The following is a 217,283-nucleotide window of genomic DNA, read 5'->3' as shown; positions in this document are numbered from 1 at the left end:
CATTCTTCCATACCCTGAAGGGTGAATTAATTAAAGAAAACCGCTTTTATGGTGAGATGCATCTGCGGGATAAACTGGCCGGATACATCCAGCATTTTTATAATCGATTTCGACTGCACTCAAGTCTGAATTATATGAGCCCAGTTGAATATGAAGCCCTGGTGGCGTAGTTGAAGAGTGTGTCCGATTTATCGGGGGAAGATCAGAGCTTGAGAGATAAGTGGTTGTTGAATACTCTGTTAATCTATTAGGGGTTGTTGTGGTTGGCGGCATGCTGAGAAAGGTTTTGATATGGCAAAACTGTGCTCCTGAGGTTCGTGCTGCGATGGAGCGATTCAATGAACGCTCAGGGCCGTTTTCGCTGGCATCAAAGCGTTACTCATTCTTACGCCTTATTCGTGAAGAGTTGGACGATGCATTAGGCAGCTACCGAAACCAACTTGAGCTGAAGCATACTCTGTTTGATGTTCCCGGGCTTTCTGGAAAGCAACCTTTTAGTTGTGTTGTTCGCGATTTGGGTGCTCGTGGCACTGAAGATAAGATCAGGCGGACACTACGACGTTTTTCAGAGTCCATGCTGTTTACTCAAGATAATGAGGATAGCCGTTTTTATGATACTGCTGAAACTCTGTTAGAGTTGTTAATTCACTGTCGTAGTAAACAGCCGGCAAAAAGAAAAAGTGTGAGTTCACAGTTCAATTTGCAAAGGCCAAAAGAGTTATGTTTTTTGTGTGGCGCGCCTAGTGAGTTTCTGGAGTATTTCAGCAACCATGAATCATGGGCTTTGATCGATGATGATGAAAAATTAAAGCTTAGCCATAAGTATTGTTATAAGCACAGACCAAAACGTCGTGATGGTACCTGGAACCCTGAATACCGCAGAGCAAGACGTAACCGAGAAAATTTTGAGCTTGAAGCCGAACGTCTGCTTAACCAGTCAGCACAACCTGCATTGCTAAAGCCCCATACCGGAACACTTGATATTGATCGTTACATCATGACGCTTATCGCACAGACAACACTGCAGCCAGCAGATGAAGACAAGATCCGAAACCTGGCTCGCAAAATCGTCAATTACCGCATATCAGACCGTAAGAAGCAGATCCTGATGCTGGTTGCCACAGGACACAAACAAGCAGATATTGCCAGGCGTTTAAAAATAAGCCGGCAGGCGGTTTCAAAAGCACTTGCTTCCATCCCGAATGAGTTCCGCTTGGTGTAGTTCACAGTGATAGGGAAAGGCGTACACTTTTTAAGGTTTTTGTATCCGTCCCCAAGGCAGTATCCACAAAGATGAAGTCATAAGGCTAACAACCCTCCTACAGCTCTTAGTGTTCACGCTTATGCTTTGTTCATGATTCATGAACAGGGTGTCTATGTGAACGCTGAGGCTATATTGATGCCTTCTATTTTTGTGCAGTGGCTACACAACACCGGACACGGCCCGAAGATGAAAGCCATTGCCGTCAAAATAGAGGTATTTCAAAACAGGTTGGCCGGGCGCGCTTACAAGGACATGACGAGATCGGTCGATAAAATCGACACAGGCCGCTTGGACGACGCAGTAGCTATAAAGCACACGGACCGGTGATGGTGCACCGGCCCGCATTTCCATATACATCTGACCGATTATGGTGAAGCGGTAACTCGTTTCTAGACAGAACTGAGTCAGTTACATTAATAAATTAGAATATTGTGGATTGGCTCAAGTGCGAGAAATCTTGACAGGTAAAAAGTAGACTTGAACCTGTCACTTTTGCGATTTGAGCCTCACTTAAATATTTAAGGTGCCAGGCATAAAAACAAATAAGGTGTTGATTTAATTTTGTTTTTTTGGTAACCTTTGCGCGGTTTATGGGCAGATTTTGGATCGCGCTTCGCGATCAGTGAAAAAAATGTCCGATAGGATTGCCTTTAAGGTTTCATATTTTCTGATGCCTTTTTAACGTAATGTCAAGTTTGCGTAGGAGTGCCCATAAACCACTTTTTAGAGGCACTCATATATGACCCAACTACAAGCTTTAAAAGATGCTAAAACCAAGCCAGATCTCGCCAGGTTATTAAATATTAAACCCTCTATATTTACACACTGCATATATATTGTGGATACTAAAAATCAATATACGCAGTTTACAATACCAAAAAAGAATGGTGGTGAAAGAACCATTAATTCACCTAGCGATAAGCTGAAAAAAATCCAAAAGTCACTCTCCAACTTATTATTAGATTGCTTAGACGAAATTAATAAACTACAGTTTCCTGACTCGGAAATCTCTCGCCCTAGAGCTAGCAATTCAAAATACCTTAAAGTAAAGTGCTCGAATTCAAAAATAAAACAACCTTCTCTCTCTCATGGATTTGAAAGAAAGCGTTCTATTATAACTAATTCAATGATGCACGTGGGCAAAAAACATGTATTCAATATTGACCTTGAAGATTTTTTTGGTAGTTTTAACTTTGGTCGAGTAAGAGGTTTTTTCATCAAGAATAAAAACTTTCTCCTTGAGCCTGAAATAGCAACAGCAATTGCAAAAATAGCATGCTATAACAATGAGCTACCTCAAGGTAGCCCTTGCTCTCCAGTAATTACCAATCTAATAACTCATTCACTTGATATAAAGCTATCAAAACTAGCATTTTATAATTCATGTATATATTCGAGATATGCTGATGATATTACATTCTCTACGAATGAATCTAAGATGCCAAGGCATATAGCCAGAAGTGTTGATGGTGAGCTAATTGTTGGTAAGAAACTTTACTCTGAAATAAGAAGGTCAGGTTTTAGTATAAATAAAAATAAAACCAGAGATCAATATAAAGACTCTAGACAAGACGTAACAGGCTTAGTAGTAAATAAGAAACCGAATACAAAAAAAGAATATTGGCGAACCGTTAGAGCCCAATGTAACATGCTATTTAAAACAGGATCATTTAATGAGGTTTTAAATGGTGAAATAATCAAGGGGAATATAAATAGATTAGAGGGTCGCTTAAATTTTATAGACCAAGTTGATCACTACAATAGATTAAGACAGCATCCCGCGCTTGAAGCTAAATACCAATCAAAGAAAGAAGCTTTACACCTTCGCAACATGGCGAAATTGAGACGTCACTTACACAATGGCAGAGAGAATACGTTCAGTAAGTTCATTTTTTATCGTTTATTTTATGCTAACGAAACACCTACAGTGCTAACTGAGGGGAAAACAGATAATGTCTATATGAAAGCTGCCATTCACATGCTTGCAAGCTCTTATCCACAATTAGCTCAAGAAAATAATGGTAGCACTCCATATAAACTATTGATGAAGTTTGTAGAATATAGTGAACGGACTAGGTATTTATTAGAGTTATTTGGTGGGGCGGATTACCTTAAAACCTTTGTAATGCATTATAGACAGCACTATAAATACTATAAAGCACCTAAGGCTGATAACCCAGTAATTATTCTTGTTGACAATGATGAAGGCCCTAAAGACCTAATTAATTATGTCAATGGGATTAAAAGTAAGCATGTATACCCCACATCTTCAAAAGATATAAGAAGTGCTGATTTTGTACATATTTTTCATAACTTATATTTAGTTATGACGCCAAGAGGAAATAACAATCAACATACAGATATAGAGTATTTCTTTAAAGACTTCGATCGACTAAGGAAATATCAAGGAAAATGTTTTAACACCATAAGTAAGCGCAACCCTAATACTGACTTAAGTAAAGACTCATTTGCAAATCATATAATCCACGCACATAAAAAGAGTATTGACTTCTCTGGATTTGATGCAATTTTAAATAGAATCTTGCTGGCAATCGATCACTATAAATCAAGAAAATAGTCATTAGAAAAAGTCATTTATTTTACTTTTATGATTTGAATAACTTTACTCAATATGTAATTTATTTCTATCAGACTTCATATTGCAATGTACAGCGACAAGCTGGAGATACAAAGTGGATAGGGCTAAATCTGGCCCGCGATTGCTTATTGCGGAAGAGAAACAAGAGCTTCGACAAGAGATGAAAGAATCCTCATCCTAGGCTAAAACTGAACTAAAACGTCGACAAGCAGCAAAAAATCGAAAAAATTCTGCGCATGGTATAGTTGATGGTATTGAGAAAGATAGCTCTTCTAACTAGTTGATATATCTATATATTTTATTCTAGTTGATATTAGAGTGGGAATAACACCTCTTATTCGTGAATAAATGAAGAAGCCCCTGCAATGCAGGGGCTTTTTGTTATGAGATACATATAACCCGTGATGTGGGTGCACCCGCCATTATTCATACGTGAGACACAGGCGTTTATTTTTGAACAGGGATATATCAAAATTCGCTCAGACAGTTTCAGCCAGGATGAAGCCAGAGGGAGCAACTAGTTTCTTGCAGCCCTTGGTGTTCACGATTACTGGGTGTTCATGATTCATGAACGATGGTGGTTTGTGAACACTAACGCGACTCTGCTGCTCAGGTTACTCTGACGGTACAAGGCGAACGCTACCCATTTAGTGCTGGCGTAAAGCATATCCACCGTAAAGAAAGCCTCACAACACTGCCGGGGCTACACGCCCAGGCTCCCTGTTGGTGTGTAACGGCTGAGCGATCATCTCGCCGGCTTTTCGGACGCAACCGGTAAACCAGTCTGCCGGTCCTTCTGCAGAAGGGCGTGAACCGTTCTTGCGGTGAATCACCATGAATCTCCTTTTATGTGTTATTTACCAAGGTTGGTTGGCCGGGCCGACGGTGAATTCATTGACAGTGGTATCGTCGAGCAGATCCATGGCGAAGGCCACCACATCGGCAATCCGTTCTGGGGCAATGCCATAGGTCTCGTACAGGCCTTCCATCTGTTCCCGGGATGACGGGTCGGTGATCGTCGTCAACAGCTCAGTGTTGATCGCCGCCGGATACAAGGTAGCTGTGCTAATGTTGGTGCCTTCAAGGGCTGACTCCATACGCAGCACTTCCATGAAGTCACGCACAAACCACTTGGTACCGCCGTACACCGCACACCGGGATAGGCTTTCAAGCCGGCCACGGCATTGCCTTTGTCACTGAACCGGAAGTAATCGACAGCATTGAAAATGGCTCACTGCGACGGGTGTTATCTGATTGGTGTCCCTCCTTTGATGGTTACTACCTCTGCTATTCGGGTCGACGGAATCTAAGCTCTGCCTTTCGATTAGTGATTGATCGACTTCGATACGAAGGTTGATGCTCAGCGAGTTATCAAAAGAGCGCACACTTGGGAGACCCTACGTATACTGCTGTTCAATATGGCGGTAGCTGGATTCCAGAAAATTTTAATTATGGTATTAACGGCTGGCGCGAAATGTTGGCCGTTGGCCAGTATGGACGGAATGGTAACGGTATCTCCTGGCTGAAGCGAAGGACGAACTTAATACTGCCAAAAAGCAGCTAAACGCAGGCGTGTATTCGGCCGTGGTCGCCTGTTCTTTGCAGGGGAGGGGATAAGCAAAGCGTGGAAAATAAAGAAGCCGAGGTTGTCCCCGGCGTACACCACCAGAGTGGATGATATCCCTGTAGTCTCATAGATATTTTGCCAAATATTGGTTCGTCACCATCAGTGAAAACAAGTAGTTAACCCCCACAGCCGTGAGCACTGCTAATCTTATAGATAATGCCAACTTTCCCTTGGAGTAACTTATGACTGATTTGGTGATGCGAGTTCAGGTGCTGAGTGAACCGGACGATTGGATGTGGCAGAAGCTCCGAGAATGTGCAGATGAAAGGCAAGCTGTCAGTCTGGGCGAGCGAGAGTATGAGTTTTATACCTACAGTGACGGTTGTGCTTTCCAGTCCATGTGTGAACAGTTTGGTGTTGACTATAGCACTGTTATTGAAAGGGAAGACGGGTTACATACATGCGATAAAAAATAGGAATAAACCTTCTCTTCAAAGCAGCCTCAATGGGTGAGCTTGCTGATGAGGGCATAACGACAATGTGCAGTGTGTATGAACGGTATGCTGGAGCGGTCGTGATAGATACGATCACACTACTTGGCCTCCATAAGCAGCATAACCGGTGTCTACGGGTAAATAAATCAATGGCTTACAAGGGATTCATGATAACATTCATGATGGGTGCCCGGGGTTATTGAGGGTTCTCAGTGTCACACAGCTGAGAAGCAAACGTTAGCTCACTTTGTGCTCATGAATGATAGAGTTAATATATAAATTTTATGTAATCGAAAGAGCCAAGGAACGATGAATAAATTCAAGTTTAAAATGTTGGTTTTATGGGGGGAGTCGTAACTGCGTACTATATTTTCGCCAGGACTACAGAATATGATTTTAAGTTTTTAGAGCTTGGTGTTATTGCTAATTTGTTCTTTTTGATTTTCCTGTTAAAAGACAGGGGCCACAGAAGGTAGAGGATCCGATTTCTTTCGTAAGATTCTCAGGTGGTAAGTTGAAGTTTTCTGAGGTGTCTGTTTCAATTGATAAAGTTCAAAAAATAGCTTTGGAAGTTGTTGGAGAAGATTGCTACTTTACTCTTCCTTATAATCAGGCCGAGCCAGGTAAATCTCCTAGCTTCGTATTTCCGGTTGGAAAATTAGAAGAGTTTAAAAATACCTTTTGGCTGGCCTTGGTCCAGTAGAAATAATCACATAATAATGCACATAAAGTAAGCCGTCCATATGCAAGACGTTTATGGGGTAATCTGCATGACGACAGGATAACTGAAGAAAATGGCGAGATAGAGCAAGCTTCTTAGGGGGTAGGCCATGCCGGATAAGCTGTATTCCTGGCCCTGCTTTAGCTTGATGAGGAGTCTGTGGGCTCGCTTACACTCTCTTTGATTGCTGTTATGGTAGCCATGCCAGTCGAACTGAAGATGGGCTACCTCTTCTCGGTTTATCTTTTGCGAGGAAGTCGTCGATTTGCCAGTCAGGAAGGGCGGCAAGGTGAGGCCCGAGTGGCTAATGATGATGTGGTTATTGGCTTCGTCATCGACCCTCATCCCCAGGTGCGATTTAACCCGCTTCTTACGGATAATGGCGTAAACCAGCAGGCCGATGACGGTCAATATCGGAAAGCGTAAAAAGTCGAACCTGGCGTCGATAGACGGGATAATGAGCATCAGGAGGATGAAGGGAATGAGGCTTGTCGTTAACACGAGTTCTTGATTAAGCGGCAAGGCAAAGAAGTTAAACGAGATGGGGAGTTTTTTCTCGCTTTTACCATCCAAGCCGTAATATTGGCTCAAGAATGTAACGTCGAACCATTTCAGGTTTTCCAGCAGGTGTTTGAGTGAACCCATCTCGGTTTCATGTTCCTTTTTAGCTATTCTACACCGAACATCAATACTCAGACCATCATGTAAGATGACAGAAAAGCAATGAATTTACCCGCCTGTTCTGCCGAGAAATGTTGCCTAACCTTCTTATATACAGCACTTCTGCTTCTATCTGTCGGTATCCATGAACTGAAACTGGTAATAGGTGACGGTATGCAGATGCGCATGTTTTAAACAAGCAGCATAAAATGACCTCTATGTGGCTGTTACTACTACGCCATTCCGAACATTTCAATCTGGATGCGGTGAAGGCTCTGGGGGAGGGCGGGAATGAAGGGAAATGGCTGGAAGGATAAAGAGAGCGCTCTCAGGGAGCGCTCTGGGTATCTCAGGTTACTGCGCGGAGGACAGTGCGTTTTTCCACATTTTAATCAGTTGTTCGCGCTGTTCACCCGCTTCTTTTTGATCCAGTTCGAATACCTCAATCTGATCCAGATTGGGCAATGAGGAGACCGATTTCAGGTCAATATCAGAACGGACAGGACGACGGTAACTGCTTTCCAGTATGGCTTGCTGAAATTCAGCAGATGTCAGCACAGCATATAGCTTGTCAGCCGCTTCCGGGTGTGGCGCGCCTTTCACCATGAACAGACCCTCAGGCGACAGGAAAGTACCTTCCTGAGGATAGATTAATGCGATGTCTTGCTGGCCACCTGCTACATAGCGATAGGCCGCATACTCAATGGTGATCCCCAGAGGGTATTCTGCGTTGGCCACGCCACGGTAAACGCTGCTGGAACCGCCTGTAACCACCACATTCTCGGCCAGTTTGCGCACGCCTTCTTCGCCATACTTCTTGTAGATGCCAAATAGCTGCAAGTATGCAGAACTGGATGCCGTCGGGTCACCAAACGCAATGCGTCCACGATAACGACCGGACAGAAGATCCTCCCAGCCTTTTGGGGCATCTCCATCCAGTTGGCTGGCGTTCGTCATCAGTACCACAACATGCACATTGGAGCCGGCCCAAAGATGGTCTGGTCCATTCAGAGCTGTTGGAACCGGTAGCTCGGCGCTGGCTTGAACCGGCTGCATCAATTCTGTGTAATCCGCCAGAGTACCAAACCCGCTGCTCCAGAATACATCGGCCTGAGGTGCTTGGCTTTCGGCGCGAATTCGTTGCAACAAGGTTCCTGTACTGGCTGTGACAACATTGACTTTAAGTTCGGGTTCCAGCTTACGCGCAACATCCAGCACTGTCTGTATCGCATCTTCACTATTAGCGGCATAGAAGGTCACTTCTTCGTCCGCTTGGGCCGCTGAGCCAAACGCCATCGTCATTCCCAGTAAAACACCTGCATATACCTTTTTCATAACGCCTCCTGTCAGGCAAAAAGTTTTAGATTAAACACGCGGGTTGCAACGATGACCGGCAGTAAAATAAGGCTGATCATGATCACACCATAGGCGGAGGCCATGGCCATCATGTCACTGTCGATCAAACGGAAAATCTGAATAGGAAGGGTTTCCTGTCCGGCGGAATACACCACGATGCTGGAGTTCAGCTCAGCCACAGTGGTTGCCCACATCAATACACCGGCTGCAGCGATGCCCGCAGACATCAATGGCAGGGAAACCTTGAAGAAAGTCTTGCACGGTGAAACACCCAGGCTGACCGAGGCAGCTTCAAGACTGTCATCAACGTTGTGCAGATTGTTGGCGGCATTGCGCACGGAGAAGGGCAGACGGCGAACGGAGTAAGCCAATACCATCAGCATGGAGCTGCCAGCCAGCCCCACCGCGAAGCTGCTGACTCCTTGCGCCAGAGCGATACCCAATACCGTACCGGAGACGGCCAATGGCAGCATGGCAATGAACTCCAGTACTGGAGACAGGCCACCACGTTTTTTCACGGTGGCATAGGCCACCAGGGTTCCCAGAATAACCCCGATCAGTGTTGCCAAAGCCGCAAAGCCAAGCGAATTCAGAATCGTCCCCATGCCATAGGCCCAGACACGCTCAAAATTGTCCAGCGTCCACTCGCCCCATTGCATTACCGGGCCCCGGGCACGAGTAAAGGCACCTACCAGCAGCAATGCCAGCGGCAGCAGTGAACCAGCCACGACCAGCAAAACCGGCAGGGTATGCAGCCAGGCTGAAAGCCCTGTGAGCCGTTTGGCCAGCAAGGGGCGGCCCTGGGCCATTTCATAACGCCCCCGTCCCAGGATCCAGCGCTGGACCAGCATGACCGAGACCAACAGCAGCGTAGAAACGGTTGCCAGTGTGCTTTGCATGGCGGGGTTAAGGCCAATCTCGCTGAGGAAGGTTTTGTAGGTCAGGATCGACAGCAGTGGAATCCCGTGTCCCAGTGTCATGGCGATGGCAAAGTTACCCAGCACCAGTGTGAATACCACCAGGGCTCCGGAAATGATCGCCGGGGACAAGAGTGGCACCAGCACTTTCAGGCGTGCCTGAAATTCTGACAGACCGAGGTTGGTGGCGGCTTCCAGCAACTGACGGTCAAAGCCTTTCAGCGCCGACAGTGTCGCCATGTAGACGTAGGCGTAGTAAGTGAATGTCATTACATACACCATGCCAAACCAGCCATAAAAGCTGGGTAGCTCCAGTCCGAGATCCGATAAGGCCCGCGTCAGGACTCCGTTATTGCCAAACACAAGCAACCAGGACTGTACACTGATGATTTCAGGTATCACGATGATGCTGATCGGCAGCAAGCTCAGCAGTCGTTTGCACGGAAACTCGTAGACCTGAGTGATATAGGCCAGGGAGACGCCGAGTATGGATGCCGTCAATGTCACCAGTGCTCCTAAAAGCACTGAATTAAACAGCCCTTCAAGGTACTCGGATTCGCTGAAAAACGTGCGAAAGCCTTGCAGAGAAAATCCTCCATCCACTCCCTGAATACTCATCAGCAAGAGGTTGACCAGTGGCAGGGCAATCAGGAGCGCCAGCAGGATCAGCAGAACAATACTCAGGCTGCGCCATGAAAACAGACGAACCAGCCAGGGTGAACAGCTCGAACTAGACACGGTGCATCCTCTTTGGAAACGCCAGATAAGCCCGGTCTCCTTCATTGAGCTCAATCTGATGATGAGGATAAGGACTATCTACCTGCAGCTGATGGACTTCGCCTTCGTGTGCCCACTCGACCTGGTAGCTGGTTTTATGGCCCAGATATTGCGCAGAGCGTACCAGTACTTGCTGGCAATCCGGGTGTGCCGAACGGCGCAGTATCAGCTGTTCCGGACGCACCACCCACTGCTTCTGAGATGCTTCATTATTACCGCTATGGGCATCTGTTTTTTGCACATGGGAAGGCAACAGGTTGGCTGAGCCGATAAAGTCCGCAACGTAGGCATTGGCAGGGGTGGCGTATACCTCTTTGGGTGTGCCGATTTGCTCGATCTTGCCAGACTGCATAATGGCGATCTGGTCTGACATGGCCAATGCTTCTTCCTGATCGTGGGTCACAAATACCGTGGTAATACCACTCTCACGCTGCAGGCGGCAGATCAGCTCTCGCATCTGTAAACGCAAGCGGGCATCCAGATTGGAGAGAGGTTCATCCATTAGCAGCAAACGAGGCTTGATGACCAGAGCGCGCGCCAAGGCGACACGCTGCTTCTGACCACCGCTCAACTGGGCAGGAAAACGGTCGCGATAGTCGCTTAGGGCAACCTGCTCAAGTGCCTCATCCACACGAACCTGCAGTTCGTCTCTGGCAATTCCCCGGGCCTTGAGGCCATAGCCGACATTGTCAGCAACGTGATGGTGTGGAAACAGCGCATAGTCCTGAAACACCAGACCAATATCGCGTTTGTGTGCCGGCAGCCGGGTAACGTCCTGCTGTCCGAAGCGGATCTCTCCGCTTGCCGGGGCGATGAATCCCGCCAAGGTACGCAGCAGCGTTGTTTTGCCGCAACCACTGGGTCCCAGGAGGGTAAAGAAACAGCCCTGCTCGATGTGCAGACTGAGCTGTTTGATGACAGTGTTCTGTTCATACTGAATTTCGAGGTTGTTGATACTGATATCAGACATGATCACCACCGGGTATTTAACGCAGATATAACCGTTCCAGGTCACGCATCTTGGCGTCCCCCTGAAGTTCAATGATTTCGTTGACGCTGGTGAAGCCATCCGGTAGGCAATGGATGCCACCCTGCTCCCTGATTTGGCGGAATATTGCACGCATGGCCCAGGTTGCACTGCGAATGGCATGGTTGCCATAGATCACGATGCCGACCTTGTTAAGGGCCCGGATATCAGCTTCGTTCAACTGGGGATATGCAGTTGGCACCAGAACCAATGGGGTATTCAGATCCCAGCGTTCTACAAAGGCGAGTATTTCGTCTGGCGTTTTCTGTTTGGAGTGCACTAACACTGCATCAGCGCCGGCGTTGGCATAGGCTTGTGCCCGCTCCAGTGCCGTATCAATCGGCAGCCCGGCAATCAACGCTTCAGTTCGAGCAATCACAACAAAATCCGGGTTTTTCTGCGCGGCTTTACAGGCTCGAATTTTTCCTTCAAACGTGTCCACATCCACCAGTACCTGACGTGCGTTTTCACGCAAGCTGGTATCTTTGGGAAAGGTTTTATCCTCCACAACCACTGCTGCCACCCCTGCAGCTTCATACTGAGGCAGTATGTATCCCAGGGTCACCGCATTGCCAAAACCGGTGTCCAGATCAGCGATGAGGGGAGTGGTTGTTACACTGGCAATGGCCCGCATCATGTCCAGATGTGTCCCAAAGGGCAAAATATTGGCATCCGGTACTGCATAGCTGGCTGAGAGCTCAAATCCACTACCCCAGAGGCAGTCAAACCCCGCTTCTTCAACCAGTCTGGCCGAGAGTGGATTGTGTACAGCCATGGCTGTTTGCATGTGCCCGGCCTTCAGGGCTTCACGCAATTGACGGCTTCTGTTCATACATTGTCCCCCGCCACCAGGTTGTTGCAGGCAACCGAAATACGACGCATCGCTTCTTCAAGCTGCGGTAGCGCATTGCCGTAGGACAACCGGAAGTATCCTGGCAAATCAAAGGCACTGCCGGGTACCACCGCTACGTCAGCTTCTTCCAGCAGATAAAGCGCTACATCCTGATCTGTATCCAGTGTCTGGCCCGCAGCAGTCACTTGCCCCAGCAGGGACTGGCAGTTCACGAATACGTAGAAAGCCCCTTGGGGCACACGACAGCTGAGCCCGGGTATCTGCTGTATTGATGCCACGACCAGATCCCGACGTCGTGTCAGTTCAGTCACACATTCGGTAATAAATGTATGCGGTTGTTTTAAGGCACTGAGAGCGGCCGCCTGACTGATGGAGCTGGCATGGGATGTAGACTGGGACTGCAGCAGGTTCAGCGCCTTGATCAAAGGCTCCGGCCCGGCACAATAGCCTACGCGCCATCCAGTCATCGCCCAGGCTTTGGACAGACCATTGATCGTCAGAGTGCGCTCCGACAGTTCCGGTACGGCGGCAGCAAAACTGGTGAAAGGCTGATCGTCATAGCGCAGATGCTCATAGATTTCGTCTGCAATCACCCATACCTGCGGGTAGTCCTGCAATACTTCACCCAGGGCCCTGAGTTCCGACTGGGTATAGAGTGCTCCTGATGGATTGGCAGGGTTATTCAGTAACAGCCATTTGGTGTTGTCATTGATAGCTGCACGCAGTTGCTCAGGTGTCAGTTTGAATCCGGCATTTTCTCCACAACGCAACAGGCGAGGTTCACCGGATGCCAGCCGCACCATTTCCGGGTAGGACGGCCAGGAGGGGGTGGGAATGAGGACTTCATCTCCTTCATTCAGCGTTGCCTGAAAGGCATTGAACAGAATTTGTTTGGCTCCGCTGGCAACCTGGATCTGATCAAGTGAGTAGTTCAGGCCGTTCTCAGACTGGAACTTGTGCTGCACTGCCTGTCGCAGTTCGGCGCTGCCCGCGACCTCTGTATAACGGGTTTGCCCCTGATCCATCGCGGTACGGGCTGCCTCACGGATAGGCTGAGGTGTATCGAAGTCCAGCTCACCCTGGCTCAGGGTAATAATGTCACGTCCCTGATCTCGCAGTTGCTTTGCTTTCAGTGTTACCGCTTTGGTTGCGGAAGGGTTGGCCGTCAAAACGCGCCGGGCCAGGAAGGAGTTTATGGTCATAGAGGTACCTTTTCCAAACTGCTGAATCGTGAAAGAGGGCGCAGTATGGTGTGAGGCCCTTGCATTTTAATGACAAAAAACGCTCTAATTAACTATAAATCATGACCAGATAACTTTTTGTTATGTCAAAGTCCGAGTTACCACTAAATGCTATCCGCGTCTTCGTAACCATTGTCCAGAATCGCAGCCTGACACTGGCTGCACGTGCACTTGGTATTTCACAAAGTGCCGTCAGCCGCCACCTTTCAACTCTGGAACACTATGCTGGTCAGAAGCTCATTGAGCGTTCTCCGTTTAAGCTCACGCCTGGCGGATTACAATTTTTCGAACTGGTAGAAGAGCCTGTCGGAACGATCGAGATGGCTGCACGCCAGTTGCCGCAGGATCATAGCGCCCCTTCCAGCCTGCTGTTACGCACCTCCATGGCCAGTTTCTCTATGGCAGTATTGGTGCCGTTGCTTGCTGAATACACGCGGCAAACACGCGTAGAGGTAAGCCTGCTGACCTCTATGTCGCAGCCGGAACCTGATGATGAGTTTGATATTCTGATTTCCCGGGATCTGCAGCTGAACAGTACAGATCATTGGCAATTGTGCGGGGAGGAGCTGGTTTGTGTCGGTGCCCCTGAGTTGGTGAACGCCTATGCCATGCAAACGCAGGTACATAGCTGGCCCATGATCAAAACGCGCTCACGACCGGATGTCATCCCTTTCTGGAGTCAGGCCCGGGAAGTAGCTGCTGCGGCAATCCAGACCAAAGCTACTTATGACCATCTCTATCTTTCGGTTGCGGCGGCTGTTGCGGGTATTGGTTTCCTGATTACTCCCGAAATCCTGGTACGTGAACAAATCAGGCTTGGCTCTTTGGTGGCTGTTCATACTCCTCTCAGATATACCGCTCAGTACTCGGCTTTCATTAACCGATCCAGTCAGAAGGTGCAGTTGGCTGTCGATTTTTGCCGTTGGCTTAAACTGCAACTACACACTTAACCAGGATAAGGAACAGGCAAACAAGCCTCGCTGTATTAGAGATGATCAATGCGTAATACTGCGCAGGTGATTTAGGGCCCCCGGCATATGAAAGGACAAACGATCTCATGGCGGGAGACTTGTGCGCAGGCTCTTTAAATCAGGCCGAAAGCTTGGCGAACTGTGACGCAAGAAATTCCCTCAGTGCCTGAACCGCCGGACTGAACTGGCGCCGGTCGGCACAGATCAGATTGAACGGGGTAGGTTCCGTCTCCCAGCCTTCGCACAGAGGGAGCAGGCGTCCATTGCTCAAATCCTCAATAACATCCAGACGAGACTTGTAGGCAATTCCTTTTCCGGAGAGGGCCCAGAGCCGCACCGCTTCGCCGTCATCGGCAACACGGCTTCCTCTCACTTTCACTGACATTTCCTGACCATTTTTCCAGAAATGCCAGCGGCCATGTACTTCTTCACCCAGCATGAAACAGAGGCAGTTGTGTTTCTCCAAATCCTCAGGACTTAGGGGCATTCCGAATTGCTGCACATATTCAGGAGAGGCACAGAGTATGCGTCTGTTGTCAGGCACAAGCGGGACAGCAATAAGGCTGGAGTCCGGTGGTTCACCGTAACGCAAAGCGATATCAACCGGCTGGCGGTACACATTGGCTAACCGGTCAGATAATTGAATGCGCAGGTCGATGCGCGGGTGGGTGTCGAGAAACTGATCCAGCCAGCCGAGCAGCAGGTTTCGGCCTATATCGGATGGCATGGATAGCTGGAGCACATCCTGGATGTTGGTCTGACCTTCCTGTACCGCCTGGCAGCCATCATTCAGCAGCTGCAGCGCCTGCTGACAATGGCCAAGAAAGGTTTCACCCTGGTGGGTCAGGCGCAGGTGACGGGTTGAGCGGACAAACAGCATTGCGCCTAGTTCGGCTTCCAGTCTTTTTACCGCAGCACTGGTAGCCGCTGGTGACAGATCCAGCTGCCTGGCTGCACCTGAAAGGCTTCCCTGGCGGGCAGTTTCGATAAAAATTTTAAGATCCTGAAGAGAACGCATATTCAAATTTTTTTTGAAAGAGTTTGCCTGGAAGGCTAGTTTTTCAATTTATACCAGTCAAGTAAGCTGCATCTGTCTTCAACACATCTACTTGGAGCAGTCATGTCTGTCGCTATCTTGAAATGGCCATTCGATTATCGGCCGCTGGCCAGACCATTGGGTCTGACTGATCGCTGGCGCATGTGCAGGGGACGGAAACGGCACGCCATCGACACCATTAAGTTAATCCAGGAGTAACCCATGAATCTGTTCAGTCCATATTCGTTGTCGGGTAATTCCCTGAGCAACCGTATTGTCATGGCCCCGATGACGCGGGCCCGCAGTTCTCAACCGGGTAACATCCCCAATTCACTGATGGCCCGGTATTACGCTCAGCGTGCCAGTGCGGGGTTGATCATTGCGGAAGCAACGCAGATTTCGCCGCAAGGACAGGGATACAGCTTTACGCCCGGTATCCATAGTGCAGAGCAGGTGAATGGCTGGCGTAAGGTAACTGATGCGGTTCATGCCGAAGCCGGGGTGATATACCTCCAGCTTTGGCATGTGGGACGCATGTCGCATCCTGATTTTCATCAAGGAGCCTTACCCGTTGCACCTTCTGCCATCAACCCCGACGCCAGCATCTGGATGGCAGATGAAAACGGTGTTGGTCGCATGGTGCCCTGTCCAACTCCGCGCGCACTGGAAACCGAAGAAATTCAAGGGGTGGTGGAGGATTATCGGCAGGCAGCCCGTAACGCCATGGAGGCCGGTTTTGATGGCGTTGAGATCCATGCTGCCAATGGCTACCTGATTGATGAATTTCTGCGTACTACCTCGAATACGCGCTCGGACGCTTATGGTGGCAGTCGTGACAACCGGAGCCGTTTTCTGGTTGAGGTCGCAGAAGCAGTGGCAAGCGAAGTGGGAGCAGAAAGAACGGGTGTGCGTCTGGCTCCTTTCATTACGGCCCGTGGCATGAACTGCCCTGATATCATTCCCACGATTCTGCATGCAGCAACTCAGCTACAGAGGCTGGGCATCGGATATATCCATCTGGCTGAAGCCGACTGGGATGATGCCCCCGAGATACCGAGCGATTTCCGCCTGGCTTTACGCCAGGTGTATCAGGGCACCTTGATTGTGGCTGGACGGTATGACAAGGAGCGGGCCTGCCAAATGCTCGATGCCGGCTTGTCCGATCTGGTGGCATTTGGCCGTCCTTTTATCGCGAACCCCGACCTGCCTATGCGCCTGAATCATTCTTTGCCTCTGGCCAGTTTTCAGGGAGACAGTCTGTTCGGCGGTAATGCTGAAGGCTACACAACCTACCCAGTCTATTCGGCGATTTAAATTTAGGAGTACAGCATGACACAGATGATGAAAGCGATCGGGTATCAAAAGGCTCTCCCGCTGCTGGAAGAGGAGTCACTCACTGATATCGAGCTGCCGATACCTGAACCCAGAGGACACGATGTGCTGGTTGAAGTTAAAGCTGTGGCAGTTAACCCGGTGGATACCAAAATCCGTGCCAATGTCGAGCCAGGTGAGGACAGTTGGAAGGTTCTGGGCTGGGATGCAGCGGGTATTGTAAAGGCCGTGGGGGAGAGCGTCAGTGCTTTCAAACCGGGGGACTCTGTTTGGTATGCCGGGGATCTCACCCGTCAGGGCAGTAATGCAGAATATCAGTTGGTGGACGAGCGCATTGCAGGGTGCAAGCCGGACTCTCTTGATTTTGCCAGTGCAGCTGCGATGCCTTTGACGGCCATTACTGCCTGGGAAATGCTGTTTGACCGGCTGAATATAAGATCCGGGCAGGAGCATAAAGGCGAAACATTACTGATTATCGGTGCTGCAGGCGGTGTTGGCTCTGTTCTGGTTCAGCTGGCAAGAAAATTGACCAGCCTGACCGTTATAGCAACCGCATCCCGGCTGGAAAGTCAGGCCTGGCTGGAACAGCTGGGCGCACATTATGTAATCGATCATAAAGTATCATTGAGTGAGCAACTGCGGGCGTTGGGGATTGGTGAGGTAGACCATGTCGTTAGCCTGAATCACACTGAAGAGCACCTTGACGAGATTATTGCTTCCCTCAAACCTCAGGGACAATTCGGTCTGATTGACGATCCCGAAACGCTGAATGTTCGGTCTCTGAAGAGTAAAAGTCTGTCTTTGCACTGGGAGTTCATGTTTACCCGTTCCATGTATGAGACGGAAGACATGGCTGATCAGCAAAAACTGTTGAACGAGGTTGCAGCGCTGATAGATCAGGGGGTGCTCAAGAGCACGTTGGGGGCGCATATGGGCAGCATCAGTGCGGCTAACCTGCGTCTGGCTCATGAAAAACTGGAGACCGGCAGTACGATCGGCAAGATTGTGCTTGAGGGCTTTGAGTAAAAGCGTCAGGCCTTATGCCATTCCGGTTCTAAAGCAAGAGGAAGACTGCTTTCAACAAGGCTTCCTCTTGTTCGACTCACGAGAAATACTTAAAACCGTGACTGCTCTGCAACGATGGACTGGGCGGTACCAGCGACGTGAGTTGCTGTCACTGTTTCCCTGAAGAGTGGAGTTATACCACTTCTCTCCGTCTTTTATTAACCAAGGTTGTCCAGCATACTTTTTAGTCGCTGCTGTGCCGGTTTATTGAGGGGAAGAAGGGGTTTCCTCGGATTACCGGCTTCTTTTCCCTGAAGTGAAAGCCCCGATTTTACTGCTGCAGCCAGACCGGATGAGACGATAAATTCAAGAAACTCATATTGCTGATAAAACAGCGCTTTAGCTTTCTTGTTGTCACCGCTCTTGACCGCATCGAACAATTGTTTCGGTTTATCTCCTATCAGACAAGGAGCCGCTGTACACCAGCCGCTGGCACCGGCGTGGAGAGCCTCCAGCGCCATGTGGTTACAGCCATTAAAGAAAGGTACTTTGCCATCCGACAATGTATAGATCTTGTGCATGCGTTGGATGTCGCCAGTGCTTTCCTTGATCATGCTGGCGTTCTTTATATTGTTGACCATTTTAAGCATGAATTCTGGAGTCATATCCACGCCGCAGGTAGCGGGATTGTTATATACCATAATGGGCAGAGGGCTGGCCTCAGAAACGGTTTCATAGTGCTGGAAAATTTCAGTCTCGCTTAATTTGTAATACGAGAATGGTGAGAGCATGATCGCATTGGCCCCGATGTGATGGGCGTGCTGCGCGTATTTGACGGCCTGCTCGGTGGTAAGCTCAGCAATACCAATAATCACAGGAACTCTGCCTGCAACATGCTTAACAGTGTATTCAGCGACCTGTTTCCATTCTTCTTCACTCAGGTAGGCAGCCTCGCCGGCACTGCCCAGCGCAGCAATAGCATCTACTTCGGCTTCAAGCAGCACATCTATTACGCTACCGAGTTTATTGAGATCCAGCTGTTTATTATCCGGGCTAAATGGAGTTACCGGGTAGCCAATAATGCCTGATAAATTCATGTTTTACTCCTTAAATACAGTCTTGGTGGTTTTTAAGTGCCTGTCTGGCGTAGTAAGCAAAATTCACTTTGTTTCGCTTGTCGGACGATACCCAGTCGTGTGCTTCCTGGGCCAGATCATGAGGCAGGGGTTTAATTTGACCAGCAGACATTGCCAGGAGCTGCAGCTTTGCCGCTCGCTCGATCAAAATTGCCAGATTACAGGCCTCTTCAATTGTTTTACCGGTAACAAGTTGGCCATGGTGGGCAAGGAATACGGCTCGGTTGTTACCCAGCGCTTTTGAAATCAATATACCTTCTTCATTTCCAACAGGGACGCCCGGCCATTCCGCAACGAACGAGCAATCGTTGTATAAAGCGGCCGTGTCCATTTGGGAAATTATTAGTGGCACTTCCAGCATTGACAGTGCGGCCACGTGGGTCGGGTGGGTATGAATGATGCAGTTCACTTCTGGATGCTCTTTATAGATCCAGGTGTGGAAACGGTTAGCAGGATTGGGCATGCCTTGGCCAGCCAATAGTTCCAAGTCATGGTCTACTTCCACCAGGTTGTCAGCCGTGATTTCATCAAACCCCAGACCGAGTCGTTGGGTCAGAAAAGTATTGGGCTGGTCACTACGGCAGGTAATCTGGCCTGCCAGTCCTGAATCGTGGCCTTTATCGAACAGGATCCGGCATGTTAACGCGAGCTTTTCACGAACAGTCAGCTCTATGTCTTGAATACGCGCCTGCATATTGCTTTCCGCGATCTGCATTAGTTCCTGTTTTGTTTTGTCTGCAGTTTTCATGCGTTTTCTCCTCGGGGTTTTGACAGTGGCTGTACGATATGGTTAATCTGGACCATAAATAAGGCCCAGTTTTTTAAATTTATCTGGCCCAGAAGGATTGGTAGCATGTTAAGACCGTGGGAGACCCAGCTGTGGCTGGAAGACAGCTCAGGCAAAACTCTGCATTTGAAACTGTTGAACACGCTAACTGCGGATATCAAGGAAGGCCGGCTAGCGCCGGGCTGTATGTTGCCGGGATCCCGCTCTTTAGCTGAGCAACTGGGTGTTAACCGGAAAACAGTACAGCAGGTGTATGAAGAGCTGGAAGCTCAGGGATGGCTGGTGACACGGCCCAGGTCGGGTACATTTGTTTCTGAAACCCTTCCCGAACAAGGACTATCAGCGGCAGAGCAGTCTTTGGTCAACAGCACCGACAGAACCAAATCGGCCTCAGAGCTGGTTGAAATTCTCTATCAAGACGCGCTCGGTTCTTATAACGACATACCGGTGATAAACGATGGTATCCCAGACTCTCGTCTTATTCCTTATGAGCTGCTTGCGCGAACCTACCGACGGGTGTGTATCGATCTGAGCCGTCAGTCAAAACTGGGATATGGTGATCCTAAAGGGAGTATTGAATTACGGAAATCGATCGCGAAGATGTTATCCGGTGACCGTTTTATGAACTGTGCGGTAGAGCAGGTTTGTGTTGTAAGAGGGAGCCAGATGGCTATTTATCTTGCCTCTCGAGTTCTGGACTCTGGTAAGGGAGCCATCGTGATGGAGGACCTTTGCTATTTGCCTGCCAGAGCAGCATTTGAGTCAAATGGTTTTAAAATATTAAAATGCAGAATTGATGATAAAGGGCTGGATATAAGTCATTTGAAAGAGATATTGAATGAGCATGCGGTTGCAGCCATTTATGTTACTCCCCACCATCAGTATCCAACAACTGTCTGTCTGCCGATGGACAGAAGATTGATATTGTTGGAACTTTCCAAAGCATACAAATTCGCGATTTTGGAAGATGATTATGATCATGAGTTTCACTATGAAACGAACCCGATTCCTCCGTTAGCAAGTCTGCCAAACTCTGAGAATGTCGTGCATATAGGTTCGATGTCAAAGGTCTTTGCGCCTGGTTTAAGGCTTGGATATATGGCGGCTGATGCCCAGTTTATTGAGCGAGCCGCACAGGAAATTGTGCTTATCGACCGGCAGGGTAATCCAGTATCTGAGCTTGTTCTTTCAAACTTGATGGAGTCGGGGGAAGTCAAACGTCATATTAGAAAAACGCGAAAGGAATATGAAGAAAGACGTAACTTCGCTGCGGAAGAATTTTTCCGTTTTTTTGGAGACAAGGTTTCTTTTAAGCTTCCTACAGGCGGAATGGCTATGTGGATAGATATTTCTAAGCTTGTTGATGGGAGGGTGTTGGAGCGCCTGCCAGGTAAAGACTCAACACTGAGCACCGTTTACAACGATGCTCAGGTTGCCCCAACTCATTTAAGGTTCGGGTTCGGAGCCTTGAGTAAACCCGAGATTACACAGTCAGTAGAACAACTTTCAAGGGTATTACTTATTTCTGAATGAAGGTCACCAGAAAGACGACACTGGCGCAGGTAATCAGCACCAAGCCGAGGTTCTGTGCAACGCCAGCCAATGCCAGACCGCCGCCAATGAACAGATAATATATCAACCCGAACAGGGCACCGGCACTGCCTGCCTGCGATCGGTATTGGCTCAAGGCCATACTCAATACATTGGGTATCGCGATCCCGAATGCCATAACAATCAGGATCATGGGTGCGAGAAACCAGATCGTGTCCAATATGAGGAAAACAGTGACCGCTCCCAGCATCAGTAACACTGCGGCTCCTTGTAATAGCTTGTCTTGTGTGGTTTTCCTGGAAAGCAGGATTTTATTGATGTAGCTGCCTATCAATGAACCCAGGCCAAGTACAAGACCGCTATAGCCAAACTGATCGGGTGTAAGCCCCAAACCGGCGAAATGAAACCCGCCCAGCTGGTAGTAGGAAAACAGGACGATGTTATACAAACAGACCAACATCGCCGAACGCCATATTTGCAGATCCCGGAGCATACGCTGACTGAGGGTTGCCAGTTGCAAGACTTGCCTGTTTGTTTGGGTTTCCGGGAGCCCGGCAAGACTGCAGACGAATAGCCCCAGCGCCATGATAAACAGCGCTAAAAATACCATCTCGTGGCCTCCTGTCTGCACCAGTTGTCCGCCAGAGAACATGCCTATAACCGGGCTGATAGCCATTCCGACTCCCATCACACTGAACACTTTTCCCAGCTCTTCACCAGTGAAGGAATCACGCAGCATAGTCTGGGTCACAATGGAGCCGACCGCGATTCCAAATGCACTGCAGGCCCTGGCTGCCATCAGTATTGCGAAGTTTGCTGTCTGCATGGCAACCATGGCTGAAACACCGTAGATAAACAAACCTGTCAGCATGGCGGGGCGACGTCCCCACTTATCTGCCAATATGCCCCACACCGCCACCCCCATGGCGAAAGCTACAAAGTAAACCGATAACGTTTGTGATGCTGCCGGGTAAGACACTGAAAACGCCTGTGAGATCGAGCCTAAGGCCGGGCTGTAAATGGTTTCTACTATTTGCGGGAACATTAATAGAGCCAGCATCAGCCATAAGGGAGGCTTGGCTTGCATCTTTTATCCTTAATCATGAATTGACGTGGCCCACAGTGTAAACTCGTGACTCAAAGGTAAGTTAACGACATAAAGACAATAAACATCAAGATCAGGACACCATGGCGATTATTGAGCAGGATACAGAGTTTGATGCGGATGTATTTTCAGCGAGCGTCATTGGCATAGCAGCTGATGTCGGCCAACATGATTCAGGGGTCCACCGTCACAACAAGGGGCAATTGCTTTATGCGCCTCAGGGCTGCATGAATTTTGCACTGGACAACGCCCTCTGTATTTTACCGCCGACGAAAGCTGTGTGGATCCCGCCTCAAACCCGGCATCGTGCAATAATGACCAATGTCGTTGCCTATCGTTCTTTGTATTTCGATTGTGCGCAGTTCAGCACTCCTGCAGAGATCCGAATAATTGAGGTTAATGCTCTGTTAAAAGCGCTGATCGACAAAATGGCGCTATGGCCATGGGACAAGCCAGAAGAGGAAATGGCCAATAGCTGTGCGCTGTTTTGGGAAGAATTTTATACCGCCAGGTGCTATTCATTTCAGTTGCCGTTACCGTTGGATCTCAGGTTGAGAAGATTCCGCCAGCAACTTCTAAGTGAGAGGTTTCTCGCTCCGGATATAGGTACGGTAGCAAGTACTATCGGCGTCAGCCCTAAAACCGTGACCAGGCTGTTCAAGGCTGAAACGGGCATGTCTTACCAGGACTGGCGCCAGCAATGGCGCCTGCTGAAAGCCATTGAGCTTTTGTCGAGCGCCATGCAGGTCAGCGCAGTGGCCTACAGCTTGGGGTTTTCTTCAGACAGTGCTTTCATTGCGTTTTTTAAAAAGCAGACAGGGAAAACACCAACGAATTTTGTGAACTCAGCGGTAAAATGAACCTCCGAGGTTTTATTCATTCCGAACTGCTATGGTATTTGCAGCCCGGACATCCCACGCTGGCCTATTTTTACCAGCGCAGAACCGTTTAGAGCTCAGGCCGGATTAAGGCTGCAGAGGATGTTTATCCAGAATGGAGCGGAACCAGCTATACATGGGAGTCGCCGCCGCATTGTCCTGATTCGGTGCCTCCCGGCCCAGGCGCAGATCCTGACGATTGATAGTGCGCATTTCGACGCTGAAGCGAGTGGCGTTTGTAACGTTAGTCACACTGGCGTGAAGGTGGGCGCTGGAAAAATTCAGGATATCACCGGGCTGCAATACCACTTTAACCACGTCGGATTCATCAACGGCTTCGGTCGGGTGAGGAGCGGAAGGGTAGTCGACCTGCCGCTCTGTCGGTGTCCGGTTGCGGGTTGCCAGATACTCTGCAAAACTCCAAGTCGCTGTATTATTGGCCAGTGCATGATTCCAGTAATGTGGATAAAAGGCGATGGTGCGTTGTTCTTCCAGCGGGTAGAGCGGTGCCCACCAGTTTATCTGACTTTGAATATTACTGCCCCAGGTATCCCGGTGATGACCGATGGCGGCCCGCAGCGCTCCTTGATGCTGAGCGGAGTAGGGCACTACCCGCATTGGAAAATGATCGTAGTAGGTTTGCTTCAGGTCGACGCCACATTCCTTCAGGGCGCGAAAGAACATCGTTTTGGGAACGTCGCTGGTACGAAACGCTGTCTGCACTGTTCCTGTTCGTTCAATAAACGCCTCTCCGGATAAATATTGCTGCGCCGTTGTCGGATCTCGTCCATCCAGAGCCGCTCGCAGACGCTGATCACTGTAGGTGACTAATTCGGTCATGGCGGAAATATTCCGGTAGATCAGCAAATCGCCACAGAATAGCCGTTCGGCACGCTCCTTATCCGAAATGGGTTGATCTAGATGATAAATATTCATAGGGGTGCTTCCTGCATATTTTATTGTGAATAATCCATGCTCAAATGCTGATATTAAGCCTTCGTCGTTAACAGGAATACAGCAACAGATCAGGAAAAAAAACGGGAACAGTTCAGGCCATCATGCTCCTTATCCGAAATCTGCTCGCCACATGGTTTCATCGGGCAACAAAGTGTGCTGCCCCTGCCGCCACCCTGTTGTGGAGCTGGCGTAGATCATGAAATATGGCACCTTGGTTAAAACGAGAATTATTACCACCTCCATTGACTGTCGGTCGGTCGAAGGTTACCATCCTCGCCATTACTTCATCTGATGTCTCTGTTGAGGACGAACATGGGTCAGTTTTTATCGCTACATTTCCGGACATGTCCGGAATCATTACGGTGCCGGTTTCCTGCACCCCTGGTGTCTTCCTGCACGGTGGTTGCAGCTTCATTGCTGTTTGCCAATAGCACTTCCGCTCAGGCAGAGCAAGTGTCAAAGGATACATTTCAGGAACAAGAAGTAGCCGAGTCGGCCAATATGCAGACACTGCCGGCGGTAACCGTGACTGCAGACAGAGCATTGGATATGGGCAATGGAGCGGTCCGCGGTTACGTTGCCGAGCAGTCGGGCATCGGCACAAAGACCGACACCTCGATTCTGGAAACTCCGCAATCTATTTCGGTTATTACCCGGCAGCAGATGGACATGCAGCAGCCTGGCAGCAGCAGTGCCGCGCTACGTTACACCGCCGGGGCGACCAGTGAAAAATATGGAGGTAATGGCAGTTATCTCGATATGACCCGGATCCGTGGGGTCGATGCCGATTACTATCTGGATGGTCTGCGGATTATCGGTAATCCGGGCAGCTGGTTGCCGCAGGTGGATGCCTATTCCCTGGAGCGGATCGAGGTGCTGCGTGGCCCGGCATCGGCCATTTACGGGCAGGGCACGGGCGGCGGTATCGTGAACCAGGTCAGCCGCAAACCGCAGGAGGACGCACAGCATGAGGTGAGCCTGCAGTTCGGCAACTTTAATCGCAAGCATATTGGTCTGGATAGCACCGGTGCACTCAATGACGACGGCTCACTGCTATATCGTTTTACCGCCAGCGGGCTGGATACCGAGGGACAGATCGAAGACGTGCGTCACCAGCGGCTCTATCTTTCCCCTTCATTTACCTGGCGACCAAATTCATCTTTGTCGTGGACGGTGCTGGCGACGCACTCCCGCGAGCCTGAATTGCCTAACTACAACAGTCTGCCGGCTGCTGTGCTGGGGCTGGATAACAGTCCTTATCCGCAGATTGATCGAGAACGAAATTTCACGGACATGAATTTTGCCAACTCTTCTCGCAAGCAAAACTCCCTGAGCTCGCTCTTCGATTATGATTTTGGCAACGGGTGGATGTTTTCCAGTAATGCACGGTACATGTATGTGCAATCGGATCTGCAGCGTGGCGTTGTCTATGGTTACCAGGAGGTCAACGGACTGCCACAGCTACGCGGGTATTACGAACTGACACCGGCCAAGGTGAATACGTTCAGCATGGACAATCACCTGCGTGGTGATCTGGAGTGGGGAGCGACCACGCACACCATACTGGCGGGGGTCGATTACACCAGGGGAACGCTGAAAAATGCGTTATATAGTGTAGGCCCTTTGCTATTCGACCCTTATGGCTCTGAATATCGTCCGGACATTACACCTGATTTTACCGCCAGCCGTGAGGCCCCCTGGAAGGTCCGGCAGAAGTTTACACGTACTGGCGTCTATCTTCAGGATCAGATTGCCTACGACCGCTGGCGCCTGACACTCAGTGTGCGGCATGACTGGTCAGAAACGGATGATGAGACCCACAGCTATTCTCCAACAGCGCGAGTACACCAGCAGAATGATAAAAAGTGGAGTGGCCGGGCGGGCTTGAGTTACCAGTTCGACACAGATCTGGCACCTTATGTCAGTTATGCCACATCCTTTGATCCCCTGTTGGGCACGGATTACAAGGGGGATGCGTTCGTCCCGGTTGAGTCCAGGCAAACCGAGGTCGGCATCAAATACCAGCCCGAGGGTTCCGGTATGTTGTTGAGTGCTGCCGTGTTTGAACTGGAACAGACCAACGTGAAAACCAGTGATGCCAATCATCTGGGGTTTAACACTCAGGCGGGAAAGGTGCGTACCCGTGGTGTCGATTTACAGGCAACAGCCGCGCTGACCCCCAATCTCAATGTGATGGCTAACTACACCTACCTCGACAATGAACTGGTCAAGGATGCTTCCTACCAAGGGAAAAGCCTGACCCAAACGCCTGCGCACAGCGGCTCTCTCTGGATGGATTACCGGTTTGATCAACGTCCACTCTCAGGTTTGCAGATCGGCGGCGGCATACGCTATCTCGGCAAGTCCTTTGGTGATCCCAGCAATGATTTTGAGGTGCCGTCGGCAACCCTCATGGATCTGGCGTTGACCTACCCGCTGGACGCGCTTTCCGCTGATCTGAGCGGAGCGTCACTGGCGTTGAATGTGAGCAACCTGACGAACAAAGAGTATGTCGCCAGCTGCACCTCACGCCTGTATTGCTTTGTAGGCCAGGACCGGACGATGACTGCAACGCTGAGCTATCGGTGGTGATGTCCGTGCTCGATAAAATGTGCTCTCGGCGCGGGGTGCTGAAAGGCCTGCTGGCAGGAGGCGTGATGGTCACGGCACCTTGCCTGCATGCCGGAACTCGCTCACCAGTCACACTGACGGACATTGCTGAGCGTCAGGTGTACTTTGACCGGCCGATATCGCGTCTGCTGCTGGGAGACGGAACACTGGCTTACGTGATGGCGTTGCTGAAACCCGAAGATCCGTTCGGTGATGTGATTGGCTGGGGTGATAACTTCCGGGCGGCGGACCTTGACGGCTATCAGGCTTATCGGGACCGGTTTCCGGATATTGATAATATCCCCTCCTTCTCGGGCAGAACGGTGGATGCCATCGACAGCGAGTTTGCGCTCTCGCTGGAGCCGGATGTGGTTGTCATGAACCTGAGCTCCAGGCCGGCGGTTGAGTCGTCGGGGCTGATGCATGCGCTGGCTCAGGTGGGTATTCCCATGGTTTTCGTGGATTTCCGCACTCGGATTTTCGGTAACACGGCCCGTAGTATTCATCTGCTCGGGGATCTGCTGGGTCAGCAGGCGCGTGCCGTTGAGTTTCTGCATTTCAGGCAGGAGCAGATCAGCCGGGTGACGGAGCCGCTGAAACACCTCCGGACGAAGCCGAGTGTCATGATAGAGCGTGCGGCAGGGCTGTATGACGACTGCTGTCTGACCTACGGGGATGGCAACTTCGGTGAGCTGGTTACGGCGGCCGGGGGCGAAAACCTGGGAACCCGGTTTCTGCATGGGATGTTTGGCACCCTGCATCCGGAGCAGGTCATTGAGTCCGATCCGGATGTGGTGCTGGTAACCGGGGCCAACTGGTCACTGTATTCTCCTCTGGGGGACTGGGTTGGTCTGGGGCCTGGTGCCGATCTGGCGCAGGGGCAACAAAGCCTTAAACGGCTGATGGCACGTCCGGCCTATCGGCTGCTGTCAGCGGTGAAGACCGGCAGGGTTCACGCGATCTGGCATCCCTTTTACGACAATCCCTATCATTTTATTGCGCTGCAGCGCATCGCGAAGTGGTTGCACCCCGAGCTGTTTGCTGCGCTCGATCCGGAGGCGACCTTTGCCGAGCTGCATGAACGCTTTCTTCCCGTTTCCTATCAGCCCGGCTACTGGCTTAGCCTGGATGGAGAAATCTCATGACGGAATCAGTCATTACCGGGTCGGCCATGTCCGGACGTGGCCGGCGTCTTTATCTTGAGCTGGCACAGCGGCGCTTGCGCATACTGGCGGGTATCAGCCTGTTGACCCTGGTGTGCTTTGTTGCCGATCTGGCCGTTGGTCAGGCCCGCTATACCTCCGCCGAGGTGCTTTCAGCGCTGTGGGATCCGGCTGTTCCGCTCGCGGTGCAGGTCATTCTTTGGGATATCCGCTTGCCGGTTGCGCTGACCGCGCTGGTAGTGGGAGCCAGTCTGTCAGTGGCAGGGGTGCAAATGCAGACGGTGTTGGGTAACCCGCTGGCCAGTCCGTTTACTCTGGGCCTGTCCGCGGCAGCCAGCTTTGGTGCTGCGCTGGGGATGATTCTGGGGGTGACCATTCTGCCGGCATCGGCCGTGGCTTTTGCCATTCCGGCCAACGCCTTTCTGGTCTCGATGCTGGCCGCGCTGGTGATTTACCGTCTGAGCCAGAAACGCGGTATTACCACGGAAATGATTGTACTGCTCGGCACCACGCTGGTCTTTACGTTTACTGCCTTGCTGGAGGCGCTACAGTATGTCGCCCCCAATCAGGCGTTGTCCGCCGTGGTGTTCTGGATGATGGGCAGCTTGTCGCGTACCGACTGGCCCCAGCTGGCCATTCTGAGTGTCATCCTGCTGTTCGTGTCGCTGGTGTTCGCGCGTCAGGCCTGGGCCTTCACGGCGCTGCGCCTGGGTGATGCCCGGGCGACGAGTCTGGGTGTTGCCGTGGGCCGGTTAAGGCTGCAGGGCATTCTGCTGGGCAGTTTGCTGGCGTCGGTGTGCGTGTCGTTTGTCGGTACGATCGGGTTCGTTGGCCTGGTGGCCCCTCACATCGCACGGATGCTGGTAGGGGAAGATCAGCGCTTCCTGCTGCCTGCCTCTGCGCTGTGTGGTGCCTGTATGCTGTCTGCCGCGTCGGTGCTGAGCAAGACGCTGGTTGAGGGGCAGGCCTTGCCTATCGGGATTGTGACGTCGCTGGTCGGTGTGCCGATGTTTTTTGTTCTGATTTTGCGTTCGAGGAAGCTGTGATGGAATTACTCAAAGTATCAGGGGTATCCGTGGCGTTCGATAACCGCATGATCTTGCAAAACCTGGAATTTGGTCCGCTGTATGCCGGTACGGTGACCGCCCTGTTGGGCTCCAATGCGGCAGGGAAATCCACGTTGTTGCGCCGGATGGCCGGTGAGCTGGGTGGTAAGGGCAAGGTCGAGGTGGCCGGGCAAGTGGTTGAGTCCTGGCCGGTCTGCCATTGCAACCGGCCGGGCCATGTCCCTCAGGATATTTCGATGAGATCGTCTTTGCGGGTTTTCGAAGCCGTGTTGCTGGCAAGCAAACAGGGCAGTGGCTGGGTGGTGGATGATGAGGAGATGGATGCGGTTACCCGTATGTTGCAGACGCTGGGTATTCAGGCGCTGGCAGATCGCGAACTGTCAGCCCTGAGCGGAGGCCAGCGACAACTGGTGTCCATTGCCCAGGCGTTGGTGCGGGAGCCCCGGGTGCTGCTGCTGGATGAGCCGACCAGTGCCCTTGATTTACAAAATCAGTTTGAAGTGCTGGAGTTGCTGTGCCGGCTGGCACGTGAGCGAGCCATGTGTGTGGTGCTGGCGGTGCATGATATCAACCATGCTCTGCGTTTCACGGATCATGTGGTTGTGCTGCATCAGGGGCGGGTGGAGGCGGCCGGTCCGCCGCTGGAGGTACTGACCCCGGCGTTGCTGGAAAAAGTGTATGGTGTACGGACACGTCTGGAGCATTGCTCACAGGGGGAACCGTTTCTGGTGGTGGAACAATCGGTCAGAGCCGGCGAGGCGCAGCCCGTTACGATGGGGGAGGCAAGATGAGCAGAATGGGAGAGCGGTTAATTTTGTTGGCCATGCCCAGTATTCATGCAGGTGCATGGCGCTACCCCGGCGCGGATCCCGGCTTCCAGGCCAGCTTCGAGCAGATGGCATGGTTTGCCCGGACACTGGAGCAAGGATGTTTTGACGGGTTGTTCCTGCCCGATACCCTGGCAGCCCGGGCCGCACCGATAGAGACACTGGTGCGGGGGCACAGCATTGTCACGCTTGATCCGCTGACGCTGCTGCCTGCGCTGGCGGCAGTAACACAGCATATCGGTCTGATCGGCACGGCCAGCACGACCTATAACGAGCCTTACATGCTGGCGCGTCGGCTGGCGTCACTTGATGTGATCAGTGGCGGCAGGGCGGGCTGGAATCTGGTGACGTCCAGCAATCCCAACGAAGCGGCGAATTTCGGTGCCGAACAGCATATGGAGCACGGTGCCCGTTACCGGCGGGCGCGGGAGTTTTGTACGGTGATGGACGGCTTGTGGGAAAGCTGGGATCAGGACGCTTTCTGTCGGGATGCCGACAGCGGTCTTTATTTTGACGCTGAAAAAATGCATGTGCTTGATCATCATGGCCCCCACTTTTCCGTGCGTGGTCCGCTGAATGTGGAACGGCCCGTTCAGTCACGACCGGTGGTGGTGCAGGCCGGTGCGTCGGAGGCGGGGCGGCAGATTGCAGCCGAAACTGCCGAGGTGATTTTCACCTATCAGACGGATAAAGAATCGGCCCAGCAGTTTTATGCCGAAATGCAGTGCCGGGCCCGTGCGGCAGGCCGCCAACAAGCCTTGAAAATCATTCCGGCGGTATTTGTGGTGTGGGGGGAGACGCTGGCGCAGGCACAGGAGAAAAGACGCCGGCTGGACCTACTGGTGGATGATGCGAGCAGCCTGGCCACGCTGTCCATTGCCCTTGGCCATGATATTTCTCACTATGATCCGCACGGACCGCTGCCTGATATTCCCGAAAGCAATGCCAGTAAAAGTGGTCGTGAGCGGGTGATCCGGCTCGCCCGCAGCGAGGATCTGAGCATCATCGCGTTGGCTCGTCGCATCTGTGGCTATCAGGGGCTGGAAATGGTTGGCACGGCTGAGATGATCGCGGATCAGATGCAGCTATGGCTTGAGTGCGGTGCGGCGGATGGATTTAACATCATGTTTTCCCACTTACCGGGAGGGGCAACCGAATTCGTGGCGCAGGTTGTGCCCGAACTGCAACAGCGAGGTTTGCTCAGGCTGCAGTATGAAGGCAACACGTTCCGAGACAACCTGGGGCTGAGAACGCCCGGGCCCGGCTATTCACGCGGTTAACGTGACTGGCCAGAGGCCGGTTTTGTCAGCATGTGCAGACAGGCATCCGCCACGCTATCGGCAAAGGGCGTGCAGTTGTTTGTCTGTGCAGCGATAACGTCGTCCGTGGCACCATGAACGCCGGAATAAATAAGGAGTGCCACAACTCTCGGGTGTTCCGGCGCCCAGAGCCCCGCAGAGATCCCCCCTTCGATAATGCCCAGTAATTGCTTCAGAATGGCATTCTTGTCCTGGTTGGACCGATCATGATGGTGGTGATTGGTATAAACGATGTCGTGTATCCGGTAAGTATCAACGTAGGTTTCCACATTAGCCCGGATCCAGGTGCGCAGCCGGCCGGCCCAGTCGTCTTCAGCACAGGATCCGACGGCTTGTTCCACCCGGGCAAGGAAATGCTCGGTGTAGCGACTGCCAAGCGCTGCCAGCATTTCATTCTTGGACGGGAAATAATGGTAGAAGGTACCTTTGGCCACGTCTGCTGCGTCGACAATGTCGCTGATGGTTGTCGCGTCGACGCCTTTTTCGAGAAACAGTGCTTCCGCTGCGTTCATTAACTCATTAAGCCGAACATCAGCAGGCTTGGTGCGAGGCCGGTGGTTGGCTGGGCTCTTGGTGCCAGAGGGTTTTGCTTGCATCACATTTTCTCAAGTGTCGATAAAACCCTTAAGTGTAAAGGGAAGAGTGCTGAGTGTCTTTAGAGAATCCATGTCAGTGTACCTGTCCCCTTTCTACTATCGGGGACAGGTACATAAGCCGGGTCAGTGATTAAAACCATTATGCCGAATACGCGTCTCAGTAAGACTGGCTGTGTACCCCTTTGACCGCCCTGCCGGAGGGATCGGCCATGTTTTTCCATTGTTCGTCCCATTCCAGTGCGGTGGGAGTCGAGCAGGCGACCGAGGGGCCGCAGGGTACGCATTCAGCGGCGGAGTCTTGAGGGAAGTGGCCTTCAAAAATGGCCCGGTAGTAATAGGCTTCCTTGCTGGTAGGGGTGTTAAGCGGAAAGCGAAATGCCGCCGTGGCCATCATCTGATCGGTGACTTCTTCTTCCACCAATGCCTTCAGGCTGTCTATCCAGGAATAACCCACACCGTCGGAGAACTGCTCTTTCTGACGCCAGGCCACTTCACGGGGGAGCAAGTCTGCAAAGGCTTCGCGCAAGATGTGCTTTTCCATCCTGCCGTTCACGCACATCTTGTCGGCCGGGTTGAGACGCATGGCCACATCCATGAACGCTTTGTCGAGAAAGGGAACTCTGGCCTCGATTCCCCAGGCCGCCATGGACTTGTTGGCACGCAGGCAGTCAAACATGTGTAGCGCTTGGAGCTTGCGTACGGTTTCTTCGTGAAAGGCCTGGGCGTCCGGAGCCTTGTGAAAATACAGATAGCCACCAAAGATCTCGTCGGCACCCTCACCGGAGAGCACCATTTTAATGCCCATGGCTTTAATGCGCCGGGCCATCAAATACATGGGGGTGGAGGCCCGCACCGTGGTGACGTCATAAGTTTCCAGGTGATAGATCACCTCGCGCAGGGCATCGAGTCCTTCCTGCACCGTATAGTGCAGCTCGTGATGCACGGTGCCAAGCTGGTCTGCCACCTTGCGGGCGGCAATCAGGTCTGGTGCGCCTTCCAGGCCAATGGCAAAAGAGTGCAGTCGGGGCCACCATGCCTCGCTGTTGCCATCGTCCTCAATGCGTTTGTCGGCATAGAGTTTGGCAATGGCCGAGACGATGGAAGAGTCGAGTCCGCCGGAAAGCAGCACACCGTAGGGAACATCACACATCAGCTGGCGCTTTACGGCGGCCATCAGGGCTTCACGCAGTTCACTCACGCTGGAGGTGTTGTCTTTTACTGCATTGTATTCTTCCCAGTCGCGCTGGTAATAGCGGCGGATCTGGCCTTCCTTGCTGTAGAGCAGATGCCCGGGCGGAAATTCGCTGATGGTTTTGCATACCGGGGTCAGCGCTTTCATTTCGGAGGCCACATAGAAGTTACCTGCTTCATCATGGCCGGTGTAAAGCGGAATAATACCCATATGGTCCCGGCCAATCAGGTAGGCGTCGTTTTCCTCGTCATAAAGAACAAAGGCAAAGATACCGTTAAGATCATCGAGAAATTCCGGTCCTTTTTCCTGATAGAGGCCGAGGATGACCTCACAGTCGGAATGGGTCTGAGGCTGATAACCGCAGGTAAGGCCTGCTTCCAGCTCCTTGTGGTTGTAGATTTCCCCGTTCACCGCCAGGGCATGGGTACCGGCGGGGTTGAGCAGGGGCTGGGCACCGCTGTCCAGTCCAACAATGGCCAGACGTTCATGTACCAGAATGGCGTTGTCATGACTGTAAATACCCGACCAGTCGGGGCCGCGGTGGCGCAGCAGTCGGGAGAGCTCCAGCGCCCGGGTGCGCAGGGCGGCAGGATCAGACTTAAGTTCCAGAATACCGAAAATCGAGCACATGGCGTTATCCTTAACCAGAAAGATAGAATGTTTTCAGATTGGCAAAAGATGAAGGAACTGGAAAGTAAAACCCATAAAAAACCAGAAAAAATCATTTTCTGGTTTTAATTCATTAAAAAAATAGCATTATTTTTGATGGTTGATCAAAGTTGTCTGTGCCGAAGGGACTACAGCCTGAGTGCCGGCGTGATGGGATCGTCCACCCGGAACCAGCCGGCAATACTGAGCCGGGCTCGATTTGCCGGCAATACTTCGTGCGGAAACCGCTCCGATAAAAAGCACACCAGGGTGCCACCTGCGGGCATGATCCGCTGTACAGGCGTCTTGCTCTTGTCACCATATACCAGTAGCTCGCCACCGTGTTCCGGCTGCCAGTGGTCGTTAAGATAGAGTACTGTGGTCAGCCGGCGGTTGCTGCGACCGCGAAAGGCGTCCAGGTGTTTTTTATAAAAGTCACCCTGGTCATAGCGGGCGTAGTGACATTCATAATCCTTAAGTCCCATAAACAGGTGGCGGTTTAGCTGTTGCTGCAAATCCGCCATCTGTGTCATATAGGCCTGCTGGGGCGCTGTTGAGCCGTCCAGCCAGCGGGTTTTGTCGGTGCGAATGCGTTCGTTATTGTGATTGGCCTGTTCCCGTCCGATACCTGCCGGTGTGATTTGCCAGTCGGGCAGGCTGACAAAGTCATGGCGTAGCGCTGCAATCTGAGCAGTATTGAGAAAGTCAGGAAAAATGCCGATGCCGGGGCCGGCAATGGCGCCAATAATATCGTCGTGAACCAAATTGGTGTGTGCTGCGCTGGTCAATAGCAAACCCTCCTGTGGGATGCTTATGTACACCGTCAGCAGTGCGGGGAACAGCGAGAAATTTTTCCGGTCAGCAGGAATTAAATTACGACTGGAGCCAAATGAGTGGCTAAGGAACAACGAAAAAACCCCGCACATTGCTGCGCGGGGTTTTAAAATCTGGCGGTGAGGGAGGGATTCGAACCCTCGATACGTTTCCGTATACACACTTTCCAGGCGTGCTCCTTCAGCCACTCGGACACCTCACCAAATTTTTGTTGCGGTTTTATTGGGGAGTGTTCGCTTCACTCCGTGGTGTTCCCTTGGGAACGGGGCGTAATGTACTGACAGAGGCGGGCGGGTTCAAGTCTTTTTATGCATTTGCTGCCCGACTGCCTTTTTACTGTTCAGTCTGCCGGCTTAATGCACAGCCGTCGGTACTTTTTGTGGTTCGTCCTGCATCAGATAGCCCAGTTCACCGAGCTCCTGGACCAGCTGGTGTGTCGCCATCATGGTTTGCTGCACAATCCATTGAAACTGATGTTGCTCGATGCCGGCCTGGGTGTGCAGGTACTCCGCCACAATCAGACGGGGCAGGTTGTCGTCTACGATGTCGATAAATACCTTCAGACTGGGGTAGTTCATGTTCAGTCTGCCCAGATCGGCCATTAACATCAGCAGTGCTGTAGGGCGAATTTCCACTTCAGTCGTAATAATGGCATCTTCGTGCTCTACAAACAGCCGGCTTTCCAGGATGCCGTCCAGCCCCTGCAGTTCGGCAAGGTGAATGCCATGGCAGTTTTCGCAAATGTAATGATCAATGTGGCCGGCCACCAGCCAACGCATGGCAATTTCTGCTGTTAACACGTGATATCCCGATAAAAATAACGCTGAAGGGGCGATATTGTAAACCAAAGCGGTGGCAGCGCAAACCAATGCACAAATGCCAAGGCTGGTTGCTTTTTATGCAAAAAACGGGAAAGCTGCGTCAGGGGGCCGGTGAACGGCTGTGCAACAAAAAGGTTTATAAAATGAAGATATTACTGGCAGCGGTAGATCTGCAGAAAGGCTCTGAACAGGTGATTGAACGGGCGGCCATGCTGGCCGTAGAGCTTAAGGCCCGTTTGCACCTGGTGCATGTGATTGATGAGGCCATGGTGCTATATGAACCCATGGTGGAAATCTCGGTGCGCCGGCGGTTGCAGCAGGGGGCCGTGCAGGCTCTGGAGCAGCTGGTCAGCAGCCTGCCTTCGGAACAAAGAGCACATATTGAACCGCATGTGATCCTGGGTAAACCCTCTCAGGCCCTGGCACACAAAGCCATAGAGATCGGTGCCGACTTAATTATCGCCGGCCCGCAACATCAGGAGCCGGTGCAGGAGCTGTTTCTGGGAACCACGGTGGAACGGTTGCTGCGCCATTGCACCATGCCGGTGCTGGTGGTGAATGGCAGCGGTCCGCAGCCATACCGGCAGCTGGTGGCGGCCACGGACTTTTCCCGCAGCTCTCATCATGCCCTGCGGGCAGGACTGGCGCTGGCCCCCCAGGCCAGGGTGAGCCTGGTACATGTGTTTGAACCCCCGGTGTTACTGGGGTTTTTGCGTCAGGAAAATGTGCACCCTGACAGCATGATGGCGCATCAGCGTACCCGTATAGAGCAGGAGGTACGGGAAGAAATGTCGCATTTTATTGCCGAAGACGAGCACCATCGTATCGACACCCGCATTGTTTCGGGGGAAGTGAAAAAAGCGATTACCGCTGTGGTGGAAGAAAGCCAGGCGCAGCTGCTGGTGCTGGGCTATCATGGCCGGCAGGGCATCAGCCGGTTGCTGGTGGGCAATCTGGCCATGAGCTTTTTAAGTGCGCCTCCCTGTGATGTGCTGGTAGCGCGTTAGTTGCCTGCTGGTTAATTCCTGAACAAGCCTTTGAACTTTGCTGCAGCCGCCGGTATCCTTGGCGGCCTCTGGCGTTTTGCCTTTCCCTCTTCATTATCAATAGCGAGTCTGTTTCTTTGATTTCCACTAACAACATCACCATGCAGTTCGGCGCCAAGCCGCTATTTGAAAATATTTCCGTCAAGTTTGGCGATGGAAACCGTTATGGTCTTATCGGTGCCAACGGTTGTGGTAAATCCACCTTTATGAAAATTCTGGGGGGGGATCTGGAGCCCAGCGCCGGCAACGTGAGCCTGGATGTTAACGAGCGCATCGGTAAGCTGCGTCAGGATCAGTTCGCCTATGAGAACGAAAGGGTGCTGGACGTGGTGATGATGGGCCATGCAGAGCTGTGGGCTGCCATGCACGAACGTGACAGTATTTACGCCAACCTTGAAGCGAGCGACGAAGATTATATGCGTGCCGCCGAGCTGGAAGGCCTGGTGGCCGAATATGACGGTTACACCGCGGAGGCCCGTGCCGGCGAGTTGCTGCTGGGCGTGGGTATTCCGCTGGAGCAGCATCAGGGCCCAATGAGCGAAGTGGCGCCGGGCTGGAAGCTGCGGGTTCTGCTGGCGCAGGCGCTGTTTTCCGATCCCGATGTGCTGCTGCTCGACGAACCCACCAACAACCTGGATATCGATACCATTCGCTGGCTGGAAGGCGCACTGAACGAGCGCAACAGCACCATGATCATCATTTCTCACGATCGCCATTTTCTGAACAGTGTGTGTACTCATATGGCGGATCTGGATTACGGCGAGCTCCGGGTCTATCCGGGCAATTACGACGAGTATATGCTGGCTGCTACTCAGGCCCGGGAGCGGCTGCTGTCCGACAACGCCAAGAAAAAGGCGCAAATTGCTGAGCTGCAAAGCTTTGTGTCCCGCTTTAGCGCGAATGCGTCCAAGGCGCGTCAGGCGACCTCCCGTGCCAAGCAGATCGACAAAATCAAGCTGGAAGAGGTCAAGGCATCCAGTCGCCAGAACCCGTTTATTCGTTTTGAGCAGGACAAGAAGCTCTACCGCAACATTCTCGAAGTGGAAGGCCTGGCCAAGGGCTATGGTGAGGAACCGCTGTTTAAAAACCTCAGCATGCTGGTAGAAGTGGGTGAGCGCATCGCCATTCTGGGTACCAACGGCATTGGTAAATCCACCCTGGTGAAAACCCTGGTGGGTGAGCTGCCGGCAGACAGCGGCAGTATTAAATGGTCGGAAAATGCCAGCATTGGTTATTACGCCCAGGATCATGCCGTTGATTTCGACACCGAGCTCACTGTGTTTGAATGGATGAGCCAGTGGCAGCAGGAAGGCGACGACGAGCAGACCGTGCGCTCGGTGCTGGGCCGGCTGCTGTTCAGTCAGGACGACATCAAGAAAAAGGTGGGCGTGCTGTCGGGCGGTGAACAGGGGCGTATGCTGTTTGGTAAACTGATGATGCACAAGCCCAATATTCTGGTGATGGATGAACCCACCAACCACCTGGATATGGAATCCATCGAGTCACTGAATATGGCGCTGGAAATGTACCCGGGGACCCTGATCTTCGTGTCACATGACCGGGAATTCGTGTCATCGCTGGCCACCCGTATTCTGGAGCTGAGTGAAAGCGGCATCCGTGACTTCAGCGGCAGCTACGATGACTACCTGCGTGAGCAGGGCGTGTTCTGATTTTTCATTCCTGTATTTCTATTTTGTCACTCCCGCGGAAGCGGGAGTCCAGTGCAATGTGCCATGGATCTCTGCCTTCGCGGAGATGACGATGGTTGAGTTGCGGAGATGACGATAGCTGAGTTACAGAGATACAAAAAAACGCCGGGCATTGCCCGGCGTTTTTTATTCATGCGGCAAGAATGGTATCAGCGCAGGATCAGCATCGGCTTGTGAGACTCCTGCAGTATCAGGTTGGTAATGCTGCCCAGCAGCCACAGGCGGATACGGGAATGGCCATAGGCCCCCATTACCATCACATCCATGTTCTGTTTTTCCTGGTAGGCCAGCAGGTTTTTCTTCACTTCTCCCTGCAGCAGTGCAGCGGTGGCCTGATGGCCGTTGTCTTCCAGTAACTGTCGTGCTGCTTCCAGCTGGAGCTGCTTTTCTTCGCTGGGGCCGGCAACCATCACCAGGTGGCATTCCAGACCCTTGAACAAGGGGGATTTGGCAATATAGTCCACGCACTTGCGGGTGGTGTCACTGCCATCAAAGGCAATCATGACCCGTTGGGGAGGGCGGAAGTCGCCATCGGTCAGCAGCAGCGGCTTGTCAGTGGTCCGGATCACCTGCTCCACATGGCTGCCCAGGCGCTCGGGGTTATCGTCTTCATTATTGCCACGACGGCCCAGTACCACCAGATCTGCATAGTCATCATATTGCGCCAGTACGTCGGTGAGCCGTCCCTCACGTGAAATGGTGCGTGGGGCAGGATATCCCGCCTGTGTGATATGCGCGCTGGCCTGCTCCAGCAGTACCTGGCTCTGGGTTCTGACAAGCTCAGCCCGTTTTTTGTCGAGATCGGCAAGTTCGGCATGGATCTTGTCCTGAGCACTGAGGCTGGTAGCGGCGCCCATGTTGTAGAGCAGAGTCGGCTCTGGCTTGTGCCTGACATTCAGCAGCACCAGAGAGGCGGAAAGTTGTTGGGCAGCCCAGGCCGCATAGTCGCTGACACAGGCGGTGTATTTTGAACCGTCGATACCAGCCAGTACATTGATGCTCATATTTTTCATCCTGATAAATAATTGATACAAAATGAATTTCGGGGGCTTATTGGCCGCACTGTAGCACAGTTTTTTGTTGGTTAAAGAAGTGATGGGCATGACTGTCACATTTATTGATACAGAACAAAACGACCTGAACTTAGCGTCATTTAGTTAAAAATATTATGTAAAAAAACGTAATAAAACTGATCATGGACATGTCGAATAAAGTAGCCGACAGGTTTTCTTTCGGCCGCGGAGCAGTACCTCCGCATAGCTGAAGCGATACATATCAGCTGGCTTCGGCTTTATATAAGGAGAATATCCATGAAAACCGTCATGTCCTTAATGGTTGCCGCCGTGTTTGCCCTTGGCATGGTGCCGCTTTCTTCATCCGCCGCAACTGCGACTCAGCCTGCTTTTGATGTGCCCTTGCAAGTAGGAGATGGTGCAGATAACCGGCAGTGCAAAATGCTTGAAAAACAGGGCAAGAAACTGCCGGGTTATTGCCGTCCGTAGTACTTGAGTGGTTTGCCTGACAGCACAAGGAAGCCGGGCGGCTTCCTTGTTTTCGGAGGGAAAATGGCTGGTATACGCTGTGACTATCAGTAAGTCACGGTGGTGCCGGGTTTAGCGCAAGATCAGCAGCGGTGTCATGGCGTCCCTGAGCATGGCGGTAGTGGTGCTGCCGACCAGCCACTGGCGGATCCGGGAATGGCCATAGGCTCCCATGATGATTAAATGGATGTCATGCTCTTGCTGATAGCTGACCAGGGCCTTGCCGGCGTCGCCGGGTACGATGGCCGTAGTAGCGGATATATCCGCTTGCTCCAGTAACTGACGGGCCCATTCCAGCTGCGCGCGGTTATCGTCGGTGTTGGCACCGGCCAGCGCCAGGTGCAGCTCCAGTCCTTTAAACAGGGGGCTGGCCGCCAGCATTTCCACCCCCTTACAGGTTGTGGCGCTGCCGTCAAAGGCCAGCATGATTTTCTGTGGCGCATGAAACTCGCCCTGAGTTACCAGGACAGGCCTGTGCATGGCACGGATGACCTGCTCTACATGACTGCCTAAATGCGCATGGGCCGAGGTTGAAGCCTCGCCATGACGCCCCAGCACCAGCAAGCGGGTGTGTGGCTCCAGCTCCACCAGATTATCTACCAGGGTGCCATGGCGCTGCAGGGTGTCGACATCAGTGGCTCCGTTTGCACTCACCCGCTGTTTGGCTGCCTCCAGCATCAGCCGGCCTTGCTCCCGGGCCAGTTTACCCCGTCTGGCATCCAGCTCGGCCAGCTCCGCCAGCAGTTGTTCCTGACTGCCCAGGCCGATACTGCCGCTCAGGTCGCCCTGTACCGGCTCCGGGTTTTTGTCGAGGATATGAATCATAGTCAGAGGGGCACCCAGGCGCTGGGCCGCCCAGCCGGCCCAGTCGCATACGCCGGCGGCGTGGCCTGAGCCATCGATACATGCCAGTACTTGTTCGGTCATTGCCTGTCTCCTTTAGTGACCCATGAGTTTTTCAACGGCCTTGGGATCATTATGCACGGCAAAGCGATCTACCAGGGTTGCGCTGGCCTCGTTCAGGCCAATAATGTCCACTTCCGTGCCTTCCCGTTTAAACGTGAGCACCACTTTGTCGAGGGCACTGATGGCGGTAATGTCCCAGAAATGGGCGCGGCTGAGATCGATGCGCACACGCTCGGTGACTTCCTTGAAATCAAAGGCGGCTACAAACTGCTCGGCGGAGGTAAAGAAAACCTGTCCCACTACCTGGTATTCGCGGGTACCGTCTGTGGTCTTTTCCGAACCGATATACAGGAGCTGACCCACCTTGTTGGCAAAGAACAGCGCACTCAGCAGCACACCCACCAGCACGCCCCAGGCCAGGTTATGGGTATACACCACCACGGCGACAGTGGCGAAGGTGACCAGGCTGCTGCTTACCGGCAGCGTGCGGACATCGCGGATTGAGCTCCAACTGAAGGTACCGATGGACACCATGATCATGACTGCCACCAGTGCCGCCATGGGGATTTGCGATACCCAGGGGCCAAGGAACACCACCAGAATCAGCAGCACCACCCCGGCCACCAGGGTGGAAAGCCGGCCTCGGCCACCGGACTTCACGTTGATCACCGACTGGCCAATCATGGCACAACCGGCCATACCGCCGAGCAGGCCGGTGGCGATGTTGGCCACGCCCTGGCCCTTGCACTCGCGGTTCTTATCGCTTTTGGTGTCGGTGAGGTCATCTACTATGGTGGCGGTCATCATTGACTCCAGCAGGCCCACCACCGCCAGTGACAGAGAGTAGGGGAAGATGATGGCAAAGGTTTCCAGGTTCAGCGGCACATCGGGCCACAGGAACACGGGCAGCGTATCGGGCAGCTCACCCATGTCACCCACGGTGCGTATATCAATGTTGAAGACCATGGCAACGATGGTGAGACCGACAATGCACACCAGCGGTGACGGCAGCAGTTTACCGATACGGGGCACCAGCGGCAGCAGATAGATAATGCCCAGGCCGGCAGCGGTCATGGCGTACACATGCCAGGTGACGTTGGTCAGCTCCGGTAACTGGGCCATAAAAATCAGGATGGCGAGCGCATTAACGAAGCCGGTGACCACGGAGCGGGATACAAAGCGCATCAGCTGGCCGAGCTTGAGATAACCGATAATGATCTGAAATACACCGCACAGCAGGGTAGCCGCCAGCAGGTATTGCAGGCCGTGCTCCTTGACCAGTGTGACCATCAGCAGCGCCATGGCGCCGGTGGCGGCAGAAATCATGCCCGGCCGGCCACCGGCAAAGGCAATGACAACCGCCATGCTGAATGAGGCGTAAAGGCCGATTTTGGGATCGACACCGGCAATAATGGAGAAGGCGATGGCTTCCGGGATCAGAGCCAGCGCGACCACCAGGCCGGCCAGTACGTCGCCTCTGACGTTAAAGAACCAGGTTTGCTTGAGATTGGAGATCATTACGGTTTCCGAATTGTGTTGCACGCAAACGTTATGCAAAATCTTAATTTAAACGTCATTTGTTATAAGCGTGGCGATTTTAAGACCGGTTATTATAAAGATCCGGTCCGGCTCGGACAAGGCGAGTGGCATGGCCGCCAGACGGGAAGGGATGATGTTGTCACAGAAACAAAATAAGGAGAATAGGGAAATGAGCGAGAACAGAATGCTGGGAAGCCGGGTACTGGATCTGATGCAGCATATTGGTCTGATTATTGTGGCGGTGGCAACGGTGATAGCTGTGGCTCTGGAAGTCAACACCATGTGGCAGGCACGCAACGTGACCCTGGCTGATCTGCTGCTGATGTTCATTTATCTGGAAGTGCTGGCGATGGTGGCGATTTACCTGCGTTCGGGCAAGTTACCCATCCGCATTCCGCTTTATATTGCCATCGTGGCATTGGCCCGGTATCTGATCCTGGATATGAAAGGCATGGATAACTGGCGGTTGATCACCGTGGCCGGAGCTGCGCTGGTACTTGCGCTGGCCATTCTTGCCATTCGGGTAGGCCACACCAAGTATCCCTACGATAAGGATGATAGCGGGCATTAAGCTGAGGCAGGGTAAGATGTGAATTGCCCGTGCAACCGGGCCTGCAAGAGGATAGCAGGCCCGGTTGCACGGGCAGGAGGGCTGAGAGTGGTTGCTCTGCTTACCCCGTATGTTCAATTACATGACGGGCAAAACCGCTACCGGCTTCTTCATAGATATTGAACACATCGTCCGCACCGAGTTCACGCAACTGGGCACCTTCTTCAGGGTAGCGAATAATGGCGGCGACCCTGCCCGAGAAATTGGCGTGGCGGATCTGCTCAAGTGCGTAGAGGTTACCGGCATGGTTGGGCATGGCCAGAAAGATATATTCCAGATCGGTTCCTATATTGGCCTTGTCCCAGAAGTCGGAGTCCGATGCATCTCCCTTGATCACATTGATATTGAGCTCTTTCAGCAGAGAAATCTTTTTCTCGTCGGCGTCGATGCCTACCAGTTTGCACTGCGGGTTCACGCTTTCCAGCTCCATATAGGCACCCTGACCAATGCGGCCCATGCCCACAATCAGAATGTTGGCATCCCCCAGGTTAATGGGCATGTCATCGGGGTGGAGTCGTGCAGGATCCCGTGGTGAGAGTTTGTGCATTAACCGGCGATAAATATTCTCGTTGTTGGCGTTGAGCGGAGCCGATGCCACAAACGAGATGGCCAGGGCAATAGAGGCCACAATCACCCAGTCGTTGCTGAGCAGTCCTTGCTGAGCGGCCAGGGCGGCCACGATCAGACCAAACTCTGAATAGTTACTCAGGCTCATGGTGGCCAGCAAGGCGGTACGCGGGCGCAGAAAGCAGCGCTTGTACAGCTGGTAATACAGCAGGCTTTTCAGTGGCAGGATCAGCAGTAAAATCAATGCGATCCAGAGTGCATCCATGGTGGGCATGCCATTGAGACCAATGTTCAGGAAAAAGGCCACCAGGAACAGCTCTTTCATATTGAAGAACGATTTGGCCAGATCGGGCGCGCTGTAGTGGGAAGCCAGCATCATCCCGATAATTAGCGCACCGAGATCGCCTTTAAGGCCTACCAGCTGAAAACCGCCATAGCCCACTACCAGCGCCAGAAATATCGCAAACAGTGTTTGCAGCTCGCCGTGACCGGCCCGCTCCAGAATGCGGAAGAAGACCGGGCGCAGCAGTGGCAGGACGACCAGCAGTGCCAGGGCCCAGGGGCTGGGTATCTTGCCGGCAGAAATGCTGAAAAAGGCCACGGCAAACAGGTCCTGCATGACCAGCACACCAATAGCCACCACGCCGTAGAAGGTATTCATGTCGCTGCGCTCTTCCAGTACCTTCACCGCAAAGACGGTACTGGAAAAGCTGAGTGCGAAGGCCATTAACATGGCTTGCTGCCATTGCAGTTCTTGTGCCAGGGCAAAGCCCAGGGTTTTAATGCCGAGCAACACCAGGGTAAACAGGGCGGTGGATGACACGATATGGCCGCAGGCAGTGCCCCAGACTTCTTTGCGCAGCAGGGTTTTTATGTCGAGCTTCAGACCGATGCTGAACAGCAGCAGGGTGACGCCCAGGTTGGCGAGGGTACTGAGGGTAGCATTAGATTCAAACCCCATGGCATTGAGTATAAAGCCGGCGCCCAGAAAACCAATGAGCGGCGGCAGGCCGATGAGATAAACAACGAGGCCGCAACCAAAGGCGACAGCAATTAAAATGGGATCCATGTAATATCTTTTTTGGTTCTAATTAGCTCCTGAAGTAAGGTTATAGTCCGTGTTCGGAGCATGGCTTGTCAACAATCCTCGTTAGTTAACAACGTACTTATCAGAACAGATCGATCTCGTTGACCGTGCTGTAAATATGCTGGGGCCGGAATGGCATTTTGTCGATATCTGCCACCTGGCTGACACCAGTAAGTACCAGTATCGTTTCAAGACCCGCCTGAAATCCGGCCAGAATATCGGTGCGTAAATTGTCACCTACAATCAGGGTATTTTCGGAGTGGGCATCCATGTGGTTTAGCGCCGCCCGTACTATCCAGGCACTGGGTTTGCCCACATAAAAGGGTTTTTTGCCGGTCATCCGCTCAATCGGGGCACACAGGGCACCACAGGCCGGGTGCATTTGCGGGCCATGGGTGTCGGGGTTGGTGGCAATAAAGCGGGCACCATCGGCCACAAAGCGGGCCGCCATCTGGATCATGCTCCAGTTGTAGTTGCGGGTTTCACCGACCACAACAAAGTCGGGATCAATATCGGTAATGGTAAAGCCGGCTTTATACAGTTCGTGGATCAGGGCACCTTCGCCGATAACATAGGCTTTTTCTCCGCTCTGGCGTTTCAGAAAATCGGCAGTCGCCATGGCCGAGGTATAAAAGCACTCTTCCGGCACTTCTATGCCGGCAGAATAAAAACGGTTTTGTAAATCTTTAGGAGTCTGTGCCGGGTAGTTGGTTAAGAACAGCAGGTTCATATCCCGCTCCAGCACGCGACGTACAAAACTGTCGGCACCGGGAATTAAGTCGTTATTGTGCAGAATTACGCCGTCAATATCGCAGATAAGATTGTTTTTTTGCATTGCGTCTCCTTAAACCGGTAAGGCCGGTGCCTGTTCCACTGTGTTGCCAGAGTATGACAGTTTCATGACGATGGCAGCGTTTATTACGGATTTATGCAGTTCAGCCAGCCTCCCAGGCCATTGATGCGCCGTGAAATGGCAGTGGCCCGCTGGCTGATATAGCTGGAGGGAGCGCCAGCGGAAAAACGTCGCGGGTTGGGTAATACGGCCGCCAGCAGCGAAGCCTGGTGGCGATTAAGGTCAGCGGCAGAGGTATTGAACCAGGCTTGTGCGGCGGCTTCTGCGCCATAAATACCGGGGCCAAATTCAGCAATGTTAAGGTACAGAGTCAGAATACGGTCTTTAGGCAGGAGCAGCTCCAGCATGGGCGTATATATCGCCTCCAGTGCCTTGCGGGTATAGCTGCGACCCGGCCATAAATAAAGGTTTTTTGCGGTTTGCATGGTGATGGTGCTGCCGCCCCGCAACCGGCCGCCTTCGGCGGCTTCGTTCAGTACATGGCCAAAGGCTTCCCAGTCAAACCCGCGGTGTCGACAGAACTTGTTGTCTTCGGAAGCAATGACCGCCATTTTTAACTGATTGGAAATACGCGATGCTGGTTGCCAGTCTTTGTGCAGGCTTTCGCCTTCAAACAGCCTTATCACCATTAATGGGGTGACCGGCACCGGTACAAACCGGTACAGCAGGGTCAGGAGCAGGGGAGCCAGCAGCAGTAATACGGCCAGCCAGCCAAGCAGGCGTTTTAACAGAAACATGGGTTGCTCTCTTTTTCGGTGTGCCTGGCCATGAGCCGGGCTCGGTTTATTGATGGTGGTTCAGCTGAGGCCACAATAGCAGACCATTCTTTGTTATCTTTATTAACAAGCCGGCAAAACAAGGAGAACCGCCATGTCTGCATTTATTGAGCAACTGCCCAAGGTGGAGTTGCACCTTCATATAGAAGGATCTCTGGAGCCGGAGCTGGTCTTTGCTCTGGCCCGGCGCAATGGTATCACCCTCGATTATGCCAATGAAGATGCCCTGCGGGCTGCCTATGAGTTTGATGACCTGCAATCGTTCCTGAATATTTATTATGCGGGCATGAGCGTGTTGCAAACCGAGCAGGATTTTTTTGATATGACGCACGCTTATCTGCGGCGGGCCCATAACGAGAATGTGCGTCATACCGAAATCTTTTTCGATCCTCAGGCTCACACCGAGCGGGGCGTGCCCTTTTCGGCGGTGGTTACCGGCATTCACCGGGCACTGGAGCAGGCCCGCTACGACTGGGGTATAAGCAGTCGCCTGATCCTGTCGTTTTTACGTCATTTGCCGGAAGAGTCAGCGATAGAGACTCTGCGCCAGGCGGAGCCCTTCCATGCCTGGCTGACCGGCGTCGGTCTGGATTCGTCTGAAACCGGTAATCCGCCCGACAAGTTCCGGCGGGCCTATGCCCTTGCCCGGGAACAGGGCTACCGGCTGGTGGCTCATGCCGGTGAAGAGGGACCGCCTCAGTATATTCGTGATGCCATTGCGTTGTTGCGGGTGGAGCGTATCGACCACGGCGTGGCGGCCATTCAGGATCCGGCACTGATGGCGGAGCTGGCCGAAAGCCGTATGCCGCTGACGGTGTGCCCGCTTTCCAACCTGAAACTCAGGGTGGTAAACTCGATGTCCGATCATCCTATGCGGACATTGTTACAGGCCGGCCTGTGTGTGACCGTGAATTCCGACGATCCGGCTTATTTCGGCGGTTATATGAATGCCAACTACATGGCCTTGCAGCAGGGACTTGCCATGACCGACAGTGAGTTATTGCAGCTGGCGGCGAATGGGGTGGAAGCCAGCTGGCTGTCGCCGGAAGAAAAAGCGCTGCTGTTGAGAGACGTGCGTGAGCATGGTGAAAAATTTGGTGTTTATGCCACAACCGGCTAAAGATGAGCACCTTGTGGCCGATAGCTCAATCAGGTGGCATTGAAGAGGCGAAACAGCGTGCGCAAACTGACGGTAGTAACAGCACTGATGCTAAGCAGCGCAAGCTGGGCGCAGCCGCGCAGTTATGTGGCCGATCTCGAGCATTCACGTTGGCGTCTGGCTGCTGACTCGGCAGTGGAATGCCGTCTTGAGCACAATATTCCGGGTTTTGGTACCGGAGCCTTTGTCAGCCGTGCCGGTAAAAATGTCAATCTGGTGTTCGAGCTGAGCCCGTTGCGGGCCGTTCCCCGTACCCGTCAGGCCGCGTTGCGCAGTGAGTCTCCATACTGGCAACCGGGCCAGCCAGCCAGGCCTATCAGCAAGGTCACCTTTTATCAGCAGTTCAATGTCATGGTAGAGCAGCAGAATGCCTGGGTGATGCTGGATGAACTCAGCCGCGGGCGCTGGCCTACCTTTTATTTTGAAGACTGGTATGCCGGAGACCGAACCACGGGGGTGGGGTTGTCATCGGTTAATTTCAGGGCCCGGTATGCCGCCTTTCTGGATTGTCAGCAAAGCCTGCTGCCCTATGGGTATGAAGATATTGCCTTCAGTGTGCTTAACTACGTGAATAACGCCGATGAGCTCACCCCTCATTCTCGTCGTCGTCTGGCCATGATTGCCGATTATATCAAGGCTGATCCCAATATCGGTGAGGTGGTGATTAACACCTATACCGACAGTTTTGGCACGGCATTTCATAATAAGCAGTTGTCATTGTTGCGCGCAAAAGCCATCAAGGATCAGTTTATGGAACTGGGCCTGCCAGAAACCAGCATTATGGTGGAAGGCCATGGTGAACGCCGGCCGGTGGCCGACAACAGTACAGCCGAAGGTCGTAGCACCAACCGGCGCGTGGTGATCAGCCTGGGCCGTACCCCGATATAACCTCCTGGAATAGATATAAATCATTCTTCCCCTTTTCCTTTGCGCCAGCCTTGGGTAGTTTAGTGGCCCTTTTTCTTTTCACGGAATGAACATGACCTGGTTGATGTATATGGTATTGGGTGCTTTTGCCGGCACCCTGGCGGGCCTGTTTGGTGTAGGCGGCGGCCTCATTATCGTACCGGTGCTTATTTTCAGCTTTCATCTGCAGGGCATTGGCGGCGAGCTGGTGGCACACATGGCGGTGGGTACATCGCTGGCCACCATTATGTTTACCTCGCTCAGTGCCATTCACACTCATCATGGTCGCCGGGCCATCGACTGGCCACTGGCGGCCATGTTGTCGGTTGGCATTGTCGTGGGAGCCTGGCTGGGCGGGTATACCGCTGACAAAATGTCCGGTCTGCAACTGCAGCGGGTGATCGGCCTGTTTGCCTGGCTGATGGCGGCACAAATGCTGTTTAACCTGATGCCCAAAGGCAGTGGCAGGCTGCCCGGCAAGCCGGTACAGGTGGCTTTGGGGGGAGTGATCGGCTGGGCTTCGGGCATTTTTGGTATCGGTGGCGGCTCGCTGACGGTCCCCTTTTTAAGCTGGTGTGCGGTGCCGATGCAGCGGGCGGTGGCAGTGTCATCGGCCTGTGGTTTTCCCATCGCGCTGGTGGGCGCACTCAGCTATGTGGTGCACGGCCTGGAACACAGCAGCCTGCCTGATGAGGCCTGGGGATATGTGTATTTACCCGCGCTTATCGGCATTAGTGTGGCCAGCATGCCCTTTGCCCGGGTGGGTGCCATTCTGGCGCACAAGCTGCCTGCTCCGGTGCTGAAACGCGCGTTTGCCGTGTTTTTGCTGCTGGTGGGAGCCAAGTTTTTGTTTTTCCCGTCTTAAGGCGGGAGTCCGGGGCTGGCAGGGGATGGTTTCCCTGGTGCCGGTCCCGGGCACGGAGTTTATTTCTTTGCCTGTTTTTCCCGCTTTTCCAGCCAGTCATCCACCCGGGATACGCCCCACAGAATAAGCAGCCCCAGAGCCAGTAAGGCGACATACTTCAGCCATTCCATCAGCGACCCCGTATTTTTCGAATGCCTGCTTCATAGCGGCCTTCCGGACTGTCCGGCTGGGTCTGAAAATACTTCAGAAACCACATATATTGTTCGGGCCAGTCACCCAGCAGGGCTTCAATTTCGGCATTCATGGCCCGGGTATCCGCGGTAATATCCGCCGTGGGGTAGGGGGACATGGGCGGGCGAACGATTAATTCGTAACGGTGCGCTTTTGTGTTATACACACTCAGCACCGGGATCACGCTGGCTTTGGTCAGTTTTACCAGTTTGGGCAGGGCCGGCAGGGTGGCCTTCATTTCTGCAAAAAAAGGCACAAAAATACTGGCGTCGCGCCCGTGATCCTGATCGGGCAGATAAAAGAAATGCTTACCGTCACGGATAGTTTTAATCACGGCTTTAATGCCGGCATCCCGTTCATACACGATGCCGTTAAAACGGGCCCGCTGGCGGTTGATAAACCAGTCGAATACCTCATTTTTTGCGCTGTGCATCATGGTACACATGGGCATGCCGAGAGAGGTCAGATACAGGCCTCCGGCATCAATGGCCCAGGTATGAGGGATCATGAAAATAATCTGTTTTTGCTCTGCCAGGCAGGCATCGATATGTTCCTGGCCATGCACCCTGAAGCGGGCCTGCAAAAATTCAGGGCTGCGGGCGGTCCACTCGCCGTAGGCAAAAAAGGTCATCAGTCCGGCACGAATGGAATGCAGCAGCATGGCTTCCACTTCATCATCGGCGAGATTCGGAAAACACAGCTGTATGTTGGTGCGGGCAATGTAGCATTGTTTTTGGGCAAACTTCACCAACACAGGCGCAAAGGCGGCAGCAAAGGCATCTCGGGCGCGCACCGGCAACCAGGCCAGCAGCCATAACAGCGCTATCGACAGCCAGGTCGGCCAGTGCCGCGGGTGCAGATAACGGAATTTAAACTGAGCATCGTAAACGGGATCCTGCCCGGACATAACTTCAACCTCTTAACCAGAAGATCGCCAAGTGTATGCAAAAAATGGCTTCAAATCACCCCTGCCTGCGGGGCCGGAAATAATCGGTATTATCGTAAAACGCCGGGCTTTCGTTGGCCGGCCACCAGCCGGGAATGCCCAGCAGGGGGAGGGGCCGGAGAGGGCGGGGATGATCAAACAAGGTTTGCTGTGCCAGTTGAGTGCATAACTGTTGGTCAAGCAAGGCATATTGTGCCGCTCTGGGCTGGGCAAAGAAGTCAGCGGGCATGGTGACTACCACGGCTTTGGCAGTCAGCCCGATAAACGGATGCAGCGCCTGTTCATAGAGCGCATGGCCGAATATAAAAGGTTGCCAGTGCCGGCCCCAGTGATGACGGTATTCAAGGAACAGACTGTGCCACTGGTGGTTGACGAGCAATGTTTCCATCTCATCCCCTTTCGGTACTGCCAGTACCAGGCCACATTCATCGAAATGCGTAATACGATCCCGGCGGGGGGTACGCTGGCGGGCACCGAACTCCTGAATGTGCTCCATATGCCACTGATTCAGCAGAACCTTGGTACGAGGAAACAGGTGCCAGATCACGGCACCGAAGAAGTCGTGCCAGTTGGCCGGACGGGTGGGCACCTGGCCGTCAGCGACGGCTTCTTCGTAATAACAGTTGAGGGCAGTAAAGCTATCGTCATCAATAAAGCGCACCGGAAGGTCGGTGGCCAGCTGCTTGTTCAGACAGGCCAGCCGGGGCCAGCCGGTCTGTTCAAAGTGCATCAGACCGGCCAGCTGGCCAAGAATGGCGTTGCGCGTGGTAAAATCAGGATCCCAGCTCATTGGTCGTCCATTCACTGAAAACCGCCAAGGATAGCGCCGTGGGCGTCAATGTTCAGCATATTTTGTGTGACGGGCGTTTTGCTGTGGCTAGAATAGGGGGTCAATCACTGACGGATGAGGTGTGCCGATGAAGCGGATGTTAAACGTTATCTGGTTGTTGTGTTTATTGCTCCCTGGCATGGCCATGGCAGCAAATGGTGACAGTGTGAAAATAGACAATAAATGGTTATTGGGCCGGGTAGAGTGGTTGTGGCTACCGGCGCTGGAAGACAATATCAAGGCCCGTATTGACTCGGGAGCCAAAACGTCTTCCATGTCGGCCACTGATATTGAAGAGTTTGAACGTAACGGGGAAGCCTGGATCCGCTTCAGGTTTCTGCATGAGCAGATTTCATCGGATATGGAAGCGCCGCTGGCGCGCTATGTCAGAATTCGCCAGGCCAACAGTAAAAAGGCGGACAGGCGGGCCGTGATTGTGCTACCGGTTCGGCTGGGAGAGCTGGAAAAAGAGGTGGAGTTTACATTGAAAGACCGTACCCGCATGCTTTATCCGGTGCTGCTGGGCAGAGAATTTATGAGCAAGGATGTACTGATTGACCCGTCACGGCTGTTTATTCAGCCCAAATATGAGCCTTGAATAAAAAAGAGGACAGTGCCATACAGGCACTGTCCTCTTTTGTGAGGGGTTATTTTGACTTCATGGCCAGGCGTATACAGAGGGCGGCACCGCCCCAGGTAATACCAAGGCCGATAATCATCATGATCACTGCACCCAGGGTCATGCGTTTACCTCCTGCTTGTTACTGGCGTTGATAATAATGGCCACCACCAGCATAACGGCAATCATGCCCCAGCCGATAAACAGGATCTCGTTATTGCTGTAACCACCGTAGTTCTCTTTAAAGGCACCTACAATGTTGTTGAACAGGATCACGATCAGCATGGCGATAGACACGAACTTGATACACAGTTGCCACCAGATGCCGACGGAAAACTCCGACAGTTCATTGGCACGCTTCTGATAGTCCGACAGTTTGCACAGCCAGCCCACCAGGAACAGCTCAAGCAGGCAAGAGCCCAGCAGAGCCATGTTGTTGATGTAATGATCTACCAGATCCAGCAGCAGCAGGCCGCCCTGGGTAATGAACAGCAGACTGACAACAAAACCGGTACCACAGAATATAATGGCAGTTTTCTGGCGGCTCCAGCCGGTTTTGTCCATCAGACCGGTGGTCACTGCCTGTGCAATGGAAATGTGCGAGCTGATACCGGCAAACACCAGTGCCAGGAAGAACAGCGGTCCGGTGACGCCTGGAGCAGGCAGCAGGTTAATGGCGGTAGGCAGGGTCACAAAGGCCAGACCAACCCCTGAACTGACCACGTCAGTCAGCTCTTTCTGCTGAGCATGGGCCATATAACCCAGTGCACCGAAGACCATGATGCCTGCCAGCATGGAGAAGCCGCAGTTCATCAGTACGGTCATAAAGGCGTTATTGTTGATGTCAGATTTTTCCGGCAGAAAGCTGGCGTAAGACAACATAATGGCGAAGCCCACGCTCAGAGTGAAAAAGATCTGACCATAAGCTGCCGACCATACTTTAAGATCCCAGATCTTGCTGAAGTCGGGCTCCAGCAGCCAGTTAATGCCGTTCAGCGCGCCGGGCAAAGAGGCAACCCGGCCAATCAGTACCAGCACCAAAATAAACAGCAGGGGCATCAACACCTTGTTGATTTTTTCAATGCCACCCTGAACTCCCCGGTAGGTTGCAATAAAGCTGGCAGCCCAGGCCAGTACCAATGGCAGCAGCAGGTGAGTCTGAATGCTGCCCAGACTGGACGGTGAGTTATCACCCAGGCCCAGGAACTCGCCGAAGAAAAAGGCATTACTGTCATCTCCCCAGCTCTGGTCCACGGCAAACCAGGTATAAGAAATAGCCCAGGCAATCACCACTACATAGTAAAAGGCGATGACGGCACAGATCATGACCTGAAACCAGCCCAGCCATTCAAAGCGGTGGTTGAGCCGGCGCAGAGTGCCGGGGGCACCGGAGCGGTATTTCTGACCCAAGGTAAATTCCAGGATCATAAAAGGAATGCCAGCCGTCAGCATGGCAAACAAGTACGGAATAAAGAAGGCACCACCGCCATTCTCATAGGCCATGTAGGGAAAACGCCAGATATTACCCAGGCCCACGGCAGAGCCGACGGCCGCAAGGATAAATCCGGTGCGGGAGCCCCATTGCTCTCGTTTCATAACGAATCCTCGGGAAAACATGATTAAAGGGTAGTTTCACCGGCGCAGGGTAGGTGTGGGAGTAAGTAAAATCAACGCACCGATCTGCTGTATGAAAGGATTTATGCCTTAGATTTTCATGTCATGGTGAGTTTTTATGGAATCATTGAAATGAATGTTTTGTTATTTTAGTGTAATCATCTTGATAATGGCGGCAGCTCAGCCAAATCGTGTTTTTTGCATTTTGATAAAAACTGTCGATCACCGCACAGGGCTAGATCATGATGTAACAATAACCAACTATGCAGTGCATATGAGTATTGCATCCTGTTTTTACAGCATAATTCAGATGCTTTTTGAATAAAAATTCATCATTACTGTCTGGTTATATGAGTGTCAGATTTTCTTATGCGGCAACCGGTCTCATGAAGGTTATCCGGTTGAAAAGCAGCCGTTAACAAGGTGTTTTCTGCTGGTTTGTAAGAAATTTGCCATTACTTTTTTTAATCTAAAAACCTAAGAAAAGTCAGTTGAGCCGGGATGGTGGCCGGCCTATGCTGCGCGCGCATTCATTCAGGAGGCGCGTTATGAATACCACTTATACTTCTACTTCTTCTCGTCCGGTTGTTCAGCAACCTGCTCATACTGGCCTGCTGGCCATTGTTGGTACCTGGCTGCGCCGCAGTCGCACTCGTCGGGATCTGGCAGCACTCCCACCCTATTTGCTGAAAGACATTGGCATTAATGAGGCCGACCGTTATCAGGAGATCAGCAAGCCGTTCTGGCAACAATAACCGCAAAGGAATGCGCCTCATCAATTGGTTATATCATCCCACCCTGGGCCGTTGAGCCGGTTATATCTGGCTCAACGGCCATTCAGATTTGCACTTGCCCGACATGAACGGTGGCGCTCAGAAATTCATCCAGGATGGCAGCATCACGTTGTTTATCCTGTCGACGCAATATACAGATCCTAAACCACTTCGCCGCTGCTTCGTCGGAACCAATCGATTTGCTGATGCAGATGGCTTCGATGAGCTCCTTATCGTGCAGGGGTCAATACCTGCTTCTAACATCAGGCTCTAAAAAGCCCGCATTGAGCTCACTCATACAGGCCGAGAAGGGTGTTGCTAATGGGTTAGGCTCGGCTATCAATGAGCGTGGCGTTCCTGGTGCCAGGCGTCCAGGCGACTCATGCTCATGGCAACCAGCAGCAGACTCGCCAGTCCGCCCATAACGACAACCACGGCGTAGGGGGCGGTCAGCGAGGTCTGCTGTACCAGGCCCGTCAGAATCGAGGCACCGCTCATCTGAATGAAGCCGAGTATGGCGGTCGCTGTGCCGGCTCGTTCGCCAAAGCCCGCCAGGGCCATGCAGGTCGCCGGACCGAGCAGCAGGGCGAAGCCGATGCACAAGAGTGTCATGGGCAACATAAAGCCGAAGGCGGCCGTTAATCCTGTCTGCGGGCCTGCCCACTGCACCGCAAGTTGTAACAACGCCGAGACCAGCATGGTACACAGGGCTATGATCACGGTCGGGCGGTTCCCCAGCTTTTGAATCACCACAGGTGCCGCGAAACAGGCGCCGATATTGACCAGGGCATTGAGGCCAAACAGGCTGCTGAAAGTCAGCTCAGATAACCCTATGGTCTCGATAAGCCACACGGGCGCGTAGGAGACATAGGCAAGTATCGCCGCCATGCCCGCCATGCAGGTGAAGGCATAAAACATAAAGTGCGGATCCATCAGCACAGGCTTATAACGCGACCAGCGATAGAGGCCGCCAGCCGTCACTGTGTTGGCCGGACGTGTCTCTGGCAGGCGATAGCCGACGATGACTATAGTGATGATGGCGTACAGCGTCATAAACACGAAGGTGGAGCGCCAGCCAAATTGCAGGGCCAGCAGGCCACCCAGTGTTGGCGCCAGCGCTGGGACCACGCAGATCACCCCGTTGAGATAGCTGTAGTAGCGGGCACTCTCTTTAGAAGTGAAGCAGTCTCTGACAGCACTAAAGACCACGATAGAGGTTGAGCAGGCCGCTAAGCCCTGCAGCACTCGTGCCAGCTGCAGCCAGTGAAACTCCATCGCCATCGCAGCCAACAGGCTGCTGGTGATGTAGAGCAGCAGGCCACCCAGCGCGATGGGGCGACGGCCAAACCGATCCGCCAACGGGCCGATGAGCACCTGACCGGCACCCATGGCAAACAGAAACAACACCAGCGTCGACTGTACCTGACTGGACGACACGGCAAACTCGGTCGCCATTACGGGCATCGAGGACAGAAAAATGTCGATGGCCAGGGGAGGCAAGACCACCACCAACATGAGTATGGGCAACAGGTTCCGACGCATATTTCTCTAATTTTATGTGGGGATAAAGGTAATGATGCTTATGTTAGAGCAGCCAAGTTATGAAAAGAAATGGTATAACTTCAAAAGTTAATTTCCTGTAAGGAATATCTTATGAATATCGGCAACTTGGCGCGTATCGACCTCAACCTGCTGGTGATGTTGCAGGTATTGCTGGAGGAGCGTAGCGTGACCCGCGCTGCCAGCCGTCTTCATCTGAGTCAATCGGCCCTGAGCAAGAGCCTCAAGCGGCTGCGCGATACCCTGGAAGATCCTCTGTTTATTCGCACCGCCCACGGTCTCAGACCAACGGCACACGCTGCTCTGCTGGGCCAGCAACTGCCCGACATGTTGCAGGGACTCTATCAGCTAACCCAGCCGCCGAGCTTCAACCCAGCCAGCAGTCGGCGCCAGTTTTCCTTTGCTATGCTGGAGAGTGCCTACGAGACGCTGATGCCCTATTTCATCGGTCCTCTGCTTAATAACGCCCCGAATCTCAGACTGGACTCTTACTTGTGGACGGAGAAATCTCTTTCTTCCTTGCAGAAGGGTCAGATAGATTTCGGCATCACGGGAAGGGACATCAACCCCCAATCAGATTTGGTCATCGACAGGCTACCTGAAGGGATAGCCCATCAGACATTGTTTACCGATCATCAGGTTTGTCTGGTGCGGCAGGAGCATCCCATGCTGCCTGCTATCCGCAATCATCGGTGGGATCTCGGCACCTATCTGGAAATGTCCCATTTGCAGGTGCGCTGCGAGGGCAACGAGTGGTGGGAACTTGACTACTTTCTGGCAAAATCAGGACAACGACGTCACCTGAGCGCTACCGTGCCTGACTTCTATGGCGCCGCCAGCGTCTGTGCCCATAGCGATCTTATCTTTACCTCGCCTTCCAGCTTTGCCGCTCACGCCCGTAAGCTCTATGCGCTGGAGGAGCTGCCGTTGCCTTTCGATTTTCACTCGATGGCCTATGTACTGCTGTGGCACGAACGCAACGATAACGAACCAGGGCACAAGTGGATTCGTGAGACCATTTGTAAACGTGTCGCTCAGTCGCTTAATCAGCCCTAGGTTGTTTATCCGCATCCGGTTCAGCCTTGGGTTAACCATGCCCCGGCCAAGATAAACCGTATGGCCACTGAGATATTTGGTAACCGTTTGCGTGAGATTAAACGAATTTAACGTGATTCGAGTTATTGCGATAAAGGAGAACCCCTACAACGAAGCGCCGTGTAAGGTTTGCGGACGAAACAGAGGCATGGTGGTTACCGCCTTCAGGGCATATTGAACCTTTGTCGGTCACCGTCTGGCGTGATTATCCCCGTTTAGTCCTGGCAGCAGTGGCACGCCGGGAATCCGTATTGGCAGGCCGGAATACACAGCGGGAAAATATCCGTACGGTACGGACGCAGGAGGATTGGTTGGACATACCGTTTCCGTTATGTTGTTGTGGTTTTTTAATGATAAAAATTTGATGAACCATAACCGCTGGCAGGAACTGTAGACGATGGCAGCCGCAAAATTAGAACCGGATGTTCAGAAAAAACGTACATGGCTGGGGTTGTTAGTGATGGTGGTGGTGCTGATTTTCTGGCAGGGTGCCCGATTTTATCAGCAGTATGAAAATGGTCGTCAGCTGGTGCGTATGGCCAGCCCGGTCGTTGATGAACTGTACCGTATACACCACAGGATCATGATGCCTGACGCCGAAAGTTCGGTGTTGCTGGAAGAACAAATCCGCCGGCTGGCAATACACTGGTCACGTTTCAAGGAGTACCTTAGCCAGTCCGACAGTACCTCTTTTCCCGGTGAGCAACAGCCAGGTGTTTATCTTGAAAGCCTGCAAAAACTGCAGGATGCCGAGTTGCATGCCCGTCATAGTCTGCATCATTTTTCCGCCACCCTTGCCCGGGTAAGTAGTGGCGACAGCAATATGGCGCTGCAGCAATTGTTGCAACGCAGCCGGCTTTACCTCTATACCACCAGCCTGCCGTTTGTACAGGTGCTTGAGCAGGAAGCCGTGCGCCTGGAGCAGCAGCAATACCGTCAAGCCCCCGGGATGGAGGATGTGTTCTATACACACGGCATTTATGTCACCGATCTGCACCAGCTTGTACTGCTGCGCCAGCATCTTGCAGACAGTGATATTACCGGGTTTTACCAATGGGTCAGCTACTGGCGTGAGCAGACCGAACAAAGCCGTGATCGTCTGCTGCTGCTGGCGATGCTGTTGCTGGGAGGAGGGTTGGTTATTGCAGGGGGAGTCCTGTATATAAATAGCCGAAAATGGCGTCAGGCCAGTATGACCGCCCGGACGCTGGCGCAGGCCAAAACCGATTTTCTGGCTAATATGAGCCACGAAATCCGCACCCCGATGAATGCAATCATCGGGTTTGTCTCGTTGCTGCAACAAACTCGTCTCGATCCCCGCCAAAGTGACTATTTGTCCAAAATTCAGCTGTCCGCCGATAACCTGCTGCTGCTGATCAACGATATTCTCGATCTGACCAAGGTAGAAGCAGGCAAACTGGAGCTGGAAAATATCGACTTTGATCTGAATGAGCAACTGGAACAGCTGGCTGCATTGTTTGCTGATATGTCGGAGCAGAAACAGCTGGAAGTGATTATTAACAAGGCGCCTAATGTGCCTGACCGGTTGCAGGGCGATCCTTTGCGGCTGGGTCAGGTGCTGACCAATCTGGTGAGCAACGCGCTTAAATTTACCGAGCGCGGTGAAGTGATGCTGAGCATCTCGGTGACAGAGGAACATGATCCCAGACTGTGTTTTGAAGTCCGTGATACCGGGATTGGCATTATGCCCGAGCAGCAGGAGCTGTTGTTTCAGTCATTCAGTCAGGTTGATGCCAGCACGACCCGCAGATATGGCGGCAGTGGCCTTGGGCTGAGTATTTGCCGGCATCTGGTGGAGCTGATGGGAGGCGACATCTGGCTGACCAGTGAACCGGGGCAAGGGTCGGTTTTTTCTGTTTATCTGCCATTGCGTCCGGCGGGGGAAGCTGAAACCGTGCCGGAACCAGTGTTTGAGGCCGGCAGCAAAGTACTGGTGGTGGACGATAACAGCCATGCTTTGCAGGTATTTGAAAATATGCTGACCAGTGCCGGCTTTGTGGTGTATTGCGCGCACAACATTGAGTCAGCCAAAACCTTGCTGCAGCAGCGGGGAACAGAGTTGCAACTGGCTCTGGTGGATTGTTGTCTGGGGGCGGAAAATGGCATGGAACTGGCACGTTACATTCGCGTGCAGCCACACCTTGAGTCGTTGCCGGTGGCGGTGATCAGCGCCTTTGGCCGTGATCGGCCTGCGGCACAAATGCACACGCTTGGTATTGAGCATTATATTTCCAAACCCGTGACCTGGCAGCGCCTCTCTGCTTGCCTGGCCAGCATATTTCATCCGCAACCGGCGCCGGTACCAGCCGTCAGCACCGATGATGAACAGCATTATTACCGTTCACAGCTGAATGGCTGCCACATATTGCTGGCGGAAGATAACCGTCTTAATCAGCAGCTGATGGTGGAGTATCTGTCCCGGGTAGGTGTGCGCGTTACCCTTGCCGATAATGGCCGTCAAGCGGTGGAGCAGGTATCAAGGCAATCATTTGACGCGGTATTAATGGATTTACAAATGCCGATTCTCGATGGTCTAGAGGCGACACGGCAAATCCGCCGGCTGCAGCGCCATCATGATGTTCCCATTATCGCACTGACGGCCAGCGCCATGCGCAGTGATCGGGACAACAGTCTGGAGTCGGGAATGGATACCTATGTCTCCAAACCCGTGAGTAGTCAGGTGTTATATCAGGCTCTGCTCAGGTATTGCCGTCACACCGCCGCGGTGCCGGCTGAAGTGCCGCAGCATAATGGCCCGGTAGCCGCCTTACCGGTACGGCGGTCGAACGGCAAAGGAGTGGAAGCGCTGTTGGAGTGCACCGATCAACTGTGGTTGTTACAGGCCGCGCAGACTGAGCAAGACTGGGCAGAGGCTATCAGGTTACTGAGTGAACTGAAGTATTGTGCTGATGCGGTGGGCGAGGCGGCGCTGGCCAGTCAGGCGGAAGCGGCGCTTATATGGCCTCGCCAGGGGGAAGCCTTGCCTTATAGCCGGCTGACCTTGCTGCAGACGGAGCTGGACAACACACTGTCACGCTTTGGAGAAAAGCGCTGACTTTTCATTAATGTGATCTTTATCTCAACTTGACGGCTAGTGGTCAAAAGCTCTGATTATTGATAAATAATCAGAGCTTTATTTTTTTGTGAAAACGCTCTGCAGTTTAACCGCGAATCCCTGTCCACGCACAGGTTTCGCCACTCTATACGGCGTGATTCTACGGTGTTTTTTTGTGATGAATTACACTGGATTTTTATCTTATTTTGGATGATATTCTCGCCAAACAGGCATTCTGATAGGGTAGTGTTATGAAAGTATTGGTATTGGGTAGTGGTGTTGTCGGCGTGACCAGCGCCTGGTATCTGGCTCGTCAGGGTCATGAGGTAGTGGTGCTTGACCGTCAGCCCGACGCTGCGGAAGAAACCAGTTTCGCCAATGCCGGTCAGCTTTCTTTTGGTATGTCTTCTCCCTGGGCTGCTCCGGGTATCCCGGTTAAGGCCATGAAGTGGATGTTCCAGACTCACGCCCCGCTGAAGGTGCGCCCCGGTACCAACCCGGCGCAATGGAAGTTTATGCTGTCCATGCTGGCCAACTGTAACGAAAAATCCTACAGCATCAATAAGTCACGCATGGTGCGTGTATCGGAATACAGCCGTCAGTGCATCAACGCCCTGCAGGATGAACTGGGCCTGCCCTTTGAAGGCCGAAAAAAAGGTCTGCTGCAGGTATTCCGTACCGAAAAGCAGGTGGCAGATGCCGCAAAGGACATCAAGGTGCTGCAGGAATTTGGTGTAAATCACACCATGCTGAATGTGGAAGAAAGTATTGCCCGCGAGCCGGCTCTGGCCCGGGTTAAAGACAAGCTGGTGGGTGGCTTGCACTTTCCTGACGATCAAACCGGTGACTGCAACCTGTTTACCAAGGCTCTGGTCAAGAAATGCCAGGAAAAGGGCGTGGTGTTCAAGTTCAATACCGAGATCAAGGCACTGGTACGTGATGGTGATGAGATCCGTGGCGTTCAGACCGATCATGGCCTGGAAACGGCCGATCAGGTACTGGTCTGTATGGGCAGCTACTCTCCGTTCTTGCTGACCCCGCTGGGTATCAGCCTGCCTATCTACCCGATCAAAGGCTATTCACTCACCATTGATGTGAAGAATGACGAAGATGCGCCTCAATCTACGGTGATGGATGAGACCTACAAAGTGGCCATTACCCGCTTTGAGAACCGTATTCGTGCAGCTGGCACCGCCGAACTGGCCGACTTTAACAAAGATCTGCCCAAGGCTCGCCTGAATACCATTTCTGAGTCGGTAAGCAGCTTGTTCCCGGAAGGCGGCAAGATGGAAAGTGCCGAATTCTGGACCGGCTTCCGCCCGATGACCCCGGACGGTACTCCCATTATCGGTGGCACTCGTTACAAAAACCTGTGGCTGAACACCGGTCATGGCACCTTGGGCTGGACCATGGGGGCAGGCTCGGCTTCACTGATTGCGGATCTGATCTCCGGTAATCAGACCGATATTGACAGCGACGGTCTGGCGTTCAGCCGCTACGGTTGATGCGGCGGCTGCACTTATTGCCTGAATAAATCCGGGCCAGCCGCTCCGTTGTCTGGACACCAAGAGCCAAAAGACGCAATACTGCCGTCTTTTGGCTCTTTTTTATTATGCTGCTGACTCTGCTTAATATCGTGCTGCCGGTATTTGCCGTCGTGGCGGTGGGCTATATTTTTGGTCGCCGCCAGCACAACCCCGATATGGGGTTTGTTAACCTGGCCAATGTGGCGGTGTTCTGTCCGGCACTGGTGTTTTCGGCGCTGATCAGCCATCCGCTTTCCCTGTCGCACAGCTGGCCGCTGATCCTGGCCGGTGTGCTCTGTATTCTTCTGCCCGGGCTGATGCTGGCGCTGTTTCATTTTCGTGGTATTGAACGGCGTACCCAGGTATTGGCGGGCATGTTCCGTAATACCGGCAATATTGGTATTCCGCTGATGGTGCTGGCTTACGGCGAGGATCAGCTGGGTGCCATTATCATTTTGTTTGTCCTTTCTAATCTGCTGCACTTTTCTCTGGGACTGTTTATTCTTTCTCGCGAAGCCGGACGCTGGCAGTGGCTGAAAAATCCGATTGTATGGGCCGCCGTGGCCGGCATATTGCTGGCCGATCACCAGAGCCTGTTGCCGGCCTTTGTATATACCAGTGCGGATTTACTGGGCCAGATGGCGGTACCGTTAATGTTGTTTGCGCTGGGAGTTCGGTTATCGGTGGGGGAGGTAGGTAACCTGGGGCTGGCCTTTAAACTGAATCTGCTTTATCTGCTGGCCGGTGCCGGCAGCCTGGCACTGGTAGCCTGGTGGCTGCCCCTTACCGCCGACTGGCTCAAACTGCTGGCGTTGTCGGTGATGTTGCCTCCGGCGGTACTTAACTATCTGTTGTGCGAACAGTATCGTTGTCAGCCCGATAAAATGGCCAGCATTGTGCTGTTGGGCAATGTGATGTCGGTGGCCATTATTCCGGTAGTGGTCTACCTTACGTTAACTTACCTGTAAACGCGTATTACTGCCTCTCTGGCTGCGGGTTAAGTGCAGCCTGCTGCTCTCGATAATCGACCCACCTTCCTTGTGAGCGATGTCTCACTCATCACCTGACAAAGTTAAGTTTTTGTTAATATTAATTTAACTTAAGGTTAATACCAAAGTCTAAGTTTCAACCAGCCCCGCGGGCGCTATTGTTATTTTCGAACCGTATTCGGCTATTCAAGGAGAAGAAGAATGGCGTTCGAAAATCAGGAAAAAGCAAAAGCGTACTGGAAAGAAAACCTCAGACTGATGGGCATTCTGCTGGCCATCTGGTTCACGGTTTCTTATCTGTTTGGCATTGTGCTGGTAGATGTACTCAATGCATTCACTATTGGCGGTGCCAAGCTGGGATTCTGGTTCTCTCAGCAAGGGGCCATTTATGTATTTGTTGTGCTCATTTTCGTTTATGTATGGCGAATGAATGTGCTCGACAAAAAATATAACGTTGAAGAAGAGTAAGGGGTAGGACATGGATATCCAAACCTGGACATTTATTCTGGTGGGGCTCAGTTTTGCCCTCTATATCGGCATTGCCATCTGGGCCCGGGCCGGGACCACTGGTGAATTTTATGTGGCTGGCGGCGGTGTACATCCGGTAGCCAACGGCATGGCTACGGCCGCCGACTGGATGTCGGCAGCGTCATTTATCTCCATGGCGGGCATCATCTCTTTTGCCGGTTACGATGGCAGCGTTTACCTGCTGGGCTGGACCGGTGGTTATGTGCTGCTGGCGTTATGCCTGGCACCTTATCTGCGTAAGTTTGGCAAGTTTACCGTGCCGGACTTTATCGGTGATCGTTATTACTCACAAACCGCCCGTATGGTTGCGGTGTTTTGTGCCATTTTTGTCTCGTTCACTTATGTAGCAGGGCAAATGCGAGGCGTGGGTGTGGTGTTCTCCCGCTTCCTGGAAGTAGACATCGATCTGGGGGTGATAATTGGTATGGCCATCGTGTTCTTCTATGCCGTGCTGGGTGGCATGAAGGGCATTACCTATACTCAGGTGGCTCAGTACTGCGTGCTGATTTTCGCCTTCCTGGTTCCCGCCATTTTTGTATCCTTGCTGGTGACCGGCACGGCCATTCCTCAGCTTGGTTTTATAGGACAGACCTCAGACGGTATGGAGCTGCTCGATAAGCTGGACGGCTTGTCCAGAGAGCTGGGTTTTACCGAATATACTTCCGGCAATAAATCGGGTGTTGATGTCTTCTTTATCACCGCGGCCCTGATGGTGGGTACTGCCGGTCTGCCTCATGTCATCATTCGCTTCTTTACCGTGCCCAAGGTGCGTGATGCCCGTATTTCTGCTGGCTGGGCGTTGCTGTTTATCTCCTTCCTTTACACCACTGCACCGGCGGTAGCTGCCTTTGCCCGGGTGAATATGATTGAAGGGCTTAACGGAGCTGATGGGCAGGGTGTTGCTGCCGAACAGGCCCCCGGCTGGGTGGCCAACTGGGAGAAAACCGGCCTGGTGGGTTGGGAAGATAAAAACGGTGATGGCCGTTTGTTCTACTCCGGTGACGAACGTAACGAAATGACCATCAGCCCGGATATTATCGTGCTGGCCAGCCCCGAAATCGGCAAATTGCCCAACTGGGTGGTTGCCCTGCTGGCTGCGGGTGGCATGGCAGCTGCATTGTCTACGGCTGCGGGTCTGTTGCTGGTTATCTCGACCTCCATCGCTCACGATTTCCTGAAAAAAGGCTTCAGGCCGGATATGACCGACAAACAGGAGCTGATGGCGGCGCGTATTGCTGCTGCAGTGGCGGTGGTCGGTGCCGGCTATCTTGGCATTAACCCACCCGGCTTTGTGGCACAGGTGGTGGCCTTCGCCTTTGGTCTGGCGGCGGCGTCATTCTTCCCGGCCATTGTACTTGGCATTTTCTACAAGAAAATGAATAAGGAAGGCGCGATCGCCGGTATGATCAGCGGTATTGCCTTTACTGCCAGCTACATTATCTACTTCAAGTTCATCAATCCGGCTGCCAGCACCCCGGAAAACTGGTGGTTCGGTATTTCTCCCGAGGGCATTGGTACTCTGGGTATGCTGGTGAACCTGGCAGTGTCACTGGTGGTGGCCAAAATGACAGCCGAAACACCGCAGGAAGTGCAGGATCTTGTTGAAAGTATCCGGTTCCCGAAAGGTGCGGGCGCGGCTCACAGCCATTAATTGCCATCATAATAATTATCAGGGACGCGCAAGCGTCCCTTTTTTGTTAGACAATATTGCAAGTCTTCTGCCGTTGAGCCGTTTTGTCGTTCCTGCGGCCGGATATCAACATTGGTCTTCAGGTTTATGCTGTCCTGCCGATATTTTTTAACCAGCTGGTTATTTCTACAACAGGAGCAGGATAATGGCGATTTCTCCGGTGTCAGGCAGTCAGATTTCTCAGTCAACACGCAATGGCGAGCAGCAGCTTCCTGCAGAGCAGTCCGGGCCATCAGAGCTGGCCATGACCCGCTCCGAGCTGAAGGCCCGGGGCAACCAGAGCATCGTGCAGGCCATGTTTGATGGCGGCAAGCCTGGCAGTGATAAGGCCATGAATATCCTTTATGGCGAGATCATGAGCACCATTAATGCCGAGCTGGGCGAAGAGCAGGCGATTACCCGTGAGAAACTGGCGGACAAGCCCGATGATTACTGGTCTGCAGAGAAGACAGCGGGGCGGATTGTTGACGGTGCCCTGGGCTTTTTTGATGCCTTTAAGAAACAGCACCCTACGATGCCGGAAGAGCAGCAGCGGGAGCAGTTTTTGTCCACCATTACCGAGGCTATTGATAAGGGATTTGGCGAGGCCATCAAAATACTGGACGGCCTTAGCGTATTTAACGGTGCCATCAAGGAAAATGCGCTGGCCACCCGGGATATCATTACCGAAAAACTGAATGCGTTCCGTGAAGGAGGGCGCGTCTAGCCGGTGGGTTATCCGTTGTGCTGTAACGCCTGTTGCATATAGGCATCTAACTGCCGTTGTTGTTCCGGGGTAAGGTGCAATCCCAGTTTGGTGCGCCGCCAGAGTACATCGTCGGTGGTGTGAGCCCATTCCTGATCCATCAGATAATCCACCTCGGCGGCGTACAGGCCGGCACCAAAATGTTCGCCAAGGTCTGTAATGCCGGCATGCCGGTTTAAAAACTGCCGGCACAGGGTGCCGTAGCTGCGGACATAACGCTGAACAAGGCGGTGCGGCAGCCAGGGATATTCCTGCTTCAGGCTGCCGGCAAGACTGGCGTGATCTTCAAAGTCGCCTCCGGGCAGCACCAGATGTGTGGTCCAGGGGCCATCGTTCGGTGGCAGAAATGCAGTGAGCTGATTCAGGGCGTCTTCTGCTAATGCCCGGAACGTGGTGATCTTGCCGCCAAACACCGACAGCAGCGGGGCTGTCTGATGGCTGTCGGTGCTCAGCAGCAGTTTGTAATCACGGGAAGCCTGCTGTGCCTGCCCTCTGCTGTCCGCCATCAGCGGGCGCACACCGGAAAACCGGTGTATGACTTCGTTCGGTTCAATTTGCCGGGTAAAGTGTGTATTGACCACGTCGCACAGATAGGTGATTTCTTCATAGGACGGAGCCACACAGCCAGGATCGCCGGTATAGTCAATATCCGTGGTGCCAATCAGTGAATAGTCCTGCTCATAAGGCAACACGAAGATAATGCGACCATCCTGATTTTGCAGAATATAGGCTTCACCGCCGTCATGCAGGCGTGGCACCACAATATGGCTGCCTTTTACCAGGCGCAGCCGGGCCGGGGGCGGGGAGGGCAGTACCTCCTCAAACAAATGGCTGACCCAGGGGCCGGCGGCATTGACCAGCACCCGGGCGGTGACCGTGCTGAGGCTGCCATTTTCCCGGATCAGCTCAATGTGCCACAGACCGTTTTTGCGTCTTGCCTGCGTGCAGCGGGTGCGGGGCCAGATGTGCGCGCCACGCTCTTGGGCGGCCATGGCGCAGAGAACCACCAGGCGGGCGTCATCCACCCAGGCATCGGAATATTCAAAGATCCGACCAAGGTGAGGCTGCAGCGGGCCTGCTCCGTTCAGCGGCAGCATGTGTGATCCCGGCAGCCGGTCTCGCCGGGCCAGATGATCATACAGCCACAAGCCCAGCCGGATCATCCAGGCCGGACGCAGGTGTGGCTGATGCGGCAGACGAAAGCGGAGTGGCCAGATAATATGCGGTGCCGCTTGCAGCAGGGTTTCCCGCTCTGCCAGCGCTTCCCGCACCAGCCTGAATTCAAACTGTTCCAGATAGCGAAGACCACCGTGGATCAGCTTGCTGCTGGCCGATGAGGTGGCTGAGGCCAGATCATGCATTTCGCATAATGCCACAGACAACCCGCGGCCGGCGGCATCCAGCGCAATACCGGTGCCGTTAATGCCACCGCCAATGATCAGCATATCCAGCGGCTGCTTCATGGCGTCGTTCTGGTGCGTGCGACCGCCTGCTGCCAGCCGTGATAGTGTTGCTCCCTTGACGTGCTGCTCATTGTCGGCACAAACTCCCTGTCGGTGGTCACATACTGTGCCAGCTCTCCGGTACTTTGCCAGAAGCCGGTGGCCAGTCCTGCCAGAAACGCTGCTCCCAGCGCCGTGGTTTCCAGCATACTGGGGCGTATTACCCGATTGTGTGTGATATCAGCCTGAAACTGCATCAGAAAGTTATTGGCGGCGGCACCTCCGTCGACTCTGAGTGCTGCCAGTCGAAGTCCCGCATCCTGTTGCATGGCGTCGAGCAGATCCCGGCTCTGAAAGGCAATGGCTTCCAGTGCTGCCCGCACGATGTGGTTACGGTTGGCGCCCCGGGTCAGGCCGGTGATGGTGCCTCTGGCGTAGGGATCCCAATACGGCGCCCCCAGGCCGGTAAACGCCGGTACCAGATACACCCCGTGCGCATCATCCACCCTGCTGGCGCAGATTTCGCTGTCGGCAGCATCGGCAATCAGCTCCAGCTCGTCCCGCAGCCACTGAATAATGGCTCCGCCCATAAACACCGAGCCTTCCAGTGCATAGCTCACGCCACCATCGGCACCCACCGCCAAGGTGGTGAGCAGGCCGTGCTCTGACTGAACCTTGTTCTGGCCGGTGTTCATCAGCATAAAACAGCCGGTACCATAGGTGTTCTTTACCATGCCCTTGTGAAAGCACAGCTGACCAAACAAGGCCGCCTGCTGATCGCCGGCCATGCCGGCGATGGGTACTTCCACTCCCAGGCTGGCATGGCCATAAATGGCGCATGACGGTTTTACCTCAGGCAGCATGGCCGCGGGAATTTTCAGCTTTTCCAGCAAAAAGGCATCCCATTCCAGGGTGTTGATATTAAACAGCATGGTACGTGAGGCGTTGGTGTAGTCAGTGACATGAACACGGCCTTCGGTCAGCTTCCACACCAGCCAGGTATCTATGGTGCCAAACAGCAGATCGCCGGCTTCGGCCTGTGCTCTCGCGCCGGGCACATTATCCAGCAGCCAGCGGATTTTGGTAGCCGAGAAATAGGCATCGGCCACCAGACCGGTCCGGCTTTTTATTTCGCTTTCAAGGCCGTCTGTCTTCAGCTGATCACACAGAGGGGCAGTGCGGCGGCATTGCCAGACAATGGCGTGATGGATGGGCTGCCCCGTGTGCTTGTTCCACACCAGAGTAGTTTCCCGTTGATTGGTAATGCCAATAGCTGCCAGCTGCGCCGGGCGGACACCGGTCTTGGCCAGCACTTCGGTCAGGGTGGCGCGCTGGGTGGCCCAGATTTCGGTCGCGTCGTGCTCTACCCAGCCGGCCTGCGGGTAGTGCTGGGTAAATTCGCGCTGCGCCATGCCGGTGATGCGCGCTTGCCGGTCAAACAGGATGGCACGGGATGATGTGGTGCCCTGATCCAGCGCCAGAATATACTCGGATGTGTTCATTGTGGCTCCTTGCGGGCAAGCAGGGGTTCGCAGGCGGCAGGCAGCACCGGCCGCCAGGGTTTGCGCGGGCCTTTATATAGCTCACCACTTTTATCATTTATCCAGCTGGCCAGCTCGTTACCGCACCCGGTACCGGCGGGTACCTTATGCTGCGGCTGGCAGCTGTCGTGGCCGGCGGGGCAGTGCAGCCGTACATGAAAATGGCCTGAGTGGCCAAACCAGGGCCGCAGCCGGCCAAGCCAGGGAGCGTCGCCATAGGCATGGCACATGGCCTGTTTGATCAGAGGATGCACAAAAATCCGGCTTACCCGCTCATCCTGGGCTGCCAGGGCAATCAGCCGGCGCTGATCGTCGCCAAAGTGCCGGTTAAGCACGTAATGTTTGTGGTTCACCATGTCCTGCTCTGGTATTGGCAGGGCGGTGTTACCCGGCCGCAGCCAGATGTCTGCATCCAGTCCGCTCTGGTGACTGCGGTGACCGTACTCAAAAGGGCCGCCATGTTCCCGGGCTAGGTCGGCCACCAGCATGGGCGGCAGTCCGGCTTGCTGCACCTTGTCGCCCAGGGTGTGCAGGTAGTCAATTAACACTGGCTGGCCGTAATAGCGCTGACGTTCGCTCCGTACAACCTTAAAACCCAGGCCGGTCAGCGGCAGGGCAATGGCACCGGTCTGGCAACCCGCAGCGTAGCCACCGATGGCTTCGGCCTGTGCGGTAAACGGAAGTGCCGACATGATCAGTGCCAGCAAACAGATTGGTTTCAACATGATGTGTGCCCACCTTCTTTCCCATATGGCACCATTATTTATGCCAGCGCGGTTTTTTGCTAGGGTAGCGGCTTTTGATCTGTCCGGAATGTAAAAATGACCACCCAGCGTATTAGCGTGCAGCAGTTGTTACTGCAGCCCCTTGAGTTTGTGCTGCAGCCGCCAGCCTTTCGTTTTTATGCCACTCAGACCATGGTGCTGCTGGCAAGTCTGGCGACGGTGGTGTGGTCATTGCTGGATGCGCAGCACGGCTTTGAACTGATCAACTATGTGGGGCTGGTATTTGGCGGTGTGTTGCTGCTGGTCAGTCTCTGGCCCGCCAGCTGGAACCGGCAGCGGCTAATGAACCTGGCGTTTGATGCCGACCGGCTGTATCTGGTGAACGGTAATCGCAAGCAGGCGGTGAGTCTGCCAAGAGACAGGGTGAGGGCGGTTAACAAGGGCAAACTGCCGGGCCACGACGGTGCCATTATTGCGTTTACCCTGGATTTGCAGTTGAACGAAGAAGAGCTGGATGAGGTACAACAGACGCTGGAAACTCAGGCCGAGGAGCGTTTTGCTCTGGGGGAGAACTGCTATCGCTTTGGTTTTGTGGCCAACTGGCAGCCCCGCCGGCACCTGCTGACGGCCATTAGTGTGCTGGCCCCGGCGGTGGTGCCGGTGGTCGTGGAGGAGGAGGACGACGACGAGTGGGATGACTGATCCTATACTCGAGGGGTGCTTTTTAGACAGGAGCCCTCCTTATGGCCAGGCCAGATCCTTCCCGTATTCCTCCCGCCGCATTTGGTCTTTACGACCGCTACGCTCATGGACAGATAGACAGGCGCCAGTTTATCAGTGGCCTGGCCCGGCTGGCAGTGGGCGGCCTGACCGTCACTGCGCTGGCCGAGGCGCTGATGCCTGATTATGCCCGGGCTCAGCAGGTGTCCTTTACCGATCCGGATATTCACGCCCGTTATCTCAGCTTTGATTCACCCGAAGGGCACGGCCAGGGGCGCGGCTACTGGGTTGAGCCCGCCGGTGAGGTACTGGGGCGGGTGCTGGTGGTGCATGAAAACCGGGGTCTTAATCCTTATATTGAAGATGTGGCGCGGCGTCTGGCCAAGGCCGGTTTCGTAGCGTTCGCGCCCGATGCACTGGCCTCGCTGGGCGGTTATCCGGGCAATGACGATGATGGCCGGGTCATGCAAAAGCAACTGGAAACCGGCAACATTCTGGCCGACTTTACTGCCGCCGCCGGTCTGCTGGATGAACCGGGGCAGGGCATTGGGGTGATCGGATTCTGCTTTGGCGGTTTTGTCAGTAATACCCTGGCCACTACCTTGCCGGCGCAGGTTCGGGCGGCGGTCCCTTTTTACGGTATGCCGCCGGATCTGGCGAAGGTCCCCGGCATGCAAGCCGCCTTGCTTATTCACTTTGCAGAGCAGGATGAGCGTGTCAACCGTGCCTGGCCCGCCTACCGGGAGGCATTAGAGGCCAGCCGCATCGAGTTTGAAATGCATCAGTATGCCGGCACCCAGCATGGCTTTCACAATGATTCCACACCCCGCTATCAGCCCGAGGCTGCCGAGCAGGCCTGGGCGCGTACCCTGGCGTTCTTGCGTGCCCGCCTGGCCGGAACCGGAGCGGCGTAAACGGAAAGGCCGCGCTGTGCGCGGCCCGGTCAAGGTTGGCAGTGGCACCTTACTACAGTTGTCAGATCTGAAAGACCGATACCACCTGCTTCAGATTTTGCGCCTGGGCGGCAATATTCTGGGTAGCTTCAGAGTTTTTGCGTACTGCCTGTACGGTGTTATCGGTAATGTCCCTGATGACCACCACATTCCGGCCAATTTCATTGGCAACACTGCTCTGTTGCTCAATGGCTGTGGCAATCTGGGTTGCCATGTCCGAGATGTCGGTGACTTCCTGGTTAATCTCATTCAGTACCGCTTCAGCCTGCCTGGCCTGCTGGCTGCTTTCCAGTCCTTCCTCTCTGCTCTGATAAATGAGCTGCACCATGGCATCGGTTTTTCCCTGTAATGAGCTGATGATGGTAGCTATCTCCTGAGTAGCATCCTGAGTGCGGGCCGCCAGTGCCCTGACTTCATCGGCCACCACGGCAAAGCCCCGGCCCTGCTCTCCGGCCCGGGCGGCTTCAATGGCCGCATTAAGTGCCAGCAGGTTGGTCTGATCGGCGATATCGCGGATAACCTGCAAGACACTGCCGATGGTTTCGCTCTGGTGTGACAAATCTTCAATACTGCCTACCGAGTTTTCCAGCTGCACCGCCAGACGACGGATACGCTCTATGGTGCCCTGCACCTGCTGTTGTCCTTCCGTGGCGCTGCTGTTGGCCTGTCCGGCCCTGGTGGCGGTATGGTCCGTATTGCGGGCAATATCATCAATGGTGCTGACCATTTCGGTAACGGCAGTGGCAACCAGCTCGGTTTCCTGCTGCTGGCGTTCAATGTCCGTGGTGGTGGTCGCGGCGCTTTCCGACAGTTGCAGCGTGGTCTGGTTCATGGTGCTGACCGCCTGGTTGACCTGCCCAATGACATCGCGAAAGCCTTTGAGCATGGTGTTAAGGGCGTCAGCGATCTCGGCCATTTCATCCTTGCTGCCGGTATCAATGTGCAGACCGAGGTTATGGCTACGATGAATGGTCAGTACGCTATCACGGATTTGCCTGATAGGGCGGAAAATAGAACGGCTGATCAGCATGGCAACCCCGGCGGTGAGCAGTAGCATCAGGATAAACACCAGAGTGGCGGTGCGGGTTGCCCGGTCCAGGTAGTTCTGCAGCTCCTGCTCTATGTCGGCCAGGCTGCTTTCCAGCAGGCTTTCGGTGCTTTGAACGGTCTGGCGCATGGCCAGTTGCAGTCCCTGCTCGCTGCTCAGTCCAACCCGCTCCAGCTCATCGGCATAGGCGAGAAAACGTTTCCGGTACTCAGTAGCCTGGGAGTGTGGCAGGTCGAGCGCATTGAGCTGACTCAGCAGCCGCTGGTGCAGGGTATTGAAACGTTGTACGTAGCGGATGTCATGGCGCAGCATAAAGTCTTTTTCGGCACGGCGAAGCTGCAGCAGGGTAATGAGAACCTGATCGGCTCCCGACTCATTCAGCGAGGCTTCCACGTTATGCACGGCGCGGCGCAGTTCGCCTTCCAGTCCGGACTCATGGTCCAGACCAAGGCGCTGATAGGCGGCAGCCACCGCTTTGAAGTCGGTATTGTACCGGGTAAAGCGTTCGTCCAGAGCCGCAAGGGTACTGATCGGCAGCTGTTGCTGTGCAAGCAGGGCATTCAGCTCGGTCAGGTGACGGCGGGTCTGCACCATGTGTTGCTGGAAGTCGTTCAGGTAGGCGACCTCCATGCGGGCCATAAAGTCTTTTTCTTCCCGGCGCAGACTCAGCATATCGTTGCTCAGGGTCATGGCCAGTGCCTTGCCGTGATTCAGGGTTTTAATGGTATTCAGGGTATGCGTGAACAGGGTGAACAAAATGCCCATGGCGGCGATTACCAGCAGGGTATTCAGTGCGAGCTTGTGTTTTATTTTCATCCGTTTGTTTTTCTCGTAACCGGAACATCGAAAAAATGTGGCTGAGCGCCCGCGAACGGGCGCAGGAGATCAGCGTAAATAGGGATTGGTCAGACGTTCATGTCCAAAGGTGCTTTCCGGACCGTGGCCGGGGACAAAAATGATGTCGTCCCCCAGGGGCAGCAGGATGCTGTTAATGCTGTGCAGCAACTGCTGGTGATCCCCACCGGGAAAGTCGGTGCGGCCAATACCGCCGTTAAACAGCACATCACCCACAAAGGCCAGGCGTTGTGCTTCGTGCACCAGCACCAGATGTCCGGGGGTATGACCCGGGCAGTGATATATTTCGAGTTGTTCTTCCCCGACGCTGACGGTGTCGCCGGCCTTCAGCCAGCGATCGGGGGTAAATCCCGGTACCGGTTCAAAGCCAAACATCTGTACCTGTTGAGGCAGGCCGTCGATCCAGTAGTCATCCTGTTCGCCGGGCCCTTCTACCGGCACCCCCGTCTGTGCACTTATCTCACCGGTACCGCCCACATGGTCCAGGTGGCCGTGAGTCAGAATAATGCGCTCCAGGATCAGGCCACGTTCATTAACGGCTGCCAGCAGACGGTCTGTCTCGCCGCCGGGATCAATCAGGGCAGCCCGGTTGGTGCTGCTGCACCATACCAGGCTGCAGTTTTGCATAAAGGGGGTGACCGGCAGGGTAATACGATTCAGCATGCTGCTTCCTTTAACATAACAATCCGGCTTGCGAAGCCTGTGCTTCGGGCTGTTGCGCCAGCCACTCGGCCAGCTCTTCGGCCTCACCGCGTTTGATGATGCGGTCTTCCTTTGTCGCCTGGTGACGGGCATAGATAGGGTCGTAATAAACGCTGAGCAAGGTGGCAATCCATTCTTCATGGGCATCACAGCCATGGCCTTGCTGCTGCTGGCGTACCGCCTCGGTCATCACGGCAGACAGCCGTCGCCACTCCCTGTCTCCCAGACGTTTGTATAACCGCTTCAGGCTGTCTTGCAGATAGTGTTCCAGCCGCTCAAAGTCGTCATTAAAGTGGTGCTGCATGGTTTCCACATAGTCATGGCGAATTTGTCGTACCCGCTGCTCAAAGGGCACTTCCAGCAGCAGTAGCGGGGCTTGTTGCATGCGTTCATACAGCGGAAGGGGAATAGGGCAGCGGCCGATCATGGCACTTTCGTCTTCCACCAGCCAGCCGTGAATGCCGGCCTTGCGCTGTTTAAGCCGGGCAATGGCGAGGCGGTTTTCAAAATTGATGGGAGTGGGCTGGGGCTCACTCCAGTTGCCAAAACTGGAGCCACGATGATGGGCACAGCCTTCCAGATCCAGTGATAACGGACTCCGGGCCAGCCAGTCGGTTTTACCGCTGCCGGTGAGGCCGGTGAGTACAAATCCCGGGCCGGCAAAGCCTTGCTCAATTTCCTGCAGCAGCCGGCGGCGCAATGCCTTGTAGCCGCCTTTTACCCGGGGCACCGGCCGGCCGGCCGCGTTTAGCCATTCCTGCGCGGTCTGACTGCGCAGACCGCCGCGAAAGCAGTAAATCACGCCATCCGGGTGATCCTTCAGCCAGTTTAACCAGCCCTGCAGACGTGCTTCACGGATCTGACCGGCCACCAGCCGGTGACCCAGTGCGATGGCCGCCTGCTGCCCCTGCTGCTTGTAACAGGTGCCCACCTGAGCGCGCTCGTCATCGGTCATCAACGGCAGGTTGGTGGCAGAAGGAAAAGCACCCTGAATAAACTCCACCGGGGCGCGCAAGTCCAGCAGAGGAACATCGCAGGCCAGCAGCCGGCCGAAATCGGTTTCCTGATCAGGCATCCACAACCTCAATGCGATGCTCGCCGGCTGGCATCAGTTCACCAATGGGGGCCAGACTGAGCTGATGGCTGGCGGCTGCACTCAGAAAGACGTCAATGGCATCCGGACGCACGGCCACCAGCAGGCCACCGCTGGTTTGCGGGTCGCACAGAATATGCTGTTGACGCTGGGTCAGCGGGGCCACTTTATGGCCATAGGCGTCAAAGTTGCGCAGGGTACCGCCGGGGACGGCGCCGGCCTGCAGGTAATGATCAAGGTTTGGCAGTAATGGGATATCGGCCATGGCCAGGCGCGCACTCACATCCGCACCTTCACATACTTCCAGCAGGTGACCGAGCAGGCCAAAGCCGGTGACGTCGGTCATGGCACTGACGCCTGGCAACGCAGCAAAGTCTTGTCCCGGCTTGTTCAGCTGACACATGACCTCGGGGGCCAGGGTACTGTCCTCCTCGCGCAGCACGCCTTTTTTCTGTGCGGTAGACAAAATGCCAATCCCCAGCGGCTTGGTCAGAAACAGGATATCGCCGGCCGTGGCGGTGTCGTTGCGCTTGACCTGCTCCAGCGGGATCTGCCCGGTGACAGCCAGCCCGAAAATGGGCTCGGGAGCGTCGATGCTGTGGCCTCCGGCAAGAGAAATACCGGCGTCATGGCAGGCCTGGCGACCACCGTCAATGACCTGCTGGGCCACTTCCGGCGGCAGGGTGTTTACCGGCCAGCCCAGAATGGCAATGGCCACCACGGGAGTACCGCCCATGGCGTAAATATCGCTGATGGCATTGGTGGCGGCAATGCGGCCAAAGGTGAAGGGGTCGTCCACAATGGGCATAAAAAAGTCGGTGGTAGAAATAATGCCCATACCGTTGCCAATATCGACCACGGCGGCATCGTCGCGACTGGCGTTGCCGACCACCAGGCGCGGATCATTAAACCCCGGCAACTGGCTGTGCAGAATCGTATCGAGAATTTTAGGCGAAATTTTGCAGCCGCAGCCGGCACCGTGGCTGTATTGGGTCAGACGGATGGGTTCCACTCGAGCTTCCTTGGTGACTAAGGGAAAGGCTGTATAGTACTCCTTATAAGCAGGAATCGCACCCCGCCACGCAGCGGGTGCGGTTAAACTAAATGACAGTCAGATAATAAAAAGGAGCCACAGCTATGAGCATGATTGCCAGAAAAATATGGGTCAGCGGCCGGGTGCAGGGGGTCAGTTTCCGCTATTACACACAATGTGAAGCGGAGCGGCTGGGGGTCAGTGGTTATGCCCGCAATTTGCCTGATGGCCGGGTGGAGGTGCTGGCAGAAGGCCCTGCAGCGGCGGTGCGCCAGTTAACCGCGTGGCTGCGGAGTGGTCCCGACAGTGCGCAGGTAACCGGGCTGGAAGAAAGTGATATTACCCCGGCAGGGGCAAAAGGGTTTGAAACAGGATGACGGCGGGGCCGGGGTGGCCCGGTCAGAGCCTGTTTCAGGCGGTGCCATTATCCCGGCAAGCCGGGGCAATGGCACCGCTTCAGAGTCAGCCTTTCAGTTTGCTGTCCAGCTCTTCAATTTTGGCTTTCCAGATGGCAGGGCCGGCTTCATGGGCGTTGTTGCCGTCGCTGTCCACTGCAACGGTGACCGGCATGTCTTCTACTTCAAACTCATAGATGGCTTCCATCCCTAAGTCTTCAAAGGCCAGCACCTTGGCTTTTTTCACCGCTTTGGCAACCAGGTAGGCGGCACCGCCCACGGCCATCAGGTAAACGGCCTTGTGGTCGCGGATGGAGCTGACCGTGGCGGGGCCACGCTCGGCCTTGCCCACCATGCCCATCAGGCCGGTCTGCTCCAGCATCATGTCGGTGAACTTGTCCATGCGGGTGGAGGTGGTCGGGCCGGCAGGACCCACCGCCTCGTCGCCAATGGCGTCTACCGGACCCACGTAATAGATAAAGCGGCCGTTAAAGTCCACCGGCAGTTGCTCACCCTTGTTGATCATGTCCTGAATGCGCTTGTGGGCGGCATCCCGGCCGGTCAGCAGCTTGCCCGAGAGCAGCAGGGTTTCACCCATTTTCCACTCTTTGATATCGTCGCGGGTGACGGTATCCAGGTTGACCCGGCGAACATTTTCGCCCACTTCCCAGGTGACTTCCGGCCAGTCTTCGAGCTTCGGCGGGGTCAGCTCGGCAGGGCCGGTGCCGTCCAGGTGGAAGTGCACGTGGCGGGTGGCGGCACAGTTGGGGATCATCACCACCGGCTTGGAGGCGGCATGGGTGGGGGCGGTCTTGATTTTGATGTCCACTACCGTGGTCAGGCCGCCAAGACCCTGAGCACCAATACCCAGTTTGTTGGCCTTTTCAAAGATCTCCAGCCGCAGCTTTTCTTCGGTGGTTTCGGCACCGCGCTCAATGAGGTCGTGAATGTCGACCGGATCCATCAGCGATTCCTTGGCCAGAACGGCCGCCTTTTCGGCGGTGCCGCCAATACCAATGCCCAGCATGCCCGGCGGACACCAGCCGGCACCCATGGTAGGCAGGGTCTTCAGAACCCATTCAACCACGTCGTCGGACGGGTTCAGCATCACCATTTTGGACTTGTTCTCGGAGCCGCCACCCTTGGCGGCAATGGCTACCTCGACTTCAGCACCGGGCACCATGTCGATATGTACCACGGCAGGGGCGTTGTCTTTGGTGTTTTTACGGGCACCGGCGGGGTCGGCCACAATACTGGCGCGCAGCGGGTTGTCGGGGTTGGAGTAGGCACGGCGTACGCCTTCGTCCACCATTTCCTGCACGGTAAGATCGGAGTCCCACTGCACCTGCATGCCAATTTTCACAAAACAGGTCACGATGCCGGTGTCCTGACAGAGTGGGCGATGACCTTCGGCGGACATGCGTGAGTTAATCAGAATCTGCGCAATAGCGTCTTTGGCGGCCTGGCTTTGCTCTTTTTCGTAAGCTTTTTCCAGCGCCTGCACAAAATCCAGCGGGTGGTAATAGGAGATATATTGAAGGGCGTCAGCAACGGAGTCGATAAAGTCCTGCTTCTTGATAATGCTCATGGCTTCCTCATGGGTTATCGGCTGGCTTTGAATTGTTATAATCGGCGTCATGATACGCTTCACCGCCCCCGGCTGACCAGTCTGGACCGGGGCGGAATGCCAAAATTGTCGAGTGGATTACATAATGGGACTGCCTTTGCACATACACAGTGAGCCCTTTACCGGCCTGGTGCGCGACTTCTTTTCTCCCCTGGCCGGCGAGCCCTGGTCGGTGCTGCTGGAATCGGCCTCACCGCTGGCCGGTGACAGCCGCTTTCATATTATCAGTGCCCGGCCGCTGGCGACCCTGGTCACGCACGGAGACACCACCACAGTCAACCATCCCGGTGGCTCCGAGCTCAGCACCGACTGCCCCTTTGCCTTGCTTAAAACCTGGCAACAACGGTTGCTGGGGGAGGTCAGTTTACCGGAAGGCCTGACTCATTTACCCTTTGCCGGGGGAGCCCTTGGCTTGTTCGGCTATGATCTGGGCCGGCGGCTTGAGCGGCTTCCCGAGCAGGCCATCAATGAGCTGGACACACCAGATATGGCAGTAGGGTTGTATCACTGGTGCTGGATTATTGACCGTGAAACCGGGCTGGCTCACCTTCTGGTACTGGGTGATGAAGCGGCGTTGCAGCACCGGCTGGCGTGGTGGCGGGAGCTGGCAGCGGGCAAACCGGGGCCGTTCAGGCTGACCAGTCACTGGCAGGCCAACCAGAGCCGGGAGCAATACGGCAGCAACTTTAACCGGGTGCAGGAGTATCTGTCTGCCGGAGATTGCTACCAGATTAACCTCACGGTGCGCTTTAACGCCAGCTTTGAAGGCGACCTCTGGACGGCCTATTGCCGCCTGAGCGAAGATAACCGGGCGCCGTTTTCCGCTTTTATGTCCTTGCCGCACAGCACGGTACTCAGCCTGTCGCCGGAGCGTTTTATTGCCCTTGATGGACGACAGGTGGAAACCAAGCCGATTAAGGGCACCCGTCCACGGGGGCAGAATGAGCAGCAGGATCGGCAACTGGCCGCAGAGCTTGCTGCAGCCCCCAAGGATCGCTCTGAAAATCTGATGATTGTGGATTTGTTGCGCAATGATATTGGCCGGGTTTGTGTGCCGGGCACGGTCAAGGTGCCCTCGCTGTTTGCCATTGAATCGTTTCCGGCAGTGCATCATCTGGTGTCTACCATTACCGGCGAGTTAAAAGAAAATCTGGACGGCACCGACCTGCTGGCGGCGACTTTCCCCGGCGGTTCCATTACCGGTGCGCCCAAGGTGCGGGCCATGCAGATTATTGAAGAGTTGGAACCCCATCGCCGGCATGGCTATTGCGGCAGCATCGGCTATTTAAGTGCCCACGGTCGTATGGATACCAGCATTACCATTCGCACGCTGCTGGCAGAGCAGGGCCGGCTGTTCTGCTGGGCCGGTGGCGGAGTGGTGGCCGATTCGAAGGAGAGTGACGAATATCAGGAACTGTTTGACAAGCTGGGCCGTATTTTACCGGTGCTGGCAACCTCATGACGCTGGATGAGCTGATCACCCGCCTTAATCTGCTGCCACCGCAACCCGATGACGGCTGGCCCCGTCATGCCCGGCCGGCAGCGGTACTGATACCGGTGCTGCAAGGGCAGAGCGGTCTTGAGCTGGTGCTGACCCGGCGCAGCCGGCATCTGCGTCAGCACCCGGGGCAGATCAGTTTTCCCGGCGGACGGGTGGATGACACGGATGCCAGCCTCTGGCACACCGCGCTGCGTGAAAGTGAGGAAGAGATTGGCCTGCCGCCGGAACGCTGCCGGCTGCTGGCGCGGTTGCGGGCCCAGTACACCATCTCCGGGTTTGCCCTTACCCCTTTTGTGGGGCTGGTGGAAGGGCAACCCGAGTTTGTGCCGAATCCTGACGAGGTGGATGAAGTGTTCAGGGTGCCGCTCGACTATCTGCTGGATGTGCGGCACCACCATGTGCTGAGCCAGCCGCGCCGTGGCCGTTTACACCGGGTGGTGTTTATTCACTGGCAGGGACTGTGGGTGTGGGGCATCACCGCTTCGGTGATCCATCAGCTGGCGCATCAGGTCGCACGCTGACCGGAGATCCTAATCACAATTTCTGCTTTCTTCTGTTTGCTTGTTAAAATGTTGTTGGGTTAAAACTCAAATAAACCTACAATCGTTCAATAATAGTTGAGCGATTGCCGTTGGCGTCGTTGTGTTAAACGAGTAGTGTTCGGAGTTTGCCATGATCAGCGTGTTTGACATGTTCAGTATCGGTATCGGCCCTTCTTCTTCCCATACCGTAGGCCCCATGCGGGCGGCCCATGCTTTTGTGCTGGCGATGGAGGAGCAGGACCTGCTCAACCGGACCACCCGGGTAGAAGTGGAGCTGTTCGGCTCACTGGGCCAGACCGGTATCGGCCACGGCACGGGTAAAGCGGTGATTCTGGGACTGGGTGGGTTTGATCCCGAGTCGGTAGATGTAGACATAATCCCCTCCTTTCTGGAAAAGGTGGAGAGCAGCGAAGAGATTGTACTCAACCAGATTCATCCGGCTGCGTTTCCGCGTTCCGGTGCCATCGTGTTTCACCGTCGTAAAACCCTGCCTCTGCACAGTAATGGCATGACCTGCCGTGCCTTTGAGGGAGAGCAGCTGCTGAGCGAGCAATCTTATTACTCCATCGGTGGCGGTTTTATCGTCAAGGCTGAGGAATTTGCCGATACCAAGGCGGCGGCCGTGGCCGAGTCCAGTGCCCGTCCGGTTCCGTTTCCGTTCAAGAGCGGTAACGAACTGCTGCAGCTGTGTCGGGAAAATGGCATGTCCGTCAGTGGTCTGATGATGGAAAATGAAAAGGTGACCCGCAGTGAAGAAGAGATTATTTCCGGTCTGCGGGAGATCTGGGACGTCATGAAAGCCTGCGTTAAACGGGGCTGTAAAACCGAAGGTATTTTGCCTGGCGGACTCAAGGTAAAACGCCGGGCTCCCTCGCTTCACCGCCGGCTGGTCAGTGAAGCCCAGTACAACAAAGATCCGTTAAGCGTAATGGAGTGGGTGGATCTGTTTGCGCTGGCCGTGAACGAAGAGAATGCCGCCGGTGGCCGGGTAGTCACGGCGCCGACCAACGGAGCCGCCGGCATTTTGCCTGCGGTACTGCATTATTACGATAAGTTTGTGCAGCCGGTGGATGACGATGCGTTGGTGCAGTATTTTCTGACGGCGGCTGCCATCGGCATTCTATATAAGGAAAATGCTTCCATCTCCGGTGCCGAAGTGGGCTGTCAGGGAGAAGTAGGCGTGGCTTGCTCCATGGCCGCTGGCGCGTTGACTGCCGTGGTCGGTGGCACTATTGATCATGTGGAAAACGCCGCCGAAATTGGCATGGAACACAACCTGGGGCTCACCTGCGATCCGGTTGGTGGCCTGGTTCAGGTTCCTTGTATTGAGCGTAATGCCATGGGGGCGGTCAAGGCCATCAACGCCAGCCGTCTGGCGCTGCGCGGGACCGGCGAACACAAGGTATCTCTCGACAAGGTGATTAAAACCATGCGCGATACCGGCAGGGACATGAAGACCAAATACAAGGAAACTGCCCGCGGTGGCCTGGCGGTGAATATCATCGAATGTTGATGCCTTACATGTAAGAAAGGCATATGCCGTGTCATCTCCGCGCAGGCTGAGATCCAGTACATGGAGCACGCTTTTGCTGGCGATGCAGATCTGAAGACGTGTATGGATTCCCGCCTTCGCGGGAATGACACTTTTTCGCGGGAGTGCCGTTAAATGCTAAGGAAGGTATAAGTTGTGTCATCTCCGCGCAGGCGGAGATCCAGCGCATGGAGCACGCTTTTGCTGGCGATGCAGATCTGAAGACGTGTACGGATTCCCGCCTTCGCCGATGCGTTAACGTTTCGATGCCTTCATCAACAAAAAGCCCGGCGTAGCCGGGCTTTTTGTTGTCTTATTGCGGTAGCTGTGCGCAGCCAAAGCGGTACCCGCAGGAGTTACTTAATCCGCATACCCGGCTGGGCACCGTCGTGGGGCTCAAGGATCCACAGATCCTTGCCACCGGGGCCGGCGGCCAGCACCATGCCTTCACTCATGCCAAAGCGCATTTTGCGGGGGGCCAGGTTCGCTACCATCACGGTGAGTTTGCCTTCCAGATCTTCCGGGCTGTAGGCAGATTTGATGCCGGCAAATACCTGACGGGTTTCACCACCGAGATCCAGCTCCAGGCGCAGCAGTTTATCTGCCTTGGGCACGGCTTCGGCTTTTTTGATCAGTGCCACCCGCAGGTCAACCTTGGCGAAGTCATCAAAGGAGATGGTGTCGCTGATGGGATCGTCTGCCAGCGGGCCGGTGGGGGTGGCTTTGGCCTGCTCGGCGGCCAGATCTTCCTTGGAGGCTTCCACCATGGCGGCCACCTTGTCGGCGTCCATACGGCTGAACAGTGCCTTGAATTTGTTCACGCTGTGGCCGGTGAGCGGGCTGGCAATGGCGTCCCAGGCCAGCTCGGTATTCAGGAAAGCCTCGGTGCGTTCGGCCAGTTGCGGCATCACCGGCTTCAGGTAGGTCATCAGTACCCGGAACAGGTTAATACCTACAGAGCAGATGGCCTGCAGCTCGCTGTCTTTGCCTTCTTCCTTGGCCACTACCCAGGGAGCCTGGTCGTCCACGTAGCGGTTTGCTTTGTCAGCCAGGGCCATGACTTCGCGAATGGCACGGCCAAATTCCCGTTGCTCATAAAACTGGCCTATGCGCTCGGCAGCACCGGCAAATTCGGCATAGAGCTCTGGCTCGGCACAGTCGGCAGACAGTTCACCATTAAAGCGCTTGGCAATAAAGCCGGCGTTGCGGGAGGCCAGGTTGACCAGTTTATTGACCACATCGGCATTTACCCGGGCCACAAAATCATCCAGGTTCAGATCCAGATCGTCGATACGGCTGGTCAGCTTGGCGGCGTAGTAGTAACGCAGGCACTCCGGGTCCAGGTGATTCAGATAGGTGTCGGCCTTGATAAAGGTGCCCTTGGATTTGGACATTTTAGAGCCGTTGACGGTGACATAGCCGTGTACAAAAATATTGCTGGGCTTGCGGAAGCCGCTGCCATCCAGTATGGCTGGCCAGAACAGGCTGTGGAAGTAGACGATATCCTTGCCGATAAAGTGATACAGCTCGGCCTGGCTGTCCGCCTGCCAGTAATCGTCAAAGTTCAGATCACCGCGTTTGTCACAGTAGTTTTTGAATGAACCCATATAGCCAATGGGTGCATCCAGCCAGACATAGAAATATTTACCCGGCGCATCGGGGATTTCAAAGCCGAAATAGGGGGCATCACGGGTGATGTCCCATTGCTGCAGACCACTTTCAAACCACTCTTCCAGCTTGTTGGCCATTTCTTCCTGCAGGGCTCCCGAGCGGGTCCAGGCCTTGAGCATGCCGTCAAACTGGGGCAGATCAAAAAAGAAGTGCTCGGTGTCTTTCATCACCGGGGTGGCGCCGGATACGGCCGAGCGCGGGTTAATCAGTTCGGCGGGGGTGTAGGTGGCAGAGCACACTTCACAGTTGTCGCCATATTGATCTTCTGCTTTACAGCTGGGGCAGGTGCCTTTTACAAAGCGGTCTGGCAGAAACATGTTCTGCTCGGGATCGTACAGCTGAGAAATGGTGCGGCTTTCAATAAAGCCGTTCTCTTTCAGCCGGCCATAGATAAGCGCAGCAAATTCGCGGTTTTCATCGCTGTGAGTACTGTGATAGTTGTCAAAAGCGATATTAAAGCGCTCAAAATCATGCTCATGTTCTTTTTTGACCGCGGCAATCATTTCTTCCGGGGTCACGCCAAGCTGTTTGGCCTTGAGCATGATGGGGGTGCCGTGAGCATCATCGGCGCAGATAAAATGGACCTGATGGCCACGCATTCGCTGGTAACGAACCCAGATATCGGCCTGAATGTGCTCCAGCATATGGCCAAGGTGGATTGAACCATTGGCATAGGGGAGGGCGCAGGTAACGAGAATCTTACGTGGATCGGTAGCCATAATTTCCATTTTTGTAGTGTCGGGTTTACAGAAGCCTGCATGTTACCCGAGTTTTTTTGTTATATACACTCTTCAGCGGCGTTTTACCTGCCCGGTGCTTTTGCTAAAGTGCTGCTACCCCCTTATGTGGACCTAACTGAATGAATATTGAACCAATTCGGCAGCGGTTAAGCCGTTTTAAGCCCGCCCACTGGGCGCAGGATCCGGTATCTGCCGGTTTTGTACGCAGCATCGACTGCCAGAGCGATGTATTAACCATTGCCGTTACTCTGCCTTTTGCCGATTTGGCCGTGGCGGAGCAGCTTAACGGTCTTAATGACGAACTGTGTGAGCTGGCCGGCGCGCACCGTGTTGACTGGCAGCTGCATCTTGATGTGGCCACGCTGGCCCATGCCAATGACGCACCGGCGTTGTCCGGCGTACGCAATATTATTGCGGTGTCGTCGGGCAAGGGCGGGGTTGGCAAGTCGACAACGGCGGTCAACCTGGCGCTGGCGCTGAGCCGGTTGGGTGGCCGGGTGGGCCTGCTGGATGCCGATATCTACGGGCCGTCCATTCCCATGATGCTGGGGGTGGCCGGAGAACGTCCGGCCAGCGATGATGGTAAAACCATGGCGCCGGTGCAGGCCCACGGTGTAAAAGCCAACAGCATCGGTTTTCTGGTCGGTGCCAACGATGCCACTGTGTGGCGTGGCCCCATGGCCAGCAAGGCATTGGAGCAGATCCTGCGGGAAACCCGCTGGGGTGAGCTGGATTATCTGGTGGTGGATCTGCCGCCGGGCACCGGTGATATTCAGCTAACCATTGCTCAGCAGGTGCCGACCACGGCAGCGGTGGTGGTGACCACGCCGCAGAACGTGGCCCTGGCCGATGCGGTAAAAGGCATTAATATGTTCGGCAAGGTCAATATTCCGGTGCTGGGCGTGGTGGAAAACATGAGCTATCACCAGTGCAGCCAGTGCGGCCACAAAGAGAACCTGTTTGGTGAAGGCGGCGGCGGTCACCTGTGCAATGAACATGGTGTGCCTTTGCTCGGACAAATGCCGCTGAATGCCACCCTGTGCCAGCAGATGGACGCGGGCACCCCCGTGATGGTGGTTGATCCGGGCAGCGAAGTGGCCGGGCGCTACCTTGATATGGCTGCCCGGCTGGCTGCCAGCCTGTATTTCTCCGGCAAAAAGGTGCCTACTACCCTTTATACCCGGCTGGTATAAGCCTGCTGTTGCTCCGGTGCAGACAGCTGCCTGCACCGGTTTCTTATTTTGGTTTTAGGAGTCTTCATGCGTCTTTGCGATCGGGACATTAAGCAATATCTGGCCGAAGGCCGAATCAAGATTGATCCCGCCCCGGCAGAGGAGCGGATCAGTGGCGTGAGTGTGGATGTACTGCTGGGTAACGCTTTTCGCGTGTTTCAGGATCACACTGCCCCTTATATCGATCTCAGCGGCCCCAAAGGGCAGGTGCAGGAGCAGATTAACCGGGTGATGAGCGACGAGATCCTGATTGAAGACGGCGAAGCCTTCTTTCTGCACCCGGGAGAGCTGGCGCTGGCGGTAACGCACGAGTCTGTTACTCTGCCCGACGATATTGTGGGCTGGCTGGATGGCCGCTCGTCGCTGGCGCGGCTGGGCCTGATGGTGCACGTGACTGCGCACCGGATTGATCCGGGCTGGAGCGGCCGCATTGTGCTGGAGTTTTACAACAGCGGTAAGCTGCCGCTGGCGCTGCGCCCCCAAATGGTGATTGGAGCGCTTAACTTTGAAACCATGTCGGGCCCGGCGGAGCATCCTTACATGAGCCGTGCCAGCGCCAAATATAAATCTCAGCAAGGTGCTGACGCCAGCCGTATCAACCAGGATTGATACGGCCGGAGAGCGTGGCACAGAAGCGGTAAGTGATGGCGTTTATCAAGGACTCGCCGGCGTGATTGAGAGGGTGTCAACAGTGAGAGAGGGTCCGGCTCGCAGGCCGGAGTACTCGTCATATTGTATTGTGCTAAATGAACCTTTGGTAAGACAGGGGAAGGTTGGTTTACACGCATAAACGGGACAAGAATAATGAAAAAATGGCTTTATGGCCTGGCGGCGCTGGTGCTGCTGTTGCTATTGGGGGTCTTTGCGCTGACCCGATTTGTAGATACCGACAGGGTGAAGCGCCTGCTGGTGGAACAGACCCGGGAGAAAACCGGCCGCACGCTGGTGATCGACGGCGAGCTGAGCTGGCGTTTTTTCCCCTCTGTGGGCTTTACCCTGGGTAAAACATCACTGCTGAACCCGCCAGAATTTGAGCAAGGGGCGACCCTGTCGGTGGGGGAAGTCAGTCTGGATGTGGCACTGAAGCCGTTGCTCAACAACCGGCTGGAAATCGGCCAGGCCGTACTCAATAACGCCCGTTTGCACCTTATTACCCATAAAGACGGCAGCACTAACCTGGACGATCTGCGCAATCTGGGTCAGGCTGATACGGACTCTGGCGCAGGGCCCGAACCGGCCGGCGGCGAGCCGACAGCGCAGCGTGAATTGCAGTTTGTCAGCCTGGCAGGGGTGACGGTGACCGATGCCGAAGTACTGCTGCAGGATGAACGTACAGACACGCTGACCCGTCTGAACCGGGTTAATCTCCAGCTGGATCGTTTTGCGCCGGGTGAGGAAGTGCCGGTCAGCTTCTCGGGCAACCTGTTCTCTGACGATGTGCAGGCCAGCATGGATGCCAGTGGGCAGCTGTGGCTGGCACCGGAATTTGATCACTTACGCTTTGATAATCTGGAGTTCAACGCCGGTGCCACCGGCCGGGCTGTGCCTGGTAATAAAGCGCTTAAGCTAAGCGGCGATCTGGCTTACAACATTGCCGGTAAACAGGCGAGCTTTAGCAATGTGAATATGGCGGTGGGTTCGCTGATGCTTGATGGTGAGCTGAATGTGAAGCATGGGCCGGAAATACCTGAAATTCGTTTTACTCTGCATACTCCGCTGCTGGATCTGGAACAGCTCAGCCAAGAGTGGAGCAGTGAGCAGGGTGCCAGTGGTGCGGCGGCCACGTCCGGTGATGAACCGTCGGCTAAGCGGGCCAAGCTGCCTCCTTCGGTGGCGGCCGGAGAGCCGGATCTGTCCATACTCAACAAGCTGGATGTCAAGGGCAGCCTTTCTGCCGACAAGCTGAAAGTGCAGGGCATGGAAATGGAAGGGCTGACGCTTGAAGTGTGGGTGCACGAAGGCCAGGCCTCGGCCAGTGACATTAACGCCCGCCTTTATGACGGCGTGCTGAACGGCGAAGTCAGCCTGAATGCCAACCGTGCTCCGGCAAGTTTTATGCTGAACACCAGCCTGCAGAATGTAGACGGCTTCCGGCTGCTGAACAATGCCGCCGGCATCGACTCTCTGGAAGGGCGGGCCAGTGTAGCGGTGAACGTGGCCGGCAGGGGCCTGTCGGAGCAGGCCATTAAAAAGAGCCTGACCGGCACCAGCCGGGTGGAATTTGCCGATGGAGCTCTGCGTGGCGTGAATATTGCTGCGATGATCCGCCGGGGCTATGCCCAGGTAAAAGGCCTGCCGCTGCCCGACGATAACGAACCTCAGAAAACCGATTTCAGCGCCCTGACTGCCGATTTTGATATTGGCAAGGGCAGCATCAGCACACAAAACCTGCGTCTGGCTTCTCCCTTGTTGCGGGTACGTGGCGAAGGCGAAACCAGCCTGCTGGATGAATCGCTGAATGTGCTGCTGAACACCTCTATTGTGGGAAGTCTCAAGGGCCAGGACGGTGAATCGCTGGATGAACTGAAAAACATCACGGTTCCTCTCAGGATCAGCGGCAGTTATAAAGAGCCTCGCTATACCCTGGACATGCAGCAGGTGTTCGATCTCTATCTGAAAGAAAAAGCCGGTAAGGAAGCCGAGCGGGTAAAACGCAAGCTCAATGAAAAACTCGGTGGTGAGCTGGGTGACAAACTCAATGAAAAGCTGCCTGGCCTGCTGGACAAGCTGGGGCTGTAATCTCGCAGCGGATGACTTCATATAAAAAAGGCGGATCATTCCGCCTTTTTTATTACCCGCTTTTGTGTAAGGGAAACAGCCCCTGATAATACGTTAAACAGTGTCGAGATCAGCCGCATTGTGCCGCTCTGCCAGCTGCTCGTTTTCTTCACCCCACACCCGGTTAACCCGCCGGCCCCGTTGTACGGCGGGGCGAGCGTCGATGGCTTTGGCCCAGCGCAGTACATTGGGGTAGTCAGTTACCGACAGAAACTCGGCGGCATCGTAGAGGCGACCCAGCACCAAGGCTCCATACCAGGGCCAGATGGCAATATCGGCAATGCTGTAGCTGTCGCCGGCAATATAGTCCCGGCCGTTCAGCTGGCGTTCCAGTACATCCAGCTGCCGTTTGGTTTCCATGGCAAAGCGGTTGATGGGATATTCCAGCTTTTCCGGTGCATAGGCATAAAAATGACCGAAGCCACCGCCCAGATAGGGAGCCGAGCCCATTTGCCAGAACAGCCAGTTCATCACCTCGGTTTTGGCAAGAGGGTCAGTGGGCAGCAAGGCACCAAATTTTCCTGCCAGATACAGCAGAATGGAGCCGGATTCAAACACCCGCACCGGTTTGTCAGCGCTGTTATCCAGCAATGCCGGAATTTTGGAGTTGGGGTTGACGTCGACAAAGCCGGACGAAAACTGATCACCATCCCCAATACGAATAAGCCAGGCATCGTACTCGGCACCGTGGTGGCCCAAGGCCAGCAGCTCTTCCAGCATGATGGTCACTTTTACCCCGTTGGGCGTGGCCAGGGAATAGAGCTGTAGCGGGTGCTTTCCTGTAGGCAACGCCTTTTCATGGGTGGCACCGGCAACAGGCCGGTTGATATTGGCAAACTCGCCGCCGTTGGCGACATCCCAGCGCCAGACCTTCGGCGGGGTATAAGGGGTCGTCATAATGTTCTCCCGATTGATGACAAGCAACTGCGACAGGCTAGCAATGTTTGACCGGAGGGTGAAGGCCTGAACGCTGATGCCGAGACCGGCTGGCCTAAAGTGGGTGGCGTACGGCCATGTCAATCAGGGGATGCAAGGCGGGATTCCGGGAATCTTTGCGCCAGACCAGCATAAGTGGCAGCTCCAATGTCAGATCCGGGATCCGGTGACTGATAACGCCCGGCGGGGCACCGGCCATGGTCATTTCAGGAAGAATGGTGCATCCCATGCCGGTGGCGACCAGACTCATCATGGTGGCGTTATCAGCCCCTTCCTGTATGACATGCGGAGTAAACCCGACCTTCTGGAAACTGTGAATTAACTTGTCGTGGTAGGCGGGGCTGGCTGCCCGGTCAAACCAGATAAAATCTTCACCGTTCAAATCGGCGAGCTTTTTCGGCAGCTGTTTTGCCAGCCGGGATCCTTTGCTGGTTACCAGCACCAGGCGATCTTTATAGAGGCAGCGAGAGCTGAGTTCATCATCGTCTTCCGGTGGAAAAAACAGCATGCCGATATCCAGGCGTCCCTGGCGAATGGCGTCTACCTGCGGGCCTGAAAGCAGGGAAAATATCTTGATGCTGATATCGGGATAAGCATGGCGGAACTGACTGATTAACTCAGTAATCTGGGGGACCCAGAGATGCATGACCGTCACGCTCAGGCTCAATGTACCAAGACGGCCACTGGCAATAGCGCTGGCGTTCCGTTTGGCAAGCTCAAACTCATTGAGCAATCGCTTGGTATCCCGGTAAAAGGACTCTCCGGCCTGGGTCAGGACAATGCCTTTCTGGCTACGGGTGAACAGCGCGGCACCGACACTTTCTTCCAGCAGGCGGATCTGACGGGTCAGCGCCGGCTGTGCGATGGGAATGTTACGGGCAGCAGATGACATAGAGCCTTCTTCCGCAATCGCGATAAAATATTTTAACTGCTTGAAATCCATATCTTTACCATAAGCAGGGCGGGGTGGTTACACCCCTAACAATACAATAATTATATGGACTAATGAGAAAAATAATATTTTATTAATCGATCGATGGTGGTTAACAATGTAGTTACATTCATTTTTAACGGCAGCAACAAGCTATGACGCATCGCATTGACCCTGCTTACTTTGAGCATCTTCACCCGTATCTGACGGCATTTCGCCGAGATCTGCATCGCCACCCTGAGCTGGGCTTCGAAGAGCATGCCACGGCAGCGCGGGTCGTACAGGAGCTGCAAAAACTTGGGATTCCCTATGAAACCGGGATGGGGAAAACGGGCATTGTGGCCACGGTAACCGGTAGCCGTGCTGATAATGGCCGGCGCGTCGGATTACGGGCCGACATGGATGCGCTGCCGATACACGAGCTGAATGCCTGTGAGCATGCCTCAGAGATACCCGGGTGTATGCACGCCTGTGGCCATGATGGTCACACCACCATGTTGCTTGGTGTCGCTGCGTATCTGGCCGAACACCGGGATTTTGCCGGGGTGATCTATCTGGTATTCCAGCCGGCGGAAGAAGGTCTGGGCGGTGGCAAGGCCATGGTGGAAGACGGCCTGTTTGAGCGTTATCCGATGGATTCCATTTATGCACTGCATAACTGGCCGGCACTGCCTTTTGGCCAGGTTGCGGTACGTAACGGTGCCATCATGGCCGCTGCAGATCGCCTGCTGATTACGGTGCGTGGCAAGGGAGGGCACGGTGGTGTTAACCCGCACCTGACCACTGATCCGGTGCGGATGACCGGTGCGCTGATCCAGTCTCTGCACAGTATTATTTCCCGGGATATCGACCCGCTGGATACCGCGGCTCTCAGCCTGTGCGGGATTGAAGGCGGGGATCTGAAGGGGTTTGCCGTTATTCCGGAAGAAGTACGTATCAGCGGCACCGTCCGTACCCTCGATGCATCGGTACAGAACACCATTGAACAAAGGATCCGGCGTGTCTGTGATGGCATTGCTGCGGTTTATGGCGGAGAGATAGAGGTGTGTTACGAGCGTATTTTCCCGGTCACCCTGAATGAGCCGTCAGCAAGCCGCCATGTTGAAGATACCGTTTGTGCTGAACTGGGCGAGCAGGCTCTGATCCGGGATATCGCGCCCAGTCTGGGGGCGGAAGACTTTGCCTTCATGCTTGAGCAGTGTCCGGGCGCCTACTTTTTTCTGGGAACGGCAGAGGAGGAAAATACACCACCATTACACAATGCGCATTTTGACTTTAATGACCGCATTATCCCCACGGGTAGCAGGTTGCTGCTGGCAACTGCGTTGCGGGCTCTGGATAAATAGCAGGATATTATATCTGATTTTTTATAGCAGGAAGGTTGCCTGATGGTAATCGGATTTCTGGTAGTCACAGTAAGGAAGTGAACAACATGATAGAACGTCAACATCAAGCAGTGCCGGACGTCACTTCAAAAAGAAAGCGCCTGTTAACGGGGATGGGCCTGTACTTTTTGATCTGCACGCTGGCGATGGTCTGGCCCGGTGCTCTGATTGCCAACCGAATTGAACCCCTGGTGATGGGGCTCCCTTTTTTCTTTTTCTGGTATGTGTTGTGGGTGTTCCTGCTCTTTGTAGGCCTGATCGTGACGTATAGCCTGGAAAGCACCGGCAAGGAGCAAGATGATGAATGATTCAACGCTGATCACAGGGATCACGCTCGCGTATCTGTTGATTGTCTTAATCGTGGGTCTGAAGGCCAGACAAGGGCAAAGTTCATCGCTGGAAGGCTATGTGACCGGCGGACGGCACATGGGGCTGATGGTGCTCTTCTTTATTCTTGGGGCCGAAATATTTTCAGCCTTTGCATTTCTTGGTGCACCGGGCTGGGCTTACAGCAAGGGTGCTCCTGCACTCTACATTATGGCGTATCTGACCTTAGCCGTGCTGGTGTGGTGGATCATGGCACCGCATATTTCCCGGCTGGGCCGTCAGCACGGCTTTTTGACTCAGGCAGAGTTTTTGTCGGCCTGTTATCCGAGCAAAGGGAATATTCTGGGTTTGTTTGTGGGTATCGTCAGCATTCTGGCCATGATCCCCTATCTGACCATTCAGATTGCCGGCGCGGGGCTGCTGTTTGAAGCGGCCACGGCGGGCACCATTCCTTTCTGGCTGGGAAGCCTGCTGGCCTGTGCCGTGGTTACTGCGTATGTCTATGCCAGCGGTCTGCAGGGGATTGGCTGGACCAACCTGGTGCAGGGCATCATGATGGTGGTGGTTGCCTGGTTCCTGGGCATCGCCACCGTTGATCAGCTGTATGGCGGCGTTGAGGAAATGTTCCGGCAGATCCAGCAGGAAGCGCCAGAATATCTCACCATGCCGGGTGCTAACGGGATGAGCTGGGGTGCCTTCTCTACCGCCATCCTGGTCAGTGCCCTGGGGTGTGTGATGTGGCCGCACATTTTTATGAAGTTTTACAGCGCAAAGAGCGAACGCACCCTGAAGCGCGCCTTCATTCTTTATCCGCTCTACAGCTACCTGTTAATCCCTATTGTGTTTATCGGTTTTGCCGGAGTGCTGGCGCTGAAGGACACACCACTGGACTCGCCTGACCGGGTACTGCTGACCCTGGTGATTGAGGTTGCCGATTTCCCGGCCTGGCTGGTGGGGATTGCCCTGTCCGGAGCACTGGCGGCTGCTATGTCGACCGCTGCCAACCTGGCACATACCTCTGCCACCATATTGGTGCGGGACGTGGGTGTACATCTGCCCGCCTGCCGTGGACTGTCTGATGAGCGGGCCCTGACACTCACTAAATATGGGGTGGTTGTGGTGTCGCTGGCCGCTTATTTGCTGGCCCTGGCGAACCCAGCGTCACTGGTGTCTTTGCTGCTGGGAGCCTATGGCATTGTTGTTCAGCTGCTGCCGATGCTGCTGGGAGCCTTGTTCTGGCGTAAAGCAAGTCGCTCAGGTGCCTTTGTCGGCCTGGCTGTGGGGGCTGCGCTGACCATCTATCTGATGATCAGCGGTAATCCGCCATTTGGCTGGACCCCCGGATTCTGCGGCCTGCTGGTTAATACGCTGGTATTTGTGGTGATCAGCTGGTACGGAAAGCATGAAACCAGTGAAACTCCGGCAGAAGCCCTGTCGTAAGGCTGCACTCTGCACATGATGTATGCCAAAGCCCTCCATCCGGAGGGCTTTTTCAGTATCAGACATCTCGGGTAGCACTGGCGATGTCTTAAGAATGAAATAATGTTAGATTTCCTGTTAATTATGAATGATGTTCATGCGTTTAAAGGTTAAAGACGGGAGTTAAGTGATGCTGGAGCGGTTTCACCTTGAAGTACTGGCAGCGATAAAAGAGCAGGGAACCTTAACTCAGGCGGCTGAGTCGCTGAATTTATCCCAGTCGGCATTGAGCCACAGCATCAAGAAACTGGAAGGGCAGATCAAAACCCCGGTATGGCAAAAAGAAGGCAGAAACCTGCGCCTGACCAATGCCGGTGAACAAATGCTGACGCTGGCGAATCGGGTATTACCGCAGTTCAAACACACTGAGCATTTATTGCGTCAGATAGCAACGGGTGAAATGGGCTCACTTCGTATTGGTATGGAGTGTCACCCTTGCTACCAATGGCTGTTAAAAGTGATTGAACCCTATCTTGAGCAATGGCCAGACGTTGATATTGACGTAAAGCAGGAGTTTCAGTTTGGCGGCCTGGGTGCCTTGAATAGCTACGAGATAGATATTCTGGTGACGCCCGATCCTTTGTATAAACCTCACCTGACATTTATACCGGTATTCGACTATGAACACCGGCTGGTAGTGCCATCATCTCATCCGCTTGCCATGCAAAGCGCTGTGATGCCCGATCAACTGAATGAAGAAGTGTTATTCACCTATCCTGTAGAGCCGGAGCGGCTGGATATTTACAGTCAGTTTCTGAATCCGGCCAAATGCACGGTTAAAAAACATAAAACCATTGAAACCACGGAAATCATGCTGCAGATGGTGGCTGCAGGCAGGGGAGTGTGTGCCCTGCCTGGCTGGCTTGTGGATGAGTTTGCCCAAAAACTGGCCATTAAAAGCCTCAGGTTCGGTCAGGAAGGCATCCAGAAGCAGATCTTTCTGGGGGTACGCAAAGGGGAAGAGCAGGTTAACTACCTGAAGGATTTTATTGCTCAGGCCCGGAAGACCAGATAGGTCGCTGCCTCTGTTATACCACCCATACCGCGCTTTGGTCATACCGCCGCCGGTGCTCTGTGTGCTGACGGAGCACAACATACCCAACTTTTACCACTCTCCTGTCCGGCGGTCTTACCTCTGATTTCCCCATAAATAGCGGTTCCCGCAAGCGTCCGGCTGCCCCGGAGCTTGCCCGGGATAGTCTTACCTTATAAAATGATGAATTTACTTCATGTATTTATGAGATAAAATCATTTTTTCTCATGGAATGGCCCCTGTATAACATATCCATGCTTAGCTCTAGATGTCTGGACTTCCAGATAGAAAAATCATCAGGTCCAGACAGAGCAGGAAAAAAATTCAGACTTTATCTCGGGAATGGGGCGGAAAAACACGATGAGTAACGACTTTAAATTTGCGGTAAACAGCATTGCTTTTGATGAAAACTATCAACCTGCAGACAGCACCCGTGCGACCACCAACTTCGCCAACCTGGCGAGAGGTGAGAGCCGTCAGCAGAACCTGCGCAATGCCCTCACCATGATCGACAACCGGTTTAATGCTCTGGCAAACTGGGACAATCCCAAGGCAAATCGTTACTCTGTGGAGCTGGAGATCATCTCTGTTGATCTCGATATTGACAGCAACGCCGACAGGTTTCCGACCATTGAAATACTGAAAACCTACATCGTTGACCATAAAACCAAACAGCGCATTGAAGGTATTGTCGGCAACAACTTCTCTTCTTATGTGCGGGACTATGACTTCAGCATTCTGCTGCTGGAGCATAATAAGGACAAAGCCGGTTTCAGTGTGCCGGAGAATTTTGGCGATTTGCATGGCAAGCTCTTTAAGTGCTTTGTGGAATCTGAGGCCTACAAGCAGAACTTTGCCAAGCTGCCGGTGATCTGTCTGAGTGTGTCCGATAACAAGACCTATCATCAAACTGAAAATCAGCACCCCATTCTGGGTGTGGAATATCTGCCCAATGAGTCGTCCCTCACCGAGCAGTACTTTAAAAAGATGGGCCTGAAGGTGCGCTACTTCATGCCGCCCAACAGCGTGGCTCCGCTGGCATTCTTCTTCTTTGGTGATTTGTTGAATGATTACACCAACCTGGAGCTGATCAGCACCATCAGCACCATGGAAACATTCCAGAAGATTTACCGGCCGGAAATTTACAATGCCAATGCTTCCGCCGCTAAATCTTACAAGCCAGATCTGAAAAACTCTGATCACTCAGTAACTCAAATAGTGTATGACAGAGAAGAGCGTAGCCAGCTGGCCAAGAAACAGGGCAAGTTTGCTGAAGAGGTGTTTATCAAGCCTTATCAGGATATTCTGGAGCAGTGGTCTGCCAACTACGCCTAATAATTAACGAGAACAGAAACGGAATTTATCATGACCAAGTTATTACCCACATCCACCGCCGGCAGTTTACCCAAGCCTTCCTGGCTGGCGCAGCCCGAGACCCTCTGGTCGCCCTGGAAGCTGGAAGGGCAGGAGCTGATTGACGGCAAACAGGATGCGCTGCGGGTGTCGTTGCAGGAGCAGCAGAAAGCCGGCATCGACATCGTGAGTGACGGCGAACAAACCCGTCAGCACTTTGTGACTACCTTTATCGAGCATCTCGATGGTGTGGATTTTGAACAGCGTAAAACCGTCAAAATCCGCGACCGTTACGACGCCAGCGTGCCCTCGGTAGTGGGTGCGGTCAGTCGCCAGAAGCCGGTGTTTGTGGAAGATGCCAAATTTCTGCGTCAGCAGACTGACAAGCCCATTAAGTGGGCGCTGCCCGGCCCGATGACCATGATAGACACCCTTTATGATGGTCATTACCAAAGCCGTGAAAAACTGGCCTGGGAATTTGCCAAAATCCTGAACCAGGAAGCCAGAGAGCTGGAAGCAGCCGGTGTAGACATCATTCAGTTTGATGAGCCTGCTTTCAACGTGTTCTTTGATGAAGTCAACGACTGGGGCATTGCCGCTCTGGAGCGTGCCATTGAAGGCCTGAAATGTGAAACTGCCGTACATATTTGCTATGGCTATGGCATTAAAGCCAACACCGACTGGAAAAAGACCCTCGGCTCTGAGTGGAGACAATATGAAGAGGTCTTTCCCCGGCTGCGGCAGTCCAATATCGATATCGTGTCGCTGGAATGCCAGAATTCCCGGGTTCCGATGGACTTGATTGAGCTTATTCGCGGCAAAAAGGTAATGATTGGCGCCATTGATGTAGCCACCAATACCATTGAAACGCCGGAACAAGTGGCCGACACACTGCGTAAAGCGCTGCAGTTTGTTGATGCCGACAAGCTCTACCCCAGCACTAACTGCGGCATGGCACCCTTGTCTCGTGAGGTTGCCAGAGGCAAGCTCAACGCCCTGAGTGCCGGTGCAGACATTCTTCGCAGAGAGCTCCTGGCCTGAAAATAGGCAAGACCCGGTACCGCAACCGGCAGCAGTTCGGCCGGGTCTTGCTAATCGTAGCCCAGTGGCGTTATGAATGGATCACGCCACTGGGCAGCGTCACCGGCCGGTGATAGCACCTTTCAAGCTGAACCTCCTTCTATCCTATCCCATTCCTCTTTCTGGCAGCCATCATTGATACTCCGGCGGAAATCTCCGAGCAGGCCTGAGCAAATGTGACTCTTCTGGAATGCCATTATGATGCGTTAACATACCTTTATTCACACACCAAAAACAGGGACCGGTATGGACTCTAACCATCTGAAGACTAAGGACAATCACAGCATCCTTATTGTTTGCATGGGCAACATCTGCCGCTCACCCACAGCTGAAGCGGTGTTCCGCCATAAGGCGGCGAGTGCGGGGCTGAATATCGACATCGATTCGGCGGGAACCATTGGCTACCACGCTGGTTCGGGGCCGGATGCGCGGGCCAGAGCGGCGGGGGAGGCGCGAGGATATGACTTTTCCGGTATGCAAGCCCGTCAGATTACGGTAAGTGATTTTGCCCGTTTCGATCTGGTGCTGGCGGCAGACAAGGAGAACCTGCGGGACTTACAGCGTTTGTGTCCGGCAGAGCATGCTCACAAGGTGAAGCTGTTACTGAGTTTTGCCAATGGCCCGGAGCAGGAAGTGCCGGATCCTTATTATGGCGGGGAGCAGGGCTTTGAGCTGGTGCTGGACCTTGTGGAAGATGCCTGTGATGGGGTGCTGAAGCATATTCGTTGCGGATAAAGCACGGCCTGCAAGGGTGTTTGTTGGGATCCGCCATGTTCACCCCAACCTACAGATGACGGGACTCCGGCCTGAGCCGGAGTGACGGTATTAGATATAAAAAAGGCTCCCGAAGGAGCCTTTTATTTTTACCGTTGATCAGGGTTTGGCCATGGGGGCCGAGGCCTGATTGGTGGCATTGGTGCTGCCACCCTGACGACCGCTGGTGGCGATGGGCTGGCGCACCAGGGGCGGGTAGTCGGGCTTCACGTAAGGTGCTGCTTCCACTACCGGTGGCTTGGCCATCGGAGCCGATGCCTTGCGGGCAGCCAGATAGCGGCCAAGGCCTTTGGGAGCTGAGGCCTTAACTGAAGCCTTAGCAACAGCCGGTGCCGGCTGCGGTTCGGCCTGCACGGCAACGGGTTCAGGCTCGGCAGTCACTTCCGGCTCTGCAACGTTTTCCTGCTGCACAAGCTGTTCCGGTTGTGACTGTTCGGACACGGTGCTGTCGGCGGCTTCCACCTGCTCAGGCTCGGTGCGAGGTGCTGGCTCGGCTTGCGGTTGCACAACCTCGGCAGCGGGCTCGCTTTTCACCGGCTCGGGCACAGCGGTTTCCGGTTGAGGCTGTTGTTCTGGCTCGGAGCTGGCTGCCACTTTGGCGTTTACCTGCTCAGGCTCGGCCGCGATCGGCGCTTGTACCTGCTGCTCAGGCTCTGCAGCAACAACTGCTTCGGGCTGGGCCTGCTCCGGCTCGGCGACCTTGGGCTGAGCTGCCGGCTCAGGACGGGTTTCCACTACCGCTGCTGCGGGCTGCTTTTGCTCGGCCTCATTGTCGCTGGCTACCCATTTTTCAGCACCTTCCTGCTCGATAAGGGCAGCAATGGTTTCTTCCCGGCGGCGACGACGGCTGTCTTCATTGATGCGCTTGCGCTTGGGTGCGCGTTTGTGCGGCTGAGGCTGCTCCTGAGTGGCGGCTTTGTCAGCAGGCTGAACCGGTTCGCTGGCTTTTTCAGGTACGGCTTTGGCTTCCTGAGTGCGGCCTTCGCTGTCCAGTCGCACCTGCTTGCGCAGCTGGCGACGTTCACGGCGCACAGCCACTACCTGTTCACGGGCCTGCTCTTTTTGTTCATCCTGTGCAGCAGCGGGCCGGGCGTTACCGGTATGTTGTTGCGGCTCCTGAGCCGGTTGCTGCTCCTGCTGCGGGCGGGCGGCGCGCTCAGGCTGCTGCTCACGGCGGGGCTTGCGGCGCTCACGGCGCGGACGCTCAGCCGGCTGCTCGTTGCTTTCCTGTACGGCGGCGGCCGGTGCCGGCTTCTGGTTGCGCTCGTCGTCACGGGGTTTGCGGTTGCGGTTGTTATTGCGACGATCACCCCGCTGGCGGCGATCCTGACGCTCGCCATTACGCTGGCCCCGGTTACCGCGCTCGGGTTTGGCCGGAGCCGGCTCGGGCGTAGCGGTAGTCTGAGGTTGTTCACTGCCTTTAAACCAGCCGGCAATGGTGCAGAACAAACGGCTTAACAGGCCGGGTTGGCGGGCCTGAACGGGCTGTTGTGCTGCCGGAGTGGCGGCCACCGGTGCCGGCGCAGGGGCAGAGAAGCCCTGCAGGGCAGGCTGCTCAATCTTTTTGGTGGCTTCCTGCTGGCGTGGCTGGTAGGCGGTCTGCTCTACTTCGGTTTTCAGCTCAAAACTGGTGACATCTTCCACATCGCTGCTGCGCACCCGTGTCACGTCAAAGTGCGGCGTTTCCAGCTGCTCATTGGGGATAATGAAAATATCGACCTTGTAACGGTTTTCCAGGTTGGCAATGGACTTGCGCTTTTCGTTCAGCAGGTAGGCCGCGACATCCACCGGTACCTGACCATGGATCTGGCCGGTGTTGTCTTTCAGGGCTTCTTCTTCGATCAGGCGCAGAATGGCCAGTGCCAGGGATTCGTTATCGCGAATGGTGCCCTGACCCAGACAGCGCGGGCACACATGGGTGCTGGACTCGCCCAGTGAAGGACGCAGGCGCTGGCGTGACATTTCCAGCAGGCCAAAGCGGGAAATACGGCCCAGCTGAATGCGGGCGCGGTCCTGGCGTACGGCATCGCGCAGGCGGTTTTCCACTTCACGCTGGTGGCGCACCGGGGTCATGTCGATAAAGTCGATCACCACCAGACCGCCCAGGTCACGCAGGCGCAGCTGGCGGGCAATTTCATCGGCCGCTTCCAGGTTGGTCTGCAGTGCGGTTTCTTCAATATCGCCGCCCTTGGTGGCACGGGATGAGTTGATGTCGATGGAAGTCAGCGCTTCGGTCGGATCGATGACGATGCTGCCGCCGGAGGGCAGGCGCACTTCACGCTGGAAGGCCGATTCAATCTGGCTCTCAATCTGGTAGTGGCTGAACATGGGCACATCGCCCTCATACAGCTTCACCCGATTGATAAAGTCGGGGCGCACCAGCTGAATGTGCTGTTTGGCGCGATCAAACACCGTGGGGTTATCGATAAGAATTTCACCGATGTCACGGCGCAGGTAGTCGCGGATGGCACGCACGATCACGTTGCTTTCCTGATGGATCAGGAAAGGGGCGGAACGGCTGTCGGCCGCTTCCTGAATGGCAGCCCAGTGGGCTTTCAGTACATTCAGGTCCCACTCCAGCTCTTCGCCGGATTTGCCCACACCGGCGGTGCGCACAATCAGGCCCATACCATCAGGCAGCTTGAGACGGGACAGGGCTTCTTTCAGCTCGGTGCGCTCATCACCCTCAATGCGGCGTGAAATACCACCGGCACGGGGGTTATTGGGCATCAGTACCAGGTAGGAGCCGGCCAGGCTGATAAAGGTGGTAAGGGCTGCCCCTTTGTTGCCACGCTCTTCCTTGTCGATCTGAACGATGACTTCCTGACCTTCCTTGACCACTTCCTTGATGTTGGGGCGGCCCTGATAGGTGTAACCTGCGGGAAAGTAATTGCGGGCAATTTCCTTGAGCGGCAGAAAACCATGGCGCTCGGCACCGTAGTCGACAAAGGCGGCTTCAAGACTGGGCTCTACCCGGGTGATTTTACCTTTGTAAATGTTGGCTTTCTTTTGCTCGTGGCCGGGACTTTCAATATCGAGATCGTACAGTCTTTGCCCGTCCACCAGGGCAACGCGCAACTCCTCTTCCTGGGTTGCGTTAATTAGCATTCTTTTCATTGAGTACTCTTTTTATATGTTTTTACTGTTTTTTACAGTGTTCGCATTACCCGGAGTACCCGTTCTGCTCCGACCGACACCGGCCCCGGGTCTTTTAGCGTAGTCGTTACAGCCTCCCGGCTGGCTTACGCATGGGGCGCATTTTCAGGTGTGTTTCACGTCTAAAGGGGAGAAAAGCCCAAAGGTCGCGAACCGAACAGAATATTCCAGGGTTTCAGGGTGTGTCCCCCCACCCGGGAAGACACTAAAATCTCCTGCATTATCACACTTTACCCACAGCCATAGCAAGGCACCTTTTTTGCAGCAAAAACACCGGCTTCAGTGGTAGAATCGCCGCCATGAAACAAGAACATCAAAGCGTGCGGCTGCTCACCATTGAAGCTGAGCATGAGGGGCAGCGCATCGACAACTTTTTACGGACTCAGCTAAAAGGCGTTCCCAAAAGCCTGATTTATCGTATTTTGCGCAAAGGCGAGGTAAGGGTTAACAAAAAGCGCATTAAACCGGAATACAAGCTGGTGGCCGGCGACATTATCCGGGTGCCGCCGGTGCGGGTGGCTGAGCGGGAAGAGGTGCTGCCATCGGCCAAGCTCGACAGCGTGCAGGGGCTGGAGTCTGCCATTATCTATGAAGACGATGCATTGCTGGTGCTGAACAAGCCTTCGGGCATGGCGGTACACGGTGGAAGTGGTCTGAGCTTCGGCGTGATCGAAGGGCTGCGTTCGCTGCGCCCTCAGGCACGCTTTCTGGAACTGGTACACCGGCTGGACCGGGACACATCCGGCATTTTGCTGGTGGCCAAAAAACGCAGCATGCTGCGCAGCCTGCACGAGCAGTTGCGTGAAAAAACCATGGACAAGCATTACCTGGCCCTGGTGCGTGGCCAGTGGCAGGCACATCAGAAAGCGGTGAAAGCCCCGCTGAAGAAAAACGAGCTGGCGTCAGGGGAGCGCATTGTCAGAGTAGATCGGGACGGCAAGCCGTCGGAAACCCGTTTTCGTATTGTGCAGAAATTTCACGGTGCCACCCTGGTGGAGTGTAGCCCGGTCACCGGCCGTACCCATCAAATCCGGGTGCATACGCTGCATGCCGGTCATCCCATTGCCGGCGATGATAAATACGGTGATCGTCAGTTTGATGAAGCCATGCGCAGCATCGGGCTTGGCCGGCTGTTTTTGCATGCCTGCCGCATTCGCTTTTATCACCCGGACAGGGAAGAAACCATGACGCTGGAGGCCCCGCTGGAGCCGGCGCTGAAAAAGCTGCTGACGAGAATGGCGACGTCATGAAGTATGAGCTGGTGATTTTTGACTGGGACGGCACTCTGATGGACTCGGTGGCACGCATCGTGTCCTGCATGCAGGCCGCGGCCATCGATTGTAATCAGCCGGTACCTGCGCCCGAGTCGGTGCGGCACATTATTGGCCTGAGTCTGTACCGGGCCTTTCCCATTCTGTTTGGCGAGCTGTCGCCGGCCGAGAGCGATGCCCTGCTGCACGCTTATCGCCGGCATTATCTGGAGCTGAATACCACGCCAACACCATTGTTTACCGGAGCGGCGGATATGCTGAGCAGTTTGCATGGCACCGGTTACCGGCTGGCGGTGGCCACCGGCAAGGCGCGGGAAGGGTTGGACAGAGTGCTGGAAGAGACTGGCCTGGGGCATTTGTTTCATGCCCTGCGTGGTGCGGACCAGGCCCGTTCCAAGCCGGATCCGCTGATGCTGGTGCAGATCCTCGACGAGCTTGGTCTGGCCCCGGAGCAGGCGGTGATGGTCGGAGACTCAAGCTACGATCTGGCCATGGCTGAAGCCATTGGCATGGACCGGATTGGTGTTACCTATGGGGTGCATAACCGCGATCAGCTTACTGTGCACAGCCCTGTTGCCATGATTGATGATATCCGTCATTTACGGGATTGGGTCTAAGGCTTCGTCATGCCCGCGAAGGCGGGCATCCAGAGCAGACAGCGTCATGGCGGCTGGCAGAATGGACTCCCGCCTTCGTGGGAGTGACAGTCACTCCTCACGATTCAAGGCACTTCCACCCCAAATTCTGCCAGCAGCTCCACCAGGGCGATCAGCGGCAGACCGACCAGACTGTTGGGATCCCGGCCTTCCATGCGGGTAAACAGGCTGATGCCAAGCCCTTCGCATTTAAAGGCCCCGGCGCAGTCGAGGGCCGGCTCTTTTTCCAGGTAGCTGTCTATCTGCGCAGCGGTGAGCGGGCGAAAGTGCACCCGGAATGGCTCAACCAGTGAGGCGCTGCGCCCGGTGGCAATATCGTGCACACACAAGCCGGTATAAAAGGTGACGGTTTTGCCTGAAGCGGCCAGCAGTTGCCGGCGCGCGTTCTCTACGGTGCCGGGTTTGCCCAGCAGCTGGCCGCCGTTTACGCAAACCTGATCCGAGCCAACCACCAGCCCTGACTGGCAGGAGGCGGCCACCGCAGCGGCTTTTTGTTGTGCCAGGCGCAGGGCCATTGCCTCGCCGGTTTCATCGGGCAGGGGCGTTTCGTCAATGTCCGGGCTGTGGCAGGTAAAAGAGACCCCGAGCCGCTCCAGCAGCGCACGGCGGTAAGGGGAAGAAGATGCAAGGATCAGCGGCGGCATGGCAACGCTCAGGCTAGGAAAATGAATAATCTGTTATTCTAGCCGGAGCCGGAGCGGGGATACAAACCGTTGTTATGGCTCTGAAAGTCATTTTCTCTTTGACTCCGGTGAAGACGCGCTATAATATGCGCGCCTTATGGAAAAGGTAAAGTTGCCCATCAAGGTTGACCCCGTTCGCTGCGCCAATAAACGCCTGGATTATCAGGGAGTTTTTGCCGCAGAGCTGATGCCCAGACTGGCGGAGTCTACCCAAGGTATCCATGGTGATATCAACGTTTCTCTGACCTTTGGCACCGATGCCCAGGGGCTGCGTATTATGTCGGGTAAAGCCGGCGTAGACGTCACCCTTCAGTGCCAGCGCTGTAATGAAATGTTCGACACCACCATAGAGTCCGAGTTTACGTACACGCCTTTGCGTGAAGATGCCGAGGCACCGGAATTACCGGAAGAGTACGAAACGTTTGAGGCCGATGAATTCGGAGAAATCAATCTGGCGCAGACCATTGAGGATGAACTCATTCTCGCCTTGCCGCTGGTACCCGCTCATGAAAATGAAGGGTGTGCCGAGGGCAAGTTTGATCTGAGCTATGGTGAACTTCCCGAAGCCGAAGAGCGTTCGAACCCTTTCGCAATTCTGGAAGAGCTGAAACGAAAGTAACTGATTTAGGAGTTAGGTCAAATGGCCGTACAACAGAACCGTAAAACCCGTTCCAAGCGTGGTATGCGTCGTTCACACGATGCCCTGAGCACTGCCAGCCTGTCTGTAGACCAGACCACTGGCGAAACTCATCGTCGTCACCACGTGACTGCCGATGGTTTCTACCGTGGTAAAAAGGTAATCGCCCAGTAAGGGTTGCCCTTTTGCCGCAGCTGACCGTTGCGCTTGATATGATGGGGGGCGATTTTGGCCCCCCGGTTACAGTGCCTGCCGCCGCGCAGGCACTGTCGCTTCTGCCCGACCTGCACCTGCATCTTTTCGGGTCCCGCGCGGCGCTTTCTCCCTGGCTTGAACGCTGTAACCTGACCGCCCATGAGCGGGTTCGGGTCCATTACTGTACCCAACAGGTCACCAACGAGCACAAAGCCGGCTATGCCCTGCGTCATCTACCTGACTCGTCCATGTGCCGGGCCCTGAATGCCCTGTCTGCCGGCGAGGCTCAGGCCTGCGTGAGCGGCGGGAACACCGGTGCGCTGATGGCCATGGCCATCAAGGTGGTGCAAACCCTGCCTGGCGTAGACCGACCTGCGCTGATTACCCGTTTGCCTCAGGCCGACGGCAGCCATGCCCTGTTGCTGGACGTAGGAGCCAACGTATGTTGCGATGCCGGCCAGCTGGTACAATTTGCCCGTATGGGTGATGCGGTAGCCCGGCATGTCTTGTCGCAACAGAACCCACGTGTCATGCTGTTGAACGTGGGGGCCGAGTCGAATAAAGGGTATGAGGCGGTGCGCCAGGCTGCGCGCCGGCTGAACGAATTACCGGCGCTGAATTATCAAGGCTATATCGAAGGCAACGATTTATTTGCCGGCACCGCCGAAGTCATTGTCTGTGACGGCTTTGTTGGCAATGTGGCCCTCAAAACCAGTGAAGGGGTGGCCCGGCTGTTACTGGGCGCGGGAAAAAAGCGCGGGTTCTGGTGGACGCTGCTGGGCGTCTGGCTGAAACGGCGGCTTTCTCATCTGAACCCGGACCAGTATAATGGGGCCAGTCTGATAGGATTACGTTCCAGTGTGGTGAAAAGCCACGGGAGCGCAGGATCACCCGCCTTCTTGAATGCGATTCTGCAGGCCGTCGTCGAAACTGAGCATCAGTTGCCTGCGAAAATCGCGCATCTTTTTGATACTGCCCCTCAGGACAGTCACGCAAGATAACGCCTATGAACAGTAAAATTTTGGGAACCGGCAGCTATCTGCCTCAGGGCGTGCGTACCAACGCCGACCTGGAAAGAATGGTAGAAACCAGCGATCAATGGATCGTGGAACGTACCGGCATTCGCGAACGTCGCATTGCCGGTGCCGAAGAAACCGTGGCCACCATGTCTTATGGAGCCGCGCTGCGCGCACTGGATGCCGCCGGCATTGAAGCCGGGCAACTCGACATGATAGTGCTGGCCACCACCAGCGCTGACAATGCCTTTCCGGCCGCCGCCTGTGAAGTGCAGGCTTTGCTTAATGTGCCCGGCATTCCGGCGTTTGACCTGGCCGCCGCCTGTGCCGGCTTCAGCTACGCGCTGAGCGTGGCGGATCAATTTATTAAAAGTGGTCAGGCCCGTCATGTGCTGGTGATTGGTGCCGATGCTCTGTCGCGCATGTGCGATCCGGAAGACCGCTCCACCATTATTCTGTTCGGTGACGGTGCCGGTGCCGTGGTGCTGGGTGCCAGCGAAGAGCCGGGTATTCTGTCTACGCATTTGCATGCCGATGGTGCTTATGGCGAGCTGCTCAAGCTGCCGCATCGTCAGCGTGGTGTTTCCGGCACCGAAATGGATGCCTATATGCACATGAAGGGCAACGAAGTATTCAAGGTGGCCGTATCCCGCCTGAGCGACATCGTGACCCAGACCCTTGAGGCCAACGGCATCGACAAGTCGGAGCTCGACTGGCTGGTGCCTCATCAGGCCAACTACCGTATTATTAATGCCACCGCCCGCAAGCTGGGCATGTCGCTGGACAGTGTTATTCTGACGCTCGACAAGCACGGTAATACCTCGGCGGCCAGTGTGCCCATTGCGCTGGACGAAGGAGTGCGTGACGGCCGCATTCAGCGCGGTCAGCTGGTGCTGCTGGAAGCCTTTGGCGGCGGTTTTGCCTGGGGCTCGGCCCTGGTACGTTTTTAAGAGGAATTACCATGTCTTTTGCCATAACCTTTCCCGGACAGGGCTCCCAGACCGTTGGCATGCTGGCCGATGTGCTGGCCAGCCATGAGATTGTAAAAAGCACCTTTGCCGAGGCCTCCGCGGCCCTGGGTTACGATCTGGCCGCGCTGGTGCTGAATGGCCCGGCGGAAGAGCTCAATAAAACCTGGCGCACTCAGCCGGCACTGCTTACCGCATCTGTGGCCCTGTACCGCCTGTGGCAGCAGCAGGGCGGGGCACAGCCCGCCATGATGGCGGGACACAGCCTGGGCGAATATTCAGCCCTGGTATGTGCCGGTGTGCTCAGCCTGGCGGATGGTGTCACGCTGGTGGAACTGCGCGGCAAGCTGATGCAGGATGCCGTGCCGGAAGGCACCGGTGCCATGTCGGCCATTATCGGTCTGGATAATGACACTATTATTGCCAACTGTGAAAAAGCAGCCGGAGACGAAGTGGTCTCGGCGGTGAACTTTAATTCACCGGGCCAGGTTGTTATTGCCGGTAACAAGGCGGCGGTGGAACGTGCCAATGTGCTGATGAAAGAAAGCGGCGCCAAGCGTGCACTGCCGCTGCCGGTGAGCGTGCCGTCGCACTGTGCCCTGATGCAGCCTGCTGCTGCTAAACTGGCTGAAACGCTGGCTGCCATGAGCTTTAATGCCCCTGCGGTGCCGGTGATCAATAACGTGGATGTCAGGCCAGAAACAGATCCGGCCGCCATCAAGGATGCCCTGGTACGTCAGCTTTACAGTCCGGTGCGCTGGACCGAAACTGTGGCGACCATGGCGGAGCAGGGCGTGACCCTGGCACTGGAAGTAGGCCCGGGCAAGGTACTGACCGGTCTGGCCAAGCGCATTGACAAGCGTGTAGAAGGCGTGGCTGTGAATGATGATGCCAGCCTGGAAAAAGCCCTGGCTGCGGCAAATGGTCTTTAATTCCAATTGAGCCCGGATGCTGCCCATCGTCATCCGGGTATTATTGAATTGGTTTAAACCCCTGATAAAGGAGTGAATATGAGTTTTTCCGGTAAAGTAGTGCTGGTCACCGGTGCCAGTCGCGGCATTGGTCGTGCCACCGCCGAGCTGTTTGCCAGCCGTGGTGCCACCGTGATTGGCACTGCCACCAGTGAAAAGGGTGCTGAGGCGATCAGCGCCTATCTGGGCGAGCAGGGTGCCGGTCTGGTACTGAACGTGACCGATCCGGCTTCTCTCGAACAGACTCTGGCCAGCATCAAGGAGCGCTTTGGTGATATCGACGTACTGGTTAACAACGCCGGCATTACCCGTGACAATCTGATGATGCGGATGAAGGAAGACGAGTGGCAGGACATTATCGACACCAACCTGACCTCGGTATTCCGCCTGTCCAAGGCAGTGCTGCGCACCATGATGAAGAAGCGTTACGGTCGTATTGTGACCATCGGTTCTGTGGTCGGCACCATGGGTAATGCCGGTCAGGCCAACTATGCTGCTGCCAAGGCCGGTCTGATCGGTTTCAGCAAGTCACTGGGCCGTGAAGTGGCTTCCCGTGGCATTACCGTAAATGTGGTGGCCCCCGGTTTTATTGAAACTGATATGACGCGCGCATTGAATGACGAACAACGAGCCGGTATCTTGTCACAGGTTCCGGCTCAGCGCCTGGGCGACCCCAAAGAGATTGCATCCGCCGTGGCCTTTTTGGCGTCGGATGAAGCTGGTTACATTACCGGCGAAACGCTGCACGTTAACGGCGGCATGTACATGGTGTGATGAAAATCATCACCGTTGGCACCTGTTTGGCGGAAAATGCGTCGCTTTTCGTATGAATTCTGGTTAGACCAGCCCCAAACAGACTTGCAAACGACGGTTATTTTTATACACTACCGCAACGACACGCACTTGCGTATTTCTAAAGGAAAATACTGGTCATGAGCAACATTGAAGAACGCGTAAAGAAAATCATCGTAGAACAGCTGGGTGTTAAAGAAGAAGAAGTTAAATCTGAAGCTTCTTTCGTTGATGATCTGGGCGCGGATTCCCTGGACACCGTTGAACTGGTAATGGCTCTGGAAGAAGAGTTCGATACCGAGATTCCTGACGAAGAAGCGGAAAAGATCACCACCGTTCAGGCTGCGATCGACTACATCAACGCCAACCAGGAATAACAAACCTGTACCGGAGTGGCGCCCGCCACTTCGGTAATTTTCTTGTTTTAACCCCCATTCGGAGGCGCTCCTGTGTCAAAACGCAGAGTCGTGGTGACTGGCCTCGGTATGCTCTCTCCTGTCGGAAATTCGGTCGATGCCAGCTGGCAGGCCCTGTTGGCAGGTCAAAGCGGCATTACCAACATCGATCATTTTGATACTACCGATTACACCACCAAGTTTGCCGGCCTGGTCAAGGATTTTGACCCGGAAGCGCATGGCATAGCCAAAAAAGAAGCCCGCAAAATGGATCTGTTTATTCAGTATGGTATCGCGGCAGGCCTGCAGGCCTTTGCTGATGCCGGACTGGAAATAACAGACGCCAACGCCGATCGCGTGGGTGTATCCATTGGCTCGGGGATTGGTGGTCTTGGTCTGATTGAACAGAACCATACCAACCTGATGAAGAGTGGCCCGCGCAAGCTGAGCCCCTTCTTTGTGCCGTCTACCATCATCAACATGGTATCCGGCCATCTGTCGATTATGAAAGGTCTGCGCGGCCCCAACATCGCGGCCACCACTGCCTGTACCACCGGTACTCACAGCATTGGTCTGGCGGCGCGTATGATTGCTTACGGTGACGCCGATGCCATGCTGGCCGGCGGCACCGAGAAAGCCTCCACGCCCATGGGCATGGGCGGTTTTGCTGCTGCCCGTGCTCTGTCTACCCGCAATGACGAACCGCAAAAAGCCAGCCGCCCCTGGGACAAAGACCGTGACGGTTTTGTGCTGGGCGATGGTGCCGGTGTGGTGATGCTGGAAGAATATGAGCACGCCAAGGCCCGGGGTGCCACCATTTATGCCGAGCTGGTTGGTTTTGGTATGAGTGGTGACGCTCACCATATGACTGCACCGCCCGATGACGGCAGCGGTGCGGCAGCGGCCATGGCCAATGCGCTGCGCGATGCCGATCTGGATCCGGCGCTGGTTGGCTACATTAACGCTCACGGCACCTCCACGCCGTTGGGTGATGTGGCCGAGCTGAAGGCGGTGAAAAAGGTCTTTGGTGAGCAGGCCGGTAAACTGATGGTCAGCTCCACCAAATCAATGACTGGTCACCTGCTGGGTGCCGCCGGTGCCATTGAAGCCATCATTACCGTGCTGGCCCTGCGGGATCAGATAGCTCCGCCGACCATTAATCTGGATAACCCGGATGATGAGTGCGATCTGGATCTGGTTCCCCATCAGGCGAAGAAGGCCGATATTGAGTACGCCCTGTCCAACTCCTTTGGATTTGGCGGCACCAATGGCTCATTGATCTTCAAGCGCATATAATGGCCTTTCGGCCATAAACAGCCCGGCCATGTGCCGGGCTTTTTTATAACAGCATTATGCAACAATTTTTTGGTTCATCAGATAACGTGACCCGCGGCTGGCAACTGGGTGACGGTCATTTCACCACCATGCACGTGCGACGGGGCAGGGTACGGCTGTGGCCGCTGCATAAGGCCAGACTGAGCAATGCCTGTCACCGGCTGCACTTTCCTGAGCCCGACTGGACGGTCATTGAAGTCGCGCTGGCCTGCTTGCCGGACGAAGGCGATCGCGTGGCGCGGCTGACGCTGTTGCGCGGACCCGGAGGTCGCGGCTACGGTATTGACGGTTGCGGCGAGACGGTCGTGGCACTGAATATGTCACCTTTCCCGGCACATTATGCACACTGGCGCGAGCAGGGCATTGAGCTGGGGATGTGTGAAGGCCGGCTGGGAAGCAGCCCCATGCTGGCGGGACTGAAAACCATCAACCGGCTGGAGCAGGTTTTGCTGAAGGCCGAGCTGGAACGCAGAGGGCTGGCCGAAGGGGTGGTCTTGAACGAGGCGGGCACCGTGATGGAAGCGGTGACGGCCAATCTGTTCTGGCGCCATGGCGAGCAGGTGTTTACTCCTGAGCTGGCGACCGGCGGCGTGCATGGCACCTTGCGGGCCTGGGTCATGAATGAACTGGGCGAGCGGGTGCAGACCGTGAATGCCCGGCCCGAGGCCCTGCACCAGGCTGATGAAATCTGGCTTACCAATGCCCTGATGGGGCTGGTACCGGTGCATACTTTTGCCGGCCGGCCATTGGCGAAGGCGTTTTCCATGACGAGATCACTACAGAGCAGCTATGAGCAAACTGATTAAGGGACTGAAAGGCGCTGTGCTGGCGGCCACGCTGGCGGGGCTGGGACTGGCAGGATATGGCTATCAGCAGTGGCAGAAAATAGAAAACCTGACCATCACTCCGGGAGAGCATCCACTGTTTGTGGTGCACCGGGGCGAAACTGCGCTGCAGCTGACCGGCCGGCTCAGCCCGGAGTTGTCTTTGCTGCACCGCCGGCTGTGGCTGAAGTTTCACCCGGAGCTGGCGGCCGTGCGTCAGGGTACCTACAGGCTGGATGAACATACTCGCCTGCGCGACGCGCTGAACACCTTTGTGCAAGGGGATGTATACCGCCTGAACGTGACGCTGGTGGAAGGGCTGCGCCTGACCGACTGGCTGGCGAAGCTGGCCGGTGCCGAATATCTGGAACACACCCTTGATGAGGTAAGTGAAGCCACACTGGCTGAGCGGCTGGGATCAGAGCACAGCAAGCTGGAAGGGCTGTTCTTGCCGGAAACTTACACCTACACCCCCGGTGACAGTGACTATGACGTGCTGGAGCGCGCCTATGGCCATATGCAGGAGTTTTTAGATGAAGCTTGGCAAAGCCGAGAAGCCAACCTGCCGGTGGAAAGCCCTTATGAAGCATTGATCCTGGCCTCCATCATCGAAAAGGAAACCGGCATTGCCGAAGAACGGCCGCTGATTGCGTCTGTATTCATCAACCGGCTGCGCCGGGGCATGCGGCTGCAGACCGATCCCACCGTGATTTATGGTATGGGTGATGATTTCGACGGCAATATCCGCAAACGGGATCTGCAGGCTCACACCCCCTATAACACCTATGTGATCGACGGGTTGCCGCCGACGCCCATTGCCATGCCCAGCCAGGAAGCCATCCGGGCCGTGCTGAACCCGGCCAAGAGCCAGTATTATTATTTTGTGGCAAAGGGCGAAGGCCGGCATTATTTTTCCCGCACCCTGCGCGAGCATAACAATGCGGTGCGCCGCTATATTCTGAACAGGTAATTCATGAGCCGTTTTATTGTGATTGAAGGGCTGGAAGGCGCCGGCAAAAGTACGGTACAGCGCCATGTGGTGAACTGGCTTGAAGCCAGAGGCCACAAGGTGATGACCACCAGAGAGCCGGGTGGCACGCCCCTGGCGGAGAAAATGCGTGCGCTGGTAAAAGAAGTGCATGAAGAGCCGCTCACCATGGAGGCCGAGCTGCTGCTGATGTATGCCGCCCGGGTACAGCTGGTGAAAAACCGTATTCAGCCGGCGCTGGCCGATGGCCTCTGGGTGGTGGGAGACCGGCATGACTTGTCATCCCAGGCCTATCAGGGTGGCGGCCGGGGCATTGATGCCGGCCTGATAACCCAGATAAAACATGCGGTGCTGGGCGACTTTAAACCGGATTTGACCCTGTATCTGGATATTGATCCCGCGCAGGGACTGACCCGTGCCCGCAGCCGGGGTGAGCTGGATCGTATTGAGCTTGAAAATCTGGACTTTTTTGAGCGCACCCGCGCGCGCTACCTTGAACTGGTGCAGGCAGATGCCAGCAGCCTGCTGATCGACGCTTCCGGCGACGAACAACAGGTGAAAGCACTGGTACTGGCCAAGCTGGAGCAACATCTGTGTATCCCTGGCTGACGCCGGTATGGCAGCGGCTGCTGCGGGGCGTGCGGGCACAGCACCTGGGCCATGGATTGCTTATCAAGGGCATGGCGGGGCTGGGCAAACGCGAACTGGCCGGCCAGCTGGCGAATGCATTGTTATGCCAACATACATCCAATGCACCTTGTGGTATGTGCCATGCCTGTGAGCTGACCGCTGCCGGCAGTCATTCGGATCTGCATATCGTGGGCCGGGAAGGACGCAGTATCGGTATCGATGCCATTCGTGAACTCAGCCGCATCATGAGTGAGAGTGCCCGTCTGGGGCATGGCAAGGTCGCCATTATCGAGCGGGCCGAGCTGATGACCGAAGCCGCTGCCAATGCGTTGCTGAAAACCCTGGAGGAGCCGGCGGGGGAAGCCACGCTGATCCTGGTGTCGTCGCAGCCGGAACGGCTGCTGCCAACACTTATCAGCCGCTGTCAGCAATGGCTGGTGCCGCTGCCGGACCCCCGCACCGTGCTGACCTGGCTGAAGGAGCAGGGAGCGCAGGCCAGTGCGGCTGCACTCAGTGTGAATCAGGGCTCGCCGCTGCAGACCCTGGACTACCTGAATGCCGGTGCCGACGATAAACGGCTGCAACTGCTGAGTGAACTCAGTGATCTGGCCGGACACCCGGCCCTGTTTGCCAGGGTGCAGGCGACCCTGCAGGAGCAACCCGTGCACCTGGTATGGGTTCAGCTGTTGCTGCAGGATGCGCTGCAGACGGCCCTTGGCGTGCAGGCCCCGCTTAAGCTGGATGACTGCCGTGCAGACAGTGTCCGTCTGGCGCGGCTGAGTCCGGTTTGTCTGAACCGGCTGAACAGCGAACTGCTGGAGTTACGCCGCAGCCTGCAGCCGGGGCAGGGCAGACCCATGAATACCGGTTTGCAGCTGGGCCAGTGGCTGCACTCTTTGCAGCAGGCGTTATTACATTCATAGATTTACCGATAACCAATACCGGAGCTGATTTTGCTGGTTGATTCCCATTGCCATCTCGACAAACTCGATTACGGCAAAAAACACAAATCCATGGACGAGGCCATTGCCAAAGCCGCCAGTCGCGGCGTTAACCACATGCTGTGCATTGGCGTGGGGCTGTCGTCTTTTCCTGACATGCTGAAAGCGGTTGAGCCTTACCCGCAGGTGTTTGCCAGCTGTGGTGTGCACCCGCTGCACCAGAATGATGAGCAAAACGATCCGGCGCGGCTGCGGGAGCTGGCATCGCACCCGTCCGTGGTGGCCATCGGCGAAACCGGGCTGGACTATTTCTATGCCCCGGAAACCGCCGAGTTGCAAAAGCGCTCGTTCGAGCAGCACGTGGAGGTAGCGGTGGCGCTGAACAAGCCGCTGATCATTCATACCCGCAGCGCCCAGGAAGATACCCTGGAAATTCTGCGCAAGGGGGGAGCCAGCAAGGTGGGTGGCGTGCTGCACTGCTTTACCGAGTCGCTGGAAATGGCCGAGGCAGCCATTGAGCTCGGGTTTTATATTTCCATCTCGGGCATTGTGACTTTCCGCAGTGCCGATGCCCTGCGCGAGGTGGTCAAGGCCCTGCCGCTGGAGCGGCTGCTGGTGGAAACCGATTCTCCCTGGCTGGCCCCGGTACCGTTCCGTGGAGAAGAAAACGAGCCTGCCTATACCCGCACCGTGGCCGAGTTTGTTGCCAGGCTGAAAGACGTACCTTACGAAGAGGTGGCCAGACAAACCACCGCCAACTTCTTTGAGCTGTTTAAACTGGCCCGCCCCGTAGGGGAGCTGTAAGCCGTAAGCTATCAGCCATAAGAGGTGCCGTCTGCGGTGTCCTGGGTTGGTGTGAGCCATGCGGATCCCAGCAACCCGCAGTCGGCATCTGTACGTATCACGCCCTTATTAAGTCATTCCGGCCTTTGAGCCGGAATCCATTTCGCAGGCAACGGAGTATTCATAGAAACCGTGCTCTATGCCATGGATGCCGGGTCAAGCCCGGAGTGACGTTGTTACCCTATTCCCTCACCCCCGCTGGCTTCCGGCTTTCAGCTTCCCTATAGTTAACACTGTTTCATTTGTATCTGAGGAAATAACACGTGCTTGCCTGGCATCTCTGGCTTATTGCCGCTCTTGTTCTGTTACTTGCCGAGCTGCTCGGCACCGGCTTTTTTGCCTTTGCCATGGGGCTGGCAGCACTGGTGGCGATGACCACTGCCTTGTTTGGCGTGGGGGCCACGGGGCAATGGTTTGCTTTTGCCCTGGCTGCCGGGGTACTGGCCCCCTTGCTGAAAAAAGTCTTTCGCCAGTTTGCACCTTCTCGCCGCCAGAGTGGCCTGGCCGGAGAAAGCCGTCATCAAACCGGCAAACTGGTGCGGCACCATACCGGGGAACTGCGGCTCAAGCTGGAAGGGGATCTGTTTATGGTGCGAGCCCAGTCAGATCTTGAATTAAAAGAAGGGGAAGAAGTGGAAATTGTCCGTTTCGACGGCATTACCGCGATTGTTAAGCCACGGAAATAACTTAAAAATAATATTTATCGCAAGGGGATTTTATCATGGACATAATGTTAATTATTGCTCTGGTGTTTACCGTGCTGGTACTGGCACTGGTGATCAAGGGGCTGATGATAGTGCAGCAATCGGAAGCCGTGGTCATTGAACGCCTCGGCAGTTATCAGAAAACCCTGAGCCCGGGCATTAACTGGATTATTCCTTTTGTCGACAAGCCTCGTTCCATCAAGGTGCGTCGCTACCAGGCCATTGACGGTGAAAATGTGGCCATTGTGCAGGAAGAAACCCGCATTGACCGGCGTGAAACCGTGCTGGATTTTCCCGGCCAGTCGGTGATCACGGCCGACAACGTCAGCGTAACCGTCAATGGCGCGCTGTATTTTCAGGTGATTGATCCTGAGCGTGCCGTTTATCAGACCGAGAACCTGATCCAGGCCATCGAAATTCTGGCCAAAACCTCACTGCGTTCCGAAGTGGGCAAAATGGAGCTCGACAAGCTGTTTGAGTCCCGCCAGGAGATCAATGACAAGCTGCAGCTGGTGATGGACGAGGCCGGCAACAAATGGGGTGTAAAGGTTACCCGGGTGGAAATCCAGGATATTCTGATCCCCGCCGAGGTGGAAGATGCCATGCGTAAGCAAATGGCCGCCGAGCGGGAACGCCGGGCGCTGGTGTTGCAGGCCAACGGTGAGCGTGAAGCCGCCATCGCCCGGGCCGAAGGTGAAAAGCGTTCCAACATTCTGGTGGCAGAAGGGGAAAAAGAAGCGGCCATTCTGATGGCCGAGGGTCAGCGTCAGGCCATTGATCAGGTGCTTGCCGCCGGCAGCGACCGCCTGGATCCGCAAATGGTGGTGGGTTACCTGCTCGGCCTTGAATACCTGAAAACCCTGCCTGAAATCGGTAAAGAAGGCGACCGTATCTTCCTGCCTTATGAAGCCAGCAGTGTGCTTGGTGCCGTGGGCAGCATAGAGGCCCTGCTGAAGGGCAAAGCTCAGTAATAACATCAGCTCTTCATTCACCATGGCCACGTCTGCAGGTGGCCATGGTTACCTCCTTATTTATCCCACACCATCTCCGCATTCAAATCCATGCCTATCTTCGCATTTAACCCATGTCATCTCCGCGAAGGCGGAGATCCACAACATATTGCACCTGAACGTCCGCTTTCACGGAAATAACCAAAAGGCAGTTTCCCATTAATCAATGACATCAGGCTCGCTTACGCCTTATCCCCACGCTCAATCATTTAACCCATGTCATCTCCGTGAAGGCGGAGATCCACAACATATTGCACCTGAACGTCCGCTTTCACGGAAATAACCAAAAGGCAGTTTCCCATTAATCAATGACATCAGGCTCGCTTACGCCTTATCCCTGCGCTCAGTCATTTAACCCATGTCATCTCCGCGAAGGCGGAGATCCACAACATATTGCACCTGAACGCCCGCTTTCACGGAAATAACCAAAAGGCAGTTTCCATTAATCAATGACATCAGGCTCGCTTACGCCTTATCCCCGCGCTCAATCATTTAACCCATGTCATCTCCGCGAAGGCGGAGATCCACAACATATTGCACCTGAACGTCCGCTTTCACGGAAATAACCACAAAAGCAGTTTCCCATTAATCAATGGCACCAGCCTTGCTGTCGTTAGATGTGCCAGCTCACCGCCTGGCATGGTCGGCCCCTAGACCAAAGTTTAACCACGACTGTCGACACATCGCCTTGATAAGCCCAGATTAAGGTGATAATTTTGTTTCATATCCGTTAAATTGTCGACACTTAAATGGCTGAGCAAACAGTAGTACCCCATGACAGCGAGCTGTCGGAGACCGAGGAGCGGGAGCTGACCAAGTCGGCGAACCTCACCGAGCGGCTGATCAACCTTATCGTAAAAGGGGAGTTCGCCGCCGGCAGTAAAATCTCCGAGCCGGAGCTGGCCCGGCGTTTTGGGGTGAGCCGCGGGCCTCTGCGTGAGGCCATCATGCGGGTGGAATCGTTAGGGCTCATTGAGCGTGCGCCCCATGTAGGCGCACGGGTCATTGCTCTCAGCCGGGCCAAACTGATGGAGATTTATGCGGTGCGCGAAGCGCTGGAAGGCATGGCGGTGCGGCTGGCCTGCCAACACATTACCGAACAGGAGCTGGATGCCCTGCAGCAGTTGCTGGATACCCATAAAGCCCATATCGAAGAAGTGGAAGGGGCGTCCTACTTTCATCAGCAGGGGGACTTCGACTTTCACTACCGCCTTATTCAGGCCAGCCGTAACAGCACCTTAATCGGCCTGCTGTGCGATGAACTTTACCACCTGCTGCGTATGTACCGGCATCAGTCCCAGCGCTCGCACTCCCGTCCGCAGCAGGCGTTGAGCGAACATTTTCATTTACTGGCAGCCCTGCGGGAGCGGGATGCGGAGCTGGCCGAAATGCTGATGCGCCGCCACATTATGCGCAGCCGGCTGTTGATTGAACAACAACTGAAAGACGAACAAGGAGCAAGCGTATGAGTCCGGGAGCACGTTTCCGCCAGGCGGTGGCCAATGGCCGGCCGCTGCAGGTGGTAGGCACCATTAATCCTTACTGCGCCATGATGGCAGAGCAGGTGGGGCACCAGGCCATTTACCTTTCCGGCGGCGGTATTGCCAATGCGTCTTACGGTCTGCCCGATCTGGGCATTACCACCCTGAATGATGTGCTGGAAGACGTACGCCGGATCACGGCGGCCTCAAAGCTGCCACTGCTGGTAGACATTGACACCGGTTTTGGCGGGGCTTTTAACATTGCCCGCACCATCAGGGAGATGGAGCGGGCCGGTGCTGCCGCGGTACACCTGGAAGATCAGGTCGCGCAAAAACGCTGTGGTCACAGACCCAACAAGGCCATTGTCGGCCAGAGCGAGATGGTGGACAGAGTAAAGGCGGCGGTGGATGCCAGAACGGATCCGGACTTTGTGATTATGGCCCGTACCGATGCGCTGGCGGTAGAAGGCATGGATGCCGCCATTGACCGCGCCCTGGCCTGTGTGGAAGCGGGGGCCGACATGATTTTTCCCGAAGCCATCAATACCCTGGAGCAGTACAGACAGTTTGCCGGGGCAGTAAAGGTGCCGATCCTGGCCAACATTACCGAGTTCGGCCAGACCCCGCTGTTCAGCCGTGACGAGCTGGCGGAATGCGGGGTGGACATGGTGCTGTATCCGTTGTCGGCATTCCGGGCGATGAACCAGGCGGCGCTGAATGTGTATCAGCACCTGTTAAAAGACGGTCACCAGCGCAATGTGGTGGACAACATGCAAACCCGTGAGCAGCTCTACCATTACCTGGGTTATCACGATTACGAGAACAAGCTCGACCAGTTGTTCAGCGAGCAAAAAGGCGACTGACGCTTACCGATTGAACCTCGACCAAAAACAAGGAGTCTGTTATGACAACGTTTGCCACTGCCGGAGTGAACAAGGAAGAGAAACAACTGGGCGGGGCCGGGCTGCGCGGCCAGAGTGCCGGCACCACAGCCCTGTGCACCGTGGGCAAGAGCGGCACCGGACTGACTTACCGTGGTTACGACATTACCGATCTGGCGCACCATGCCGAATTTGAAGAAGTCGCCCATCTGCTGCTGAAAGGGAAGCTGCCGACGCAAGCCGAGCTGGATAACTACAAGCAGTTGCTGACCGCCCGTCGTGGTCTGCCGCCGGCGTTGTGCCGGGTGCTGGAAGAAATTCCCGCTCATGCTCACCCCATGGACGTGATGCGCACCGGCTGCTCGGTATTGGGGAATCTGGATCAGGAACTGGACTTTTCAGAGCAGGGTGAAAAAACCGACACCCTGCTTGCCATGTTGCCGGCCATCATCTGTTACTGGTATCGCTACAGCCACGATGGTGTGCGCATCGACACCGTCTGTCCGGAGCAGGACAGCATCGGCGGTTATTTTCTGGAAATGCTGACCGGCAAGGCCCCGTCCGATCTGCACAAGCGGGTGATGCACTGCTCTCTGGTACTGTATGCCGAGCACGAGTTTAATGCGTCCACCTTTACCGCCCGGGTGTGTGCCTCCACCTTGTCGGATCTGCATTCCTGCATTACTGCCGCCATCGGCAGCCTGCGCGGGCCGTTGCACGGTGGTGCCAACGAAGCTGCCATGGAGATGATTGAGCAGTGGCAAACAGCCGATGAGGCCGAGCGCGGCATTATGCAGATGCTGGCCAACAAGGAAAAAATCATGGGCTTTGGCCATGCCATCTATCGCGAGTCGGATCCGCGTAATGACCTGATCAAGGCCTGGTCCAAAAAGCTGGCGGAAGACGTGGGCGATACTCACCTTTATGCCGTATCCGAGCGGGTAGAGCAGGTGATGAAGCGGGAGAAAAACCTGTTCTGCAATGCTGACTTCTTTCACGCCTCTGCCTACCACTTTATGGACATTCCCACCAAGCTGTTTACCCCCATTTTTGTGATGAGCAGGGTAACCGGCTGGGCCGCGCATGTGTTTGAGCAGCGCGCCAACAACCGCATTATTCGCCCCAGCGCCGACTACATCGGCCCTGAGCCGCAAGCCTGGCTGCCCATCGGCGAGCGCAAGTGAGGACGGTCATGAACACCCAATATCGTAAGCCGTTACCCGGTAGCCGGCTTGAATTTTATGACGCCAGAGCGGCAGTCAATGCCATTGCGCCCGGTGCCTATGAGCGGTTGCCCTACACCTCAAGGGTGCTGGCAGAGCAACTGGTGCGCCGCTGCGATCCTGAGCAGCTGACTGACAGCCTGGCACAGCTGATTGAGCGCCGGCGCGATCTCGACTTCCCCTGGTACCCGGCGCGGGTCGTGTGCCACGACATACTGGGCCAGACTGCGCTGGTTGACCTGGCCGGTTTGCGGGATGCCATTGCTGCACAGGGGGGCGATCCGGCCCGGGTTAATCCGGTGGTGGAAACCCAGCTGATTGTGGATCACTCGCTGGCGGTAGAGCATGCCGGCTTTGAGCCGGATGCCGTTGAAAAAAACCGCGCCATTGAAGACAGACGCAACGAAGACCGTTTTCACTTTATTGAATGGTGTAAAACCGCCTTTGAGAACGTGAGTGTGATCCCTGCCGGAAACGGCATTATGCATCAGATCAACCTCGAGAAAATGTCGCCGGTAGTACAGGTGAAACACGGCGTGGCGTTTCCGGATACCTGTGTGGGCACCGACAGCCATACCCCCCATGTGGATGCCCTCGGGGTGATAGCCATTGGTGTGGGCGGGCTGGAAGCCGAAACCGTGATGCTGGGCCGGCCTTCCATGATGCGCCTGCCGGACATTGTGGGCGTAAAGCTGACCGGCAAGCGCAGACCGGGCATTACCGCCACCGACATTGTGCTGGCGCTGACCGAGTTTTTGCGTGAGCAACGGGTGGTGTCGGCCTGGCTGGAGTTTTTTGGCGAAGGCACCCGGGATCTTACCATTGGCGATCGGGCCACCATTTCCAACATGACGCCGGAATACGGGGCCACCGCCGGCCTGTTCTATATCGATGAGCAGACCATCAATTACTTGCGCCTGACCGGACGGGATGATGAGCAGATTAAGCTGGTAGAGCACTACGCCCGGCATACCGGTCTGTGGGCCGATGACCTGAGCACCGCCGAGTATGAACGGGTGCTGGAATTTGATGTCGGCCTGGTTACCCGCAATATGGCGGGGCCATCCAGCCCGCACCGGCGTTTGCCCACCTCGGCGCTCACCGAGCGGGGCATTGCCGGCCCCTGGCAGGAGAAACCCGGAGAACTGCCGGACGGTGCCGTGATCATCGCCGCCATAACTTCCTGCACCAATACCAGCAACCCGCGCAATGTGGTGGCGGCGGGGCTGCTGGCCAAAAAGGCCAACTCGCTGGGACTCACGCGCAAGCCCTGGGTAAAGACGTCTTTTGCGCCCGGCTCAAAAGTGGCACGGCTCTATATGGAAGAAGCCGGCCTGCTGCCGGAGCTGGAGCAACTCGGCTTTGGCATTGTGGGTTATGCCTGCACCACCTGTAACGGCATGAGCGGAGCACTGGATCCGGCCATTCAGCAGGAGATTATTGAACGCGATCTCTATACCACAGCGGTGCTCTCGGGTAACCGCAACTTCGACGGCCGCATTCACCCTTATGCCCGGCAGGCATTTCTGGCCTCGCCGCCGCTGGTGGTGGCCTATGCGCTGGCGGGAACCATTCGCTTCGATATAGAGCGCGATGCGCTGGGCACCGATGCCGGCGGCAAGCCGGTTTACCTGAACGATCTCTGGCCCAGCGATGAAGAAATTGATGCGGTGGTGGCGCAATACGTGAAGCCGGAGCAGTTTAATCAGGTGTACATTCAAATGTTCAAGCTCAATGATGCCGCCCAGAACACGCCGCCACTATACGACTGGCGGCCCATGAGCACCTATATCCGCCGGCCTCCCTACTGGGAAGGAGCCCTGGCCCGGGAATGCAGCCTCACCGGCATGCGGCCGCTGGCCATTCTGGGGGACAACATCACCACCGATCATCTGTCGCCTTCCAATGCCATTCTGCCATCCAGCGCAGCAGGAGAATATCTGGCCAGCATGGGGCTGCCGGAAGCAGACTTTAACTCGTATGCCACTCATCGCGGCGATCATTTAACGGCTCAGCGGGCGACCCTGGCCAACCCCAAGCTGTTTAACGAAATGGTGCAGGAAAATGGTGAGGTGGTGCAGGGCTCGCTGGCGCGGATTGAGCCGGACGGCAAGGTCACCCGGATGTGGGAAGCCATAGAAACCTACATGAGCCGCAAGCAGCCGCTGATTATTGTGGCGGGGGCCGACTATGGCCAGGGCTCGTCCCGGGACTGGGCTGCCAAAGGGGTTCGCCTGGCGGGGGTGGAAGCCATTGTGGCGGAAGGCTTTGAGCGTATTCACCGTACCAACCTGGTAGGGATGGGGGTGCTGCCACTGGAATTTTTGGCGGGAACCAACCGGCATACGCTGGCGCTGGACGGCGCCGAACTGTATGACGTGGAAGGTGGGATAACCCCAGGCGCAGTGCTGACCCTGGTGATAACCAGAAGCAATGGTGAGCAGGAAAGGGTGCCGGTACGCTGCCGGCTGGATACGGCCGATGAGCTTAATGTATACCGTGCCGGCGGTGTGCTGCAGCGTTTTGCCCGGGACTTTCTGGCAGGGTGAGGGTGGTCATCCCGGCCCCCGAGCCGGAATCCATTCTGCAGACCGTGAGTATTCCTTATGGGAATGTGCCCCATGCAATGGACTCCGGCCTTCGCCGGAGTGACGGGATACATCGCACCCAAACGGGTTATTAACAGGAGTTAACCATGGCAAGTAATGCCTATCCGCCCCAGCTGAAAATACCTGCCACCTACATGCGTGGCGGCACCAGCAAGGGCGTGTTTTTTAACCTCGACGATTTGCCGCCACCGGCACAGGTACCCGGCGATGCCCGGGACCGGCTGCTGCTGCGGGTGATCGGCAGCCCGGATCCTTACGGCAAACACACGGATGGCATGGGCGGAGCCACCTCCAGCACCAGCAAAACGGTGATTGTATCCAGGAGCGAAAAGCCCGATCACGATGTGGACTACCTGTTTGGCCAGGTGTCCATTGATAAACCCTTTGTCGACTGGAGCGGCAACTGCGGCAATCTGTCGGCAGCGGTGGGCCCCTTTGCCATTCACGCCGGCCTGGTGGACAAAACACGGCTGCCGGAAAACGGCACGGCCACGGTGCGGGTATGGCAGGCCAACATAGGTAAAACCCTGCTGGTGCACGTGCCCATGGTAAACGGTGACGTGCAGGAAACCGGTGATTTTGAGCTGGACGGCGTTACCTTTCCTGCCGCGGAAATCCGGGTGGATTTTGTTGCGCCGGGTGAGGGGGCCATGTTCCCCACCGGCAATGTGATCGACCAACTGGAGGTACCCGGGGTGGGCACCCTGGATGCCACGCTGATCAATGCCGGCATACCAACCATTTTTATTAACGCCGGCAGCATGGGTTTCACCGGTACCGAACTGCAGCCAGACATTAACGGCAATGCGGACACCCTGGCCATGTTTGAGCGTGTCCGCGCCGTTGGGGCCGTAAAAATGGGGCTGATCAACGAGCCTGAAGAAGCAGCACTGCGTCAGCATACTCCCAAGATCGCCTTTGTGGCGGGGCCGGCCGCGTATCTTGCCGCCAGTGGCAAGCCCGTTGCCGGCAATGAGGTGGATGTGCTGGTGCGGGCGTTGTCCATGGGCAGGCTGCACCACGCCATGATGGGCACCGCCGCCGTGGCCATTGCCGCCGCCGCCTGTGTGCCCGGCACCCTGGTTAACCTGGCTGCCGGTAGGGAAGAAAGAGAGCGGGTTACCTTTGGTCATCCGTCCGGCACCTTAACGGTGGGGGCCAGTGCCCGCAACACAGAGCAGGGCTGGAGGGTGGATACCGTATCGATGAGCCGCAGCGCGCGCATTTTAATGGAAGGGGTTGTGCGCGTGCCGTTTGAGTAATTGTTAATGCGCCCCGGCGCTTAAGGAAAAGCAATGTCAGGAGCAAGCACCATGTTCACTTATCAGCAGGCATTTGATCTGGCGGCCAGTGCGCCGGAAACCTTCTGGAAACAACAGGCCGAGAAACTCGACTGGTTTACCTTTCCGCATACCGTGTTAAGCCAGGATGAGCACGGCATTGAGCGCTGGTTTGCCGACGGTGAGCTGAACACAGCCCACCTGGCGCTGGATTATCATGTGGCGCAGGGCAGGGGAGATCAGACCGCACTGATCTACGACTCGCCGGTAACCGGAAAAAAAGCCCGTTATACCTACCGTGTGCTGCGGGATCAGGTAGCCAGAGCGGCGGGCATGCTGGCCGAGCTTGGCGTGCAGAAAGGCGACCGGGTGGTGATCTATATGCCGATGATCCCGGAAGCCGCCATGGCCATGCTGGCTTGTGCCCGCCTGGGTGCCATTCACTCCGTGGTGTTTGGTGGCTTTGCCCCGCATGAGCTGGCGGTGCGCATTGAAGATGCCGAGCCCAGGGTGGTGCTGACGGCCAGCTGTGGCGTGGAAGTGAACAAGGTGATCCCCTACAAGCCGCTGGTAGACAAGGCGGTGATGGACAGCCGCTGGAAGCCGGAACATGTGGTGGTGGTACAGCGCAGGGAATGCCTGGCCGAGCTGCCTTATGATCGCGACAAGGACTGGTCCGCCCTGATGCAAAAGGCCAGGCCGCATTCCTGTGTGCCGGTAAAGGCCACGGATCCGCTCTACATTCTGTATACCTCGGGCACCACCGGCAAACCCAAAGGCGTGGTGCGCGACAACGGCGGTCATGCGGTGGCCCTGCATTACAGCATGTCTGCCATCTATAACGTGAAGCCCGGTGATGTATTCTGGGCCGCCTCCGACGTGGGCTGGGTGGTGGGGCATTCCTACATTGTGTATGCCCCGCTGATTTACGGTTGCACCACCATCTTGTATGAGGGCAAACCGGTGAAAACCCCGGATCCCGGTGCCTTCTGGCGAGTGTGTGACGAATATGGCGTTAAGGTGCTGTTCTCGGCCCCTACGGCTTTCCGTGCCATTAAAAAGGAAGATCCCAACGGTGAGCAACTGAAGCAATACCCGATGGCCGCGCTTACCACTATTTTTATGGCCGGCGAACGGCTGGATCCGCCCACTCTGGAGTGGGTGGAAAGCCACACCGGGCGTCCGGTGGTGGATCACTGGTGGCAGACCGAAACCGGCTGGGCCATTGCCGGTAACCCGCTGGGGCTGGAGCGTTTCGCTATTAAACCCGGTTCGGCCACCAGGCCCATTCCGGGCTACAGGGTGACCGTGCTGAATGAACTGGGCGAAGCGCAGCCGGCGGGCGAGCAGGGCTACATTACCATTCAGCGGCCATTGCCACCGGGCTGCCTGCCCACCGTGTGGCGCAATCACGATCGTTTTGAATCCGGTTATCTCGGCCAGTTCCCCGGTTATTACGTGTCCGGTGACGGAGGATACCTGGATGAAGACGGCTACCTGTTTGTCATGGGGCGCATGGATGATGTGATCAACGTGGCCGGCCATCGTCTGTCTACCGGTGAGATGGAAGCCATTGTCGGCAGCCATGATGCCGTGGCCGAATGTGCGGTGATTGGGGTGCACGACGAGCTGAAAGGTCAGCTGCCGTTGGGGCTGGTGGTGCTGAAAGACGGCTATGCCTCCGACAATGGCAGCATCGAACGGGAGCTGCTGCAACTGGTGCGTGAGCAGGTAGGGGCGGTGGCCTGTTTCAAGCAGGCCATTATTGTGGATCGGTTGCCCAAAACCCGCTCCGGCAAAATACTGCGCCGGGTGATCCGCCAGATTGCCGACGGCGAGCAATATGTGGTGCCTTCTACCATTGATGATCCTGCGTCACTCGAGGAGCTGACACGGGTGCTGGAGTAAGCCGAGAGCCCTGACCGGCCCTTGCTGCGGGCCGGTTAACTGTCTTTTTTATGACCTGTCATGCCATTGTCTTTAATTCGTCATTCAACGTTTATTCGTTTTTCACACTTGGTTACTAAGGTAACTTTTTTTGTTGAAACCGAGGACGAGATGAAAAGACGTAACTTTCTTCAGGGCATGGCAGTACTGGGCGGTGGTCTGTTACTGAGCAGAACTCCGGCCATGGCGGCCACCGGCGACAAGCCCCAGCAACAAAGCGGCATTCAGATTGGCGATGTGCTGGCCAACAGTGCCCTGGTGTGGGGTCGCAGTGATCGTCCGGCCCGTATGTGGGTGGAGTGGGATACGGAAGAGCATTTTGCCAAACCTGTGAAAGTACGTGGCCCCTGGGCGTTGTCGCCCAGTGACTTTACCAGCCGGGTTGAACTGAAGGATTTGCCTGCCGGACGCCGTATTTATGTACGGGTAGGCTACACCGATGCCAGTAATAACGAACTGTCCGAGTGGGTAACCGGCAGCTTTATGACTGCTCCTCTGGCCGTAGGGCCGGTGCGTTTCCTCTGGTCCGGCGACACCGCAGGACAGGGCTATGGCATTAACCCGGAATTTGGCGGCATGAAAATTTACCGCACCATGGCCGAGCAGAAGCCCGACTTCTTTGTACACAGCGGTGACACCATTTATGCCGACGGCCCCATTGCGGAACAGATGGAAGTGGAAGACGGCAAGATCTGGAAAAACATCGTAACGCCCGAGGTCAGCAAGGTGGCTGAAACCCTCAATGAATTCCGTGGCCGCTATCGTTACAACCTGATGGATGAAAACGTACGGTTGTTCAACAGCCAGGTGGCGCAGATCTGGCAGTGGGATGATCACGAAGTAGTGAACAACTATTCCGCATCCAAAGATTTGAGCCAGGATGCCCGCTACAGCGTGAAGAGCCCGACCTTGCTGCAAGCCCGGGCAACCCGTGCATTTTTTGATTACGCCCCTATCCGCCGCAGCGGGCCTGAAGGCAGCGATCAGGTGTATCGCAGTCTGCCGTTTGGCCCCTTGCTGGATCGTTTTGTGCTCGATATGCGTTCATATCGTGGCCCTAACTCGGACAACCTGCAAACGGAGCCCAGTGCAGAAACGGCCATTCTGGGAAGTACGCAGGTTGACTGGCTGCTGGATGAGCTGAAAGCCTCGACCGCAACCTGGAAGGCGGTGTTCTGTGATATGCCCCTGGGCCTGCAGGTGGCCGACGGTGATGTTCGCTGGGAAGCGGTCGCCAATGGTGATCACGGCCCGGCGAAGGGCAGGGAGCTGGAGATTGCCCGGCTGCTTAAAGGCATTAAAGATGCCGGCATTAAAAACGTGGTGTGGTTTACCGCCGATGTGCACTATACCGCAGCACACTATTATGACCCGGCCAAAGCCAGCTTTACTGACTTTGCCCCGTTCTGGGAGTTTGTGTCCGGACCATTGAATTCCGGCAGCTTTGGGCCCGGCAAGCCGGATGACACCTTCGGGCTGCAGGTGGTGTATGAGAAGTCACCCGCCACACAAAATATGTCACCTTATGCCGGCCTGCAGTTCTTCGGACAGGTAGACATAGATGAACAAAGCCGTGCCATGACGGTAACTCTGAAAGATCTTAATAACGACACCCTGTATACCAAGGTATTACAGCCTGCCTGATTTCCTGCCTTTCAGCGTTCCGGCCCGCATTGCGGGCCGGTTTTTTTTGGGCTCCAATTGAATTATTCCGCGACTTCGTCAAAATAGGATGCAAATTGGAATGACTGCAATCAGGATGATCGCCTGCAAGGTCCGGCGGTAGCGTGGGCGGTGTTTAAAGAACTGCCCTGGCCAGGTTGTGCCTGGCTCGTTTGTGCAAAGCACCGGGCAGAGACGGACCCAGGTGCGTGACAAAGCCTTGGCTCATGCCGAATCTGTTCAATGGATGGAGACTGAGCCATACGAGCCTATTAACTGTATATCTATACAGTTATAATGGACTTTGTACCCGATTTATGCTTGTTTACGCTCATCGGAGTTCTCGATTGGCAGCAAGCGGATAACCTGTTCCATTATAAATCAGTGGTTTACAAGCCATTCACGGAAACGTTCAAGACCAGCATACGGAGTTATTGAGACGTCTCGTTTTCACGTATAAAAGAACCGCTGTTAAGGTTGTTTATTATTGTAAATCAGTGGTTTAATACTGATCTTCTGGAATTCCCGGTTGCTTGTTATTGAGCCGGGTCAATATACAATTGTTAGGGCCCCGAGTTCATCACGATCCCAAAGAGGTCATATGGAAATCACAGTTAAAGAAATAGATGCTCCACAATTTGATTATAGTTCTGAGGATGTTGTTATTCTTCCGCACAACTATCAATCAGATGAAGGATATGAGTATCACTCGACAACAATATCGTTTTATAAATACTCTAGAGATAAGCTTGATATTAAGTACTTTACTGAGCCTGAAATGTTGGTCGAGCAACGTTCTGGTGATTGGTTTGGGCCTCTCCTATTTATCTCATCATCGGCTCTGCTACAGAATCCTGAATTGGTATCTATCATGTGCGGAGTTATTGCGAATTACGTTACTGACTTTTTTAAAAGCTCGGATAAACCCAATATCCGATTAAAGGTTATTCATAAGGAAACGAAGACGTCAAAATTAACAGAAATATCCTATGAAGGTGGTCTAGAGGGGTTAGATAAACTCGAAGAATCGATAAATAAAGTCGTTAGTAAGAGTAACAAGGATGAATGAGAAAAGAGTCTCTTATGATGAAATTCACGAAGCGTACTGCGAGTTTATAGATTCTTGTGGAAAATTTAGCTTCTATACTAGGTCCATTGAAACGCAGCGTCAGAAAGTTGCGGAGTGCGACAATTATCTGGTAGCTATTAAGCAGTATAAGTCTCAAGCAATTGAAAAAAATAACGAACCAGTTGCTAATCAGTTTTTCCACATGCAGTGCATGATTCATGCTCTAAGATCTTCTCTCCTTATGTGGATAGAGCTCAAGGAATGTAGCTTTGAGAATGCTTGGACTCACTTAGTCGATGCGCAGGAGTATACGGCTATCGCTTTGAGGCTAAATGATTACGAAGGGGTTAGAAACCTTGAAGCTCGCCTAAAAGGTGCCGAACAATCGCTGTTTCCCGGATGGAAAATTTACAATAGTCCAGGCTTTGTTGAAACCGTTGGAAAATGCTCTGTATGCCATGCTCCATTTTCTGAATGTGATCATGTGGAAAATGAAATTTATATGGGTAGTTTATGTCAGCGGATAGATCGAAATATTGTAAGAGTTGATCATTTTGCATTCGTAGAAAACCCTCGTGACCGAAGATGCATAATTACAAAGACCTCAGATGATGATGGTAATGAAATTGATTATTTTACTTGGGAAAAAACCGGAAAGAAGGTAAATAACGAAGAGGGACATCATGTTGAGGGCCGCATGTTCTGCATACCTACACTTGACGTACTGTAGAAAAGTAAGCCCTAACAAGGCGCTGCTGTCGGACAAATTTTCCGCTACGCTCCAAATTTGCCGCAGAGCGCGGCGTTAGTTGCCAGAGTTACCCTCGAACAGTAGACACACAAAGTACTTAAGGTAAATTATGGAACATATTGATTGGAGTGATTTTCAAAAAGTTGATATCCGCGTTGGAACCATTGTCGATGTGGAAGACTTTCCAGAAGCTCGCCGCCCTGCTTACAAGTTACAAGTGGATTTTGGGGAAGAGCTCGGAATCAAAAAGTCTAGTGCGCAAATCACTGACTTATACACCAAAGAAGAACTATTGGGTAAGCAGGTGCTGGCAGTCGTAAACTTCCCACCAAAACAAATTGGCCCCATCATGTCTGAATGTTTAGTCACTGGGTTGCATCGGCCTGATGGTTCTGTTGTGCTTTCCAGCGTTGATATGGAGCTGCCAAATGGCGCTCGGTTGGCATGACAAGCCGCTCAAATTCGTTCCGGCCGAAAAAAGCGCAGACTGCACCGGACTTGCTAACGCTCGCCGTTTAGCAGGACATTATACGGAGATATGAATATTGAAGAACGTTGAAGCTTTTTTGGTTAATTCCTTTACTGAGAATGGAACTGGTGGGAATCCTGCTGGTGTAGTGCTACATGCAGATCACTTGTCGAACGAAGAAAAATTAAAAATAGCACAAACTGTTGGGTATTCTGAGACTGTGTTTGTATCTCGTGATGACGAAGCCGACTTTGAGTTGTCTTTTTTCACCATAACAGGTGAAGTTGATTTCTGTGGACACGCCACATTAGCTGCATTTTCGACAATGTATCAAGACGGGATCATAACTGAAGGTAAATACCTCCAAAGGACTAAAGCAGGTTTGCTTGTAGTAACCATAGAGGCAAATGGCCATATAGTCATGGAGCAGAAGTTACCAGAATGCCGTGGAAAGTTTAGTTATGAGGATATATCAGAGTTAGTTGGACTAGACTCGAAAATACTTGAGTCAACTCGGTTACCAGTTGAGGTTATTTCAACAGGTTTACCTGATATTATTGTCCCGGTGCCTTTTGGGTATCTTGATAAGATTAAAGTGAATGAAAATTTAACCAGTGAGTTCTGTGAAAGACATGGTGTAATTAGTATCCATGCTTTTGAGCTGTGTGAAAAAACAAGTAAAGTGACAGCAAGTTGTCGTAACTTCGCTCCATTGTTTGGGATCCCAGAGGAGTCAGCGACAGGGAGTGCGAGCGGTGCATTAGCATGTTACTTAGCCAAACATCTTCCTAATACACATTCGAATAGCTTTACTTTTGAGCAAGGTCGGGCGATGGAGTGTGTTTCAAGAATTACAGCGTCTGTGGAGTCGAGTGACCAGGGAATTATTAAGGTTAGGGTTGGTGGTTTTGCTCATAAAGTCGGCAAGCAGAAAATCTCCGTATAACAAACGACTATGGCGTCAATAATTAATTTAATGCTGTTTTTTCTTCCCACCTGACGCCATTCGCACCTCGGTGGCGTCAGCCCGGAGGTCTTTGAGCAGGCCTCCATTTGAGGCTGGGGCGTGTCACCCATTTCGGGGTAAGTCCATTTGGCATTGGAAAGTGGTAAGAGAATGGCAATTAAAACGTTGCTCAAGGTTAAGCAATATTAGCGTCCTGTCCATACAAAGCGTTCAAGAGGGATACTTTTGATGTTTGAAATCAAGACTAAGCGTCTGGTTCTTAGGGATATGACTCCAGCCGATGAAAGCGCTTTTGTTGCTATGTCTCAGGATGCTAAATATCAGCGTTTCTATGACGAAAGTGATTGCGATCCTGATAAATATAAAGAACTTACAAACTTGTTTATCGCTCAGGCAACCGAAGAACCAAGGAAGTCATATCAACTGGCCATTGAATGCAGAGACTCAGGGAAATTTATCGGGACTGTTTGTTTACGTCTTGAAGACAATCAGCAAGCTTCGATGGGATGTGCGTTTTCGAGAGCATCTCAGGGTAGTAAGTTTAGCCATGAAGCCGCTTTAGCTTTGGCAGATTTTGGGTTTACGCAGCTCGGTGTTCATCGTATCTATGCGGAGACAATCAGTAAGAATTTACCTGCCATTAAGCTCTGTAAGTCTTTAGGTATGCGCCAGGAAGCGCATTTCAGAGAACATCGCTTTTTCAAAGATCAGTGGTGGGATACAGTAGTTTTAGCCGTGCTGCGAACCGAATGGGGCAAGGCATAACAAACGACTATGGTGTCAATAAATAATTACCTAACAAACCAAGGCGGCGGGGCACGTTTTTCATCGGCTGCACTCAAAAACGCAACATCTGTCCCTGCTTAGGGTGTTATCTTTTCATCTTAATAAGGAAGTCCAGGAAAAGTATGAGATTTATTTTTCGGTTTTTTGTTGTGTTGTTAATAACTGCTTCTGCTTTTTCTAATGCGTATGAAGTCGGTTTTGATAAGACAAATGTGCCTCCATCTATTGAAAGTAATGGTTTTCCGATGGCTTTGTTTTATCCAACCAGTTCTGAGCCCAAAGTGGTTGAGTTAGGTCCATTCAAACTCAATGTGGCTGTGGAAGGAGAGGTTCTAAAAGGAAAACATCCATTAGTCATAGTGTCCCATGGTTCCGGTGGGAGTCATTTATCCTACAAAGATGTTGCTATCTCATTGGCAAAGAATGGTTTCATTGTTGGTATGCCGCTGCATCCTCAGAATAATTATATGGATAATTCATTGGAAGGCTCTGTCACTAACTATACTAATCGCCCTAAGCATATAACTTTAGCAATTGACACACTGCTTAATGCATCAGATCTGAATACTTACATTGATTCGGATAAAATAGCGGTGTTGGGGCATTCTGTTGGAGGGTATGCTGCTATCGCAGCCGCAGGAGGTGTCGGAGACACCAGTAGCCTGATTAAAATATGCAGGAATAGCCCTTTACTCACTGACCCATACTGTACGCCTGTACGTGATGGCTCTATGACTAAAACGGTCATAAAGAGTAAAAAAGACTCAAGAATTAAGGCCGTAATCATAATGGCTCCAGTGGGGGTGTTATTTTCTACGGAAGGTTCTCTAAATGATGTCGATATTCCAGTTTTATTGCTGAAGGCAGAGAAAGATAAAGAGGTGACAGAGCCGTATAATGCTGATATTATTGAAAAAGGCCTTCCCAATAAACAGCAACTCATTAGCATAATGATACCTGATGCTGGTCATTATTCGTTTTTGACATCATTCCCTGATTTTCTCAAACCAGAACTTGGCTTGATTGCAGAGGATCCTGACGGTTTCAATCGTGCAGAGTTCCAGGAAAAACTGGGTACAATTATTGTGGATTACCTTAAGGGAGTGCTGAAATAAAAGCATAAAAAGCGCTTCAAGAGGGCATTGTAGTTCCCCCCGATTTAGTAGACACCTCCGTCAAACGAAGACGAGGTGAGAAATGCCAGCGTAAAAGAACCAGAAGAAAACCTGGTGATACGCGGATGAGTTCAAGGTCAGCGCTAACATGAATTCGATCCACTTTTAACAGCCCTTATGTATTTTAAGCGATGTCTTAGTAAGGATAACTATATGGATTACTTATTTGCTGTTGTTTTATTTGCAGTTTCGTCGTCAGTGACTCCTGGTCCAAATAATATAATGGTAATGACCTCTGGGGTGAACTTTGGTGTCAGAAAAAGTCTTCCTCTTTTAACGGGGATCTGTGTTGGATTTACTGTGATGCTCTTGTTGGTAGGTTTGGGTTTTTCACAGTTGTTCGATATGTTTCCGAATCTCCATTTTATTATTAAATGTGTCGGTGTTATGTATTTGCTGTATCTGGCATATCTCATCGCGAGTTCTGCCGGAGGTGTGGAGTCAGACAAGCAAAGTAAGCCATTTTCATTTATGAAAGGTGCATTATTTCAGTGGGTTAATGCCAAAGCGTGGGTAGTTGCCTCAGGAGCCCTTGCTGCCTTTACGACGGTTGGTGCTAATTTTTTTAGTCAAAATATTGTGATTGCTTTTACGTTCTTTGTTGTCTCATTTCCCTGTGTGGGAGTGTGGCTGGTGTTCGGCTCTTTATTAAAAAACGCACTCAATAGCTCAAGAAGCCGAGCCAGATTTAATTTTACTATGTCAGGATTATTGATTTTGTCGGTGGTTCCCGTTGTGATGGAAATCTTCGAAACGTTAGCCTGATAAAATTTGTAAGCTATTTTTCCATTCAAGCTATTTAAGCCAAGGGGTTGCAGCATCCTGTGGCCTCCCAGCGGCCGCTGCTGCACAGTGCAGCTTGGTCTAAAGTTAGGGATTACAAAATGAAACTCAGTGTCATGTTCTTGGTTCTTCTTTTTTCAACTGTTTCTGTGAGTGCCCAGCATGTAAGTACTTATACTGCCAGCAGGGACGATGGATCTCATATAACTTACTATCTTATTCATGAACCAAATGGCACACCAAGTGATACATTATTGTTAATCCTTCAGGGCTCTGACTGCAATACGGTTCTGAAAAACGAGTCAATATTTACTGAATATAAGAATGTCTGGCCAGAAGCCGATGTCCTGCTAGTAGATAAATATGGTATTAACAAAGATTTAAGCTTTAGCTCGGATGCTGAGCGGAAAGATTGTCCGTCCCAATATATTCATAACGATAGCCCTGAGCAGCGAGTAGCAGACATTCAGGCTGTTCTTGATATTGTGCGGAAAGACAACAAATACCTTAACCTCATTGTATTTGGAGGTAGCGAGGGAGCTGTTATTGCGAATCTGGTGACCACAAGAATTGATGATGTAAATGCGACGGTTTCTTTTAATGGAGGTGGACGAAGATTCATTGATGATGTTCTGCATAGTATTAAGTCAGGATCTGAAAGTAACGATGAGGCAGCAGAGAGTGTTCAGGGGTTTCGAGGGTTTTATAATCATATTCTGAATAGTGAACAATCGGATCTTGAAGTAAGTGGGCATGGTTACGATTGGTGGCATCAAATGCTATCCATTGACCAGCTTGAAATTCTCAAGGGAGTGAATACGCCTTTACTTGTCATTCAAGGAGGAAGGGATTTATCTGTTTCCCCTCAAAAAGTCGATGAAATGGTGCAGGCACTTATAAATATGGGGAAAGAGAATATTGATTATCGCACATACAAAGATCTTGATCATGGCTTTGAGAATATAGAGGGAGAAAGCAAGCGCGCCCTGGTCATAAATGATATAAATATATGGCTTAAGTCAAAGCTTGGCAGCCCTGGCTAAAGTCAATCCAGTCAAGTGTGGGTCTACCCGCTTTAACAGATATACTTCGATAATGCAGATAGGTAAGCCATATCAGCTTGCGAAGCAGGAAAACGTACAGTAGCGACTTCAAGATAAAAGCCGTTCTCTGGAATCATAGACCGCCAGAGTGTAAACTAATTTTTAGATATTCTTAACAACATAATGTTTGAGGAATGATAGTGATAAAGAAAACGATTGCAATAGCAGGAGTGCTGGTTTTGAGTGGGTGTGATGCACCAAGAGAAAAGTTACCCGTTACTTTCGAGCCCTATATTAATTATTGTGAGAATGACTACATGACGGGAGTGTTTATGATGCTCTCTGATGACGAGAAGTGGTACTCTCTCAGCCTGCCTTGCGAAGAAAAGTTCAGTGCCACCTCAATGGAAAATGTTAAAGTTGTAAACAGTGTTTCACCGAGTGCAACCAAAGTCGGAATGACAGTGTTGTATGAATATCAGTCGGTTTCAGATGAAGAAAGAGACCATTTTATTCGTAATGCTGCAGCCGCCATTGGTGCAGATGTAGTTACATTGAAATACGCTAAGGCACGAGAAGGCGAAGATATCACACTGGCAATGAGTTACCGTGTTAACCAAATTTCGCAAAAATAAGTGTGAAATACAAAGTGTCGTGATTAATCTGTACATGTTTCCGGTGGTTCTGCTCGCCTTTATTATCTTGTGCATGTCCGCGTCTGGCTTTGTGGATGTGTTATGAGGGGGCGGCGAAGAATGCAGTGGATGGCGGTTACAGCCGCGTCAGGCTGGTGTCTGTTACACGTTTTTATGCCTATTAACACAGCAGGTTTTGTCATTTATTCATGGGCTTTAGCCCCCCAGCGCTGGAGCAATGCCTCCCGCAATACCGTCAGTTTGGCCGATCGTTGGCGTGATGGCGGATAAAGCAAATGAAATGCGAGCGCTTGAGGGCGAAACTCAGCCAGGATTTCTTTCAGCTCACCATTTGCCAGTTTGTCGGCGACCACACAGCGCAGCACCTGAACGATCCCTAATCCCTGTAGTGCAGCATCAACCAGTGGGTCGCCATGATCAAAACACACATTTCCTGCCAACTGATGGTATTCCGTGGTGTTGTTATCGACACGGAACTTCCATGGCCATGTGCCGCTTCGGGTGCGCGGCTTCACGTGCAAACAGTTAAACCGGCTTAATTCACCAGGATGAGAGGGCACCCCCTGCCTGGCCAGGTATGCGGGCGAGGCAACGGTGACCCATTCGGCATCCTGTAACGCAAAAGCCACCAAACGCTCATCGTCTATGGTGCCAAATCGCAGCACGGCATCGAATCCTTCATCAAACACCTGCACCTTGTGATCGGTTAGCGACAGCTCAACACGCAGTTCGGGGTATTGCTCCGTTAGCAGGGTGACAATGGGTATCATCAGTGGCCGCCCCAATGCAGAGGGGGCGCTCAGTTTTAAACAGCCCACAGGCGTGGTCTTGCTGAACTTCAGCTCACTGTGGGCTTCTTCAAAGCCGTAAACAAGTGGCTGAATACGCTTCAACAGCAGCTGTCCGTCTTCGGTCAACCGAATGTGCCGGGTGCTGCGGTGGATCAGCTTTGCCCCCAGCTGAGACTCCAGCCGGTTCACCGCTTTGGAAATGCCTGGTTGGGTCAAACCCAGCAGGTGAGCGGCCTGAGTAAAGCTGCCCAGCTCTGCCACTTTTACAAAACAACGCGCTGCGTTTAAATCCAGATCCATAACTTAAGTTATTGAAACTCTAACTTTGGTTTATTTATCCCATCTTAGTTTATGAATGATACTGCTACAACCGTTCAGTTTCATGAGTAATGGATATGAAGTCCCGACTTCCCGGTAGTATTTATTTATTGAGTATTGGTATCTTCCTGATGGTCTGCTGTGAGTTGCAAGTTCTTGGTATGACACAGCAATTAACTCGCGACTTCGACATTTCCGTGGCCAAGGTAGGCTATCTGGTCTCTGCCTTTGCTGCGGCCATGGCGCTTGGCGGGCCTGTGCTGACATTAATGTTTAACAGGCTGCCTCCCAAAACGTTTGTTATTCGTTTGTACGTTGTGTTTGTCTTTGGCGAAGTGTTGGGTGCGGTCACGCACCAATATTGGTTACTGATGCTGTCGCGTTTGATCACTGGTGCCGTTGCCGGCGCTTTTTTTGGTGTGGCCATCAGCATGTGCCAGCAGCTAACCGACAAGTCGCGGCAACTCGACGCCGTGGCTCTGGTGCTGTCGGGCATTATGCTGGGCACCATTATTGGCCTGCCTGTGGCCAAGGTGATGGCAGAGTGGTTTACATGGTCAGCGAGTTTCTACCTGCTGGCGTTGCTTGCGCTTGTCTTTGCTCTGCTGTCGGCGATCTCGTTGCCACGTATTCAGCCCGAGCCAGCCAAAGCGGTGAAAGATGAAATTGCGGCCCTGAACAATGCACGATTAGGGTGGCTGTACGCGACCAGCTTTTTTGTGATCAGTGCAGCCTATGCGCCCTTCAGCTACATAGTCCCCATTTTGTCGGCGCATGCTGCGCTGCCGCAGAATACGATCACCCTGCTATTGCTGGCATATGGAATTGTGATGCTGGCGGGCAACCAGATTGTCGCCAAACTCGCCGTGCACCACGCTAAAACGGTGATCATGGCAGGGCTTTCTTTGGTGGGGGCCGCTCTTGCTGTATTTTATCTGTTTGGATCCAACCCTTATATTGCCGGGGCGGCGACCTTAACCATAGGTCTGTGCGGAGTCAGTTTAAATCCGGCGCTTGTTGCCCGTATTATGCAGCTTCCGCAAGGGCAGCGGACCTTTACTCACACCGTGCATTCTTCGGTGATCACCCTCGGTATTATGTTCGGCAGTTTTATTGCCGCCTTGGGCCTGGATGCCGGATTCTCTCTGGTATCGCCACTGCTGGTCGGGCTGTTTTTTGCGTTGATTGCCATGCTGATCGTATTATTTACCCCACCATTGCTGACCAAGAGCGTATTGCCCATACCGCCGGCGTAATTGAGCCATGCCGGATTTTTTAAGAGCCGAGTGAGCGTATATGAGTATTAAAGTAAAATGGGATGGTGACTGCCGGTTTAACGTGACCACAGCAGGCGGGTTCAGTTTCAATGTTGATTCTACCGGCACACAAGCACCGTGCCCCACGGAAGTATTACTGTCCGCACTGGGTTCATGCAGTGCAACCGATGTGGTTCTAATGCTGCAGGAGCAGGGTTTCCAGGTTGAAAGCCTGGAGAACAGTATCACATTCGTGTTAACGGACAGTGAGCCACGTTTGTACCAGTCGGCGAATCTTCACTTTGTGGCTGAGGGGAATGGTTTCACCTCGAACGATGTTTTATCAGCGGCGCAAGAGGCTGTAGCAAAGCACTGTCATGTATGTCTTATGCTAAGCCCGGCGATCAATATTACCTGCTCGGCAGAGCTGCGAGAGATGTGCCTTTAAAAGGAGTAAAGTATGAAGTTATCGGTTAAGGCATCCGTTGCGGCTGTATTACTAAGCACGTTCAGCAGTGCCTATGCGTCACAGACCTTTTCATTAGAAAAGTCAGAAGAGTTTTTCGAGCTGTCAAAGGGATATAATATCAGCGTTAAGGGTATACATACTGACTCCGAAGTGCATGATTTTAACACCAGAGCCGTAAAGGTGGACAATGACAGTAATGTTCCTTTTTACCGTTACCTACTGGAGATCGAGAAGGATGGTGAAGAGTGGTCAAAGCAGATAATTGTTTTTTCAGGGGTTGATAACGTCATTGGCCTGGATGCCCTGTTGTTTGGCCAGTTCTTAAATACGACTGACCTGGATCATCTTGATGAAAAGCATGCTTATGATTTTTACAGGAACCTGCACGACATACTTCCTCAAGAATATAAGGTGTTCAAGGGGGAGTATGAAAAAAGTCTGTCAGACTATCTTGATTATATGGAGATCAATGCTGACTTCGAAGGTTATATAAAGAGAACCGGGGCCGCAAGTGACAAGATTAATGCCGCCTTGCAAGCGGTTGAAATGCCGGAGCCATCGTCCCCTGAACAACTTATCAGCCGTTTTATCAAGGCAGTCAATGATAAAGATGAAGCCTGGTTGTTAGCGCAACAGTTACCTAGTTCGTCTGAGCGAGGAAGTGGCATTTATACCAGAGGGTTGGATGTGCTCTATCGTTATTTTGATGCGCTGGGTAATCCTGCGGAGTTTGATGTTGTCAGACAGGAAGAAAGCCCGTCATATATCAAGACTCCACATACGTATATTATTGTAGAGCTGCTAAACCATACAGAGCAGGGCAAGAAAATAGAAATGGAATTTACGTTTGTCGATACCTTTGGCGGCCGTTACGTCGGTGAATATGATATTACCGGTGTACATTTTCAGTAAGAGCCTGTTCAGAAGTCAGTGAAAGCCAGCCGGAACAGCTCATTAGCGCCGCACACTTTCTATAGTTAGATAGGGTTCTGACAAGGAGGTGAAAGATGGCCACAGCATGGACGGCTAGCATAGCGCAGAGGGTCAAAAGAAGGTGGGGGCCTGCACGGCTCTGCTGTGCTGGCTTGCTGGTGTATCTGGTTGTGATGTCCGGTCAGGCGATGGCGGCAGAGGCACCGGTAAAACGGATTTATGCGGTGTACTGGCGGGGGTGTGAAGAATCCTGCCTGGGCTATCAGGACTACCTGGCGGCGAACTTGCCGGGGGCCGAACTGATTATCCGTAATGCCGACCGTAACAAGGAACGGCTACCGGGCTTTCTGGCCGAAGCGCGCTCGCTTGGGGTGGATCTCATTCTCTCCTGGGGAACCACGGTTACCCTGGGGCTGGCGGGCCCTTTTTCTGAGCGGCATGATCCGCGCTATAACCAGGATATTCCGCAGATTTTCACCATTGTGGCCGACCCGGTAGGGGCGGGCATCATTCAGAGCCTTGAGCATACCGGGCGCAGAAACCTTACCGGCACCACTAACCGGGTACCGGAATCCGTTAATATCAATGCCATGCGCACTTATCTGCCGTCGTTCAGGCGGCTTGGGCTGATTTATAACAGTAATGAGCCCAACTCGGTGCTGAAGCGGGATGAGCTGGAGCGGCTGGCTCCGCAAATGGACATTGAGCTGATTGCGCTGGCACTGGAGCTGGACGGGCAGGGCATGCCCAAGGCGTCTGACATACCGGTAAAAATGGCGCAGCTTAAGCAGCAGTCGGCAGATTTTGTTTATCTGGGCTCCAGCTCGTTTCTGAATGCGCAAAGTACCTTGTTTACCTCATCTGCCGTTGAACACGGGTTGCCGGTGCTCAGTCCGTACGAGAGCCTGGTGAGTGAGGCCGATGCATTAATGTCGGTGTCTGCGCGTTACTATCAGGTGGGGTGGCTGGCCGGGCAACTGACCGGACAAATCCTGAAGGAGGGCAAGGTGCCCGGTGCCCTGCCGGTGGCCAGAATGACCGAGTTTGCCTATGTGGTGAACATGGCCGTAGCACGCAAGCTGAGGCTGTTTCCGTCGGTAGACATTCTGCGCTTTGCCGAAACGGTTAATAACTGAGTGTGCCTGTCAGTTTTGCCATCAGCAGCACCAGCATACCGGTTAATAACCAGAGGGCGATGGCAGCAATACCGGCCGAATATCCCAGCTGGCTGGCCAGCCAGGCGGTAGCCAGCAATCCGATAATACTGCCGGCACGTTCCACCATGCGCAGGCTGCCGAGCACGGTATCCTGGCCCAGATGTGCCAGATCCGACTCTGCCAGTGTTATGGCAATGGCAACGGCGGCATCACGCATCAGCCCCTGTCCTGCCCCTGCACCGGCAACTGCATACAGCATGGACCAGTAACCGGGCCAGATGGCCGCCACACCCAAAGCGGTGGCGGCGAGCAGTGCGCCCAATATGGCTCTGGTGCTGATGTGCAGGTGCTTGTCCAGTCGCGGTGCTACCGGTGCTATCAGTAACAGCAGCAGAAAATAGAGCATCACCATGCGGGCCACGTCGGCGGCGGTGGCACCGAGGGCATTCATCTGCAATGCCACCAGAAAGGCGATAAATCCCTGAATCATCACATTGGCCGGAATGGCAAGGCCCGTGATCAGTACAATAAAGCGTGTGTTTCGCAATGGTTGCAGCAGGTCAGCAAGCCGGAATGTGGAGCCGGCTGTCTGGCGTGGATCGGGAGGGATGAAACACCAGACCAGCACTGCTGCTACCAGCGCAATCAGCGCACCGGTGAGGAACACAGCCGGCGGGCCGCTGCGATCGGCAATCAGACCGCCGACGGCTGCACCGGAGAAAATGCCGCTGAACAGGGCGGAGGTAAACAGCCCCAGTGCCCGCCCGCGCATCTCCCGGGGGACCACATCCAGTAAATAGTCCTGGCCGGCGAGGGTTGCTGCGGCATAACCCAGCCCCGCCAGGGTGCGGAAAATTATCAGGTCAACGGTGGTGACGGCGGCAGCCATGCCGGCATTGGCTGCCAGCATAAGCAGGGCAGCCAGCAGCAGCAGCCTGCGTACTCCCCAGCGGGCATTCAGTGCGCGAACCAGCGGGGCACCCAGCGTGATGGCAAGCAGGTAACCGGCCAGTGGCAGGCTGAGTACCACACCGGCATTCAGCCAGTGCAGCGGATTATCAAGCAGGCGGGTATAAACAGGCAGAAAGGAAATGGACAGGGCGTCTGCGACCCCGAATAAAAATACCGGCAGGCGGATATCATTCAGGTAGGCAAACCGCAGCAACCGGGGAGTGGCACAGGTGTTACCGGCACTTTGCTGCCGCTGGCAGAGGGTATCGGCCCGGGCCGATAAAAACGCGGCGGCACGATCCAGGGCGCTGTGCCTGTGGTGGCCGAGCCGGCAGCTGAAATCGCCACGGGATTGCCGGATCAGCAAATGGTTAAGCCGGTTCAGCGGGCCGGTCATCGACAGGCTCAGGGTCACGACAACCACCTGATATGCCAGCAGCATGGCCACCACCATCACCATGGCCAGATCCAGGGTGAGATTCTGCAGCTGCTGGGCAAAGTAGTGAGGGTTGGCTTCCACAATAATACGGCCAGTTTCCCCGGCGTTATCGGTAATCGGAAAAACCGAGGTTTCGTCCCTGCCGCTCCACCAGTTATCCGGACGGGGCTGTACGTGTTGCCCTGCTTCCACTTCCAGCCGGTGAGCGGTCATGGCGAGATAGGAGACTTCCGGAAAGTCGTGTAACAGTTCCTCAAAATAGCGGCTGGCCCCCACCAGGCTGTTGAGTGGTACGCCGGCGCTTACCGCGCGCTGAATGGTGCGGTTGGCCAGCGAGCCGATAAGCTCCAGACGAACACTTTGCTCCGGTTCAAAGGAATCAAGCACCTGCCGGTATATCTGCCAGCCCTGAAGCAGTACCACTGCCACGACCAGCATCACCAGGGCGGGGGCCAGTCTGCGGCTGAGCGCGCGGGCCATTGAGGTGTCCGGGGCCTGCTTAATCAGCTCTGTTGTGAGCGTGGTGTTGCCTGGCTGCGGATCAGCGGGCCCGGAGGTGCCGGTCTGCTGGTGTAATGCCCGTGCATAACGGGTGGCAGCCAGCGACAGTTTGCGGTGCAGCCTGGGCAGCTCGTGAATAAACAGGCCGCAGCCGTTGGTGTCGGGCGCGTCGGGAAGTGGCTGGCCGGGCCGGTGCTGCGCAAATTGCGCAAGCAGCCGCTGCACCTGTGCAAATCCTTTTACTGCACCGCCCAGCTGACGTCTTAACACCCCCCAGGCAAGCAGTGACACCAGCCCCCAGATCCCCAGGCCGCTTTGGATAATCTTCCGTTCAAGCTGGCGGGTTGTCTTGTTAAAGGCGTCTTTGGTGTAAAACACCAGCACCCAGCCGGCCACGCTGTGATCTCCCCGGACAATGGCCGCGGCACTGGTCAGCGCCGTGTCCGTTTCCGATGACCACACCTGCTGGTGTTGATGCTGTTGCAGGGTGTGCAGCACTGCCGGTGCAAGACCGGCTTGCCCCAAGGCTCCGTCAGTATGAATGACGGAGCCGTCGTGTTCGGTAATGTATATGGCGCGGATATTGGCATCGTTGGCGCGGGCTTCACGGAGCACGGCCTGTGCATTGCGCAGCATGGACAGGGGCAGCCCCATGGTGGCCACGGGACGAAAGTCGCCTGCGGTGGATTGCGCCACGACCGACAGCCGCTGCTTAAGGAGCATGGCCAGTATGCTGTTGTGCTGCAAAAGCGCCAGCGAACTGAGAATGGCGAGTACCAGTCCCAGTATTGCCGTCATGCTTAACCAGTTTCGCCAGAGAACGGACATGGGCTGCTTTCCAGAGATGGCTTATCCATTTGACACTACTTAATTATGTACAAAATGGACTGTATCGCTGCGCAAAGGGGCTGGTTATTACACTGTAGGAGGGAGTCTGCGTTGTGGCGGCGGCATCAATGCACTGAGCACGGAGGCAGACATAAAGGAAAATGGGGTGGCACGCGGTTTTTCCTGAGCTTGCGTGAGGAGAAGAGCATGAGTGAATTGACGATATGGACGTACGACTGGGTGCCGGAGGGACCTCGTGGATTTGTGCGTGATCTGAGGCTAAGGTGGGCTTGCGAGGAGGCCGGGTTCCCGTATGTGGTGCAGACCATTCCGTTTGCCGAACGTGAGACCAACCATCTTGAACTGCAGCCTTTCGGGCAGGTTCCGTGTCTGACTGACGGAGAACTGCAGTTGTTTGAAAGCGGTGCCGGTTTATTGCACCTTGCCGGTAAAACCGGTTGCCTGATGCCGGATGATGCCGCTGGAAAGGCGCATACCCTGCAATGGGTCATTGCGGCCCTTAATTCGGTGGAAATGGTCAGTGTTCCCTGGTGGTTTCTGACGCTCTCTGGCCACCGAGACAATGATCTCACGGGTTGGCTGGACAAACGTCTTGAGCAGCTGGAGCAGGTTTTTGCCCGGCGGGACTGGCTTGTGGCGAACCGGTTTACGGTAGCAGACTTGCTGATGGCGGATGTACTCCGCGTGCCGGATATCCGTGCATTTGGCCAGCGGGCAGCTACGGAAGCCTACGTTACGCGGGTAACCCAGCGCCCGGCATTTCATCAGGCACTGGCGGATCAGATGGCGCACTTTCGGCAGGCTGACTCCATACGGAGATAATGTGAGTGCCGAGAATAAAAAGTGAGAATGTATATCTGATACTGATTTTTACCATTACCTTTCCTGTTTTGGTCGTCGGGTATTTTTCCTGGATTTACAATGCTGGCTTCCCTGATGGGCATATGACCGCATATGCCCGAAGGATGTTTCAGATATTCAGTTTCTGTCAGTATGGGTTAATGGGAGGAACGCTGCTTTCACTGTATTTACGCTTTCTCTCCGGGGGGAAGACTGCCGGGTGGTTAAGGTGGATGCCGGGTTTTACTATGCTTATTCTTTTTGTGCTCGGTAGTGTCCATTTTTATGCCGATTACTTTCTTAGTTCCGGTCAGGGAGGGTAAATAAACGATCCATTCTGTCGCGTGTGATGCCGCATGATGCACGCGCTGGCCTTGAGAGAGGCGTATTACCGTTATTGAACTATCTTTATGGCTCGATCCGGAACAGGAGAGCAGTGATGTCTTATGCAGATGGTTTTGTTGCGGCAGTACCGGCAGAGAACAAGATTGCGTATACAGAGCATGCCAGGCGGGCAGCCGAGGTATTTAAGGAATATGGAGCCTTACGGGTTGTGGAAACCTGGGGCAATGATGTGCCTGAAGGAAAAATGACGTCATTTTCCATGGCAGTGAAAGCGAGGCCGGATGAAACGGTAGTTTTTTCGTGGATATGGTGGCCGTCAAAAGCGGTGCGGGATGCGGGCTGGGAAAAAATCATGGCTGATCCCCGTATGTCTCCGGAAAATAATCCCATGCCTTTTGATGGTAAACGATTAATTTACGGTGGCTTTGACATTATTGTTGATTTATAGGTAGTGTAAGGAATAACTCTTGTTTAATAACCATGCCCAATATCAGGCATAATGGCCCGGTATTGGGTTTTTATTTACCATCTATAGAATGGAATTCTGATGAAGCACTATGTGATAGCGGGCTTATTAACACTGTTTATCCTGCCGGTTGCGGTGGCTGCCACCCTGCCAGAGGGAGCGATCAAAGAAGGCACGCTGTCGAACCAGCAACTGATTCAGGATGCCATGACCGGGGTCGCGGCGGAGGTTGCCACCAGAGGCTGCGGGAGCCCGGAGGATTTTATACCCTATGTGATGGCCATGCCCGAGGGCAGTGTCGGTTCACGGCACTGGCGTGAACTGTGGGTAGTGAAAGGATGTGGCAAGGAATTTCCGGTTGAAATGAACTTTCGTGAAGCCGGCTCAGGTGCGGCAAACTGGAACATTAAGTAAATTAGTGCCGTATGATGCCATCATGATGAGGCCCACTGCCGGAAACCCGGGCTTTTGTATGGCATTTCAGCGGGCAGATGCAGGTAATAACGCGAGGTAAGCAGAGCCACCGATGCAAGCAGTTATTTTTGATATGGATGGGACCCTGATTGACTCAGAGCCTATGTGGAAGGAAGCGGAGAAACAGGTTTTTACCTCTGTGGGGGTGGATGTCTGCGAATCACTGTCTGCCCGGACGGCGATGATGACCACCGCAGAGGTGACCCGGTTCTGGTATGCGCGTTTCCCCTGGTCCGGAAAAACATTGCAGCAAGTGGAACAAGAAGTAATTGACCGTGTCAGCAGCCTGATTGCCAAAAAGGGCACTGCCATGGACGGTGTCAAAGAGATACTGGAATTTTTTAAACACCGGCAGTTCAAAATTGGCCTGGCCACGAATGCGCCGCAGTGTTTGATTCCTGTGGTGCTGGATAAACTGGGTATATCCGGTTACTTTCATGCGGTTTCTTCTGCAGAGCATGAGCCTGAAGGAAAACCACATCCTGCCGTGTACCTCTCCACACTGCGCAAGCTACAGGTTCCGCCTTCCCGTTGTATTGCATTTGAGGATTCCTTTTCCGGTGTGATGGCCGCCAGAAAGGCAAACCTCAGGGTTGTCGCGGTACCGGCGGCGGCAGAATTTGAGCATGACAAATTTTCTCTGTCACACCTGAAAGTCGGCAGCCTTGCTGAGTTTTCTGATGTTCATATTGATCAGCTGGCAAAGAAAGAGAGGGGCTATGTTGTTGAATGAATGGAACGGGGTAGCGGCATCGGTGAACTTTAACCTTGATATTCTTGTCGGGGAATATGCTGCCGTGGTGTCCGGTCAAGCCAGAGTGCTTGATTTCGGGTGCGGATATGGGCGTATTACGGAGCAACTTTATCATTCCGGATTTGAAAATATTGTAGGAGTGGACTCATCAGAGCAAATGATTGCCCGGGGGAGGGAAGACTTTCCATATCTTGACCTTCGGCATTACACCGGGCAGGTACTTCCCTTTCAGAATAATGAGTTTGACGCTGTGGTTGCCTGTGCCGTATTCACCTGCATTACTGACACGCCTTCCCGGGAAAAAACCATAAAAGAACTCTGGCGGGTACTACAGCCCGGCGGGACTCTTTATCTGGCAGAGTTTTGCTCTGAGCAAAGCATCCGGTTCACCTCTGGCTTCGGTATTGCCATGTGGCATAGCCGGGAGCAAGAGCTTCACGATATGCTGGATGGTTTTGATATCATGCTTTCCCGTGTTACGGATGCTTCAACCATCTCGGGGCAGGCCGGTGAGGCCTGTCACCTTATTGCCAGAAAGAGATCATGATTTCCGGCCTGAATGATACCGTTAAAAAGGTAATGATATGATCCGTGTGATGAATCGTGAAGATTTTAAATCATTCTGGCCGGTATTTTCCCGGGTGGTTTCGGCCCGGGAAACCTATGCGTTTGAGCCGGAGATAACACTGGAACAGGCCTATCATCTTTGGTGCGAGTTACCGCTGAAAAGCTATGTGTATATCGATAACGGTGAGGTGCTGGGCTCGTATTATATTAAGCCTAATGCGGCCGGTCCGGGTAACCATGTGTGTAATTGTGGTTATATGGTTGCAGAGCAGGCGAGAGGCAAGGGCATTGCCCGGGCCCTGTGTGAGCACTCCCAGCAACAGGCGACCGAGTTTGGTTTCAAGGCCATGCAGTATAACAGCGTGGTATCTGTCAATGAGGTGGCGGTGAAGCTGTGGCAGAAACTGGGTTTTGAGATTGTGGGCAGAGTGCCCAAGGCTTACCGGCATGCCCGGCTCGGCTTTGTTGATACCTTTGTGATGTATAAATGGCTGGGTACGAGCGACGACTGACGGCCTGCCTGTGGGGCAAGTGCGGCCTGGTTGATGGTTTTATTTTACATAAAATTCCTCGGTGCGAACTATTGGGTGGCTTGTATTGCCCGGGTCGTTCCTGCTCCGGGTTTGATGTTATGCTAAACGGGAAATAGGTATTCATAAAATAGGGCTCGTCATAAGATGACGAATGTTTCCGGGAGTCTGTTAATGAAAAAATCGTTTGCTGTGTTATTGACCGTGTTGCTGGCCGGGTGTTCTGCGGGAGAGCAGCAAGACAGCATGTCTGCAGGAACGGAAGTGATGACGGTGACGGTAGGGCCGCAACAGGCCGACTGTGTTGGGGTGGGCCCGATGAAGTGCCTAGTGGTGGACGGCCAGCTGTTCTATGACCGGATCAGCGGCTTTGAGTTTGAGCCGGGTTATCAGCAGACATTGCAGATAGAGCGGCGGCAGCGTTTTACGCCGGACAATGCGCCGGCCGATGCCAGCCTTTATCAGTACCGGTTGCTGCAGGTACTCGGGAAGCAAAAAGTGATGCCCTGAAGGTGGCGGTGACAGAATGGAACAAAGGCGGGCTGCAGGCCCGCCTTTGTGTTTATTTGCTGTGGCGCTCTTTAAGCTTGTTAATCACGTCGGTTAACTCCAGTCCTTCCTGCTGCAGCAACACGGTGAGGTGGTAGAGCAGGTCGGCGGATTCATTCACCAGCTCGTCCTTGTCGTGCACGGTGGCGGCCAGTGCGGTCTCCACGCCTTCTTCACCCACTTTCTGGGCAATGCGCTTGGTACCCCTGGCATACAGGCTGGCGGTGTAGCTGGACTCGGGATCGGCACCCTTGCGGCTGGCGATAACCTGCTCCAGCTCGGCCAGAAAGGTGAGTGCCGGTGTCTGTTGCTCATTAAAGCAGGACACATTGCCCAGGTGACAGGTAGGGCCTACGGGCTCAGCCATCACCAGCAGGGTGTCGCTATCGCAGTCGGTACTGATGTCTTTGAGTTGCAGTACATGACCCGAGCTTTCGCCCTTGGTCCACAGCCGGTTTTTGGTGCGGCTGAAAAAGGTCACATGGCCGGTCTCCCGGGTTTTGGCGAGGGCGTCACCGTTCATATAGCCCAGCATCAGCACCCGGCCACTGTGGCAGTCCTGCACAATCACCGGCATCAGGCCATCTACCTTGTCCCAGTCCAGCTTGCTTGCATCAATCACGGATCACCACTCCTTCCTGCTTGAGATACTGCTTGAGCTCACCGATATTGATGATGCCCTTGTGAAACACCGAGGCGGCCAGGGCCCCGTCCACGTCTGCGTCCTGAAACGCATCGCGGAAATGCACCATTTCGCCGGCACCGCCCGAGGCAATCAGCGGCACATCACAGATGGCACGTACTTTAAGCAGCTGCTCAATGTCATAACCCTGGCGCACGCCGTCCTGGTTCATAACGTTGAGCACAATCTCGCCGGCACCGCGCTTCTGCACTTCTTCCACCCAGTCGAAGGTGTTCCAGCGGGTCACCTGGGTGCGGCTTTCGTCACCGGTAAACTGGTGCACCTGATATTGGCCGGTGGTGGCGTCATAGTAGGAGTCGATGCCCACTACGATGCATTGCACGCCAAAGGTGTCAGCCAGCTGAGTAATAAGCTCCGGATTGCTGAGGGCAGGGGAGTTGATGGAAATCTTGTCGGCACCAAACTCCAGAATACGGGCGGCGTCTTCCACCGACTTGATACCGCCGGCCACGCAGAACGGAATGTCGATCACTTCCGCCACCCGGCTTACCCAGCTTTTGTCGACCACGCGATCCTGGCTGGAAGCGGTAATATCGTAAAATACCAGCTCGTCGGCGCCTTCGGCAGCATAACGCTGCGCCAGTGGAACGATGTCACCGATAATTTCATGATTGCGGAATTTCACGCCCTTGACTACCTGGCCGTCTTTCACGTCCAGGCAGGGGATTATGCGTCTTGCCAGCATGCGATGGCCTCCTTGACGGTGAATTTGCCTTCCAGCAGTGAGCGACCCAGGATCACGCCGGCCACGCCAGTGCCCTTGAGTGCCTCAATGTCGTCGATGTTGCCGATGCCGCCGGAGGCCTGCCACAAAATGGTGGGATAGCGTGCGGCCAGCTCACGGTAGAGCGCCACGTTGGATCCAGACAGGGTGCCGTCTTTGGAAATATCGGTACACAGCACATGGCACAGGCCGGCGGGCAGGTAATGCTCGAGCAGGGCCTCAATGGTGATGCCGCTGTCTTCCTGCCAGCCGGCAATGGCGATTTTCTTTTCGCCGCCGGCAGTAATGTTGATATCGAGCGCCAGCACAATGCGATCGGGGCCATACTGCTTGATCCAGCCGGCCACCATTTCCGGGTTTTTCACCGCGGTGGAGCCAATCACCACCCGCTGGGCGCCGATGTCGAGCAGGTCTTTTACGTCCTGTTCGGTACGGATACCGCCGCCGATTTGCACCGGCACCGGGGTGTTTTCAATCAGTGTTTTGATCACGCTCAGCTGGCGCTGCTCGCTGTTCTTGGCTCCGTCCAGATCTACCAGGTGCAGCTGGGTGGCTCCCTCGGCCACGTACAAATCAAAACGCTCCTGAGGGGAAACGGTATATTCGGTTTTTTGCTGGTAATCGCCCTGATACAGACGCACCACTTTTCCACCGATCAGGTCTATTGCAGGGATAATCATGTGTTACGGCTCCAAGAAAATGTCTGCTGCTGGGCACTTTTCCTCTTACGACCCATCCGGTCTATGGCGGGAATCATCATTACAGCTCCAGAAAGTTTTTCAGCAGTTGAGCACCGGCGGCACCGGAGCGCTCCGGGTGAAATTGCACGCCAAAGAAGTTTTCCTGGCCAATGGCGGCACTGAAGGTCTGGCCGTGCTGGCTGGTGGCCAGGGTATATTCGCCCACCGGCACCGCGTAGGAGTGCACGAAGTAGAAAAAGCTGCCTTCGGGAATGTCCTTGAACAGCGGGTGGCCGGGCATGGGCGTGATCTGGTTCCAGCCCATGTGGGGCAGGCGGATGCCATCGCCGCCTTCCAGGTGCACACAGTCGGCGTCCACCTTGCCCAGGCAGTCCACGTCGCCTTCACCGGAGTGGTTTACCAGCATCTGCATGCCCAGGCAAATGCCCAGCACCGGCTGATGAAGCTGATCAATCAGCTCCACCAGGCCGCGATCGTGCAGGTTTTTCATCGCTTCCCTGGCGGTGCCCACGCCGGGCAGCAGCAGCTTGTCGGCGGCCAGCACTACCCCGGGGTCACGGCTCACGGTTACTTCATAGCCCAGGCGCTCGACGGCGTAGCGCACCGAAGACAGGTTGGCGCAGCCGGTATCGATAATGACGACCTTCACAGAACCCCCTTGCTCGATGGCAGATCAAAGCCTTCTACCCGAATGGCCTGGCGCAGGGCGCGGCCAAAGCTCTTGAACACGCTTTCCACCATGTGATGGGTGTTGTCGCCGGTCACCTTGAGGTGAATGTTGGCAGCCAGGCTGTCGCTTAAGCTGCGGAAGAAATGCGGCACCATTTCCACGGTGAGATCACCGGCCTTGGGCTGCTTGAACTCGCCTTCAAACTTCATGTAGGGGCGACCGGAGAGATCCAGGGTGACCGCCGCTTCGCACTCGTCCATCGGCAGTACAAAGCCAAAGCGGCCGATGCCTCGTTTGTTACCCAGGGCCTTGCGCAGCGCTTCACCCAGGGCCAGGGCGGTGTCTTCCACGGTGTGGTGATCGTCAATGTGCAGATCGCCGTCCACTTTTACGTTCAGACGGAAACCGCCATGGGTGGCAATTTGATCCAGCATGTGGTCAAAAAAGTGCAGGCCGGTGCTGATCTGGCTGCCGCCGGTCTGATCCAGATCCAGCTCCACGTGAATATCGGTTTCCTTGGTGGTGCGGGTCACCTCGGCGGTGCGGCCGCGACTGGTGAGCCGGGCCACGATCTGGTTCCAGCCCAGATCGTTGTGGCCGTAGTGCAGACCGGGCAGGCCCATGTTTTCGGCCAGCTGCATGTCGGTGTGGCGGTCGCCAATGACCCAGGAGTCGGTAAAGTCGATTTTGCCCTGCTGCAGATAGTCTTTCACCAGGCCGAGCCGGGGTTTACGGCAGGCACAGTCATCGTGCTGAAAATGCGGGCAGATCAGTACGTCGTCAAAGCGTACCCCCTGAGAGGTGAGGATCTGCATCATCAGGTTGTGGGGGGCGTCGAAGTCTTCCTGAGGGAAGCTGTCGGTGCCCAGACCGTCCTGGTTGGTGACCATCACCAGCCGGTAGCCGGCGTTTTGCAGGGCCAGCAGGGCGGGGATGACATTAGGCAAAAACGCCAGCTTGTCGAGCCTGTCCAGCTGCTTGTCAACCGGCGGCTCTTCCACCATGGTGCCGTCACGATCGATAAAAAGAATGCGTTCCTTAGACACTTATTGCTCCTTTTGCAGTACGTTGAGTACCGCGTCCATTTCGGCACGGTTGCCGATGGTGATGCGAATGCAGTCCGACAGACCCGGTCTGCTGGCAAAATCGCGCAATATGATACCGGCGCGACTCATTCGGGCAAACATTTCACTGCCCGGACTGAAACGAACCAGTAAATAGTTGCCGTTGGGGGCAAAGACTTCGCGTACCTGCTGGTGTTGCAGCAGACTGCGGGCCAGTTCATCTTTAAGACGGTTAATCTCATCTACCCGGTTGCGCATCAGTACCAGGCCCTGCTCGCTCAGGGCCTGAGCAGCAATCTGCGCTACCGGCTCGGCCACCGGGTAGGGGGCAATGACCTTGAGCAGCAGACCAATGACCTCCGGGCTGGCCAGGGTAAAACCGCAACGAATGCCGGCCAGGCCAAAGGCTTTGGACAGGGTGCGGATGATGACCAGGTTGTCGTAGTCGGCTAACAGAGCGGCCTGGCTGTGCTCTGGGCAAAACTCGATGTAAGCTTCGTCCACGACCACCAGGGCCCGGCCCCGGGCGGCGTTCAGCAGGCGCAGCAGTCCGTCCCGGTTGACCAGATCGCCGGTAGGGTTATTGGGCGAACACAGAAACACCAGCTTGACCTCATCAAGGCGTTCAATAATACCGTCGAAGTCGGGCTGGCGCTCGGCGGTGAGCGGTACATCTACCACATGAACACCGTTGGTTTCGGCACTGATGGCATACATGCCATAGGTGGGGGAGCTGATCAGGATCCGATCTTCACCGGGTTCGCAGAAGGTGCGGATCAGCAGTTCAATGCCTTCATCACCGCCACGGCTGACCAGAACCTGCTCCGGACTGACACCGGCATAGGCGGCATAGGCCTGAATAACCTGAGGTGGCTGGCACTCGGGATAGCGGTTCAGCCGCTCGCAGTCGAGGTTAAACTTTCCGCTGTCGGCGGCCTCGTTGGCGTTCAGCCAGATGTGCCCCTGACCACCAATACGGCGGGCCGACTGGTAGGGGGTCAGTTGCTGTACTTTGGCGCGGGCCAGTAACGTAGGGCTCATGCTTGTTTCTCCAGTTTTGCCAGTCGCAGGGTAACCGCGTTTTTGTGAGCATCCAGGGTTTCAGTGGCCGCCAGCAGCTCTACCGCCGGGCCGATAGTGCGCAAGCCTTGCGGGCTTAGCTCCTGCACGGTGTAGCGGCGCTGATAGTCGGCCAGCCCCAGGCTGGAACAGGTGCGCGCATAACCGTAGGTAGGCAGGGTGTGGTTGGTACCGCTGGCGTAATCGCCGACCGACTCCGGGGTCCAGGCACCCAAAAAGATGGAACCGGCATTTTTAAGCCGTGGCAGCAGGGCGCGCGGATTCTCGGTCTGCACAATCAGGTGTTCGGGGGCGTAGGCATTGGAAATGCGTGCCGCCTGTTCCAGGTTGCTACAGATGAAAGTACGGCTCTCTGCCAGTGCCTGACGGGCGATGTCGGCCCGGGACAGACTGGCAAGCTGGCGCTCCAGGGCTTCATCGACCTTGACCGCGAAGTCCCGGCTCGGGGTCACCAGAATCACCTGTGAGTCGGGGCCGTGCTCGGCCTGTGACAGCAGATCGGACGCGATAAAATCGGCATCGGCAAATTCATCGGCAATCACCAGCACTTCCGACGGACCGGCGGGCATGTCGATGGCGGCGCCGTCCACGTCACCGGATACCTGTTGTTTGGCTTCGGTGACCCAGGCGTTGCCCGGACCGAAGATCTTGTCGACCTTGGTGACGGTCTCGCTGCCATAGGCCATGGCCGCCACCGCCTGTGCACCACCCAGGGTGTAGATGGCGTCCACGCCGCAGCGGGCAGCGGTATAGACAATGGCATCGTTAATGGGGGGAGGTGAGCATAATACCACCCGTTCACAACCGGCCAGGCGGGCCGGTACCGCCAGCATCATCACGGTAGAGACCAAAGGTGCACTGCCGCCGGGCACATACAGGCCCACCTTGGTGATGGGCTGAAAGTGCAGCTCGCAGCGAACGCCGGGAGCGGTGTCCTGGATGACCGGCACGGGCAGCTGCGCATGGTGAAAGGTTTCAATGTTATTAATGGCAAGCTCAATGGCAGCTTTCAGCTCATCGCTGATCCGCTCGCCGGCGGCGCTGATCTCTGCTTCGGTCAGTTCAAGGCAATCACGCTCAGCCCGGTCCAGGGTGCGGGTGAGCTCGAGCAGGGCGGCATCGCCCCCCTCACGTACCTTATTGATAATGTCGGTTACCTGAGCTTCACGGCCACGTTGTTCCAGGGCAGGCCGGCGCAGTGCAGCGGCCTGCTCGGCCCCACTCAGTTGATTCCAGTCCAGGGTTTTCATGGTTACTCCATCATTTTCTCAATGGGCAGCACCAGAATGGAAGAGGCCCCCAGGGCTTTCAGTCCTTCCATGGTTTCCCAGAACATGTCTTCACTGCTGACCATGTGAATGGCCACCTGATTGGTGTCGCCGGCCAGTTGCATAATGGTGGGGCGTTCGGCACCGGGCAGCAGGTCAATCACGTCTTCCAGTTTGTCTTTGGGGGCGTGCAGCATGATGTATTTGCTTTCCCGTGCCTGCTGCAGGCCCTGAATGCGGGGCAGCAGTTTGTCGACTATCTGTTGCTTGCCGGCTGGCAGCGCGGTGCCGCTCTGGATAAGCACCGCCTTGGAGCGGAAAATAACATCGGCTTCTACCAGGCCGTTGGCTTCCAGGGTGGCGCCGGTAGAGACCAGATCACAGATGGCGTCGGCCACACCGGCACGGGGAGCAACTTCTACCGAGCCGTTCAGCATGACGCTTTTGAACTTCACGCCCTGATTGTCCATAAAGCGCTTCAGCAGCCAGGGGTAAGAGGTGGCAATGCGCTTGCCTTCCAGGCTTTGCGGGCCCTGGTAATCGAAATCGTCGGCCACGGCCAGTGACAGCCGGCAGCCGCCAAAATCCAGGCGTTTGAGTTCGGAATAGTCGGCCGGCTCGTTGGTGGCCCGGCGTTCCATCAGGGTTTCTTCCAGCACATTTTCACCTACCACGCCGAGATCCACCACGCCATCCATGACCAGACCGGGAATATCGTCGTCACGTACCAGCAGCAGATCAATGGGCATGTTTTCGGCGTGGGCAATCAGTCGTTGCTCACGGATGTTGAGCTTGACGCCACAGCCCTTCAGTAGCTTCTGGCACTCTGTGCTGAGACGGCCGGATTTCTGAATGGCGATACGAAGACGGGTGTTATCCAAAGTCATAAGCTGTGTTCCTTGTTGGTAATCTGTGTCCTGAAACGAAAAACCCCCGGAAGCGATGCTTCCGGGGGTCATAAATTCTGTCCTGCTGGAAGCCGCCAAGCGCGAAGTCTTCCAGAAAAAGCATTCTGAAAGACTAATGTCGATGATGATGGTGGTGCTTGGCAGTGTGCAGGATATTCATAATATGGTATTCGGCTGATTCAATTCGTTGAAAACGGATTCACCATAGCAAGTCGGGCCGGCTTTGCCAACCCTGTACAACAAGAAAGTTCATGTCGGGGTCACAAAATCTATTACGCCGGGGCTGAGACTGTGTCCATTTCTTTATTTTTTCATATTAAGTGAATAGTCATTCTTTATGAGGGTGTGGGTTTGGTCATGCCGGCGGCGGCAAGGTTGAGCAGGTAATCTGCAAACAGACGCACTTTTTCCCCTTCACCCAGACGCTCCGGATAGACCAGGTAATAACTGTTGGCGCTGGTCAGGCTGTGAGACCAGGGTACCACCAGCTGACCCGAGGCCAGTTCGTCTTCAATCAGAAAGCGGGGTAGCAGAGCGATGCCGCAGCCGGCCATGGTGGCACGAAGCAGCATGTGAAAGGTTTCAAAGCGGTTGCCCTGGTAGCTATGCTCCGTGGTCAGATCCTGTGCTGCAAACCAGTCATGCCAGCAGCGAGGGCGGGTAGACAGGTGCAGAAGGCGATAGCGCGTCAGCTCCAGGGGGGAGGCCGGTGAATGATTATTCAAAAGCTCTGGAGCGCACACGGGCATCACTTCTTCACCGAACAGCCGATGACATTCCAGGCCGGGCCAACTGCCATGACCGTAGAAAAAAGCGATATCAATGCCTTCCTGCTCCAGGTCAAAGGATTCAACCTTTTCACTGCAGTCCAGGCTGATATGCGGGTAGCGATCGAGAAAGGCACTGAGCCGAGGTGCCAGCCAGCGGCTGCCAAAGGTGGGTAGAGTGGCGACCCTGAGTACATCCCGCTGGTTGTTGTAGGACATGATGTACTGGGACGACATTTCCAGCTGGGCCAGGATCTTGCGTACTTCACCGATATAAATGGCCCCCTCCGGGGTCAGGCACAGAGAGCGTCGCACGCGGCGAAACAGCTTACGGTTAAGAAACGACTCAAGCTGGGCCACCTGCTTGCTTACCGCGCTCTGGGTCAGGCTGAGTTCGTCCGCTGCACGGGTAAAGCTCAGGTGCCTGGCTGAGGCCTCAAAACATTGCATGGCCGTAATGGAAGGTAGGTAACGCATGAATTCGTATATGGCTGTGGAAGCAGGCCGCCAGTATAACCTGTCTGGCGGCCTGAGTACCGGCTGACGCCGGTAAGGGAGTGTGATTTCCCTTTGGTATGGTGCTGTTACGAAGTGGCTACCAGTGCAGGGCGCTGGCGCTGCAGCAAGTAACAAACGGCAATCAACAGCAGACCCGAACCGGAACTGACCACACCGGGCATGATCATGGCAAGACCGGCCGCCAGCAACAGGGCTCTTTCAGGCAGTGAAGACGGGCGAATGAAATAGCCAATCAATGCACTGCTGATGGCCATCATACCGAGCAGGGCGAACACCAGGGCCATAACCAGCTCCGGCAGGTTCACGTCGACCAGCACCAGTATGGGATGGTAGATAAACACATAAGGAATGATAAAGGCACCAATAGCCAGCTTGACCGCGGTGACACCGGTTTTCATCGGGTTTGCCCGGGCGATACCGGCACCGGCATAGGCGGCCAGACACACCGGCGGGGTGATGTCGGCGACGATACCGAAATAGAACACGAACAGGTGCACGGCGATGGGGGCCAGGCCAAATTCGTTGATCAGTGCCGGTGCCGCTATGGTGGCGGTCACGACGTAGTTGGCGGTAGTGGGCAGGCCCATGCCAAGCACGATACAGGCGATCATGGTAAAGATAAGCGCCAGGATCAGGGTGCCGTCGGCCAGGTTAATGATGCCGGCGGCAAACTTGGCACCCAGTCCGGTCATACCGACCACACCGGCAATAATGCCGGCAGTGGCCACGGCGGCGATGACCGGCAGAGCCACGCGGGCACCCTGCTCCAGCAGGGACAGCAGCGACTTTGGTGTCAGCCGGGACTCTTTTCTTACCATGCTGACCAGCAGGGCGGCACCAATGCCGAGCAGGGCGGCGCGCTGGGCGGTAAAGCCGGCGAGGATGGTGCCCACTACCACTACCAGTGGTAGCAGCATATAACCCTGGCGCTTGAGCAGATCAAGTTTGCTGGGCAGTTGCTCTTTCGGGATCCCGAGGATGCCTTGCTTCTTCGCCTCAAAGTGGGCACCGATAAAGATGCCACTGAAGTAGAGCACGGCAGGAATGACGGCGGCCATCATGATCTCGGCGTAGGACACGCCGATGTACTCCACCATGATAAAGGCGGCGGCGCCCATCAGCGGAGGCATGATTTGTCCGCCGGTGGAGGCGGCGGCCTCGCTGGCGGCGGCAAATTCCGGTTTAAAGCCGGCCTTTTTCATCATGGGAATGGTAAAGGAGCCGGAGGCCACAGTGTTGCCGACCGAGCTGCCCGAGATCATGCCCTGAAAGGCACTGGCAATAACGGCTGCCTTGGCGCTGCCGCCGGTATAACGGCCGGTGCAGGCAAAGGCCAGATCGTTAAAGAACTGGCCAACGCCGGTGCGGGTGAGCACGACACCGAAAAACAGGAACAAAAAGATAAATTTGGCAGAAATCTGAATCGGGGTGCCGAAAATGCCGCTTTCTCTAAACCACAGGCTGACTGACACATCGGTCATTTCAAAGCCGGGGTGAGACAAGATACGAGTGGGAATGAAGTTTCCAAACAGGGCGTAGGCAATGGCCAGTCCAGCAACGATGACAATAGGCATGCCCACGGTACGGCGGGTGGCTTCCAGTACAAACAACACACCCAGTACCGCTATGATCAGGTCGACGGTGGAGTAGCCGGTGACGCGAGCACGCAAAATTTCGTCGAAGAACAGGATTTTATAATAAGCCACAAAGGTGGCGACAAAGGCGAGTATGACGTCGTACCAGGCGACACTGGGGCGATTTATGCCCTTGCGGCTGGCCGGATACAGCAGAAATATCATGCCCAGGGCCAGGCCCAGATGAACGGCACCCTGCTTTTGGGTGGGCAGGGTACCAAAATAACCGGTGTAGAGGTGAAAGCCGGTCAGGGTGACCGCAAACAGGGTCACAACCCAGCTCCAGCGGCCGATGTTTTTTCTGAAAGCCGACTCTTTGTCGTACTTTTCGAGCAGGGTGTCCTGTGTATGAGTGTTATTCATTGCAACTATCCATGAACCAAATAAAAAGAGGCGGGCAAACAATGCCCACCTCTCACCGAGTCGGGATCGGTTACTTCACTTTGATGTTATCGAAGGAAGAAACCTTGTTGCCGGCACGGCTGACGATTTGTACCACTTCCGGATAGATCTGGCCGATAAAGGCCGCATTATCTACGGGTGAACCTTCAAACTCGGCCAGGCCTTCGAGTGCGTTGCGAGCGGGAACATGCACAGACATGCCCAGGTCAATTTTGCCATCACGAATGCCGACCAGGTTTTCTATGGAGGCGCTGGTCTCCACGTTGGTGAAGTTGGCACCGGGAATATTGTTGTTCCAGTTGGTGGCGATCTCGCCGCCCAGCGGATAGTAGGTGCCACCCTGGCTGCCGGTGCCAAGGATGAACTCGGTCTTTTCCGACTGTTCGCCAAGTTCGGCTACGGGCAGAGTCACGGTCAGGCCTTTTTCTTCATAGAAGCGCTTGGCACCCGGATGGATCTTGAGGGCGTCACCGCCGTTCAGGGCGTGCTCCAGGGTCAGGAATTTGGCCTGAGAATGGGTCACCTGATCGGCATGGTCGTACATAACTTTGGCCAGCTGATATCCCATTTCTTCGCTGATGGTGCTGGTGTTGGCCATCAAAATGGCGAAAGCGGCGATGGTCTGTACGTCTTCATCCAGGAACTTGTAGCTTGCCTTGTCGATGATGAAACGACGGTAGTCGCTGCTGCCCTCAATTTTTTCGACGACTTCGTCAGACAGGCCCAGCATCACCACGTCACCGGAGGCGGCCTGCAGGCTTTCGATGCTGCCGGCGGGCAGGCCCATAATCCCCATGGAAATATCGATGTTGCCATCCTGAACTCCATCAAGGGCATCGCCGAAGCGTTCCTGGTAGGCATTGAAGTCACCTTCTTCAACACCGTAGGCGCTCAGGACCATCTTGGATACTTTCTGGGTGGTGCTGGCGGCGGGACCAATGGCGATGTTGGCTTTGCTGGCGGCCGTATCACAACCGCTCAGTACGGCGGTCAGAGAAAGCAGGGAAGTGGCCAGTATTGTCTTTTTCATGGGTTCAATATCCTTATCAGCCGGAACGTTTCCATTGCATCGTCAGGGTTGATGACTGGCGTGCTCCGGCCTTGCTGAGAGCTAAGAGTGCACGGAGGTTCCATTATTTTTATATTGAGTTAAAACGAAAAATAGTTGTGGTTTCATTCCATTTTTTCGTGGTTAAGCAGTCTTTTATTTCATTTGCTTGTATTTTTTTGAAAGTTGCAACAGGTTAAGCATAAAAATTCAGGTTTTTATATTGCATTGCTGGGGGATGTGTGAGTGAACATTGCAATTTGAGTCCATGTGCATTGTTCGACGGTGTCAATAAGAGCACCGATAGTGATTCAAAGGTGGTGAACAAGTGAAAAAATAAGGGGAAAGCCGCGAATACGAAGAAGCCCTGGTCGCGCGCTGACTCGCAACCAGGGAAATATCACAGCGTGTTATCAGGCGCCGAGGGCCTGGCGCACTGCTTGAATGGAGTCAGCCTGCATGTCGGCGTAGAGGCCAAATTCGTCAATGACCGCGCTGCCCAGGGCCTGCTCAAAGGCGACCTTGCTGGCATTCTGGCCATAGGCCTCGTGACCGGCGTTCCCCAGGTTGGACTGAAAAATGCCTGCAGCACTGACCGGCAGGAAGTCTTCATAAGTGATGGGGCTGGCCTGCACCAGTCCGGCCTCAATAAGTGCTTCCATGTCATCGCTATTGGCAATGCCCCCCTGGGCTGCTTGCTTACGACCGGCATCGGTAAGCTCATAGCGGAAATACCCCAGTTGCTGCTGGCGAAGACTGGTCTCATCGTCGGGAAAGTCGGCAAAAATATCGGCCAGCTGGCGCTGATGACGGTCGTTGTCGGGCTGAGCCGGGGCCTGGCGTGAGCGGCTGAGCAGCTGATCGTAAAGGTCGCGTCCTTTTGGTGTGAGGGCCATGCCGCGCTGCTCGATTTCGCCAAAGCGGGCGGTGTGTGTGCCGGCCTGCTTACCGTCAAACATCACGACTTCTTCCAGGGCGGTAAAGCTGGTCTGGCGAAGCAATATGGGGCAGCGACGACGGGGCGGGCCTTCAATGACCGCCTTGGGACTGATGCCCGCAGCTGGCATTTGCTGCTGCACGGCGTCAATGTCCAGGGAGCGTGGTGTCAGGTGATTGATATGGGGGCCGTGAAAGCAGACCACGTCGGCAATAAGCCGGTGTGAGTTCTGCAGTGCCTGGTAACTGGCGTGGTCAACGGTGGCATGCTGGTGCCAGCGAAAGGTTTCCAGTACTTCGGCCACGAATTCCTGTGCCTGAGCATCGGTCAGGCCGCCCTGCGCTTCGGCAACGTCCACCAGTTTTCTGGCCTGGGCAGTAAAGATGTCCCGTTGTGCGAGAATGGCCTCGGCCTGCTGGCGCAGGACGGCATCTTCGATCAACTCCAGCCGCAGCAGCGAGGTAAAAATACGAAACGGATTGTGCTGCAAGGAGGCCTGATCAACGGGGCGAAATGCGGTGGAATGAACCGGTACGCCGGCTTCGGACAGATCGTAGTAGCTGACCGGTTGCATACCCATAATGGCGAAAATACGCCGCAGCATATTCAACTCGGCTGCGGTGCCAACCCGAATGGCACCATGGCGTTCAAGGCTCAGTCGCTCCAGCTCGCCCTGGTGTTGCAGTTGTTGATGCAAGCCAGGCTCGCGGGCCAGCACTTGCTTATTGATGTCGGCTACCAGTTGTACCAGGGTGCCGTATTGTGGCACCTCCTGCTGGTACATGCGCGACATGGCATCGGAAAACAGGGTACGGATACTATCCGAAGAAACGTAGGCAACGTGCACCATGGTGGCAATGTCCTTTGACCAGTAAAACAGAGAATCTGCCAAACCTTAATACCCCTTCAATCAGTATGACAAACGGTGATTGCTCGTGAATACATTCCACAATGGAATTAGATGTCGCCCGGCGTTATCGCATCACGATAAAAGCAGGGGAAAAAGCGCCTGACCCTGTGAGGGCGGTGTGACCCGTCTGCGAAACCGGACGCTGAACGGTTTTTACCCGAATGAATCTGTGTACAATGGCAGATAAAACAGCGTTAACAAGCCGCGCTCGGAGAGAAATACATCAATGGATCGTCGTCAATTTTTGGCCGGCATGGCTTTGTTGCCTCTGGCTGGTTGCGGTTTGCAGGGAAGCTTGAGAGTGGGCATTCATACCTGGATTGGTTATGAAACGCTCTATCTGGCACAAAACCTGCGGTGGCTGCCGTCCGGGGTGGAGCTGGTATCGGGGAGCAGTGCCACCGATTCACTGACCGGGCTGCGCAACGGCGAACTGGATGCTGCCTGTCTGACCCTGGATGAAACCCTGCTGGCGCGTAGCCTGGGGTTGCCGCTACAAATTGCGCTGGTCTTCAATGTATCTGCCGGTGCCGACATGCTGGTGGCCAGGCCGGAAATTGAAACGCTGCAGCAACTGAAGGGGAAACGCCTGGGGGTAGAGTCGACGGCATTGGGTGCCCTGATGCTGAATCGGGTGTTGCACCAGGCCGGGCTGGCACAAAATGCGGTGCAGAGGGTGGAGCTGGCTCCTTCCGGACAACTGGCGGCCTGGCAGCAACAACAGGTAGATGCCGTGATTACCTATGAACCTACCGCCAGCCGGTTGCTGGAAAATGGCGGGGTGCGCCTGTTCGACAGCCGGGCATTGCCCGATACCATTTTTGATGTACTGGCGGTGCGTACCGACAGCCTGTTGTTCAAGCCGCTTAAGGCTTTGATTGTCAGCCACTTTCAGGCACTGGAGCATCTGCGTACTAATCGCCAGGATGCCCTTTATCGGGTAGCTGCCCGTCAGCAGGTGAGTCCGTTGCAGGTAAAGCAGGCACTGGCCGGGGTGATGCTGCCGGGGCTGGCGGCCAACCATCGTTATTTGGACCATGCCGACAGCCGGCTTGCCGATGCGGGCCGCCAACTGCAGAGCATTATGCTGGATCACGGTCTTTTACCACATCCCAAACAGCAGGGTACCTTGCTGACATCCCGATGGCTTCCCGAGGATATGGTATGAAACGATGGTTCATCCTGTTGGGCCTGTTGCTGTTGACGCTGCCATCCCGGGCCGAGCAGGTATTGACCATGGGGGTGTTTTCCTATCGGGAAAAGCCTCTGATGCAGCAAATGTATCAGCCGCTGGCAGATTACCTGAGCGAGCAGCTCACCGATACCCGGGTGCAACTGCTGGTGCTTAGCCAGGATGAAATGGAGCAGCAACTCAACCGTAATAACCTGGACCTGGTGTTCACCAATCCCAGCCATTATCTGTTGCTGCGCAGCCAGAATGCGCTGACGGGAGTACTGGCTACCAAAATCAGCCGTGAACGGGATATCGCAACCAGTGCCCTCGGTGGCGTGATTGTGGCACGCCGGGAGCGTGATGACGTGCAAACACTGGATAATCTGCGGGCACACACGGTAGCGATTCCCGGCTATCGCTTTCTTGGTGGTTTTCAGACGCAGGTGTTTGAGTTACAGGAAGCGGGAATTGCTCTGCGAGATTTGAGGCTTAGCGTGGTGGGCGGCCACGACAGCGTGATTGATGCAGTGATTAGCGGACAGGCTGATGCCGGTTTTGTGCGTACCGGTATTCTCGAAGGGTTGCCTGTTGAAGATCGCACCCGGTTAAAAGTGATTAATGCGCAGCACTTGCCTGGTTTTCCCTTTGCGGTGTCTACCCGGCTTTACCCCGAATGGCCGTTTCTGGCGTTGCCCAAAGTGTCGCCGCTGCATATTCGTCGTATTGCCAGTGCCCTGATGGCGCTGGAGCATGCCCATCCGGCGGCCCGGGCGGCGAAAATAGAAGGGTTTGCACCACCCGGTGATTATTTGCCGGTAGAAAACCTTGCCCGTCATCTGCTACAGCCTCCTTATGACAGGGAGCCGGCCCCCAGTTTGCTGGCAATGTGGCGGTTTTACGGACCCTGGCTGGTGTTCGTATGTGTATTGCTGCTGCTGTTAAGCCTGAGTCTGGTGGCGCTGGTGGGTAAGCACCTGCAGGTACGTCAGAGCCGGCAGGCCTACCGGGATCAGAGCCGCAAGCTGGAAGAAGTGATCTGGGGGACCGGTATTGGTGTGTGGGAGTGGCAGGTAACCGGCGACATCATTGCCTGCAGTGATCAGTGTGCCTATCCGGCAGGCTATCAGCATGGCTGGCCGGACGGTATGGCTACCAGCCGGTTGCGGGCGGTGTTTTATCCCGGTGATTTGCGCAGGCTGCAACAGGCCACCCAGCGCGTTCTGAATGCAGAGTACGAGCAGATTGAGCTGGAATTGCGCATGCGGCATGGCCGGGGCGGGTATGCCTGGATCCTGCTCAAAGGGCGGGTGGCGTCACGCTCGGCTGCGGGCCGGGTGTTGCGTATGTCGGGTACGTTGCAGGATATTACCCAGCGCAGGGCTCAGCAGGAAACCATCGCCGGTAATGAAGAGCGGTTACGTACCATCGTATCGTTTTTGCCCATGGGTATTGTGCTGACCGATCACAAAGGACGGGTGGTGCAATGCAACAGTGCCGTTGAACATCTGCTGAATACCGCTCCTGGCCATCAGCTGGATGAAGTATATGAGCGCAGGGGCTGGCGGGTGCAGCGCCCTGATGGCTCTGACATGCCGAAGGAAGAGTTTGCCAGCCACCGGGCTCTGAAGGAACGCCGTCCCGTTCACAATGTGGTGATGGAGCTGAGCACGGATACCGGGATCCGCTGGCTGAATGTGAGTGCGACCCCGCTTGGGCATGTCAACTACAGCCTGGTGGTGTCCTTTACTGATATCACCGCCGAGCGCCGTGCGGATCTTGAGCTGCGGCTGGCGGCCAGTGTGTTCGGATATTCCCGGGAGGCGATCATGATCACCAATGAAGATGAGCTTATTCTGGATGTGAATGAGGCTTTTACCCGAATTACCGGTTATGCACGGGATGAAGTGCTGGGTCAAAGCGCCGGAAAGTTGATTTCTGATCGGCACTCCGAGTCTTTTTACAGTGAATTGTGGCGGGCGCTGGCCGGCCACGGCTACTGGCAGGGGGAAGTGTGGAGTCGCCGCAAGAATGGTGAACGCTATGCCCAAATGCTGAGCGTGAGCAGGGTGCAGGATGAAGGTGGCCGTTCTCAGCATTTTGTATCCATGTTTTCCGATATAACCCCCCTGCTGGATCAACAGGAAAAGCTGGAACGCATAGCGCATTACGATGTGCTCACCGGACTACCCAATCGTTTGTTGCTGGCTGATCGCCTGCAGCAGGCGATGGCAAACTGCCGTCGCCGGGGCGGGGCCGTGGGATTGGTGTTTCTGGATCTCGATGGCTTTAAGGCGGTCAATGATGTTCACGGCCACGATGCCGGAGACGAGTTGCTGAGACAGCTGGCTCAGCGCATGCAGGGCTGTTTGCGGGAGAACGATACTCTGGCCCGCCAGGGAGGCGATGAATTTGTGGCGGTGCTGGCCGGTATGAACAGCCCTGATGATGGTACCGAGGTATTGCAACGTTTGTTGGTTGCCGCCGGTGAGCCGGTGCAGCTTGATGGTGGTGTAGTACAGGTGTCGGCAAGCCTGGGGATGGCAGTCTATCCCCGGGACGGGGTTGATGCCGATCAGCTGATGCGCCGTGCCGATCTGGCCATGTACGCGGCCAAGCAGGAGGGGAAAAACCGCTGGCAGCGCTTTGCTGATCTGCAACAAAGCCAGCTGGAGTATGAGTTGGGTGATGTATAAATTATCTGCAAACAGGAGCGCAGTATGCTGGATGTATTGTTGATGGTAATGGTCACGTTGCTGGCGGGGCTGGCCATGCCGGCAGGTGCCATGCTGGCACGGGTAGAGCGTATTCATCCCGGCTGGTTGGAAAACGAATTCCGGCATTCGGTGGTGGCGTTTGGCGGCGGAGCCTTGTTATCGGCAGTGGCGCTGGTGCTGGTGCCGGAAGGCAGTGCCAGGCTGGACACCGGCATGGCGGCGTTATGTTTTGCCGGCGGCGGGCTGGCTTTTATGCTGCTGGATGTGCTGCTGGCGCATTTTCGAACCCGGGCCGGGCAGCTGGCCGCTATGCTGACGGACTTTATTCCGGAATCACTGGCGCTGGGGGCGGCGTTTGCCTATGGCAGTAAAAGCGGAGCCATGCTGCTGGCAGGGCTGATGGCACTGCAGAATTTGCCGGAAGGCTTTAATGCTTACCGGGAGCTCTCTGGAAGTGCCCGCCCCGGCAAAGAGCGGGGCAAGAGGGCAATAACGTCGTTTGTGGTGATGTCGTTGTTGGGGCCCGCGGCTGCGCTGGCGGGTTTTTTCTGGTTTGCCGGTAATCCCCCGCTGGTGTCTGGCATTATGCTGTTTGCCGCCGGGGGCATTTTATACTCGGTATTTCAGGACATTGCTCCGCAGGCTGTACTGGAACGCCACTGGGCACCGCCCATGGGGGCGGTGATGGGCTTCTTGCTGGGCATTCTCGGCCACATGATTACCACCCACGGAACCTGAGTTACTGCTCCGGCGACTGCAATGCACCGGGCCGGCTTTCCAGCCGGTCCGACTCAAACAGGTTTTCCAGCTCGGCCCGTGCCTGCCGCGCGGTCTGGATTACTGCTGTTTCATCGTTATAAACCTTGTGCTGCTCTATCAGTACACTTTCATCGTGCTGGCGGAAACGGCGCAGGCGGGCATCGGTCTGCTCTTCGGTCAGTCCTAATCCCAGCAGTACCTGACGGCTCATTTCCAGGCTGGAATGAAAAGTTTCCCGTACCGGATAGGCTCCCAGATCCCATAATTTGTGCACGTGCTGGCGGTTACGGGCTCTGGCGATTACTTTCATATTCGGATAGCGCCGGCGGATCTGGCTGGTAATGTGCAGGTTGGTTTCCGGATCATCGGTGGCCACAATAAAAAATTCAGCCTGCTCTGCCCCGGCCGTACGTAATACACCGGCACGCAGCGGGTCGCCGTAATAGATGGGAATATTATCAATACTACGGGTAAAGCTGATGGTATCCACTTCGTTATCAAAGGCAACAAAGGGCACGCGCTGGGCACGCAGCATGCGCGCCACAATCTGCCCCATGCGACCCATGCCCACAATCACGGCCCGAGGGCTGTGATCTTCGGGCTGATGATATTCCGGTGGTACCTCTTTGTGTGACGAGACTTGCCTGAGCCAGCGGGCTGCGAGCATCAGCAGCAGCGGTGTGAGGGCCATGGATACGGTAATGGTGAGTACCAGCAGATCGTGCAGGGAGGCCGTCATCAGTTCATGCTGCAGCGCCAGCTTGAACAGGACAAAGGCAAACTCACCACCGGCGGCCAGTAACAGACCCAGGCGCAGGGCCTCCTGAGTGCTGAGCCGTCCGATCTGGCGGCCTACCAGTACCAGCAAGGGACATTTGACTGTCAGCAGCAGCCCAGCCAGACCCAGCACCTGCCAGGGATGACTGAACAGCAGGCTTAAATCGGCTGTCATCCCCACGCCGATAAAAAACAGCCCCAGCAGAAGTCCCTCAAAGGGAGCAATCTGGGACTCCAGCTCGTGGCGGTATTCCGAGTCGGCCAGCAACACCCCAGCCAGAAAAGCTCCCAGCGCCATAGATACACCGGCCCATTCCATCAGCCAGGCGGTCCCCATTACTACCAGCAGGGCGGTGGCAGTCGATACTTCCTGCAGGCCGGTTTTGGCGACCACGCGAAACACCGGCCGGAGCAGATAACGTCCTCCCACAAATACAATGCCGATGCTCAGCACAACCTGCAATAAATGCCAAAGGCCATTGTCACTGGTATTTTGTGCTGAGCCCAGCACCGGAACCAGTGCAATCAGGGGAATGGCGGCAATATCCTGGAACAGTAAAATGGCGAAGGCTTGCCGGCCATGGGGGCTATTGAGTGCTTTGCGTTCGGCCAGTAACTGCAGGCCCATGGCGGTAGACGACAAGGCCAGCCCGAACCCCAGCACCAGTGCGCTCTCGGGTGACAGGGAGAACACCAGCCAGGCCCCCGATGCCAGTACGATACCGGTGAACATTACCTGAGCCATTCCTGCTCCGAATACGGCCCGGCGCATCACCCACAGCCGCTTGGGGGACAACTCCAGGCCAATCAGAAACATCAGCATCACCACGCCTAGTTCTGATAGCTGGGCCACACTGTGCGGGGCACTGATTAAACCAGTGACAGCCGGGCCGATAATGACACCACCGAGCAGGTAGCCGAGCACGGCCCCGAGCTTGAGGTGTTTAGCGAGAGGGACCATTACAACCGCAGTCAGCAAAAAGATCACGCTGGCCTGCAACAGGCTACCGGCATCGGCCATGGGAGCTCCTGAGCAGAAAGGATAATTGTGAGGGAAGTGCTTTCAGTTTCGCACGGCACTGAATAAAACGGAATAGTGCCTGCCGCCCCGAAGCCGGTTTTGATATGATCTCCTTTTTAGCAACGGAATCGCCGCCCGTGGACGCCACCGACAGCCATAGCCATGTTCTTTTTGATCCTGAAGGCCCGCTGGCAAAGGCCATTGAGGGGTTCAGTCCCCGTGCAGCACAGCTGGAGATGTCGGCGGCGGTGAGCCGGGCCATGCAGGATCGCATTCCGCTGGTAGTAGAAGCGGGTACCGGCACCGGCAAAACCTTTGCTTATCTGGCCCCGGCCCTGGCTGCGGGTAAAAAAGTGGTAGTGAGCACCGGTTCGCGTAATTTGCAGGAACAGCTGTATCACCGCGATCTGCCCACGCTGGTGCAGGCGCTGGGTTATGCTCATCCGGTGGCCCTGCTGAAAGGCCGTTCCAATTATTTGTGCATTGAACGGCTGGGTCGGCTGAATGATGCCGTGCCTGGCATGTCGTCGGCTGCACTGGCAGATTTGCAGACGGTAAAGCGCTTTGCGCCACTGACTACCTCCGGTGATGTGGGAGATATTCCCGGCCTTTCCGAGCGCAGCGAGCTGCTGCCCTTGATCACCAGCACCAACGATAATTGTGCCGGCCGTGACTGTGCTCATTATCAGGAGTGTTATCTGGTCAAGGCTCGCAACAAGGCCATGGAAGCACAGGTGGTGGTGGTGAATCACCATTTGTTTTTTGCCGACATGGCCGTGCGTGATACCGGTTTCGGCCAGCTTATCCCTGATGCCGAAGTCTGTATTCTGGATGAGGCCCATCAGCTACCGGAGATTGCCGGCCAGTATTTCGGACAGAGCCAGTCGGGGCGGCAGTTCAGTGAGCTGTCACGGGACATGCGACTGGCACAAAAAACCGAAGCCAAGGACATGGCGCAGATTACCAAGGCGGCGGATCAGCTGGAACGCTGTGCTCAGGATTTCCGGCTGGCATTCGGGCTGGATAGCGGTCGCGGCCAGCTCAGGCCGGCACTGGGCCGCAGTGTGATTGCCCAGGCACTGTCTCGTCTGAATGACAGCCTGAGTTTTACCCACGAAGTGCTTAAGCTGGCACTAGGCCGGGGTGAGCAGCTTGATCAGTGTTTTGAGCGTTTGATTGGTCTGCGTACCCAGCTTGAGGCCCTGACCCGGGTGGAAGAGAACGGGTATTCTTTCTGGTATGACTGCAGCCGGTTGCATGTGACCCTGCATAAAACGCCCTTGTCGGTTGCCGAACGCTTCTCTGCGGAGCTGGCGCGGGAGGAGGTGAGCTGGATATTTACTTCCGCGACGCTGGCCGTAGGGGACAGTTTTGAGCACTTTTGCAACGATCTCGGTCTCAGTGAATGCCGTACCTTGCAATTGGACAGCCCTTTTGATTACCCTCGCCAGTCGCGGTTGTGCGTGCCCCGCTATTTGCCCGAAACCAGCGGGGCCGGCAGAGGCCGCATGCTGGCCCACAGTCTGCTGGAGACCCTTGAGAAAGTACCGGGTGGTACCTTTTTTCTGTGCACCAGTTATCAGGTGATGCGGGAAGTGGCCGAAGTATTGCGGGCACAGCTGGATCGCAGCGTGCTGATGCAGGGGGAAGATAATAAGGTACGCTTGCTTGAGCAGTTCAGTCAGGACGGCCGGGCGGTGCTGGTGGCTACCGGCAGTTTCTGGGAAGGCATAGACGTGCGGGGACGGGCGCTGCAGTGTGTGGTGATTGACAAACTGCCCTTTGCTGCACCGGACGACCCCTTGCTCAGTGCCCGGCTGGAAGACTGTCGTCGCAAGGGCGAAGACGGCTTTGCCCGGGTGCAATTACCCAAGGCGATTATTACCCTTAAACAGGGGGTGGGGCGGCTTATCCGTGATGTGGAAGACAAGGGTGTGCTGGTGATTACCGATGCTCGCCTGGTTAACCGTGCCTACGGCGCCGATTTTATTGCCAGCCTTCCGGCCATGCCACGAACTCGCAGCCTGCGGGCGCTGAATGAATTTTTGTTGAATCTGGAGTAATACCATGAGCCTGTTAATGGCCATCGACACCGCCACCGAAGCCTGCTCTGCGGCGCTTTGGTACCAGGGTGACATTCTTGCCCGCTATCAGGTTGCCCCCCGCGGCCATACCGATCTTATTCTGCCGATGGTGCAGGAACTGCTTGATGAAGCCGGCATTTCCCTGAACCAGCTGGACGGGCTGGCGTTTGGCCGCGGTCCAGGCTCGTTTACCGGGGTGCGTATTACTCTGGGAGTGGCACAGGGGCTGGCATTCGGGGCTGACCTGCCACTGTTGGGTGTGTCGAATCTGCAGGCCCTGGCCCAGGGAGCTCACAGGGAAACCGGCTGTAATACGGTGCTGAGTGCCATTGACGCCCGCATGGGGGAAATTTATGTGGGGGGATTCTCCCTGCAAGACGGGGTGATGACTCAGGTACTGGAAGAAGCCGTGTTGCCCCCCGAGGCACTGGAAAAACCGGCTACCGAGCTCTGGCAGCAGGCGGCCGGCAGCGGATTTGTCACCTATCCTGAACTGAAAGCTCATGCCGGTGCCCTGTGCGAGGCGGTACCGTTTCCCCAGGCGGGCGACATGCTGCCTCAGGCACTGCAGGATCTGGCCGCCGGTCGTGGTATCAGTGCCGCTGAGGCCAGACCGGTTTATTTGCGTGACAAGGTTACCTGGCAGAAACTGCCGGGTCGCTGAGGAGTCGGGGTGGCTGTATTCTATTCGTTTACCCGGGATGAAACGCCGCTGATATTTCCGCAGCGGCCTTACCATCGCACCCGCCACTGTTCACTGCGCCGAAAACGGCAGCGCCGGCGGCTGTTGCGTCAGTGGCACCGACAACGCCTCCGCTGAGTTTTTTCAATTTCTGACAGAGCCTGCATGACTTATATATACATTGACGATAACCAACAGCTTGCCGAATTTTGTGAAACCGATGCTACTGTGCTGGCCATCGATACCGAATTTGTACGGACTCGCACCTATTACGCCCGCCCTGGGCTTTATCAGCTGAATGACGGTGAACGCACCGCACTGATTGACCCGCTTGCCGTGACTGACTGCACCCCTTTATGGCGTTTGCTGCATGATCCCGCCCGTTTGTGTCTGCTTCATGCCGGAGGAGAGGATCTGGAGCTGTTTCAGCATCAGAGTGGTGCTCTGCCGGCCCGGGTGCATGATACCCAACTGGCGGCAGCGTTTCTGGGGCTGGGAGCTCAGCTGGGGTTTGCACCGCTGGTTGAACAACTGCTGGGGGTCAGTCTGGATAAGGCCCATGCCCGTACCGACTGGCTGGCACGTCCCTTGTCGGACGCACAGCTGAGTTACGCCGCTGATGATGTGATTTATCTTTATCCGCTTTACCAGACACTCCATGAACAACTGAGCCAGAAAGGGTTTCTGGACTGGTTCGAGCAGGAATGTGAATGGGCGGTCAAGCGTCGTGCGGTCAGTGTGGCTCCTGGGCTGGCCTATCTGGAAGCCAAAAATGCCTGGACACTGGACCGGCAGGCACTGGGTATTTTACAGCGGTTGTGCGAGTGGCGGCTGAATGAGGCGCGCAAGCGGGATCTGGCGGTAAATTTTGTGGTACGTGAAGCCCATTTGTTGCGAGTGGCAGAACGAGCGCCGCAAAATCTGAGTGATCTGAACCGGCTGGGCCTGGAACCCATGGAAATCAAACGCCACGGTCATACATTGCTGACACTGGTGCAGCAGGCACTGGAAACGCCGGACAGCTGGCCGGAGCGAGTGACCAGGCTTGTCGATTTTCCTGGTTACAAGGCGGAGCTGAAGCGTATTCGCGGGTTGGTGGAGCAGGCTGGCGAGGCCAGTGGCGTGCCTGCCGAACTGATTGCGTCAAAACGCCTTATTCATCAGTATCTCAGCTGGAAATGGCGGCTGGAAGAAAGTGCAGAGGCCAGACCGCTGTTGTTGCAGGGGTGGCGTGGCGAATTGCTTGAGCAGTGCCTGTAAGCAGGACTACCGTCAATCCGGTTTATAGTAAAAGCCCCGTTTTACGGGGCTTTGTTTAGCTCAGGCACAGGCTGACATCAGGAGGCTGATTTGTCTTCCTGCTCGGGAAGCATGATGTTCAGCTCCAGCACCGAGAGATTTTCACCTTTCTGGTCGAGCTGAACGGAAATCTGCTCAAGCTCAATGTTCACGTATTTGCGAATAACTTCCAGAATGTCCTGTTTCATTTGTGGCAGGTAATCGGGGGTATCCCGCTGACTGCGTTCGTGTGCCACAATAATTTGCAGTCGTTCTTTGGCCAGTTTAGCGCTGCTCTGGTTCTTTCTTGAACGGAAATAGTCCAGTAGAGACATGAATTAACTCCCAAAAAGTCGGCTGAAAAATCCTTTCTTCCCTTCTTCGAGGAAACGAAACTCCCGGTCTTCACCCAGCAGGCGTGCCACAGTATCGGCATAACACTGACCGGCATCGGAGTCGCTGTCGAGAATGACGGGCTCACCGGCGTTTGATGCTTTCAGCACCGCCTGAGACTCCGGGATTACCCCCAGCAGCGGAATGGCCAGAATTTCCTGAACATCTTCCACGCTCAGCATCTCGCCACGACTTACCCGCTCGGGGGAGTAACGGGTCAGCAGTAAATGCTCTTTAATCGGCTCTTTGCCTTGCTCGGCCCGGCGTGATTTGGAAGAAAGAATGCCCAGAATCCGGTCGGAGTCACGCACCGATGATACTTCCGGGTTAGTGGTCACAATGGCTTCGTCGGCAAAATACAATGCCATCAGGGCACCGCTTTCAATGCCGGCGGGGGAATCACAGATGATGTAGTCAAAGCCCATATCGCCGAGGTCTTTGATGATCTTTTCTACCCCTTCGCGGGTGAGTGCATCTTTGTCACGGGTTTGTGAGGCCGGCAGAATATAAAGCTGCTCAACCCGCTTGTCGCGGATCAGGGCCTGAGTGAGATTGGCGTCGCCATTGATGACATTAACAAAATCATAAACCACGCGGCGCTCACAACCCATAATCAGATCCAGGTTGCGTAAACCGATATCGAAATCAATGACCACCGTTTTATGGCCCAGTTTGGCCAGACCGGTACTGATGGCTGCGCTGGAGGTGGTTTTACCCACGCCTCCCTTACCAGAGGTGACGACGATAATCCGTGCCATAAAGAGGGTTCCTAAGTCGAAAAAAAATCAGAGCTTGTCGAGTTTGAGCTGTTCACCGGACAGAGAAATACTGACCGGTTGTTCCCAGTGCTCACCCTGCAAGCCATCGCTGAGCTGATAATGGCCGGCTACCGACACCAGTTCCGGCATCAGTTGCTGGCAGTAAATACGTGCGTTTTCATTGCCTTTGGCACCTGCTACGGCGCGGCCGCGCAGGGCACCATAAACATGAATGCTGTCATCGGCGATCACCTCGGCCCCGTTACTGACGGCACCGAGCACCACTAAGGATCCATTCTGAGCGTAAATTTGCTGGCCTGAGCGAACCGGACCGCGATGAACCCGGGTTCCTGGCTGATTCAGCAAGGCAGATGAAGGGGAAGGCTCGGCAGCAGGGGCGGGGACTTTACCGGTGGTCATGACCGCAAGACCGGCGGCTCTGGCGGCGGCCCGGCCACTATCATCGAGAATACCGCTGACACCCACCGGGACCAGCTCCAGTTCGCGTACGGCGGCCGACAGTGCTGAAAAGTCAGGAATCTGCGGTAACTTTTCGATATTGATAACCAGTGGTGCAGCGCGGAAAAAACCCGGTGCCTGTGCGATTTTTTCCTGTAGTTGCTGTTTCGCCTGTGCAATGTCGGCTGAGTTGAGATGTAATACCGACAGGGTAAAGCTGCTGCCTTTTAATTCAATGCCACGCTCCGCCATAAGCGGCTGTCCCCCAAGGAAGTGATCCTTTTTGTTATTGGTCGTGCTGATGGTATAGTTTGCCGTCTTAACTGGCAATAAACCCGACGGATTATAGCAATTTCCATGTTGTGTGCAGTGTATAAAAGCCCCAAAAAGGCAGAAACCTATTTGTTTGTTGAACGTCGCGACGATTTTTCGCGCGTTCCCGCTCCGTTAATGGATACCTTTGGCACGCCACAGCTGGCGATGATGTTTAATCTTGCCGGTAAAACCCGTTTGGGTATCTCTGACATCGATAAGGTGCGTGCGGCGCTGAAAACTCAGGGCTATTTTCTGCAGTTGCCGCCGCCCCCGGAAAACCTGCTGAAAGAGCATCTGGCACGCCAGGCGGCTGAACGCGGCAGTAATAAATAAGGAAAGAGCATGTATCAGCATCTTGATCAGGAAGGTTTTGTGCTGCCTTATGCCAATGGCAAGGTGGTCTGTGTAGGGCGCAGCTACCGGGATCATGCCGAGGAGCTGAATAACCCGGTACCCGAATCCCCCTTGTTGTTTATCAAGCCGGCTACCAGCCTGACCCCGTTAAGTGAACCGCTGGTACTGCCGGCGGAGGCCGGCCCGGTTCATCATGAGGCGGAAGTGGCACTGCTTATCGGACGCAGGCTGTGCAAAGCCGATGCCGGTACTGCGCTTGCCGGGGTGGCGGGCGTGGGGCTGGCGCTTGATCTGACCCTGCGGGCACTGCAGGACGAGTTGAAAGCCAAGGGACATCCCTGGGAGCGGGCCAAGGCGTTCGATGGCAGCTGTCCCATGGGGCCGTTTTTGGCTCCGGAATTGCTGTCACCACTACAGCAGCTCGACTTTTCGCTGATGGTTAATGGTGAGCTCCGTCAGTCCGGCAACACCGGGCTGATGATGTGGTCAATGGGCGAGTTGCTGGCAGATATCAGCCATAGTTTTACCCTGATGCCCGGTGATATTGTCCTGACCGGCACTCCTAAAGGGGTGGGTGAGCTGAATCCCGGTGATGCACTGACGTTAACACTGGATAACAAGTTTGCCTTTGAGGCAAAGGTAGCGAAGTAAATGCAGGTTAATTTCTGGCAGACCAAGTCTCTTGAGGAGATGACCGATGAGGAATGGGAAGCCCTGTGTGATGGCTGTGGAAAGTGTTGTCTGAACAAGCTGATCGACGAGGAAACCGAAGAGCTTGTGCACACCAATGTGGCCTGCGAGTTGCTGAATACCCACAGCTGCGCCTGCAGCGACTATGCAAACCGGTTTGAACGGGTACCGGATTGTCTGAAAATCACCCGTGAACAACTGAGCGAGTTCTACTGGCTACCCTCCACCTGTGCCTACCGGGTACTGGCGGAAGGCAAGTCGTTGCCGTCCTGGCATCCGCTGCGTACCGGCTCGAAAAGTGCCATGCATCGTGCCGGACAGTCGGTGCGGGGCAAGGTGGTTCCCGAATCAAAAGCCGGCGACTGGGAAGATCATATTATTACCTGGGCCAGCTAAGCTCGGCACACTATGCTCGGCCCGCCTCCTGATTTAAGGTGGCGGGCTTTCTTTCTGAAGCATGCATTCCGGCCCGGTGCCGGAATGGCAGCAGTCTAGCGCTTCATTCCTGTCAGCCTTGCCACGATAAATACTGCCGCCAGGGCAGTGAGCACAGCAAAGACACCCATCAGCCACTGAGGCATGGTCAGCCCCAGCCACTGCCAGTCGATGGATGAGCAGTCACCACTGGGATAAAATACCGCCGGCCACCAGATATCCAGCTGAAACCAGGCCGGAAATTCCGCCACGGTGGAGCACTGGTGAAAGGGGGATGGGTTAAGCTGGTAACCCACATGTTCCCTGGCCAGTAAAAAACCCTTTGCCGATGCTCCAAGCCAGCCCGCCAATGCCACATTGCTTGTTACCATATTGCCTGGGGCCAGCCAGCCCAGTATACCGGCCAGAATGATCCCGCCCAGGGCCGCCCGCTGATATACACACATGACACAAGGGGCGTAACCCTGTACGTATTGGTAGTAAAGTGCAATCAGCAGTAATGCCAGGCTGCCGATAGTCAGCAAGGCCCAGGCGGTACGGGTACGGGAAAACCGGACAAGCGGGTGGCTTGTGGCTGGCTGGTTCGCTCTGTTATTATTTTTTGCGCTATTTATCATTGTTTAACCTTGCCTTATTACAGAGTGCTTTCATGATCATCAAGGCTCAAAGCCCTGCCGGTTTCGCGGAAGAATATATCATAGAGTCTATCTGGAACAGCCGGTTCCCACCGGGCTCCATTTTGCCTGCCGAGCGGGAGCTGTCGGAGCTGATTGGTGTTACCCGCACCACCTTGCGTGAAGTGTTGCACCGGCTGGCCCGGGATGGCTGGCTGACGATTCGCCACGGCAAGCCCACACGGGTAAATAATGTGTGGGAAACATCCGGTCTGAATATCCTGGAAACCCTGGCACGTTTGGATGCCAATAAAACCCCTGAGCTGATCGAACACTTGCTGTCGGCACGCACTCATATCAGCTCCATTTTTATTCGTAGTGCCATTCGCCATCAGCCCACGGCAGTGGAGGAGGCGGTGGACGGCATCGGACAGGTTGCCGATGACGCCGAGGCCTACTCGGTGTTTGATTATGAGGTTCATCATCGTCTTGCTTTTGCCTCGGGCAATCCGATTTATGGCCTGATCCTGAATGGCTTCAAGGGCCTTTATTGCCGGGTGGGGCGTTATTATTTCTCCCGTGAGCAAACCCGGGCCCTGGCGATGGCGTATTACCGTGATCTGGCGGAGTTTGCACGTCAGGGCGATGCCGATGGCGTCGCGGAACGGGTACGGGAATATGGCAAGGCCTCCGGCTTGTTATGGCAGCAAATACAGGAGCAACTGTCCGGCGAGCCGGGAGCGTCACCGTTGTCGCTCTGATACCGCCATACAAGGCAAGCCCGGCATGGTAACCGGGCTGTCAGAGGGGTCAGCTTTCCTGATGTTTTGGGGGGCAGCGGCCCAGCAGGGTGCCGCTGCCATCGGCTTCTTCCTGTTCGAGCAGTACATCAAAGCCCCATAAACGGTGTACATGTTTGATGACTTCATGGCAGGAGTCTGACAGGGGAATGCGGTTGTGGGGCACGTGCCGCAGGGTCAGTGACCGGTCGCCTTTTACTTCCACGTTATATACCTGAATGTTGGGCTCCAGGTTGGACAGGTTGTACTGATTTGACAGGGTCTGGCGCAACAGCCGGTAGCCGGACTCATCGTGAATGGCGGAAATTTCAAGGTAGTTATGGGTATCGTCATCTGCCACCGCAAACAGATGCATATCACGCATGACCTTGGGTGAAAGGAACTGACTGATAAAACTTTCGTCTTTAAAGTTTTCCATGGCAAAGTGCAGTGTTTTCACCCAGTCCGAACCGGCAATATCCGGAAACCAGGCCTTGTCTTCGTCGGTGGGAGCTTCACAAATACGGCGAATGTCCTGAAACATGGTAAAGCCCAGGGCATAGGGGTTGATGCCGGAGTAATATTTACTGTTGTAGGGGGGCTGAAACACCACATTGGTGTGGCTGTGCAGGATTTCCAGCATAAACCGGTCGGTTACCAGCCCTTCGTCATACATATGCTGACAAATGGTATAGTGCCAGAAGGTCGCCCAGCCCTCGTTCATGACCTGAGTCTGTTTTTGCGGATAAAAATACTGGCTTATCTTGCGTACGATACGGACCACTTCCCGTTGCCAGGGCTCGAGCAAAGGAGCGTGTTTCTCAATGAAATACAGCAGGTTTTCTTCTGGCTCCCGGGGATAACGGATTTTCTTCTGCTCTTTTTCATCTTCCATGCGAGGAAGGGTACGCCACAGCTCGTTCACCTGGGTCTGCAGATAGGCTTCCCGGGCCTTCTGCCGCCGGCGCTCTTCTGCCAATGACAGCTTTTGTGGTCGTTTGTAACGATCAACTCCGTAATTCATCAGGGCATGGCAGCTGTCCAGCAGGCCTTCTACTTCAGCTACACCGTATTTTTCTTCGCATTCATTGATGTAATGTTTAGCGAACAGCAGATAGTCGATAATGGACTCGGCATCTGTCCAGGTTTTAAACAGGTAGTTATTTTTAAAAAAGGAATTGTGCCCGTAGCAGGCATGGGCCATCACCAGCGCCTGCATGGGCATGGTGTTTTCTTCCATCAGATAGGCGATGCAGGGGTTGGAATTGATCACGATTTCATAGGCCAGCCCCATCTGGCCACGTTTGTAATTCTGTTCGGTCTGGATAAACTTTTTGCCATAAGACCAGTGATGGTAGCCAATGGGCATACCGATACTGGAATAGGCGTCCATCATCTGCTCACCGGTAATAATCTCTATCTGATTGGGGTAGGTGCTCAGTCCGTAGTGTTCGGCAATACGGATAATTTCTGTGTGATAGGCTTCGAGCAGCTCGAAGGTCCAGTCGGGGCCGTCACTGAGCGGCCGGCTTTTTTTTAGTGCTTGGGCCATGGGTCACCTCACGCAGCCTGCTTTCTGAACAGCTCTCTGAATACGGGATAAATATCTTCCACCGAGCGGATATGCTCCATGGCAAAGGAGGAAAACGCGCTGGCAATGGTTTCATATTCGTGCCACAGGCTCTGGTGAGCCCGGTTGGTGATTTCTATGTAAGTGTAGTAACGCACCAGCGGCATAATGTCTTTTTGCAGTAGTTGCCGGCAGAGGGGGGAATCATCCGCCCAGTTGTCACCATCGGACGCCTGAGCGGCATAGATATTCCACTGATCTGCCGGATAACGTTCGTTCATGACTTCCTTCATCAGCTGAAGCGCACTGGAAACGATGGTGCCGCCGGTTTCCTGAGAGTAGAAAAACTCCTGTTCATCCACTTCCTTTGCCTGAGTATGATGCCGGATAAACACCACATCGACGTTTTTATAGCTGCGGGTAAGAAACAGGTACAGCAGCAGATAAAAGCGTTTGGCCATGTCTTTGGTGGCCTGATCCATGGAGCCAGATACGTCCATCAGGCAGAACATGACCGCCTGAGTAGAAGGGACCGGCCGTTTCACAAAGTTGTTGTAGCGCAGATCAAAGGTGTCGATAAAAGGCACCGCTGCAATGCGCCGTTTCATCTCGGAAATCTCGTCTTCCAGCTCCTGAATCCGGGCATAGTTTTCTGCCGGCCGTTTGCTCAGTTCGGCCAGCTCCTGCTCAAGCTCGGTGAGAGAACGTTTCTTTCCGGCCTGCAGGGCGATACGCCGGGCCAGAGACTGGCGCAGTGAACGCACCACATTAATGTTGGCCGGCACACCGTCGGCGGTATAGCCGGCCCGGAAGGTTTTCATTTCACTGATTTTGTTAAGCTTGTTTTTCTCCAGGTTCGGCAGCTCCAGGCCGTCAAACAGCAGATCCAGGTACTCGTCTTTGGAGATCTGAAACACGAAATCGTCCTGACCTTCTCCCTGATTGCTGGCTTCTCCCTGACCGCTGCCTCCACCGCCACCCCCGGATGGGCGGTCTACTTTGTCGCCGGTGACAAACTGATCGTTGCCGGGGTGCACCTGATCCCGGTGTCCCCCTTTACCGTGGTGGAAAAAGGGCTCGGAAATGTCCCGGGTCGGAATGGAGACACTCTCACCCTGGTCAATGTCCTGAATGCTTCGTTTGAGCACCGCGTCTGACACCGCCTTTTTAAGCTGTTGTTTGTAGCGGCGGATAAAGCGCTGCCGGTTAACAGCGCTTTTGTTGCGGCCATTCAGTCGTCTGTCGATAAAATGCGCCATGATTCCCCCAACTGATGACTATCAGCTTGATTTTCGTACCCGCAGGTACCATTCGGACAGCAGCCGGACCTGCTTGCGGGTGTAACCTTTTTCCATCATGCGATCCACGAAGTCGTCGTGCTTTTTCTGCTCGTCGGCACTGGTTTTCGCATTGAAGGAAATAACCGGCAACAGCTCTTCGGTATTGGAGAACATTTTCTTCTCGATAACGGTTCTGAGCTTCTCGTAGCTGGTCCAGTTGGGATTTTTACCGGCGTTATTGGCCCGGGCCCGCAGCACGAAGTTAACGATTTCGTTACGGAAGTCTTTCGGGTTGCTGATGCCGGCCGGTTTTTCAATTTTCTCCAGTTCAGCATTAAGGGCGGCCCGGTCAAACAGCTGGCCGGTATCCGGATCCCGGTATTCCTGATCCTGAATCCAGAAGTCTGCGTAGGTAACATAACGGTCAAAGATGTTCTGACCGTACTCGGAGTAGGACTCAAGATAGGCGGTCTGAATTTCCTTGCCGATAAACTCGACATATTTGGGGATCAGATAGCCCTTGATGAACTCCAGGTAGCGGTCGTGCACGTCCTGGGGAAACTGCTCCCGTTCAATCTGCTGCTCAAGTACATAGAACAGGTGTACCGGGTTGGCGGCCACTTCGGCGTGATCGAAGTTGAATACCCGGGACAGAATTTTGAACGCAAAGCGGGTGGATAGCCCGTTCATGCCTTCATCCACACCGGCATAATCACGGTATTCCTGATAGGACTTGGCCTTAGGATCCGTGTCTTTCAGGGTTTCACCGTCATAAACCCGCATTTTGGAGTAAATACTGGAGTTATCAGGCTCTTTAAGTCGTGACAGAACCGTAAACTGAGCCAGGGTTTCCAGAGTGCCGGGGGCACACTTGGCAGTGGACAATTCGCTGTTGGTCAGCAGTTTCTGATAGATTTCCACTTCTTCGGTCACACGCAGGCAATAAGGTACCTTGACGATGTAAACCCGATCGAGGAAGGCTTCATTGTTTTTGTTGTGTTTAAAGTGCTGCCATTCGGACTCGTTGGAGTGGGCCAGAATGATACCGTCAAAGGGCAGGGCAGAGAGGCCTTCGGTACCGTTGTAGTTGCCTTCCTGAGTGGCCGTCAGTAACGGGTGCAGTACCTTGATAGGCGCTTTGAACATTTCCACGAATTCCATCATGCCCTGATTGGCCTTACAGAGGGCACCGGAATAGGAGTAGGCATCGGCGTCATCCTGGGCATAGTGTTCCAGTTTACGGATATCGACTTTACCTACCAGGGAAGAGATGTCCTGGTTATTGTCATCACCGGGTTCGGTTTTGGCTACGGCAATCTGGTCCAGCACCGACGGATAGACTTTTTCCACCCGAAAACGGGTGATATCACCGCCATACTCGTGCAGACGCTTGACGGCCCAGGGTGACATGATGGGGCGCAGGTAGCGGCGCGGAATGCCGTATTCCTGCTCCAGGATGGGACCGTCTTCGGTCATGTCAAACAAACAGAAAGGATGGTCATTTACCGGTGAGCCTTTGATGCGGTATATGGGCACTTTCTGCATTAATGCCTTGAGACACTCGGCCAGAGACGACTTACCGCCGCCGACCGGACCCAGCAGATAGAGAATCTGTTTCTTTTCTTCCAGCCCCTGAGCGGCATGTTTAAGGTAGGAAACAATCTGTTCAATGCTTTCTTCCATGCCGTAAAAGTCGGCGAAAGCAGGGTAGCGGGCGATTACCCGGTTGGAAAACAGCCGGCTGTATCTCGGTACCTGTGCGGTGTCGATCATTTCCGGCTCACCGATGGCCATCAGCAACCGCTCGGAGGCGGAGGCATAACAGCTTTTGTCTTCGCGGCAGAGGTCAAGGAATTCCTGCAGGCCGTATTCTTCTTCCTTGGCTTTTTCATAGCGCGATTGATAGTGCTCGAAAATACCCATGGTCATTCCCCCTGATTTACCTTTGGCTCATTTAAATGACAGAGCCGTGCGCACACACATTTCATTTCCTTGTTGATAAGGTTAGTCATGGTTTTGTCATTGTGCTCGTGTAAGACACGGAAAAAACTGACATTTGTTTAATTGAGAAGCAGTTTCGGAGTGAGCTGCAAGCGGGCTGCCAGGGATGGCACCGGGAAATGAACAGAGAGAATGAGCTTCCTTACTGTAACGTTAACGTAAAGGTGCTTCCGGGGTGTGATATCTGGCGTTCTTTCTGTTTTTTTTACGTTGACTTCACATTTTGCTCCGGTTACATTGAACGAGCATCATGGTCTGAACATTTGTTGTAGCCAATTAGAGCAAGTTTTCAGGTGAGGTGCATAGCTCTGTTTAAGCACGTTTCCGTTTGTTTGACCCTCGCCAGCCGAGGGTTTTCTTTTATCTGTCACATAATCTTACCTTGACGTAAACGTTACGTATAATCTCTTGTTCGATTATTTTGAATGACTTGACCTTCAATTTATCGTTTAAATTTGGCTCCTCTTTTCTTACTCTTATATGCATTCATTCAGACATAAGAATGTTTGTTCAGTATTTCTGCACTTTCTTTTTGACGATATTCTGTGCCAAGGAGCGTATTTCATGAGTAAAACATTGATCCTCAAATCCAGTATTCTCGGAGAAGATTCCGCATCGGGAATGCTGACGGATCATTATATTGCACAGCTGGATGAGCCGAACCTGAACGTTCGTGATTTGGCTGCCATTCCGCTTCCTGTGCTTGATGGCAGGGGGGCTCAGGCATTGCGCGGAGGAGAGAACCTGGATGAGCAACAGCGTCATCTGCTGGCGCTGTCGGATCAGTTGATTGATGAGCTGAAAGCCGCCGAGCACATTGTTATTGCTGCCCCCATGTATAATTTTCATGTACCGGCACAGTTGAAAGCCTGGATTGACCTGGTGTGCCGGGCCGGGGTGACTTTCCGTTATACCGACAAGGGGTCTGAAGGCCTGTTAACAAACAAGAAGGTCGTGGTCATCACCACCCGGGGCGGTTTGCACAAAGATACGCCACAGGATTTCATCACTCCTTATATGAGAACCATTCTGGGCTTTCTGGGTATCACTGAGGTGGAGTTTGTCTATGCAGAAGGCATGGGCATGGGCGGAAGCCTGCGGGAGCAGGAGCTTAATAATGCCAAGGCCCATCTGAGCCGGCTGGCTGCACATTAACCGCAATAGAAAGAGGCTGCCTGTGGCAGCCTCTTTTATTTGGACCGGTCAGCTGAACTGCTGGCGAATGCAACGTTCCAGAATGCCGATGGTCTGATCCACATGTTCTTTCTCCAGGATCAGGGGAGGAGACATGGCAATGGCATCACCCAGCGAGCGTAACATCAGTCCCTGTTCCCAGGCATTGCTCTGAACACCAGGACCGGTACTGCCAGCCTTGCCAGCCGGTGCTTCAAACTCGACTGCGGCAATCAGTGAATAGTTACGAATATCGATGACGCCAGGCAAGCCTTTCAGACTGTGCAGACCCCGTTCAAAGTACTGACTTATTTCACCGTCAGCGGCGCCGCGCTGATACAGACCTTCCTGTTCATAGACATCGAGGGTTGCCATGGCAGCAGCACAGGCTAGCGGATGCGCTGAATAGGTATAGCCATGGTAAAACTCTACGCCGCTGGCGCTGGCTTCCACAACGGCATCGTGAATATGATCACCGGCCAGTACGGCACCCATGGGGGCAGCCCCGTTGGTCAGTCCCTTGGCCGTGGTCATGATATCTGGCAGCACATCAAAGGTCTGGCTGGCAAACACGTTGCCGGTACGGCCAAAACCACAGATCACCTCGTCAAAGATAAGCACAATGCCGTGCTTATCGCAGATTTCGCGAATGCGTTTCAGATAACCTACCGGCGGCGGAAGTACGCCTCCTGCTCCGGTAATGGGCTCGATGATCACGGCAGCAATGCGGCTGGCGTCGTGCAGATTGATCAGCTTTTCAAGCTCGTTGGCCATTTCCACACCGCCATGGAGAGGCAGACCGCGGGAAAAGGCGTTTCGGGACAAGTCCTGAGTATGGGACAGGTGATCAGTGGGCAGCCACTGTCCAAAGGCCTTGTAGTTGCCGGTAATGCCACCTACCGAGATGCCCCCGAAGTTCACGCCGTGATAACCGCGTTCCCGGCCGATAAACAGCTGCCGGCCGGTATCTCCTTTGGCATGGTGATAGGCCAGGGCCATTTTCAGGGCGGTTTCTACCGACTCTGAGCCTGAGTTGGTGTAGAACACCCGGTTCAGGTTACCCGGAGCCAGGGAGGCAAGGCGCTCGGAAAGTTCAAAGGACAGCGGATGACCAAAGCCAAAGCAGGGGGCGTAGTCCAGCTCCCGTGCCTGACGGCCGATGGCTTCGGCAATGTGCGGATGGCCATGACCGGCGTTGCTGCACCACAGGCCTGCAGTCATGTCGAGAACCTGACGATTATCATCTGTGGTCCAGTACATGCCTTTGGCCCCGGTTAACATGCGGGGGCTGGCTTTAAAGCCCTTGTTGGGCGTAAAGGGCATCCAGTGAGCATTCAGTGATTGATGGTTCATTGCAGCACTCTCTCAGACTTTTGTTATTGGCGCTTATCGCTAAGTGACTGCCAGTGTGAATAAAATGTAATAAGGATAAAATGACAACCTTTCAATGTTCAGTTTGGTCCGGCTCAACCCGGCAATACGATACCGTGTTTTTTATGGCCGTTTGCAGACGATAAACCTGGATCGGCAGGCGGTAATAATACCTTGTTATGCCAACATTCATGTGAGTGAAACTAATTATCACCTGACCAGGCTTGTGGTGCCGCTCTTTAATGTCAATCAGGAACAGAAATGACGGGCATCAGCCTCTCAGGGATCGCGGGTATGAGCTGTAAAAATGATCCGGAATGAAGCTATATTTCCTGATGTGGTAAGTTACTGCACCGAATCGACGGTGTTCTGCTGTTGATGCTTACTTGCTGCCGGGCCGCCTGAAGCCCGGCTTGATTTTTCTCCTGGCTGGCGATACGGGCATATGGTGGCTGAGCAACTGGCAAATGCAGCGGCTTCAGGGGGAGTAAACCTGAGTGAAATAGGCCGCGACACGTTCGCCAGCCTTGCGGGGAGTACAGCAGAATAGGTGAAATAAAAAAGCCCGCTCATTTGAGCGGGCTTTGCAATCTGGTGCGTTCTAGTGGATTCGAACCACCGACCCCCACCATGTCAAGGTGGTGCTCTAACCAACTGAGCTAAGAACGCGGAATAATTGGTGCGTCCTAGTGGATTCGAACCACCGACCCCTACCATGTCAAGGTAGTGCTCTAACCAACTGAGCTAAGGACGCAAAACATAAAATCTGGTGCGTTCTAGTGGATTCGAACCACCGACCCCCACCATGTCAAGGTGGTGCTCTAACCAACTGAGCTAAGAACGCACAATGCCTTCAGGCGCTGCGTATACTAGCCAAGGGGGACAGGGGGGGCAAGCATTTTTTGTTCCATAACAACCGGATGGAGAACAATTGCTCAACCTGGGGGCAAATCACAGCGGTGCAGAAAGCGTTGCCAGGCTTTTGCATGATCAAGCGTAAGCTGACGATAGCGGCGATAGATGTGGCTGTTCAGGCCTGAAGCATACCAGTGGCGATATTCTGCGACCTCGGCTTGTCGTGCCGGCGGTGGTATCAGACTTTGCTCGAGTAGCGGAGCAAGACGTACAAAATGACGGTCGAGTTCAGTCAGTTGTGCCTGAATATCCTTGATATAGTAGTGCTCCATGGCATTGCGCAACCGTCTGGCGTCTTCTTTCCCGGCAGGGCCACAGTTGAATTGCTCAAGCCGGGAAAGGAATAGCAGGCTTTGGTGCAGATAATGACTGGCGCTGTGCAGGGAATAATACAGCTCGCCCAGATAGTCGTTGTTATACAAGCCGCTGAGCCGTTCGGTGAACTCATCGCTGTTTACATCCGGGGTTGAAGCTGGGGCCTGAGACAATAACTGCAGAGCCGCAAACAGGGAAAAGGCATTATAGGTGGCCTGAAAGTCGGGCATGGCCGGACGCTGACGGGGAGTGAGCGCCGCGCGTATCTCCGGCTCGGCGACCATCATGTTCCAGTAAAACCCGGGCAACAGCGGTGCCTTTTGCTGCTGCAAGTCTGTCAGCCAGCTGCGCAGGGCCTTATCGTTACTGCGGGAAAGGCAATCGTTCAGACCTTGCTGAAACTGCAGATGATACATGAACACGGCACCGGCCTGCTGACTCTTCCCGACCGGACTGTTGTGCTCACCAACCAGCGTCAGCAGCCGGCACTCACCCAGTTTCAGGGTGTCCAGCAGGCCGGCGCTGACACGGGGTTGCGACAGTTGCAGAGTCCGTTGTGCCGGCAGAGGGGGCAGGGGCGGTGGCTGGCTCAGCTCAGGGGGAGCCGTGTCGAGCACACTGGCCACCCTGGCGAGATACGTTGTGAAGGAGGTTTTTAAGGTTTGCCGGTCGTTACAGCCCGTCAACCAGAGGCAGACCAGCACAATCGCGATGATGGACCTGTTCATAAATCCTGTATAACCGCCGGATCAGTAAAAATGCCGCTATGGTTAAGCCTACCAGAAAACCGATCCAGAAGCCGTGGGGGCCCATGGCCGGCACCAGCCAGTCGGTAAGGCCCAGCACCATTCCTATCGGTAAACCACAGCACCAGTAAGCAAACAGGGTGATATAAAAAATCACCTGAGTGTCTTTGTAGCCCCGTAGAGCTGCGGCAGTGATGACCTGTACCGAGTCGGATATTTGATACAGTGAGGCGAGCAGCAACAGGCTGGCTGCCAGCTCCAGTACAAAGGTATCATCGGTATAGATACCGCTGATCCAGTCGCGGGCGAGGGCGGTTCCCACCGCAGTCAGAACGGCGGTGAGGGTGCCAAAACCAATACCGACAATACTGGCCACTTTGGCCTGTTCGGCCCGGCCTTCTCCCAGGCTGTGGCCTACCCGGATCGTCAGCGCCATTCCCAGACTGAGGGGCAGCATAAAAATAATGCTCGAAAAGTTAATCGCTATCTGATGCCCGGCGACGACATCAGCGCCCAGCGGGGCCAGCAGCAATGCCACCACGGTAAACAGGGTCACTTCACAGAAAATGGCCATGGCAATGGGAAAGCCCAGCCTGAAGATGCGGCCGATGCGGGCCATATCCGGTGCGGTGAGGGTGGCAAACACGGCAAACCGACTCAGCAGGGCAGAACGGTGTGTATAAATAATCATGGCAATGAGCATGGCCCAGAACACCAGCGCCGAGGCGTAGCCACAGCCCACACCACCCAACTGAGGTAACCCGAATTTGCCATGGATCAGCACATAATTGGCGGGCACATTGATGCCAAGGCCGATAAATCCGATCATCATGGTGGGCTTGGTGTGTGACAGTCCTTCGCTGAAATTACGCAGCACCTGATACAGGGCATAGGCCGGCATACCCCAGAGAATTCCGTGTAAATAGCCGGTGGTTTTTTCTGCCAGGAGTGGCTCAATGTCCATCCAGTGCAGTATCATGGGGGAAAAGTACAGGGCCAGAGAGGCGGGGATCATGACCATCAGGGTCAGCCAGAAGCCCTGATGTACGGCCCCGGCTACCTCGTTTTGCCGGCGGGCACCGTTCAGTTGCGAGATAATGGGCGTCAGTGCCATCACTACGCCCTGAACCAACAGAATAATCGGCAACCAGAAACTGGTAGCCACTGCCACTGCTGCCATGTCGGTGGCACTGATCTGCCCGGCCATTACCGTATCAACAAAGCTCATGGTGGTCTGTGCTACTTGAGCCACCAGAATGGGGCCGCACAAACGCAGCAAATGACGCGTTTCTGGCAGGAAAGAAGAGAGCGACATGGTTTTCTCACTTGAAAGCGGCAAGCGGCACGGAGAAATGTACCGGGCATTGCAGAGTTAATAAACGTGGAACAGGGTGACTTTTAATTTCCCCTACGCCGGAAATATAACCGCTAATGTCGTTTATTCCCATTATTTTTAACTGTTTGTTAGGGGGTTACGTTATGTTTACTGGAATTGTTCAGGGGCAGGGAATCCTGCTGGATTTGAAAATAAAAAATGACTTTCAGACCCATGTGATAGCCATGCCGGCGGCCATGTTGCCGGGCCTGACGCTGGGCGCTTCTGTGGCGCACAATGGCTGCTGCCTTACCGTGACCGCGATTGATGGTGAGCGAGTGAGTTTTGATCTGATGCAGGAAACCCTGAAGATCACCAATCTTGGCGATCTGAAAGCAGGCGATTTGGTTAATCTGGAGCGAGCGGCTCGTTTCGGAGACGATATTGGCGGTCATGCCATGTCGGGCCACATTATGGCCATGAGCGAATTGCTGGAGCGTGTTGAAACCGAGACCAATACCACGCTGCGTTTTTCCGTGCCTGAGGGGCTGGGAAAGTTCCTGTTTACCAAAGGTTATATCGGTATTGATGGTATTAGTCTGACATTGGGAGCCGTTACCCCAGCATGTTTTTCAGTACACCTTATTCCGGAAACCCTGGCGAGGACTAACCTGGGCACGGTTCAACCCGGATACAGGGCTAATATTGAAGTTGATCCACAGACACAGGCCATTGTAGAAACAGTGGAGAGGGTAATGTCCAGCCGCTGAATTGACCGGTACCACAGCTGCAGCTGTGGTTTTATTATCTGGTTATGCCAACATACAAATGCTACCAAACAACAATTAGCCGGAGTTCCAGCTCACCGTCGGTGTCAAACTCAGTACTCATTTCGGCCAAAGTATCACCAAAGTAACGTTAAAAGAGGTAAATTAAAGTCAGTTCACACAATTACGCCACATTTCATGGCTCTGGCAGTAGGCAACACGTACTTTTTCTAACATACTGAACGGCCAATAAATTTCGACACTCCAAGGAAACAGGATGACTAACCGACTGTGGATAATACCGGCCCTGATTTGCTCTGCCAGCGCCATGGCCGCCACTGATACTATTTATGTTCAGGCTTCCCGAGGAAGCTTTAACGATGCGGCGATTCATAAATTATTCAGCCAATCTCCGCACCTGCAGTCAGAGCTCGAATTTTCCGGTACTCCCACTAATGCATTCCAGCGGGCAGATGAGCAAAATGCGCTGGCATTTGTTGCCGTGGCAAATTCAACCATTGATGGAAAACTGGTGCAGGCAACCGTGGATGCAATGGAGCAGTACCAGGTGACTGAGCTGAAAGGATTCATCACGACACCGATTGAAATGTGTGTGTTGATGAACAGCAAAGATGTGGCAAGTGAACAGCCCATCACTCTGCTTGCTTCTCATCCGGCCGCGCTGAAACAGATTAATGGCTGGAAAGCAACCGTGCAGGCCAAAGAGCTGGAAGTACCGGAAGGAACTGCTGCCGCAGCGAAAAAAGTGTCAGAGCAGGAACTGCCGGCCGGAACCGCTGCCGTCGGAGCCTGTGTGCTGGATAGCGCTTATCCGGATCTGAGCATTGTGGCTCGGGGAGTGCAGGATAATAAAAATAACCGTACGTCATTTATTCTGGCTGATGTTGCCAAACGGGATGCGCCTATAGACGAAGAGCAAGCCCGGGTTGTGCTGCAGCAGGTCATTGATGAAGGTATCAAGCTTTACGGCGAGAACCTGCAGTAGTCATGCCCAGCCCCCTTATTCATAAAGGGGGCCTCTTGGTTATACCTACCTTCAGTTGTTACCGAAATATACCAGCATCAGAAATATTGCTCATCATCAGCATCAACGCTGATCTCAACATTATCGGTCAGCTCATTTCTTAACACATGAATATGCATGGCGTTACAGCAGGCCTGACAATCTTCGTAATAGTCCTGATCCCCGGCAGTGGCATCAACCTCAATACGGGTATGATGGCCGCAATGAGGGCAGACAACATTAGTCTCAAAATACTCACGCATGTGGTCCTCCTGATCATCAGGCATCGGGCAGACTCTGGCATGAACGGCCTCCGTCAAGCGCAATGATCTGACCGGTCAGATAGGCCGGTCCTTCCAATAAAAAGGCAACGGTGTCGGCGATTTCACCAGGGGTTCCCAGCCGGCCCATGGGGACAGACGCCAGCACCCGCTGTTTCTGGACATCATTCAGTTCATGCTCAGGCCAGAGAATGGGGCCGGGTGCGATACCATTGACCCGTACCAGAGGAGCCAGCTCTGCGGCCAAAGCCCGGGTCAAGGTCATCAGGGCATTTTTGGCCATGCTGTAGGGCAGGTGATCTCGTAACCCGTTGGCAGCGTGGATATCCACCATATTCACTATGTTGCCTTTCTCCTGTTGCAGTGAAGGCAGCAGTGCCTGACTCAATAGCAAGGGAGCCACCGCGTTGGTCGCCGAGAGCTCCAGCCATTGGGTTGGGGTAATCTCTCCGAAGCGGGTGGGGTAAAAAGCGGATGCGTTATTAATCAGAGCACTGATACGACCAAAGCAGCCTAATGCTCGATCGGCCATAGCATTGATGGCATCGAGCTGGGTGAGATCCTGCTGCAGCAATTGAACACTGTTGGGGCGGACCGTGTTCAGCTCATTGGCAAGCATACCTGCCTGTGCTTCACTGTTGTGATAATGCAGCACAAGGTTGAATCCCCTCGCGTGCAGGCAGCGGCTGATTTCGGCACCAATCCGTCGTGCAGCACCGGTTAACAAGACCACGGGAGGCATTATGGCTTCTCCTGATAGGCAATAATGTTGAATAAACTGGTTTTGGCCTGCTTTATATAGGCCTCACCAAACAGGTTCACGTGGTTCAGCAGGTGATAGAGATTATAAATATCCCGTCGTTCCCGATAGCCTTCACCCCGGGGCCAGACCGCATCGTAACCCTGATAAAAAGAGCTGGGAAACTGGCCGAAAAGTTCGGTCATGGCAATATCGGTTTCCCGGTCGCCGAAGTAACTGGCAGGGTCAAACAGAACGCCCTGTTGATCATCAAACCCAAGATTGCCACGCCACAAATCGCCGTGCAACAAACTTGCCCTGGGCTGATGACCGGCCAGCCGGTTTTTGATTGCCCCGGTGATCTCTTCAATATCACCAAAGTGAATGCCTTTTTCATTCAGCAACTGCAATTGCCAGCCAATGCGCTGCTCGGCAAAAAAGGTCGCCCATTTTTTATGCCAGATATTGGGTTGTACTGTGGTACCGATAAAGTTGTCTTCGTCCCAGCCATACATGGGCTGTGCCGAACCCATGTGCAGGTGAGCCAGCTGCCGGCCCAGCATATGCCAGTCCTGATCTCCGGCGTGGCCAAGCGGTATATATTCCAGTACCAGAAAGCTGCTGCTGACCGTGGTGCCACAACACACGGGGCGGGGAACCTTGAGTGTCTGAGTATTAAGCAAATGCTCGAGGGCGGTCCATTCCGCACGGAACATATCCACACCGGCACGGTCATTTAATTTAACGAAGAACGTATGCCGGCCATCGCTGATACGAAATGCCTGGTTGATTTCACCACCACTGATCTGTGAACGCTCGGTGATATTGAAGTCGGTGTGCATTGCCTCACCGATCTGACTGGCTATCGCTGGCCACATACACTTTCACTCCACTGACTCATGTTTTGCCACCAGTATAGGCTAAAAGCAGTTGCCGTCAGTGACTTAACCAACGAGGAATCTGCATGATTGAACGTATCAAGCAATGGCTGAACCACTCACCCGCAGAGGATCCTGTCGCGATGCAGGAAGAAGTGGCGATAGCAGCCCTGTTGAGTGAAGTGATGCTCGCTGATGGTGTCGCCACCGGCGATGAGCAAGGGTGTCTGGAGTCGTTATTATGTCGCATTTCCGGCCGGCCCCCGGATGAGGTTCATCAGTGGTTGCAGCAGGGCAGGGCATATCAGGATGAGGCCATCTCCTTATACGAATTTACCCGCCACCTGAAAGCGCTGCCCATAGTGCGTCGTGAGTCAATATTACAGGCCCTGTGGCAAATGGCGCTCGCCGATGGTGAGCTGGATCCTCAGGAGGAAGGCATCATACGCCAGGTCGCCGAGCTGCTTTATATTCCCCACAATCGCTTTATTCAGCTCAAACTGGCCGTTGAAAACCCGTCCGGATAACCGTCCCGTCATGGCGATGTCAGATGAATTCTGATACTCTTTTGCTCCCGACCTGTGCCGCCGGATAACACCCATTGCGTGCCAGGCTGGCCGGGTAACGCCAGATGGTCGGGAATATCATGAATCATTATTCTTTTCATCACATACATGTGCGCTTTGGTAGGGTGCACCACTGTTAAGGACATTTCATGCCGACAATTACTCTTCCTGATGGCAGTCAACGCCATTTCGACAACCCCGTCACCATTATGGATGTTGCCCAGGACATTGGTCCGGGTCTGGCCAAGGCCTGCATCGCCGGTCGCATTGACGGTGAGCTGGCGGATGCCTGTGAGCTGATCAGCAACGATGCCAGCCTTTCGATCATTACCGCCAGGGATCAGGATGGTCTGGAGATCATCCGTCACTCCTGTGCTCACCTGCTGGGACACGCCATCAAGCAGCTGTGGCCCGACACCCGTATGGCCATTGGCCCGGTGATCGAAAACGGCTTTTATTATGATGTTGACCTCGAGCATACGCTGACCGAAGAAGACATTCAGAAGCTTGAAGCCCGTATGCTGGAGCTGGCCAAAACCGAATACGCGGTGATCAAGAAAAAGGTCAGCTGGCAGGAAGCGCGGGATACTTTTGCCCGTCGGCATGAGTCATACAAAATCGAGATCCTCGATCAAAACGTGAGCCAGAACGATAAGCCCGGTCTGTATCACCACGAAGAATATGTCGACATGTGTCGTGGCCCGCACGTGCCCAACATGCGCTTCTGTCAGCATTTCAAACTGCAGAAGGTATCCGGAGCATACTGGCGTGGTGATTCCAAAAACAAGATGCTGCAACGCATTTATGGTACCGCCTGGGCTGACAAAAAAGCGCTCAAGTCTTATCTGGTGCAGCTCGAAGAAGCCGCCAAGCGTGATCACCGCAAAATAGGCAAACAGCTCGACCTGTATCATATGCAGGAAGAAGCTCCGGGCATGGTGTTCTGGCACAATGATGGCTGGACCATCTTCCGTGAGCTGGAAGGCTTTGTGCGTGACAAACTTCGCGAATACAAATATGAAGAGGTGAAAGGTCCCTTCATGATGGACCGGGTATTGTGGGAGAAGTCCGGTCACTGGGACAAGTATGCCGAAAACATGTTCACCACCCACTCCGAAAGCCGGGACTACGCCATCAAGCCGATGAACTGTCCGGGCCATGTACAGATCTTCAATCAGGGCCTCAAGTCCTACCGGGATTTGCCGCTGCGGATGGCTGAGTTTGGTTGCTGTCATCGTAACGAGCCCAGCGGTGCGTTGCATGGTCTGATGCGGGTGCGTGGCTTTACCCAGGATGATGCCCACATCTTCTGTACCGAAGACCAAATTCAGAGTGAAGTGTCTGCCTGCATCAAGATGGTGTATGACACTTATGAAACCTTTGGTTTCACCAACATTGCGGTCAAGCTGTCCACCCGTCCGGAGCAGCGCATCGGCAGTGATGAAATCTGGGACAAGGCCGAGCTGGCCCTGGAAGAAGCGCTCAAGGCCTATGGCATTGAATATGAGCTGCAGCCGGGCGAGGGGGCGTTTTATGGCCCGAAAATCGAATTTACTCTGCATGACTGCCTGAATCGTGCCTGGCAATGTGGTACGGTACAACTTGATTTTGCTCTGCCGGGCCGTTTGGGTGCCAGCTATGTCGGTGAAGATAACGAGCGCCACGTGCCGGTGATGATCCACCGTGCCATCCTGGGCTCTCTCGAGCGCTTCATCGGTATTCTGATCGAGGAATACGCCGGTTTGTTCCCGACCTGGCTGGCTCCGACTCAGGCTGTGGTACTGAATATTACCGATAACCAGGCCGATTATGCCAAAAATCTGGTTGAGTCCCTGAATAATATTGGAATTCGGGCCAAGGCAGACTTGAGAAATGAGAAAATTGGCTTTAAAATCCGGGAGCATACTCTTAAGCGGGTACCTTTCATGCTGGTCTGCGGCGACAAAGAAGTCGAAGCCGGCAAGGTAGCGGTTCGTACCCGAAAAGGCCAGGATCTGGGAACCTTTGATGTTGAGGCACTGATTGCCCTCATCAAGGAAGAGGTTCAGACCCGCGGAAAGAAAACAGTGGAGGATAGGTTATAAAAGGCGCCAAAAAAGGGGGCAAGCCCGCTCCCCGTAATCGACTGAATGAAGAAATCCGACTGAAAGAAGTTCGTCTGGTCGGCCTGGAAGGTGAAGCATTGGGGGTCGTGTCCATCAATGAGGCACTGAGCGCTGCCAGCGAGGCGGGCGTCGATCTGGTAGAAATCAGTCCCAATGCCGAGCCTCCCGTTTGCCGTATCATGGATTACGGCAAGTTCCTTTACGAAAAAAGTAAAGCGACAAAGGAACAGAAGAAAAAGCAGAAACAAATCCAGGTCAAGGAAATTAAATTCCGGCCCGGTACTGATGAAGGCGACTATCAGGTAAAGCTACGCAACCTGATTCGCTTTTTGGAAGAAGGCAACAAAGCCAAAGTCACGCTGCGGTTCCGTGGTCGTGAAATGGCGCACCAGGAGCTGGGTTTTGACCTGCTTAACCGCATCAAAACCGAACTCGAAGAGCTTGCTGTGGTTGAGTCCTTTCCCAAGCTGGAAGGCCGCCAGGCAGTGATGGTGCTTGCCCCTAAAAAGAAACAGTAAGGTTTTGCAAGTAGCCGGGCATTGCGTCCGGCTCGCCTTGTCTGTTTGATGTTATTAACAATGCGGAGTATTTCATGCCTAAGATGAAATCCAACAAAGGCGCTGCCAAGCGCTTTAAAAAGACCGGCTCTGGTGGCTTCAAGCGCAAGCAGTCCCACCTGCGTCACATCCTCACCAAGAAAAGCACCAAGCGTAAGCGTCAGCTGCGCGGTAAGTGTCTGGTAGCGGCGTCTGACGTTGCCCAGATCAAATCCATGCTGCCCACCGCTTAAGAGGAGAGTGAACAATGCCAAGAGTTAAACGTGGTGTAACTGCACGCGCTCGTCACAAGAAAATTCTGAAACAGGCCAAAGGTTATTACGGTGCCCGTTCACGCGTTTATCGCGTAGCGGTACAGGCTGTAACCAAAGCCGGTCAGTATGCCTATCGTGACCGTCGTCAGAAGAAGCGTCAGTTCCGTCAGCTGTGGATTGCCCGTATCAACGCGGCTTCCCGTCAGAACGGTCTGTCTTACAGCCGCTTCATCAATGGTCTGAAAAAGGCCTCTGTTGAAATCGATCGCAAGATCCTGGCTGATATTGCCGTACACGACAAAACCACCTTCACTGCTTTGGTTGCCAAAGCAAAAGAAGCCCTGGCTTAAGTCGGTTTACGACAGTTTTCAAAGGAGGCTCCGGCCTCCTTTTTTATTGCCCTTACACCGGCTGCAGGCTGGAAGCAAACGGGCATTTCCTTTATTATCAAGACCTTTCTAATTATCAAGCGTCCGTGTATACGGGCAAATCAACGAGGAATACATGGATCAGCTGGAAGACGTGATCGTCAAGGCGCAGGCGGAGATCCAGGCTGCCGCCACTGCCGCCGAACTGGATGAAATCCGGGTTCGCTACATGGGCAAGAAGGGCACCTTCACCGAGCAGTCAAAGGCACTCGGCAAGCTGTCTCCGGAAGAACGCCCTGCTGCGGGTCAGGCCATCAACCAGGCCAAACAGGCCGTCAATGATGCCCTTAACGCCAAGCGTGAAGCACTGCAACTGGCCGAACTCAATGCCAAACTGGCGAGTGAAACCCTGGACATTACCCTGCCAGGTCGCCGCCAGGTCAGTGGTGGTCTGCACCCGGTCAGCCGCACCATCAAGCGTATCGAGTCCTTTTTCGGTGAGCTGGGCTTTCAGGTGGCCGAAGGTCCGGAAATCGAAGACGATTTCCACAACTTTGACGCTCTTAACATTCCGGCCCATCACCCGGCCCGGGCTGATCACGATACTTTCTATTTCAACCCCAAGCTGATGCTGCGCACCCAGACCTCCGGGGTGCAGATCCGTACTATGGAACATCAAAAGCCGCCCATTCGCATCATCTCGCCGGGCCGGGTGTATCGTAACGACTACGATCAGACCCACACGCCCATGTTCCATCAAGTGGAAGGCCTGCTGGTGGATGAAAACGTCAGTTTTACCCAGCTCAAGGGTGTGCTGCACGACTTTCTGCATAATTTCTTTGAAGAAGATCTGCAGATCCGTTTCCGCCCCTCTTATTTTCCGTTCACCGAGCCCAGTGCCGAAGTGGATGTGATGGGCAAAAACGGAAAATGGCTGGAAGTGCTGGGCTGCGGCATGGTGCATCCCAACGTACTGCGCTCCGTAGGCATTGACCCCGAGCGTTACAGTGGTTTTGCCTTTGGTATGGGGGTAGAACGCCTGACCATGCTGCGCTATGGCGTGAATGATCTGCGGGCCTTCTTCGAAAATGATCTGCGTTTTCTCAAGCAATTCCGGTAAGCGGCAGGAGCAATAATGAAGTTTTCAAAATCATGGCTGGATGAATGGATCCACACCGGTCTTAATGCCGAGGCCCTTGCCGAACAAATTACCATGGCTGGGCTGGAAGTAGACGGCATTGAGCCTGTTGCCGGCGACTTTTCTCAGGTCGTTGTGGGCGAAGTGGTGGAGTGTGGCCAGCACCCGGATGCTGACAAGCTGCGGGTGACCAAAATCAACGTAGGTGGCGATGAGCTGCTCGATATCGTCTGTGGTGCGCCCAACTGTCGCCAGGGCTTAAAAGTTGCAGTGGCAGTGGTCGGGGCTGTGCTGCCCGGCGATTTTAAAATCAAGAAAGCCAAGCTGCGTGGCCAACCGTCACACGGCATGCTGTGCTCTTACAGCGAGCTGGGCATCGACGTGGAATCGGATGGCATCATCGAGCTGCCTGCCGATGCTCCTGTGGGTACAGACGTCCGTGAATACCTGTCCCTGAACGATGTCATCATTGAAGTGGATCTGACCCCGAACCGTGCCGACTGCCTGAGCCTGGCCGGTCTGGCCCGGGAAGTGGGTGTGCTTAACAGCAAAGATGTATCCTGGCCCGAAATAACTCCGGTTGCCGCCACCATCAATGACCGTTTCGATATTCAGCTGCATGCCCCCGATGCCTGTCCCCGCTATCTGGGCCGGGTGGTCAGGAACATCAACGTCAAGGCAGAAACGCCGCTGTGGATGCAGGAAAAACTGCGTCGCAGCGGTATCCGCAGCATTGATCCGGTAGTGGATATTACCAACTTTGTTCTGCTGGAATGGGGTCAGCCCATGCACGCCTTTGATCTGAATACGCTGAACGGCGGCATCCAGGTCCGGATGGCGGAGCAGGGTGAACAGCTGACCCTGCTGGACGGCAATGAAGTAACCCTGAATGCCGACACCCTGGTGATCGCCGACAGCGAGCGTCCCGTAGCCATGGCCGGCATCTTCGGCGGTGAAGCCACCGGTGTGAACGAGGAAACCCGTGATGTGCTGCTGGAATGTGCCTTCTTCAGCCCGCTGGCGATCACCGGGCGCGCGCGCAGCTACGGCCTGCACACCGATTCTTCCCATCGTTTCGAGCGCGGCGTTGACTATCAGCTGCAGCACAAGGTAATGGAGCGGGCCACCGCACTGTTGCTGGACATCTGTGGCGGCGATGCCGGTCCGGTCATTGAAGCCGTGGCGGAAGACAAATTGCCTGACGCCGCCACCGTGGTGTTGCGTCACGACAAACTGAACCGGCTGATCGGGGTTAATATTGAGGCTGGCAAGGTAACCGAGATGCTGAGCCGCCTGGGACTGGACGTGACCAGCACTGCCGACGGATGGAGTGTGGTGGTGCCGAGCTACCGTTTCGACATCGCCATTGAAGAAGATCTGGTGGAAGAAGTTGCCCGTATTTACGGCTACAACAATATTCCCGATGTGGCGCCTAAGGCTGCTCTGACCATGTCTTCCTACCGCGAGGCGCACTTACCGCCGAGCCGGCTGAAGGACGCGCTGGTGGATCTGGGTTACCAGGAAGCCATTACTTACAGCTTTGTGGATCCGACGCAGCAGCAGCTGATGTTCCCTGACGCCGAACAGATGGTGCTGCCTAACCCTATCGCTGCCGATATGTCTGCCATGCGGGTATCTCTGTGGCCGGGTCTTGTTCAGGCTGCTGTTTATAACCAGAACCGTCAGCAGACCCGCCTGCGTTTATTTGAGCAGGGGCTGACCTTTGTACCGGATAACACAGCCGAAAACGGCGTCCGTCAGACCCCGGTACTGGCCGGCCTGGTATTGGGTCCGGTGGTGGACGAGCACTGGAGCATGAACAGCCAGAATGCCGACTTCTTCGATCTGAAAGGTGATGTGGAAGCACTGCTGAGCTTGTCTGCCGATGAGCTGGCGTTTAGCGTGGAGCGGGCCCAGTTGCCGGTTCTTCACCCGGGTCAGTCGGCACGCCTGCAGCGTAACGGTGAGGCCGTGGGTCACTTTGGTGCACTGCATCCGAATCTGCTGAAAAAGCTGGGTCTCAAGTCACAGGCATACCTGTTTGAAATTGAGCTGTCCGCCCTGACTGAGCGACGGGTGCCTGATGTGGCCGGAGTGTCCCGTTTCCCGGCTAACCGCCGTGATTTGGCTCTGGTTGTCGATCAGAACCTGGCTGCCGCCGATATCCTTGATTTGGTTAGAAAAGTTGGCGGAAATCAGCTGGTTGGATTAAACTTGTTTGACGTATACCAAGGACAGGGCATTGCCGACGGCAAGAAAAGTCTGGCTCTCAGCCTGGTATTGCAGGACACCCAACGGACGTTGGAAGAAAAGGAAATCGCCGACACCGTGGCCCGTATTGTAACGGCGGTTTCCGACGAGTTTAATGCTTCCTTGAGGGATTGAGCTTATGGCGTTAACCAAGGCCGATATAGCAGAACACTTGTTTACCCAGCTTGGCATCAGCAAACGGGATGCCAAGGAGATGGTGGAAGCGTTTTTTGAAGAGATCCGCGCTTCTCTTGAGGAGGGGGAACAGGTCAAGATTTCCGGTTTCGGTAATTTTGAACTGCGTAACAAGGGGGAGCGCCCGGGGCGCAACCCCAAAACCGGGGAAGATATTCCGATCTCGGCCAGGCGGGTTGTTACCTTCCGCCCGGGGCAAAAGCTCAAGGCCCGGGTTGAAAATGCGATGACACCCGAACAGGAATAACGCTGAAAAGCCAGGCATAGCCTGGCTTTTTGTTATGCCTAGACTAAGGCATTATTGGCCCATAAGGCCGCTGGCTGTTAGCCTATGGACAAGATGGAATTAGCAGAGGCATGCATAGCGTGCAGAAAGGAAACATCGTAATACTTACCGGCGCAGGTATTTCTGCCGAGTCGGGCATTCGCACCTTCCGGGCCGCCGATGGCTTGTGGGATGAGCACCACATTGAAGACGTGGCCACACCGGAAGGATACAAGCGCGATCCTGAACTGGTGCAACGTTTTTATAGTGAACGCCGTGAACTGCTTCAACTGGTTGCTCCCAATGCTGCCCATATTGCGCTGGCCCGCCTCGAGGCCGAATGGCCTGAGCAAGTCACCATAGTGACGCAGAATATTGATGATCTGCACGAACGGGCTGGCAGCAAGAATGTGTTGCACATGCACGGTGAACTGCTCAAAGCCCGCTGCCCTCACAGTAATCAGACCATCACCTGGACAGGGCCGTTGCATACTACTGACTTGTGTCATTGCTGTCAGTTTCCCGAGCCGCTGCGCCCCCATGTGGTGTGGTTTGGTGAAATGCCGCTGTTGCTTGATCGTATCTACCAGGCATTGAGTGAGGCCAGTATCTTCGTGGCCATCGGTACGTCGGGCAATGTCTATCCGGCTGCCGGGTTCGTGCACGAAGCGGCGATGCACAATGCCCATACCCTGGAAATTAACCTGGAGCCGAGCGAAGTGCAGAGTCACTTTGATGAGCATCGTTATGGTCCGGCTACGCAAATGGTGACCGGCTGGGTGGATGAGCTACTGCAGAGCCGGCAGCAGAAAGCAGCGTATCGCTACCGCTGATAATCAAAGGGCCCGCTTATGCGGGCCCTGCTGTATTACTGTGTACGCAGTTTTATCCAGTAACCTTCATACACGGCGAGTACCTCGTCGCTCAGATCATGCTGAAAGTGCCCGTTTTCGACCTCGCTGGCTGCCGGAAACAGCACGGGATGCTCCGCAATGTCTTTGGGCAGCAAGGCCTTGGCCTGCTGGTTGGGCACCGCCAGGCCAAGCTCGGTGATGATCTGCGCAGCTACTTCCGGGCGCATCAGATAGTCCAGAAACCGGTGTGCTGCGTCCGGTGCCTTGGCATTGGCAGGAATGGCGGCACTGTCTACCCAGAAAATAGCCCCTTCCTGCGGGTAAACGTAATCCAGGTTCAGGCCATCCTGTTGCGTTTTATAGGCCTGATCGCTCCACAATAACCCGATATTGGTCTCGCCGGTGATATACGGCATCCGCGGGTTGTCAGAATTGTACAGCAACACATTGGGCTGCAATGTCTGTAATTTCTCATAGGCAGCGGCAATGTCTTCCGGCTTCTCACTGTTGGCATCCAGCCCCTGTGACAGTAGTGCCATCTGGAAATTTTCACGAATATCGTCGGTCAGCATCAGCTGGCCGGCAAAGTCGTTGCGCCATAAATCACCCCAGCCACGCACAATTGCCTCAGGCAGTTCATCCCGGTTAACGGCAATGGCGGTACTGCCAAAGGCATAAGGCATGCTGTAGGTATTGTCCTTGTCAAAATCCCGGTTCAGCAATGCCGGCTCCAGGGAGCTGAAGTGGGGCAGCTTGCTTTTATCCAGCGGTAGCAGCATGTCTTCCCGGGCCATTTTGCTGAGCATATAGCTGGATGGAAAAATCACATCGTAGCTTTCTTTGGCACCGCTGCTTTGCAGCAGCTTCAGCTTGGCATAAAGGGCTTCGTTAGAGTCGAAACTGGCATAATCCACGGCGATGCCGCTTTCTTTGGTAAATGCCTGCAGCACCGTTTCGGGCAGATATTCGGCCCAGGCATAGACAGACAGACGCTCTTCGGCGTGCGCCAGCAGGGGCAGGGCAGCGCCAAGTACGGCAGCCAGAGAACTCATTTTAATGTTCATCCGTGTTTTTTCCTTAACAACCATTGAGAGATCATTACCAGAACCAGAGAAACCGCCAGCATCAGGGTAGCCAGCGCATTCACTTCTGGAGAAATACCCACTTTCACCATGGAGTAAATACGTAACGGCAGCACTTCATATCCCGGACCGGTAACAAAGGAGCTGACAATCACATCATCCAGTGACAGGGTGAAACTCAGCAGCCAGCCGGCGGCAATGGCCGGCAATGCCAGCGGAAACAGAATGCGCCGGAAAATCACCCCTTCACCGGCCCCCAGATCCCGGGCTGCCTCAAGCATGCGCAGATCAAAGCCCTTAAGCCTTGAATAGACGGTGACCACCACAAACGGCAGGCAGAAAGTAATGTGGGCCAGCAGTAATGACCAGAAGCCCAGGGATACCCCAAGGATCACAAACAGCGCCAGCAATGAAATGGCCATCACGATATCCGGCGACATCATCACGACAAACAGCATACCCCCGACGAAGCGTTTGCCATGAAAGCGATAACGGTACAGCGCCACCGCAACCAGCGTGCCGATAAGCGTGGCCAGGGTGGCGGCCAGCAGGGCAATCAGTACCGAATGCCTGGCGGCTTCCATCAGCGCGGAGTTATTGGCCAGCCGTTCGTACCAGCCAAGACTGAAGCCGTCCCAGCGAATACCAAAGCGATTGCTGTTAAAGGAGTTCATCACCAGCACCACAATAGGAATATACAGCCAGGCAAACACCAGCAGCAGCCAGCTTGCTTTAAGCCATTTCATCATTCACCTTCCGCCGGTTAAGTAACTTGCCGGTGTGGTAATAGACCAGGATCAACAGCGCCATTATCAGCGTCAGCGAGACACTGGTGGCGGCACCAAAAGGCCAGTCCCGAATGGTAAGAAACTGCGACTTGATAATATTGCCGACCAGCAGGTTCTTTGCGCCTCCGAGCAGGTCCGAAATATAAAACATGCCCAGTGCCGGCAGAAATACCAGCAGGCAACCGGCCACTATGCCGGGCATGGTCAGCGGTAATACCACACGTAAAAAACGGGGCAGGGCACCGGCGCCCAGATCCCGTGCGGCTTCTAGCAGGCGACCATCAAGCTTTTCGATGGCGGCATACAGCGGCAGTATCATAAAGGGCAACAGAATATAGACCATGCCGATAACCACCGCAGTTTCGGTAAACATGATACGCAATGGCTGCTCAATAATACCCAGCGACAGCAGGCTTTGGTTCAGCAACCCCTTGGTACCCAGCACGGCCTTCAGTGCGTAGGTGCGGATCAGTGAGTTGGTCCAGAATGGCACTATGATCAGAAACAGCAAAATGGGCCGCCAGCGTGCCGGCATGCCGGCCACGATATAAGCAAAGGGGTAGCCCACCAGTAAACAGAGCAGGGTGGCGGTGCCGGCCATCACCAGTGAATGCCACAACACACTGAAATACATGGGATCAAACAGCCTGCTGTAATTTTCCATGGTGAACACAAGGCTGATCAGGCTGCCGTGATCCCGGGTAAGAAAGCTGGTCGTGATGATCATCAGGTTGGGCAAAAATACAAACAGCAGCAACCAGCCCACGATCAGGCCTACCGTCACATTACGGAAGCGATTAGTGCTGTTCATAAGGCAGTACCACCTCCCAGCTGTCTACCCAGCCAATTTCCACCGGTTGATCAACGGCATAATCAAAATCTGGATCATCTTCATCAAAGAATTCCGACACCAGCAGCTCTCGCCCGGAAGGCAGGATAACCCGGGACTCCAGGGTTGCGCCCTTATACTGGCGGTCGAGAATCCGGCCACTGACACCCTGCAGAGCAGCCTGACTGTCTGCTGCACCCATGCGCAAATCTTCCGGGCGCAGCAATACACACACCTTGTCACCGGCAGTAAATTGCTGCTGTGTATGTACCACGCAACGGCGGCCTTCAACGTTTGCCTGCCAGTGGCCGGGCTGTTCCGCCGGTGCGATCAGCTCACCGTCGAGAATGTTGATTTCACCGATAAAACGGGCCACGAACAGATTTGCCGGAGACTCATAAATATCCCGGGGACTGCCATCCTGCACAATACGCCCGCCCTGCATGACCAGAATGCGATCGGACATGGACAGGGCTTCTTCCTGATCATGGGTGACAAACACAAAGGTGATGCCCAGACGGCGCTGCAGTGCTTTCAGCTCTACCTGCATTTGTCGCCGCAGTTTGTAGTCGAGGGCACTGAGTGACTCATCCAGTAACAGCACACGAGGCCGGTTCACCACCGCCCGGGCAATGGCAATACGTTGCTGCTGACCGCCGGAAAGCTGGTGCGGATAGCGGCCGGCCAGTGGCTCCAGCTGCACCATTTGCAGCGCTTCCTGTACGCGCTGTATTATGTCGGCGTCCGGTACTTTTTGCATGCGCAAGCCAAAGGCCACATTTTCAAAGATGGTCATATGGGGAAACAGCGCATAGCTTTGAAATACGGTGTTGACATGGCGTTGTTCGGCCGGCACCCGGGTAATATCTTCACCGCCAAGCGTAATGATGCCGGCATCGGGATTTTCCAGGCCGGCCAGCAGCCGTAATACCGTGGTTTTGCCACAACCGGAAGGACCCAGCAGGGTCAGAAACTCACCGTCATAAATGGACAAATCCAGCTGTTCAATAATGGTTTTGTCACCAAAGGATTTGCTGATCCCGGCAAGGGTAACAATGGGAGTCTTGTGTTCGGCCATTTGCCTGAATGCACCTCGATAGGAACGCACGCGTTCGGTATGCTGAAAGAATCGCGCATTCTAGGTCCCGCCCCAAATGAAGCAAAGCAAATAAAAATTGCCGCAACAAACGGATTTGTTGTTCGTTAATGTCCGCTTTCACTTTGAAATTTCAATGCGTTGCCATAGGGTTACGGCAACTGGCCGATACCGCTATAATGACGCCATTCCCTGAATCAGAAACCGAATCAATGAACACACCCGATTTTACCCGTCTGCAGCAGTCTCTCGAACGTGGGTTTGCACTTGATCCCAAGGCTGTGCTGCAAGAAGGCTGGCAACGGATTTATGGTGCCAAGCTGACCATGGTACTGGCGGCCATTGGCGTGGCAGGCTGCTGGCTGGTACTGAACCAGTTGCTGCTTCCCTTGTCCGGCAGCGACGAGGAGCCGTGGAGCGGCAGCCTGCTGGGTCTGATTATTTCCATGGTTGTTGCTCCCATGAGTGGCGGTCTGGACATGATGGGCATTCACCGCTCGGTCGACCGTGCTATTCGTCCCAGCCAGATTTTTGATTACTTTCGTTATATCCTCCCTCTGGCGGTGGCCAGTCTGCTAATGGGCTTTATGACCAGTCTGTTTTTGCCGCTGGGGGCGTCGCTGGGCTTACCGGCGGCAGTGGCCATGTTGCCCACCCTGGTACTGAGCATGGCCTTAATGTTTGTATTTCCGTTGATCCTTGAAAAAGGGATGAGCCCGGTACAGGCCATTCTGGTGTCATTGAGACTGTTTGCCCGTCAGTGGCTGAATCTGATTGTAATTCACCTGCTGCTGGTGGTGCTGTTTATGGCCGCCATTCTCAGTTTTGGCATCGGTCTTATCTGGGTGGCACCGCTTTACATGACGGTAAAAGGCATTATTTACCGGGAAGCCTGTGGCGTGGGCGGGCATCACAAAGACGAACACAGCGCCAGCCGTTCTCCTTCACCTTCAGCAAATCATTTTGAGGCCTGATGAAATATTCTCTGATTGCAGGGGCGCTGTCCCTGCTGGCGGTGTCGGCGCAGGCCGATACCCTGTCGCTGGGCTATAGCGGATTCTATAAACACCTGGACACGGTAGACGATGCCGGTACCGAGCAGGCAACCCTTGGCTTTTATCTCAGCCGCAGTGATGGTAACGGTCTGTGCACCCTTCATTCGGGCATCATTGAAATGGAAGGGCAGCAAAAGGGAGAAGTAGAGGTGTTGCCTCATGGCGAGTTTATCCTGCCCTATGATAAACAGCTGGATTCTGACAAGGCAGTGGTGAAGCTTGAGGTGGACAACCCGGTACAGTGTGACATTTCCATTCAGATCCAGGCTGTTTTACCTGCCGGTGCGACCGATGCGGCTCAGTTAAGCAGTATTCGTGACGAAATGAAAACCCTGCTGGAAGAAATGGCTGGCTGGCCGGGCCGTTACTTTGTGCCGGAGGTAAAAGGTGTGCAACTGCAGCCGCTGCAACAGGGGGAGAGCATTGAAGGCCTGCCTAAACTGGCACTGGATGATGCCGCACTGACCGGCAACAGACAGTGGCAGCTGCCTGCTGTCCGGGTAACGCCCTGGTTATAAATAAAAAGGCGCATCGCGCCTTTTTATTATTTCACTTCAACTATCTGCAGGCGTTCGCCCGGCTCCGGAGCCTCGTCGTCATCCTGCTGAAAGCGGGGGGCGACGTCGGGCTTGTCAAAACCGATATCCCCACCATCGATAACACCGGACTCACGGTTAATACTCTTGAAGTCAAACTGCTGATGATCCATCAAATGCGACGGCACCAGGTTCTGTACCGAACGGAACATGCTTTCAATGCGGCCGGGGAAACGCTTGTCCCAGTCTTGCAGCATGGCTTTGATGGCCTGGCGCTGCAGGTTTTCCTGAGAGCCGCAGAGATTACAGGGAATAATAGGAAACTCCCGGGCTTCGGCAAATTGCACCAGATCTTTTTCCTTGGCATAAGCCAGCGGGCGGATCACCACGTGTTTGCCATCATCGCTGACCAGCTTGGGCGGCATGGATTTCATGGTACCGCCGTAAAACATGTTCAGCAGCAGGGTCTCGAGAATGTCATCTCTGTGGTGACCAAGGGCAATTTTGGTAGCTCCCAGCTCGGTGGCGGTGCGGTACAAAATGCCACGGCGCAGCCGCGAGCATAACGAGCAGGTAGTTTTACCTTCAGGAATTTTGTCTTTAACGATGGAATAGGTATCTTCTTCAACAATTTTGTACTCCACACCCAGATTGTCCAGATAAGCGGGAAGTACGTGTTCGGGAAAACCGGGCTGTTTCTGATCCAGGTTTACCGCCACAATGTCAAAACGAATGGGGGCGTGGGCTTGCAGATTGCGTAATATATCGAGCAGGGCATAGCTGTCTTTTCCGCCCGAGAGGCACACCATGACCCTGTCACCGTCTTCAATCATATTGAAATCGGCGATGGCTTCGCCCACGTTGCGGCGCAGCCGTTTTTGCAGCTTGTTGAAGTTATAGACTTGTTTGGCGGTTTGAACAGACATAATGCCCCCGGCGAAAAAAACAGGGGCCATTATAGTGACTGCGGCCCTGAGGGCAAGAAAGGAAACGGATCAGTCGGCGTCGGGGCGCAGCACCAGTACATCACAGCTGAGCTTGTCGATCACATGCTCGGCGGTATTGCCCAATAAGGCTGCTGACAGGCCGGTGCGGCCCACTGAACCAAGGATCACCAGGCTGGCATCAATACTGTCGGCGCAGCCCGGGATCACCTCTTCCGCCAAGCCTTCCAGCAGATGCAGGCTTTCGGACTCCAGACTGAAGCGCACGGCATATTCATAAAGTGCCCGCTCGTGATGTTTTTTGACTGCCGCATTATAGGCATGGGGATCAAAATCGGGCAGCTCCAGTGCCATGTTTACCGGAGTAATGGGGTAGGCGTTAACCAGGTGCAGGGTCGCTGAGAGCAGCCGTGCGACTTCGGCACTTTCACTGATCACTTTTTCGTTCAGTGTTTCCTGAGCGTCATCGTCACTGCAGCAATTGACGGCGGCCAGAACCGTTCCGCCCATTGGCCAGTCCCGCTCTTTTACCAGCAAAACGGGGCAGGGGCATTTACGCAACAAGTGCCAGTCGGTGGGAGTGAAAATAAATGACTGGATCATGGCGTGTTTATGGGTGCTTTTCACCACCAGATCATGATGATGTTCCTGGACCTGCTGGATGATGGCTTCAAAGGGACGGCTGTGCCACACCACCTTCAGATGAAACTCAACTTTGCTGTCGGCATAAGGCACGAGCAAACTCTTCAGCCACTCTTCACGCCCCTGCAGCACTCCTTCGCGCATTTCGTCACGCTCACTGCTGGAGAGCATGGACGTCATTTCATAAGAAAAGTCATAAATGGCAAGAAACAGGGTAATGGTGGCATTTTCCTGCAGAGATGCCACAGAAACAGCCCGGTGCAAGGCCGGCTGTGCTTCGGCTACCGGGTCGACCACCACCAGAATATGTTGGTACTTGATCATAACACCTCCTTGTGGCGTCAGTTATTCAGCCTCGGGCGCACCGGCCAGACGAGCCAGCTCGCTTTGATCCAAAATACGAATGTATTTTCCGTCCACGGTAATTAAATCATTTTTCTGAAAACGACCGAGCAGGCGGCTAACGGTTTCTACGGTTAATCCCAGGTAGTTACCGATATCGCCCCGGGTCATGCTTAAACGAAACTCTCTGGCAGAAAAGCCTCGCTTGGCAAAACGGCTGGAAAGCCCGTGAAGAAATGCAGCCAGCCGCTCTTCCGCCGTTTTTTTGGAAAGCAGCAGAATCATTTGCTGATCACCGTTAATTTCATTGCTCATCAAACGCATGATCTGCTGGCGAAGTCGTGGCATTTTTCCTGACAACTCATCCAGCACTTCATAGGGAATTTCGCATACCATGGCCGTTTCCAGCGCCTGGGCAAAAGAAGGGTGAGCACCTGTGTTAATGGCATCAAAGCCCACCAGATCGCCAGCAAGATGGAAGGCGGTGATCTGCTCATCACCCTGCTCGGTAATGGTGTAAGACTTGACGGTGCCGGCACGAATGGCATAGAGGGATCTCAGTGTCTCACCCGCCTTGAATAACTCCTGGCCTTTTTGAATGGGCTTTTTACGCTCAATGATATTATCCAGCTCATCAAGCTCGTCGGAATTCAGGCCCAGGGGAATACACAGCTGACTGATACTGCAGTCCTGACAGTGAATGGCGCGCCCCGTGGTTTGTTTACCGGCTTTGATTATATTTCCCATGTGCTCCGTCGCCTGTTTGCTATTCTGCGTCAATCATAGCACCAAAAAAAAGCGGTTAATAGTTTAGCGCAGCAGCATCATTGCCTGATATAGAGTAAATATTCCGTATAAAATCAAGATGATGCCGGAAAATTGACGGAACTGCGGGTGATTCAGCCAGTGCCTGAGTGAGCCGGCCAGTCCGCCCAGTGCCAATAGGGTGGGTAAGGTGCCCAGCCCGAACAATGCCATGACCGTGGCTCCCTGTACGGCACCGCCCGATACGGCACTCCAGGTGAGTGCCGAATACACCAGGCCACAGGGCAGCCAGCCCCAGATCATGCCAAAAGGCAGGGCTGCCAGCGGGCTGCGAAAGGGAACAAAGCGACCGGCCAAAGGCTTGAGATACCGCCACAGGCCGCCACCCAGTCGCTCCAGTGCCAGCAGGCCACTCCACCAGCGGGCCAGATACAGCCCCAGCAAGATCATCATGATACCCGCCAGCAAGCGCAGCCAGAGCAGGCCCTGTTTGCCCATGCTGATATCGGCCAGCCCGGCAAAGACACCGCCTACCAGAGCACCGGCCACGGCATAGCTGACGATACGGCCGGTGTTATAACTGAGCAGATAAAGCCATTGCCAGCGACGCTGAGATGGCGGAATGGCCATCGAGAAAGCAGCCGCGACCCCGCCACACATGGCAATGCAGTGCCCGGCACCGAGCAGACCAATCAGCACGGCGGCAAAAGGGTCAAGCTGACTGGTCATCATGACCTTTCCTGCTCTGGGCCTGGTGATGAGCGTCCTGGTCATCATCAAACAGAATGTTATTGCCGTGGCGGTCAAGGTCTTCAAACTGATTGCTTTTTACCGACCAGAAGAACACGGCAATGGCCACTACCAGCAAAATCAGGGCAATGGGCAGGATCAGATACCAGATAGTGTCACCATTCATAAGCGCGATAACCTCAGGGAATTGGACATGACAATCAATGAGCTGGCCGACATGCCCAGCATGGCAAACCAGGGCGACACATGGCCCATGGCGGCCAGCGGCAGTACCACCAGGTTATAGCCCAGTGCCCAGGAAAAGTTTTGCTTGATAATACGCCGGGCAGCGGCGGCAATATGGCGGGCCATCAGCAGCCGTTGCAGATCGTCGCCCAGCAAAATGGCATCAGCGCTGTTTTTGGCGATATCGGTGCCGCCGGCCATGGCAAAGGAAGCATGGGCACCGGCCAGTACCGGAGCATCGTTAATGCCATCTCCGACCATCAGGCAAATGTCACCGGCGTTGGCCCGTTCATGCAGATAGGCCAGTTTGTCATCGGGGGCGACGTTTTTGCGCAGCTCGGTGATGCCAAGGGTTGCTGCCACCTTATCAGCCTGGCCCGAACCGTCACCGGTCAGAATGGTGGTCTTGAGCCCCTGCTCATGGCAACGGCGCACCAGTTCGGCGGCTTCTGCCCGCAGTGGATCGGTCAGTTCAAAACGGGCCTGCAGCCCCTGTTCGTTGGCAAGATACACGCACAAGCCGGCATCGGTGACGCCGGGGTTAAGCCAGGCAGCACTGCCCAGACGCCACTCATGATTATCGACCATACCACTGACGCCCCGGCCGACGTGGTTTTGCCGTTGCTGTACCGGCCTGTTGCCATCGGCATAGGGCAGAAAAGCGCGGGCAATCGGGTGCTCGGAGCCGGTTTCCAGCGCCGCCGCGATGGTCAGAGCCTGACTTTCCGGCAGTTCACCCAGCAGCGTTACGCTGGCCAGTGCCACCTTGCCTTGAGTGAGCGTGCCGGTTTTATCAAACACGATGCGGGTGGCCTTGGGCAAGGTATCCAGCACATGAGCCCGGCGCACCAGCACGCCGCCTTGCGTCAGCCGGGACGTCGCCACGGTCAACGCCGTTGGGGTAGCCAGAGACAGAGCGCAGGGGCAGGTGGCCACCAGTACCGACAACATCACCCAGAAGGCACGGTCAGCGTCCAGTTGCAGCCATACCAGGTAGGTTCCCAGCGTGGCGAGCAGCAATGCCGCCACAAAATAACGGGACAGCTGATCTGCCAGCAGGGCCACTTTGGGCTTGTCGAGCAGGGCATCATCCTGCGCGCGCAGAATTTCCGACACCCGGGCATCGGCCAGGCGTCGGCTGACACGAATACGCAACGGTGATTCCACGTTGGTGGTGCCGGCAAATACCGGATCACCGACCTTGCGGGAAACCGGCAGGTGCTCACCGGTCAGCATGGACTCGTCCACGCTGGTTCTGCCTTCCAGAATATCGCCGTCCGCCGGTATCACCGCGCCGGGTGATACCCGGACAATCTGACCCGGTTGCAGCGTACGTGCCGCCACTTCCTGTTCGTCATGACCGGTTTCAAGGCGGGCCAGCATGGGTATATGGTGGGTGAGGTTGGCGGTGGTTTCCGATGCCCGCCGTTTGGCCCGCATCTCAAGGAAACGGCCGGTGAGCAGCAGGAAGGCAAACATGGACACGCACTCGTAATACACCTCACCGGTTGCCGTGACGGTGGCATACATGGACGCGATAAAGGCAAACAGCATGGCCAGTGATACCGGCAGATCCATGTTCAGCGCGCCGTTTTTCAGGCCACGCCAGGCATTGCGGTAAAAGGGCAGGGCAGAGTAGCCCATGACCGGAATCGACAACCACAGGCTGACCCAGCGGAACAATTGCACCAGGCCGGGATCGATATCGGGAAATAAATCTTCATACAGCGCAAAGCCCACCATCATAACCTGCATGCTGGCAATGCCGGCCACCCCCAGGCGAAGCAGGTAGGATCTCACTTCGCGGTTATAGTCCTGTTCCTGCTGATGGGGCAAAAACGGGCGCGCCTGATAACCGATATGGGCAAAGGCCGCGAGCAAGGTACTGAGCCGGGTCTGACGCTGATCCCAGCGCAGCCGGGCCCGCTCTGTGGTAGTGTTCACCTGGATCAGCGAGACCCCCGGCTCCTGGCTCAGGTGCCGCTCAATCAGCCAGGCACAGGCGGCACAGGTGAGTCCGCTGATAGAGAGCTGCACCTCGCGCAGATGGTCCCGCTCCAGCACGAAATCCTGCTGAATCTCATCCAGATCATAGTGCTGTAGCCGGCGCAGTTCGTCGGGCAGGGCGTCTGCCTTGGGGGCGGTGCTGGTTCTGTGCTGATAATAGCTGCCCAGACCGCAGTCGATAATGGTTTCCGCCACCGCTTGGCAGCCAGGGCAGCAGAAATGGCGGGGCTCACCTTCCAGCAACGCAGAAAATTCGGCCCCTGCCGGCAGGGGCTCACCGCAATGAAAACAGCCGCTCATGGCTTAGCTCCCGCTGTGGATCTGAAGCCAGCCGGAAGTGGGAAGATAAATCGTGTCCTGCATACGCCAGCGTTTGTCAAAGGCCTCCAGTTGCAGATGCCACTTGCCTTTCAGCAACTCGTGATCCGGACGCAGACGGTAAACTCCGTTGCCGTCACTGGTCAGCAGTGCCTTTACGTCCTGCTCTGCCAGGGTAGGGTGGCTCAGCAGCAGATAAATGGCTTCGCCGGCTTCATGCTCTCCCTGCATTTTGACCCGTATCTCACCTTTATCAAGGCTTAGCTCAGCGACAAGACCAAGACGCTCGGCTTCTTTCAGCTCACTCAGGTCCTGATTAATCGCACGGCCTTTTTTGTAATAGTTATCCACCACCATGGCATCAGCATGGGAGCTGGCAAGATACAGGGTATACAGACTGGCCACGACCACACAGGCGGGCAGAATGATCAAGAACCAGGGCCAGAATTGTTGATACCAGGGACGTTGCATAACAGGGATTCCTACTACGAAAAAGGTCGGTTGCCAATATAACAAAAAAGCCCCGCGAACGGGGCTTTCCATTCAAAGCCCAGAGGCTTTATTGCTTGCCACTCAAGCTGTACACGTAAGACGCCAGCAGGTGTGCCTTGTCTTCACCCAGAATATCTTTCCAGGCAGGCATCACACCGGCGCGGCCGTTACGGATGGAGTCTTCGACGGCAGCACGAGAGCCGCCATACAGCCAGATGTTGTCGGTCAGGTTAGGCGCGCCCAGGGCAGGGTTACCTTTACCATCGGCACCGTGACAACCGGCACACACGGCGAAACGAGCCTGGCCTTTCTGTGCTTCAACCGGATCCACCTTACGGCCGGACAGGCTGAGTACATAGCTGGCCACTTCTTCCACGCCATCTGCACCCAGCATGGGTTCCCAGGCAGCCATACCGGCAGACTTGCGGCCCGCCATAATGGTATGTTTGATGGCTTCAGGCGAGCCGCCCCACAGCCAGTCACCGTCGGTCAGGTTGGGGAAGCCGCGGGCACCACGAGCATCGGAGCCATGGCACTGGGCACAGTTCTGCAGATACAGACGCTGCCCCACCTTGGTGGCTTCTTCATCCTGAGCGATGTCAGCAATGGCACGGAAAACGCGGTTACCGTTTTCATCTTTAACAAACTCACCGGCAGCATCGGACTCGTATACCAGTTCACGGAACTTGGCACCAAAGACGTCATCAGCTTTCACCATCTCACGCTCATACTGCACCAGACGACCTTCATCACGGGCAGCGGCAGAGGCAGCATGGGACTCTTCCAGAGAACGAATATTCTGGTTGGAGCTTTCCCAGCCCAGTACGCCCTTGAAGTTGCCCAGACCGGGGTAAAGCACCAGATAGACAAGTGAGAAGACAACCATGAACAGGAACATGTAGCTCCACCACTTGGGCAGCGGGTTGTTCAGTTCGGAGATGCCGTCAAAAGTGTGCCCGGTGGGCGCACCTTCTTCCATTCCCATCTTGTCTTTGGTGCACCAGATGAGCAGCGCCAGACAGCCAAAAATGGTGCCCAGGCTGATCACGGTTACAAAAATGCTCAAAAAAGTATTCATTTTTTATTAGCTCCTGCGCGATCCTGCTCAGTACCCTGACGCGTTTTCTGCTGCTCGTCTTCATCGTTAAAGATGGAGTGGGCGGCATCATCAAACTTGCCCTTTCTGCGCTTGCCGAAGGCCCACCAGACAATGCCTGCGAACAACACCAGCAAGGCCAGGGTCTGAAAACTGATCAGGGTTGGCTTCAGGGCTTCCAAGGTACTGAAATCCATATCGACTCCGGTTATTTAAGGGCGTGACCCAAGGATTGCAGATAGGCGATGATGGCTTCCATTTCGGTTTTACCCTGAACGGCCGCCTGGGCACCTTCAATGTCGGCATCGGTGTACGGAACACCAAAGCTGTCCCGGAATACGCTCAGCTTTTTGGCAGTGTCCTTGCCGTCCAGCGTGTTGGTTTCCAGCCAGGGGAAAGCAGGCATGTTGGACTCGGGAACCACAGCGCGCGGATCAATCAGGTGCACACGGTGCCATTCATCAGAGTAACGACCACCGACACGGGCCAGATCCGGACCGGTACGCTTGGAGCCCCACAGGAAGGGGTGCTCCCACACACTTTCACCGGCAACGGAATAGTGACCGTAACGCTCGGTTTCAGCTCGGAACGGACGGATCATCTGGCTGTGACACACATGACAACCTTCGCGGATATAAATATCGCGGCCTTCCATTTCCAGCGCGGTGTAGGGGCGCAGTCCCTCAACCGGTTCGTTGGTCTGCTGCTGGAAAAACAGCGGTACGATTTCTACCAGACCACCGAAGCTGATTGCCGTTACAGTGAGCACGATCAGCCAAAACGTGTTCTTTTCGACCAGTTCATGACGATTTTTCATTCACGTGTCTCCTTTAATCAGGCCGGTTGGGGGATAGCTTGCAGGGAGCCTTTCGGCGCCTTGATGGTGCGATAAGCGTTATACGCCATCAGCAGCATACCGGTGACAAAGAAAACACCGCCCAGGAAACGTACGAAATAGAACGGATAGGAGGCCTGCAGGCTTTCAACAAAGCTGTAGGTCAGGGTGCCGTCTTCGTTTACAGCACGCCACATCAGACCCTGCATCACACCGCTGATCCACATGGCCACGATGTACAGAACGGTACCGATGGTCGCCAGCCAGAAGTGGGTGTTGATCAGGCCCAGGCTGTACATGCGTTGCTGACCGAACAGGTTGGGGATCAGGTGATATACGGCACCGATGGAAACCATGGCAACCCAGCCCAGAGCACCGGAGTGAACGTGACCTACGGTCCAGTCGGTGTAGTGGGAGAGGGCGTTAACGGTTTTGATCGCCATCATGGGGCCTTCGAACGTGGACATGCCATAGAATGACAGAGACACGATCAGGAAGCGCAGAATGGGGTCATAACGCAGTTTGTGCCAGGCACCGGACAGGGTCATGATGCCGTTGATCATGCCACCCCAGGAGGGGACGAACAGGATCAGAGACATGACCATACCCAGAGACTGGGCCCAGTCGGGCAGGGCTGTATAGTGCAGGTGGTGCGGACCGGCCCAGATGTACAGGGTGATCAGTGCCCAGAAGTGCACGATGGACAGACGGTAAGAGTAAACCGGGCGACCAGCTTGCTTGGGAACGAAATAATACATCATGCCCAGGAAACCGGCGGTGAGCAGGAAACCTACGGCGTTATGGCCATACCACCACTGGATCATGGCATCCGCAGCACCGGAATACATGGAGTAAGACTTCATGCCGCTGACCGGGACAGCCATACTGTTCACAATATGCAGCACGGCAACGGTCAGAATAAACGCGCCGTAGAACCAGTTGGCTACATAAATGTGGGAAGTGGTGCGGCGGACAACCGTGCCGAAGAACACAATGGCATAAGCCACCCAGACCACGGCAATGGCGATGTCGATCGGCCATTCCAGCTCTGCGTATTCCTTAGTGGTGGTGTAACCCTGTGGTAAAGAGATAACGGCAGCAACAAGAATTGCCTGCCAGCCCCAGAATACAAACGACGCCAGGCCACCACCGAACAGGCGGGTCTGACAGGTACGTTGTACCACATAAAAGGAGGTGGCCATCAGGGCGTTACAGCCAAATGCAAAAATTACCGCATTGGTGTGTAACGGGCGAAGCCGACTGTAGGTCAGCCAGGGTGTCTCGAAGTTAAGGGCAGGCCAGATCAGCTGTGCTGCAATCAGCACACCCAACGACATACCTACGATACCCCAGAATACGGTAGCGACCGTAAACTGACGAACTACGGCGTAGTTGTAGTTTGGTTGATTATTAGTTTGACTCATCGTTATAGTTCCGCTTCCACTGCTGTTATTCAGATTTAGTGCTCACGCCAGGGTGCTCACATCGGAAGGATAAAGTTACCGGTTTCTAGCATAGGTTTCGGTATTCGCTTAGTTTCATTAACTCTTTGTTAACAAAGCAAAGCAGCCCCCGAAACTCGGCACAGATGATAATGGAGTGGGTGCCAAAATAACAGTATAAACAGTAATATGATTACCTCTTTAGCCGCTCCACAAGGCATAACCGAACGTGTTGATCAAGATCAACGGGACTATCAAAACAACCTCGCAACCGGAACCAAAACAGTATGAGAGAACGTCTTACCGGCCCCAAACTGGCACAAATTCTGATTGTGCTGGTCATTTTAGCGGCCGCTTTCTTCCTGCGTACCTGCAGTAATGAGGAGGAGGTGACAGAAACCGTTCAGAAAATATCTGACTATTGTGACTTGTCTCACGCTACTTGCGTTCAGCAACAGCAGGAGCTGACAGTAAGTGCACAACTGCTGAGTGACGATCTGCAGGCTGAAACTCCGTTTTCACTGCAGGTGGTGTTATCTGATCCTGACGCCGTCATTACACGTAGCGTACTGGAAGGGGAGAGTATGTATATGGGAACCTTACCGGCGCTGATTGAGCATACCGGAGAGGGAGTCTGGCGAGGCAGCGCGCTGGTGGGCAGCTGTTCAGAAGAACGCATGCTGTGGGCCTGGGTGCTGGATGTCAGACAGGGAGAAGAAACCCATCGGCTGAAATTTCTGTTCGAGGTGCGTCGCTGAATCTCAACGGCAGCCCTTGTTGGGCGACACCAAGCCGTAGCGGTTAATCTTGCGGTGCAGGGTGGCCCGGCTTACGCCGAGCGCAGCGGCTGCCCGGGTGATGGTCCACTGATAGTGCTCCAGGGTTTCCAGTAGCAGCTGCCGTTCCTGCTGCTCCCGGACCACCGTCAGGGACGGACGCATTTTATCTTCCCGTAATGGCTTGGAATCGTCACCAAGCACTTCGTCTGGCAGGTGTTCGGGCCTGATGATTCCTTCATCGGTCATGGCCAGGGCATACTGCAGCACGCTCTTGAGCTGACGGATATTACCGGGCCAGGCATAACCGAGCAGCCGTTGTTCTACTTCGGCGTCGAACGACGGGACCGTCCCGTTCGCCAGCTCCGCCAGTAGCAGCCGGATCAGGATACGGCGGTCCTGCCGCTCCCGCAGCGGTGGCAAGGCGACTTTGAGTGAGCTTATCCGGTAGTAGAGATCTTCCCGGAATCGCCCTTCGGCCACCAGTCCAGTGAGCTCCCGGTGGGTGGCACAGATCACATTGAGCTCGACCGGCACCGCCCTGAGTTCGCCTACCGGGGTAACTTCCTGCTCCGCCAGCACTCGCAGCAGCCGGGTCTGCAGTGCCAACGGCATGTCGCCTATTTCGTCAAGGAACAGAGTACCACCGGAGCTGGCAGCGATCTTGCCCTGCTTACCGCCCTTGAGCGCCCCGGTAAAACTGCCGGCGCCGTAACCGAATAGCTCGCTCTCGATCAGGCTTTCGGGAATGGCAGCACAATTGAGGGTAATAAAGGCCTTGTCATGGCGTGCACTGCTGTTATGCAGTGCACGGGCCCAGACTTCCTTGCCGGTACCGGTTTCTCCCTGGATCAGGATGCTGATGCCTCTGTCAACCATTCGCCGGCAGACAGTGGCCTGGTGCAATAGGCCTGGGTCCTCGCCGGCGGCCTGCTCCAGCGGATCCGCTGCCCGGGACGTTTTGACAGACGGAGTAGAGGTGGTGACCGGTGCCAGCTGCCAGGCCTGCCAGTGGCACAGGCCGAGAGGGAGAGGTGAGTCGGGCCGGCTGGCCAGCAGGGCATCGAGCCCGACGCCGAGCAATTCACTTACCGGCTGGCCCATCAAGGTATCCCGCTGATGGAAGGACAAGATACGCAGCAGGGCAGTGGTAAGCCCCCGTACCCGGCCTTTCTCGTCCAGGGCCAGCAGGGCAATGGGCTCTATTTTTTGCTCTCGGGTCACTGCCACGATCAAGGCATCGGCGTGGTGGCGGCGGAACAACAGGGCTTCCAGCTCGTCGGCGGTCTGCTGTCCCCGGCAAACAGGGGGCGGTGGTACAACTGAAGGGGTAAAGGCCGGCATCGAAATGTTCCCCGGCATGGACGGTGATCGGTTGTCTGGTAGTCAGGCAGGTGCCCAGGCCATTGGTACCTACCAGGGCTTCGGTCCATACCGAACCTGAAGCCATCCCCTTACGAGCCAACTCGGGGCTGGCGTCCGCATCTTGGTAGCTGGCCACCACCACCCCTTGGGCGTCGGTCAACAGTAAGTTGTAGCCGGCTTCAACGGCGCTGCGGCGCAACCGGCTAAGGCCATGGAACGGCTGGTTCAGCAACATGTCCAGGGGTTCGCGCAGGGCGTTCAGTTCGGCAGTGCTGAGACGGGGACGGGGATGGGCATGACTGGGGTCAAGCCGGTACTGTTCCAGGCAACGGCGCCAGGAGCCAAGAATTTGCGGATCAGCTACCCGGTTGCCCGGCCCCAGACGCTCGCCCAGCAACCGGGCAACGGTATCATCCGATAACGACATTGGCATCTCTCCTTGCTCATTTCCTTTGTTCCAGTATGGCCAGCCTGATACAGCTGTCACACCCGTGCTGCGACAGTTGTAGCACTACTGCGACAGTGACCGCCGGGCCCTGTCGGCTGGATCTACGGTATCGCCTGTAAACACAGTGTTAACATCTTTTTATCATCTTTGGCACGGTCTTTGCGAGTCTTCCTTCATCATCACCGTAGCGAAGGAGGGAATATGAAGCCCGAACGCACCCAATTGCACTGGATGTATCAACAGATGCTGATCAGTCGTTTCTTTGAGGAAGCAATCGAGACAATCTACATGGAGGGAAAGAGTCCTGCCTTCAATATGGCCAAGGGCCCCATTCCTGGCGAAATGCACTTGTCCAATGGGCAGGAGCCTTGTGCCGTGGGTGTGTGTGCTCACCTGTCGGCCATTGATATCGTCACCGCCACTCACAGACCTCACCATATTGCCATCGCCAAAGGGGTAAATCTGAATGAAATGACGGCAGAGATTTTTGGCAAAGAAACGGGACTGAGCGGCGGTCGTGGCGGTCATATGCATCTATTCGATAGCCGGGTGAACTTTTCCTGCTCCGGTATTATCGCCCAGGGCATGGGCCCTGCGGTAGGCGCTGCCTTGTCGCGCAAGTTGCAGGGTAAAGCCGGTGTGGCAGTGGCCTTCCTTGGTGAAGGCGCAGCCAATCAGGGAGCTTTCCATGAGACTCTGAACCTGGCTGCAGTATGGAAGCTGCCGGTGGTATTCGTGATCGAAGACAACGCCTGGGGCATCTCGGTGGCCAAACGCCAGTCCACGGCAGTAGACCGTAACAACGATCGCGCCGCCGCCTACGGCATGCCCGGTATCTTCGTGCCCGACAATGACCCCCTCGCTATTTTCGCGGCAGCGGGCGAGGCCATCGACCGAGCCCGCCGGGGCGAGGGGCCCAGCCTTATCGAAATCGAAACCTACCGCCTGGCCGGCCACTTCATGGGCGACGCCGAGGGTTATCGGCCCAAGGGCGAAAAGGAAGCGTTGCAGGCCAGGGATCCCATTCCCGCGTTTCGTTCTTTGCTGCTTGACGACGGCACCCTGACCGAGCCGGAAGATCTGCGCATGATACAGGCCGCCCGCGAGCAGGTAGATGCTGCCATATGCTTCGCTCGGGAAAGTGCTTATCCCATACCTGAAGCTGCCCTGGAAAAGGTATTTGTCTAATGAACGAGGATCTCACCATGACTCAAGCCATCACCATGAGCGCCGCCGTCTGGCACGGACGCCAGGATATCCGCCTGGAGCGGGTCCCGCATCCGCCAGCACCGGCAGCGGGCTGGGCCCAGATCAAGGTGCACTGGTGCGGCATCTGCGGCTCCGATTTACACGAATATTTGGCCGGCCCCGTATTTATTCCCGTTGACCAGCCTCATCCGCTTACAGGCCTTAAGGGACAGTGCATCCTTGGCCACGAATTCTGCGGCGAAATAGTGGCCTTGGGCGAGGGCGTCTCGGGTTTTGCCGCCGGCGACCGGGTCACCGCCGATGCCTGTCAGCACTGTGGCGAATGTCGCTACTGCCTGGAAGGAAAGATCAACCTGTGCGAGCGGCTGGCCTTCACCGGCCTGATGAGCGACGGTGCTTTCGCCGAATACGTCAACGTGCCCGCCAGCCTGCTGTACCGATTGCCCGCGGGCTTTCCGCTCGAGGCGGGCGCCCTGATAGAGCCACTGGCGGTGGGCATGCACGCGGTCCGCCAGGCCGGCGACATCACTGGCAAGACTCTGGTGGTGGTGGGCGCCGGGACCATAGGGCTGTGCACCATCATGTGTGCCCGAGCTGCAGGCGCCGGCCGCATCATCGCCCTGGAAATGTCGACGGCGCGCAAGCAGAAGGCACTGGACGTGGGCGCCTGCCTGGTACTGGATCCCGCTAACTGCGACGCCGTGGCTGAGGTGAGGGCGCTGACCGGCGGTGACGGCGCAGATCTGTCCATCGAGTGCATCGGTCACAAACAAACTGCCAAACTCGCCATCGACGTGCTGCGCAAGGCTGGCTGTTGTGTGCTGGTCGGCATCTTCGAAGAACCGAGTGAGTTTAACTTCTTCAACATCGTCGCCACTGAGAAGAAGTTGGTCGGCGCTTTGGCCTACAGCGGCGAATTCGCCGAGGTCATTGATCTTATCGCTCAAGGGAAGATAGACGTAACACCACTGATCACCGGGCGTATCCCACCAGGGCAAGATCATGAAAAACCCTTGCGTGGCAAGGCTTTCAGCGGGGTAAAAATGAAAACATTAGTAGCCACTTTTTACACCGGAACGCGCGTTTTCTGAAGAAAAATGTCGATTTTCGAGGATCGCTTTGACGATCAGATCTCACTGTGATCATATGCTGTCTTTTGAACAGCAGCTTATCACTATGAATGG

Annotated in this window: 204 protein-coding genes, 4 tRNA genes, 1 pseudogene and 1 other annotated feature; of the genes and pseudogenes, 120 read left to right on the top strand and 89 right to left on the bottom strand. The window is 54.6% G+C overall.

Annotation, left to right across the window (positions count from 1 at the left end; all coding sequences use genetic code 11):
- The 3 genes from B6S09_RS11265 to B6S09_RS11250 form a co-directional block, all read left to right on the top strand.
- Positions 1 to 170 (top strand): IS3 family transposase (locus B6S09_RS11265; RefSeq protein ID WP_141201983.1); only part of this gene is annotated, 170 nt, incomplete at its 5' end.
- A gap of 50 nt (positions 171 to 220) precedes the next feature.
- A complete protein-coding gene (locus B6S09_RS18315) occupies positions 221 to 1,222 on the top strand; it encodes a helix-turn-helix transcriptional regulator (RefSeq protein ID WP_134113985.1) in 1,002 nt (333 codons plus the stop codon).
- Between the two features lie 781 nt (positions 1,223 to 2,003).
- Complete coding sequence (locus B6S09_RS11250; protein WP_094278572.1) at positions 2,004 to 3,842, top strand: retron Ec67 family RNA-directed DNA polymerase/endonuclease; 1,839 nt, start codon at positions 2,004 to 2,006, stop codon at positions 3,840 to 3,842.
- Positions 3,843 to 4,720: 878 nt separating this feature from the next.
- Here the strand turns inward: B6S09_RS11250 and B6S09_RS11240 are convergent.
- Positions 4,721 to 4,975 carry an SDR family oxidoreductase gene (locus B6S09_RS11240; RefSeq protein WP_208321726.1) on the bottom strand — a complete coding sequence of 85 codons (255 nt, stop codon included), beginning with the start codon at positions 4,973 to 4,975 and terminating at the stop codon, positions 4,721 to 4,723.
- Between the two features lie 47 nt (positions 4,976 to 5,022).
- Between B6S09_RS11240 and B6S09_RS18795 the strand changes: the two genes are divergently transcribed.
- From B6S09_RS18795 to B6S09_RS18310, 4 genes are all read left to right on the top strand, one after another.
- Positions 5,023 to 5,220 (top strand): LysR substrate-binding domain-containing protein, encoded by a 198-nt coding sequence (locus B6S09_RS18795; protein WP_208321739.1) that lies wholly within the window; start codon positions 5,023 to 5,025, stop codon positions 5,218 to 5,220.
- A gap of 235 nt (positions 5,221 to 5,455) precedes the next feature.
- Complete coding sequence (locus B6S09_RS18790; RefSeq protein ID WP_094278592.1) at positions 5,456 to 5,560, top strand: DUF4113 domain-containing protein; 105 nt, start codon at positions 5,456 to 5,458, stop codon at positions 5,558 to 5,560.
- Positions 5,561 to 5,672: 112 nt separating this feature from the next.
- Positions 5,673 to 5,906, top strand: coding sequence for a hypothetical protein (locus tag B6S09_RS11225; RefSeq protein ID WP_094278571.1), 234 nt, complete (start codon positions 5,673 to 5,675; stop codon positions 5,904 to 5,906).
- A gap of 532 nt (positions 5,907 to 6,438) precedes the next feature.
- Positions 6,439 to 6,627: a hypothetical protein gene (locus B6S09_RS18310; RefSeq protein WP_134113986.1), complete on the top strand. Its 189-nt coding sequence runs from the start codon at positions 6,439 to 6,441 to the stop codon at positions 6,625 to 6,627.
- A 51-nt stretch (positions 6,628 to 6,678) separates the two neighbouring features.
- Here B6S09_RS18310 and B6S09_RS11215 read toward each other — a convergent pair whose 3' ends face one another.
- From B6S09_RS11215 to B6S09_RS11190, 6 genes are all read right to left on the bottom strand, one after another.
- A complete protein-coding gene (locus tag B6S09_RS11215; RefSeq protein WP_094278569.1) occupies positions 6,679 to 7,290 on the bottom strand; it encodes a hypothetical protein in 612 nt (203 codons plus the stop codon).
- A gap of 369 nt (positions 7,291 to 7,659) precedes the next feature.
- A complete protein-coding gene (locus B6S09_RS11210; RefSeq protein WP_094278568.1) occupies positions 7,660 to 8,640 on the bottom strand; it encodes an extracellular solute-binding protein in 981 nt (326 codons plus the stop codon).
- 11 nt (positions 8,641 to 8,651) lie between these two features.
- Entirely contained in the window at positions 8,652 to 10,316 is a 1,665-nt protein-coding gene (locus B6S09_RS11205) for an ABC transporter permease (protein ID WP_208321727.1), read from the bottom strand.
- Positions 10,309 to 11,325 (bottom strand): ABC transporter ATP-binding protein, encoded by a 1,017-nt coding sequence (locus B6S09_RS11200; RefSeq protein WP_094278566.1) that lies wholly within the window; start codon positions 11,323 to 11,325, stop codon positions 10,309 to 10,311. Before B6S09_RS11200 ends, B6S09_RS11205 begins: the two co-directional genes overlap by 8 nt.
- A gap of 16 nt (positions 11,326 to 11,341) precedes the next feature.
- Positions 11,342 to 12,214, bottom strand: coding sequence for a phosphonopyruvate hydrolase (locus tag B6S09_RS11195; RefSeq protein WP_094278565.1), 873 nt, complete (start codon positions 12,212 to 12,214; stop codon positions 11,342 to 11,344).
- A complete protein-coding gene (locus tag B6S09_RS11190) occupies positions 12,211 to 13,437 on the bottom strand; it encodes a pyridoxal phosphate-dependent aminotransferase (protein ID WP_094278564.1) in 1,227 nt (408 codons plus the stop codon). The genes B6S09_RS11195 and B6S09_RS11190 overlap by 4 nt, the downstream gene beginning before the upstream one ends.
- A gap of 122 nt (positions 13,438 to 13,559) precedes the next feature.
- On the opposite strand from B6S09_RS11190, the gene B6S09_RS11185 reads away from it, so the two are divergent.
- A complete protein-coding gene (locus B6S09_RS11185; protein ID WP_094278563.1) occupies positions 13,560 to 14,426 on the top strand; it encodes a LysR family transcriptional regulator in 867 nt (288 codons plus the stop codon).
- A gap of 139 nt (positions 14,427 to 14,565) precedes the next feature.
- Here B6S09_RS11185 and B6S09_RS11180 read toward each other — a convergent pair whose 3' ends face one another.
- On the bottom strand, positions 14,566 to 15,465 hold the full coding sequence (locus tag B6S09_RS11180) for a LysR family transcriptional regulator (protein ID WP_094278562.1): 900 nt from the start codon (positions 15,463 to 15,465) through the stop codon (positions 14,566 to 14,568).
- A 240-nt stretch (positions 15,466 to 15,705) separates the two neighbouring features.
- Between B6S09_RS11180 and B6S09_RS11175 the strand changes: the two genes are divergently transcribed.
- Positions 15,706 to 16,797 carry an alkene reductase gene (locus B6S09_RS11175; RefSeq protein ID WP_094278561.1) on the top strand — a complete coding sequence of 364 codons (1,092 nt, stop codon included), beginning with the start codon at positions 15,706 to 15,708 and terminating at the stop codon, positions 16,795 to 16,797.
- A gap of 15 nt (positions 16,798 to 16,812) precedes the next feature.
- A complete protein-coding gene (locus B6S09_RS11170; protein ID WP_243832830.1) occupies positions 16,813 to 17,841 on the top strand; it encodes a zinc-binding alcohol dehydrogenase family protein in 1,029 nt (342 codons plus the stop codon).
- Positions 17,842 to 18,038: 197 nt separating this feature from the next.
- Here B6S09_RS11170 and B6S09_RS11165 read toward each other — a convergent pair whose 3' ends face one another.
- Both B6S09_RS11165 and B6S09_RS11160 read right to left on the bottom strand, forming a co-directional pair.
- Positions 18,039 to 18,917, bottom strand: coding sequence for a dihydrodipicolinate synthase family protein (locus tag B6S09_RS11165; protein ID WP_094278560.1), 879 nt, complete (start codon positions 18,915 to 18,917; stop codon positions 18,039 to 18,041).
- 10 nt (positions 18,918 to 18,927) lie between these two features.
- Entirely contained in the window at positions 18,928 to 19,704 is a 777-nt protein-coding gene (locus tag B6S09_RS11160) for an aldolase (RefSeq protein WP_094278559.1), read from the bottom strand.
- 105 nt (positions 19,705 to 19,809) lie between these two features.
- Between B6S09_RS11160 and pdxR the strand changes: the two genes are divergently transcribed.
- On the top strand, positions 19,810 to 21,276 hold the full coding sequence (pdxR, locus tag B6S09_RS11155; protein WP_166670312.1) for a MocR-like pyridoxine biosynthesis transcription factor PdxR: 1,467 nt from the start codon (positions 19,810 to 19,812) through the stop codon (positions 21,274 to 21,276).
- On the opposite strand, the gene B6S09_RS11150 is transcribed toward pdxR, so the two are convergent.
- Entirely contained in the window at positions 21,263 to 22,381 is a 1,119-nt protein-coding gene (locus B6S09_RS11150; RefSeq protein ID WP_094278558.1) for a multidrug effflux MFS transporter, read from the bottom strand. The genes pdxR and B6S09_RS11150 overlap by 14 nt on opposite strands.
- A gap of 101 nt (positions 22,382 to 22,482) precedes the next feature.
- Here B6S09_RS11150 and B6S09_RS11145 point away from each other — a divergent pair, with 101 nt between their 5' ends.
- Positions 22,483 to 23,259 carry an AraC family transcriptional regulator gene (locus B6S09_RS11145; protein WP_094278557.1) on the top strand — a complete coding sequence of 259 codons (777 nt, stop codon included), beginning with the start codon at positions 22,483 to 22,485 and terminating at the stop codon, positions 23,257 to 23,259.
- 105 nt (positions 23,260 to 23,364) lie between these two features.
- On the opposite strand, the gene B6S09_RS11140 is transcribed toward B6S09_RS11145, so the two are convergent.
- Complete coding sequence (locus B6S09_RS11140; RefSeq protein ID WP_094278556.1) at positions 23,365 to 24,213, bottom strand: hypothetical protein; 849 nt, start codon at positions 24,211 to 24,213, stop codon at positions 23,365 to 23,367.
- A 474-nt stretch (positions 24,214 to 24,687) separates the two neighbouring features.
- On the opposite strand from B6S09_RS11140, the gene B6S09_RS11135 reads away from it, so the two are divergent.
- From B6S09_RS11135 to B6S09_RS11115, 5 genes are read left to right on the top strand one after another with little or no spacing between them, the layout of a single operon-like run.
- Entirely contained in the window at positions 24,688 to 26,826 is a 2,139-nt protein-coding gene (locus B6S09_RS11135) for a TonB-dependent siderophore receptor (protein WP_208321728.1), read from the top strand.
- A gap of 5 nt (positions 26,827 to 26,831) precedes the next feature.
- The gene (locus B6S09_RS11130) at positions 26,832 to 27,989 is read left to right on the top strand and encodes an ABC transporter substrate-binding protein (protein WP_208321729.1); all 1,158 of its coding nucleotides are present in this window, start codon (positions 26,832 to 26,834) and stop codon (positions 27,987 to 27,989) included.
- Positions 27,986 to 29,053, top strand: coding sequence for a FecCD family ABC transporter permease (locus B6S09_RS11125; protein WP_094278555.1), 1,068 nt, complete (start codon positions 27,986 to 27,988; stop codon positions 29,051 to 29,053). Before B6S09_RS11130 ends, B6S09_RS11125 begins: the two co-directional genes overlap by 4 nt.
- Positions 29,053 to 29,865, top strand: a complete 813-nt coding sequence (locus tag B6S09_RS11120; protein ID WP_094278554.1) for an ABC transporter ATP-binding protein — start codon at positions 29,053 to 29,055, stop codon at positions 29,863 to 29,865. Before B6S09_RS11125 ends, B6S09_RS11120 begins: the two co-directional genes overlap by 1 nt.
- A complete protein-coding gene (locus B6S09_RS11115) occupies positions 29,862 to 31,181 on the top strand; it encodes an LLM class flavin-dependent oxidoreductase (protein ID WP_094278553.1) in 1,320 nt (439 codons plus the stop codon). The genes B6S09_RS11120 and B6S09_RS11115 overlap by 4 nt, the downstream gene beginning before the upstream one ends.
- On the opposite strand, the gene B6S09_RS11110 is transcribed toward B6S09_RS11115, so the two are convergent.
- The 5 genes from B6S09_RS11110 to B6S09_RS11090 all read right to left on the bottom strand — a co-directional run bounded on the left by B6S09_RS11110 (position 31,178) and on the right by B6S09_RS11090 (position 35,269).
- Positions 31,178 to 31,732 (bottom strand): TetR/AcrR family transcriptional regulator, encoded by a 555-nt coding sequence (locus B6S09_RS11110; protein WP_208321730.1) that lies wholly within the window; start codon positions 31,730 to 31,732, stop codon positions 31,178 to 31,180. The genes B6S09_RS11115 and B6S09_RS11110 overlap by 4 nt on opposite strands.
- Positions 31,733 to 31,973: 241 nt before the next feature.
- On the bottom strand, positions 31,974 to 33,638 hold the full coding sequence (asnB, locus tag B6S09_RS11105) for an asparagine synthase B (RefSeq protein WP_094278551.1): 1,665 nt from the start codon (positions 33,636 to 33,638) through the stop codon (positions 31,974 to 31,976).
- A gap of 167 nt (positions 33,639 to 33,805) precedes the next feature.
- On the bottom strand, positions 33,806 to 34,444 hold the full coding sequence (locus B6S09_RS11100) for a 2OG-Fe(II) oxygenase (protein WP_094278550.1): 639 nt from the start codon (positions 34,442 to 34,444) through the stop codon (positions 33,806 to 33,808).
- A gap of 160 nt (positions 34,445 to 34,604) precedes the next feature.
- Positions 34,605 to 34,692, bottom strand: a tRNA-Ser gene (locus tag B6S09_RS11095).
- Between the two features lie 151 nt (positions 34,693 to 34,843).
- Positions 34,844 to 35,269 (bottom strand): YbjN domain-containing protein, encoded by a 426-nt coding sequence (locus tag B6S09_RS11090; RefSeq protein WP_094278549.1) that lies wholly within the window; start codon positions 35,267 to 35,269, stop codon positions 34,844 to 34,846.
- A 119-nt stretch (positions 35,270 to 35,388) separates the two neighbouring features.
- On the opposite strand from B6S09_RS11090, the gene B6S09_RS11085 reads away from it, so the two are divergent.
- Both B6S09_RS11085 and B6S09_RS11080 read left to right on the top strand, forming a co-directional pair.
- Positions 35,389 to 36,318 (top strand): universal stress protein, encoded by a 930-nt coding sequence (locus tag B6S09_RS11085; RefSeq protein ID WP_243832831.1) that lies wholly within the window; start codon positions 35,389 to 35,391, stop codon positions 36,316 to 36,318.
- A 116-nt stretch (positions 36,319 to 36,434) separates the two neighbouring features.
- On the top strand, positions 36,435 to 38,027 hold the full coding sequence (locus B6S09_RS11080) for an ABC-F family ATPase (protein WP_094278548.1): 1,593 nt from the start codon (positions 36,435 to 36,437) through the stop codon (positions 38,025 to 38,027).
- A gap of 188 nt (positions 38,028 to 38,215) precedes the next feature.
- Here B6S09_RS11080 and B6S09_RS11075 read toward each other — a convergent pair whose 3' ends face one another.
- On the bottom strand, positions 38,216 to 39,070 hold the full coding sequence (locus tag B6S09_RS11075) for a universal stress protein (protein ID WP_094278586.1): 855 nt from the start codon (positions 39,068 to 39,070) through the stop codon (positions 38,216 to 38,218).
- Positions 39,071 to 39,376: 306 nt separating this feature from the next.
- Between B6S09_RS11075 and B6S09_RS11070 the strand changes: the two genes are divergently transcribed.
- Complete coding sequence (locus B6S09_RS11070) at positions 39,377 to 39,568, top strand: hypothetical protein (protein ID WP_094278547.1); 192 nt, start codon at positions 39,377 to 39,379, stop codon at positions 39,566 to 39,568.
- A gap of 111 nt (positions 39,569 to 39,679) precedes the next feature.
- Here the strand turns inward: B6S09_RS11070 and B6S09_RS11065 are convergent, their stop codons facing one another.
- Entirely contained in the window at positions 39,680 to 40,534 is an 855-nt protein-coding gene (locus B6S09_RS11065; RefSeq protein ID WP_094278546.1) for a universal stress protein, read from the bottom strand.
- A gap of 12 nt (positions 40,535 to 40,546) precedes the next feature.
- Positions 40,547 to 42,031: a SulP family inorganic anion transporter gene (locus tag B6S09_RS11060; RefSeq protein WP_094278545.1), complete on the bottom strand. Its 1,485-nt coding sequence runs from the start codon at positions 42,029 to 42,031 to the stop codon at positions 40,547 to 40,549.
- Between the two features lie 190 nt (positions 42,032 to 42,221).
- On the opposite strand from B6S09_RS11060, the gene B6S09_RS11055 reads away from it, so the two are divergent.
- Positions 42,222 to 42,623: a phosphate-starvation-inducible protein PsiE gene (locus B6S09_RS11055; RefSeq protein ID WP_094278544.1), complete on the top strand. Its 402-nt coding sequence runs from the start codon at positions 42,222 to 42,224 to the stop codon at positions 42,621 to 42,623.
- Positions 42,624 to 42,723: 100 nt separating this feature from the next.
- Here B6S09_RS11055 and B6S09_RS11050 read toward each other — a convergent pair whose 3' ends face one another.
- From B6S09_RS11050 to mtgA, 3 genes are all read right to left on the bottom strand, one after another.
- Positions 42,724 to 44,298 (bottom strand): cation:proton antiporter domain-containing protein, encoded by a 1,575-nt coding sequence (locus tag B6S09_RS11050; RefSeq protein ID WP_094278543.1) that lies wholly within the window; start codon positions 44,296 to 44,298, stop codon positions 42,724 to 42,726.
- Between the two features lie 100 nt (positions 44,299 to 44,398).
- Positions 44,399 to 45,151 carry an HAD-IIA family hydrolase gene (locus B6S09_RS11045; protein ID WP_094278542.1) on the bottom strand — a complete coding sequence of 251 codons (753 nt, stop codon included), beginning with the start codon at positions 45,149 to 45,151 and terminating at the stop codon, positions 44,399 to 44,401.
- Between the two features lie 83 nt (positions 45,152 to 45,234).
- A complete protein-coding gene (mtgA, locus tag B6S09_RS11040) occupies positions 45,235 to 45,906 on the bottom strand; it encodes a monofunctional biosynthetic peptidoglycan transglycosylase (RefSeq protein ID WP_094278541.1) in 672 nt (223 codons plus the stop codon).
- A 133-nt stretch (positions 45,907 to 46,039) separates the two neighbouring features.
- On the opposite strand from mtgA, the gene B6S09_RS11035 reads away from it, so the two are divergent.
- From B6S09_RS11035 to B6S09_RS11025, 3 genes are all read left to right on the top strand, one after another.
- Positions 46,040 to 47,065, top strand: coding sequence for an adenosine deaminase (locus B6S09_RS11035; protein ID WP_094278540.1), 1,026 nt, complete (start codon positions 46,040 to 46,042; stop codon positions 47,063 to 47,065).
- Between the two features lie 57 nt (positions 47,066 to 47,122).
- Positions 47,123 to 47,992, top strand: coding sequence for a flagellar protein MotY (locus B6S09_RS11030; protein ID WP_094278539.1), 870 nt, complete (start codon positions 47,123 to 47,125; stop codon positions 47,990 to 47,992).
- A gap of 91 nt (positions 47,993 to 48,083) precedes the next feature.
- Positions 48,084 to 48,875, top strand: coding sequence for a sulfite exporter TauE/SafE family protein (locus tag B6S09_RS11025; RefSeq protein ID WP_094278538.1), 792 nt, complete (start codon positions 48,084 to 48,086; stop codon positions 48,873 to 48,875).
- 169 nt (positions 48,876 to 49,044) lie between these two features.
- Here the strand turns inward: B6S09_RS11025 and lpxM are convergent, their stop codons facing one another.
- Both lpxM and B6S09_RS11015 read right to left on the bottom strand, forming a co-directional pair.
- On the bottom strand, positions 49,045 to 50,013 hold the full coding sequence (gene lpxM / locus B6S09_RS11020; protein WP_094278537.1) for a lauroyl-Kdo(2)-lipid IV(A) myristoyltransferase: 969 nt from the start codon (positions 50,011 to 50,013) through the stop codon (positions 49,045 to 49,047).
- 55 nt (positions 50,014 to 50,068) lie between these two features.
- On the bottom strand, positions 50,069 to 50,842 hold the full coding sequence (locus B6S09_RS11015; RefSeq protein WP_094278536.1) for a DUF3025 domain-containing protein: 774 nt from the start codon (positions 50,840 to 50,842) through the stop codon (positions 50,069 to 50,071).
- A gap of 127 nt (positions 50,843 to 50,969) precedes the next feature.
- Between B6S09_RS11015 and B6S09_RS11010 the strand changes: the two genes are divergently transcribed.
- Entirely contained in the window at positions 50,970 to 51,479 is a 510-nt protein-coding gene (locus B6S09_RS11010) for an ATP-dependent zinc protease family protein (protein ID WP_228213885.1), read from the top strand.
- A 49-nt stretch (positions 51,480 to 51,528) separates the two neighbouring features.
- On the opposite strand, the gene B6S09_RS11005 is transcribed toward B6S09_RS11010, so the two are convergent.
- Together B6S09_RS11005 and B6S09_RS11000 are read right to left on the bottom strand one after the other, a co-directional pair.
- Positions 51,529 to 51,624: a MetS family NSS transporter small subunit gene (locus tag B6S09_RS11005; protein ID WP_094278535.1), complete on the bottom strand. Its 96-nt coding sequence runs from the start codon at positions 51,622 to 51,624 to the stop codon at positions 51,529 to 51,531.
- Positions 51,621 to 53,096, bottom strand: coding sequence for a sodium-dependent transporter (locus B6S09_RS11000; protein WP_094278534.1), 1,476 nt, complete (start codon positions 53,094 to 53,096; stop codon positions 51,621 to 51,623). The genes B6S09_RS11005 and B6S09_RS11000 overlap by 4 nt, the downstream gene beginning before the upstream one ends.
- A gap of 566 nt (positions 53,097 to 53,662) precedes the next feature.
- Between B6S09_RS11000 and B6S09_RS10995 the strand changes: the two genes are divergently transcribed.
- Positions 53,663 to 53,869, top strand: a complete 207-nt coding sequence (locus B6S09_RS10995; protein WP_094278533.1) for a DUF1127 domain-containing protein — start codon at positions 53,663 to 53,665, stop codon at positions 53,867 to 53,869.
- A 357-nt stretch (positions 53,870 to 54,226) separates the two neighbouring features.
- Here the strand turns inward: B6S09_RS10995 and B6S09_RS10990 are convergent, their stop codons facing one another.
- On the bottom strand, positions 54,227 to 55,429 hold the full coding sequence (locus B6S09_RS10990; RefSeq protein ID WP_094278532.1) for a multidrug effflux MFS transporter: 1,203 nt from the start codon (positions 55,427 to 55,429) through the stop codon (positions 54,227 to 54,229).
- A 111-nt stretch (positions 55,430 to 55,540) separates the two neighbouring features.
- On the opposite strand from B6S09_RS10990, the gene B6S09_RS10985 reads away from it, so the two are divergent.
- From B6S09_RS10985 to B6S09_RS10955, 7 genes are all read left to right on the top strand, one after another.
- Positions 55,541 to 56,503: a LysR substrate-binding domain-containing protein gene (locus B6S09_RS10985; protein WP_094278531.1), complete on the top strand. Its 963-nt coding sequence runs from the start codon at positions 55,541 to 55,543 to the stop codon at positions 56,501 to 56,503.
- Between the two features lie 436 nt (positions 56,504 to 56,939).
- Positions 56,940 to 59,618, top strand: coding sequence for a hybrid sensor histidine kinase/response regulator (locus tag B6S09_RS10980; RefSeq protein WP_094278530.1), 2,679 nt, complete (start codon positions 56,940 to 56,942; stop codon positions 59,616 to 59,618).
- 251 nt (positions 59,619 to 59,869) lie between these two features.
- A complete protein-coding gene (locus B6S09_RS10975) occupies positions 59,870 to 61,123 on the top strand; it encodes a D-amino acid dehydrogenase (protein ID WP_094278529.1) in 1,254 nt (417 codons plus the stop codon).
- Positions 61,124 to 61,230: 107 nt separating this feature from the next.
- Entirely contained in the window at positions 61,231 to 62,112 is an 882-nt protein-coding gene (locus B6S09_RS10970) for an AEC family transporter (RefSeq protein WP_094278528.1), read from the top strand.
- 222 nt (positions 62,113 to 62,334) lie between these two features.
- Positions 62,335 to 62,601: a DUF4212 domain-containing protein gene (locus B6S09_RS10965; protein WP_094278527.1), complete on the top strand. Its 267-nt coding sequence runs from the start codon at positions 62,335 to 62,337 to the stop codon at positions 62,599 to 62,601.
- Positions 62,602 to 62,611: 10 nt separating this feature from the next.
- Positions 62,612 to 64,312 (top strand): sodium:solute symporter family protein, encoded by a 1,701-nt coding sequence (locus B6S09_RS10960; protein WP_094278526.1) that lies wholly within the window; start codon positions 62,612 to 62,614, stop codon positions 64,310 to 64,312.
- A gap of 184 nt (positions 64,313 to 64,496) precedes the next feature.
- On the top strand, positions 64,497 to 65,057 hold the full coding sequence (locus B6S09_RS10955; protein WP_094278525.1) for a DUF5610 domain-containing protein: 561 nt from the start codon (positions 64,497 to 64,499) through the stop codon (positions 65,055 to 65,057).
- An 8-nt stretch (positions 65,058 to 65,065) separates the two neighbouring features.
- Here B6S09_RS10955 and glpD read toward each other — a convergent pair whose 3' ends face one another.
- From glpD to B6S09_RS10940, 3 genes are read right to left on the bottom strand one after another with little or no spacing between them, the layout of a single operon-like run.
- Positions 65,066 to 66,559: a glycerol-3-phosphate dehydrogenase gene (gene glpD, locus B6S09_RS10950; RefSeq protein WP_094278524.1), complete on the bottom strand. Its 1,494-nt coding sequence runs from the start codon at positions 66,557 to 66,559 to the stop codon at positions 65,066 to 65,068.
- On the bottom strand, positions 66,556 to 68,040 hold the full coding sequence (glpK, locus tag B6S09_RS10945; RefSeq protein WP_094278523.1) for a glycerol kinase GlpK: 1,485 nt from the start codon (positions 68,038 to 68,040) through the stop codon (positions 66,556 to 66,558). Before glpK ends, glpD begins: the two co-directional genes overlap by 4 nt.
- Positions 68,037 to 68,804: a penicillin-insensitive murein endopeptidase gene (locus B6S09_RS10940; RefSeq protein ID WP_094278522.1), complete on the bottom strand. Its 768-nt coding sequence runs from the start codon at positions 68,802 to 68,804 to the stop codon at positions 68,037 to 68,039. The genes glpK and B6S09_RS10940 overlap by 4 nt, the downstream gene beginning before the upstream one ends.
- Before the next feature lie 96 nt (positions 68,805 to 68,900).
- Here B6S09_RS10940 and B6S09_RS10935 point away from each other — a divergent pair, with 96 nt between their 5' ends.
- Together B6S09_RS10935 and B6S09_RS10930 are read left to right on the top strand one after the other, a co-directional pair.
- The gene (locus B6S09_RS10935; protein WP_094278521.1) at positions 68,901 to 69,506 is read left to right on the top strand and encodes a YdbT family protein; all 606 of its coding nucleotides are present in this window, start codon (positions 68,901 to 68,903) and stop codon (positions 69,504 to 69,506) included.
- A 41-nt stretch (positions 69,507 to 69,547) separates the two neighbouring features.
- Entirely contained in the window at positions 69,548 to 70,438 is an 891-nt protein-coding gene (locus B6S09_RS10930; RefSeq protein ID WP_094278520.1) for a dienelactone hydrolase family protein, read from the top strand.
- 61 nt (positions 70,439 to 70,499) lie between these two features.
- Here the strand turns inward: B6S09_RS10930 and B6S09_RS10925 are convergent, their stop codons facing one another.
- From B6S09_RS10925 to selD, 4 genes are all read right to left on the bottom strand, one after another.
- Positions 70,500 to 72,341, bottom strand: a complete 1,842-nt coding sequence (locus B6S09_RS10925) for a methyl-accepting chemotaxis protein (RefSeq protein ID WP_094278519.1) — start codon at positions 72,339 to 72,341, stop codon at positions 70,500 to 70,502.
- Positions 72,342 to 72,410: 69 nt separating this feature from the next.
- Positions 72,411 to 73,043, bottom strand: a complete 633-nt coding sequence (locus B6S09_RS10920; protein WP_094278518.1) for an MBL fold metallo-hydrolase — start codon at positions 73,041 to 73,043, stop codon at positions 72,411 to 72,413.
- A gap of 10 nt (positions 73,044 to 73,053) precedes the next feature.
- A complete protein-coding gene (gene mnmH / locus B6S09_RS10915; protein ID WP_094278517.1) occupies positions 73,054 to 74,157 on the bottom strand; it encodes a tRNA 2-selenouridine(34) synthase MnmH in 1,104 nt (367 codons plus the stop codon).
- Entirely contained in the window at positions 74,150 to 75,187 is a 1,038-nt protein-coding gene (gene selD, locus B6S09_RS10910) for a selenide, water dikinase SelD (RefSeq protein ID WP_094278516.1), read from the bottom strand. The genes mnmH and selD overlap by 8 nt, the downstream gene beginning before the upstream one ends.
- A 125-nt stretch (positions 75,188 to 75,312) precedes the next feature.
- On the opposite strand from selD, the gene yccX reads away from it, so the two are divergent.
- Positions 75,313 to 75,585 (top strand): acylphosphatase, encoded by a 273-nt coding sequence (gene yccX, locus B6S09_RS10905; protein ID WP_094278515.1) that lies wholly within the window; start codon positions 75,313 to 75,315, stop codon positions 75,583 to 75,585.
- An 85-nt stretch (positions 75,586 to 75,670) separates the two neighbouring features.
- On the opposite strand, the gene B6S09_RS10900 is transcribed toward yccX, so the two are convergent.
- Positions 75,671 to 77,191 (bottom strand): fumarate hydratase, encoded by a 1,521-nt coding sequence (locus B6S09_RS10900; RefSeq protein ID WP_094278514.1) that lies wholly within the window; start codon positions 77,189 to 77,191, stop codon positions 75,671 to 75,673.
- A 124-nt stretch (positions 77,192 to 77,315) separates the two neighbouring features.
- On the opposite strand from B6S09_RS10900, the gene pabB reads away from it, so the two are divergent.
- From pabB to B6S09_RS10885, 3 genes are all read left to right on the top strand, one after another.
- Complete coding sequence (pabB, locus tag B6S09_RS10895; protein WP_094278513.1) at positions 77,316 to 78,692, top strand: aminodeoxychorismate synthase component I; 1,377 nt, start codon at positions 77,316 to 77,318, stop codon at positions 78,690 to 78,692.
- A complete protein-coding gene (locus B6S09_RS10890; RefSeq protein WP_094278512.1) occupies positions 78,689 to 79,252 on the top strand; it encodes a CoA pyrophosphatase in 564 nt (187 codons plus the stop codon). The genes pabB and B6S09_RS10890 overlap by 4 nt, the downstream gene beginning before the upstream one ends.
- Before the next feature lie 151 nt (positions 79,253 to 79,403).
- The gene (locus tag B6S09_RS10885; protein WP_094278511.1) at positions 79,404 to 80,786 is read left to right on the top strand and encodes an L-serine ammonia-lyase; all 1,383 of its coding nucleotides are present in this window, start codon (positions 79,404 to 79,406) and stop codon (positions 80,784 to 80,786) included.
- 374 nt (positions 80,787 to 81,160) lie between these two features.
- Here the strand turns inward: B6S09_RS10885 and metG are convergent, their stop codons facing one another.
- Positions 81,161 to 83,194, bottom strand: a complete 2,034-nt coding sequence (metG, locus tag B6S09_RS10880) for a methionine--tRNA ligase (RefSeq protein ID WP_094278584.1) — start codon at positions 83,192 to 83,194, stop codon at positions 81,161 to 81,163.
- A gap of 140 nt (positions 83,195 to 83,334) precedes the next feature.
- Here metG and apbC point away from each other — a divergent pair, with 140 nt between their 5' ends.
- The 3 genes from apbC (at position 83,335) to B6S09_RS10865 (ending at position 87,186) form a co-directional block, all read left to right on the top strand.
- Positions 83,335 to 84,408 carry an iron-sulfur cluster carrier protein ApbC gene (gene apbC, locus B6S09_RS10875; protein ID WP_094278510.1) on the top strand — a complete coding sequence of 358 codons (1,074 nt, stop codon included), beginning with the start codon at positions 83,335 to 83,337 and terminating at the stop codon, positions 84,406 to 84,408.
- Positions 84,409 to 84,474: 66 nt separating this feature from the next.
- Positions 84,475 to 85,056 carry a dCTP deaminase gene (dcd, locus tag B6S09_RS10870; protein ID WP_094278509.1) on the top strand — a complete coding sequence of 194 codons (582 nt, stop codon included), beginning with the start codon at positions 84,475 to 84,477 and terminating at the stop codon, positions 85,054 to 85,056.
- 195 nt (positions 85,057 to 85,251) lie between these two features.
- Positions 85,252 to 87,186: an AsmA family protein gene (locus tag B6S09_RS10865; RefSeq protein WP_094278508.1), complete on the top strand. Its 1,935-nt coding sequence runs from the start codon at positions 85,252 to 85,254 to the stop codon at positions 87,184 to 87,186.
- A 93-nt stretch (positions 87,187 to 87,279) separates the two neighbouring features.
- Here the strand turns inward: B6S09_RS10865 and yghU are convergent, their stop codons facing one another.
- Positions 87,280 to 88,122 (bottom strand): glutathione-dependent disulfide-bond oxidoreductase, encoded by an 843-nt coding sequence (gene yghU, locus B6S09_RS10860; RefSeq protein WP_208321731.1) that lies wholly within the window; start codon positions 88,120 to 88,122, stop codon positions 87,280 to 87,282.
- Between the two features lie 94 nt (positions 88,123 to 88,216).
- Positions 88,217 to 89,104, bottom strand: coding sequence for a LysR family transcriptional regulator (locus B6S09_RS10855; protein ID WP_094278507.1), 888 nt, complete (start codon positions 89,102 to 89,104; stop codon positions 88,217 to 88,219).
- 143 nt (positions 89,105 to 89,247) lie between these two features.
- Between B6S09_RS10855 and B6S09_RS10850 the strand changes: the two genes are divergently transcribed.
- The 7 genes from B6S09_RS10850 to B6S09_RS10820 all read left to right on the top strand — a co-directional run bounded on the left by B6S09_RS10850 (position 89,248) and on the right by B6S09_RS10820 (position 96,484).
- On the top strand, positions 89,248 to 90,438 hold the full coding sequence (locus B6S09_RS10850) for a M20 aminoacylase family protein (RefSeq protein WP_094278506.1): 1,191 nt from the start codon (positions 89,248 to 89,250) through the stop codon (positions 90,436 to 90,438).
- Positions 90,439 to 90,524: 86 nt separating this feature from the next.
- Positions 90,525 to 90,785, top strand: a complete 261-nt coding sequence (locus tag B6S09_RS10845) for a DUF3311 domain-containing protein (RefSeq protein ID WP_243832833.1) — start codon at positions 90,525 to 90,527, stop codon at positions 90,783 to 90,785.
- Positions 90,775 to 92,244: a sodium:solute symporter family protein gene (locus B6S09_RS10840; protein WP_094278504.1), complete on the top strand. Its 1,470-nt coding sequence runs from the start codon at positions 90,775 to 90,777 to the stop codon at positions 92,242 to 92,244. The genes B6S09_RS10845 and B6S09_RS10840 overlap by 11 nt, the downstream gene beginning before the upstream one ends.
- A 169-nt stretch (positions 92,245 to 92,413) precedes the next feature.
- Positions 92,414 to 93,298, top strand: a complete 885-nt coding sequence (locus B6S09_RS10835; protein WP_094278503.1) for a LysR family transcriptional regulator — start codon at positions 92,414 to 92,416, stop codon at positions 93,296 to 93,298.
- A 378-nt stretch (positions 93,299 to 93,676) separates the two neighbouring features.
- Positions 93,677 to 94,651, top strand: coding sequence for a DUF1852 domain-containing protein (locus tag B6S09_RS10830; protein WP_094278502.1), 975 nt, complete (start codon positions 93,677 to 93,679; stop codon positions 94,649 to 94,651).
- 30 nt (positions 94,652 to 94,681) lie between these two features.
- Positions 94,682 to 95,710 carry a methionine synthase gene (locus tag B6S09_RS10825; protein WP_094278501.1) on the top strand — a complete coding sequence of 343 codons (1,029 nt, stop codon included), beginning with the start codon at positions 94,682 to 94,684 and terminating at the stop codon, positions 95,708 to 95,710.
- A gap of 285 nt (positions 95,711 to 95,995) precedes the next feature.
- Positions 95,996 to 96,484, top strand: a complete 489-nt coding sequence (locus B6S09_RS10820; RefSeq protein ID WP_094278500.1) for a low molecular weight protein-tyrosine-phosphatase — start codon at positions 95,996 to 95,998, stop codon at positions 96,482 to 96,484.
- Between the two features lie 138 nt (positions 96,485 to 96,622).
- On the opposite strand, the gene rne is transcribed toward B6S09_RS10820, so the two are convergent.
- Positions 96,623 to 99,640: a ribonuclease E gene (rne, locus tag B6S09_RS10815; protein WP_094278499.1), complete on the bottom strand. Its 3,018-nt coding sequence runs from the start codon at positions 99,638 to 99,640 to the stop codon at positions 96,623 to 96,625.
- A gap of 338 nt (positions 99,641 to 99,978) precedes the next feature.
- On the opposite strand from rne, the gene rluC reads away from it, so the two are divergent.
- Positions 99,979 to 100,929: a 23S rRNA pseudouridine(955/2504/2580) synthase RluC gene (gene rluC / locus B6S09_RS10810; protein ID WP_094278498.1), complete on the top strand. Its 951-nt coding sequence runs from the start codon at positions 99,979 to 99,981 to the stop codon at positions 100,927 to 100,929.
- The gene (locus tag B6S09_RS10805) at positions 100,926 to 101,567 is read left to right on the top strand and encodes an HAD family hydrolase (protein ID WP_094278497.1); all 642 of its coding nucleotides are present in this window, start codon (positions 100,926 to 100,928) and stop codon (positions 101,565 to 101,567) included. The genes rluC and B6S09_RS10805 overlap by 4 nt, the downstream gene beginning before the upstream one ends.
- Positions 101,568 to 101,671: 104 nt before the next feature.
- On the opposite strand, the gene B6S09_RS10800 is transcribed toward B6S09_RS10805, so the two are convergent.
- The gene (locus tag B6S09_RS10800; protein WP_094278496.1) at positions 101,672 to 102,250 is read right to left on the bottom strand and encodes a Maf family protein; all 579 of its coding nucleotides are present in this window, start codon (positions 102,248 to 102,250) and stop codon (positions 101,672 to 101,674) included.
- Between the two features lie 136 nt (positions 102,251 to 102,386).
- On the opposite strand from B6S09_RS10800, the gene yceD reads away from it, so the two are divergent.
- The 31 genes from yceD to B6S09_RS10645 all read left to right on the top strand — a co-directional run bounded on the left by yceD (position 102,387) and on the right by B6S09_RS10645 (position 133,299).
- Positions 102,387 to 102,908, top strand: coding sequence for a 23S rRNA accumulation protein YceD (gene yceD, locus B6S09_RS10795; RefSeq protein WP_094278495.1), 522 nt, complete (start codon positions 102,387 to 102,389; stop codon positions 102,906 to 102,908).
- A 21-nt stretch (positions 102,909 to 102,929) separates the two neighbouring features.
- Positions 102,930 to 103,100 carry a 50S ribosomal protein L32 gene (rpmF, locus tag B6S09_RS10790; RefSeq protein ID WP_094278494.1) on the top strand — a complete coding sequence of 57 codons (171 nt, stop codon included), beginning with the start codon at positions 102,930 to 102,932 and terminating at the stop codon, positions 103,098 to 103,100.
- Between the two features lie 11 nt (positions 103,101 to 103,111).
- The gene (gene plsX, locus B6S09_RS10785) at positions 103,112 to 104,122 is read left to right on the top strand and encodes a phosphate acyltransferase PlsX (RefSeq protein ID WP_094278493.1); all 1,011 of its coding nucleotides are present in this window, start codon (positions 103,112 to 103,114) and stop codon (positions 104,120 to 104,122) included.
- A gap of 5 nt (positions 104,123 to 104,127) precedes the next feature.
- Positions 104,128 to 105,087 (top strand): beta-ketoacyl-ACP synthase III, encoded by a 960-nt coding sequence (locus tag B6S09_RS10780; protein WP_094278492.1) that lies wholly within the window; start codon positions 104,128 to 104,130, stop codon positions 105,085 to 105,087.
- An 11-nt stretch (positions 105,088 to 105,098) separates the two neighbouring features.
- On the top strand, positions 105,099 to 106,037 hold the full coding sequence (gene fabD / locus B6S09_RS10775) for an ACP S-malonyltransferase (protein ID WP_094278491.1): 939 nt from the start codon (positions 105,099 to 105,101) through the stop codon (positions 106,035 to 106,037).
- Between the two features lie 78 nt (positions 106,038 to 106,115).
- Positions 106,116 to 106,850 carry a 3-oxoacyl-ACP reductase FabG gene (gene fabG, locus B6S09_RS10770; RefSeq protein WP_094278490.1) on the top strand — a complete coding sequence of 245 codons (735 nt, stop codon included), beginning with the start codon at positions 106,116 to 106,118 and terminating at the stop codon, positions 106,848 to 106,850.
- Positions 106,851 to 107,008: 158 nt separating this feature from the next.
- Positions 107,009 to 107,245: an acyl carrier protein gene (gene acpP / locus B6S09_RS10765; protein WP_014292450.1), complete on the top strand. Its 237-nt coding sequence runs from the start codon at positions 107,009 to 107,011 to the stop codon at positions 107,243 to 107,245.
- Positions 107,246 to 107,317: 72 nt separating this feature from the next.
- Complete coding sequence (gene fabF, locus B6S09_RS10760) at positions 107,318 to 108,559, top strand: beta-ketoacyl-ACP synthase II (protein WP_094278489.1); 1,242 nt, start codon at positions 107,318 to 107,320, stop codon at positions 108,557 to 108,559.
- A gap of 56 nt (positions 108,560 to 108,615) precedes the next feature.
- A complete protein-coding gene (gene pabC / locus B6S09_RS10755; protein WP_094278488.1) occupies positions 108,616 to 109,404 on the top strand; it encodes an aminodeoxychorismate lyase in 789 nt (262 codons plus the stop codon).
- Positions 109,388 to 110,392: an endolytic transglycosylase MltG gene (gene mltG / locus B6S09_RS10750; protein ID WP_094278487.1), complete on the top strand. Its 1,005-nt coding sequence runs from the start codon at positions 109,388 to 109,390 to the stop codon at positions 110,390 to 110,392. Before pabC ends, mltG begins: the two co-directional genes overlap by 17 nt.
- A 3-nt stretch (positions 110,393 to 110,395) precedes the next feature.
- Positions 110,396 to 111,019, top strand: coding sequence for a dTMP kinase (gene tmk, locus B6S09_RS10745; RefSeq protein WP_094278486.1), 624 nt, complete (start codon positions 110,396 to 110,398; stop codon positions 111,017 to 111,019).
- Complete coding sequence (gene holB, locus B6S09_RS10740) at positions 111,004 to 111,963, top strand: DNA polymerase III subunit delta' (protein ID WP_094278485.1); 960 nt, start codon at positions 111,004 to 111,006, stop codon at positions 111,961 to 111,963. The genes tmk and holB overlap by 16 nt, the downstream gene beginning before the upstream one ends.
- Before the next feature lie 27 nt (positions 111,964 to 111,990).
- The gene (locus B6S09_RS10735) at positions 111,991 to 112,785 is read left to right on the top strand and encodes a TatD family hydrolase (protein ID WP_208321742.1); all 795 of its coding nucleotides are present in this window, start codon (positions 111,991 to 111,993) and stop codon (positions 112,783 to 112,785) included.
- Positions 112,786 to 113,087: 302 nt separating this feature from the next.
- The gene (locus tag B6S09_RS10730) at positions 113,088 to 113,510 is read left to right on the top strand and encodes an NfeD family protein (protein ID WP_094278483.1); all 423 of its coding nucleotides are present in this window, start codon (positions 113,088 to 113,090) and stop codon (positions 113,508 to 113,510) included.
- 35 nt (positions 113,511 to 113,545) lie between these two features.
- The gene (locus B6S09_RS10725) at positions 113,546 to 114,499 is read left to right on the top strand and encodes an SPFH domain-containing protein (protein WP_094278482.1); all 954 of its coding nucleotides are present in this window, start codon (positions 113,546 to 113,548) and stop codon (positions 114,497 to 114,499) included.
- Positions 114,500 to 115,287: 788 nt separating this feature from the next.
- A complete protein-coding gene (locus tag B6S09_RS10720) occupies positions 115,288 to 116,007 on the top strand; it encodes a GntR family transcriptional regulator (protein ID WP_094278481.1) in 720 nt (239 codons plus the stop codon).
- Complete coding sequence (prpB, locus tag B6S09_RS10715; RefSeq protein ID WP_094278480.1) at positions 116,004 to 116,882, top strand: methylisocitrate lyase; 879 nt, start codon at positions 116,004 to 116,006, stop codon at positions 116,880 to 116,882. Before B6S09_RS10720 ends, prpB begins: the two co-directional genes overlap by 4 nt.
- Positions 116,883 to 116,923: 41 nt before the next feature.
- On the top strand, positions 116,924 to 118,084 hold the full coding sequence (gene prpC / locus B6S09_RS10710) for a bifunctional 2-methylcitrate synthase/citrate synthase (protein WP_094278479.1): 1,161 nt from the start codon (positions 116,924 to 116,926) through the stop codon (positions 118,082 to 118,084).
- 8 nt (positions 118,085 to 118,092) lie between these two features.
- Positions 118,093 to 120,672, top strand: a complete 2,580-nt coding sequence (gene acnD / locus B6S09_RS10705; protein WP_166670313.1) for a Fe/S-dependent 2-methylisocitrate dehydratase AcnD — start codon at positions 118,093 to 118,095, stop codon at positions 120,670 to 120,672.
- A 146-nt stretch (positions 120,673 to 120,818) separates the two neighbouring features.
- The gene (gene prpF / locus B6S09_RS10700; protein WP_094278477.1) at positions 120,819 to 121,994 is read left to right on the top strand and encodes a 2-methylaconitate cis-trans isomerase PrpF; all 1,176 of its coding nucleotides are present in this window, start codon (positions 120,819 to 120,821) and stop codon (positions 121,992 to 121,994) included.
- A gap of 51 nt (positions 121,995 to 122,045) precedes the next feature.
- Positions 122,046 to 123,920 carry a propionyl-CoA synthetase gene (locus B6S09_RS10695; protein WP_094278476.1) on the top strand — a complete coding sequence of 625 codons (1,875 nt, stop codon included), beginning with the start codon at positions 122,046 to 122,048 and terminating at the stop codon, positions 123,918 to 123,920.
- Between the two features lie 150 nt (positions 123,921 to 124,070).
- Positions 124,071 to 125,603, top strand: a complete 1,533-nt coding sequence (locus B6S09_RS10690; RefSeq protein ID WP_094278475.1) for an alkaline phosphatase D family protein — start codon at positions 124,071 to 124,073, stop codon at positions 125,601 to 125,603.
- A 619-nt stretch (positions 125,604 to 126,222) separates the two neighbouring features.
- Entirely contained in the window at positions 126,223 to 126,690 is a 468-nt protein-coding gene (locus B6S09_RS10685) for a hypothetical protein (RefSeq protein WP_094278474.1), read from the top strand.
- A complete protein-coding gene (locus tag B6S09_RS10680) occupies positions 126,683 to 127,420 on the top strand; it encodes a hypothetical protein (protein ID WP_094278473.1) in 738 nt (245 codons plus the stop codon). Before B6S09_RS10685 ends, B6S09_RS10680 begins: the two co-directional genes overlap by 8 nt.
- 130 nt (positions 127,421 to 127,550) lie before the next feature.
- The gene (locus B6S09_RS10675) at positions 127,551 to 127,889 is read left to right on the top strand and encodes a tRNA-binding protein (RefSeq protein WP_094278472.1); all 339 of its coding nucleotides are present in this window, start codon (positions 127,551 to 127,553) and stop codon (positions 127,887 to 127,889) included.
- A 97-nt stretch (positions 127,890 to 127,986) separates the two neighbouring features.
- Positions 127,987 to 128,856, top strand: coding sequence for a PhzF family phenazine biosynthesis protein (locus tag B6S09_RS10670; protein WP_094278471.1), 870 nt, complete (start codon positions 127,987 to 127,989; stop codon positions 128,854 to 128,856).
- A 249-nt stretch (positions 128,857 to 129,105) separates the two neighbouring features.
- Positions 129,106 to 129,642 carry a GNAT family N-acetyltransferase gene (locus B6S09_RS10665; protein WP_094278470.1) on the top strand — a complete coding sequence of 179 codons (537 nt, stop codon included), beginning with the start codon at positions 129,106 to 129,108 and terminating at the stop codon, positions 129,640 to 129,642.
- 143 nt (positions 129,643 to 129,785) lie between these two features.
- Positions 129,786 to 130,778 carry an alpha/beta hydrolase family protein gene (locus B6S09_RS10660; RefSeq protein ID WP_094278469.1) on the top strand — a complete coding sequence of 331 codons (993 nt, stop codon included), beginning with the start codon at positions 129,786 to 129,788 and terminating at the stop codon, positions 130,776 to 130,778.
- Between the two features lie 213 nt (positions 130,779 to 130,991).
- On the top strand, positions 130,992 to 131,603 hold the full coding sequence (locus B6S09_RS10655; RefSeq protein WP_094278468.1) for a LysE family translocator: 612 nt from the start codon (positions 130,992 to 130,994) through the stop codon (positions 131,601 to 131,603).
- 119 nt (positions 131,604 to 131,722) lie between these two features.
- The gene (locus B6S09_RS10650; protein WP_094278467.1) at positions 131,723 to 132,664 is read left to right on the top strand and encodes an alpha/beta hydrolase family protein; all 942 of its coding nucleotides are present in this window, start codon (positions 131,723 to 131,725) and stop codon (positions 132,662 to 132,664) included.
- A gap of 200 nt (positions 132,665 to 132,864) precedes the next feature.
- Positions 132,865 to 133,299, top strand: coding sequence for a hypothetical protein (locus B6S09_RS10645; RefSeq protein WP_134113987.1), 435 nt, complete (start codon positions 132,865 to 132,867; stop codon positions 133,297 to 133,299).
- Positions 133,300 to 133,502: 203 nt separating this feature from the next.
- Here the strand turns inward: B6S09_RS10645 and B6S09_RS10640 are convergent, their stop codons facing one another.
- Positions 133,503 to 134,411 (bottom strand): LysR family transcriptional regulator, encoded by a 909-nt coding sequence (locus B6S09_RS10640; RefSeq protein ID WP_094278465.1) that lies wholly within the window; start codon positions 134,409 to 134,411, stop codon positions 133,503 to 133,505.
- Between the two features lie 89 nt (positions 134,412 to 134,500).
- Here B6S09_RS10640 and B6S09_RS10635 point away from each other — a divergent pair, with 89 nt between their 5' ends.
- From B6S09_RS10635 to B6S09_RS10620, 4 genes are all read left to right on the top strand, one after another.
- Positions 134,501 to 135,685: an MFS transporter gene (locus tag B6S09_RS10635; protein ID WP_342351794.1), complete on the top strand. Its 1,185-nt coding sequence runs from the start codon at positions 134,501 to 134,503 to the stop codon at positions 135,683 to 135,685.
- 40 nt (positions 135,686 to 135,725) lie between these two features.
- Entirely contained in the window at positions 135,726 to 136,133 is a 408-nt protein-coding gene (locus B6S09_RS10630) for an OsmC family protein (RefSeq protein ID WP_094278463.1), read from the top strand.
- A 12-nt stretch (positions 136,134 to 136,145) separates the two neighbouring features.
- Positions 136,146 to 137,066 carry a hypothetical protein gene (locus B6S09_RS10625; RefSeq protein WP_094278462.1) on the top strand — a complete coding sequence of 307 codons (921 nt, stop codon included), beginning with the start codon at positions 136,146 to 136,148 and terminating at the stop codon, positions 137,064 to 137,066.
- A gap of 179 nt (positions 137,067 to 137,245) precedes the next feature.
- Positions 137,246 to 138,223, top strand: coding sequence for an ABC transporter substrate-binding protein (locus B6S09_RS10620; protein ID WP_166670314.1), 978 nt, complete (start codon positions 137,246 to 137,248; stop codon positions 138,221 to 138,223).
- Here B6S09_RS10620 and B6S09_RS10615 read toward each other — a convergent pair.
- The gene (locus tag B6S09_RS10615) at positions 138,213 to 140,963 is read right to left on the bottom strand and encodes an MFS transporter (protein ID WP_094278460.1); all 2,751 of its coding nucleotides are present in this window, start codon (positions 140,961 to 140,963) and stop codon (positions 138,213 to 138,215) included. The two genes, B6S09_RS10620 and B6S09_RS10615, sit on opposite strands and share 11 nt — an antisense overlap.
- 207 nt (positions 140,964 to 141,170) lie before the next feature.
- On the opposite strand from B6S09_RS10615, the gene B6S09_RS10610 reads away from it, so the two are divergent.
- From B6S09_RS10610 to B6S09_RS10575, 7 genes are all read left to right on the top strand, one after another.
- Positions 141,171 to 141,806 (top strand): glutathione S-transferase family protein, encoded by a 636-nt coding sequence (locus B6S09_RS10610; protein ID WP_094278459.1) that lies wholly within the window; start codon positions 141,171 to 141,173, stop codon positions 141,804 to 141,806.
- A gap of 457 nt (positions 141,807 to 142,263) precedes the next feature.
- On the top strand, positions 142,264 to 142,617 hold the full coding sequence (locus tag B6S09_RS10600; RefSeq protein ID WP_094278457.1) for a DUF1428 domain-containing protein: 354 nt from the start codon (positions 142,264 to 142,266) through the stop codon (positions 142,615 to 142,617).
- Positions 142,618 to 142,716: 99 nt separating this feature from the next.
- Positions 142,717 to 143,049, top strand: coding sequence for a hypothetical protein (locus tag B6S09_RS10595; RefSeq protein ID WP_094278456.1), 333 nt, complete (start codon positions 142,717 to 142,719; stop codon positions 143,047 to 143,049).
- A 112-nt stretch (positions 143,050 to 143,161) separates the two neighbouring features.
- A complete protein-coding gene (gene hxpB / locus B6S09_RS10590) occupies positions 143,162 to 143,842 on the top strand; it encodes a hexitol phosphatase HxpB (RefSeq protein WP_094278455.1) in 681 nt (226 codons plus the stop codon).
- Positions 143,829 to 144,410, top strand: a complete 582-nt coding sequence (locus B6S09_RS10585) for a class I SAM-dependent methyltransferase (RefSeq protein ID WP_208321733.1) — start codon at positions 143,829 to 143,831, stop codon at positions 144,408 to 144,410. Before hxpB ends, B6S09_RS10585 begins: the two co-directional genes overlap by 14 nt.
- 37 nt (positions 144,411 to 144,447) lie before the next feature.
- A complete protein-coding gene (locus tag B6S09_RS10580; protein ID WP_094278454.1) occupies positions 144,448 to 144,942 on the top strand; it encodes a GNAT family N-acetyltransferase in 495 nt (164 codons plus the stop codon).
- A gap of 192 nt (positions 144,943 to 145,134) precedes the next feature.
- Entirely contained in the window at positions 145,135 to 145,470 is a 336-nt protein-coding gene (locus tag B6S09_RS10575) for a DUF4377 domain-containing protein (RefSeq protein WP_094278453.1), read from the top strand.
- 52 nt (positions 145,471 to 145,522) lie between these two features.
- On the opposite strand, the gene hisIE is transcribed toward B6S09_RS10575, so the two are convergent.
- From hisIE to hglS, 12 genes are all read right to left on the bottom strand, one after another.
- Positions 145,523 to 146,131: a bifunctional phosphoribosyl-AMP cyclohydrolase/phosphoribosyl-ATP diphosphatase HisIE gene (hisIE, locus tag B6S09_RS10570; RefSeq protein WP_094278452.1), complete on the bottom strand. Its 609-nt coding sequence runs from the start codon at positions 146,129 to 146,131 to the stop codon at positions 145,523 to 145,525.
- Positions 146,124 to 146,897 carry an imidazole glycerol phosphate synthase subunit HisF gene (gene hisF / locus B6S09_RS10565; RefSeq protein WP_094278451.1) on the bottom strand — a complete coding sequence of 258 codons (774 nt, stop codon included), beginning with the start codon at positions 146,895 to 146,897 and terminating at the stop codon, positions 146,124 to 146,126. The genes hisIE and hisF overlap by 8 nt, the downstream gene beginning before the upstream one ends.
- Positions 146,879 to 147,616 (bottom strand): 1-(5-phosphoribosyl)-5-[(5-phosphoribosylamino)methylideneamino]imidazole-4-carboxamide isomerase, encoded by a 738-nt coding sequence (gene hisA / locus B6S09_RS10560; protein WP_094278450.1) that lies wholly within the window; start codon positions 147,614 to 147,616, stop codon positions 146,879 to 146,881. Before hisA ends, hisF begins: the two co-directional genes overlap by 19 nt.
- Before the next feature lie 79 nt (positions 147,617 to 147,695).
- Positions 147,696 to 148,286: an imidazole glycerol phosphate synthase subunit HisH gene (hisH, locus tag B6S09_RS10555; protein WP_094278449.1), complete on the bottom strand. Its 591-nt coding sequence runs from the start codon at positions 148,284 to 148,286 to the stop codon at positions 147,696 to 147,698.
- Entirely contained in the window at positions 148,283 to 149,353 is a 1,071-nt protein-coding gene (gene hisB / locus B6S09_RS10550; RefSeq protein ID WP_094278448.1) for a bifunctional histidinol-phosphatase/imidazoleglycerol-phosphate dehydratase HisB, read from the bottom strand. Before hisB ends, hisH begins: the two co-directional genes overlap by 4 nt.
- Positions 149,354 to 150,412, bottom strand: coding sequence for a histidinol-phosphate transaminase (gene hisC / locus B6S09_RS10545; protein ID WP_094278447.1), 1,059 nt, complete (start codon positions 150,410 to 150,412; stop codon positions 149,354 to 149,356).
- Positions 150,409 to 151,701, bottom strand: coding sequence for a histidinol dehydrogenase (gene hisD, locus B6S09_RS10540; RefSeq protein WP_094278446.1), 1,293 nt, complete (start codon positions 151,699 to 151,701; stop codon positions 150,409 to 150,411). The genes hisC and hisD overlap by 4 nt, the downstream gene beginning before the upstream one ends.
- Before the next feature lie 2 nt (positions 151,702 to 151,703).
- On the bottom strand, positions 151,704 to 152,600 hold the full coding sequence (gene hisG, locus B6S09_RS10535) for an ATP phosphoribosyltransferase (protein WP_094278581.1): 897 nt from the start codon (positions 152,598 to 152,600) through the stop codon (positions 151,704 to 151,706).
- A 40-nt stretch (positions 152,601 to 152,640) separates the two neighbouring features.
- Positions 152,641 to 152,764: a sequence feature (His leader region), on the bottom strand.
- Positions 152,765 to 152,962: 198 nt separating this feature from the next.
- Positions 152,963 to 153,871, bottom strand: coding sequence for a transcriptional regulator GcvA (gene gcvA, locus B6S09_RS10530; RefSeq protein WP_094278445.1), 909 nt, complete (start codon positions 153,869 to 153,871; stop codon positions 152,963 to 152,965).
- A 107-nt stretch (positions 153,872 to 153,978) separates the two neighbouring features.
- Positions 153,979 to 155,910, bottom strand: coding sequence for a TRAP transporter permease (locus B6S09_RS10525; RefSeq protein WP_094278444.1), 1,932 nt, complete (start codon positions 155,908 to 155,910; stop codon positions 153,979 to 153,981).
- Positions 155,911 to 155,980: 70 nt separating this feature from the next.
- On the bottom strand, positions 155,981 to 156,979 hold the full coding sequence (locus B6S09_RS10520; RefSeq protein ID WP_094278443.1) for a TAXI family TRAP transporter solute-binding subunit: 999 nt from the start codon (positions 156,977 to 156,979) through the stop codon (positions 155,981 to 155,983).
- 431 nt (positions 156,980 to 157,410) lie between these two features.
- Positions 157,411 to 158,826, bottom strand: a complete 1,416-nt coding sequence (gene hglS / locus B6S09_RS10515; protein ID WP_208321735.1) for a 2-oxoadipate dioxygenase/decarboxylase HglS — start codon at positions 158,824 to 158,826, stop codon at positions 157,411 to 157,413.
- A gap of 244 nt (positions 158,827 to 159,070) precedes the next feature.
- On the opposite strand from hglS, the gene B6S09_RS10510 reads away from it, so the two are divergent.
- From B6S09_RS10510 to B6S09_RS10500, 3 genes are read left to right on the top strand one after another with little or no spacing between them, the layout of a single operon-like run.
- Positions 159,071 to 160,012, top strand: coding sequence for an ABC transporter substrate-binding protein (locus B6S09_RS10510; protein ID WP_094278442.1), 942 nt, complete (start codon positions 159,071 to 159,073; stop codon positions 160,010 to 160,012).
- Positions 160,009 to 162,711, top strand: a complete 2,703-nt coding sequence (locus tag B6S09_RS10505; RefSeq protein ID WP_094278441.1) for a diguanylate cyclase domain-containing protein — start codon at positions 160,009 to 160,011, stop codon at positions 162,709 to 162,711. Before B6S09_RS10510 ends, B6S09_RS10505 begins: the two co-directional genes overlap by 4 nt.
- A 24-nt stretch (positions 162,712 to 162,735) precedes the next feature.
- Positions 162,736 to 163,470, top strand: a complete 735-nt coding sequence (locus tag B6S09_RS10500; RefSeq protein WP_094278440.1) for a ZIP family metal transporter — start codon at positions 162,736 to 162,738, stop codon at positions 163,468 to 163,470.
- Between the two features lies 1 nt (position 163,471).
- On the opposite strand, the gene B6S09_RS10495 is transcribed toward B6S09_RS10500, so the two are convergent.
- A complete protein-coding gene (locus B6S09_RS10495; protein WP_094278439.1) occupies positions 163,472 to 165,289 on the bottom strand; it encodes a monovalent cation:proton antiporter-2 (CPA2) family protein in 1,818 nt (605 codons plus the stop codon).
- A gap of 104 nt (positions 165,290 to 165,393) precedes the next feature.
- Here B6S09_RS10495 and yoaA point away from each other — a divergent pair, with 104 nt between their 5' ends.
- The 3 genes from yoaA (at position 165,394) to rnd (ending at position 169,315) form a co-directional block, all read left to right on the top strand.
- The gene (yoaA, locus tag B6S09_RS10490) at positions 165,394 to 167,352 is read left to right on the top strand and encodes a DNA repair helicase YoaA (RefSeq protein ID WP_244900102.1); all 1,959 of its coding nucleotides are present in this window, start codon (positions 165,394 to 165,396) and stop codon (positions 167,350 to 167,352) included.
- A gap of 4 nt (positions 167,353 to 167,356) precedes the next feature.
- Positions 167,357 to 168,037: a tRNA (adenosine(37)-N6)-threonylcarbamoyltransferase complex dimerization subunit type 1 TsaB gene (gene tsaB / locus B6S09_RS10485; RefSeq protein WP_166670315.1), complete on the top strand. Its 681-nt coding sequence runs from the start codon at positions 167,357 to 167,359 to the stop codon at positions 168,035 to 168,037.
- A 183-nt stretch (positions 168,038 to 168,220) separates the two neighbouring features.
- The gene (gene rnd, locus B6S09_RS10480; RefSeq protein WP_094278437.1) at positions 168,221 to 169,315 is read left to right on the top strand and encodes a ribonuclease D; all 1,095 of its coding nucleotides are present in this window, start codon (positions 168,221 to 168,223) and stop codon (positions 169,313 to 169,315) included.
- 77 nt (positions 169,316 to 169,392) lie between these two features.
- Here rnd and minE read toward each other — a convergent pair whose 3' ends face one another.
- From minE to minC, 3 genes are read right to left on the bottom strand one after another with little or no spacing between them, the layout of a single operon-like run.
- Positions 169,393 to 169,668, bottom strand: coding sequence for a cell division topological specificity factor MinE (gene minE, locus B6S09_RS10475; RefSeq protein ID WP_094278436.1), 276 nt, complete (start codon positions 169,666 to 169,668; stop codon positions 169,393 to 169,395).
- Positions 169,669 to 169,671: 3 nt separating this feature from the next.
- Positions 169,672 to 170,484, bottom strand: a complete 813-nt coding sequence (gene minD / locus B6S09_RS10470; protein WP_094278435.1) for a septum site-determining protein MinD — start codon at positions 170,482 to 170,484, stop codon at positions 169,672 to 169,674.
- 27 nt (positions 170,485 to 170,511) lie between these two features.
- A complete protein-coding gene (minC, locus tag B6S09_RS10465) occupies positions 170,512 to 171,195 on the bottom strand; it encodes a septum site-determining protein MinC (protein WP_094278434.1) in 684 nt (227 codons plus the stop codon).
- Between the two features lie 105 nt (positions 171,196 to 171,300).
- On the opposite strand from minC, the gene B6S09_RS10460 reads away from it, so the two are divergent.
- From B6S09_RS10460 to B6S09_RS18535, 3 genes are read left to right on the top strand one after another with little or no spacing between them, the layout of a single operon-like run.
- Positions 171,301 to 171,591 (top strand): YcgL domain-containing protein, encoded by a 291-nt coding sequence (locus B6S09_RS10460; protein ID WP_094278433.1) that lies wholly within the window; start codon positions 171,301 to 171,303, stop codon positions 171,589 to 171,591.
- A gap of 9 nt (positions 171,592 to 171,600) precedes the next feature.
- Positions 171,601 to 172,263 carry a fumarylacetoacetate hydrolase family protein gene (locus B6S09_RS18540; RefSeq protein ID WP_094278432.1) on the top strand — a complete coding sequence of 221 codons (663 nt, stop codon included), beginning with the start codon at positions 171,601 to 171,603 and terminating at the stop codon, positions 172,261 to 172,263.
- A complete protein-coding gene (locus B6S09_RS18535) occupies positions 172,264 to 172,698 on the top strand; it encodes a YcgN family cysteine cluster protein (protein WP_094278431.1) in 435 nt (144 codons plus the stop codon).
- 95 nt (positions 172,699 to 172,793) lie between these two features.
- Here the strand turns inward: B6S09_RS18535 and dsbB are convergent, their stop codons facing one another.
- Complete coding sequence (gene dsbB / locus B6S09_RS10445) at positions 172,794 to 173,354, bottom strand: disulfide bond formation protein DsbB (protein WP_094278430.1); 561 nt, start codon at positions 173,352 to 173,354, stop codon at positions 172,794 to 172,796.
- Positions 173,355 to 173,386: 32 nt separating this feature from the next.
- On the opposite strand from dsbB, the gene fadR reads away from it, so the two are divergent.
- Positions 173,387 to 174,112: a fatty acid metabolism transcriptional regulator FadR gene (gene fadR / locus B6S09_RS10440; protein WP_094278429.1), complete on the top strand. Its 726-nt coding sequence runs from the start codon at positions 173,387 to 173,389 to the stop codon at positions 174,110 to 174,112.
- Positions 174,113 to 174,161: 49 nt separating this feature from the next.
- Here fadR and B6S09_RS10435 read toward each other — a convergent pair whose 3' ends face one another.
- Genes B6S09_RS10435 through B6S09_RS10425 form a run of 3 tightly spaced genes read right to left on the bottom strand, consistent with a single transcriptional unit; the run spans position 174,162 to position 178,903 of the window.
- Positions 174,162 to 175,682, bottom strand: a complete 1,521-nt coding sequence (locus B6S09_RS10435; protein WP_094278428.1) for a SpoVR family protein — start codon at positions 175,680 to 175,682, stop codon at positions 174,162 to 174,164.
- Positions 175,683 to 175,690: 8 nt separating this feature from the next.
- Positions 175,691 to 176,959, bottom strand: a complete 1,269-nt coding sequence (locus B6S09_RS10430) for a YeaH/YhbH family protein (RefSeq protein ID WP_094278427.1) — start codon at positions 176,957 to 176,959, stop codon at positions 175,691 to 175,693.
- A gap of 21 nt (positions 176,960 to 176,980) precedes the next feature.
- On the bottom strand, positions 176,981 to 178,903 hold the full coding sequence (locus tag B6S09_RS10425; protein WP_094278578.1) for a PrkA family serine protein kinase: 1,923 nt from the start codon (positions 178,901 to 178,903) through the stop codon (positions 176,981 to 176,983).
- Positions 178,904 to 179,545: 642 nt separating this feature from the next.
- Here B6S09_RS10425 and B6S09_RS10420 point away from each other — a divergent pair.
- Positions 179,546 to 180,136 carry an FMN-dependent NADH-azoreductase gene (locus B6S09_RS10420; RefSeq protein WP_094278426.1) on the top strand — a complete coding sequence of 197 codons (591 nt, stop codon included), beginning with the start codon at positions 179,546 to 179,548 and terminating at the stop codon, positions 180,134 to 180,136.
- A gap of 48 nt (positions 180,137 to 180,184) precedes the next feature.
- Here the strand turns inward: B6S09_RS10420 and aptA are convergent, their stop codons facing one another.
- The 6 genes from aptA to B6S09_RS10385 all read right to left on the bottom strand — a co-directional run bounded on the left by aptA (position 180,185) and on the right by B6S09_RS10385 (position 184,816).
- Positions 180,185 to 181,507 (bottom strand): omega-aminotransferase AptA, encoded by a 1,323-nt coding sequence (gene aptA, locus B6S09_RS10415; RefSeq protein WP_094278425.1) that lies wholly within the window; start codon positions 181,505 to 181,507, stop codon positions 180,185 to 180,187.
- 610 nt (positions 181,508 to 182,117) lie between these two features.
- Positions 182,118 to 182,194, bottom strand: a tRNA-Val gene (locus B6S09_RS10405).
- A gap of 8 nt (positions 182,195 to 182,202) precedes the next feature.
- Positions 182,203 to 182,279 (bottom strand) — tRNA-Val (locus B6S09_RS10400).
- Positions 182,280 to 182,292: 13 nt separating this feature from the next.
- Positions 182,293 to 182,369 (bottom strand) — tRNA-Val (locus B6S09_RS10395).
- 91 nt (positions 182,370 to 182,460) lie between these two features.
- Positions 182,461 to 183,483, bottom strand: a complete 1,023-nt coding sequence (locus B6S09_RS10390) for a DUF3080 family protein (protein WP_094278423.1) — start codon at positions 183,481 to 183,483, stop codon at positions 182,461 to 182,463.
- A complete protein-coding gene (locus B6S09_RS10385; RefSeq protein ID WP_094278422.1) occupies positions 183,428 to 184,816 on the bottom strand; it encodes an MATE family efflux transporter in 1,389 nt (462 codons plus the stop codon). The genes B6S09_RS10390 and B6S09_RS10385 overlap by 56 nt, the downstream gene beginning before the upstream one ends.
- Before the next feature lie 164 nt (positions 184,817 to 184,980).
- Here B6S09_RS10385 and B6S09_RS10380 point away from each other — a divergent pair, with 164 nt between their 5' ends.
- Complete coding sequence (locus B6S09_RS10380) at positions 184,981 to 185,586, top strand: riboflavin synthase subunit alpha (protein WP_094278577.1); 606 nt, start codon at positions 184,981 to 184,983, stop codon at positions 185,584 to 185,586.
- 274 nt (positions 185,587 to 185,860) lie between these two features.
- Complete coding sequence (locus tag B6S09_RS10375) at positions 185,861 to 186,589, top strand: prephenate dehydratase domain-containing protein (protein ID WP_094278421.1); 729 nt, start codon at positions 185,861 to 185,863, stop codon at positions 186,587 to 186,589.
- 77 nt (positions 186,590 to 186,666) lie between these two features.
- On the opposite strand, the gene B6S09_RS10370 is transcribed toward B6S09_RS10375, so the two are convergent.
- The 3 genes from B6S09_RS10370 to B6S09_RS10360 are packed head-to-tail and all read right to left on the bottom strand — an operon-like array spanning position 186,667 to position 188,505.
- The gene (locus tag B6S09_RS10370; protein WP_094278576.1) at positions 186,667 to 186,870 is read right to left on the bottom strand and encodes a CPXCG motif-containing cysteine-rich protein; all 204 of its coding nucleotides are present in this window, start codon (positions 186,868 to 186,870) and stop codon (positions 186,667 to 186,669) included.
- A gap of 16 nt (positions 186,871 to 186,886) precedes the next feature.
- Positions 186,887 to 187,630: a pteridine reductase gene (locus B6S09_RS10365; protein ID WP_094278420.1), complete on the bottom strand. Its 744-nt coding sequence runs from the start codon at positions 187,628 to 187,630 to the stop codon at positions 186,887 to 186,889.
- Positions 187,630 to 188,505, bottom strand: a complete 876-nt coding sequence (locus B6S09_RS10360) for a fructosamine kinase family protein (protein ID WP_094278419.1) — start codon at positions 188,503 to 188,505, stop codon at positions 187,630 to 187,632. Before B6S09_RS10360 ends, B6S09_RS10365 begins: the two co-directional genes overlap by 1 nt.
- An 86-nt stretch (positions 188,506 to 188,591) precedes the next feature.
- On the opposite strand from B6S09_RS10360, the gene B6S09_RS10355 reads away from it, so the two are divergent.
- The 9 genes from B6S09_RS10355 to cobB all read left to right on the top strand — a co-directional run bounded on the left by B6S09_RS10355 (position 188,592) and on the right by cobB (position 197,036).
- Positions 188,592 to 189,032 (top strand): tellurite resistance TerB family protein, encoded by a 441-nt coding sequence (locus B6S09_RS10355; protein ID WP_094278418.1) that lies wholly within the window; start codon positions 188,592 to 188,594, stop codon positions 189,030 to 189,032.
- A gap of 188 nt (positions 189,033 to 189,220) precedes the next feature.
- Positions 189,221 to 191,155 carry a threonine--tRNA ligase gene (thrS, locus tag B6S09_RS10350; RefSeq protein WP_094278417.1) on the top strand — a complete coding sequence of 645 codons (1,935 nt, stop codon included), beginning with the start codon at positions 189,221 to 189,223 and terminating at the stop codon, positions 191,153 to 191,155.
- Positions 191,152 to 191,694 carry a translation initiation factor IF-3 gene (gene infC / locus B6S09_RS10345; protein WP_083829462.1) on the top strand — a complete coding sequence of 181 codons (543 nt, stop codon included), beginning with the start codon at positions 191,152 to 191,154 and terminating at the stop codon, positions 191,692 to 191,694. The genes thrS and infC overlap by 4 nt, the downstream gene beginning before the upstream one ends.
- Positions 191,695 to 191,768: 74 nt before the next feature.
- A complete protein-coding gene (gene rpmI, locus B6S09_RS10340; protein WP_014292509.1) occupies positions 191,769 to 191,966 on the top strand; it encodes a 50S ribosomal protein L35 in 198 nt (65 codons plus the stop codon).
- A 14-nt stretch (positions 191,967 to 191,980) separates the two neighbouring features.
- Entirely contained in the window at positions 191,981 to 192,337 is a 357-nt protein-coding gene (gene rplT / locus B6S09_RS10335; RefSeq protein WP_014292510.1) for a 50S ribosomal protein L20, read from the top strand.
- A gap of 154 nt (positions 192,338 to 192,491) precedes the next feature.
- Positions 192,492 to 193,475 (top strand): phenylalanine--tRNA ligase subunit alpha, encoded by a 984-nt coding sequence (gene pheS / locus B6S09_RS10330; RefSeq protein ID WP_094278416.1) that lies wholly within the window; start codon positions 192,492 to 192,494, stop codon positions 193,473 to 193,475.
- A 15-nt stretch (positions 193,476 to 193,490) separates the two neighbouring features.
- Positions 193,491 to 195,878, top strand: coding sequence for a phenylalanine--tRNA ligase subunit beta (pheT, locus tag B6S09_RS10325; RefSeq protein WP_094278415.1), 2,388 nt, complete (start codon positions 193,491 to 193,493; stop codon positions 195,876 to 195,878).
- Between the two features lie 4 nt (positions 195,879 to 195,882).
- The gene (locus B6S09_RS10320; protein WP_094278414.1) at positions 195,883 to 196,185 is read left to right on the top strand and encodes an integration host factor subunit alpha; all 303 of its coding nucleotides are present in this window, start codon (positions 195,883 to 195,885) and stop codon (positions 196,183 to 196,185) included.
- Between the two features lie 110 nt (positions 196,186 to 196,295).
- Positions 196,296 to 197,036 (top strand): Sir2 family NAD+-dependent deacetylase, encoded by a 741-nt coding sequence (cobB, locus tag B6S09_RS10315; protein ID WP_094278413.1) that lies wholly within the window; start codon positions 196,296 to 196,298, stop codon positions 197,034 to 197,036.
- A gap of 35 nt (positions 197,037 to 197,071) precedes the next feature.
- On the opposite strand, the gene B6S09_RS10310 is transcribed toward cobB, so the two are convergent.
- The 4 genes from B6S09_RS10310 to potA are packed head-to-tail and all read right to left on the bottom strand — an operon-like array spanning position 197,072 to position 200,834.
- On the bottom strand, positions 197,072 to 198,121 hold the full coding sequence (locus tag B6S09_RS10310) for an ABC transporter substrate-binding protein (protein WP_094278412.1): 1,050 nt from the start codon (positions 198,119 to 198,121) through the stop codon (positions 197,072 to 197,074).
- A complete protein-coding gene (gene potC / locus B6S09_RS10305; RefSeq protein ID WP_094278411.1) occupies positions 198,118 to 198,888 on the bottom strand; it encodes a spermidine/putrescine ABC transporter permease PotC in 771 nt (256 codons plus the stop codon). Before potC ends, B6S09_RS10310 begins: the two co-directional genes overlap by 4 nt.
- On the bottom strand, positions 198,872 to 199,738 hold the full coding sequence (gene potB / locus B6S09_RS10300) for a spermidine/putrescine ABC transporter permease PotB (protein ID WP_094278410.1): 867 nt from the start codon (positions 199,736 to 199,738) through the stop codon (positions 198,872 to 198,874). The genes potC and potB overlap by 17 nt, the downstream gene beginning before the upstream one ends.
- Positions 199,725 to 200,834 carry a spermidine/putrescine ABC transporter ATP-binding protein PotA gene (gene potA, locus B6S09_RS10295; protein ID WP_094278409.1) on the bottom strand — a complete coding sequence of 370 codons (1,110 nt, stop codon included), beginning with the start codon at positions 200,832 to 200,834 and terminating at the stop codon, positions 199,725 to 199,727. Before potA ends, potB begins: the two co-directional genes overlap by 14 nt.
- A gap of 230 nt (positions 200,835 to 201,064) precedes the next feature.
- Here potA and B6S09_RS10290 point away from each other — a divergent pair, with 230 nt between their 5' ends.
- Both B6S09_RS10290 and B6S09_RS10285 read left to right on the top strand, forming a co-directional pair.
- Positions 201,065 to 201,826 carry a DUF2189 domain-containing protein gene (locus tag B6S09_RS10290; protein ID WP_094278408.1) on the top strand — a complete coding sequence of 254 codons (762 nt, stop codon included), beginning with the start codon at positions 201,065 to 201,067 and terminating at the stop codon, positions 201,824 to 201,826.
- Positions 201,826 to 202,425, top strand: a complete 600-nt coding sequence (locus B6S09_RS10285) for a DUF2987 domain-containing protein (protein WP_094278407.1) — start codon at positions 201,826 to 201,828, stop codon at positions 202,423 to 202,425. The genes B6S09_RS10290 and B6S09_RS10285 overlap by 1 nt, the downstream gene beginning before the upstream one ends.
- Before the next feature lie 26 nt (positions 202,426 to 202,451).
- Here B6S09_RS10285 and ttcA read toward each other — a convergent pair whose 3' ends face one another.
- From ttcA to ccoN, 11 genes are all read right to left on the bottom strand, one after another.
- Positions 202,452 to 203,369 carry a tRNA 2-thiocytidine(32) synthetase TtcA gene (gene ttcA / locus B6S09_RS10280; RefSeq protein WP_094278575.1) on the bottom strand — a complete coding sequence of 306 codons (918 nt, stop codon included), beginning with the start codon at positions 203,367 to 203,369 and terminating at the stop codon, positions 202,452 to 202,454.
- Positions 203,370 to 203,438: 69 nt separating this feature from the next.
- On the bottom strand, positions 203,439 to 204,353 hold the full coding sequence (uspE, locus tag B6S09_RS10275; RefSeq protein ID WP_094278406.1) for a universal stress protein UspE: 915 nt from the start codon (positions 204,351 to 204,353) through the stop codon (positions 203,439 to 203,441).
- Positions 204,354 to 204,374: 21 nt separating this feature from the next.
- Complete coding sequence (locus B6S09_RS10270) at positions 204,375 to 205,118, bottom strand: FNR family transcription factor (protein WP_094278405.1); 744 nt, start codon at positions 205,116 to 205,118, stop codon at positions 204,375 to 204,377.
- Between the two features lie 63 nt (positions 205,119 to 205,181).
- A complete protein-coding gene (locus tag B6S09_RS10265; RefSeq protein WP_094278404.1) occupies positions 205,182 to 205,865 on the bottom strand; it encodes a sulfite exporter TauE/SafE family protein in 684 nt (227 codons plus the stop codon).
- Positions 205,849 to 206,052, bottom strand: coding sequence for a cbb3-type cytochrome oxidase assembly protein CcoS (ccoS, locus tag B6S09_RS10260; RefSeq protein WP_094278403.1), 204 nt, complete (start codon positions 206,050 to 206,052; stop codon positions 205,849 to 205,851). The genes B6S09_RS10265 and ccoS overlap by 17 nt, the downstream gene beginning before the upstream one ends.
- The gene (locus tag B6S09_RS10255) at positions 206,049 to 208,418 is read right to left on the bottom strand and encodes a heavy metal translocating P-type ATPase (RefSeq protein WP_094278402.1); all 2,370 of its coding nucleotides are present in this window, start codon (positions 208,416 to 208,418) and stop codon (positions 206,049 to 206,051) included. The genes ccoS and B6S09_RS10255 overlap by 4 nt, the downstream gene beginning before the upstream one ends.
- Positions 208,419 to 208,421: 3 nt before the next feature.
- Entirely contained in the window at positions 208,422 to 208,907 is a 486-nt protein-coding gene (locus B6S09_RS10250) for a FixH family protein (protein WP_094278401.1), read from the bottom strand.
- An 88-nt stretch (positions 208,908 to 208,995) separates the two neighbouring features.
- The gene (gene ccoP, locus B6S09_RS10245) at positions 208,996 to 210,006 is read right to left on the bottom strand and encodes a cytochrome-c oxidase, cbb3-type subunit III (RefSeq protein WP_094278400.1); all 1,011 of its coding nucleotides are present in this window, start codon (positions 210,004 to 210,006) and stop codon (positions 208,996 to 208,998) included.
- Positions 210,003 to 210,221 carry a cbb3-type cytochrome oxidase subunit 3 gene (locus tag B6S09_RS10240; RefSeq protein ID WP_094278399.1) on the bottom strand — a complete coding sequence of 73 codons (219 nt, stop codon included), beginning with the start codon at positions 210,219 to 210,221 and terminating at the stop codon, positions 210,003 to 210,005. Before B6S09_RS10240 ends, ccoP begins: the two co-directional genes overlap by 4 nt.
- A gap of 11 nt (positions 210,222 to 210,232) precedes the next feature.
- Positions 210,233 to 210,841 carry a cytochrome-c oxidase, cbb3-type subunit II gene (ccoO, locus tag B6S09_RS10235; protein ID WP_094278398.1) on the bottom strand — a complete coding sequence of 203 codons (609 nt, stop codon included), beginning with the start codon at positions 210,839 to 210,841 and terminating at the stop codon, positions 210,233 to 210,235.
- A gap of 17 nt (positions 210,842 to 210,858) precedes the next feature.
- A complete protein-coding gene (gene ccoN, locus B6S09_RS10230; protein ID WP_094278397.1) occupies positions 210,859 to 212,283 on the bottom strand; it encodes a cytochrome-c oxidase, cbb3-type subunit I in 1,425 nt (474 codons plus the stop codon).
- 305 nt (positions 212,284 to 212,588) lie between these two features.
- On the opposite strand from ccoN, the gene B6S09_RS10225 reads away from it, so the two are divergent.
- Complete coding sequence (locus B6S09_RS10225; protein ID WP_094278396.1) at positions 212,589 to 213,059, top strand: hypothetical protein; 471 nt, start codon at positions 212,589 to 212,591, stop codon at positions 213,057 to 213,059.
- Between the two features lie 3 nt (positions 213,060 to 213,062).
- Here the strand turns inward: B6S09_RS10225 and B6S09_RS10220 are convergent, their stop codons facing one another.
- Together B6S09_RS10220 and B6S09_RS18835 are read right to left on the bottom strand one after the other, a co-directional pair.
- On the bottom strand, positions 213,063 to 214,439 hold the full coding sequence (locus B6S09_RS10220; RefSeq protein WP_208321736.1) for a sigma-54-dependent Fis family transcriptional regulator: 1,377 nt from the start codon (positions 214,437 to 214,439) through the stop codon (positions 213,063 to 213,065).
- A pseudogene (locus B6S09_RS18835) lies at positions 214,438 to 214,869 on the bottom strand (hypothetical protein); the annotation flags it as partial. The gene B6S09_RS10220 and the pseudogene B6S09_RS18835, both read right to left, overlap by 2 nt.
- A gap of 222 nt (positions 214,870 to 215,091) precedes the next feature.
- Here B6S09_RS18835 and B6S09_RS10215 point away from each other — a divergent pair.
- Both B6S09_RS10215 and B6S09_RS10210 read left to right on the top strand, forming a co-directional pair.
- The gene (locus B6S09_RS10215; RefSeq protein WP_094278395.1) at positions 215,092 to 216,078 is read left to right on the top strand and encodes a thiamine pyrophosphate-dependent dehydrogenase E1 component subunit alpha; all 987 of its coding nucleotides are present in this window, start codon (positions 215,092 to 215,094) and stop codon (positions 216,076 to 216,078) included.
- Positions 216,078 to 217,190 (top strand): 2,3-butanediol dehydrogenase, encoded by a 1,113-nt coding sequence (locus B6S09_RS10210; protein ID WP_208321738.1) that lies wholly within the window; start codon positions 216,078 to 216,080, stop codon positions 217,188 to 217,190. The genes B6S09_RS10215 and B6S09_RS10210 overlap by 1 nt, the downstream gene beginning before the upstream one ends.
- The last annotated feature ends 93 nt before the right edge of the window (positions 217,191 to 217,283 follow it).

The sequence above is a fragment of the Oceanimonas baumannii genome (assembly GCF_002245495.1).
In the GTDB taxonomy this organism is placed as follows: domain Bacteria; phylum Pseudomonadota; class Gammaproteobacteria; order Enterobacterales; family Aeromonadaceae; genus Oceanimonas; species Oceanimonas baumannii.
The sequence above is the reverse complement of the archived record's forward strand: the minus strand, read 5'-3'. Positions and strand labels throughout refer to the sequence as shown.

What these genes read in the sequence shown, in the direction of transcription:
- B6S09_RS11250 (WP_094278572.1), top strand. Translation starts at nt 2,004, where the DNA reads ATGACCCAACTACAAGCTTTAAAAGATGCTAAAACCAAGCCAGATCTC.
- B6S09_RS11240 (WP_208321726.1), bottom strand. Translation starts at nt 4,975, where the DNA reads ATGGAAGTGCTGCGTATGGAGTCAGCCCTTGAAGGCACCAACATTAGC.
- B6S09_RS11225 (WP_094278571.1), top strand. Translation starts at nt 5,673, where the DNA reads ATGACTGATTTGGTGATGCGAGTTCAGGTGCTGAGTGAACCGGACGAT.
- B6S09_RS11215 (WP_094278569.1), bottom strand. Translation starts at nt 7,290, where the DNA reads ATGGGTTCACTCAAACACCTGCTGGAAAACCTGAAATGGTTCGACGTT.
- B6S09_RS11210 (WP_094278568.1), bottom strand. Translation starts at nt 8,640, where the DNA reads ATGAAAAAGGTATATGCAGGTGTTTTACTGGGAATGACGATGGCGTTT.
- B6S09_RS11200 (WP_094278566.1), bottom strand. Translation starts at nt 11,325, where the DNA reads ATGTCTGATATCAGTATCAACAACCTCGAAATTCAGTATGAACAGAAC.
- B6S09_RS11195 (WP_094278565.1), bottom strand. Translation starts at nt 12,214, where the DNA reads ATGAACAGAAGCCGTCAATTGCGTGAAGCCCTGAAGGCCGGGCACATG.
- B6S09_RS11190 (WP_094278564.1), bottom strand. Translation starts at nt 13,437, where the DNA reads ATGACCATAAACTCCTTCCTGGCCCGGCGCGTTTTGACGGCCAACCCT.
- B6S09_RS11185 (WP_094278563.1), top strand. Translation starts at nt 13,560, where the DNA reads ATGTCAAAGTCCGAGTTACCACTAAATGCTATCCGCGTCTTCGTAACC.
- B6S09_RS11180 (WP_094278562.1), bottom strand. Translation starts at nt 15,465, where the DNA reads ATGCGTTCTCTTCAGGATCTTAAAATTTTTATCGAAACTGCCCGCCAG.
- B6S09_RS11175 (WP_094278561.1), top strand. Translation starts at nt 15,706, where the DNA reads ATGAATCTGTTCAGTCCATATTCGTTGTCGGGTAATTCCCTGAGCAAC.
- B6S09_RS11170 (WP_243832830.1), top strand. Translation starts at nt 16,813, where the DNA reads ATGACACAGATGATGAAAGCGATCGGGTATCAAAAGGCTCTCCCGCTG.
- B6S09_RS11165 (WP_094278560.1), bottom strand. Translation starts at nt 18,917, where the DNA reads ATGAATTTATCAGGCATTATTGGCTACCCGGTAACTCCATTTAGCCCG.
- B6S09_RS11160 (WP_094278559.1), bottom strand. Translation starts at nt 19,704, where the DNA reads ATGAAAACTGCAGACAAAACAAAACAGGAACTAATGCAGATCGCGGAA.
- pdxR (WP_166670312.1), top strand. Translation starts at nt 19,810, where the DNA reads ATGTTAAGACCGTGGGAGACCCAGCTGTGGCTGGAAGACAGCTCAGGC.
- B6S09_RS11150 (WP_094278558.1), bottom strand. Translation starts at nt 22,381, where the DNA reads ATGCAAGCCAAGCCTCCCTTATGGCTGATGCTGGCTCTATTAATGTTC.
- B6S09_RS11145 (WP_094278557.1), top strand. Translation starts at nt 22,483, where the DNA reads ATGGCGATTATTGAGCAGGATACAGAGTTTGATGCGGATGTATTTTCA.
- B6S09_RS11140 (WP_094278556.1), bottom strand. Translation starts at nt 24,213, where the DNA reads ATGAATATTTATCATCTAGATCAACCCATTTCGGATAAGGAGCGTGCC.
- B6S09_RS11125 (WP_094278555.1), top strand. Translation starts at nt 27,986, where the DNA reads ATGACGGAATCAGTCATTACCGGGTCGGCCATGTCCGGACGTGGCCGG.
- B6S09_RS11120 (WP_094278554.1), top strand. Translation starts at nt 29,053, where the DNA reads ATGGAATTACTCAAAGTATCAGGGGTATCCGTGGCGTTCGATAACCGC.
- B6S09_RS11115 (WP_094278553.1), top strand. Translation starts at nt 29,862, where the DNA reads ATGAGCAGAATGGGAGAGCGGTTAATTTTGTTGGCCATGCCCAGTATT.
- B6S09_RS11110 (WP_208321730.1), bottom strand. Translation starts at nt 31,732, where the DNA reads ATGAACGCAGCGGAAGCACTGTTTCTCGAAAAAGGCGTCGACGCGACA.
- asnB (WP_094278551.1), bottom strand. Translation starts at nt 33,638, where the DNA reads ATGTGCTCGATTTTCGGTATTCTGGAACTTAAGTCTGATCCTGCCGCC.
- B6S09_RS11090 (WP_094278549.1), bottom strand. Translation starts at nt 35,269, where the DNA reads ATGCGTTGGCTGGTGGCCGGCCACATTGATCATTACATTTGCGAAAAC.
- B6S09_RS11085 (WP_243832831.1), top strand. Translation starts at nt 35,389, where the DNA reads ATGCAAAAAACGGGAAAGCTGCGTCAGGGGGCCGGTGAACGGCTGTGC.
- B6S09_RS11075 (WP_094278586.1), bottom strand. Translation starts at nt 39,070, where the DNA reads ATGAGCATCAATGTACTGGCTGGTATCGACGGTTCAAAATACACCGCC.
- B6S09_RS11070 (WP_094278547.1), top strand. Translation starts at nt 39,377, where the DNA reads ATGAAAACCGTCATGTCCTTAATGGTTGCCGCCGTGTTTGCCCTTGGC.
- B6S09_RS11065 (WP_094278546.1), bottom strand. Translation starts at nt 40,534, where the DNA reads ATGACCGAACAAGTACTGGCATGTATCGATGGCTCAGGCCACGCCGCC.
- B6S09_RS11060 (WP_094278545.1), bottom strand. Translation starts at nt 42,031, where the DNA reads ATGATCTCCAATCTCAAGCAAACCTGGTTCTTTAACGTCAGAGGCGAC.
- B6S09_RS11055 (WP_094278544.1), top strand. Translation starts at nt 42,222, where the DNA reads ATGAGCGAGAACAGAATGCTGGGAAGCCGGGTACTGGATCTGATGCAG.
- B6S09_RS11050 (WP_094278543.1), bottom strand. Translation starts at nt 44,298, where the DNA reads ATGGATCCCATTTTAATTGCTGTCGCCTTTGGTTGCGGCCTCGTTGTT.
- B6S09_RS11045 (WP_094278542.1), bottom strand. Translation starts at nt 45,151, where the DNA reads ATGCAAAAAAACAATCTTATCTGCGATATTGACGGCGTAATTCTGCAC.
- mtgA (WP_094278541.1), bottom strand. Translation starts at nt 45,906, where the DNA reads ATGTTTCTGTTAAAACGCCTGCTTGGCTGGCTGGCCGTATTACTGCTG.
- B6S09_RS11035 (WP_094278540.1), top strand. Translation starts at nt 46,040, where the DNA reads ATGTCTGCATTTATTGAGCAACTGCCCAAGGTGGAGTTGCACCTTCAT.
- B6S09_RS11025 (WP_094278538.1), top strand. Translation starts at nt 48,084, where the DNA reads ATGACCTGGTTGATGTATATGGTATTGGGTGCTTTTGCCGGCACCCTG.
- lpxM (WP_094278537.1), bottom strand. Translation starts at nt 50,013, where the DNA reads ATGTCCGGGCAGGATCCCGTTTACGATGCTCAGTTTAAATTCCGTTAT.
- B6S09_RS11015 (WP_094278536.1), bottom strand. Translation starts at nt 50,842, where the DNA reads ATGAGCTGGGATCCTGATTTTACCACGCGCAACGCCATTCTTGGCCAG.
- B6S09_RS11010 (WP_228213885.1), top strand. Translation starts at nt 50,970, where the DNA reads ATGAAGCGGATGTTAAACGTTATCTGGTTGTTGTGTTTATTGCTCCCT.
- B6S09_RS11005 (WP_094278535.1), bottom strand. Translation starts at nt 51,624, where the DNA reads ATGACCCTGGGTGCAGTGATCATGATGATTATCGGCCTTGGTATTACC.
- B6S09_RS11000 (WP_094278534.1), bottom strand. Translation starts at nt 53,096, where the DNA reads ATGAAACGAGAGCAATGGGGCTCCCGCACCGGATTTATCCTTGCGGCC.
- B6S09_RS10995 (WP_094278533.1), top strand. Translation starts at nt 53,663, where the DNA reads ATGAATACCACTTATACTTCTACTTCTTCTCGTCCGGTTGTTCAGCAA.
- B6S09_RS10990 (WP_094278532.1), bottom strand. Translation starts at nt 55,429, where the DNA reads ATGCGTCGGAACCTGTTGCCCATACTCATGTTGGTGGTGGTCTTGCCT.
- B6S09_RS10985 (WP_094278531.1), top strand. Translation starts at nt 55,541, where the DNA reads ATGAATATCGGCAACTTGGCGCGTATCGACCTCAACCTGCTGGTGATG.
- B6S09_RS10980 (WP_094278530.1), top strand. Translation starts at nt 56,940, where the DNA reads ATGGCAGCCGCAAAATTAGAACCGGATGTTCAGAAAAAACGTACATGG.
- B6S09_RS10975 (WP_094278529.1), top strand. Translation starts at nt 59,870, where the DNA reads ATGAAAGTATTGGTATTGGGTAGTGGTGTTGTCGGCGTGACCAGCGCC.
- B6S09_RS10970 (WP_094278528.1), top strand. Translation starts at nt 61,231, where the DNA reads ATGCTGCTGACTCTGCTTAATATCGTGCTGCCGGTATTTGCCGTCGTG.
- B6S09_RS10965 (WP_094278527.1), top strand. Translation starts at nt 62,335, where the DNA reads ATGGCGTTCGAAAATCAGGAAAAAGCAAAAGCGTACTGGAAAGAAAAC.
- B6S09_RS10960 (WP_094278526.1), top strand. Translation starts at nt 62,612, where the DNA reads ATGGATATCCAAACCTGGACATTTATTCTGGTGGGGCTCAGTTTTGCC.
- B6S09_RS10955 (WP_094278525.1), top strand. Translation starts at nt 64,497, where the DNA reads ATGGCGATTTCTCCGGTGTCAGGCAGTCAGATTTCTCAGTCAACACGC.
- glpD (WP_094278524.1), bottom strand. Translation starts at nt 66,559, where the DNA reads ATGAAGCAGCCGCTGGATATGCTGATCATTGGCGGTGGCATTAACGGC.
- glpK (WP_094278523.1), bottom strand. Translation starts at nt 68,040, where the DNA reads ATGAACACATCCGAGTATATTCTGGCGCTGGATCAGGGCACCACATCA.
- B6S09_RS10940 (WP_094278522.1), bottom strand. Translation starts at nt 68,804, where the DNA reads ATGTTGAAACCAATCTGTTTGCTGGCACTGATCATGTCGGCACTTCCG.
- B6S09_RS10935 (WP_094278521.1), top strand. Translation starts at nt 68,901, where the DNA reads ATGACCACCCAGCGTATTAGCGTGCAGCAGTTGTTACTGCAGCCCCTT.
- B6S09_RS10930 (WP_094278520.1), top strand. Translation starts at nt 69,548, where the DNA reads ATGGCCAGGCCAGATCCTTCCCGTATTCCTCCCGCCGCATTTGGTCTT.
- B6S09_RS10925 (WP_094278519.1), bottom strand. Translation starts at nt 72,341, where the DNA reads ATGAAAATAAAACACAAGCTCGCACTGAATACCCTGCTGGTAATCGCC.
- B6S09_RS10920 (WP_094278518.1), bottom strand. Translation starts at nt 73,043, where the DNA reads ATGCTGAATCGTATTACCCTGCCGGTCACCCCCTTTATGCAAAACTGC.
- mnmH (WP_094278517.1), bottom strand. Translation starts at nt 74,157, where the DNA reads ATGCCTGATCAGGAAACCGATTTCGGCCGGCTGCTGGCCTGCGATGTT.
- yccX (WP_094278515.1), top strand. Translation starts at nt 75,313, where the DNA reads ATGAGCATGATTGCCAGAAAAATATGGGTCAGCGGCCGGGTGCAGGGG.
- B6S09_RS10900 (WP_094278514.1), bottom strand. Translation starts at nt 77,191, where the DNA reads ATGAGCATTATCAAGAAGCAGGACTTTATCGACTCCGTTGCTGACGCC.
- pabB (WP_094278513.1), top strand. Translation starts at nt 77,316, where the DNA reads ATGGGACTGCCTTTGCACATACACAGTGAGCCCTTTACCGGCCTGGTG.
- B6S09_RS10890 (WP_094278512.1), top strand. Translation starts at nt 78,689, where the DNA reads ATGACGCTGGATGAGCTGATCACCCGCCTTAATCTGCTGCCACCGCAA.
- B6S09_RS10885 (WP_094278511.1), top strand. Translation starts at nt 79,404, where the DNA reads ATGATCAGCGTGTTTGACATGTTCAGTATCGGTATCGGCCCTTCTTCT.
- metG (WP_094278584.1), bottom strand. Translation starts at nt 83,194, where the DNA reads ATGGCTACCGATCCACGTAAGATTCTCGTTACCTGCGCCCTCCCCTAT.
- apbC (WP_094278510.1), top strand. Translation starts at nt 83,335, where the DNA reads ATGAATATTGAACCAATTCGGCAGCGGTTAAGCCGTTTTAAGCCCGCC.
- dcd (WP_094278509.1), top strand. Translation starts at nt 84,475, where the DNA reads ATGCGTCTTTGCGATCGGGACATTAAGCAATATCTGGCCGAAGGCCGA.
- B6S09_RS10865 (WP_094278508.1), top strand. Translation starts at nt 85,252, where the DNA reads ATGAAAAAATGGCTTTATGGCCTGGCGGCGCTGGTGCTGCTGTTGCTA.
- yghU (WP_208321731.1), bottom strand. Translation starts at nt 88,122, where the DNA reads ATGACGACCCCTTATACCCCGCCGAAGGTCTGGCGCTGGGATGTCGCC.
- B6S09_RS10855 (WP_094278507.1), bottom strand. Translation starts at nt 89,104, where the DNA reads ATGGATTTCAAGCAGTTAAAATATTTTATCGCGATTGCGGAAGAAGGC.
- B6S09_RS10850 (WP_094278506.1), top strand. Translation starts at nt 89,248, where the DNA reads ATGACGCATCGCATTGACCCTGCTTACTTTGAGCATCTTCACCCGTAT.
- B6S09_RS10845 (WP_243832833.1), top strand. Translation starts at nt 90,525, where the DNA reads ATGATAGAACGTCAACATCAAGCAGTGCCGGACGTCACTTCAAAAAGA.
- B6S09_RS10840 (WP_094278504.1), top strand. Translation starts at nt 90,775, where the DNA reads ATGATGAATGATTCAACGCTGATCACAGGGATCACGCTCGCGTATCTG.
- B6S09_RS10835 (WP_094278503.1), top strand. Translation starts at nt 92,414, where the DNA reads ATGCTGGAGCGGTTTCACCTTGAAGTACTGGCAGCGATAAAAGAGCAG.
- B6S09_RS10830 (WP_094278502.1), top strand. Translation starts at nt 93,677, where the DNA reads ATGAGTAACGACTTTAAATTTGCGGTAAACAGCATTGCTTTTGATGAA.
- B6S09_RS10825 (WP_094278501.1), top strand. Translation starts at nt 94,682, where the DNA reads ATGACCAAGTTATTACCCACATCCACCGCCGGCAGTTTACCCAAGCCT.
- B6S09_RS10820 (WP_094278500.1), top strand. Translation starts at nt 95,996, where the DNA reads ATGGACTCTAACCATCTGAAGACTAAGGACAATCACAGCATCCTTATT.
- rne (WP_094278499.1), bottom strand. Translation starts at nt 99,640, where the DNA reads ATGAAAAGAATGCTAATTAACGCAACCCAGGAAGAGGAGTTGCGCGTT.
- rluC (WP_094278498.1), top strand. Translation starts at nt 99,979, where the DNA reads ATGAAACAAGAACATCAAAGCGTGCGGCTGCTCACCATTGAAGCTGAG.
- B6S09_RS10805 (WP_094278497.1), top strand. Translation starts at nt 100,926, where the DNA reads ATGAAGTATGAGCTGGTGATTTTTGACTGGGACGGCACTCTGATGGAC.
- B6S09_RS10800 (WP_094278496.1), bottom strand. Translation starts at nt 102,250, where the DNA reads ATGCCGCCGCTGATCCTTGCATCTTCTTCCCCTTACCGCCGTGCGCTG.
- yceD (WP_094278495.1), top strand. Translation starts at nt 102,387, where the DNA reads ATGGAAAAGGTAAAGTTGCCCATCAAGGTTGACCCCGTTCGCTGCGCC.
- rpmF (WP_094278494.1), top strand. Translation starts at nt 102,930, where the DNA reads ATGGCCGTACAACAGAACCGTAAAACCCGTTCCAAGCGTGGTATGCGT.
- B6S09_RS10780 (WP_094278492.1), top strand. Translation starts at nt 104,128, where the DNA reads ATGAACAGTAAAATTTTGGGAACCGGCAGCTATCTGCCTCAGGGCGTG.
- fabD (WP_094278491.1), top strand. Translation starts at nt 105,099, where the DNA reads ATGTCTTTTGCCATAACCTTTCCCGGACAGGGCTCCCAGACCGTTGGC.
- fabG (WP_094278490.1), top strand. Translation starts at nt 106,116, where the DNA reads ATGAGTTTTTCCGGTAAAGTAGTGCTGGTCACCGGTGCCAGTCGCGGC.
- acpP (WP_014292450.1), top strand. Translation starts at nt 107,009, where the DNA reads ATGAGCAACATTGAAGAACGCGTAAAGAAAATCATCGTAGAACAGCTG.
- pabC (WP_094278488.1), top strand. Translation starts at nt 108,616, where the DNA reads ATGCAACAATTTTTTGGTTCATCAGATAACGTGACCCGCGGCTGGCAA.
- mltG (WP_094278487.1), top strand. Translation starts at nt 109,388, where the DNA reads ATGAGCAAACTGATTAAGGGACTGAAAGGCGCTGTGCTGGCGGCCACG.
- tmk (WP_094278486.1), top strand. Translation starts at nt 110,396, where the DNA reads ATGAGCCGTTTTATTGTGATTGAAGGGCTGGAAGGCGCCGGCAAAAGT.
- B6S09_RS10725 (WP_094278482.1), top strand. Translation starts at nt 113,546, where the DNA reads ATGGACATAATGTTAATTATTGCTCTGGTGTTTACCGTGCTGGTACTG.
- B6S09_RS10720 (WP_094278481.1), top strand. Translation starts at nt 115,288, where the DNA reads ATGGCTGAGCAAACAGTAGTACCCCATGACAGCGAGCTGTCGGAGACC.
- prpB (WP_094278480.1), top strand. Translation starts at nt 116,004, where the DNA reads ATGAGTCCGGGAGCACGTTTCCGCCAGGCGGTGGCCAATGGCCGGCCG.
- prpC (WP_094278479.1), top strand. Translation starts at nt 116,924, where the DNA reads ATGACAACGTTTGCCACTGCCGGAGTGAACAAGGAAGAGAAACAACTG.
- acnD (WP_166670313.1), top strand. Translation starts at nt 118,093, where the DNA reads ATGAACACCCAATATCGTAAGCCGTTACCCGGTAGCCGGCTTGAATTT.
- prpF (WP_094278477.1), top strand. Translation starts at nt 120,819, where the DNA reads ATGGCAAGTAATGCCTATCCGCCCCAGCTGAAAATACCTGCCACCTAC.
- B6S09_RS10695 (WP_094278476.1), top strand. Translation starts at nt 122,046, where the DNA reads ATGTTCACTTATCAGCAGGCATTTGATCTGGCGGCCAGTGCGCCGGAA.
- B6S09_RS10690 (WP_094278475.1), top strand. Translation starts at nt 124,071, where the DNA reads ATGAAAAGACGTAACTTTCTTCAGGGCATGGCAGTACTGGGCGGTGGT.
- B6S09_RS10685 (WP_094278474.1), top strand. Translation starts at nt 126,223, where the DNA reads ATGGAAATCACAGTTAAAGAAATAGATGCTCCACAATTTGATTATAGT.
- B6S09_RS10680 (WP_094278473.1), top strand. Translation starts at nt 126,683, where the DNA reads ATGAATGAGAAAAGAGTCTCTTATGATGAAATTCACGAAGCGTACTGC.
- B6S09_RS10675 (WP_094278472.1), top strand. Translation starts at nt 127,551, where the DNA reads ATGGAACATATTGATTGGAGTGATTTTCAAAAAGTTGATATCCGCGTT.
- B6S09_RS10665 (WP_094278470.1), top strand. Translation starts at nt 129,106, where the DNA reads ATGTTTGAAATCAAGACTAAGCGTCTGGTTCTTAGGGATATGACTCCA.
- B6S09_RS10660 (WP_094278469.1), top strand. Translation starts at nt 129,786, where the DNA reads ATGAGATTTATTTTTCGGTTTTTTGTTGTGTTGTTAATAACTGCTTCT.
- B6S09_RS10655 (WP_094278468.1), top strand. Translation starts at nt 130,992, where the DNA reads ATGGATTACTTATTTGCTGTTGTTTTATTTGCAGTTTCGTCGTCAGTG.
- B6S09_RS10650 (WP_094278467.1), top strand. Translation starts at nt 131,723, where the DNA reads ATGAAACTCAGTGTCATGTTCTTGGTTCTTCTTTTTTCAACTGTTTCT.
- B6S09_RS10640 (WP_094278465.1), bottom strand. Translation starts at nt 134,411, where the DNA reads ATGGATCTGGATTTAAACGCAGCGCGTTGTTTTGTAAAAGTGGCAGAG.
- B6S09_RS10635 (WP_342351794.1), top strand. Translation starts at nt 134,501, where the DNA reads ATGGATATGAAGTCCCGACTTCCCGGTAGTATTTATTTATTGAGTATT.
- B6S09_RS10630 (WP_094278463.1), top strand. Translation starts at nt 135,726, where the DNA reads ATGAGTATTAAAGTAAAATGGGATGGTGACTGCCGGTTTAACGTGACC.
- B6S09_RS10625 (WP_094278462.1), top strand. Translation starts at nt 136,146, where the DNA reads ATGAAGTTATCGGTTAAGGCATCCGTTGCGGCTGTATTACTAAGCACG.
- B6S09_RS10615 (WP_094278460.1), bottom strand. Translation starts at nt 140,963, where the DNA reads ATGTCCGTTCTCTGGCGAAACTGGTTAAGCATGACGGCAATACTGGGA.
- B6S09_RS10610 (WP_094278459.1), top strand. Translation starts at nt 141,171, where the DNA reads ATGAGTGAATTGACGATATGGACGTACGACTGGGTGCCGGAGGGACCT.
- B6S09_RS10600 (WP_094278457.1), top strand. Translation starts at nt 142,264, where the DNA reads ATGTCTTATGCAGATGGTTTTGTTGCGGCAGTACCGGCAGAGAACAAG.
- B6S09_RS10595 (WP_094278456.1), top strand. Translation starts at nt 142,717, where the DNA reads ATGAAGCACTATGTGATAGCGGGCTTATTAACACTGTTTATCCTGCCG.
- hxpB (WP_094278455.1), top strand. Translation starts at nt 143,162, where the DNA reads ATGCAAGCAGTTATTTTTGATATGGATGGGACCCTGATTGACTCAGAG.
- B6S09_RS10585 (WP_208321733.1), top strand. Translation starts at nt 143,829, where the DNA reads ATGTTGTTGAATGAATGGAACGGGGTAGCGGCATCGGTGAACTTTAAC.
- B6S09_RS10580 (WP_094278454.1), top strand. Translation starts at nt 144,448, where the DNA reads ATGATCCGTGTGATGAATCGTGAAGATTTTAAATCATTCTGGCCGGTA.
- B6S09_RS10575 (WP_094278453.1), top strand. Translation starts at nt 145,135, where the DNA reads ATGAAAAAATCGTTTGCTGTGTTATTGACCGTGTTGCTGGCCGGGTGT.
- hisF (WP_094278451.1), bottom strand. Translation starts at nt 146,897, where the DNA reads ATGCTGGCAAGACGCATAATCCCCTGCCTGGACGTGAAAGACGGCCAG.
- hisA (WP_094278450.1), bottom strand. Translation starts at nt 147,616, where the DNA reads ATGATTATCCCTGCAATAGACCTGATCGGTGGAAAAGTGGTGCGTCTG.
- hisC (WP_094278447.1), bottom strand. Translation starts at nt 150,412, where the DNA reads ATGAGCCCTACGTTACTGGCCCGCGCCAAAGTACAGCAACTGACCCCC.
- hisD (WP_094278446.1), bottom strand. Translation starts at nt 151,701, where the DNA reads ATGAAAACCCTGGACTGGAATCAACTGAGTGGGGCCGAGCAGGCCGCT.
- gcvA (WP_094278445.1), bottom strand. Translation starts at nt 153,871, where the DNA reads ATGCGTTACCTACCTTCCATTACGGCCATGCAATGTTTTGAGGCCTCA.
- B6S09_RS10525 (WP_094278444.1), bottom strand. Translation starts at nt 155,910, where the DNA reads ATGAATAACACTCATACACAGGACACCCTGCTCGAAAAGTACGACAAA.
- B6S09_RS10520 (WP_094278443.1), bottom strand. Translation starts at nt 156,979, where the DNA reads ATGAAAAAGACAATACTGGCCACTTCCCTGCTTTCTCTGACCGCCGTA.
- B6S09_RS10510 (WP_094278442.1), top strand. Translation starts at nt 159,071, where the DNA reads ATGGATCGTCGTCAATTTTTGGCCGGCATGGCTTTGTTGCCTCTGGCT.
- B6S09_RS10505 (WP_094278441.1), top strand. Translation starts at nt 160,009, where the DNA reads ATGAAACGATGGTTCATCCTGTTGGGCCTGTTGCTGTTGACGCTGCCA.
- B6S09_RS10500 (WP_094278440.1), top strand. Translation starts at nt 162,736, where the DNA reads ATGCTGGATGTATTGTTGATGGTAATGGTCACGTTGCTGGCGGGGCTG.
- B6S09_RS10495 (WP_094278439.1), bottom strand. Translation starts at nt 165,289, where the DNA reads ATGGCCGATGCCGGTAGCCTGTTGCAGGCCAGCGTGATCTTTTTGCTG.
- yoaA (WP_244900102.1), top strand. Translation starts at nt 165,394, where the DNA reads ATGATCTCCTTTTTAGCAACGGAATCGCCGCCCGTGGACGCCACCGAC.
- tsaB (WP_166670315.1), top strand. Translation starts at nt 167,357, where the DNA reads ATGAGCCTGTTAATGGCCATCGACACCGCCACCGAAGCCTGCTCTGCG.
- rnd (WP_094278437.1), top strand. Translation starts at nt 168,221, where the DNA reads ATGACTTATATATACATTGACGATAACCAACAGCTTGCCGAATTTTGT.
- minE (WP_094278436.1), bottom strand. Translation starts at nt 169,668, where the DNA reads ATGTCTCTACTGGACTATTTCCGTTCAAGAAAGAACCAGAGCAGCGCT.
- minD (WP_094278435.1), bottom strand. Translation starts at nt 170,484, where the DNA reads ATGGCACGGATTATCGTCGTCACCTCTGGTAAGGGAGGCGTGGGTAAA.
- minC (WP_094278434.1), bottom strand. Translation starts at nt 171,195, where the DNA reads ATGGCGGAGCGTGGCATTGAATTAAAAGGCAGCAGCTTTACCCTGTCG.
- B6S09_RS10460 (WP_094278433.1), top strand. Translation starts at nt 171,301, where the DNA reads ATGTTGTGTGCAGTGTATAAAAGCCCCAAAAAGGCAGAAACCTATTTG.
- B6S09_RS18540 (WP_094278432.1), top strand. Translation starts at nt 171,601, where the DNA reads ATGTATCAGCATCTTGATCAGGAAGGTTTTGTGCTGCCTTATGCCAAT.
- B6S09_RS18535 (WP_094278431.1), top strand. Translation starts at nt 172,264, where the DNA reads ATGCAGGTTAATTTCTGGCAGACCAAGTCTCTTGAGGAGATGACCGAT.
- dsbB (WP_094278430.1), bottom strand. Translation starts at nt 173,354, where the DNA reads ATGATAAATAGCGCAAAAAATAATAACAGAGCGAACCAGCCAGCCACA.
- fadR (WP_094278429.1), top strand. Translation starts at nt 173,387, where the DNA reads ATGATCATCAAGGCTCAAAGCCCTGCCGGTTTCGCGGAAGAATATATC.
- B6S09_RS10435 (WP_094278428.1), bottom strand. Translation starts at nt 175,682, where the DNA reads ATGGCCCAAGCACTAAAAAAAAGCCGGCCGCTCAGTGACGGCCCCGAC.
- B6S09_RS10430 (WP_094278427.1), bottom strand. Translation starts at nt 176,959, where the DNA reads ATGGCGCATTTTATCGACAGACGACTGAATGGCCGCAACAAAAGCGCT.
- B6S09_RS10425 (WP_094278578.1), bottom strand. Translation starts at nt 178,903, where the DNA reads ATGGGTATTTTCGAGCACTATCAATCGCGCTATGAAAAAGCCAAGGAA.
- B6S09_RS10420 (WP_094278426.1), top strand. Translation starts at nt 179,546, where the DNA reads ATGAGTAAAACATTGATCCTCAAATCCAGTATTCTCGGAGAAGATTCC.
- aptA (WP_094278425.1), bottom strand. Translation starts at nt 181,507, where the DNA reads ATGAACCATCAATCACTGAATGCTCACTGGATGCCCTTTACGCCCAAC.
- B6S09_RS10390 (WP_094278423.1), bottom strand. Translation starts at nt 183,483, where the DNA reads ATGAACAGGTCCATCATCGCGATTGTGCTGGTCTGCCTCTGGTTGACG.
- B6S09_RS10385 (WP_094278422.1), bottom strand. Translation starts at nt 184,816, where the DNA reads ATGTCGCTCTCTTCTTTCCTGCCAGAAACGCGTCATTTGCTGCGTTTG.
- B6S09_RS10380 (WP_094278577.1), top strand. Translation starts at nt 184,981, where the DNA reads ATGTTTACTGGAATTGTTCAGGGGCAGGGAATCCTGCTGGATTTGAAA.
- B6S09_RS10375 (WP_094278421.1), top strand. Translation starts at nt 185,861, where the DNA reads ATGACTAACCGACTGTGGATAATACCGGCCCTGATTTGCTCTGCCAGC.
- B6S09_RS10370 (WP_094278576.1), bottom strand. Translation starts at nt 186,870, where the DNA reads ATGCGTGAGTATTTTGAGACTAATGTTGTCTGCCCTCATTGCGGCCAT.
- B6S09_RS10365 (WP_094278420.1), bottom strand. Translation starts at nt 187,630, where the DNA reads ATGCCTCCCGTGGTCTTGTTAACCGGTGCTGCACGACGGATTGGTGCC.
- B6S09_RS10360 (WP_094278419.1), bottom strand. Translation starts at nt 188,505, where the DNA reads ATGTGGCCAGCGATAGCCAGTCAGATCGGTGAGGCAATGCACACCGAC.
- B6S09_RS10355 (WP_094278418.1), top strand. Translation starts at nt 188,592, where the DNA reads ATGATTGAACGTATCAAGCAATGGCTGAACCACTCACCCGCAGAGGAT.
- thrS (WP_094278417.1), top strand. Translation starts at nt 189,221, where the DNA reads ATGCCGACAATTACTCTTCCTGATGGCAGTCAACGCCATTTCGACAAC.
- rpmI (WP_014292509.1), top strand. Translation starts at nt 191,769, where the DNA reads ATGCCTAAGATGAAATCCAACAAAGGCGCTGCCAAGCGCTTTAAAAAG.
- rplT (WP_014292510.1), top strand. Translation starts at nt 191,981, where the DNA reads ATGCCAAGAGTTAAACGTGGTGTAACTGCACGCGCTCGTCACAAGAAA.
- pheS (WP_094278416.1), top strand. Translation starts at nt 192,492, where the DNA reads ATGGATCAGCTGGAAGACGTGATCGTCAAGGCGCAGGCGGAGATCCAG.
- pheT (WP_094278415.1), top strand. Translation starts at nt 193,491, where the DNA reads ATGAAGTTTTCAAAATCATGGCTGGATGAATGGATCCACACCGGTCTT.
- B6S09_RS10320 (WP_094278414.1), top strand. Translation starts at nt 195,883, where the DNA reads ATGGCGTTAACCAAGGCCGATATAGCAGAACACTTGTTTACCCAGCTT.
- cobB (WP_094278413.1), top strand. Translation starts at nt 196,296, where the DNA reads ATGCATAGCGTGCAGAAAGGAAACATCGTAATACTTACCGGCGCAGGT.
- B6S09_RS10310 (WP_094278412.1), bottom strand. Translation starts at nt 198,121, where the DNA reads ATGAACATTAAAATGAGTTCTCTGGCTGCCGTACTTGGCGCTGCCCTG.
- potC (WP_094278411.1), bottom strand. Translation starts at nt 198,888, where the DNA reads ATGATGAAATGGCTTAAAGCAAGCTGGCTGCTGCTGGTGTTTGCCTGG.
- potB (WP_094278410.1), bottom strand. Translation starts at nt 199,738, where the DNA reads ATGAACAGCACTAATCGCTTCCGTAATGTGACGGTAGGCCTGATCGTG.
- potA (WP_094278409.1), bottom strand. Translation starts at nt 200,834, where the DNA reads ATGGCCGAACACAAGACTCCCATTGTTACCCTTGCCGGGATCAGCAAA.
- B6S09_RS10290 (WP_094278408.1), top strand. Translation starts at nt 201,065, where the DNA reads ATGAACACACCCGATTTTACCCGTCTGCAGCAGTCTCTCGAACGTGGG.
- B6S09_RS10285 (WP_094278407.1), top strand. Translation starts at nt 201,826, where the DNA reads ATGAAATATTCTCTGATTGCAGGGGCGCTGTCCCTGCTGGCGGTGTCG.
- ttcA (WP_094278575.1), bottom strand. Translation starts at nt 203,369, where the DNA reads ATGTCTGTTCAAACCGCCAAACAAGTCTATAACTTCAACAAGCTGCAA.
- uspE (WP_094278406.1), bottom strand. Translation starts at nt 204,353, where the DNA reads ATGATCAAGTACCAACATATTCTGGTGGTGGTCGACCCGGTAGCCGAA.
- B6S09_RS10270 (WP_094278405.1), bottom strand. Translation starts at nt 205,118, where the DNA reads ATGGGAAATATAATCAAAGCCGGTAAACAAACCACGGGGCGCGCCATT.
- B6S09_RS10265 (WP_094278404.1), bottom strand. Translation starts at nt 205,865, where the DNA reads ATGACCAGTCAGCTTGACCCTTTTGCCGCCGTGCTGATTGGTCTGCTC.
- ccoS (WP_094278403.1), bottom strand. Translation starts at nt 206,052, where the DNA reads ATGAATGGTGACACTATCTGGTATCTGATCCTGCCCATTGCCCTGATT.
- B6S09_RS10255 (WP_094278402.1), bottom strand. Translation starts at nt 208,418, where the DNA reads ATGAGCGGCTGTTTTCATTGCGGTGAGCCCCTGCCGGCAGGGGCCGAA.
- B6S09_RS10250 (WP_094278401.1), bottom strand. Translation starts at nt 208,907, where the DNA reads ATGCAACGTCCCTGGTATCAACAATTCTGGCCCTGGTTCTTGATCATT.
- ccoP (WP_094278400.1), bottom strand. Translation starts at nt 210,006, where the DNA reads ATGAATACTTTTTTGAGCATTTTTGTAACCGTGATCAGCCTGGGCACC.
- B6S09_RS10240 (WP_094278399.1), bottom strand. Translation starts at nt 210,221, where the DNA reads ATGGATTTCAGTACCTTGGAAGCCCTGAAGCCAACCCTGATCAGTTTT.
- ccoO (WP_094278398.1), bottom strand. Translation starts at nt 210,841, where the DNA reads ATGAAAAATCGTCATGAACTGGTCGAAAAGAACACGTTTTGGCTGATC.
- ccoN (WP_094278397.1), bottom strand. Translation starts at nt 212,283, where the DNA reads ATGAGTCAAACTAATAATCAACCAAACTACAACTACGCCGTAGTTCGT.
- B6S09_RS10225 (WP_094278396.1), top strand. Translation starts at nt 212,589, where the DNA reads ATGAGAGAACGTCTTACCGGCCCCAAACTGGCACAAATTCTGATTGTG.
- B6S09_RS10220 (WP_208321736.1), bottom strand. Translation starts at nt 214,439, where the DNA reads ATGCCGGGGAACATTTCGATGCCGGCCTTTACCCCTTCAGTTGTACCA.
- B6S09_RS10215 (WP_094278395.1), top strand. Translation starts at nt 215,092, where the DNA reads ATGAAGCCCGAACGCACCCAATTGCACTGGATGTATCAACAGATGCTG.
- B6S09_RS10210 (WP_208321738.1), top strand. Translation starts at nt 216,078, where the DNA reads ATGAACGAGGATCTCACCATGACTCAAGCCATCACCATGAGCGCCGCC.